The organism is Afipia sp. GW822-FHT03D08 (genome assembly GCF_058801645.1).
Genome location: NZ_JBXANK010000001.1, coordinates 2,190,004 through 2,412,647, shown reverse-complemented (window position 1 = coordinate 2,412,647; position 222,644 = coordinate 2,190,004). Strand labels below are relative to the sequence as shown.

Annotated in this window: 217 protein-coding genes, 3 tRNA genes, 2 other RNA genes and 3 pseudogenes (2 of these 225 only partly in view); 128 read left to right on the top strand and 97 right to left on the bottom strand. The window is 62.8% G+C overall.

The features are described from left to right. A protein-coding gene (locus tag AC1RM7_RS11950) for an acyltransferase family protein (RefSeq protein ID WP_024920505.1) crosses the window boundary here: on the bottom strand, positions 1-533 show its 5' portion. It extends 529 nt beyond the left edge of the window; only the first 533 of its 1,062 coding nucleotides appear in the window; the start codon lies at positions 531-533; its stop codon lies beyond the left edge, outside the window. 152 nt (positions 534-685) lie between these two features. Between AC1RM7_RS11950 and AC1RM7_RS11945 the strand changes: the two genes are divergently transcribed. The 3 genes from AC1RM7_RS11945 to AC1RM7_RS11935 all read left to right on the top strand — a co-directional run bounded on the left by AC1RM7_RS11945 (position 686) and on the right by AC1RM7_RS11935 (position 5,301). Beyond that, a complete protein-coding gene (locus AC1RM7_RS11945; RefSeq protein ID WP_024920504.1) occupies positions 686-1,996 on the top strand; it encodes a UDP-glucose dehydrogenase family protein in 1,311 nt (436 codons plus the stop codon). A 161-nt stretch (positions 1,997-2,157) separates the two neighbouring features. After that, positions 2,158-4,629: an ATP-dependent helicase HrpB gene (gene hrpB / locus AC1RM7_RS11940; protein ID WP_024920503.1), complete on the top strand. Its 2,472-nt coding sequence runs from the start codon at positions 2,158-2,160 to the stop codon at positions 4,627-4,629. Positions 4,630-4,761: 132 nt separating this feature from the next. Further along, entirely contained in the window at positions 4,762-5,301 is a 540-nt protein-coding gene (locus AC1RM7_RS11935; RefSeq protein ID WP_024920502.1) for a TIGR02281 family clan AA aspartic protease, read from the top strand. 101 nt (positions 5,302-5,402) lie between these two features. On the opposite strand, the gene AC1RM7_RS11930 is transcribed toward AC1RM7_RS11935, so the two are convergent. Then, complete coding sequence (locus tag AC1RM7_RS11930; protein ID WP_024920501.1) at positions 5,403-6,005, bottom strand: DUF938 domain-containing protein; 603 nt, start codon at positions 6,003-6,005, stop codon at positions 5,403-5,405. Positions 6,006-6,150: 145 nt separating this feature from the next. On the opposite strand from AC1RM7_RS11930, the gene AC1RM7_RS11925 reads away from it, so the two are divergent. Next, positions 6,151-7,650: a phosphomannomutase/phosphoglucomutase gene (locus tag AC1RM7_RS11925; RefSeq protein WP_024920500.1), complete on the top strand. Its 1,500-nt coding sequence runs from the start codon at positions 6,151-6,153 to the stop codon at positions 7,648-7,650. A 156-nt stretch (positions 7,651-7,806) separates the two neighbouring features. Here AC1RM7_RS11925 and AC1RM7_RS11920 read toward each other — a convergent pair whose 3' ends face one another. The 4 genes and pseudogenes from AC1RM7_RS11920 to AC1RM7_RS11905 form a co-directional block, all read right to left on the bottom strand. Continuing rightward, on the bottom strand, positions 7,807-8,316 hold the full coding sequence (locus AC1RM7_RS11920; protein ID WP_006022339.1) for an Lrp/AsnC family transcriptional regulator: 510 nt from the start codon (positions 8,314-8,316) through the stop codon (positions 7,807-7,809). Positions 8,317-8,408: 92 nt separating this feature from the next. Continuing rightward, complete coding sequence (locus tag AC1RM7_RS11915; RefSeq protein ID WP_024920499.1) at positions 8,409-9,359, bottom strand: sugar kinase; 951 nt, start codon at positions 9,357-9,359, stop codon at positions 8,409-8,411. 88 nt (positions 9,360-9,447) lie between these two features. After that, positions 9,448-10,388, bottom strand: a pseudogene (gene nudC / locus AC1RM7_RS11910) (NAD(+) diphosphatase). Between the two features lie 16 nt (positions 10,389-10,404). Further along, positions 10,405-10,824: an HIT family protein gene (locus AC1RM7_RS11905; protein WP_006022336.1), complete on the bottom strand. Its 420-nt coding sequence runs from the start codon at positions 10,822-10,824 to the stop codon at positions 10,405-10,407. Positions 10,825-11,062: 238 nt separating this feature from the next. On the opposite strand from AC1RM7_RS11905, the gene ffs reads away from it, so the two are divergent. From ffs to AC1RM7_RS11875, 6 genes are all read left to right on the top strand, one after another. After that, positions 11,063-11,159, top strand: an RNA gene (gene ffs / locus AC1RM7_RS11900) — signal recognition particle sRNA small type. 73 nt (positions 11,160-11,232) lie between these two features. Beyond that, the gene (locus tag AC1RM7_RS11895; protein ID WP_024920497.1) at positions 11,233-13,098 is read left to right on the top strand and encodes a DNA polymerase III subunit gamma/tau; all 1,866 of its coding nucleotides are present in this window, start codon (positions 11,233-11,235) and stop codon (positions 13,096-13,098) included. A gap of 25 nt (positions 13,099-13,123) precedes the next feature. After that, complete coding sequence (locus AC1RM7_RS11890; RefSeq protein ID WP_006022334.1) at positions 13,124-13,444, top strand: YbaB/EbfC family nucleoid-associated protein; 321 nt, start codon at positions 13,124-13,126, stop codon at positions 13,442-13,444. Between the two features lie 36 nt (positions 13,445-13,480). Continuing rightward, positions 13,481-14,086, top strand: a complete 606-nt coding sequence (gene recR / locus AC1RM7_RS11885; RefSeq protein WP_006022333.1) for a recombination mediator RecR — start codon at positions 13,481-13,483, stop codon at positions 14,084-14,086. A gap of 18 nt (positions 14,087-14,104) precedes the next feature. Then, the gene (locus AC1RM7_RS11880) at positions 14,105-14,527 is read left to right on the top strand and encodes a hypothetical protein (protein WP_024920496.1); all 423 of its coding nucleotides are present in this window, start codon (positions 14,105-14,107) and stop codon (positions 14,525-14,527) included. A 69-nt stretch (positions 14,528-14,596) separates the two neighbouring features. Then, on the top strand, positions 14,597-15,166 hold the full coding sequence (locus AC1RM7_RS11875) for a GDSL-type esterase/lipase family protein (RefSeq protein ID WP_024920495.1): 570 nt from the start codon (positions 14,597-14,599) through the stop codon (positions 15,164-15,166). Positions 15,167-15,184: 18 nt separating this feature from the next. Here the strand turns inward: AC1RM7_RS11875 and AC1RM7_RS11870 are convergent, their stop codons facing one another. Both AC1RM7_RS11870 and AC1RM7_RS11865 read right to left on the bottom strand, forming a co-directional pair. Then, positions 15,185-16,552 (bottom strand): AmpG family muropeptide MFS transporter, encoded by a 1,368-nt coding sequence (locus AC1RM7_RS11870; RefSeq protein WP_024920494.1) that lies wholly within the window; start codon positions 16,550-16,552, stop codon positions 15,185-15,187. Positions 16,553-16,728: 176 nt separating this feature from the next. Beyond that, complete coding sequence (locus tag AC1RM7_RS11865; RefSeq protein WP_024920493.1) at positions 16,729-17,937, bottom strand: DNA recombination protein RmuC; 1,209 nt, start codon at positions 17,935-17,937, stop codon at positions 16,729-16,731. 172 nt (positions 17,938-18,109) lie between these two features. Between AC1RM7_RS11865 and def the strand changes: the two genes are divergently transcribed. From def to truA, 3 genes are read left to right on the top strand one after another with little or no spacing between them, the layout of a single operon-like run. Next, entirely contained in the window at positions 18,110-18,625 is a 516-nt protein-coding gene (gene def / locus AC1RM7_RS11860) for a peptide deformylase (RefSeq protein ID WP_024920492.1), read from the top strand. Positions 18,626-18,638: 13 nt separating this feature from the next. Further along, the gene (gene fmt / locus AC1RM7_RS11855) at positions 18,639-19,571 is read left to right on the top strand and encodes a methionyl-tRNA formyltransferase (protein ID WP_024920491.1); all 933 of its coding nucleotides are present in this window, start codon (positions 18,639-18,641) and stop codon (positions 19,569-19,571) included. Further along, positions 19,571-20,308, top strand: coding sequence for a tRNA pseudouridine(38-40) synthase TruA (gene truA, locus AC1RM7_RS11850; protein WP_024920490.1), 738 nt, complete (start codon positions 19,571-19,573; stop codon positions 20,306-20,308). The genes fmt and truA overlap by 1 nt, the downstream gene beginning before the upstream one ends. Positions 20,309-20,437: 129 nt before the next feature. On the opposite strand, the gene AC1RM7_RS11845 is transcribed toward truA, so the two are convergent. From AC1RM7_RS11845 to rpmH, 11 genes are all read right to left on the bottom strand, one after another. Continuing rightward, positions 20,438-20,998 (bottom strand): phosphorylase family protein, encoded by a 561-nt coding sequence (locus AC1RM7_RS11845; protein WP_024920489.1) that lies wholly within the window; start codon positions 20,996-20,998, stop codon positions 20,438-20,440. Between the two features lie 11 nt (positions 20,999-21,009). After that, complete coding sequence (dapE, locus tag AC1RM7_RS11840; protein ID WP_024920488.1) at positions 21,010-22,179, bottom strand: succinyl-diaminopimelate desuccinylase; 1,170 nt, start codon at positions 22,177-22,179, stop codon at positions 21,010-21,012. Positions 22,180-22,308: 129 nt separating this feature from the next. Next, positions 22,309-23,154: a 2,3,4,5-tetrahydropyridine-2,6-dicarboxylate N-succinyltransferase gene (gene dapD / locus AC1RM7_RS11835; RefSeq protein ID WP_024920487.1), complete on the bottom strand. Its 846-nt coding sequence runs from the start codon at positions 23,152-23,154 to the stop codon at positions 22,309-22,311. Between the two features lie 77 nt (positions 23,155-23,231). Next, on the bottom strand, positions 23,232-23,933 hold the full coding sequence (locus AC1RM7_RS11830) for a pyrimidine 5'-nucleotidase (RefSeq protein WP_024920486.1): 702 nt from the start codon (positions 23,931-23,933) through the stop codon (positions 23,232-23,234). Next, complete coding sequence (locus AC1RM7_RS11825) at positions 23,930-24,925, bottom strand: DUF1036 domain-containing protein (protein WP_034459492.1); 996 nt, start codon at positions 24,923-24,925, stop codon at positions 23,930-23,932. Before AC1RM7_RS11825 ends, AC1RM7_RS11830 begins: the two co-directional genes overlap by 4 nt. Positions 24,926-24,978: 53 nt before the next feature. Continuing rightward, positions 24,979-25,878, bottom strand: a complete 900-nt coding sequence (argB, locus tag AC1RM7_RS11820) for an acetylglutamate kinase (protein WP_006022320.1) — start codon at positions 25,876-25,878, stop codon at positions 24,979-24,981. 78 nt (positions 25,879-25,956) lie between these two features. Continuing rightward, on the bottom strand, positions 25,957-26,337 hold the full coding sequence (locus tag AC1RM7_RS11815; RefSeq protein WP_006022319.1) for a DUF423 domain-containing protein: 381 nt from the start codon (positions 26,335-26,337) through the stop codon (positions 25,957-25,959). Next, positions 26,337-27,002, bottom strand: coding sequence for a ribosome biogenesis GTP-binding protein YihA/YsxC (gene yihA, locus AC1RM7_RS11810; protein ID WP_024920484.1), 666 nt, complete (start codon positions 27,000-27,002; stop codon positions 26,337-26,339). Before yihA ends, AC1RM7_RS11815 begins: the two co-directional genes overlap by 1 nt. Before the next feature lie 64 nt (positions 27,003-27,066). After that, the gene (gene yidC / locus AC1RM7_RS11805) at positions 27,067-28,899 is read right to left on the bottom strand and encodes a membrane protein insertase YidC (protein WP_024920483.1); all 1,833 of its coding nucleotides are present in this window, start codon (positions 28,897-28,899) and stop codon (positions 27,067-27,069) included. A gap of 53 nt (positions 28,900-28,952) precedes the next feature. Next, entirely contained in the window at positions 28,953-29,300 is a 348-nt protein-coding gene (gene rnpA / locus AC1RM7_RS11800; protein WP_024920482.1) for a ribonuclease P protein component, read from the bottom strand. 42 nt (positions 29,301-29,342) lie between these two features. Further along, the gene (gene rpmH / locus AC1RM7_RS11795) at positions 29,343-29,477 is read right to left on the bottom strand and encodes a 50S ribosomal protein L34 (RefSeq protein ID WP_008542748.1); all 135 of its coding nucleotides are present in this window, start codon (positions 29,475-29,477) and stop codon (positions 29,343-29,345) included. A gap of 326 nt (positions 29,478-29,803) precedes the next feature. On the opposite strand from rpmH, the gene AC1RM7_RS11790 reads away from it, so the two are divergent. Continuing rightward, on the top strand, positions 29,804-31,282 hold the full coding sequence (locus AC1RM7_RS11790; RefSeq protein ID WP_024920481.1) for an ATP-binding protein: 1,479 nt from the start codon (positions 29,804-29,806) through the stop codon (positions 31,280-31,282). Positions 31,283-31,402: 120 nt separating this feature from the next. After that, a tRNA-Arg gene (locus AC1RM7_RS11785) sits at positions 31,403-31,479 on the top strand. Positions 31,480-31,631: 152 nt separating this feature from the next. Here AC1RM7_RS11785 and AC1RM7_RS11780 read toward each other — a convergent pair. The 3 genes and pseudogenes from AC1RM7_RS11780 to AC1RM7_RS11770 all read right to left on the bottom strand — a co-directional run. Beyond that, positions 31,632-31,797, bottom strand: a pseudogene (locus tag AC1RM7_RS11780) (FMN-binding negative transcriptional regulator); the annotation flags it as partial. Positions 31,798-32,343: 546 nt separating this feature from the next. Continuing rightward, positions 32,344-32,952, bottom strand: a complete 609-nt coding sequence (locus tag AC1RM7_RS11775; RefSeq protein ID WP_024920479.1) for a helix-turn-helix domain-containing protein — start codon at positions 32,950-32,952, stop codon at positions 32,344-32,346. A gap of 104 nt (positions 32,953-33,056) precedes the next feature. Beyond that, a complete protein-coding gene (locus tag AC1RM7_RS11770; protein WP_024920478.1) occupies positions 33,057-35,858 on the bottom strand; it encodes a helix-turn-helix transcriptional regulator in 2,802 nt (933 codons plus the stop codon). 52 nt (positions 35,859-35,910) lie between these two features. Between AC1RM7_RS11770 and AC1RM7_RS11765 the strand changes: the two genes are divergently transcribed. Next, entirely contained in the window at positions 35,911-36,078 is a 168-nt protein-coding gene (locus AC1RM7_RS11765; RefSeq protein ID WP_160166474.1) for a hypothetical protein, read from the top strand. A gap of 50 nt (positions 36,079-36,128) precedes the next feature. Here the strand turns inward: AC1RM7_RS11765 and AC1RM7_RS11760 are convergent, their stop codons facing one another. Continuing rightward, a complete protein-coding gene (locus AC1RM7_RS11760; RefSeq protein ID WP_024920477.1) occupies positions 36,129-36,887 on the bottom strand; it encodes a sulfite exporter TauE/SafE family protein in 759 nt (252 codons plus the stop codon). 189 nt (positions 36,888-37,076) lie between these two features. Between AC1RM7_RS11760 and AC1RM7_RS11755 the strand changes: the two genes are divergently transcribed. Further along, entirely contained in the window at positions 37,077-38,414 is a 1,338-nt protein-coding gene (locus AC1RM7_RS11755; protein WP_006022311.1) for an aminotransferase-like domain-containing protein, read from the top strand. A 355-nt stretch (positions 38,415-38,769) separates the two neighbouring features. Here AC1RM7_RS11755 and poxB read toward each other — a convergent pair whose 3' ends face one another. From poxB to AC1RM7_RS11730, 5 genes are all read right to left on the bottom strand, one after another. Continuing rightward, positions 38,770-40,506, bottom strand: a complete 1,737-nt coding sequence (gene poxB, locus AC1RM7_RS11750; protein WP_024920476.1) for a ubiquinone-dependent pyruvate dehydrogenase — start codon at positions 40,504-40,506, stop codon at positions 38,770-38,772. A gap of 88 nt (positions 40,507-40,594) precedes the next feature. Continuing rightward, positions 40,595-41,581, bottom strand: coding sequence for an efflux RND transporter periplasmic adaptor subunit (locus AC1RM7_RS11745; RefSeq protein ID WP_024920475.1), 987 nt, complete (start codon positions 41,579-41,581; stop codon positions 40,595-40,597). Continuing rightward, entirely contained in the window at positions 41,578-41,787 is a 210-nt protein-coding gene (locus tag AC1RM7_RS11740) for a DUF1656 domain-containing protein (protein WP_024920474.1), read from the bottom strand. Before AC1RM7_RS11740 ends, AC1RM7_RS11745 begins: the two co-directional genes overlap by 4 nt. After that, entirely contained in the window at positions 41,784-43,838 is a 2,055-nt protein-coding gene (locus AC1RM7_RS11735) for an FUSC family protein (RefSeq protein ID WP_024920473.1), read from the bottom strand. Before AC1RM7_RS11735 ends, AC1RM7_RS11740 begins: the two co-directional genes overlap by 4 nt. 53 nt (positions 43,839-43,891) lie before the next feature. Then, entirely contained in the window at positions 43,892-45,223 is a 1,332-nt protein-coding gene (locus AC1RM7_RS11730) for an epoxide hydrolase family protein (RefSeq protein ID WP_024920472.1), read from the bottom strand. Positions 45,224-45,824: 601 nt separating this feature from the next. On the opposite strand from AC1RM7_RS11730, the gene AC1RM7_RS11725 reads away from it, so the two are divergent. Together AC1RM7_RS11725 and AC1RM7_RS11720 are read left to right on the top strand one after the other, a co-directional pair. Beyond that, positions 45,825-46,190 carry a cupin domain-containing protein gene (locus AC1RM7_RS11725; RefSeq protein ID WP_244434398.1) on the top strand — a complete coding sequence of 122 codons (366 nt, stop codon included), beginning with the start codon at positions 45,825-45,827 and terminating at the stop codon, positions 46,188-46,190. A 6-nt stretch (positions 46,191-46,196) separates the two neighbouring features. Beyond that, a pseudogene (locus AC1RM7_RS11720) lies at positions 46,197-46,319 on the top strand (cupin domain-containing protein); the annotation flags it as partial. Positions 46,320-46,410: 91 nt separating this feature from the next. Here AC1RM7_RS11720 and dmeF read toward each other — a convergent pair. Both dmeF and AC1RM7_RS11710 read right to left on the bottom strand, forming a co-directional pair. Continuing rightward, positions 46,411-47,364 (bottom strand): CDF family Co(II)/Ni(II) efflux transporter DmeF, encoded by a 954-nt coding sequence (gene dmeF / locus AC1RM7_RS11715; protein ID WP_024920469.1) that lies wholly within the window; start codon positions 47,362-47,364, stop codon positions 46,411-46,413. After that, on the bottom strand, positions 47,361-47,639 hold the full coding sequence (locus AC1RM7_RS11710; protein ID WP_006022302.1) for a metal/formaldehyde-sensitive transcriptional repressor: 279 nt from the start codon (positions 47,637-47,639) through the stop codon (positions 47,361-47,363). The genes dmeF and AC1RM7_RS11710 overlap by 4 nt, the downstream gene beginning before the upstream one ends. Positions 47,640-47,700: 61 nt before the next feature. Between AC1RM7_RS11710 and AC1RM7_RS11705 the strand changes: the two genes are divergently transcribed. After that, positions 47,701-48,297: a cation efflux transmembrane domain-containing protein gene (locus AC1RM7_RS11705; protein ID WP_024920468.1), complete on the top strand. Its 597-nt coding sequence runs from the start codon at positions 47,701-47,703 to the stop codon at positions 48,295-48,297. Positions 48,298-48,514: 217 nt separating this feature from the next. Here AC1RM7_RS11705 and AC1RM7_RS11700 read toward each other — a convergent pair whose 3' ends face one another. Then, positions 48,515-49,402 carry a transcriptional regulator GcvA gene (locus tag AC1RM7_RS11700; protein ID WP_006022300.1) on the bottom strand — a complete coding sequence of 296 codons (888 nt, stop codon included), beginning with the start codon at positions 49,400-49,402 and terminating at the stop codon, positions 48,515-48,517. Positions 49,403-49,514: 112 nt separating this feature from the next. Between AC1RM7_RS11700 and AC1RM7_RS11695 the strand changes: the two genes are divergently transcribed. The 3 genes from AC1RM7_RS11695 (at position 49,515) to AC1RM7_RS11685 (ending at position 51,854) form a co-directional block, all read left to right on the top strand. Continuing rightward, positions 49,515-49,727, top strand: coding sequence for a DUF1127 domain-containing protein (locus AC1RM7_RS11695; protein ID WP_024920467.1), 213 nt, complete (start codon positions 49,515-49,517; stop codon positions 49,725-49,727). An 87-nt stretch (positions 49,728-49,814) separates the two neighbouring features. Next, positions 49,815-50,456 carry a GNAT family N-acetyltransferase gene (locus AC1RM7_RS11690; protein WP_024920466.1) on the top strand — a complete coding sequence of 214 codons (642 nt, stop codon included), beginning with the start codon at positions 49,815-49,817 and terminating at the stop codon, positions 50,454-50,456. A 114-nt stretch (positions 50,457-50,570) separates the two neighbouring features. Next, complete coding sequence (locus tag AC1RM7_RS11685) at positions 50,571-51,854, top strand: acetyl-CoA C-acyltransferase (RefSeq protein ID WP_024920465.1); 1,284 nt, start codon at positions 50,571-50,573, stop codon at positions 51,852-51,854. A gap of 3 nt (positions 51,855-51,857) precedes the next feature. Here the strand turns inward: AC1RM7_RS11685 and AC1RM7_RS11680 are convergent, their stop codons facing one another. The 10 genes from AC1RM7_RS11680 to tkt form a co-directional block, all read right to left on the bottom strand. Then, entirely contained in the window at positions 51,858-52,307 is a 450-nt protein-coding gene (locus tag AC1RM7_RS11680) for a GNAT family N-acetyltransferase (protein ID WP_492837751.1), read from the bottom strand. Positions 52,308-52,323: 16 nt separating this feature from the next. Then, positions 52,324-53,352, bottom strand: a complete 1,029-nt coding sequence (locus tag AC1RM7_RS11675; protein WP_492837753.1) for a peptidoglycan -binding protein — start codon at positions 53,350-53,352, stop codon at positions 52,324-52,326. A gap of 13 nt (positions 53,353-53,365) precedes the next feature. After that, positions 53,366-54,361 (bottom strand): hypothetical protein, encoded by a 996-nt coding sequence (locus tag AC1RM7_RS11670; RefSeq protein WP_024920462.1) that lies wholly within the window; start codon positions 54,359-54,361, stop codon positions 53,366-53,368. Positions 54,362-54,691: 330 nt separating this feature from the next. After that, positions 54,692-55,483 (bottom strand): inositol monophosphatase family protein, encoded by a 792-nt coding sequence (locus tag AC1RM7_RS11665; protein ID WP_006022293.1) that lies wholly within the window; start codon positions 55,481-55,483, stop codon positions 54,692-54,694. Positions 55,484-55,566: 83 nt separating this feature from the next. Next, positions 55,567-56,685 carry a tetratricopeptide repeat protein gene (locus tag AC1RM7_RS11660; RefSeq protein WP_024920461.1) on the bottom strand — a complete coding sequence of 373 codons (1,119 nt, stop codon included), beginning with the start codon at positions 56,683-56,685 and terminating at the stop codon, positions 55,567-55,569. Between the two features lie 6 nt (positions 56,686-56,691). Continuing rightward, positions 56,692-57,372 carry a thiamine phosphate synthase gene (locus AC1RM7_RS11655; protein WP_024920460.1) on the bottom strand — a complete coding sequence of 227 codons (681 nt, stop codon included), beginning with the start codon at positions 57,370-57,372 and terminating at the stop codon, positions 56,692-56,694. A gap of 92 nt (positions 57,373-57,464) precedes the next feature. Beyond that, positions 57,465-58,532: a class II fructose-bisphosphate aldolase gene (gene fba, locus AC1RM7_RS11650; protein WP_024920459.1), complete on the bottom strand. Its 1,068-nt coding sequence runs from the start codon at positions 58,530-58,532 to the stop codon at positions 57,465-57,467. 59 nt (positions 58,533-58,591) lie between these two features. Beyond that, positions 58,592-59,788, bottom strand: a complete 1,197-nt coding sequence (locus AC1RM7_RS11645; RefSeq protein WP_024920458.1) for a phosphoglycerate kinase — start codon at positions 59,786-59,788, stop codon at positions 58,592-58,594. A gap of 41 nt (positions 59,789-59,829) precedes the next feature. Further along, entirely contained in the window at positions 59,830-60,837 is a 1,008-nt protein-coding gene (gene gap / locus AC1RM7_RS11640; protein ID WP_024920457.1) for a type I glyceraldehyde-3-phosphate dehydrogenase, read from the bottom strand. Positions 60,838-61,028: 191 nt separating this feature from the next. Beyond that, complete coding sequence (gene tkt / locus AC1RM7_RS11635) at positions 61,029-63,014, bottom strand: transketolase (protein ID WP_024920456.1); 1,986 nt, start codon at positions 63,012-63,014, stop codon at positions 61,029-61,031. Between the two features lie 268 nt (positions 63,015-63,282). On the opposite strand from tkt, the gene AC1RM7_RS11630 reads away from it, so the two are divergent. From AC1RM7_RS11630 to AC1RM7_RS11610, 5 genes are all read left to right on the top strand, one after another. After that, positions 63,283-63,612: a DUF4164 domain-containing protein gene (locus tag AC1RM7_RS11630; protein WP_024920455.1), complete on the top strand. Its 330-nt coding sequence runs from the start codon at positions 63,283-63,285 to the stop codon at positions 63,610-63,612. Further along, positions 63,609-63,992 (top strand): cell division protein ZapA, encoded by a 384-nt coding sequence (locus AC1RM7_RS11625; RefSeq protein ID WP_019195440.1) that lies wholly within the window; start codon positions 63,609-63,611, stop codon positions 63,990-63,992. The genes AC1RM7_RS11630 and AC1RM7_RS11625 overlap by 4 nt, the downstream gene beginning before the upstream one ends. Before the next feature lie 63 nt (positions 63,993-64,055). Further along, positions 64,056-64,216, top strand: a non-coding RNA gene (gene ssrS / locus AC1RM7_RS11620) — 6S RNA. Positions 64,217-64,272: 56 nt separating this feature from the next. Next, the gene (locus AC1RM7_RS11615; RefSeq protein ID WP_024920454.1) at positions 64,273-64,863 is read left to right on the top strand and encodes a 5-formyltetrahydrofolate cyclo-ligase; all 591 of its coding nucleotides are present in this window, start codon (positions 64,273-64,275) and stop codon (positions 64,861-64,863) included. Positions 64,864-64,865: 2 nt separating this feature from the next. Continuing rightward, positions 64,866-65,684 carry a TIGR00282 family metallophosphoesterase gene (locus tag AC1RM7_RS11610; RefSeq protein ID WP_006022283.1) on the top strand — a complete coding sequence of 273 codons (819 nt, stop codon included), beginning with the start codon at positions 64,866-64,868 and terminating at the stop codon, positions 65,682-65,684. Positions 65,685-65,794: 110 nt separating this feature from the next. On the opposite strand, the gene AC1RM7_RS11605 is transcribed toward AC1RM7_RS11610, so the two are convergent. Further along, positions 65,795-67,546, bottom strand: coding sequence for a methyl-accepting chemotaxis protein (locus AC1RM7_RS11605; RefSeq protein WP_024920453.1), 1,752 nt, complete (start codon positions 67,544-67,546; stop codon positions 65,795-65,797). Positions 67,547-67,762: 216 nt separating this feature from the next. Between AC1RM7_RS11605 and AC1RM7_RS11600 the strand changes: the two genes are divergently transcribed. The 8 genes from AC1RM7_RS11600 (at position 67,763) to AC1RM7_RS11565 (ending at position 74,164) form a co-directional block, all read left to right on the top strand. Then, positions 67,763-68,509, top strand: coding sequence for a YebC/PmpR family DNA-binding transcriptional regulator (locus AC1RM7_RS11600; RefSeq protein ID WP_006022281.1), 747 nt, complete (start codon positions 67,763-67,765; stop codon positions 68,507-68,509). 216 nt (positions 68,510-68,725) lie between these two features. Continuing rightward, complete coding sequence (mgtE, locus tag AC1RM7_RS11595) at positions 68,726-70,099, top strand: magnesium transporter (RefSeq protein WP_006022280.1); 1,374 nt, start codon at positions 68,726-68,728, stop codon at positions 70,097-70,099. A gap of 39 nt (positions 70,100-70,138) precedes the next feature. Next, entirely contained in the window at positions 70,139-70,654 is a 516-nt protein-coding gene (gene ruvC / locus AC1RM7_RS11590) for a crossover junction endodeoxyribonuclease RuvC (RefSeq protein WP_006022279.1), read from the top strand. Continuing rightward, positions 70,651-71,268, top strand: a complete 618-nt coding sequence (gene ruvA / locus AC1RM7_RS11585) for a Holliday junction branch migration protein RuvA (RefSeq protein WP_024920452.1) — start codon at positions 70,651-70,653, stop codon at positions 71,266-71,268. Before ruvC ends, ruvA begins: the two co-directional genes overlap by 4 nt. Positions 71,269-71,275: 7 nt before the next feature. Further along, positions 71,276-72,328 (top strand): Holliday junction branch migration DNA helicase RuvB, encoded by a 1,053-nt coding sequence (gene ruvB / locus AC1RM7_RS11580; protein ID WP_006022277.1) that lies wholly within the window; start codon positions 71,276-71,278, stop codon positions 72,326-72,328. A 241-nt stretch (positions 72,329-72,569) separates the two neighbouring features. Then, positions 72,570-73,022 carry a tol-pal system-associated acyl-CoA thioesterase gene (ybgC, locus tag AC1RM7_RS11575; RefSeq protein WP_006022276.1) on the top strand — a complete coding sequence of 151 codons (453 nt, stop codon included), beginning with the start codon at positions 72,570-72,572 and terminating at the stop codon, positions 73,020-73,022. A gap of 96 nt (positions 73,023-73,118) precedes the next feature. Continuing rightward, positions 73,119-73,586 (top strand): nuclear transport factor 2 family protein, encoded by a 468-nt coding sequence (locus AC1RM7_RS11570; RefSeq protein WP_024919831.1) that lies wholly within the window; start codon positions 73,119-73,121, stop codon positions 73,584-73,586. A gap of 20 nt (positions 73,587-73,606) precedes the next feature. Next, positions 73,607-74,164 carry a TetR/AcrR family transcriptional regulator gene (locus AC1RM7_RS11565; RefSeq protein ID WP_024919832.1) on the top strand — a complete coding sequence of 186 codons (558 nt, stop codon included), beginning with the start codon at positions 73,607-73,609 and terminating at the stop codon, positions 74,162-74,164. 89 nt (positions 74,165-74,253) lie between these two features. On the opposite strand, the gene AC1RM7_RS11560 is transcribed toward AC1RM7_RS11565, so the two are convergent. Next, the gene (locus tag AC1RM7_RS11560) at positions 74,254-74,898 is read right to left on the bottom strand and encodes a glutathione S-transferase N-terminal domain-containing protein (RefSeq protein WP_024919833.1); all 645 of its coding nucleotides are present in this window, start codon (positions 74,896-74,898) and stop codon (positions 74,254-74,256) included. Positions 74,899-74,985: 87 nt separating this feature from the next. Here AC1RM7_RS11560 and AC1RM7_RS11555 point away from each other — a divergent pair, with 87 nt between their 5' ends. The 3 genes from AC1RM7_RS11555 to AC1RM7_RS11545 all read left to right on the top strand — a co-directional run bounded on the left by AC1RM7_RS11555 (position 74,986) and on the right by AC1RM7_RS11545 (position 76,977). Next, positions 74,986-75,651, top strand: a complete 666-nt coding sequence (locus AC1RM7_RS11555; protein WP_024919834.1) for a TetR/AcrR family transcriptional regulator — start codon at positions 74,986-74,988, stop codon at positions 75,649-75,651. Between the two features lie 53 nt (positions 75,652-75,704). Further along, complete coding sequence (locus AC1RM7_RS11550; protein WP_006022271.1) at positions 75,705-76,364, top strand: TetR/AcrR family transcriptional regulator; 660 nt, start codon at positions 75,705-75,707, stop codon at positions 76,362-76,364. A gap of 103 nt (positions 76,365-76,467) precedes the next feature. Then, positions 76,468-76,977 (top strand): DUF2852 domain-containing protein, encoded by a 510-nt coding sequence (locus tag AC1RM7_RS11545; protein WP_024919835.1) that lies wholly within the window; start codon positions 76,468-76,470, stop codon positions 76,975-76,977. An 80-nt stretch (positions 76,978-77,057) separates the two neighbouring features. On the opposite strand, the gene AC1RM7_RS11540 is transcribed toward AC1RM7_RS11545, so the two are convergent. Further along, positions 77,058-77,750 carry a DUF6498-containing protein gene (locus tag AC1RM7_RS11540; RefSeq protein WP_024919836.1) on the bottom strand — a complete coding sequence of 231 codons (693 nt, stop codon included), beginning with the start codon at positions 77,748-77,750 and terminating at the stop codon, positions 77,058-77,060. A gap of 305 nt (positions 77,751-78,055) precedes the next feature. Between AC1RM7_RS11540 and AC1RM7_RS11535 the strand changes: the two genes are divergently transcribed. From AC1RM7_RS11535 to AC1RM7_RS11440, 20 genes are all read left to right on the top strand, one after another. Beyond that, positions 78,056-79,039: a Na+-dependent transporter gene (locus tag AC1RM7_RS11535; RefSeq protein WP_492837763.1), complete on the top strand. Its 984-nt coding sequence runs from the start codon at positions 78,056-78,058 to the stop codon at positions 79,037-79,039. 316 nt (positions 79,040-79,355) lie between these two features. Continuing rightward, on the top strand, positions 79,356-80,069 hold the full coding sequence (tolQ, locus tag AC1RM7_RS11530) for a protein TolQ (RefSeq protein ID WP_006022265.1): 714 nt from the start codon (positions 79,356-79,358) through the stop codon (positions 80,067-80,069). Between the two features lie 37 nt (positions 80,070-80,106). Further along, positions 80,107-80,559, top strand: a complete 453-nt coding sequence (tolR, locus tag AC1RM7_RS11525) for a protein TolR (protein ID WP_006022264.1) — start codon at positions 80,107-80,109, stop codon at positions 80,557-80,559. Between the two features lies 1 nt (position 80,560). Then, positions 80,561-81,496: a cell envelope integrity TolA family protein gene (locus AC1RM7_RS11520; RefSeq protein WP_024919838.1), complete on the top strand. Its 936-nt coding sequence runs from the start codon at positions 80,561-80,563 to the stop codon at positions 81,494-81,496. A 162-nt stretch (positions 81,497-81,658) separates the two neighbouring features. Then, positions 81,659-82,957 carry a Tol-Pal system beta propeller repeat protein TolB gene (gene tolB / locus AC1RM7_RS11515; protein WP_051472498.1) on the top strand — a complete coding sequence of 433 codons (1,299 nt, stop codon included), beginning with the start codon at positions 81,659-81,661 and terminating at the stop codon, positions 82,955-82,957. Between the two features lie 187 nt (positions 82,958-83,144). Then, entirely contained in the window at positions 83,145-85,463 is a 2,319-nt protein-coding gene (locus AC1RM7_RS11510) for a putative bifunctional diguanylate cyclase/phosphodiesterase (protein WP_024919840.1), read from the top strand. 178 nt (positions 85,464-85,641) lie between these two features. Further along, entirely contained in the window at positions 85,642-86,391 is a 750-nt protein-coding gene (locus tag AC1RM7_RS11505; RefSeq protein WP_006022260.1) for an N-acyl amino acid synthase FeeM domain-containing protein, read from the top strand. A gap of 253 nt (positions 86,392-86,644) precedes the next feature. Beyond that, a complete protein-coding gene (pal, locus tag AC1RM7_RS11500) occupies positions 86,645-87,136 on the top strand; it encodes a peptidoglycan-associated lipoprotein Pal (protein ID WP_006022258.1) in 492 nt (163 codons plus the stop codon). A gap of 191 nt (positions 87,137-87,327) precedes the next feature. Next, complete coding sequence (gene ybgF / locus AC1RM7_RS11495) at positions 87,328-88,341, top strand: tol-pal system protein YbgF (protein ID WP_024919841.1); 1,014 nt, start codon at positions 87,328-87,330, stop codon at positions 88,339-88,341. 148 nt (positions 88,342-88,489) lie between these two features. Next, complete coding sequence (tilS, locus tag AC1RM7_RS11490; RefSeq protein WP_024919842.1) at positions 88,490-89,533, top strand: tRNA lysidine(34) synthetase TilS; 1,044 nt, start codon at positions 88,490-88,492, stop codon at positions 89,531-89,533. 192 nt (positions 89,534-89,725) lie between these two features. Beyond that, the gene (gene ftsH / locus AC1RM7_RS11485; protein WP_006022255.1) at positions 89,726-91,642 is read left to right on the top strand and encodes an ATP-dependent zinc metalloprotease FtsH; all 1,917 of its coding nucleotides are present in this window, start codon (positions 89,726-89,728) and stop codon (positions 91,640-91,642) included. Positions 91,643-91,799: 157 nt separating this feature from the next. Beyond that, positions 91,800-92,567: an AzlC family ABC transporter permease gene (locus AC1RM7_RS11480; protein ID WP_024919843.1), complete on the top strand. Its 768-nt coding sequence runs from the start codon at positions 91,800-91,802 to the stop codon at positions 92,565-92,567. Next, complete coding sequence (locus tag AC1RM7_RS11475; protein ID WP_006022253.1) at positions 92,564-92,881, top strand: AzlD family protein; 318 nt, start codon at positions 92,564-92,566, stop codon at positions 92,879-92,881. Before AC1RM7_RS11480 ends, AC1RM7_RS11475 begins: the two co-directional genes overlap by 4 nt. Positions 92,882-93,033: 152 nt before the next feature. Then, the gene (locus AC1RM7_RS11470) at positions 93,034-93,726 is read left to right on the top strand and encodes a TetR/AcrR family transcriptional regulator (protein WP_006022252.1); all 693 of its coding nucleotides are present in this window, start codon (positions 93,034-93,036) and stop codon (positions 93,724-93,726) included. Positions 93,727-93,898: 172 nt separating this feature from the next. After that, positions 93,899-95,392: an FAD-linked oxidase C-terminal domain-containing protein gene (locus tag AC1RM7_RS11465; RefSeq protein ID WP_024919844.1), complete on the top strand. Its 1,494-nt coding sequence runs from the start codon at positions 93,899-93,901 to the stop codon at positions 95,390-95,392. 69 nt (positions 95,393-95,461) lie between these two features. Continuing rightward, the gene (locus tag AC1RM7_RS11460; protein ID WP_024919845.1) at positions 95,462-96,694 is read left to right on the top strand and encodes an FAD-binding protein; all 1,233 of its coding nucleotides are present in this window, start codon (positions 95,462-95,464) and stop codon (positions 96,692-96,694) included. Between the two features lie 16 nt (positions 96,695-96,710). Then, positions 96,711-98,078: a glycolate oxidase subunit GlcF gene (glcF, locus tag AC1RM7_RS11455; RefSeq protein WP_492837771.1), complete on the top strand. Its 1,368-nt coding sequence runs from the start codon at positions 96,711-96,713 to the stop codon at positions 98,076-98,078. A 41-nt stretch (positions 98,079-98,119) separates the two neighbouring features. After that, complete coding sequence (locus AC1RM7_RS11450) at positions 98,120-98,527, top strand: hypothetical protein (protein WP_024574210.1); 408 nt, start codon at positions 98,120-98,122, stop codon at positions 98,525-98,527. 397 nt (positions 98,528-98,924) lie between these two features. Then, complete coding sequence (locus AC1RM7_RS11445; RefSeq protein ID WP_024919846.1) at positions 98,925-99,941, top strand: TorF family putative porin; 1,017 nt, start codon at positions 98,925-98,927, stop codon at positions 99,939-99,941. A 97-nt stretch (positions 99,942-100,038) separates the two neighbouring features. Next, the gene (locus tag AC1RM7_RS11440; RefSeq protein WP_492837774.1) at positions 100,039-100,551 is read left to right on the top strand and encodes an HPP family protein; all 513 of its coding nucleotides are present in this window, start codon (positions 100,039-100,041) and stop codon (positions 100,549-100,551) included. Here the strand turns inward: AC1RM7_RS11440 and AC1RM7_RS11435 are convergent. Beyond that, a complete protein-coding gene (locus AC1RM7_RS11435) occupies positions 100,548-102,293 on the bottom strand; it encodes an ABC transporter ATP-binding protein/permease (protein WP_492837776.1) in 1,746 nt (581 codons plus the stop codon). The genes AC1RM7_RS11440 and AC1RM7_RS11435 overlap by 4 nt on opposite strands. Positions 102,294-102,595: 302 nt before the next feature. Here AC1RM7_RS11435 and AC1RM7_RS11430 point away from each other — a divergent pair, with 302 nt between their 5' ends. Both AC1RM7_RS11430 and AC1RM7_RS11425 read left to right on the top strand, forming a co-directional pair. Beyond that, positions 102,596-104,260, top strand: a complete 1,665-nt coding sequence (locus AC1RM7_RS11430; RefSeq protein ID WP_024919849.1) for an L-lactate permease — start codon at positions 102,596-102,598, stop codon at positions 104,258-104,260. 167 nt (positions 104,261-104,427) lie between these two features. Beyond that, a complete protein-coding gene (locus AC1RM7_RS11425; protein ID WP_024919850.1) occupies positions 104,428-104,826 on the top strand; it encodes an META domain-containing protein in 399 nt (132 codons plus the stop codon). Between the two features lie 7 nt (positions 104,827-104,833). On the opposite strand, the gene AC1RM7_RS11420 is transcribed toward AC1RM7_RS11425, so the two are convergent. The 4 genes from AC1RM7_RS11420 to groES all read right to left on the bottom strand — a co-directional run bounded on the left by AC1RM7_RS11420 (position 104,834) and on the right by groES (position 109,889). Further along, positions 104,834-106,378 (bottom strand): phytoene desaturase family protein, encoded by a 1,545-nt coding sequence (locus tag AC1RM7_RS11420; protein ID WP_024919851.1) that lies wholly within the window; start codon positions 106,376-106,378, stop codon positions 104,834-104,836. A 35-nt stretch (positions 106,379-106,413) separates the two neighbouring features. Beyond that, on the bottom strand, positions 106,414-107,616 hold the full coding sequence (locus AC1RM7_RS11415) for a hypothetical protein (RefSeq protein ID WP_024919852.1): 1,203 nt from the start codon (positions 107,614-107,616) through the stop codon (positions 106,414-106,416). Positions 107,617-107,768: 152 nt separating this feature from the next. Then, positions 107,769-109,421: a chaperonin GroEL gene (gene groL, locus AC1RM7_RS11410; protein WP_024919853.1), complete on the bottom strand. Its 1,653-nt coding sequence runs from the start codon at positions 109,419-109,421 to the stop codon at positions 107,769-107,771. A gap of 171 nt (positions 109,422-109,592) precedes the next feature. After that, positions 109,593-109,889, bottom strand: coding sequence for a co-chaperone GroES (gene groES, locus AC1RM7_RS11405; protein ID WP_006022237.1), 297 nt, complete (start codon positions 109,887-109,889; stop codon positions 109,593-109,595). 320 nt (positions 109,890-110,209) lie between these two features. Between groES and AC1RM7_RS11400 the strand changes: the two genes are divergently transcribed. Then, positions 110,210-110,746, top strand: coding sequence for a hypothetical protein (locus AC1RM7_RS11400; protein ID WP_006022236.1), 537 nt, complete (start codon positions 110,210-110,212; stop codon positions 110,744-110,746). A 60-nt stretch (positions 110,747-110,806) separates the two neighbouring features. Then, a complete protein-coding gene (locus AC1RM7_RS11395) occupies positions 110,807-112,003 on the top strand; it encodes an MFS transporter (protein ID WP_024919854.1) in 1,197 nt (398 codons plus the stop codon). 54 nt (positions 112,004-112,057) lie between these two features. Here AC1RM7_RS11395 and AC1RM7_RS11390 read toward each other — a convergent pair whose 3' ends face one another. Beyond that, on the bottom strand, positions 112,058-112,828 hold the full coding sequence (locus AC1RM7_RS11390) for a protein phosphatase CheZ (RefSeq protein ID WP_006022234.1): 771 nt from the start codon (positions 112,826-112,828) through the stop codon (positions 112,058-112,060). Between the two features lie 288 nt (positions 112,829-113,116). Between AC1RM7_RS11390 and AC1RM7_RS11385 the strand changes: the two genes are divergently transcribed. After that, positions 113,117-113,932, top strand: coding sequence for a L,D-transpeptidase (locus tag AC1RM7_RS11385; RefSeq protein WP_024919855.1), 816 nt, complete (start codon positions 113,117-113,119; stop codon positions 113,930-113,932). 72 nt (positions 113,933-114,004) lie between these two features. Here AC1RM7_RS11385 and AC1RM7_RS11380 read toward each other — a convergent pair whose 3' ends face one another. The 6 genes from AC1RM7_RS11380 to AC1RM7_RS11355 form a co-directional block, all read right to left on the bottom strand. Continuing rightward, a complete protein-coding gene (locus AC1RM7_RS11380) occupies positions 114,005-114,805 on the bottom strand; it encodes a DUF2076 domain-containing protein (RefSeq protein ID WP_006022232.1) in 801 nt (266 codons plus the stop codon). A 257-nt stretch (positions 114,806-115,062) separates the two neighbouring features. After that, positions 115,063-115,914, bottom strand: coding sequence for a ChbG/HpnK family deacetylase (locus AC1RM7_RS11375; RefSeq protein WP_024919856.1), 852 nt, complete (start codon positions 115,912-115,914; stop codon positions 115,063-115,065). Beyond that, positions 115,911-116,957: a glycosyltransferase family 2 protein gene (locus AC1RM7_RS11370; RefSeq protein WP_492838071.1), complete on the bottom strand. Its 1,047-nt coding sequence runs from the start codon at positions 116,955-116,957 to the stop codon at positions 115,911-115,913. Before AC1RM7_RS11370 ends, AC1RM7_RS11375 begins: the two co-directional genes overlap by 4 nt. Before the next feature lie 134 nt (positions 116,958-117,091). Further along, positions 117,092-118,069 (bottom strand): ATP phosphoribosyltransferase, encoded by a 978-nt coding sequence (hisG, locus tag AC1RM7_RS11365; protein ID WP_006022228.1) that lies wholly within the window; start codon positions 118,067-118,069, stop codon positions 117,092-117,094. Further along, a complete protein-coding gene (locus tag AC1RM7_RS11360; protein WP_492837782.1) occupies positions 118,066-119,208 on the bottom strand; it encodes an ATP phosphoribosyltransferase regulatory subunit in 1,143 nt (380 codons plus the stop codon). Before AC1RM7_RS11360 ends, hisG begins: the two co-directional genes overlap by 4 nt. A 133-nt stretch (positions 119,209-119,341) precedes the next feature. After that, on the bottom strand, positions 119,342-120,088 hold the full coding sequence (locus tag AC1RM7_RS11355; protein ID WP_492837784.1) for a 16S rRNA (uracil(1498)-N(3))-methyltransferase: 747 nt from the start codon (positions 120,086-120,088) through the stop codon (positions 119,342-119,344). 178 nt (positions 120,089-120,266) lie between these two features. Here AC1RM7_RS11355 and AC1RM7_RS11350 point away from each other — a divergent pair, with 178 nt between their 5' ends. Further along, positions 120,267-120,977 (top strand): hypothetical protein, encoded by a 711-nt coding sequence (locus AC1RM7_RS11350; protein ID WP_006022225.1) that lies wholly within the window; start codon positions 120,267-120,269, stop codon positions 120,975-120,977. A 16-nt stretch (positions 120,978-120,993) separates the two neighbouring features. Continuing rightward, the gene (gene ubiA / locus AC1RM7_RS11345; RefSeq protein WP_492837786.1) at positions 120,994-121,926 is read left to right on the top strand and encodes a 4-hydroxybenzoate octaprenyltransferase; all 933 of its coding nucleotides are present in this window, start codon (positions 120,994-120,996) and stop codon (positions 121,924-121,926) included. Positions 121,927-121,929: 3 nt separating this feature from the next. Here ubiA and AC1RM7_RS11340 read toward each other — a convergent pair whose 3' ends face one another. Beyond that, positions 121,930-122,460, bottom strand: a complete 531-nt coding sequence (locus AC1RM7_RS11340) for a DUF6101 family protein (RefSeq protein WP_492837788.1) — start codon at positions 122,458-122,460, stop codon at positions 121,930-121,932. A gap of 295 nt (positions 122,461-122,755) precedes the next feature. On the opposite strand from AC1RM7_RS11340, the gene AC1RM7_RS11335 reads away from it, so the two are divergent. The 6 genes from AC1RM7_RS11335 (at position 122,756) to lpxK (ending at position 128,287) form a co-directional block, all read left to right on the top strand. Further along, positions 122,756-124,153, top strand: a complete 1,398-nt coding sequence (locus tag AC1RM7_RS11335; protein ID WP_024919861.1) for a TldD/PmbA family protein — start codon at positions 122,756-122,758, stop codon at positions 124,151-124,153. Then, positions 124,140-124,961 (top strand): 3'(2'),5'-bisphosphate nucleotidase CysQ, encoded by an 822-nt coding sequence (locus AC1RM7_RS11330; protein ID WP_006022220.1) that lies wholly within the window; start codon positions 124,140-124,142, stop codon positions 124,959-124,961. Before AC1RM7_RS11335 ends, AC1RM7_RS11330 begins: the two co-directional genes overlap by 14 nt. A gap of 61 nt (positions 124,962-125,022) precedes the next feature. Continuing rightward, positions 125,023-125,271, top strand: a complete 249-nt coding sequence (locus AC1RM7_RS11325; protein WP_006022219.1) for a DUF4170 domain-containing protein — start codon at positions 125,023-125,025, stop codon at positions 125,269-125,271. After that, positions 125,268-125,981 (top strand): lysophospholipid acyltransferase family protein, encoded by a 714-nt coding sequence (locus tag AC1RM7_RS11320; RefSeq protein ID WP_006022218.1) that lies wholly within the window; start codon positions 125,268-125,270, stop codon positions 125,979-125,981. Before AC1RM7_RS11325 ends, AC1RM7_RS11320 begins: the two co-directional genes overlap by 4 nt. Then, positions 125,974-127,278: a 3-deoxy-D-manno-octulosonic acid transferase gene (locus AC1RM7_RS11315; RefSeq protein WP_024919862.1), complete on the top strand. Its 1,305-nt coding sequence runs from the start codon at positions 125,974-125,976 to the stop codon at positions 127,276-127,278. Before AC1RM7_RS11320 ends, AC1RM7_RS11315 begins: the two co-directional genes overlap by 8 nt. Next, the gene (lpxK, locus tag AC1RM7_RS11310) at positions 127,271-128,287 is read left to right on the top strand and encodes a tetraacyldisaccharide 4'-kinase (protein WP_024919863.1); all 1,017 of its coding nucleotides are present in this window, start codon (positions 127,271-127,273) and stop codon (positions 128,285-128,287) included. Before AC1RM7_RS11315 ends, lpxK begins: the two co-directional genes overlap by 8 nt. On the opposite strand, the gene AC1RM7_RS11305 is transcribed toward lpxK, so the two are convergent. Together AC1RM7_RS11305 and xseA are read right to left on the bottom strand one after the other, a co-directional pair. After that, positions 128,284-128,508, bottom strand: a complete 225-nt coding sequence (locus tag AC1RM7_RS11305) for a DUF2093 domain-containing protein (protein WP_002713413.1) — start codon at positions 128,506-128,508, stop codon at positions 128,284-128,286. The two genes, lpxK and AC1RM7_RS11305, sit on opposite strands and share 4 nt — an antisense overlap. A gap of 144 nt (positions 128,509-128,652) precedes the next feature. Next, positions 128,653-130,113: an exodeoxyribonuclease VII large subunit gene (gene xseA, locus AC1RM7_RS11300; RefSeq protein ID WP_024919864.1), complete on the bottom strand. Its 1,461-nt coding sequence runs from the start codon at positions 130,111-130,113 to the stop codon at positions 128,653-128,655. An 81-nt stretch (positions 130,114-130,194) separates the two neighbouring features. Between xseA and purD the strand changes: the two genes are divergently transcribed. The 3 genes from purD (at position 130,195) to AC1RM7_RS11285 (ending at position 132,981) form a co-directional block, all read left to right on the top strand. Beyond that, positions 130,195-131,463 carry a phosphoribosylamine--glycine ligase gene (gene purD / locus AC1RM7_RS11295; RefSeq protein ID WP_024919865.1) on the top strand — a complete coding sequence of 423 codons (1,269 nt, stop codon included), beginning with the start codon at positions 130,195-130,197 and terminating at the stop codon, positions 131,461-131,463. A gap of 160 nt (positions 131,464-131,623) precedes the next feature. Next, positions 131,624-132,532 carry an alpha/beta fold hydrolase gene (locus tag AC1RM7_RS11290; protein ID WP_024919866.1) on the top strand — a complete coding sequence of 303 codons (909 nt, stop codon included), beginning with the start codon at positions 131,624-131,626 and terminating at the stop codon, positions 132,530-132,532. Beyond that, the gene (locus AC1RM7_RS11285) at positions 132,532-132,981 is read left to right on the top strand and encodes a GNAT family N-acetyltransferase (RefSeq protein WP_024574242.1); all 450 of its coding nucleotides are present in this window, start codon (positions 132,532-132,534) and stop codon (positions 132,979-132,981) included. Before AC1RM7_RS11290 ends, AC1RM7_RS11285 begins: the two co-directional genes overlap by 1 nt. 120 nt (positions 132,982-133,101) lie before the next feature. Here AC1RM7_RS11285 and AC1RM7_RS11280 read toward each other — a convergent pair whose 3' ends face one another. After that, positions 133,102-133,548 (bottom strand): nucleoside deaminase, encoded by a 447-nt coding sequence (locus tag AC1RM7_RS11280; protein WP_006022210.1) that lies wholly within the window; start codon positions 133,546-133,548, stop codon positions 133,102-133,104. A gap of 162 nt (positions 133,549-133,710) precedes the next feature. Between AC1RM7_RS11280 and AC1RM7_RS11275 the strand changes: the two genes are divergently transcribed. Then, positions 133,711-135,846 (top strand): pseudouridine synthase, encoded by a 2,136-nt coding sequence (locus AC1RM7_RS11275; protein WP_024919867.1) that lies wholly within the window; start codon positions 133,711-133,713, stop codon positions 135,844-135,846. A 57-nt stretch (positions 135,847-135,903) separates the two neighbouring features. Beyond that, positions 135,904-136,467, top strand: coding sequence for a 16S rRNA (guanine(966)-N(2))-methyltransferase RsmD (rsmD, locus tag AC1RM7_RS11270; protein ID WP_024919868.1), 564 nt, complete (start codon positions 135,904-135,906; stop codon positions 136,465-136,467). A 150-nt stretch (positions 136,468-136,617) separates the two neighbouring features. Here rsmD and mutL read toward each other — a convergent pair whose 3' ends face one another. The 3 genes from mutL to AC1RM7_RS11255 form a co-directional block, all read right to left on the bottom strand. Continuing rightward, on the bottom strand, positions 136,618-138,435 hold the full coding sequence (gene mutL, locus AC1RM7_RS11265; RefSeq protein ID WP_492837795.1) for a DNA mismatch repair endonuclease MutL: 1,818 nt from the start codon (positions 138,433-138,435) through the stop codon (positions 136,618-136,620). Between the two features lie 92 nt (positions 138,436-138,527). Continuing rightward, the gene (gene arfB, locus AC1RM7_RS11260) at positions 138,528-138,947 is read right to left on the bottom strand and encodes an alternative ribosome rescue aminoacyl-tRNA hydrolase ArfB (RefSeq protein WP_006022205.1); all 420 of its coding nucleotides are present in this window, start codon (positions 138,945-138,947) and stop codon (positions 138,528-138,530) included. A gap of 46 nt (positions 138,948-138,993) precedes the next feature. Continuing rightward, a complete protein-coding gene (locus AC1RM7_RS11255) occupies positions 138,994-139,785 on the bottom strand; it encodes a sulfite exporter TauE/SafE family protein (protein WP_006022204.1) in 792 nt (263 codons plus the stop codon). A 95-nt stretch (positions 139,786-139,880) separates the two neighbouring features. Between AC1RM7_RS11255 and AC1RM7_RS11250 the strand changes: the two genes are divergently transcribed. After that, positions 139,881-140,774 carry a LysR substrate-binding domain-containing protein gene (locus tag AC1RM7_RS11250; RefSeq protein ID WP_492837798.1) on the top strand — a complete coding sequence of 298 codons (894 nt, stop codon included), beginning with the start codon at positions 139,881-139,883 and terminating at the stop codon, positions 140,772-140,774. Between the two features lie 19 nt (positions 140,775-140,793). Here AC1RM7_RS11250 and hisN read toward each other — a convergent pair whose 3' ends face one another. Then, a complete protein-coding gene (hisN, locus tag AC1RM7_RS11245; protein ID WP_006022202.1) occupies positions 140,794-141,576 on the bottom strand; it encodes a histidinol-phosphatase in 783 nt (260 codons plus the stop codon). A 537-nt stretch (positions 141,577-142,113) separates the two neighbouring features. Beyond that, positions 142,114-143,001, bottom strand: coding sequence for an N-formylglutamate amidohydrolase (locus AC1RM7_RS11240; RefSeq protein ID WP_006022200.1), 888 nt, complete (start codon positions 142,999-143,001; stop codon positions 142,114-142,116). A gap of 231 nt (positions 143,002-143,232) precedes the next feature. Between AC1RM7_RS11240 and cpdR the strand changes: the two genes are divergently transcribed. The 4 genes from cpdR (at position 143,233) to AC1RM7_RS11220 (ending at position 146,035) form a co-directional block, all read left to right on the top strand. Continuing rightward, positions 143,233-143,595 (top strand): cell cycle two-component system response regulator CpdR, encoded by a 363-nt coding sequence (gene cpdR, locus AC1RM7_RS11235; protein ID WP_002713397.1) that lies wholly within the window; start codon positions 143,233-143,235, stop codon positions 143,593-143,595. 106 nt (positions 143,596-143,701) lie between these two features. Then, positions 143,702-143,776, top strand: a tRNA-Val gene (locus AC1RM7_RS11230). 130 nt (positions 143,777-143,906) lie between these two features. Further along, the gene (locus tag AC1RM7_RS11225; RefSeq protein ID WP_024919871.1) at positions 143,907-145,718 is read left to right on the top strand and encodes an outer membrane protein; all 1,812 of its coding nucleotides are present in this window, start codon (positions 143,907-143,909) and stop codon (positions 145,716-145,718) included. Positions 145,719-145,822: 104 nt separating this feature from the next. Then, complete coding sequence (locus AC1RM7_RS11220) at positions 145,823-146,035, top strand: hypothetical protein (RefSeq protein ID WP_024919872.1); 213 nt, start codon at positions 145,823-145,825, stop codon at positions 146,033-146,035. Positions 146,036-146,104: 69 nt separating this feature from the next. Here the strand turns inward: AC1RM7_RS11220 and AC1RM7_RS11215 are convergent, their stop codons facing one another. Beyond that, entirely contained in the window at positions 146,105-146,428 is a 324-nt protein-coding gene (locus AC1RM7_RS11215; RefSeq protein WP_024919873.1) for a polyhydroxyalkanoic acid system family protein, read from the bottom strand. 137 nt (positions 146,429-146,565) lie between these two features. Between AC1RM7_RS11215 and AC1RM7_RS11210 the strand changes: the two genes are divergently transcribed. After that, positions 146,566-146,763 (top strand): DUF3606 domain-containing protein, encoded by a 198-nt coding sequence (locus AC1RM7_RS11210; protein WP_024919874.1) that lies wholly within the window; start codon positions 146,566-146,568, stop codon positions 146,761-146,763. Positions 146,764-146,842: 79 nt separating this feature from the next. Here AC1RM7_RS11210 and AC1RM7_RS11205 read toward each other — a convergent pair whose 3' ends face one another. Both AC1RM7_RS11205 and AC1RM7_RS11200 read right to left on the bottom strand, forming a co-directional pair. Continuing rightward, complete coding sequence (locus tag AC1RM7_RS11205) at positions 146,843-147,343, bottom strand: tetratricopeptide repeat protein (RefSeq protein WP_024919875.1); 501 nt, start codon at positions 147,341-147,343, stop codon at positions 146,843-146,845. Between the two features lie 195 nt (positions 147,344-147,538). Continuing rightward, positions 147,539-147,907, bottom strand: a complete 369-nt coding sequence (locus tag AC1RM7_RS11200) for a CsbD family protein (protein WP_006022194.1) — start codon at positions 147,905-147,907, stop codon at positions 147,539-147,541. A gap of 133 nt (positions 147,908-148,040) precedes the next feature. On the opposite strand from AC1RM7_RS11200, the gene AC1RM7_RS11195 reads away from it, so the two are divergent. Next, the gene (locus tag AC1RM7_RS11195; protein WP_492838073.1) at positions 148,041-148,271 is read left to right on the top strand and encodes a DUF2171 domain-containing protein; all 231 of its coding nucleotides are present in this window, start codon (positions 148,041-148,043) and stop codon (positions 148,269-148,271) included. Between the two features lie 62 nt (positions 148,272-148,333). On the opposite strand, the gene AC1RM7_RS11190 is transcribed toward AC1RM7_RS11195, so the two are convergent. From AC1RM7_RS11190 to AC1RM7_RS11180, 3 genes are all read right to left on the bottom strand, one after another. Further along, positions 148,334-149,158 (bottom strand): alpha/beta fold hydrolase, encoded by an 825-nt coding sequence (locus AC1RM7_RS11190; RefSeq protein ID WP_024919877.1) that lies wholly within the window; start codon positions 149,156-149,158, stop codon positions 148,334-148,336. Positions 149,159-149,455: 297 nt separating this feature from the next. Then, on the bottom strand, positions 149,456-150,055 hold the full coding sequence (gene wrbA, locus AC1RM7_RS11185; protein ID WP_006022191.1) for an NAD(P)H:quinone oxidoreductase: 600 nt from the start codon (positions 150,053-150,055) through the stop codon (positions 149,456-149,458). 59 nt (positions 150,056-150,114) lie between these two features. Further along, positions 150,115-150,813 carry a pirin family protein gene (locus tag AC1RM7_RS11180; RefSeq protein ID WP_006022190.1) on the bottom strand — a complete coding sequence of 233 codons (699 nt, stop codon included), beginning with the start codon at positions 150,811-150,813 and terminating at the stop codon, positions 150,115-150,117. A 165-nt stretch (positions 150,814-150,978) separates the two neighbouring features. On the opposite strand from AC1RM7_RS11180, the gene AC1RM7_RS11175 reads away from it, so the two are divergent. Both AC1RM7_RS11175 and AC1RM7_RS11170 read left to right on the top strand, forming a co-directional pair. Next, the gene (locus AC1RM7_RS11175) at positions 150,979-151,893 is read left to right on the top strand and encodes a LysR family transcriptional regulator (protein ID WP_024919878.1); all 915 of its coding nucleotides are present in this window, start codon (positions 150,979-150,981) and stop codon (positions 151,891-151,893) included. A gap of 81 nt (positions 151,894-151,974) precedes the next feature. Beyond that, positions 151,975-153,552 carry a gamma-glutamyltransferase family protein gene (locus tag AC1RM7_RS11170; RefSeq protein ID WP_024919879.1) on the top strand — a complete coding sequence of 526 codons (1,578 nt, stop codon included), beginning with the start codon at positions 151,975-151,977 and terminating at the stop codon, positions 153,550-153,552. A 79-nt stretch (positions 153,553-153,631) separates the two neighbouring features. On the opposite strand, the gene AC1RM7_RS11165 is transcribed toward AC1RM7_RS11170, so the two are convergent. Next, positions 153,632-153,955, bottom strand: a complete 324-nt coding sequence (locus AC1RM7_RS11165) for a hypothetical protein (protein WP_024919880.1) — start codon at positions 153,953-153,955, stop codon at positions 153,632-153,634. A gap of 134 nt (positions 153,956-154,089) precedes the next feature. Further along, positions 154,090-154,833, bottom strand: a complete 744-nt coding sequence (locus AC1RM7_RS11160; protein ID WP_024919881.1) for a haloacid dehalogenase type II — start codon at positions 154,831-154,833, stop codon at positions 154,090-154,092. 58 nt (positions 154,834-154,891) lie between these two features. On the opposite strand from AC1RM7_RS11160, the gene AC1RM7_RS11155 reads away from it, so the two are divergent. Then, positions 154,892-155,890: a tripartite tricarboxylate transporter substrate binding protein gene (locus AC1RM7_RS11155; RefSeq protein WP_006022185.1), complete on the top strand. Its 999-nt coding sequence runs from the start codon at positions 154,892-154,894 to the stop codon at positions 155,888-155,890. A gap of 15 nt (positions 155,891-155,905) precedes the next feature. On the opposite strand, the gene AC1RM7_RS11150 is transcribed toward AC1RM7_RS11155, so the two are convergent. Further along, a complete protein-coding gene (locus tag AC1RM7_RS11150; protein ID WP_024919882.1) occupies positions 155,906-156,388 on the bottom strand; it encodes a YbaK/EbsC family protein in 483 nt (160 codons plus the stop codon). A gap of 44 nt (positions 156,389-156,432) precedes the next feature. On the opposite strand from AC1RM7_RS11150, the gene AC1RM7_RS11145 reads away from it, so the two are divergent. Next, on the top strand, positions 156,433-156,819 hold the full coding sequence (locus tag AC1RM7_RS11145; RefSeq protein WP_024919883.1) for a DUF3175 domain-containing protein: 387 nt from the start codon (positions 156,433-156,435) through the stop codon (positions 156,817-156,819). 7 nt (positions 156,820-156,826) lie between these two features. Here AC1RM7_RS11145 and AC1RM7_RS11140 read toward each other — a convergent pair whose 3' ends face one another. After that, positions 156,827-157,597: an IclR family transcriptional regulator domain-containing protein gene (locus AC1RM7_RS11140; protein WP_024919884.1), complete on the bottom strand. Its 771-nt coding sequence runs from the start codon at positions 157,595-157,597 to the stop codon at positions 156,827-156,829. 105 nt (positions 157,598-157,702) lie between these two features. On the opposite strand from AC1RM7_RS11140, the gene AC1RM7_RS11135 reads away from it, so the two are divergent. The 5 genes from AC1RM7_RS11135 (at position 157,703) to AC1RM7_RS11115 (ending at position 161,961) form a co-directional block, all read left to right on the top strand. Further along, on the top strand, positions 157,703-158,179 hold the full coding sequence (locus AC1RM7_RS11135) for a MaoC family dehydratase (protein ID WP_006022179.1): 477 nt from the start codon (positions 157,703-157,705) through the stop codon (positions 158,177-158,179). A 16-nt stretch (positions 158,180-158,195) separates the two neighbouring features. Continuing rightward, complete coding sequence (locus AC1RM7_RS11130; RefSeq protein ID WP_006022178.1) at positions 158,196-158,645, top strand: MaoC family dehydratase; 450 nt, start codon at positions 158,196-158,198, stop codon at positions 158,643-158,645. Positions 158,646-158,662: 17 nt separating this feature from the next. Beyond that, on the top strand, positions 158,663-159,901 hold the full coding sequence (locus AC1RM7_RS11125; RefSeq protein ID WP_024919885.1) for an FAD-dependent monooxygenase: 1,239 nt from the start codon (positions 158,663-158,665) through the stop codon (positions 159,899-159,901). A 48-nt stretch (positions 159,902-159,949) separates the two neighbouring features. Continuing rightward, a complete protein-coding gene (locus tag AC1RM7_RS11120) occupies positions 159,950-160,930 on the top strand; it encodes a tripartite tricarboxylate transporter substrate binding protein (RefSeq protein ID WP_024919886.1) in 981 nt (326 codons plus the stop codon). Between the two features lie 65 nt (positions 160,931-160,995). Then, positions 160,996-161,961, top strand: coding sequence for a tripartite tricarboxylate transporter substrate binding protein (locus tag AC1RM7_RS11115; RefSeq protein WP_024919887.1), 966 nt, complete (start codon positions 160,996-160,998; stop codon positions 161,959-161,961). A gap of 84 nt (positions 161,962-162,045) precedes the next feature. On the opposite strand, the gene AC1RM7_RS11110 is transcribed toward AC1RM7_RS11115, so the two are convergent. After that, a complete protein-coding gene (locus AC1RM7_RS11110; RefSeq protein ID WP_034460482.1) occupies positions 162,046-163,074 on the bottom strand; it encodes an acyl-CoA desaturase in 1,029 nt (342 codons plus the stop codon). Positions 163,075-163,404: 330 nt separating this feature from the next. Between AC1RM7_RS11110 and ykgO the strand changes: the two genes are divergently transcribed. The 5 genes from ykgO (at position 163,405) to AC1RM7_RS11085 (ending at position 166,532) form a co-directional block, all read left to right on the top strand. Next, complete coding sequence (gene ykgO / locus AC1RM7_RS11105) at positions 163,405-163,530, top strand: type B 50S ribosomal protein L36 (protein ID WP_002713372.1); 126 nt, start codon at positions 163,405-163,407, stop codon at positions 163,528-163,530. A 136-nt stretch (positions 163,531-163,666) separates the two neighbouring features. After that, positions 163,667-164,323, top strand: a complete 657-nt coding sequence (locus tag AC1RM7_RS11100) for a tetratricopeptide repeat protein (RefSeq protein WP_006022172.1) — start codon at positions 163,667-163,669, stop codon at positions 164,321-164,323. Positions 164,324-164,435: 112 nt separating this feature from the next. Next, positions 164,436-165,404, top strand: a complete 969-nt coding sequence (locus AC1RM7_RS11095; RefSeq protein ID WP_024919889.1) for an alpha/beta fold hydrolase — start codon at positions 164,436-164,438, stop codon at positions 165,402-165,404. A 176-nt stretch (positions 165,405-165,580) separates the two neighbouring features. Next, positions 165,581-165,970, top strand: a complete 390-nt coding sequence (locus tag AC1RM7_RS11090) for a hypothetical protein (RefSeq protein ID WP_006022170.1) — start codon at positions 165,581-165,583, stop codon at positions 165,968-165,970. 160 nt (positions 165,971-166,130) lie between these two features. Further along, a complete protein-coding gene (locus AC1RM7_RS11085) occupies positions 166,131-166,532 on the top strand; it encodes a phasin family protein (protein ID WP_006022169.1) in 402 nt (133 codons plus the stop codon). A 239-nt stretch (positions 166,533-166,771) separates the two neighbouring features. On the opposite strand, the gene pyk is transcribed toward AC1RM7_RS11085, so the two are convergent. Then, positions 166,772-168,208 carry a pyruvate kinase gene (gene pyk, locus AC1RM7_RS11080; protein WP_006022168.1) on the bottom strand — a complete coding sequence of 479 codons (1,437 nt, stop codon included), beginning with the start codon at positions 168,206-168,208 and terminating at the stop codon, positions 166,772-166,774. After that, a complete protein-coding gene (locus AC1RM7_RS11075) occupies positions 168,205-168,756 on the bottom strand; it encodes a DUF1036 domain-containing protein (RefSeq protein WP_024919890.1) in 552 nt (183 codons plus the stop codon). The genes pyk and AC1RM7_RS11075 overlap by 4 nt, the downstream gene beginning before the upstream one ends. A gap of 271 nt (positions 168,757-169,027) precedes the next feature. Here AC1RM7_RS11075 and AC1RM7_RS11070 point away from each other — a divergent pair, with 271 nt between their 5' ends. Next, positions 169,028-169,330 (top strand): DUF1244 domain-containing protein, encoded by a 303-nt coding sequence (locus AC1RM7_RS11070; RefSeq protein WP_006022166.1) that lies wholly within the window; start codon positions 169,028-169,030, stop codon positions 169,328-169,330. A 175-nt stretch (positions 169,331-169,505) separates the two neighbouring features. Beyond that, positions 169,506-169,778, top strand: coding sequence for a DUF2312 domain-containing protein (locus tag AC1RM7_RS11065; protein WP_006022165.1), 273 nt, complete (start codon positions 169,506-169,508; stop codon positions 169,776-169,778). A 136-nt stretch (positions 169,779-169,914) separates the two neighbouring features. On the opposite strand, the gene mepK is transcribed toward AC1RM7_RS11065, so the two are convergent. The 3 genes from mepK to AC1RM7_RS11050 all read right to left on the bottom strand — a co-directional run bounded on the left by mepK (position 169,915) and on the right by AC1RM7_RS11050 (position 175,895). Continuing rightward, positions 169,915-171,561, bottom strand: coding sequence for a peptidoglycan L,D-endopeptidase MepK (gene mepK, locus AC1RM7_RS11060; RefSeq protein WP_024919891.1), 1,647 nt, complete (start codon positions 171,559-171,561; stop codon positions 169,915-169,917). Between the two features lie 390 nt (positions 171,562-171,951). Continuing rightward, positions 171,952-174,051, bottom strand: coding sequence for a L,D-transpeptidase family protein (locus AC1RM7_RS11055; protein WP_024919892.1), 2,100 nt, complete (start codon positions 174,049-174,051; stop codon positions 171,952-171,954). A gap of 332 nt (positions 174,052-174,383) precedes the next feature. Further along, the gene (locus AC1RM7_RS11050) at positions 174,384-175,895 is read right to left on the bottom strand and encodes a sigma-54-dependent transcriptional regulator (protein ID WP_024919893.1); all 1,512 of its coding nucleotides are present in this window, start codon (positions 175,893-175,895) and stop codon (positions 174,384-174,386) included. Between the two features lie 154 nt (positions 175,896-176,049). Here AC1RM7_RS11050 and AC1RM7_RS11045 point away from each other — a divergent pair, with 154 nt between their 5' ends. The 5 genes from AC1RM7_RS11045 (at position 176,050) to AC1RM7_RS11025 (ending at position 181,226) form a co-directional block, all read left to right on the top strand. Then, entirely contained in the window at positions 176,050-177,939 is a 1,890-nt protein-coding gene (locus tag AC1RM7_RS11045) for a M3 family oligoendopeptidase (RefSeq protein WP_024919894.1), read from the top strand. Positions 177,940-178,129: 190 nt separating this feature from the next. Further along, positions 178,130-178,282, top strand: coding sequence for an aa3-type cytochrome c oxidase subunit IV (locus AC1RM7_RS11040; protein WP_006022160.1), 153 nt, complete (start codon positions 178,130-178,132; stop codon positions 178,280-178,282). Positions 178,283-178,352: 70 nt separating this feature from the next. After that, positions 178,353-179,480, top strand: a complete 1,128-nt coding sequence (locus AC1RM7_RS11035; protein WP_006022159.1) for a Re/Si-specific NAD(P)(+) transhydrogenase subunit alpha — start codon at positions 178,353-178,355, stop codon at positions 179,478-179,480. Between the two features lie 11 nt (positions 179,481-179,491). Then, positions 179,492-179,812, top strand: a complete 321-nt coding sequence (locus AC1RM7_RS11030; RefSeq protein WP_006022158.1) for a proton-translocating transhydrogenase family protein — start codon at positions 179,492-179,494, stop codon at positions 179,810-179,812. 13 nt (positions 179,813-179,825) lie between these two features. Further along, on the top strand, positions 179,826-181,226 hold the full coding sequence (locus tag AC1RM7_RS11025; protein WP_024919895.1) for an NAD(P)(+) transhydrogenase (Re/Si-specific) subunit beta: 1,401 nt from the start codon (positions 179,826-179,828) through the stop codon (positions 181,224-181,226). A gap of 65 nt (positions 181,227-181,291) precedes the next feature. Here AC1RM7_RS11025 and AC1RM7_RS11020 read toward each other — a convergent pair whose 3' ends face one another. Then, positions 181,292-181,675, bottom strand: coding sequence for a VOC family protein (locus tag AC1RM7_RS11020; protein ID WP_024919896.1), 384 nt, complete (start codon positions 181,673-181,675; stop codon positions 181,292-181,294). Positions 181,676-181,788: 113 nt separating this feature from the next. Between AC1RM7_RS11020 and AC1RM7_RS11015 the strand changes: the two genes are divergently transcribed. Further along, positions 181,789-182,886 carry a calcium:cation antiporter gene (locus AC1RM7_RS11015; protein WP_024919897.1) on the top strand — a complete coding sequence of 366 codons (1,098 nt, stop codon included), beginning with the start codon at positions 181,789-181,791 and terminating at the stop codon, positions 182,884-182,886. Here the strand turns inward: AC1RM7_RS11015 and AC1RM7_RS11010 are convergent. Further along, complete coding sequence (locus AC1RM7_RS11010) at positions 182,838-183,221, bottom strand: hypothetical protein (protein WP_492943889.1); 384 nt, start codon at positions 183,219-183,221, stop codon at positions 182,838-182,840. The genes AC1RM7_RS11015 and AC1RM7_RS11010 overlap by 49 nt on opposite strands. Before the next feature lie 6 nt (positions 183,222-183,227). Between AC1RM7_RS11010 and AC1RM7_RS11005 the strand changes: the two genes are divergently transcribed. The 7 genes from AC1RM7_RS11005 to AC1RM7_RS10975 all read left to right on the top strand — a co-directional run bounded on the left by AC1RM7_RS11005 (position 183,228) and on the right by AC1RM7_RS10975 (position 188,547). Beyond that, the gene (locus AC1RM7_RS11005; RefSeq protein ID WP_152544251.1) at positions 183,228-183,458 is read left to right on the top strand and encodes a hypothetical protein; all 231 of its coding nucleotides are present in this window, start codon (positions 183,228-183,230) and stop codon (positions 183,456-183,458) included. Between the two features lie 61 nt (positions 183,459-183,519). Continuing rightward, positions 183,520-183,810, top strand: a complete 291-nt coding sequence (locus tag AC1RM7_RS11000; RefSeq protein ID WP_024919899.1) for a hypothetical protein — start codon at positions 183,520-183,522, stop codon at positions 183,808-183,810. Positions 183,811-183,817: 7 nt separating this feature from the next. Further along, positions 183,818-185,269, top strand: a complete 1,452-nt coding sequence (locus tag AC1RM7_RS10995) for a TolC family protein (protein WP_492943888.1) — start codon at positions 183,818-183,820, stop codon at positions 185,267-185,269. Positions 185,270-185,280: 11 nt separating this feature from the next. Beyond that, the gene (locus AC1RM7_RS10990; RefSeq protein WP_024919901.1) at positions 185,281-186,666 is read left to right on the top strand and encodes a multicopper oxidase family protein; all 1,386 of its coding nucleotides are present in this window, start codon (positions 185,281-185,283) and stop codon (positions 186,664-186,666) included. Between the two features lie 2 nt (positions 186,667-186,668). Then, a complete protein-coding gene (locus tag AC1RM7_RS10985; RefSeq protein ID WP_024919902.1) occupies positions 186,669-187,142 on the top strand; it encodes a cupredoxin domain-containing protein in 474 nt (157 codons plus the stop codon). A 26-nt stretch (positions 187,143-187,168) separates the two neighbouring features. Further along, complete coding sequence (locus AC1RM7_RS10980; protein WP_024919903.1) at positions 187,169-187,474, top strand: copper-binding protein; 306 nt, start codon at positions 187,169-187,171, stop codon at positions 187,472-187,474. A 146-nt stretch (positions 187,475-187,620) separates the two neighbouring features. Further along, a complete protein-coding gene (locus AC1RM7_RS10975; RefSeq protein ID WP_024919904.1) occupies positions 187,621-188,547 on the top strand; it encodes a hypothetical protein in 927 nt (308 codons plus the stop codon). Between the two features lie 97 nt (positions 188,548-188,644). Here the strand turns inward: AC1RM7_RS10975 and AC1RM7_RS10970 are convergent, their stop codons facing one another. Then, the gene (locus AC1RM7_RS10970) at positions 188,645-189,091 is read right to left on the bottom strand and encodes a hypothetical protein (RefSeq protein WP_024919905.1); all 447 of its coding nucleotides are present in this window, start codon (positions 189,089-189,091) and stop codon (positions 188,645-188,647) included. An 84-nt stretch (positions 189,092-189,175) separates the two neighbouring features. Continuing rightward, on the bottom strand, positions 189,176-190,285 hold the full coding sequence (locus AC1RM7_RS10965; RefSeq protein ID WP_024919906.1) for a substrate-binding domain-containing protein: 1,110 nt from the start codon (positions 190,283-190,285) through the stop codon (positions 189,176-189,178). 115 nt (positions 190,286-190,400) lie between these two features. Between AC1RM7_RS10965 and AC1RM7_RS10960 the strand changes: the two genes are divergently transcribed. Next, a complete protein-coding gene (locus AC1RM7_RS10960; protein ID WP_024919907.1) occupies positions 190,401-191,888 on the top strand; it encodes an aldehyde dehydrogenase family protein in 1,488 nt (495 codons plus the stop codon). Between the two features lie 201 nt (positions 191,889-192,089). Here AC1RM7_RS10960 and rpsU read toward each other — a convergent pair whose 3' ends face one another. Then, the gene (gene rpsU, locus AC1RM7_RS10955) at positions 192,090-192,395 is read right to left on the bottom strand and encodes a 30S ribosomal protein S21 (RefSeq protein ID WP_006022150.1); all 306 of its coding nucleotides are present in this window, start codon (positions 192,393-192,395) and stop codon (positions 192,090-192,092) included. Between the two features lie 279 nt (positions 192,396-192,674). On the opposite strand from rpsU, the gene aqpZ reads away from it, so the two are divergent. Further along, a complete protein-coding gene (gene aqpZ / locus AC1RM7_RS10950; protein ID WP_024919908.1) occupies positions 192,675-193,388 on the top strand; it encodes an aquaporin Z in 714 nt (237 codons plus the stop codon). Positions 193,389-193,438: 50 nt separating this feature from the next. On the opposite strand, the gene AC1RM7_RS10945 is transcribed toward aqpZ, so the two are convergent. After that, entirely contained in the window at positions 193,439-194,545 is a 1,107-nt protein-coding gene (locus tag AC1RM7_RS10945) for a 5-(carboxyamino)imidazole ribonucleotide synthase (RefSeq protein WP_024919909.1), read from the bottom strand. Beyond that, the gene (gene purE / locus AC1RM7_RS10940; RefSeq protein WP_006022147.1) at positions 194,542-195,033 is read right to left on the bottom strand and encodes a 5-(carboxyamino)imidazole ribonucleotide mutase; all 492 of its coding nucleotides are present in this window, start codon (positions 195,031-195,033) and stop codon (positions 194,542-194,544) included. Before purE ends, AC1RM7_RS10945 begins: the two co-directional genes overlap by 4 nt. A 96-nt stretch (positions 195,034-195,129) precedes the next feature. On the opposite strand from purE, the gene AC1RM7_RS10935 reads away from it, so the two are divergent. Beyond that, entirely contained in the window at positions 195,130-195,861 is a 732-nt protein-coding gene (locus AC1RM7_RS10935; RefSeq protein ID WP_024919910.1) for a GGDEF domain-containing protein, read from the top strand. A gap of 28 nt (positions 195,862-195,889) precedes the next feature. Here the strand turns inward: AC1RM7_RS10935 and AC1RM7_RS10930 are convergent, their stop codons facing one another. Next, positions 195,890-196,096 (bottom strand): YdcH family protein, encoded by a 207-nt coding sequence (locus AC1RM7_RS10930; protein WP_024574308.1) that lies wholly within the window; start codon positions 196,094-196,096, stop codon positions 195,890-195,892. A gap of 262 nt (positions 196,097-196,358) precedes the next feature. On the opposite strand from AC1RM7_RS10930, the gene AC1RM7_RS10925 reads away from it, so the two are divergent. Continuing rightward, positions 196,359-196,535, top strand: coding sequence for a YdcH family protein (locus tag AC1RM7_RS10925; protein ID WP_006022144.1), 177 nt, complete (start codon positions 196,359-196,361; stop codon positions 196,533-196,535). 92 nt (positions 196,536-196,627) lie between these two features. Here AC1RM7_RS10925 and AC1RM7_RS10920 read toward each other — a convergent pair whose 3' ends face one another. Then, entirely contained in the window at positions 196,628-197,734 is a 1,107-nt protein-coding gene (locus AC1RM7_RS10920; RefSeq protein WP_024919911.1) for an NAD(P)/FAD-dependent oxidoreductase, read from the bottom strand. Between the two features lie 210 nt (positions 197,735-197,944). On the opposite strand from AC1RM7_RS10920, the gene AC1RM7_RS10915 reads away from it, so the two are divergent. From AC1RM7_RS10915 to AC1RM7_RS10895, 5 genes are all read left to right on the top strand, one after another. Next, positions 197,945-200,653: an EAL domain-containing protein gene (locus AC1RM7_RS10915; protein WP_492837817.1), complete on the top strand. Its 2,709-nt coding sequence runs from the start codon at positions 197,945-197,947 to the stop codon at positions 200,651-200,653. A gap of 63 nt (positions 200,654-200,716) precedes the next feature. Beyond that, the gene (locus AC1RM7_RS10910) at positions 200,717-202,162 is read left to right on the top strand and encodes a glycerol-3-phosphate dehydrogenase (RefSeq protein WP_024919912.1); all 1,446 of its coding nucleotides are present in this window, start codon (positions 200,717-200,719) and stop codon (positions 202,160-202,162) included. Further along, positions 202,159-203,262 (top strand): ABC transporter ATP-binding protein, encoded by a 1,104-nt coding sequence (locus tag AC1RM7_RS10905; RefSeq protein WP_024919913.1) that lies wholly within the window; start codon positions 202,159-202,161, stop codon positions 203,260-203,262. The genes AC1RM7_RS10910 and AC1RM7_RS10905 overlap by 4 nt, the downstream gene beginning before the upstream one ends. Next, on the top strand, positions 203,259-204,170 hold the full coding sequence (locus AC1RM7_RS10900) for an ABC transporter permease (RefSeq protein ID WP_024919914.1): 912 nt from the start codon (positions 203,259-203,261) through the stop codon (positions 204,168-204,170). Before AC1RM7_RS10905 ends, AC1RM7_RS10900 begins: the two co-directional genes overlap by 4 nt. Then, positions 204,170-204,985, top strand: a complete 816-nt coding sequence (locus AC1RM7_RS10895; RefSeq protein WP_024919915.1) for an ABC transporter permease — start codon at positions 204,170-204,172, stop codon at positions 204,983-204,985. Before AC1RM7_RS10900 ends, AC1RM7_RS10895 begins: the two co-directional genes overlap by 1 nt. 33 nt (positions 204,986-205,018) lie before the next feature. Here AC1RM7_RS10895 and AC1RM7_RS10890 read toward each other — a convergent pair whose 3' ends face one another. Beyond that, the gene (locus AC1RM7_RS10890; protein WP_006022135.1) at positions 205,019-207,112 is read right to left on the bottom strand and encodes an AsmA family protein; all 2,094 of its coding nucleotides are present in this window, start codon (positions 207,110-207,112) and stop codon (positions 205,019-205,021) included. Between the two features lie 294 nt (positions 207,113-207,406). Here AC1RM7_RS10890 and AC1RM7_RS10885 point away from each other — a divergent pair, with 294 nt between their 5' ends. Both AC1RM7_RS10885 and AC1RM7_RS10880 read left to right on the top strand, forming a co-directional pair. Continuing rightward, complete coding sequence (locus tag AC1RM7_RS10885; RefSeq protein ID WP_006022134.1) at positions 207,407-208,108, top strand: CoA transferase subunit A; 702 nt, start codon at positions 207,407-207,409, stop codon at positions 208,106-208,108. Positions 208,109-208,130: 22 nt separating this feature from the next. Next, positions 208,131-208,781 carry a 3-oxoacid CoA-transferase subunit B gene (locus AC1RM7_RS10880; protein WP_006022133.1) on the top strand — a complete coding sequence of 217 codons (651 nt, stop codon included), beginning with the start codon at positions 208,131-208,133 and terminating at the stop codon, positions 208,779-208,781. 55 nt (positions 208,782-208,836) lie between these two features. Here the strand turns inward: AC1RM7_RS10880 and AC1RM7_RS10875 are convergent, their stop codons facing one another. The 4 genes from AC1RM7_RS10875 to AC1RM7_RS10860 form a co-directional block, all read right to left on the bottom strand. Beyond that, on the bottom strand, positions 208,837-209,409 hold the full coding sequence (locus tag AC1RM7_RS10875; RefSeq protein ID WP_024919916.1) for a hypothetical protein: 573 nt from the start codon (positions 209,407-209,409) through the stop codon (positions 208,837-208,839). 52 nt (positions 209,410-209,461) lie between these two features. Then, positions 209,462-211,102, bottom strand: coding sequence for an ABC transporter permease (locus AC1RM7_RS10870; RefSeq protein WP_024919917.1), 1,641 nt, complete (start codon positions 211,100-211,102; stop codon positions 209,462-209,464). A 157-nt stretch (positions 211,103-211,259) separates the two neighbouring features. Further along, positions 211,260-212,285 (bottom strand): Fe(3+) ABC transporter substrate-binding protein, encoded by a 1,026-nt coding sequence (locus tag AC1RM7_RS10865; RefSeq protein WP_024919918.1) that lies wholly within the window; start codon positions 212,283-212,285, stop codon positions 211,260-211,262. A 142-nt stretch (positions 212,286-212,427) separates the two neighbouring features. Further along, positions 212,428-215,895, bottom strand: a complete 3,468-nt coding sequence (locus AC1RM7_RS10860; RefSeq protein WP_024919919.1) for a PAS domain-containing sensor histidine kinase — start codon at positions 215,893-215,895, stop codon at positions 212,428-212,430. Between the two features lie 322 nt (positions 215,896-216,217). On the opposite strand from AC1RM7_RS10860, the gene AC1RM7_RS10855 reads away from it, so the two are divergent. From AC1RM7_RS10855 to AC1RM7_RS10845, 3 genes are all read left to right on the top strand, one after another. Beyond that, a complete protein-coding gene (locus tag AC1RM7_RS10855) occupies positions 216,218-216,592 on the top strand; it encodes a phasin family protein (RefSeq protein WP_006022127.1) in 375 nt (124 codons plus the stop codon). A 203-nt stretch (positions 216,593-216,795) separates the two neighbouring features. Next, on the top strand, positions 216,796-217,221 hold the full coding sequence (locus tag AC1RM7_RS10850; RefSeq protein WP_006022126.1) for a phasin family protein: 426 nt from the start codon (positions 216,796-216,798) through the stop codon (positions 217,219-217,221). A 195-nt stretch (positions 217,222-217,416) separates the two neighbouring features. After that, a tRNA-His gene (locus tag AC1RM7_RS10845) sits at positions 217,417-217,493 on the top strand. A gap of 27 nt (positions 217,494-217,520) precedes the next feature. On the opposite strand, the gene AC1RM7_RS10840 is transcribed toward AC1RM7_RS10845, so the two are convergent. Together AC1RM7_RS10840 and AC1RM7_RS10835 are read right to left on the bottom strand one after the other, a co-directional pair. Further along, positions 217,521-219,932: an EAL domain-containing protein gene (locus AC1RM7_RS10840; RefSeq protein ID WP_024919920.1), complete on the bottom strand. Its 2,412-nt coding sequence runs from the start codon at positions 219,930-219,932 to the stop codon at positions 217,521-217,523. Positions 219,933-220,198: 266 nt separating this feature from the next. Next, a complete protein-coding gene (locus AC1RM7_RS10835; protein WP_006022124.1) occupies positions 220,199-220,474 on the bottom strand; it encodes a metal-sensitive transcriptional regulator in 276 nt (91 codons plus the stop codon). A gap of 52 nt (positions 220,475-220,526) precedes the next feature. Here AC1RM7_RS10835 and AC1RM7_RS10830 point away from each other — a divergent pair, with 52 nt between their 5' ends. Beyond that, positions 220,527-222,644: the 5' portion of a heavy metal translocating P-type ATPase gene (locus tag AC1RM7_RS10830; protein ID WP_024919921.1), read on the top strand. It continues 345 nt past the right edge of the window; the window shows 2,118 of its 2,463 coding nt (coding positions 1-2,118); it begins with the start codon at positions 220,527-220,529; its stop codon lies beyond the right edge, outside the window.

Sequence of the window (222,644 nt, the reverse complement as noted above, 5' to 3'; positions counted from 1 at the left end):
ACGGTCCAGCCGGTCGCAATATGCGCCGTTTCAAGCGCCGCGGCCGCAAGCCAGATCACGATTGCAGGCACGCGCAGGGTGGCCTTGGTCACCACAAAGAAGATCGGCAGCAGGTAGATGAACCACAGCGTGCCGAACGGCTCGATGAAAGATTGCAGATACATGACACCGACATGGGTCCAGCCCTGCTCGGCGGCGAAAGCGGGGGCCTTGAAGGCGAACTGGATCGTGACCCACAGCACGTAGAAGTAGGCGAAATGGACGACCTTGCGGTCCAGATAGGTGCGCCAGTCGCGGCCGATCACCCGCGACAGGAACAGTCCCGAAATCAGGAAGAAATCCGGCATCCGGAACGGCTTCGCGAACTCGACGAACAGGTGCATGAAGCCCTGCTTGCCCGCAGCGGCCTCGACGCCCAGGGTCGAGTGCATCATCACCACCATGACGATGCAGATGCCCTTTGCGTAATCGACCCAGTCGATCCGCTCGGAGGCGGGCGACGGGCGCGCGCCGGATGTGCCGTTGCTGCTCATGATGTCCCGTTTCGGTCCAGTTGCACGCCATCCTGGGGCGCATGGGTTTCATTCTCCTTTATTCATACAAATGTTGTGCCCCATTCACGCCGATTTGGGCTAAAAGCCCCGCGAAACGGAACATCGTTAATGAGTTTTGGAGCGGGTGGTACATGCGGATTGCCATGATCGGCACGGGCTATGTGGGGCTGGTTTCGGGGGCCTGTTTCGCGGATTTCGGCCATCGCGTGACCTGCGTCGATACCGACGCCGGCAAGATCGCGGCGCTCAACCGCGGCGAAATCCCGATCTTCGAGCCCGATCTCGACCGGCTTGTGGAGGCGTCCGTCAAGGCGGGGCGGCTGGATTTCACCACCGACATTGCCGGGCCCGTGGGCAAGGCCGACGCGGTGTTCATCGCGGTCGGCACGCCGTCACGGCGCGGCGACGGCCATGCCGACCTGACCTATGTGCACGCCGCCGCCCGCGATATCGCGAAGGCCCTGCAGGGCTTCACCGTGGTCGTCACCAAGTCGACCGTGCCGGTGGGCACCGGCGACGAGGTCGAACGCATCATCCGCGAAACCAATCCGCAGGCCGATGTTGCCGTGGCCTCCAACCCTGAATTCCTGCGCGAGGGCGCGGCGATCCGCGACTTCAAGCATCCCGACCGCATCGTGGTCGGCACCGACGACGAACGTGCGCGAAAAGTTCTCGGCGAGGTCTATCGCCCGCTGTACCTCAATCAGGCGCCGATCATGTACACCGAGCGCCGTACGGCGGAGCTGATCAAGTACGCTGCCAACGCATTTCTCGCGACCAAGATCACCTTCATCAACGAGATGGCGGATTTGTCGGAGAAAGTCGGCGCCGACGTGCAGGAGGTTGCGCGCGGCATCGGCCTCGACAACCGCATCGGCCCAAAGTTTCTCAACGCCGGTCCCGGATTCGGCGGCTCGTGTTTTCCGAAGGACACCCGCGCGCTGGTCAAGACCGCGCTGGACCATGACGTGCCGCTGCGCATTGTCGAAGCGGTGCTTGCGGTCAACGACAATCGCAAGCGCGCCATGGCACGTAAGGTCTCGAGCGCTCTCGGCGGCAACCTGCGCGGCAAGACCATCGGTCTCCTCGGCCTCACTTTCAAGCCGGACACCGACGACATGCGCGAAGCGCCGTCGATTCCGCTGGTGACGGGCCTGCTCGATCTCGGTGCGAAAGTGCGCGCCTACGATCCCGCCGGCATGGAGCAGGCGAAGAGTGAACTGCCGGACATCACCTATTGCGAGGATCCCTATGCCGTCGCCAAGGGTGCCGACGCGCTGGTGATCGTCACCGAGTGGCGGCAGTTCCGCGCGCTCGATCTGAAGCGGCTGAAGCGCGAAATGGCCAATCCCGTGATGGTCGACCTGCGCAACATCTATCGCCGCGATGAAATGGAAGAACTCGGCTTCACCTACGAGAGCGTCGGGCGGGGAGCGATTTGAATTTCTTTACCTCTCCCCGTTTACGGGGAGAGGTCGGAGGCAAAGCCTCCGGGTGAGGGGCAGCTTTCGAGGCTTGTATTGGCCGTCGAGTTTCTCTTTATGTTGATCGCCCCTCACCCCAACCCTCTCCCCGCAAGCGGGGAGAGGGAGCAGATCGCGCCATGAATTTTTCCACGCCTCTTCCCATCGATGCGGTTCTGGCCGACCTGACATCGACGCTCGCGCGCGGCAGCACTGCCGTGCTGGTCGCGCCGCCGGGCGCGGGCAAGACCACGCGCGTGCCGCTGGCGTTGCTGGATGCGGACTGGGTCGGACGTAAGAAGATCATCGTGCTGGAGCCGCGCCGGATCGCGGCGCGCGCTGCCGCCGAGCGCATGGCGCAGACGCTGGGCGAGCGGGTCGGCGAGACTGTCGGCTATCGCGTGCGGTTCGGTTCGAAGGTCTCGCGCGCGACCCGGATCGAGGTGGTCACCGAAGGGATCTTCACCCGGCAGATCCTCGACGATCCCGAGTTGTCCGGCGTTGCCGCCGTATTGTTCGACGAATTTCATGAGCGCTCGCTGGATGCTGACCTTGGCCTTGCGCTGGCGCGAGACGCGCAAACCGGCTTGCGCGAGGATCTGCGCATTCTGGTGATGTCCGCGACGCTCGATGGCGCGCGGGTCGCTAAACTGCTCGGCGATTGTCCGGTGATCGCCAGCGAAGGCCGCGCGTTTCCGGTCGACACACGCTATCTCGGCCGCAAGCCGGATGTGCAGATCGAACGGCAGATGGCGGACGCCATCGCCACGGCGCTGCGCGCAGATGGCGGTTCGGTGCTGGCTTTCCTGCCGGGCGCCGCCGAAATCCGCCGCACCCAGAATTTTCTGGCCGAGCGTGTCAGCGATCCGAACACCGAGATCGTGCCGCTGTTCGGCGCGCTCGATGCCGGCGTGCAGGACCGCGCGATTTCGCCGCCGCCCAAGGGGCAGCGCAAGGTGGTGCTGGCCACCTCGATTGCGGAGACGTCGCTGACCATCGAGGGCGTGCGCATCGTGGTCGATTCCGGGATGGCGCGAGTGCCGCGTTATGAACCCGACATCGGACTGACGCGGCTTGAAACCATTCGCGCCTCGCGCGCCGCCGTCGATCAGCGCAGGGGCCGCGCTGGCCGCACCGAGCCCGGCGTCTGTTACCGGCTGTGGGACGAGCCGCAGACCGCGTCGCTGGAGGCCTATACACGGCCCGAGATTTTGTCCGCCGATCTGTCGTCATTGGTGCTCGACCTCGCGCACTGGGGCGCGGCCGATCCTTCGGCTCTCGCCTTCCTCGATCCGCCGCCGCTGCCGGCGCTGACCGAAGCACGGGCGCTGCTGCGTGAACTGAATGCGCTCGATGAGGCAGGGCGGATCACACCCGAGGGCAACAGCCTGCGTGCGCTGGCGCTGCCGCCGCGCCTTGCCCGCATGATCGTGGATTCGTATCGGCTTGGTTCGGGTGATGAGGCGGCACTGATCGCGGCCATTCTCACCGAGCGCGGGCTGGGCGGCGACAGTGCCGATCTCGATGCGCGGCTGGATAATTTCCGCCGCGACCGGTCGCAGCGGGCGCAAAGCGCGCGGCAACTGGCGGAGCGCTGGGCCAAACAGGTGGCGGCGAGTGAACCGTTCGACATCACAGATCGTTCACTCTCCACCGGGCTTATGCTCGCACTCGCATTCCCGGATCGTGTCGCACGCAATCGCGGCAACGGCTCGTTCGTGCTCGCCAACGGGCGCGGCGCGAGCATCGAGCAGACTTCCGCGCTGGCGAAATCGCCTTACATCGCGGTGGCCGAACTGACGGGGACGGCGGCGAACGGGCGCATCCTGCTGGCGGCGCCGATCACGCAGGCCGAGATCGAGGCGCAGTTCACCGATCATATCCAGACCGCCGACGAGATCACGTTCGATCGCGCCGCGATGGCGCTGCGCGCACGGCGCAGGAAGAAACTTCACGCCATCACGCTCTCAGAACAAACCCTTCCAGTCTCTCCCTCGGCAGAGACAGCGCGCGTGCTGGCGGACGGTCTTGTCGCTGCGGGATTGGAGCGCTTGCCATGGTCGAAGCCGCTGAAACAATGGCGCGACCGCGTGATGTTTTTGCGCGCGGCCTCGCCTGAGGAATGGCCCGATCTTTCAGACAATGCGCTGGCGGAGACACGAGGCGACTGGCTCGTGCCGGCATTGTTCGACAAGACCTCGCTTTCGAATTTCTCCGCGGGCGATCTGTCCGATGCGCTGATGAATCTGTTGCCGTGGGAGATGCGCGCGCGACTCGACCGCGAAGCGCCGACGCACTTCGAGGCGCCGACCGGAACGTCCCTGCCGATCGACTATGAGGCCGAGCAGGGGCCGACCATTGCGGTCCGGTTGCAGGAACTGTTCGGGCTCAATGTCCATCCGTCGATCGCGAAGGGCAAAATCCCGCTGGTGCTGGAACTGCTGTCGCCGGCTCATCGTCCGGTACAGGTGACGCGCGACCTGCCGGGCTTCTGGCGCGGGTCTTATGCCGCGGTTCGTTCCGATCTGCGCGGGCGCTATCCGCGCCATCCCTGGCCGGAAGATCCCGCGTCCGCGCCGCCGACCCGCCGGGTCAAGCCCCGCGGAACGTGAGAATTAACGCTTCCCTCACCCTTATTTCGGAAAAAGCCTCCTTTGAAGGTGCCGGGCGGTCAACTTTCGGCCTGCTGTGACGAGCTTCCCGTAAGGTCCACATGGGACCGGGCGATAACAGGCGTATGTGTGATGCGTAACATCATGATTCTCGCGGCCCTGCTGGTTGTGTTCGGCACGTCCATGGCGAAGGTCGCCGATCAGATGACCTCGCAAAAGGCGCAGGCCCAGTCCGTCGACAAGTCCAGGGCGATGAATGCCTTCGCGTCGGTGCAGCCGAAAACCACAGGCAATGCCGGCCTTCGGAGTGTCACCATTTCGCGCGACAGCCGGGGGCACTTCCAGACCGACGCTCGCGTCGATGGCCGCCGTATCGGCTTCATGGTCGATACCGGCGCTTCGGTGATCGCACTCAACGAAAGCTCGGCGGCGCTGATCGGCATTCGTCCGCGGCCCAGCGAATACACCGCGAATGTTTCAACCGCCAACGGCTCGATCAGGGCCGCGCGCACGCGCCTTGCGATGGTCGATATCGGCGGCCTCGTCGTGCGCGATGTCGATGCGCTGGTGCTGCCCGACGACGCGCTGTCGGAAAATCTGCTCGGCATGTCTTATCTGTCGAAGCTTCGCCGGTTTGAAATGGCCGGCGGCAAGCTGGTGATGGAGCAGTAAGCGATAGCGGCTGCCTCGTCATTGCGAGGAGCACTTGCGACGAAGTAATCCAGCTTCGTGCCTTGTGGCTGTGGATTGCTTCGCTTCGTTCGCAATGACGATTACATCCGCCGGAACACCACGCTCAGATTGTTCGCCGGCATTTCAGTGATCGCCGGTGCCGAAAATCCCTCAGTCCGCGCCAGTTCCGCGACAGCTTCCAGATCGCGCAATCCCCATTCCGGATTCCGGGACTTCAAACTCGCGTCGAACGCTTCGTTGCTCGGCGCAGTGACCACATCCGCTCGCCGGTACGGCCCGTACAGATAGAGCGGCGCGCCTGCGGGCAGCAGTCTCGCCGCGCCGCGTATCAGGCCTGTCGTCGCCTGCCATGGTGCAATATGGATCATGTTGATGCAGAGGATGGCGTCGGCGGCGGTCACCGGCCAGTGGCCTGATGAGGCATCGAGCACCACAGGCGGGCGGATGTTGGGAAGACCGCTGTCCTGCGTCCACGCCGCGATGCTTTGCAAGGCGGCGTCCTCGGGGTCCGAGGGTTGAAACGTCAGGCCCGGAAAAGCCCGCGCGAAATGCACGACGTGTTCGCCGGAGCCGCTGGCGATCTCCAGCACAAGTCCGGACTCGGGCAACACACCGCGCAGGACGTCGAGGATGACATCGCGGTTACGCAAGGTGGCGGGATACTCAAGGCGGCGGTCGGTCATGCGGGTCCGATCTGAATGAAGGCTGTACAAGCTCGCTGCCAATATGCCGCATTTCGCTCCTAAACACCCGGCTCCCGCCTTTCCACGGTTCCAAGCATTCGCTAAAGCTGCTGGATATTGCCCGCCCTGCCATGAGGCCCCCTGAATGTTTCCGAAGCCAAAGCCCGAACTGATTCCGAATACCTATGCCTATGAATCCGAGCCGATGGTGAAGGCGACGGGCTTCCGCGAATACGACGCGCGCTGGCTGTTCGGCAAGGAAATCAACCTGATGGGCATTCAGGCCCTCGGCATGGGCCTCGGCACCCTGATCGGCGAGATGGGCCAGAAGCAGGAGATCGTCACTGCGCACGATTTCCGCAGCTACTCCGCCTCGATCAAATACGCGCTGATCTCCGGCCTTCTGGCCTCCGGCTGCAAGGTTCATGACATCGGCCTCGCGGTGACGCCGATGGCGTATTTCGCGCAGTTCGATCTCGATGTGCCGTGCGTCGCGATGGTCACCGCCTCGCATAACGACAACGGCTGGACCGGCGTGAAGATGGGTGCGAACCGTCCGCTGACCTTCGGGCCGGACGAAATGAATCGCCTGAAAGAGATCGTGCTCAACGCCGATTTCAAGCTGAAGCCCGCGGGCGGGTATCAGTTTCACGAGAATTTCCCGGCGCGCTACATCGCCGATCTCACCAAACGTCCGAAGCTGAAGCGCAAGCTGAAGGTGGTTGTCGCGTGCGGCAACGGCACCGCGGGTGCATTCGCACCGCAGGTGATGGAAGCGATCGGCTGCGAGGTCATCCGCCTCGACACGGAACTGGATCACACCTTCCCGAAGTACAATCCGAATCCCGAAGACATGGAAATGCTGCACGCGATCCGCGATGCAGTGCTCAAGCACAAGGCCGACGTCGGCCTCGGGTTCGATGGCGACGGCGATCGCTGCGGCGTGGTGGACAATACCGGCGAGGAAATCTTCGCCGACAAGGTCGGGGTGATGCTGGCGCGCGACATGTCCGCGATTCACAAGAACGCGCAGTTCGTGGTCGACGTGAAATCGACCGGCCTGTTCGTGACCGATCCCGTGCTGCAAAAGCAGGGCGCCCACACGACCTACTGGAAGACCGGCCATTCCTATATGAAGCGCCGCACCCATGAGCTGAAGGCTTTGGCGGGCTTTGAGAAGTCCGGCCACTTCTTCTTTAACGCCCCGATCGGCCGCGGCTACGATGATGGCCTCGTCTCGGCAATTGCGGTCTGCGAGATGCTGGACCATGCGCCGGGCAAAACCATGGCCGACCTGAAGGATGCGCTGCCAAAGACCTGGTCGTCGCCGACCATGTCGCCGCACTGCTCCGACGAGACCAAGTACGGAATCGTCACGCAGGTCGTGAAGCACTTCGAGGATCTGAAGGCGAAGGGTGCCAAGGTCGCCGGTCAGCCGATCCGCGATCTGGTCACCGTCAATGGCGTGCGCGTCACCTGCGAGGACGGAAGCTGGGGCTTGGTGCGTGCCTCATCCAACAAGCCGGAGCTTGTGGTGGTGGTCGAGAGCCCGGTCTCCGAACAGCGCATGCGCGACATGTTCGAGGCGATGGATTCGGTGCTGCGCGCCCATCCCGAAGTCGGCGAGTACAATCAGAAGATTTGAGGTTTCTTAACCTCGCCCCGCTTGCGGGGAGAGGTCGGATTGCCATAAGCGCGTCTGCGACGCGCTACGGCAATCCGGGTGAGGGGCACTTTAATGTTGCTGGTGGAACCCTTGCCCCTCATCCCGACCTTCTCCGTAAACGGGGAGAAGGAGAAACTAAGCTGCAGTCAGCGCCGGCACCGGCAGCGCGGTCACCGATTTGATCTTTTCCATCGCGAAGCGTGACGTGACGTTCTTCAGCGCCACGGCGCTGATGAGCTTCTTGTAGAAAATATCGTAGCTCTGCATGTCGGCGACGACCACACGCAGCATGTAGTCGACATCGCCCGCCATCCGGTAGAACTCCATCACCTCGGGCATGGCGCTGACGGCGTCGGCGAATTTCTTCAGCCAGGCGTCGGAGTGATCGCCGCTTTCCACCGAAACGAACACCGAAATCCCGAGGCCGATCTTGTTTTGATCGACCAGCGCGACGCGGCGCAGGATGATGCCTTCGGCCTCCATGCGCTGAATGCGCTTCCAGCAGGGGGTCGAGGACAGGCCGACCCGATCGCCGATTTCGGCGACCGAAAGCGAAGCGTCGTCCTGTAAAACGGTCAGAATCTTGCGATCGATCGCGTCCAGGCGGCGCGGAGCGTCAAGAATTGCTACAGCAGCGTCAGACATTAGAAGAACTTTCTTCCATAATTGAGGGCTGTATACCTCATATATAGAAAATCATTCTCTGACAAGCCTGGATTTGCGGCCTTAGAGGGTCTCTATGCTGGGAGGGTGACCGGGCTGGAGGCCAAAAGGGCATCAACTTCAGCGCGTTGCGGCGACCCGAAGGCGCCGCCGAAGCGGGTGCATTTGAGGGCGGCGGTCGCGGAGGCGAATCGCATCGCCTGCTCCAGCGGCTGTCCCTCCGCCACGGCCAGCGTGAAGGCGCCGTGGAAGGCGTCGCCCGCGCCCAGCGTATCGACGGTATGGACCGGGAAAGCCGGCATGTGTTTCGGCTGACCCTGCGGGTCGAGCCAGATCACGCCCCTGGCGCCCGATGTGACGCCGAGCAATGCGGGGGTCACCTGCGCGAGCTTGCGCAGCGCGGTCACGTCATCGCTTTCGCCTGCGGTGGCGTGCAGCGCCTCTGCCGAAAAGACGATGTGCGAGGCGACCTGCAGCAGCCCTTCGCGCATCGACATCATCCGGTCGCCGTCGATGACGACGGGAATGCCGCGGCGATGGGCTTCCGCGCACACATCGGTGCCGAATTCCGCGCAGCGGCTTTCGATCAGAATGGCATCGCAGTCGGCGAGCAGCGTGTCCGATGGCGGCAGTTTGACGGTCCACAACTTCGGATCGCGGAAGGTGGCGATGGTGCGCTCGCCGCTCGGATCAATCAGCACGCTGGAGATCGGGGTGACCACATCATCGACGACCACGAGGCCGCTGGTGTCGATCCCCTCACTTCTGAATTGATCATCGATGATGGCATTGCTCGCCGCCAGCAAACCGCCGATCGGGCCTGTCAGCAGGACACGCCCGCCAAGCCGTGAAATCGAAATGGCGGCGTTGGGCGAATTGCCGCCGGCCACCTCGACGAACTCGCTGGCATATTCTTTCTGCCCCCGCGAAGGCACTTCCGGCACACGGAAAATCAGATCGCGCACCGGCATTCCGATGCAGACAATACGTGGAGATGCCTTGCGTGGTTGCTTCTGGATATTCACTGACACTGCGCCTCGCCGGAAATGCTCGTGATTGAGACAATCGATGACACGCCACCCGGTTCCCGTTCAAGGGAACCGTAAAAATCGGTCAGGCTGTTTCCTTGATCCAGTTCGCCAGAAGGTGGTGCGCGATGGCGACCGGATGAGGGCCCGTCAGGCCCTCGGGGTGCGTCTTCGCCAGCATCGCCACGGCTTCATCACGGCTGAACAGCGGGCGTCCTCGAGCTCGGTCTTGTCGACGACGATGTCGGTGGTGGTGGCGCGCGCGGTGCAGCCGATCATCAAGGATGACGGATAGGGCCACGGCTGCGTCATGTAGTAGCGCACGTCGGTGCAGTGGATGCCGGCCTCTTCGAGAATCTCGCGCTGCACGGCGTTCTCGATGGTCTCGGCGGCTTCGACGAATCCGGCGAGACACGACCACATGGTCGGCGGAAACTGCGACTGACGGCCCATCAGGCATTTGTCGCCCGCCGTCACCAGCATGATGACGACCGGATCGGTGCGCGGAAAGTGTTCGGTCTTGCAGCTTGGGCAAATACGCTTCCAGCCGCCATCAGCCATCGATGAGCGCGAACCGCAGTTGGCGCAGAAGCCGTGGCGCTGATGCCAGCTCACCAGCGACTTCGCCATCGCGATGGTGGAGAGTTCGCGCGCCGGTATCGCGCCGCTTGCGGCAACCGCCCGCAGATTCTCCACGCCGACGTCCTGCCGGCCCATCAGGTTTTCGGCGGCGGTGGCGCTGATGCCCATGCCGAAAATCGCCGCGCCTTCATGCAGCCCGAGAAAGATGGTGCCGGGATTGGCGCCGAACTTGTGCGCTTCATCCAGCGTCAGCAGTGCGCGGGGGCCGTCGGCGCCCAGGGTGACCACCAGCGAATCGCGATGGACTACATAGGCCCGCGCGTTGCGATGGTTTTCCAGCGCGAACAGTTTTTCGGCGTCGGTGCGGATATGCGCCGCGCGGTCGATCGGATGCGACACGAAGCCGGGCTGTCCGAGCGGAAAGGGATCATTTTTTGTTGTCATTGATCAGTCCGGATTTTCAGCTCAGCCAGATCTTGCGGCGGAGCGCGGCGATGAAGGCTTCGACTTCCTGCGGATCGTGCGCCAGCGGCGGCACTGCGCCCCAGACCGGCCGCGGCCATGCGGCGTCCGTTGTCCGGCGTGCAATGATATGAACATGCAACTGGGGAACGACATTGCCCAGCGCCGCGATGTTCAGCTTGTCGGGTTTGGTGATCTCTTTCAGGGCCCGCGCGACGCGGTTGATTTCGGTGGTCAGTTGCGCCTGTTCGATCTCGTTGAGGTCGATAATCTCGACCGCGTCCGGCCGGCGCGGCACCAGCAGCAGCCACGGATAATTCGCATCCTTGATCACGAGCACGCGCGACAGCGGCAGATCGCCGATGCTGATGGTGTCTTTCTCGAGGGTTGGATGGAGCGACCAGGCGGAAGGGGACATATGGTTTCTGAACGTCGGATACGGAACAGGAGCAGTTCCGGCAATTTTGCAGAGTGCAGTGCTGCAAACAACACCTGTCATGCCCGGCTTTGCGCGGGGCTTCCATGCCTTTGTCCGGGCAGGGCTGGACCCGCAGCGGCCGGACCACGAGGCAGGCCATTTTGCAAGCTGAAACAACGTGGTGCGAAGGTCCGCCGCGCGCTTGCTTTCCGGCGCTTTTGGCCCCAAATAGGGACCGGGAGATTGGCGGTGGACGAGCCACTCGCCAACCGGGTCAGGTCCGGAAGGAAGCAGCCCTAACGAGGTCCGGATCGGGTCGCTCGTCAGTCTCCTACTTCTCTTTTTTCGTGCGTCCGCAGCGGCGCAACGCGCGCTTGGTGCCTAGCGTGCTCAATCGCGGATCGATTGATGACCGATGCTGACATTGCCGGCGCGACTGCGGACGATCAGCCGGGTTTCGAACTCGGCGGAACGCCAGCCCCGTCGGCCGGCTCAAGTTCCGCCTACCGCGTGCTCGCACGCAAATACCGTCCCGGCACATTCGAGGATCTGATCGGCCAGGAAGCGATGGTGCGGACCATCTCGAATTCGTTCGAGGCGGGGCGCGTTCCGCAGGCCTGGATTCTCACCGGGGTGCGCGGCGTCGGCAAGACCACGACCGCGCGCATTCTCGCCCGCGCGCTGAATTACGAACTGCCGGATGGCTCGGTCAAAGGGCCGACCATCCACATGCCGAAGATGGGCGTGCATTGCCAGGCCATCATGGAAAGCCGGCACATCGATATTCTCGAAATGGACGCGGCGTCGCATACCGGCATCGACGACGTGCGGCAGATTACCGACGGCGTACGCTATGCGCCGTCGAGTGCGCGTTACAAGGTCTACATCATCGACGAAGTCCACATGCTCTCGGAGAAGGCGTTCAACGCCTTCCTGAAGACTCTGGAAGAGCCGCCCGAGCACGCCAAGTTCGTGTTCGCCACCACTGAAATCCGCAAAGTCCCGGTGACCGTGCTGTCGCGCTGCCAGCGCTTCGATCTGCGGCGCGTCGATTCTGATGTGCTGATGGCGCATCTGGCGAACATCGCGGCCAAGGAAGGCGTTGCGGCCGAGCCCGAAGCCCTGGGCCTGATCGCCCGCGCGGCAGAAGGCTCGGTGCGCGATTCGCTGTCGTTGTTCGATCAGGCGATTGCGCATGCGGCGGGCATGGTGCGCGCCGAAGACGTGCGTCAGATGCTTGGTCTGGCCGACCGCACCCGCGTCATCGATCTGTTCCAGTCGCTGGCGAGCGGCGACATCGCCGCCGCCTTCAAGGAATTCCGCGATCAGTATGACACCGGCGCCGATCCGGTGGTGGTGCTCAGCGACCTTGCGGAGTTCGTGAACTTCGTGACGCGGGTGAAGGTCGTTCCCGCCACGGCGGACAATCTGGCGCTCGGCGAAACCGAGCGCACGCGGGGGCGCGATTTCGCCGCCAAGCTCTCGATGCGCGTGCTGTCACGGATGTGGCAGATGCTGCTCAAGGGCATCGCGGAAGTGCAATCCGCGACGCGTCCTCAAGCCGCCGCCGAAATGGTGCTGGTGCGCATCGCCTATGTGTCGGATCTGCCGACGCCGGACGAGGCGATCAGAATGATCGACGCCAATGGCGGCTCGTCGCCTGCGATGAGCGGCAATGCGGCTGGCAACGCCGCGCCGCGTGCGCCGTCCGCCATGCTGTCTTCAGGCGGCGATGACGGGTCGCAGTTGCGCGCGGTGGCATCCAGCACACGGCCGGCGCTCGATACGTCACCGCGTCCGCAGATGATTGCGCCTACGCCCGCTCCGGCTGAAGCCGCGCCCGCGCGACGGCTGAACACATTCGCGGAGCTCGTGGCGCTCGCGAGCGAAAAACGCGACGTCCAAATCAAGTCCGCGCTGGAAGCCGATGTGCGGCTGGTGCGCATGGAAGACGGGCGGCTTGAGGTCGCACTGGAACGCAGCGCCGCGCGTTCGATGATCAACGATCTGTCCCGCAAGCTCGAATTCTGGACCGGGCGGCGCTGGACCGTGATCGTCTCCAACGAGGCGGGCGAGCCGACGCTGCGCGCGCAGGCACAGGCCGCGAAGGAAAAACTCACCGACGGTGTACAGGCCGATCCGCGCGTGCAGGCCGTGATGTCACGCTTTCCTGGTACGCAACTGGTGGAGGTGCGGCGGATCGTGCCGGATACCGGCTCCGGTGTGGATGAATCCGGGCCTGTTGCTGCGGCTGAAGAAGACGATGATCTCTAACTCAATTCGATAAAGGGACCCGTTCATGGCTGACTTTCTCGGCATGATGAAACAGGCGGCGCAGCTTCAGTCCAAGATGAAGGCGCTGCAGGATGAACTCGACACCATCGAGGTCGAAGGCCTGTCCGGTGGCGGTCTCGTCAATGTGCGCATGACCGCCAAGGGCGAAGTGAAGGCCGTGAAGATCGATCCGTCGCTGATGAAAGCCGACGAGCGCGAGATTCTCGAAGACCTGCTGGTGACGGCGCAGAACGATGCGCGCCGCAAGGCCGAAGCCGCCATGCAGGAAAAGATGCAGGCGCTGACCGGCGGCCTCGGCCTGCCTCCGGGGCTGGGTCTCGGCTAGAGCCGCGATGCGCCTTCTCAACGTGAAAATGCTCTGATGGTCTCCTCGGTCGCAGGTCCGGAAATCGAACGGCTGATCCAGTTGCTGGCCCGGTTGCCGGGACTTGGCCCGCGCTCGGCGCGGCGTGCCGCGCTACATCTGATCAAGAAGCGCGAAGCCCTGATGACGCCGCTGTCGGCGGCATTGCAAGTTGCGATTGAGAAGATCCAGGTGTGCAACACCTGCGGCAATATCGATACGCAGAATCCCTGCACGGTCTGCACCGATGCACGGCGCGATCCCTCGATCATCGTGGTGGTGGCGGATGTCGCGGATTTGTGGGCGCTTGAACGCGCTCATGCCACAAATGGATTTTACCACGTGCTCGGCGCCACGCTGTCGCCACTCGACGGCGTCGGCCCGCAGGATCTGACCATCGATGCACTGGTGCAGCGCGCGCTCGATCCGCGCGTGACGGAAATTATCCTTGCGCTGAATGCAACCGTCGATGGCCAGACCACCGCGCACTACATCACCGACCTGTTGCAGGATGCCAACGTCAAGGTCACGCGGCTGGCGCACGGTGTGCCGGTCGGCGGGGAACTTGATTATCTCGACGAAGGAACGCTGTCGGCCGCCATGCGGCAGCGGACACTGTTCTGAAACTCAAATGGAAACCGCATGATCTCCCGACTGTTCGTGAATGCCCCGGCAAAACTGACCGCTGGATGCCTGGCTGTATGCCTTGCAATGCTCTCATCATCCGGCGCGATGGCGCAGCAGAAGGCGAAGCCGATCAACACTGGCGAAGTCTTGTCCGGCGAACTGACCGCGATGCGTTCTGGACCGAAGAAGAAGCGCGTCATTACGTATCAGCTCACCAGCGAACCGCGCCGTTTGCCGCCACCGTCGGGTATGTGCAATCTGGAAACCGGTCCCGAAACATTTCAGATCGTGACCAACAGCGATGCAGAAGCCGCGGCGCTGAAGCCCTTTATCGGGAAAAGCATTGCGCTGAAGGCCAATGAGATGGCCTGCGCGCAGGCCGCCGGGCAGTTGAGCGACGCCGTCGTCACCAAGTGGAGCGTCGTGACCAAGCACTGACGTGCTTGACGATATTCGGACGCCCGCCCTAGTCTTCTGATTTTGGAAATCAGTTTTGGGGGGCGGGTTATGTCATTGCGGCTCAATCTGTTCGTTTCCTTTATCGTTGCGGCTTTTTTCCTCGCATCTCCGGTGGCCGTGCATTCCGCACGCGCGCAGGTGCAAGTCGCGGTGATCGGCGACAGCAATGTCTACGGCAAGGGCATCTCTCCCTCCGAGAACTATCCGAGCCAGCTTCAGGCCGCGCTCAACGCGCGAGGTCTGAACGTGACTGTCAGCAATGGCGGCATCAACGGCGATACAAGCTCCGGCCTCGCTGGACGTCTGGATTCGGCTGTTCCTTCCGGCACGCGGGTTGCGGTGATCTGGATCGGGATCAACGATATTCGCCGTGGAGTAAGCATGGCGGAAGTTCAGGCGAATATCGCCGGCATCGTCAGCCGCCTGCGGGCGAAGGGGATCGACAGTTATGTGATCCGGCCGCCGGTCTACAACGTGGCGGATCATCAGAATCCAGCGCTCACCGTGGGCGGCGGCGATAAGCATTTCAATGCGGCGGGCTACAGAAAGATGGTCGGCAAAACCATCGGGCCGGTTGCGGCGCTGGTTAGCAAGGCATCGAAGAAGAAAGCGGCCTGATTGGGCTGGCCGTTGCGGCTATGCCGCTACGTTCTCGCGTTGACGCAGGGTCTCGAAATGTCCGCGCCGCTGTAGCCATGCCAGCAGGATCAGGCTCGGCACCGCGACCAGCACGCTGAGCACAAAGAACGCCGGCCAGCCGGTGGCCTGCGCGACATAACCCGCGCCTGCGGAGAGATAGGTTCTGCCGATGGCTGCGAACGCGGTGAGCAGCGCATATTGGGTCGCGGTGTGCAGCGGGCTCTGGCACAGCGAAGAGAGATAGGCGACGAAGATCACGGTGCCGATCGCGCCGGTGAAATTCTCCACCGTGATCGCCAGCGCCAGCGCCCATTGATTGTGTCCGACAAAGGCCAGCCAGGCGAAGGCGAGATTCGAGATCGCCTGCAACACGCCGCCGATCCACAGGCACGCTTCCAGCGACCATGCGCGGGCGAGAAAGCCTCCGGCGAATCCGCCGATCAGTGTTGCGGCAAGTCCGACGCCCTTGACGATGGCGGCATAGTCGTTGCGCGTGAAGCCGAGATCGATCACGAACGGCGCGGTCATGGTGCCCGAGAACGAGTCCGTGAACTTGTAGAGAATGACAAACGCCAGAACCGCCCAGACGTCCTTGCGCGTCAGGAATTCGGTGAAGGCGCCCACTGCGGCGGTGATGACGCGGGTGATGGCGCTCTCGCCGGAGGTCGCTTCCTCTGCGCGGCGCGACTGTTCAGGCTCGGTGGCGACAATCGCGGCAATCATCCCAATCAGCACCATCGCCGCCATCGCGATGTAGCCCCACATCCATGCGATCGGCTTGGTCAGGCCGGTGGCTTCGAAGCCGCTGACCAGAAACAGCGCACCGGCGGTGGAGATCAGCATGCCGACGCGATAGGCAGCGACATACGAGGCCATGCCGGCGGCCTGCTCGCTCTCAGGCAGGCTTTCGACGCGAAAGGCATCGACCACGATATCCTGCGTTGCCGACGCGGCCGCGACCAGCAGCGCACCGAGCGCGACATAAAACGGCGAGCGTGCCGGATCGGTCAGCGCCAGCAGCAGGATCGCGGCGATCAGCAGCAATTGCGCGAAGACCAGCCAGCCGCGGCGCCGTCCGAGCAGGCGTGTCAGCAGCGGCACATGCAGCGCGTCAACCAGCGGTGCCCAGAGGAATTTCAGGGTGTAGGGTGTGCCGACCAGTGCAAAGAGTCCGATGGTGCCGAGATCGACACCGGACTCCCGCATCCACACCAGAAGCGTCGAGCCTGACAGTGCCAGCGGCAGTCCCGACGAGAAGCCGAGGAACAGCACGATCAGCACGCGCTTCTGCAGATAGACTGCAAATGCCTCGCGCCACGAAGCGCGGGGAGGGCTTTCGGCTTTCGCTGTGTCAGGAACTGTCATGCAGCGGTGTTAGCAGATTCTTGGCCGGTCACCCCACCCGGCTGACCTCCGGTCAGCCACCCTCTCCATTCAGGGGAGGGATAAGAGGCGCGGCGAGCAAAGTCTTTCTTCTCCCCCCCCGTGTGGGGAGGGTCGGCGCGGAGCGCCGGGGTGGGGGTAAATCCCGATTGCGACGATTACTCCCCCGCCTGCAGCTTGCGCAGGGGATGTGGCGGAAACAGGTCGCTGGAGGACACCACGCGCGTCGCGTCTGCAGGCTCGCTGCTCTTGCTGAAGTCCAGTTCCTCGATACGCCCGGCGCGCTTTTCGATCTTCTCCGCCGAAATCAGGATCTGGCGCACGTCCTCATTCACATTGCCGAAATCTTTCTGAAGCTTAAGCACGCGGTCGCGCAGCCGGCCGAGATCGTCCGACATATGCATGACCTCGGTGCGGATCTGGTCGGCGGCATCGCGCATCCGCGCGTCTTTCAGGATCTGCTGCATCACCTGGATCGCCAGCATCAAAAGCGAGGGCGACACCAGCACGATCCGCGCCCGGTAGGCCTTCTGGATCACATCGTCGAAGCCGTCGTGGATTTCGGCGTAGACCGATTCCGACGGCACGAACATCAGCGCCGTATCCTGCGTCTCGCCGGGAATGAGATACTTCTCGGCGATGTCGTTGACGTGCTTCATCACGTCCTGCCGCAGCCGCTGGGTGGCGACTTTCTTTTCCTCGTCGCTGCGCGCATCGCGGAGCGCGGTGAAGGCTTCCAGCGGAAATTTTGCATCGACGCACAGGGGCCGCTGATCGGGCAGGAAAATCACGCAGTCGGGGCGAGTCCGGTTCGACAGCGTGTGCTGAAAGGCATAGGAGTCTTTCGGCATGCCGTCCTGAACGATGGCTTCCATCCGCGCCTGGCCGAATGCACCGCGCGACTGCTTGTTGGCGAGCACGTCGCGCAGGGTCGTCACCTGCGATGTGAGGTCGGTGAGATTCTTGTGCGCGTTGTCGATGATGCCGAGGCGCTCGTGCAGCACGCGCAGGGAATCCATCGTGTTGCGCGTGGTCTGCTCCATGGACTGGCCGACGCGGTGCGTCACCGAATCCAGCCGTTCGTTGACGGCGCGGGCCATTTCCGCCTGACGCCCCACCAGCGCCTGTCCCATTTCATGGACCCGGCCGGTGGATTCGTTCTGCATGCGCAGCACTTCGGCGAGCCGCTCTTCCAACTCGTCCGCGCGCACCGCCTGCGCCATGGCGGCCTCCGCGCCCTTTCGGCCTGAGCGCGCGATCACGATGGCGATGGTCAGCAACAACAGCAGCGCCAGCACGCCGAATGCAATCAGGGCGGCGCCAACGTGAACCGGCACATCGCCGGCCATGAAAAGGATCTCGTTCATGCCCCCTTTGTAACCCGATTCGGCACGCGACGCGAACGAATAGGGAACATTTTATGGTTAATAACTCCCTGATTTTTATGGTTAATCGCCGGTTAACGGCATTTGTCCCCGTCCAAGCGCCTGACCTCACAACGGGTTTGACCGTAGCGGGCGCTCCCATTACATCGCGCCCATGGCCAATCGCGACATCATCATTCTTCCCGACAAGCAGCTCCGGCTGATCTCGAAGCCCGTCGAAAAGATCACGCCCGAAATCCGGGCGCTTGCCGACGATATGTTCCAGACCATGTATGACGCGCCGGGCATCGGCCTTGCCGCGATCCAGGTCGCGGTGCCGCTGCGGCTGATCACCATGGACCTCTCCAAGAAGGAAGGGGAGAAGGAGCCGCGCGTCTTCATCAATCCGGAAATCCTGTCCTCGTCCGAAGAGATGTCGGTCTATGAGGAAGGCTGTCTCTCGATCCCGGAATACTATGAGGAGGTCGAGCGGCCGGCGCGGGTGCGCGTGCGCTTCATGGATCTCGACGGCAAGATGCACGAAGAAGAAGCCGACGGGCTTTACGCCACCTGCATCCAGCATGAGATCGACCACCTCAACGGTGTGCTGTTCGTGGATTATCTCTCCAAGCTCAAGCGCGACCGCGTGATGAAGAAGTTCACCAAGGCCGCCAAGCTCGCGGCGAAATAAGCCGGAGCTTGTCATGCCGCTTCGTCTGATCTTCATGGGCACGCCGGATTTCGCGGTGCCGACGCTGCTGGCGCTGGCGGATCACGGCCATGAGATTGCGGCTGTCTATACGCGCGCGCCAAAGCCCGCCGGACGCGGCATGAAATTGCAGGCGACGCCGGTTGAGCAGGCGGCGCGGCAACTCGGCATTCCGGTGCTGACGCCGAAGACGCTGCGGACGCCGGAAGCGGAGGCGGAATTCCGTTCGCACAATGCCGATGCCGCCGTTGTCGTGGCTTACGGCATGATCCTGCCGCAGAATATTCTGGATGCGGTGCCGCTGGGCTGTTTCAATCTGCACGGGTCGTTGCTGCCGCGCTGGCGCGGCGCCGCGCCGATCCAGCGCGCGATCATGACCGGCGATGCCGAGTCCGGCGTGATGGTCATGAAGATGGACGCCGGGCTCGACACCGGTGATGTCGCGATGGCCGAACGGCTGCCGATCACGGACGCCATGACCGCGCAGGATCTGCACGATGCGCTGGCGCCGCTGGGCGCGGACCTGATGGTGCGCGCGATGGGCGCTCTGTCGCGCGGCGGCCTGCAACTGACCAGGCAGAGCGAAGAGGGCGTCACCTACGCGGCCAAGATCGACAAGGCCGAGGCGCGCATCGACTGGACCAAATCCGCGCATGAGGTTTTGCGGCATATCCACGGCCTGTCGCCGTTTCCGGGCGCGTGGTTCGAGATCGCGGTCGATGGCGAGCCGGTGCGCATCAAGGTGCTGCGCTGTGAACTGGCGAAGGGCTCCGGTGCGCCGGGCGACGTGCTCGACGATCGACTGACCATTGCCTGCGGCGACGGCGCGATCCGCATTCTGGACTTGCAGCGCGCCGGCAAGCCGCCGATGAAGGCCGAGGCGTTTCTCAACGGCACGCCCCTCAAGCCCCCTGCGCGCGTGAGCTGATGCCCCGCTACAAGCTCCTCATTGAATATGACGGCGCTCCCTTCTGGGGGTGGCAGTACCAGGACAGGGGCCCCTCCGTGCAGGGCGCGCTGGAAGATGCCGTGAAGGCGATGACCGGTCAGTATGTGCGGGTCAACGGCGCAGGCCGCACCGATGCCGGTGTCCATGCCCTCGGGCAGGTGGCGCATATCGATCTGGCAAAGGACTACAGGGCCGATCGCGTGCGCGATGCGCTGAACGCCCATCTGCGCCCGCATCCCATCGGCGTGCTGTCCGCCGAGATCGTGCCGGAAACTTTCGATGCGCGCTTCTCGGCGACCAAGCGGCACTACATCTACCGCATCGTCAATCACCGGGCGAACCTCGCGCTGAAAGCGGGGCACGCGTGGCGTGTGCCGCGGCCGCTCGATGTCGCGGCGATGCAGGAAGCTGCGCAGGTGCTGGTCGGCAAGCACGACTTCACCACCTTCCGCGACACCGAATGCCAGGCGAAGTCGCCGGAGAAGACGCTGGACGCACTCGATGTGACGCGTGACGGCGATGATGTGACCATCACGACGTCCGCGCGCTCATTCCTGCACAGCCAGGTGCGTTCGATGGTCGGCTCGCTGGTCTGGGTCGGCCATGGACGCTGGACGTCCGGCGACATGCGCCATGCGCTCGAAGCGCGCGACCGTACCGCCTGCGGCCCCGTCGCGCCGCCGGACGGGCTCTATCTGGTGCGGGTGGAGTATTGATGTTTCTTACCTCTCCCCGTTTACGGGGAGAGGTCGGCGCGTAGCGCCGGGTGAGGGGCATAGGCAGCCAAAAGAAAGCAAGTGCCCCTCACCCCAACCCTCTCCCCGCAAGGGCGGGGCGAGGGAGTGTCATCGCGCTATATCTTTCATCACTTTCCAGAACAGGTCCTCGCCACCCGCGACATTCTCGTTCCAGTGATCCGCGGCGTTCTCATCGGCGGCGTCGGTGATGAACTTGAACGCGCGCCACGGCACGTTGTGGCGCTGGCAGACATGGGCAATTGCGAACAGTTCCATGTCGACGATGTCGATGTTGTTCTCGACCAGCCACGGATCGACGGAGGTCACGAAGCTGTCGCCGGTGCCGCAGACAACGGTCCCGTGACCGGACGACAGCCGGTCCATCTCCGGCGAGAACGGCGTGCGGCCGCGCGGCGCCAGCGGCATCGCTTCCATGTCGCGCTGAACCGTGTGCGCGACCTCCACGAGACCGTTGTGGATGTGCGCGATCTTGCCCGCGGTGCCGTAGTTGATGATCAGCTTCGGTTGCAGCGCCATCACCGCCAGCGTCGCGATGCTCGCCGCATTGACCTTGCCAACACCGGTGTAGATCACCTCGACGCCTTCCGGCGCGCGCGCCTTGTTCAGCTCAGTATCGATGGCTGTAAGAACAACGATATGGCCGCTCATGTCCGGGTCATTCATGCGAAATAGCGATCCAGCACGCCGCGATAGATCTTCGTGAGCTTTTCGAGATCGGACACCGGCGTGCGTTCGTCGATCTGGTGCATGGTCTGGCCGACAAGGCCGAATTCCAGCACCGGGCAATAATGCGTAATGAAGCGTGCATCCGAGGTGCCGCCGCCGGTGTTCAGCTCGGGCTTGCGGCCGGTGACGTCTTCGATGGCGGCGACGACGAGATCGGTGAACGGCCCCGGCCTGGTCCGGAACACGTCGGCGTTCGAGGGCTCCCAGACCACATGCGCCTTGATGCGGTTGCCGCTCGCTTTGGTCACGCGCTCCTCGATCAGTGCACGGAGGGATTCGCGGGTGTGGCAGTCGTTGTAGCGGATGTTGAAACGCGCGCGCGCCTGCGCCGGAATCACGTTCCAGGCCGGATTGCCGACATCGACCGAGGTGAATTCGAGATTCGACGGCTGGAAGTGATCGGTGCCCTTGTCGAGCGGATCGCCGCTCAATGCGGCGATCAGCGCCGCGATATCCGGCACCGGATTGGAGGCGCGGTGCGGATAGGCGACATGACCCTGCACGCCATCGACAATGATCGTGCCGGATTGCGAGCCGCGCCGTCCGATCTTGATGGTGTCGCCCATTTCGTTGACGTTGCTCGGCTCGCCAAGGACGCAGTGATCGAACTTTTCGCCGCGATCCGCCGCCCACTGCAAAAGCTTGACGGTGCCGTTGACGGCGATGTCTTCCTCGTCGCCGGTGATCAGGAACGAGATCGAGCCCCCACCAGTCTTTTGCGGCTTGCCGCCATTGGCCGCGAGATAATCCAGCACGGCGGCAACCGAGCAGGCGATGCCGCCCTTCATGTCCACCGCGCCGCGGCCATAGAGCATGCCGTCCTTGACGTCACCGGCGAACGCGCCGTGGCTCCACGCCGCTTCGTCACCGGCGGGCACCACGTCGGTGTGGCCCGCGAAAGTGATGTGCGGTGCCACCGTGCCGATGCGTGCATAGAGATTGTCGATGTCGGCCGCGCCGGGTTCGGAGAAGGTGACGCGATGCACCTCGAACCCGGCATCGCCGAGCAGCTTCTCCAGCACACCGAGCGCGCCCGCGTCCGCCGGCGTCACCGAGGGACAGCGCAGCAGATCACGGGCGATGGAGAGGGCGTCGATCGACATTGGTTTCCCAAACTTGTCATCACCGGGTCCCGGTGATCTCGATTAAGAGGGCATCGCACCTTCGTTGTCGGGATTGCCGGAAGAAGTCCGGCAATGACATTGAAGGCGTGGTGCGCTCTTTGCTACCTTTTAGTCCCGCAGCAGTTCGTTGATGCTGGTCTTGGAGCGGGTGCGCTCATCGACGCGCTTGACGATCACGGCACAGGCGGTGTTCGGGCCGGGCTGACCGTTCTTCAGCGGCTTGCCGGGCAGAGTGCCGGGAACGAGCACGGCATATTCCGGCACCTCGCCGATGAAGGTCTCGCCGGTCTCGCGATCAACGATCTTGGTCGACGCGCCGAGGAATACGCCCATCGCCAGCACCGCGCCCTTGCGCACGATAACGCCTTCGGCGACTTCCGAACGTGCGCCGATGAAACAGTCGTCCTCGATGATCACAGGACCGGCCTGCAACGGCTCGAGCACGCCGCCGATGCCGACGCCGCCGGAGATATGCACGCGCTTGCCGATCTGCGCGCAGGAGCCGACGGTGGACCATGTGTCGATCATGGTGGCTTCATCGACATAGGCGCCAAGATTGACGAACGACGGCATCAGCACGACGTTTTTCGCAATGAAGGCCGAACGGCGGACGATCGCGCCCGGCACGGCGCGGAAGCCTGCGTCGCGGAAACGGTTCTCGCCCCAGTCTTCGAACTTCGAGGGTACCTTGTCCCACCACTGCGCGCCGCCGGGCCCACCGGTGATCGGTGCCATGTCGTTGAGACGGAAGGACAGCAGCACCGCCTTCTTCAGCCACTGGTTGACATGCCACTTGCCGTCGGCCTGACGTTCGGCCACGCGCGCCTCGCCCTTGTCGAGCAGGTTGAGCGCCAGCTCCACGGCATCGCGCACCTCGCCCCTGGTATTGGCGTTGACGGTATCGCGGGCCTCGAAGGCGGCATTCAGCGTGTTTTCAAGCGCGGAGAGAGACATCGGTGTTCCTTGGGGGAAAAGCAGTTTTGGATGCCGCTTTTGTCGGGATTTGGCGGCGGCAAGTCAAGTTGAACGGATCAGTTTGAGGCCCTTATCGCCGCCAAAAACCCGGTCAGATCGTCGGTAATGTGATCGACATAGGCGGCGTCGCGGCCCTCCAGCTCCCAGTCCTCGCGGACCACGTTCTTGGTGCCGTCCGGGACTACGAGGACGGTGGTCATGCCAAGATCGTGCGGCGTCACCAGATTGCGGGCGAGGTCCTCGAACATCGCGGCTTTCGAGGGATCGACGCCGTGCAGCTTGAGAAATTTAAGGTAGGTCTGCCGCGCGGGCTTCGGCTCCAGTTCGGCCGCGACGATGTCGAACACGTCCTCGAAGTGACTGCCGATGCCGAGCCGTTCCAGCACCTTGCCGGCATGGGCGCGCGAACCGTTGGTGAGAATCAGCTTGCGGCCGGGGAGCTTTTCGATCGCCGCGCCCATTGCCGGATTGGGTTCGAGCGGCGAGTGATCGATCTCATGAACATAGGCAAGGAAGTCATCGGCGTTGAGGCCATGCTCGGTCATCATCCCGCGCATGGTGGTGCCGTAACGGCGATAGTAGTCCTTCTGGATTTTGAAAGCCTCGTCCTTCGGGACATTCAGATACTGCGCAACGAAATCACGGATACGGACATCGACCTGCTGCCACAGATTGACGTGATGCGGGTAGAGCGTGTTGTCGAGATCGAACACCCATGTCTCGATATGGGTGAAGCTGCGCTTGTCTTTCTGAATCATGGCGTTCCGAATCTGAGAGTCTTGCCGGCGCCCGCGCCGATCTCGACGCGCTCATAGCCGCTGGCATTCAGTCCGCGCCCGCCGCAATCGCCCTGTTCGGTGAATTCGAACTGCGTCTCGCGGGTGCAGAGCATCGTGCTGCCGCCCCAGTTCACCGGGCGGCTGTTGATCTTGATGGTACGGCCATCGGCGTCGACAGCTTCAGCGAAACTGTAGATCCTGCGGGGCTGTCCCGTCACGTCGGGATGCAGGCACTTGCCAGGTTCGATGCGATACCAGCCGCGGCTGGTGACGGTTTTTCCGTCATCGGTCGCGATCGAGGCCATCACCCGATACTGCGTGTCGTTGCACCAGGTGAGGCCGGTGGCGGAGGGCTTTTCGACCGCTGCAATCATCGTCTCGAAGAAATTGGGCGCCTGGACTGCATCGGTATTGAGGCCGCGCGCTTTCAGGAATGCGGCGAGGGCGTTCTGGGTTTTCGGGCCGTCGACGCCGTCGATGGGGGCCGCGTCATAGCCTGCGATCACCAGCAGCCGCTGGATCGCGGCGAGGCGCGCCTGCTCGTCATCGTACTCGGCCCCTTCGGCGAGGTATGCGATCTGATGTCCGTCTTCGCCGGTGCTGGGTTTGATTTCGGTGAACGCCGCCGCGGTCTGGCCGCCGCGGCACTGGCGTCCGGCAATGACGAAGTCTTTCGGCGCAACGCAAAGATTATCGGTGCCGTTCTGCGGCGCGGGCGACGCGCCATAGACCGGCAGCGAGCGTGCATGGAGCAGGATGCGGTCGGCGGTGATGTTCCCTTGCGCGACCACACGGCAGGTTGCCGGATCGATGCGGAACCAGCCGCGCGTCGCGGTCGCGGTCTTGTCCTCGATGCCGATGGCGGCCTCGACGACATAACTCATGCGATTGCAGATTTTAAGATCGGCGCGGGCGGGGAAGGAAACAAGCAAGGCTGTCATTGCGAGGAGCGCAGCGACGAAGCAATCCATTTTGATCTGTGTGGATTGCTTCGCTGCGCTCGCAATGACGATTTGAGCTGGCATCACTTGTGGATCAGCGTTCCCGTGCCCTGATTGGTGAACAGTTCGAGCAGCACCGCGTGCGGCGTCTTGCCGTCGATGATGACCACGCCCTCGACGCCGGCTTCCAGCGAATAGATGCAGGTCTCGACCTTGGGAATCATGCCGCCGGAAATCGTGCCGTCGGCGATCAGCTTGCGCGCGTCCTTGATCGACAGTTCCGGAATCAGCTTCTTCGACTTGTCGAGCACGCCGGGCACGTCGGTCAGCAGCAACAGGCGCTTGGCCTTCAGCGCACCGGCCACGGCACCCGCGAAGGTATCGGCGTTGACGTTGTAGGTCTTGCCGTCGCCTGACGAAGCCAGCGGCGCCAGCACCGGGATCAGTTCGTAGCCGATGAGCTGGTTGAGCAGTGTGAGGTCAACCTTGTCGGGCTCGCCGACGAAACCGAGATCGACTACCTTCTCGATGTTGGAGCCGGGATCGACCATGGTTCGTGTCGCCTTGACGGCGGTGACCATGTTGCCGTCCTTGCCGCACAGGCCGACGGCCTTGCCGCCGGCTTCATTGATGTGGCTGACGATCGATTTGTTGATCGAACCGGCCAGCACCATCTCGACGATTTCCATCGTCGGCGCGTCGGTGACGCGCAGCCCGGCCGCGAATTCCGATTTGATGCCGAGCCGCGCCAGCATGCTCGCGATCTGCGGGCCGCCGCCGTGAACCACAACCGGGTTGATCGCGGTCTGCTCAAGCAGGACGATGTCGCGGGCGAATTGCCGGGCAAGGTTTTCCTCGCCCATGGCATGGCCGCCGTACTTAATGACGATGGTTTCCTCGTCGTACTGCTGCATATGCGGCAGCGCTTCCGACAGGATGCGGGCCTGATCCTGTGCGCTGATGTTTGTCGGCAGATCGATCATGGGAAATCTCGTTCGGCAAGGATTTGGACGAGGGTTTAGCCGATTGGCGCAAGGCGTGCAAAGTGCCGCCCGCGCAAGTCAGGCCCCGCGACGTGGCCAGGCTGCGGCGATCGCCAGCACCAGCCAGCTCAAAATAAGGAGTGTGCCGCCGGTCGGTGCGGCCATTGTGAACAATCCATGACCGGCATATTGGCGCATTGTCAGATCCCCGGCGAACAGGGCTGAGCCCACGATGAAACCAAAGGTCGCGGTCAGCCCAAGACCACGCCGGGCGATGCCGTGCCCGGTCAGGAGTGCGGCGCCGATCACGGCAGTGGCGTGGAACAGCAGCATCGACGAGGCGGAAGCCAGCCGCGAGGCGTCGGCCTGGTGCGCGGACGCGGCTGCCAGCGCGACACCGGCGGCCCCCATCAGCCCCGCGAGCACAACTGCGAGGCGCAACACACCAGTCTGGGTCATTAAATACGCTCCCTGAGCAGGCGGATCATGGCGGCACGCAGTTCGGGCATGCCGTCGCCGGTGCGCGACGATGTCACCAGAACTTCCGGAAACGCCGCGGGATGTTTCAGCAGCGCCGCTTTGGTCGCGGCGATGGTTTCCTCAAGCGCGGCCTTCTTTACCTGATCGGCCTTCGTCAGCACCACCTGATAGCTGACGGCGGACTTGTCGAGCGTCTTGAGCACGTCGTTGTCGACATCCTTGAAGCCGTGGCGGGAGTCGATCAGCACGTAGACGCGGGCGAGATTGGCGCGGCCTTGCAGGAATTTGTGGATTAGCGAGGTCCACGATGCGATCTGTGCCTTTGGCGCGGAGGCATAACCGTAGCCCGGCATATCCACCAGCCGCAGGCCGGCGTCCTTGCCGTCCGCAGGTGTCGGACCTTCGAAGAAGATCAGTTCCTGGGTGCGGCCAGGGGTGTGCGAAGTTCGCGCCAGCCCGTTACGGCCGGTCAGTGCATTGATGAGGCTGGATTTGCCGACATTGGAGCGGCCGGCGAACGCGACTTCGACGCCTTTCATGGGCGGAAGCGCTTCGATCGACGGCGAGGCCCAGAAGAATTGCCAGTCGCCGGCGAAGATCTTTCGTCCGGCTTCAATCAGCTCCGCATCGGTTTGATCGGTCATGCGAAGGTTCTCGAATGTGAAAACGCCCGGCGAATGCGCCGGGCGTTTTGCGTTTCAGACGGTCTTAAGTCGTTTTCTTGCTGCCCGCGAAGGTCGACTTCACGTTGTCGAACAATTCGATCTTCGCGCCGTTCTTCTTCATGATGTAGCTCTGCTGCAGCACCGACAGCAGGTTGTTCCAGGCCCAGTAGATCACGAGACCGGCCGGGAAGCCCGCAAGCATGAAGGTGAAGATCAGCGGCATCCAGTCGAAGATCATCTTCTGCGTCGGATCGGGCGGCGTCGGGTTCAGCTTCATCTGGAACCACATCGTGATGCCCATGATGATCGGCCAGATGCCGAGATGCAGGTAATAGCCGAGAACCGGAAGCTGGGTCGGATCGAACGCGAACAGACCGAACAGGTTGAACAGGTTGGTCGGATCGGGCGCGGAAAGGTCCTTGATCCATCCGAAGAACGGCGCGTGCCGCATTTCGATAGTGACGAACAGAACCTTGTAGAGCGAGAAGAACACCGGGATCTGGATCAGAATCGGAAGACAGCCCGCGATCGGATTGATCTTCTCCTTCTTGTAGATCTCCATCATCTCCTGCTGCTGCTTCATCTTGTCGTCGGGATACTTGTCCTTCAACGCGGCCAGCTGCGGCTGTACGGCCTTCATCTTCGCCATCGACGCATAGGACTTGTTGGCGAGCGGGAAGAAGATCAGCTTGACCAGCACCGTCACCGCGAGGATGGCGACGCCGAAGTTGCCGAAGATGTGGAAGAACCAGTCGATGGCCCAGAACATCGGCTTGGTGATGAAGTAGAACCAGCCCCAGTCGATCAGGCGGTCGAACTTGTTGAGGCCGAGCTGCTTGTCGTAGGCGTCGACGGTGGCGCTTTCCTTGGCGCCGGCGAACAGGCTGGTCGCCGTGCTGGCGGTGCCGCCGATCGCAATCGTCATCGGATCGAGCAGGTAGTCGGTCTGGTAGGTGCGCAGCGTGCCGACGAGGTTGGATGAGAAGCGCGCCTGCACGTTGGCCTTCGGGCTCGGCAGCAGCGTCGCGGCCCAGTACTTGTCGGTGATGCCCATCCAGGCGTTGGTCACCTTGAACTCCACCGCTTTGGTGTCGTCCATTTTCTTGTAGCCATACTCCTGCAGGCCCTGATCGCCGAGAACGCCGATCAGGCCTTCGTGCAGGATGTAATAGCCGGAGACGTGCGGCGTGCCGTGACGCGAGATCAGGCCGAACGGATACAGTGTGACCGGTGCGTCGCCGACGTTGGAGACGTCGTCCTTGATCGTGAACAGATACTTGTCGTCGATCGAGATGGTGCGCTTGAAGGTCAGGCCCTGGCCGTTGTTCCAGGTCAGCGTGACCGGAGTGGCCGGCGTCAGCGAACCTGCGCCTTCCTGTTTCCAGACGGTGTCCTTGTCGGGCATCTTCGTTGTCGCGCCTGCGGCCGGCACGAAACCGAACTCGGCGTAGAAGGGTTCCTTGGTGCCCGACGGCGAGAACAGTTCAATGGCTGGCGATTTCGGATCGACGGTCTCGCGATATTTCACCAGAGCGACGTCGTCGATGCGCCCGCCGGTCAGCGCGATGCTGCCGCTGATGCTGGGCGTATCGATCTTCACGCGAGGTCCGGCGGCGATCGCAGTGGTGCGGCTCTGGACTGGCGCGGCTGTCGCCGGCGCGCCGGCCTGCTGGCCGGGAGCAGCGGGCGTGGGCTGGTTCGCACCCGGTGTGGTCGTTGCGGGTGTCGCCGGATTGGCGGCCTGTTTCTGCGCGAGCTCGGCCTGCTGCGCGGCGCGCTGCTTTTCCATGGTCGGAATGTTGTAGAAATATTGCCATGCGATCAGCACAAGGCCCGACAGGATCACGGCGAGGATGGTATTGCGATTTTCGATCATCGTTCAGGTCTCGTCATGCGCTCGGGCGTGTTCGGGAAAGGACTGTGTGTGGCTTAGGTCGCTGGCGGCTTGGGCGTCTGGCGCTCGAGGCGGCTGAGCGCCGAGCGCAGATCGTTGAACATGGTTTCAAAGCCGCGGTCCAGCGCGGCTCGACGGCCCACTATCACATAATCATGGTGGGGTCGCATGGATATGACGTCCAGCCGCTTCACCAGTTCGCGAAGTCTGCGGCGGACGCGGTTGCGTTCCGTAGCGGTGCCGACTTTTTTGGTAACGGTAAATCCGACACGGGCCGGGCCGTTGTCGTCGCGGCGGCGCGTTTGCACCACAAAGGCCGGGCTGGCCATGCGCGGTCCGCTGGCCGCGGCGATGAAATCCGCGCGCTGCTTCAACCGGTCCATGATTTCAACCGGCGCATGGGAAAGGTCCCGGGGTAAGGTCGGTCAGGCGCTCAGACGCTTGCGGCCGCGGGCACGACGGGCGGCGAGAACCTTGCGGCCGCCGGCGGTCGCGAGACGGGCACGGAAGCCGTGACGGCGCTTGCGCACCAGTTTGCTGGGTTGATAAGTCCGCTTCACGGTCGTTCTCCGCTACCGAAATGCTCGTCCGACCGCTTGTCGGAGGCAATTCGCCGATAATGAGATGAAATCCTGCGATGCCGGCCCTGAAGTGGACCAATTTCGGTCCAAAATGAACCGGCCCGGTCAAGCCGGGCCATCGAGGACAGTTGGCGCGGCTTATACGGGAGCGGTCTGTTTTCGTCAATCTTGGGGTTTTATACCGCGCTCAGGTTGTGGAGCGCGGCCAGAGGCTTAAACCATAACAGTTCCGGGGGTTTGACCCGGGCCGTCGGCAGGCGCATCCTGTGGCGGTAAATCATGAAAAATGGGCAGGCGATCACTCAATGGCGGTATCCGGCCAGGAACCTGATCGGACGTTGGCAAAGCTCCAGCCCGGACTGCGGTTCGGGCTGTCGGGAAAGCTGTTGCTGCTGACGATTCCGCTGATCCTGATCGTTGAAATCCTGATCTACGTGCCGTCCATCGCCAATTTCCGGGTGAACCGCCTGAACGACCGGCTGGCTGCGGCAAGCACCGCCGCGCTGGTGCTGGACGCCGCCCCGAGCGGCATGGTGCCCGACGCGCTGGCGCGGCAAATCCTTGCCAGCATCGGGGCGCGCGCAGTAGCCATCAAAAGCGGATCGCAGCGGCGGCTCCTGGCGGCGGCCGATATGCCGGCCAAGATCGACCACGACATCGACATGCGCGACACGAGTGCATGGTCGGCGATCGTCGATGCATTTCAGGTCATGCTCGACAGCGGCGACGAGGTGATGCGCGTCATCGGCCCCGCGCCCGGCAGCGGACAGTTCATCGAAGTTGTCGTGGACGAGAAGCCGCTGCGCGACGCGATGTTCCGCTTTTCACGCAACGTGCTGCTGCTGTCGCTGGTGATGACCAGCATCACCGCGGGCCTGATCTACTACGCCCTGCATCATCTGTTCGTGCGGCCGATGCGGCGGGTTACCGCAAATCTCGTGGCGTTTCACGAAAATCCGGAAAGCACCGCGCGCATTATCGAACCGTCGAAACGCACCGACGAGATCGGCCTCGCGGAGCGCGAACTGTCGGACATGCAGCGCGACCTTGTGTCGATGCTGCACCAGAAGAGCCATCTCGCGGCGCTCGGCCTTGCGGTCTCGAAGATCAACCACGACCTGCGCAACCTGCTGGCGTCGTCGCAATTGCTGTCGGACCAGCTCGCCAGCGTACCGGATCCGCGCGTGCAGCGGTTCGCTCCGAAGCTGATGCGCTCGCTGGAACGCGCCATCGCGTTCTGTCAGTCCACATTGTCCTACGGCAAGGCGCAGGAAGCGCCGCCGGATCGCCGCATGGTGCAGGTCGAGCCGGTGGTGAGGGAGGTCCGCGAATCAGCGGGGGTCGGCTCCGACACGTCGATCGAATGGATCAACGCCATCGAACGTGGCCTGACCGTCGATGCCGATCCGGACCAGTTGTTCCGGGTGCTGCTCAATCTGGTCCGCAACGCCGCGCAGGCGCTGGAAAGCGAGAAATCCGATCTTGGAATTGCGCGGCAAATCCGCTTCACCGGGCGGCGCGAGGGCGCGGTGACGATCCTTGAAATCTCGGACACCGGCCCCGGCATTCCGGAGAAGGCCAAGGCGCATCTGTTCGAGGCGTTTCAGGGCTCGTCGCGGGACGGCGGCACCGGGCTCGGGCTGGCGATCGCGGCCGAATTGATCCGGGCGCATGGCGGCGAACTCAATCTGGTGGACGGCACCATCGGCGCCACGTTCCGAATCACGATTCCGGATCGGGCCGTGGAGTTGCGCAGCCTGCGAGATGCACGGGCCCGGGCCTGAAAAACTGCCATTTTGGCTCGAAATCCATGCCTTATCGATCTTGCAAAGCTTTCCCGGAGCCGGTAGCTATGGCGCTCTTTCGCGGCCCGGCCTCCGGCCTCTCTCAAGTCCGCGAAATGCGCGCCCGTAGCTCAGCTGGATAGAGCACCAGACTACGAATCTGGGGGTCAGGAGTTCGAATCTCTTCGGGCGCGCCATTTATCAATCAAACCAAATAGATGCAGCATACCGAACCCTTCCAGTATGACTCGGGGGATTTTGGGCGCGCCGCGTATGGGCTGGGGTGCGGTAAAATCGGCGGTTGTGCTTTCGCCCTTCGCCATTGATGGGCAATCTCAACAGACAGGCTTCAACGCTGACCTCGAGCCGGTTGGTTGGTTAGGCCGGCTGCAACACCGGCGCGATTCTCTGAGCGATTCTCGCTTATCTTGCGCTTGCCTTCAAACCGCGTAATCGGAATCCGCACCCCAACAGATGCCGCGCTATTGCGCAGCAATGTAGTCAGCGGGCGCGTCTGCGCTTGGATCGTTCAGTGCTGCGAATGCATCGCGTGGTGTTTGGCTGTTCTGAATGGATAGCCGTGTTGATGTCGCGTGTTGCTTGCGACGAGTTTCGGCAACTGGCAGCGGTTGATGTTCTGCGACGACAAGAACGACCTTGTCTGGCCATTTGTGACTGGAGTGAATTTGGAGATTGAAGATCTCATTGAGGGGAACTTCAGCGCGCAACTGCGCGGATGACGCCGAAAGGCCGATGTTGGCAGCAAGCAGCGCGGCGAGAAGAATGCCTCCCACACCACCGAAGTATTGACGTAGCGGCATCACAACCAGACCTGACAATGCGGAATGACTCTGATTGGTTCATAGACCGCGGGAACGTCGTTGGCTTTGCCGGCGTTGCCGAGCCGTTGTCAGTTGTTGCGTGGGGATGCTGCGATGTTTGCAGCCGGCATCCTGCGAGCAGGTTGCCGCCATGCCCTGCAACAGTTCTGGCAATCGAAGTTGAAGGCCTGCGTGTGAGATGGCCTGACAAGCGTGCGACGTACACCTGCTGCTCAAGGGTCATTGGATTGCTTGAAATCCGCCCGGAATGAGCAGTGTTTTCTGCCAGCCGCACTGCTGACGATACTTGCCAGGAGCCATCCCTGTCGCGCGCTTGAAGGCGCGTGTAAAATTGGCCTGACTGGAGAAACCCAAGGTCAGTGCAATATCAACCAGAGAACGCTCACCCTGGCTCAACCAGGCCTTGGCCCGCTCGAAGCGCCGCATGCCGAGATAGCGAACCGGCGAGCAGCCAGGGGCCTGCTTGAATCTCCGGGAGAAGTGAAACCGGCTGAGACAGGCGACCGAAGCCAAGTCGTCGAGGTCGATGTCGTTTTCAAGGTTCGTCTCGATGTGGTCAAGCACCCGGATCAACCTGCGGCGATCGAGCCCTTCGCTTGAGAAGGAAACGGCCGGCTGGCGAGCTGCCTTATCGAAACCGGATTGTGACAATCTTGCCGCGATGCGCTCGGTCAGGAGCTCGATTGAGAGATTGCCGGTTTGGCGTGTGACCGGCGATCCGTGGCCGCCGACACCGGCATATACTTTGGTATCGGCTTGCGTCTCGTGCCATTGGGATTCGTTCTCGTCGTGGCCAACAGCCGTTGAATGCGTCTGCTTTGCTTCCAAAGTAGCCTCCTGCCGGTGCTAGCGAATTTGCCTTTGCATGCAGAAGGTAGAGGGCCGGGCGATTGCGCGGCATCCGTCAAATGACCAGTCCGGTGACCGGCAGGTCAGGATACCGCGTTACCGGCTGTCGAGAGGATGGATGCCAGGCCCGATCTGGAAGAGATTCCGGTCTTCGAGAAGACCCGCAGCAGATGATAACCAATGGTCCGGTGAGACAGATAAAGTCTGGCCCCGATCATCTTGTTCGAAAGCCCCTGAGCGGCGAGCTGGGCGATATGCAGCTCTTGCGGCGTGAGGTTTTCCCAAATCTGCTCTGACCGGCGCAGGCTTGCTTCGCCGGATGCTCTCAGTTCTTCTCGCGCGCGTGCTCCCCAAGGCAAGGCGCCGAGCGCGTCGAAGATATCGCGTGCCTCGCGAAGCGGAGCACGGGCACCGACGGACCTGCGCTGTCGGCGCAGCCACGCGCCGTAACCGAGCAGAATGCGGGCCCGCAAGAACGGCCAGTTCTTTGCCGCCGGTCCGAGGCCCTTCAGGAACGATTGCTCCGCGTCCTCGTTCGCCGCGAGCAGCGCTTTGGCGTAACACAGCATCGTTTCTAGCCATGGCACGGGTCCCGGGGCAGAGACGCGTTCGATCTCGCTGATAACGTCACGGGCAATCTGCGATTGATTGGAGTTAACAGCCGCTTCCACGAAATCAGCCAGCGCAAAAAACTGCAGGCCGGTGCTAAAGGCCGGATCGGCCGGCGTGAACATCCGCCGCAGATGCTCGAACGCCTCCGCATGCCGGCCGGCGCCGATGGCAGCGACGCCTCGCGCCAGTTGCAGCATCGCCAGGAGAAAGCTGGCGCCGATCGACAAGGCCAGGCGCTCCGCGTCAGTCGCATAGGCTTCGGATTGCTCCAGATTGCCCTGCATACCCGCGACCTTCGCCTTTACGACTGTCGCCGCCGCCGCCCACAACGGACTGCCGGTCTCTTCTGCAAAGCGAACCGATTCCTCAGCCTCTCTCATTGCGCCGACCCAGTCGCCGGTTTCCATTTCGGCCCATGCCTGGGCGAACAGGACGCGCGCGAGGTCGCTGATCCGCCCTTGTTTGCGAAGCTCCTCACTGGCCGCCGCCAGCAGGCTCCCGCCAAGATCGAACGCGCCGATTACATTGGCCGTGCTTCCCAGAATGCGGGCGACATAGGGATCGCCCGCCCCCTTGTGCGAAACCGATGCCAGTTTTGCGTAAACATTGCTTCCCTGCCGCAGCGGCTCGGCGTAGGCGGCGATTGCGATGTAGCGCGGATCGAGGTCCGGCAATCCCAGCCTGTCCGCAGCCGCAAGGATTCGCGCGCAGACATCGGCATCTGCGTTGCTCCACCAACAGCGTTGCGCAGCACGCCACAGAAGATTGATTGCCAGATCCTTTGCGCCCAAAACATGTGCCTGATCGGCGATATCCACCAGAAGCAGGATTTTTCCCAAGTCGCCGGCCAACGACGTCTGGCTCAATTCGCGGCACCAGGCAACGCGCACGGCACCGAGTTTATCCGACTCGTCAACCTCGGCCCCGCGCAAAAGCTGCTCAAGCAACTCAGGCTGGCCGATATCGGCTGCCAGCTCGGCAGCCTGCAGAAGACGCTCCCTTCGCGCGCCGGCCGTGCTGCTCAACTTCGCCGCGATTTGCAGCGTCTGGATCGCGGTAGAAACGGCTCGGCGCCGCTGGGCGCGCTCCGCCATCTGATCATATTCAGCGGCGAGTTCGTCGTCCGGGCCGATCGTCGCGGCGGCACGATGCCAAAGCTGCCGGTCCTGATCCTCGATGACAGCCGCGAGTGCCGCGTGAACACGCTGGCGGGTTGCATGGTCGGTGACCTGGTGGATCGCGGACCTGACAAGAGAGTGCTGGAACCGCACCTCGACGCCATCGAAGTCGATCAGTTTGGCGGAGACTGCGGGAGAGAGATCAGCAATATCGACGTCGCGCGCGAGCAGGACTCCACAGGCGTGCATGATTTCATGCAGCGAGATTCCGTCGTTCTCGGCGGCAATCTGCAGGAGCGTCCGGGTCACGTCAGGAAGCTCGGACAGTCGGCTCGAGAAGCTGCGCTCGAGCCTCTCGGTCAGCGGAAGCCAGGGGATATCGTGATCATTGTCGGCTCGAAACCCGCGCGGCAATTCCACCAGGGCCAACGGATTGCCTGCCGCTTCCCTCAAGAACCGGCTGCGCAGATCGTCGGAGAGGCCGGGTGCCTTGGCTTCCAGCAAGTCGGCGGCATCGGCGTGGTCAAGCGCAGAAATCACATGGTGTAACGCGCCGATGTCCCCGAATGACACATCGCAGCCCTCGCGCGCGGCCAGCAACAGGACTATGGAATCCGAACTCAATCTCCTCGACACGAAGGACAGCACCTCGCGCGTCGCCTGATCCAGCCATTGAGCGTCGTCAGCGACGAGCAGGAATCTCTCTTTGGTCGCGCCGCCGGTCAGGAGCGTGAGGGTCGCAAGCGCCACCAACCAGATGTCGGGCGAGGTGGCATCGTCTCTCATTCCAAACGCATTGAGCAACGCGGATCGTTGATGAGGGGCCAGAGATTTCGTTTGCTTCATTAGCGGGCGCAGGGCCTGCTCGAGACCGGCGAACGGCAGATGAACTTCCGCGAGCACGCCCGTCATCGTCAGAACTGTAATGTCTCGCTGCCGGGCCCGGCTTTTGGCTTCTTCAAGCAGTGCGGATTTTCCGATCCCCGGTGCTCCGCTGAACACCAGGGTCGATCCGCCGTCGTCGATCCTATCGAGCAACTGATCAATCAATGCGACTTCAGCAGCCCGTCCGCGCAAAGACAAAGGCTTCGATCCTGCAGCGTTGGTGAGCTGTTTTCTCTGTGAGAACGCCTTGTTTTTGGCCCGTTTCGCCATACGAATTCCTAGATCGTCCACCGGGTTGGAAGGGAGCGTCGCATGAGCAGCAATGAATGAAAAGACTTTGGCAACCGCAGCAAAGCTGCCGCTGACAATCGTTCATACATCTGAGACGATCCTTGCCGGATCGGGTAAAGTGCCGGACCGCGAAACCGGGGGAAATGAGCATGTCCAACAGATCAACGGCAGTCGCCGCAAACTCCTTGGCGCCGCGTGACCGGTTTCGCGGCGCAGGCGCACATGAGACGCGAGCAGGACACGAGAGCATCACACGAGATAACCCGACACGCCGTCCCACAGCAGCTTCATCGCCGTCACTGTCAGTAATCCATAGCAGGCCCGATAAATCTGCCGCTGATCCAGCGCACCATGTAGCCGCCATCCGACCCAGACGCCTGGTGGAATCGCAAACAGGCAGATTCCCATCAGGATCCAGACGTTTTCCGTCGGCTTCACGATCAGCAGCCACGGCACCGCCTTGATCGCGTTGCCGACAGTGAAGAACATGCTTGTGGTGCCTGCGTAGATGGCCTTGCTGAGGCCGAGCGGCAGCAGATACATCGCAAGCGGCGGTCCGCCAGAATGGGCCACCATGGTTGTGATTCCGGATGTAAAGCCGGCCGCGATCGCCTTTGGTGTCGACCGCGGCTGCGTTGTCACGTCCGCGCCCCGCAGTAGCCAGAGAGCGACGAAGGCCAGCGTAATGATGGCCATCATGATTGCGATGGCACGATGGTCGAGCACGCGAAACAGCAGATAGCCAAATCCGATCCCGATCACGAGCGCCGGCACGAGGACCACCAGATCCGGCTTCGACCAGGTCGAAGGCTTCCAGTAGCGCAGTGCATAGAGATCCATCGCGATAAAGAGCGGCGCGAGCAGGCCGCCGGCCGTGACCGGGTCCATGACCAGCGACAGCAGCGGGATGCCGATGATGGCGAAGCCGCCGCCGAATGCGCCGCGCATGAAGGCGATCAGGAAGACGCCGGCGAAGGCGACCAAGATCGTGACAACTGTCAGTTCCATGACATTGCTCCGTGGTAGCGATCGGACGGTGCCTCGGCTCTCTTGCTTGCGAGGCAAAGCAAATCCCTCGGCGAAACGCTCAGGAAGCGTGCCGCTGCGGCCTTTGCGGATCAGGACAATCGAATTGATGGAGATACAATGTTCTGATATATGTATCGGTGCAATATTAAAATTGATCTCGGTGCAATAATGTCGAAGTCGGAATATCTGAAGCTGGCTGATGCGATCGCAGCCGAAATTGCCGAGGGCGTCCTCAAGCCGGGCGACCGTCTCCCCCCCCAGCGCAACTTTGCCTATGAGCGCAAGATCGCCGTATCGACCGCGAGCCGCGTTTACACCGAACTGTTGCGCCGTGGTCTTGTGGTGGGCGAGGTGGGCAGGGGCACCTTCATCTCGGCCAGGCGCGGCGCATCCACCCAGAACGAGCCGCGCGGCATCCGGATCGATCTCGAGTTCAATTATCCGCTGCTTCCCGGCCAGACGGCGATGATCGCGAAAAGCCTGGACGGGCTGGAAAAGCCCGTGGCGCTCGACGCGGCTTTGGGACAAGGCACCAGCAGCGGATCACCGGCGATCCGGCGCATCGCCGCTGCCCATCTGGCGCAAGGCGGATGGTCGCCCTCGCCCGATCAACTCGTCTTCACCGGCAACGGGCGGCAAAGCATTGCCGCTGCACTTGCCGCGATTGTGCCCACCGGCAGCCGCTGCGGCGTCGAGGCGCTGACCTATCCCTTCATCAAGGGCATTGCCGCACGGCTCGGCATTTCTCTGGTGCCGCTGGCGATGGATGAAAGCGGTGTGCGTCCGGACGCGGTGCAGAAGGCGCACCGCGAAAACAATCTCTCCGCCATTTACGTTCAGCCGGCGGTTCAGAATCCGCTAGGCATCACAATGCCGCAAGCCCGCCGCGCGGAGCTTTTGCGCGTTGTGCAGAAGCTCAATCTTCCGGTGATCGAGGACAATGTATATGGCTTTCTCGACAGACAGCCGCCGCTCGCGGTGCTGGCGCCTGAAACCTGCATTGTCATCGACAGTCTGTCCAAGAAAGTCGCGCCGGGCCTGACCCTGGGCTTCATCGTTTCGCCGCCACGGCTGCGCGAAAGCATCATGGCTTCGGTGCGTTCAGGCGGGTGGATCGCCTCGGGTTTTGCGTTTGCCGCCGCGCAGCGGCTGATGGGCGATGGCACCGTCGCCGAACTGATAAGGCTGAAACGTCTCGATGCGCGCGCACGCCAGAAGCTGGCGGCCGATCGTCTTTCAGATTTTGAAATCCAGACGAATGAGAATTGCTATCACCTCTGGCTGACGCTGCCTTCGCACTGGCGCTCGCAAACACTGGTCACCGCCGCAGCAAGGCGCGACATCGCGCTGACGCCATCGACGACTTTCGCAGCGACGCCTGGCCATGCGCCCAACGCGGTCAGGCTCGCGCTGGCGTCTCCGACAATGGATCAACTCGATGCAGGGCTTGGCACATTGGCGTCGATGCTGAACGCCGGCGAGAGCGATTTCGACTCGACCGAATGATCGTTGTCTCACGCAATACTTGCGCGCCGAGTTGTTTGGAAATTGAGATGCCGATAACGGTCATTGTCATTGCTTGCTCAGGTGCCGGGTTCGTTTGCACAAATTGCTCACTACGTCGCCCCGCACTTGGCAGAAGCAACAGACCGGATATTTTAGCTCTCGCCAGTCCCCAACTGGCGTCCCTCCCTAGACTTGGCCCGCTCAGCTCCCAGCTGGGCGGGTTCTTTATTTGAAGCGAGCTATTGAAAACGCCGGCAGGAGAGCAACTGCCGGCGTCCATCACGTCACTGTAGCTGGCGGCGACTTAAATTCGCCGCGCTTCGCTTCGCGGCCTCGCGACCCATAGATCAAATTCTCAGCGCCACAGATTTGTCTTGGCGAGGTCGATGACTTCGTCGGCGCGGCCGCTGATGATCGCCTTGGCCATGTAAAGCGAGAACCCTTTTGCCATTTCGATCGTAATGGAGGGCGGCATGGCGAGTTCAGTTCGGCTGACCACGGCGTCGATCAGAACAGGCCCATCATATGCAAGCGCTTCGGCGATACCCTGTTCGACCTCCGATGGATCTTCGAGGCGAATGCCGCGTATGCCGACCGCTTCAGCCATGACGGCGAAATTCGGATTCTTGAAATCGGTTCCGAAATTCAGGAAGCCGGTCGACTTCTGCTCCAGTTCAATAAAGCCGAGCGCGCTGTTGTTGAAGACTACAACCTTCACCGGCAATCCGAGCTGCGCGAGGGTCAGGAAATCACCCATCAGCATAGAGAAGCCGCCGTCGCCGGACAGCGAGATCACCTGTCGGCCGGAAAATGCAGCTTGCGCGCCGATGGCCTGCGCCATGGCGTTGGCCATCGAGCCATGCCAGAACGAGCCGAGCAGCCGTCGCTTGCCATTCATTGTCAGATAGCGAGCCGCCCATACGGTCGGCAGGCCGACATCGCAAGTGAAAATTGCATCTTCCGTTGCATGGTCGCTGATGGCCTTTGCAATCTGCTGCGGATGGATCGGTCGTCTTCCCGATTTCACGTCGGCCAGTTCATCAAGCTGCCGACGCGACTTGGCGTAGTGCTTTTGAGCCTGTTTGAGATGGTGTTGGTCCGATTTCTGGTCGAGACGCGGCAGCAAGGCTTGCAGGGTCGTGCGAATGTCGCCCGCCACAGGAAGGTCGACCGCCGCGCGGCGGCCGAGATTCTCGGGGCGAATGTCAACCTGCGCGATCTGAACGTTGTTTCCTTCCGGATAGAACTGCCGGTATGGAAAGTCCGTGCCGAGCATGAGAAGGACGTCGCAGTCGCGGATGGCATAGTAGCCCGACGAAAAGCCGATCAGGCCGGTCATGCCGACATCGTATGGATTATCCCATTCGATATGCTCCTTTCCGCGCAGGGCATGGACGACAGGCGTCTGCAGCCTTTCGGCAACCGCCAGCAATTCGTCATGTGCCCCGGCGCAACCGGAGCCGCCGAGAATTGTCACCCGCGCGCCGTCATTCAGCATGGTTGCCAGACGATCGAGATCGGCGGCCGGCGGCACCGTCAACGGCTGCGGCGGGAGAAGGGCTGCGGCCTTGGACAGCGGCACGTCGGTGGCGGGCTGCAGCGCGACGTCGCCCGGAATCACCACAACCGAAACGCCGCGCTTGCCGACCGCCTCGCGGATCGCGACTTCGAGCGTGCGCGGCATCTGATTGGCGCCGGAGACCAGCTCGCAATAATGGCTGCATTCCTTGAACAGGGACTCGGGATGGGTCTCCTGAAAATAGGATGCACCGATCTCCGCGGACGGAATGTGCGCGGCGATCGCCAGCACTGGCACGCGTGAGCGATGGCAATCGAACAGGCCGTTGATGAGATGGAGATTGCCCGGTCCGCAGCTTCCGGCGCAGACAGCGATTTCTCCGGTCAGATGGGCCTCCGCGCCGGCGGCGAAGGCCGCGACCTCTTCATGCCGGACGTGAATCCACTCGATCTTTCCCTGGCGGCGAATCGAATCGGTGAGGCCGTTCAGGCTGTCGCCGACAATGCCGTAGATGCGCTTGACCCCGGCTGCGGCAAGCGTTTCGGCGAACTGATCTGCAACTGTGCGTGTCATGGCTGAATTCCTTTACCTCTCTGATGCGATGCGGCTGTACACATGTCCTGTGTGCAGGACGAAATGAACTGTTTGACGTTCCGTTGGGTTAGCGCTCCTGGAAGGTGCTCATGACCTGATCCAGCCGCACGGGGACGATCCGGCTGTGACCCGAATGAGGTTCGCATCCTTCGTCGCGAACCTTGACGGGCTTGAAGCCGCCGGTGTTCGATCCGAGTACTTCCACTGTCGCTGTCGCTCCGGAAACAAGTTCGCTGCGCGCGGCGTCGTCGAGCGCGATCCGAACCGGAACTCGTTGCGCCAGCCGCACCCAGTTGAATGTCGGATTGACATTGGCAAGGAGGCTGCTTCCCGCACTCCGATCCCGATCCTCGATACCCGCCGCAACGCTTTCCACGCTTCCGCGCAGCGTATGGTCACTGCCCATCAGCCGCACATTGGCAGCGTCGCCTGCACGGATACGCGCCAGCTTGGTTTCCTCAAAATAGCCCTCGACGCGAAGCGTGTCCGAATCGAGCAGCGCCATCACGCCTTTTCCGGAAGCGAGATAGGTCCCCGGTCTCAACTCCATGTTGGTGACGACGCCATTGACGGAGGCCCGCACCTCGCTGCGCTCAAGGTTCAGCTTGGCAAGGCTGAGGTCCGCGACGGCCTGGTCGTAGGCTGCCTTCGCAGAACCTTGGGTGGCAACGACCTGATCCAGCTTCTGCTTGGTGACGGCGACGTCGGGAGTGAGGGCGCTGTAGCGCTTCAGGTCGGCATTGGCCTGTTCGAGCATTGCGCGCCTGCCTTCCAGCACGGCTACCGTCTGGGCCTGCGCAATGGCATAGCGCGCCCGATCTATCCGGAAGAGTACATCGCCCCGCCGGACCTTTTGGTTGTCCTTGACAAGGACGTCAGTGACGAAGCCCGAGACATCGGGAGCGATGGGCACGACATCGGCGCGAACGTGACCGTCGCGGGTCCAGGGCGCGTCGAAATAGTAGTCCCACAGTTTGTAGCCGGACCAGAGCGCGAGAGCCATCATCGCCCCGGTCAGAGTGAAGCGGCGCAGCAGATGCATAAAGATGCTCATGACAGAAACTCCTTGGAAACGAACACAAGGCCGGTGACCATGCAGACATAGAGTGCGAAATCGAACAGCGCCGGATGCCAGACCGCTCTGTAGACTCCGGCGCGCATCAGCAACTTGCTGGCGATGCGTGTGAGCACGCCTGCAACGACACCCCAGAACAGCAGGCTGGGAATGACGACGCCGAAGAGATCAAGTTCGTATTTCATGCGATCAATCTCATCTCTTGAGGTTCATGCGGCTCATACTCCGGCGTTTTGGGAAATAGTCCGAAACGCATGCCTGTGAGAGCGATGAGCGCTTCATTGCGCGCCGGACTCGCGACTTCCTGCAACGTGATCGCAATCGCGTCATCGAGCGGACCAACCAGTTCACTCGAAAGCCGCCCGGCTGTTTGAGTTCGGAAAGCCGATCCGAGGCGATCGAGGAGGGCATCGATCATCCGCCTTGCGTGATATGACAGTTCGGGATTCGCTCGCCCCAGATCAATGATGTTCAAGGCGGTGCGAAGCTGACGAAGATGGGCGGCGTTGCTCCTTGCCTCGGCAGGAACCACTGTGATCCGCGCGGCCAGCAGGGTCAGGCGGTGCTGCATAAGGCTGGCGATGGCCACGCTTTGCTGCCACGTCCGGCCCTCGGTGACCGTGGCCAGCGTCTTCCAGTTGCTGGAGAGCAGGCGTTCCGCCACCCACTCCGAAACGGACAGACGGACAATTCCGCTGACAATGGCGGTGAGTACGACGCCAAAAAAGAGCGATACGCTGCCGTTGGCAAAGGACGCGAAATCGCCGGTGTAAGATGAATTCAGCGCCAGTTGTACCGAGGTGAAGATGGCAAGAAAGGTGCCGGCGCGTGCAGTGGCCGGGCGTGCCGACATCCAGCCGAATAGCACGAATGCCGGCATCAGCGCGGCGATCAGCATCTCGAGAGTTGTGACCCGCGGCAATATGCCGAACATGTAGATTCCGTTGACCGCAATGACCAGCAGGATGATCTTGTAGAAGTTGCGGTATGTCGGAAGCGGATCGTCCACGCCGGCAAACAGGCTGCCGACGACGGCCGCGAATATCGCGGCTGATTCGCCGTCGACCCACCCCGTGGCGATCCAGAACGTGCAACAGGCGAGGATCGAAAACGCGACCGTGGCCGCGCTCCACAGCGCAAGCCGGTAGTCGCGGTGCTGGATGGAAGCGGTCCATGTGTCGGGAATGAAGGCGAGCGGCAGGAAGTCCGTATCGCCGCCGTCGGCAATCGCGTTGCGCAGGAGCCGGCAATCCACCGTGATGTCAATGAGATTCCGCAGCCGCAAAGCATATGCGGCGGTCATGGCGTTGACCCAGGTGGCGTCCGCATCGAGTTGCGAAAGCTCCTCGCCAAGCGAGCTGCACAATTGCGTTGCTTCCTGATCTGCCTGACCGCTCTTGGCGAGCCAGTTCGCGACTCTCGCGCTGAGCGCAGCCATGCGCGCGCAGGCTTCCGCATGTGAGGCGATTCCTGTCTGGCGATCCTCGATGGCCGCCAGCAGAGGAAGAAGCCACAGCATATGTTGCTGAAGCCGTTGCAAGCCGCGCGCGATGTTTGCGGATGTGGAAACCTCGTAGCCGAGGTGCCGGCTGAGCTGGTCGATTTCCGAGGCGGCTGCCGCGAGCTGCATCCGCTGGCTGTCGCGCTCCTGATTGTTGTCGCGGCGAGTCAGCGTATCGATGGCGAGACGACGTGCGCCGTCGAGCCACGCGTCCGCCTGCGCTGCAATCGTGGCGGCGACGGTTCGCGGCAGCACAAGGATCGAGAAAACGCTGGCGCAGGCGATGCCAAGCAGGATTTCCTGCACGCGGGCGGACACGATATCGAATGTCAGTTGCGGTGTGGAAAGGATCGGAAATCCAAGGAGCGCGACCGTGTAGCCCGCCAGCATGAAGACGTAGCTGCGCGGCGTTCCGTCGATCAGCGACAGGTAGAGGAATACGCCGACCCAGAGCGCGATAGCTACGCTGAGCAGTTCGGGGGCATTGACGAGGTTCGGAATCAGCAGGATCGTCCCCGCAGCTCCGATCAGTGTTCCAAGCATGCGATAGACGGCCTTGGACCACGTCGCTCCGATGAGCTGGCTTGATGTGATGTAGACGGAAGCCATCGCCCAATAGGGACGCGGCATTTCCAGCAGAAGCGCGAGGGAGAATGCCAGCATTGCAGCCGCAAATGTCCTCAGCGCGAAAGCGAGCGCTGCATGTCGGGCGCAGAATGCCGAAATCCGGTTCATGATGGAACATGTGTGAAATGGCGGCGCGGCATTCGCTCGCGCCGCCGGTTGAACTACGAAGCGTTTCGGAGCGAACGGAACGACGTGCGCATTTCGGCGACGAAGAGTTCGGGTTGTTCCCACGCGGCGAAGTGGCCGCCCTTGCTCATCCTGTTGTAGTGAATGAGCCTGGAATAGGCGTCCTTGGCCCAGCTATGGGGCGCGGTGTAAATCTCGTCCGGGAATGCGCTGACTGCGACGGGAATCTTGACGCCTCTGATATCGAAGAAGCCGGCGGTCGAGACCTGATGCGTGTCCCAGTAGAGGCGGGCTGATGAGACAGCGGTGTTGGTGAGCCAGTAGAGGGTGATGTTGTCGAGAATATCGTCGCGCGAGAGTCCTTCCTTCTGTCCGTTGAAGACGCGGGTAATCATCTCCTCGCTGCGGGCGTCATGATCGAGCATCCAGGCTGCGAGCCCGACAGGCGAATCGGCCAGCCCGTAGAGGGTCTGCGGACGATTCGACATCTCGATGGCGTAACCCAACCCCTTCTTGTAGAAGACGTCGAGTTGATCCCATGCCTGTTTCTCCTCGCCGGTAAGACCAGCAGGCGGCGCCTGGTTGAACGACAGGGCTCTCGAAACCTCGGGCGGAACTGTCGCCGGCATGTTGGTGTGAATGCCGATCAGCCCTACCGGCTCCTGCAATGCCATCGTTTCCGAGACGGCATTACCCCAATCCCCACCCTGCGCCACGAACTGCTTGTAGCCGAGCCGCCGCATCAGGGCCGTCCATGCACGCGCAATGCGAACAGGAGTCCATCCGGGCTCCGTCGGTTTGCCGGAAAATCCGTGTCCGGGAAGCGAGGGGATGACGAGGTCGAACGCATCCGCCGCGGTCCCGCCATGGGCCGTCGGGTTGGTCAGCGGTTCGATAATCTTCATCTGTTCGATGATCGAGCCCGGCCAGCCATGAGTGACGATCATGGGCAGCGCATTCGAATGCTTCGAGCGAACGTGGATGAAGTGAATATCGAGTCCGTCGATCTCAGTGATGAACTGCGGCAGGCTGTTGAGCCGTGCCTCGACCTTCCTCCAGTCATGGTGGGCGTACCAGTACTGTGCGAGCTGTTGAACAGTCTTGAGCTGCACGCCTTGGGAATCGTCAGCGACCGTCTCCCTGTCGGGCCAGCGTGTCGCTGCGATGCGCCGCCGAAGATCGGCTATCTGCTCTTCGGGAATGTCAATGCGGAACGGGCGAACGGCTTCATGGATTTCGGCCGCGACGGCAGGGGTCTCTGAGGAAAGCAGGCTTGAGGTGCTGAGGGATGCGATGCCGATTGCAGCGGTCCCTAAAAGCCGGCGGCGATCGTGATTGATGACTTCATTGTTCGAGTTCGTAGTCATGGATATCTCCTGGTCCAGAACTGGCTGTGAGCAAAACTGGCGAACGAGCGAGAGGAGGCTGCATGTACGCAGATCGATCCCGCCCTGTGGCGTTCCGGCGCGGCATCGCCAGGGACGCCGCAAGGTTCGTCATGCGTGCTGCGAAGGCGAGCAAGCTGGCGACATCCCTCATTTGGATGGCGACCAAGACTGCGTTGATCGAACAGATCAGGTCGCTATGCATGCAGCGCGCGAATATGCGAATTCGGCCAGCGTGCTCGTGTTGGGATCGGAAGAACGACACGACTATCTCCTGGCGTGATTGGCCGGCGATCGAATGGTTCGGTCGTTCGTATATGTGAGGTCTTTTCTGCCGCGGCTTTGCACGAATTGCCGGGCTGTTGTCACCAATTGCTGTCGAAGATCGTCGTGAAGTCCGGCGGGAAATCGTGATGCGCTCTCGAACCTGGCTTTTGCGTCTGCTCCATCCGCGGATTCATGCGGCAAGGAATGACAAAGCGACAGCATGCCGTGCAAAGGCGTTGATCGCTCACCGGCCTATCATCTCCTGACGGAATAGCTGCTGCTGTTGCGGCCCCACGATTGAACACAGGAGAATGTCATGAACCCCATGTCACGCCGCCATGTCCTTGCTGCCAGCGCCGGAGGTCTTCTGACGGCGTCTACACTGACGAACGCACAAGCCGCGTCATCCCAGTTCAAGCCGGGTGACGGGGGCATCGCACGGCAAGCGGTCGAACTGCCGCCGGGCGACAAAGTCACCTATCACGATCCGAAGGATGTGGCCGCGCTTCCCGATTTCCGCTTCTCACTCGATGGCAACATTCCGAAGGTGACCTCGGGCGGCTGGGCGAAAGAAGCCACCGTCCACCAGTTCCCTATCAGCAAGGGGATCGCGGGCGTCCACATGTTCCTCGATCCCGGTGCGTCTCGCGAACTGCACTGGCATGCGATCGCAGCAGAATGAGCCTTCGTGATCGACGGCCGCTGCCAGACGGTGGTTCTCGACCCGTCGGGGGCAAGCGAGATCAACAACTATGGACCGGGTGACCTCTGGTACTTCCCGAAGGGACATGGTCATTCGATCCAGACGATTGGCGACAAGCCCTGGCCCAAGGAGTCGACGCACAAATGGATCGATCTTTCCCTTGTGGGACAGAGGCCACGGCCAAAGTACGTCTCAACTGCTACGCGGCCTTCTCTACCTCTATGGTTACGTGCGACAGTTCGTGAATATGAACCAGCTTATCGCGATAGGCGGACGGCTCCTTCGGAACTGCCGAGCGAATCGACACGATGGCTGCATGATGGCCCGGGCCAAGCTGCCAGACATGTAGGTCGGCAATCTGGTCGCCATTGACCTCAATTGCCTCACGGATTTCTACCGGCAATTCCTCGTCGGCGGGCAGATAGTCGAGTAAAACTCCGCCCGCGTCGCGAATGAGGCCCCATGACCACCGCGCTATGACAAGCCCTCCGACAATTCCCATCGCCGGGTCCATCCAGTTCCAGCCATAGAGAGCGCCGAGCACAAGCGCGGCAATCGCCAGAACCGAAGTCAGGGCATCCGCCAGAACATGCAGATACGCCGCGCGCAAATTGTTGTCGCTCGCTGGTGCATGGGCGTGATGGTCATGATCGTGATCATGGCCGTGCCCATGATGATGGTGATGGTGCGCGTGGTCGTCGCGCAGTAACCACGCGCAAAGCAGATTTACACCGAGACCGATTACAGCAACCGTGATCGCTTGAGGAAAGTCAATCGCGACGGGGCTGTAAAGGCGCAACAGACTTTCCCAGCCGATTAGCAAAGCAATAAGTGCCAGCACGACGGCACTTGCAAAGCCGGCGAGGTCGCCAAGCTTTCCGGTGCCGAACGTAAAGCGCGGGTTTCGCGCGTTCTTGCGGGCGTAGAAATAAGCAAGTGCGGCGATCAGCATAGCGGCCGCGTGGGTGGACATGTGCCAGCCATCCGCGACAAGGGCCATGGAACCGTAAATCGAGCCTGCCGTAATCTCGACCACCATCATCGTTGCCGTGATGGCAATTATCAGCCAAGTGCGACGCTCGTTTCGCTCGTGGTTATCGCCAAGGAAAACGTGGTCGTGGGGGCTGGAAAGTCTGGCCTGCAGATCAGTCATCTTAAATACGTCCTCACGACTTCAATCAGTTCGGCCGCGCCTTGGGCGCGAGCAGCGTTGCCGTCCTTGTCAGGGTTGGAAACATGCTCTCGGATATGGTCCTCGATCAGTTCGGCTGTGAGACCGGTCACCGCGCCGCGCACCGAGGCTACGAGGTTCAGCACCTCGCCGCAGGGAGCTTCAGCCTCCAGGGAGCGCTCAATGGCTTCGATCTGGCCCTTTAAGCGCCGAACGCGCGCCAGCAGCTTGGCCTGATTTTTTGAGGTATGAGCCATAGTATAGGGGGATACCCTATTTTGCGGATTTGTGCAACGATCGGATGTCCAAGGAGATTGCATGCAATCTGAACCCACGACCGCACCCCTCCGCCGCGTTGTCCTGATTGTCGCCCTGCTCAACCTTGCCTATTTCGGCGTGGAGTTTGCGGTCGCGCTGTCGATCGGCTCGGTTTCGCTTTTTGCTGACAGCGTCGATTTTCTTGAAGATACTTCGGTTAATCTGCTGATCTTTTTTGCCCTTTCCTGGACGGCTGTGACCCGCGCCCGTGTCGGCATGGCTATGGCCGGAATCCTTCTGGTCCCGAGCCTCGCGCTGCTCTGGGCGCTTTTGCGTAAATTTACATATCCGGTCCCGCCCGAACCGTTCGCGCTTTCGCTCACCGGCGTTGGCGCATTGTCCGTCAATCTGTTCTGCGCCTTCCTGCTGGCGCGGTTCCGCTCTCACAGCGGAAGCTTGACGCGGGCGGCCTTCCTCTCCGCTCGTAATGACGCGGTTGCCAATGTTGCCATCATCGGGGCGGGCTTGGTCACAGCCTATCTTTGGCAAACGGTCTGGCCTGACGTGATCGTCGGCGTTGCGATTGCGGCCATGAACATTGATGCGGCCCGCGAGGTATGGGAAGCGGCGCGCGAAGAGCACAAAGCTGTTGCTTGAGCCCGAGGTTGGCCGAACATCGAGAGTATGTAGCTGAAGCAGCGACACGTGGGTCTGCTGCGAAGCACCTCTGCAAGTATCCATCCTGCCTCGACAAGTTTTTCGGCGGCTTGACGTATCAGCCGCCTAGCGATGCGTGCTGGATCGCCAGCAGCACGACAATGATGACCGCCAGTATCGCCGACAGGTCAGCATACCCATCTCGTGGGCATGGCTGTTACTGCTTCGCTGCAGTTCTCAGCCAGTCCCGAAACAGGTTGAGTTTCGGAGTCGCCGGCCTGTCTTGCGGCGTCACGAAGTAGTAGCCCGCCGACGGCATGGAGACATTGAAGGGCACCACCAGGCGTCCATTCGCAACGTCGTCCGCGACATAGGCGGTGTGACCCATGGCAACGCCGAGACCGTCGATGGCGGCCTGAATGGTCATGAAGGCCAGATCGAATGTCAGCCCGCGGTTTTGCGACAGGTGCGCGGGCAGGCCAGCTGCGGTGAGCCAAAGGCGCCAGTCGTCGATGGTGCTGGACGTATGCAGCAGCGTGGCATGCTCCAAGTCTTCCGGCCGCCGCAGCGCGCGTTCGCCAGTCAGGAGTTTTGGGCTGCAAACCGGAAACAGATGTTCGGCCATCAACCACTCGGCGTCCAGCCCCGGCCATCGTCCCTGTCCGTACCGGATCGCCGCGTCGACATTGCTGGTGCGGAAATCCACCAGTTCGGTCGAGGTGGTGATGCGAACGTCGATCTCCGGATGCTGTTCCTGAAAGGACGACAATCTGGGCAGCAGCCATTTCACCGCGAGCGATGTCAGGGTGCTGATCGTCAGCACGCGATCGTCGCCCTTACGCAGCAGGCGGTCGGTGGCGGTGCGCAAATCCTGAAACGCGGCACGGATGCCCGGCAGATACTCGGCGGCCTGCGGCGTCAGCGCCAGCGCGCGGCTTTGCCGGATGAACAGCCGGATGCCGAGTTCTTCCTCCAGCCGCCGGATCTGGTGGCTGATGGCGGTCTGGGTGACGTTCAGCTCCTGCGCGGCCTGGGTAAAGCTGAGGTGCCGTGCGGCGGCCTCGAAAGCGCGCAAACCGTTCAGGGAAGGAAGTCTGGCGGTCATCGGCGCCTCTAACGCATGAGATTATCTCATATTACAGGGGACAAGCTATCGTTTGTCAATGGGGGGTCGCGCGCCGATATTCGCACCATCAGATTTATTTCAGGAGGCTACGATGTCTGCTTACACCACTAATTTGATGACAAATCATCATCACTCAACGATGCACCCGGTCGCCGCTGCGATCTCCGACCTGTTCCACACCTGGGCCGAGCGCTCCAAGCGCCGGGCAGAACTGGCCCGCCTCAGCGACAGGGACTTTCACGACGTCGGCGCGAGCTGGAGCGACTTCGCCTACGAAGCCAGCAAGCCCTTCTGGCGCGAGTAAGCGCCTGACGCGAGTCTGATCCGCCCTTGTCCTCCTCCCCGGATCAGACTCGCTTTTTCCTCTCATATGAAGCCGATGGAGCGCGTCATGCAGGCCGAACCTGATCATCGCTTTGTCCTGAGCAACCTCGGCCGTTACACCGATGTTGTCCGGCTGAAAGACGGCAAGCCGCTGACGGTTCGCTTTATCGAGCCAAAAGATGCTGACGGGCTGCTGTTCTACTTCCGCTCGCTGTCGCGCCAGTCGCGTTACAATCGCCTGATGGGCGCCGCGAGCGAGTTGCCGCCATCGGAACTCGACAAGGCGCTTCATATCGGCGAGGCCAGCCGTTTTGCGGTCATCGCGGAAATGAAAGTCGACGGCGTCGAGACCATTGTCGGCGAGTCCCGCTACAGCTACGACCCGGAAACGCAGAAAACTGAATTCGGACTCTCGATCGGTGACGCCTGGCAGGGCCAGGGCATCGGCTCCGCCATCCTGTCGAATCTCGAATGCCGTGCGGCGGCGCTCGGTGCATCGCGTCTGTTCGGCGAAACCTTCCGCAACAACGAGCAGATGATCGGGCTCGCGCGCAAGGCCGGTTACTCTTTCATGGCAGCGCCCAGCGACTGGCGGCAGGTGCGGTTCGAGAAGCCGTTGCATCGCGCCGCCGAGATACCTTGTGCGAGCTGGAAGCAGGCCGCGATGGCGGGCTGGCTGCCGAACGAAGCGCTGCTGGCTGTGCACTGATGTCCTGATGTTATGGCCCCGGCGGGCTTCGCGCGCCGTCGGCTTGTATGCCCTCCGCCGGATCGAATAGTGTTCAAAAGGCGCCGGTTCCGGCGTTCGATCCGGGAGTATCTGATGGCGCAATCCGTAAAAACCGATGTCTGGCTGGCCGCGGGCCTGCGTACGCCGTTCGCGAAAGTCGACGGCCCGCTGAGCGGCGTGGACGCCATCGCGCTGTCGGTCCCGGTGGTCAAGCACATGGTCGAGCGGCTGGGCGGCGGCAAGCCGGATTTCGCGGTGTGGGGCAACGTGGTGCCCAACCTGACCTGGAGCAACATCGCGCGCGAGATCCTGATGGATGCCGGGGTCGATCCGACGGTGCCGGCCTATTCCACCGTGATGGCATGCTCGACCAGCATGATGGGCGTCTTCGAAGCCGCCGGCATGATCGACGGCGAGGTGCGCAATCTTGCACTGGTCGGCGGCGTCGACAGCCTCAGCCAGGTTCAGCTCGGTCTCGGCATGTCGCTGTCGAACTGGGTGCGCCAGTTCCAGACCGCGCGATCGCTGGGACAAAAACTCACCCACGCCATCGATCTCAAGCTCAGCGACGTGCGTCTTTACATCCCGGCGGTCAGCAATCGCACCACCGGCATGAGCATGGGCGAGCACACCGAAATCACCGCCAAGGTCTGGAACATCTCGCGCGAGGCGCAGGACCAGATCGCCCTGGAGAGCCATCAGCGCGCAGTCGCCGCATGGGATCGCGGGTTCTTCGATGGCCTCGTCATTCCGTTCGACGGCGTGAAGCGCGACACCATTCCGCGCAAGGACACTTCTCTCGAGAAGCTGGCGCGGCTGTCGCCCTCATTCGATCGCACCAGCGGCAAGGGCACGCTGACTGCGGGCAACTCGTCGCCGCTCACCGACGGCGCATCGAGCATCTGGGTGGCTTCGCAAAAGGGATTGGAGAAGCTTCCCTCCAACACACCGCGGGTGAAACTGATCGACTGGGAAATTGCATCGGTGGATTTTCGCACCGAAGGCCTCTTGATGGCGCCGCCCTATGCCATCCCGCGGTTGCTTGCGCGGCATTCGCTGACCTATGCCGACATTCAGCTCTGGGAAATCCACGAAGCGTTCGCGGCGCAGGTGCTTGCGCATATCAAGGCGCTGGAGAGCCCGGAGTTCATCCGCGACAAGGCCGGCGTCAAAGCCGAGTTCGGCAAATTTCCGCGCGAGCGCATGAATCCGAACGGTGGCTCGACCGCACTCGGCCATCCGTTTGGCGCGACCGGCGCGCGCATCCTCAGTCAGGCCGTCAAAGAGCTGGCGGCGATGCCGAAGGGCAGCCGCGCCATCGTCAGCATCTGCGCCGACGGCGGGCAGGGCACCGTGGCGCTGCTGGAGGCGGCCTGACGTTCAGGGCTTCCAAGCCATGCCGTAGACTTTGCGTCCCGACACCGGATTGACGTCGTCATGGGTGTGGACAAAGCCGTTGCGCTCGTAAAAGCGGATGGCGCGGGTGTTGTCGGTATTGACCAGCAGCGTGATGCCACCCGGCGACATCGCCTTGGCCTTGTCCATCAGCACGTTGCCGAGATCCGATCCCCATGCTTCGGGCGCGACCACGAGCTGGTCGAGATAACCCGATGCATCGATGGTGACGAAGCCGGTCATCGCGCCGTTCTGTTCGGCGACGACGATTTGCGCGACCGGCACCAGTTCATTGCGCCAGCGCGCGCGCCAGCCTTCCAGCCGCTGCGCGAAATCGATCGATGGATAGGCCAGGCTCCAGGTGCGAAGCCACAGGCTGATCGCCGCGTCCTCGTCCTCGGCGACGTAGGGCCGCAGCGTGAACGATGCACTCATGATCGCAGCAAGCGGATCATCGCTCGGTCAGCTTCAGTTCGATGCGGCGGTTGCGCTTGTAGGCTTCCTCGGTCTTCTCCGGATCGAGCGGCTGGAATTCCGCAAATCCTGCCGCGACCAGACGCTGGGCCGGCACGCCGAGCGAAACCAGATACTGCACCACCGAGATGGCGCGCGCCGATGACAACTCCCAGTTCGATTTGAACTGCGGGCTGTTGATCGGCCGAACATCGGTATGACCATCGACGCGCAGCACCCAGGCGATCTCCGCCGGAATCTGCTTGTCGAGATCGATCAGCGCGGTGGCGAGCTTGTCGAGTTCAGCGCGGCCTTCCGGCAGCAGCAGCGCCTGCCCGGTGTCGAAGAACACTTCGGACTGGAACACGAAACGGTCGCCGACAATGCGCACATCCGGGCGGTTGCCGAGAATGGCGCGCAGCCGCCCGAAGAATTCGGAGCGATAGCGCGACAGTTCCTGCACGCGCTGGGCCAGCGCCACGTTCAGCCGCTGGCCGAGATCGGCGATCTTGGTCTGGGATTCCTTGTCGCGTTTTTCCGATGCGTCGAGCGCTTCCTCCAGCGCCGCCAACTGGCGGCGGAGCGCACTGATTTGCTGGTTCAGCACCTCGATCTGCGCCAGTGCCCGCGCGGAGACCTGCTTCTCGGAGTCGAGCGCCTTGCCGAGTTCGTTGGCGCGGCCCTGCGCGCTCGCGCCCGCCCCGGCGAGACCGTCATACAGCCCTTTGACCCGGTCGCGCTCGGCCTCGGCGGATGCAAGCCCCGCGCGCATCTGCGAAAGCTGATCGTCGAGGTTCAGCTTGCCGAGCTTTTCCAGCGAGAGGAGCTCGTTGAGCTGGGCGATCTGGGCGTTCAGCCGCTCAAGCGCCTTGTCCTTGCCGGTGACCTCCTGCGACAGGAAGAACTGCACCACAAGGAACACCGACAGCAAAAACACGATGGCCAGAACCAGCGTCGACAGCGCGTCGACGAAGCCCGGCCAGTAATTGAAACCGCTGTCGCTGCGGCGTGAACGCGAAAGCGCCATAGGCTGTCTCCGTTCAGTTGGTCTCGGGCTGCCGCGCGAGACGTTCCAGCAGCGCCTTGATTTCCTTGTTCTGCTCGCCCTGGCCGTCGGCCCATTCGCGGATCAGTTGCTGCTCGGTGCGCATATGATGCACGAGGCCCTGGATCGCTTCGGCGAGATTGGCCATCGCGGTGGTGGCGGTGCGGTTCGATCCCATTTCCTCGACAGCCAATCGCAGCCGGTCGAGCGCCGGATTGAGATCGCCGTTCACCGCGTGGCCGTCGGCGGAATATTCCTGCACGGTCTCCGCCATCCAGTCTTCGAGGTCGGTGTAGAAGCGGTTCTGCGCCTGGCTCGATTGCAGATCGAGAAAGCCGAGGATCAGCGAGCCGGCGAGACCGAACAGCGACGATGAGAACGAGATGCCCATGCCGCCGAGCGGGGCGGCGAGGCCTTCCTTCAGCGTGTCGAACACCGAGCCGGCATCGCCGCCGACCTTCAGCCCCTCGATCACCTTGCCGACCGACCCGACGGTCTCGATCAGGCCCCAGAATGTGCCGAGCAGGCCGAGAAAGACCAGAAGTCCCGTCATGTAACGCGACAGGTCGCGCGCTTCATCGAGACGGGTCGCAATCGAATCCAGCATATGGCGCATGGTCTGCTGCGAGATGCTCATGCGTCCGCCGGTGCGGTGGCTGAGCATCGCCGCCATCGGCGCCAGCAGTCTGGGGCGCCGATCGACCGCAAGGCCGGGATCGGAAATGCGGAAACTGTTGACCCACGAGATTTCAGGATAAAGCCGGATCACCTGCCGGAAGGCGAGGATGATACCGATGGCCAGCACGCCGGCGATCAGCGCGTTGAGTCCAGGATTGGCGAGAAACGCCACCCAGATCTGCTTGTAAAGCACGACAACAAGCAGGCTGCACAGAACGAGGAACACCAGCATCCGGACCAGAAAGATGCGCGGTGTCGACAGTTTTGTGACAACGATATCGGCTGCAGTGCTGGAGGCGGGAGTCTTTGCCATGGCGGATATTCAATCCTTGTCCGTGGAACGTGTCGGGCATCAATATGGCACAGCGGGGGCGGGAAAAAAGACACCATCGCCGATTTGACCCCAACAGCGGAACCACGCCCGAACTGGCGCGGGTAACAATCGCGTTCTCGGTCAATTGCTGAGGCGAGGATATGATCCGGCTTTTCCGGGAAGGATTTGTCTCACCGGTAATTCAGGGTGGATCGAACGCTCGTTCTCCCCAATCCGAGGAGAGAAGATAAACCCAGCACGGTGTTCATGTGATCGGGATGGCCGGGACCATAGGGCGTTCACGCCTGTCTTCGCAGGCTATGACAACCGCTATCCGAGCGGCTTGAGAATTTTCACCAGTTCACGCTGGATTGTCTCGTTGCCGCAGACGACATGACCGGTGGCCATTGCGGTGTCGCCGCCCTCGATGCCGCTGACGACGCCGCCGGCTTCACGCACCATGATCAACCCGGCTGCGATGTCCCACGGCTGGAGATTGCGCTCCCAGTATCCATCGAGGCGTCCGGCGGCGACGAAGGCAAGATCGAGCGAGGCCGCGCCGAAGCGGCGCAGGCCCGCGACGCGATTTTGCATCTCGGCCATTTCGCGGCGGGAGAGTTCGTGATCGCCACGCCCGATATGCGGCAGGCCGCAGGCGACCACGCACTCGCTGAGCTGCTTGCGACCGGCGACGCGCAGGCGCTGGTCGTTCAGGAATGCGCCCTTGCCGCGTTCGGCGATGTAGAGTTCGTCATTGGCGGGATTGTAGATCACGCCCGCGATGATGGTGCCCTCGCGCTGCAATCCGATCGAGATCGCGAACTGCGGAATGCCGTGCAGGAAATTCGTCGTGCCGTCGAGCGGATCGACGATCCAGGTGTTCGCCTTGTCGGTGCCTTCGCGCGTGCCGCCTTCCTCGCCGAGAAAGCCGTAACCCGGACGGGCCTTGGTCAGATCGTCGTAGAGCATCTGCTCCGCACGCCTGTCGGCGAGCGATACGAAGTTGGCCGGACCCTTCAGGGACACCTGAAGGTTTTCGATCTCGCCGAGATCGCGCTTGAGGCTGCGGCCGGCGCGGCGCGCGGCCTTGACCATGACGTTGATGAGCGCTGAATGAAGCATTGTCTCGGCTTGCTGGATGAAGTGTGGGGCTGGTGTTGCGGGATAAGCGCTGGCGCGTCAAGAGTAATGGCGGTGGTTATTGCTCATTTCGTGCCGAACCATTTCCTGGCGAGGTCTTCGGATTTCGCTTTTTCTATCGGAGATAACTGCGCAAATTTGGCGTCGAGGTCCGGATCGCCGTTTCCGGCGGTCTTCGCGATCAGATGCCACTTGAAGCCCTGCACCTTGTCGACCGGAACACCGAGTCCGTCGACGAGAATGCGCGCCAGGCGATTTTGCGCGATCGGACTGTTCTGCCGGGCTGCCCGGTTCAGCAGCGCGATGGCGGTAGGCACATCCTTGGGCGTGCCGGTGCCGTTGTAGAGCGCAATGGCGTACTCGACCTCGGCATCGAGATTGTCGACCATCGCTGCGGCGCGCATCAGCTTCGCGGCTTCGGCGAGATCCTTCTCCACGCCGCGCCCTTCCTTGTAGAAAGTCGCGAGTGCGTATTGCGCTTCCGGGTTTCCGGCATTGGCCGCCTGACGGAACAGTTCGGCGGCGCGCTTGATGTCCTGCGGGAAGACCTGTCCTTCAAGGTAGAGCAGCCCGAGATTGTAGGCGGCCGCGGCCTTGCCGAGCTTGGCGGACGATGCCAGCAGCCGCGCGCCTTCGTCGCGATTGGCGGGACCGCCGCGTCCGGCGATCTTCATCATGCCGAGTGCGAACATTGCTTCGCGGTCGCCGCGGTCGGCGGCCTGCTTGTACCATTCCGCTGCCTTGGCATCGTCGCGCTTGATGCCGAGCGCGTTGGAATAGAGTTCGCCGAGCAGCGTCATCGATTTCGGATCGCCGGTTTCCTGGGCGCGCTTCAATGCGATGTTGAAGGCCGTACGGTAAAGGCCCATCTGGTAGGCGCCGTAAGCGAGATCGGCATTCGGATCGTCCGGAGCAGCAGGCGCCGCAGTCTTTTCGGGCGCGCCTTTCTTCTGCTGTTTCGGTGCATCGGGTTTCGGCGCAGCCGCCTTCGGCGGCGCTGCCTTAGGTGCCTTAGGCGCTGCGGACTTCGGAGCGGGCGCTTCCGGCTTGATCGGCTCCGGGAAAGGATTGGGAGCGCCTTGCCCGAGGGCATTCGCCGAGAACGCCACAACACCGGCAACGGCCGATGCAAGAAGTCTTGCACGAGCGGCTGCGAGGGGCGTGGCACGGCGAAGCGCGGTCATCGCGGCTTATCCTCCCGTGACCGTGGCGTGCGCGAGAGACGCCTCGAAGCCGCGCGCCACTGCCTGGCCGGCCTCGACGAGAGCGGCCTGCGCGCCGCGCGAATCCTGCCAGATGAAATCGCCCACCAGAACAAAATCCGCGCCCGCCGCCGCGAACATCTGCGCCTCATCCAGCGTTGTGGCAAAGCCCACGCATGGAGGTTCGAACAGTTCGGCCCACCAGTCCAGCCGTTCGCAGATCGCGTCCGCAGAGGGGCGCTCGCCATTGGCATCCGGTTCGCCGAACAGCACGTAATCCGCGCCCGCTTCACCGGCGACCATCGCATCGTGTCGCGTGACAAGGCCTCCGACGCCGAGAATGCGATCCGGCTTCAGCGAGGGCATCGCCTCCTGCATGGCCTCGATGCCGCTGACGTTCGAGCCGTCCGCGCCGGAGCGCGCGACCTGTCCGAAATGTTGATCGATCAGCAGTGCCGCACCGGCCGTCTGAACCGGCTTTGCAAGCGCCTTGGCGCGCTGGATGATGCTGCGCTCATCGCCAGGCGCAAGGCGCAACAAGACGGCGGCGACGTCCGCCGCAGCAAGCAACGCCGGCAGTTCGGACACAAGCTGCGCGGGATCGGCAACGACGGGCGTTGCGAGATAGAGACGAGGCGCGGGGCGCGGCGGGGGAGGTTTGGTGGCCATGATGGCGGTGTGATGCTCGTGTGAGGTCGGAACAGATCACCGGACTGCGGCCAAAAAAGGGGCGGGATCGTGTCCCGCCCTCATGCTGAACGTCAGGCGATCTTCGGGTCGAGTTCGCCCTTGGCGTAACGCTGCGCCATCTGGGCGGTGGTCAGAACCTTTTTGATCTTGCTGGCCTGGCCTGCGGTGTTGAACTCCTGCAAGCGCTGCTTGCAGAGTTTGGTCATCGCTTCCATCGCAGGCTTGAGATACTTGCGTGGATCGAACTCGCTCGGATTCTCCTGCAGAACCTTGCGGATCTGGCCGGTCATCGCCATGCGGTTGTCGGTGTCGATGTTGATCTTGCGCACGCCGTTCTTGATGCCGCGCTGGATTTCGGCGACCGGCACACCCCAGGTCGGCTTCATCTGGCCGCCGAACTTGTTGATGATGTCCTGCAGATCCTGCGGCACCGACGACGAGCCGTGCATCACCAGATGTGTGTTCGGCAGCTTGCGGTGAATTTCCTCGATCACGTTCATCGCAAGGATGTCGCCGTCCGGCTTGCGGGTGAACTTGTAGGCGCCGTGCGAGGTGCCCATCGCGATCGCCAATGCGTCGACCTGGGTTTCCTTGACGAACTTCACGGCTTCATCCGGATTGGTCAGAAGCTGGTCGTGGGAGAGCTTGCCCTCGAAGCCGTGACCGTCTTCCTTCTCGCCTTCGCCGCTTTCGAGCGAGCCGAGCACGCCGAGTTCGCCTTCCACCGAAATGCCGCCGAGATGGGCCATGTCGGTGACGGTTTTGGTCACGCCGACATTGTAGTCCCAGTCGCCCGGCGTCTTGCCGTCGGCCTTGAGCGAGCCATCCATCATCACCGAGGTGAACCCGGCCTGGATCGCGGTCATGCAGGTGGCGGGTTCGTTGCCGTGATCCAGATGCACGCAGACCGGAATGTGCGGATAGATTTCCGTCACCGCGTCCATCATGTGCTTGAGCATCACGTCGTTGGCGTAGGAGCGTGCGCCGCGCGAGGCCTGGATGATCACCGGCGCATCCACGGCATTGGCGGCTTCCATGATGGCCAGCGCCTGTTCCATGTTGTTGATGTTGAATGCCGGCACGCCGTAGTCGTTCTCGGCGGCATGATCCAGCAATTGACGCAACGTGATGCGGGCCATGGGTGCGTGTTCTCCGTCGTCTTGAAGGCAGCGCCAAGGGCGCCAGATCCGTTGAAAATTTAGCGTACTCTCAAAACTTCGACGCCGGGCAAAGGTTTCCCTTCCATCCACTCCAGAAAGGCGCCGCCTGCGGTCGAAACGTAGGTGAAATCGCGGCCCACGCCAGCGTGGTTCAACGCCGCAACGGTGTCGCCGCCGCCGGCGACTGACACCAGCTTGCCGGCTTTGGTGCGTGCTGCTGCATACTTGGCGGCCTGGACCGTACCGCGGTCAAACGGCGACATTTCGAACGCGCCGAGCGGCCCGTTCCACACCAGCGTCGCGGCGTCGTCGATGGCGGCATCGATGCGCTTGATCGACTGCGGCCCGACGTCGAGGATCATGCCGTTGGCGGGAATCGCGTCGAGGCCATAGGCATGGGACGGCGCGTTGGCCTCGAATTTTTCTGCAACCACCGCATCGACCGGCAGGATGATCGCGCAGTTGGTGGAATTGGCCTTGACGAGAATGCGCAGCGCCGTGGTGGCGAGATCCTTTTCGCAAAGCGAATTGCCGACATCGACGCCCTGGGCGTGCAGGAAAGTGTTGGCCATGCCGCCGCCGATCACCAGCGCATCGACCTTGCCGACGAGGTTTTCCAGAAGATCGATCTTGGTCGAGACCTTCGACCCGCCGACGATGGCAATCACCGGATGCACCGGCTCCTCGAGCGCCTTGCCGAGCGCGTCGAGCTCGGCTTCCATGGTCCGGCCGGCATAGCCCGGCAGCACGCGGCCGAGACCTTCGGTCGAGGCGTGGGCGCGATGGGCGCAGGAGAACGCGTCGTTGACCCAGATGTCGCCGAGCTTCGCAAGCTGCGCGACGAAGGCCGGATCGTTCTTCTCTTCGCCGGGATGAAAGCGGGTATTCTCAAGACAGAGGATCTCACCATTCTTCAGGCCGGCGACGGCCTGTTCGGCGATCGGGCCGACGCAGTCGGGCGCGAACTCGACATGGTGCTTCACAACGTAACCCAGCGCGGTGGCGACCGGCTTCAGCGAGTCCTTCGGGTCCGGTCCCTTCGGCCGGCCGAAATGCGCAAGGATAATGACTTTGCCGCCGGCTTCCGACAGTTCGATGATGGTCTTGGCGATGCGTTGCAGACGCGTGGTGTCAGACACGCGTCCATTGTCCATCGGCACGTTGAGGTCGACGCGCAGCAGCACGCGCTTTCCCTTCACGTCGACATCATCGAGGGTGCGAAATCCGGACATCAGGACTCGTTGCGACTAACGGGTTGCGGCGAGGGCCGGTGAGATCAGATCAGCTTGCTCATCGCAGCGGCGGTGTCCGCCATGCGGTTCGAGAAGCCCCACTCGTTGTCGTACCACGACAGCACGCGCACCAGCGTTCCGCCCTGCACCTTGGTCTGGTCGAAGGCGAAGGTGGAGGAGTGGGCATCGTGATTGAAGTCGATCGAGACGTTCGGATCGCTGGTGGTGCCGAGGATGCCTTTCAGCTCCTGCTGGGCCGCGCGCTTGACCGCGTCGTTGATCTCTTCCTTGGTGGTCGCCTTCTTCGCGACGATCTTGAGATCGATCACCGAGACATTCGGCGTCGGCACGCGGATCGCGACGCCGTCGAGCTTGCCCTGCAATTCCGGCAGCACGAGACCGATGGCCTTCGCAGCGCCGGTCGAGGTCGGGATCATCGACAGCGCAGCCGCACGGCCGCGATAGAGATCGCTGTGCATGGTGTCGAGGGTCGGCTGGTCGCCGGTATAGGCATGGATCGTGGTCATGAAACCGGTCTCGATGCCGACGGTGTCGTTCAGCACCTTGGCGACCGGCGCAAGACAGTTCGTGGTGCACGAGCCGTTGGAGACGACGAGATGATCCTTGGAGAGCTTGTCGTGGTTGACGCCGTAGACGATGGTGGCGTCCGCGCCGTCCGACGGCGCGGAGACCAGCACGCGCTTGGCGCCTGCGGTCAGATGCGCCGAAGCCTTGGCCTTGGCGCTGAAGATGCCGGTGCATTCCATGGCGATGTCGATGCCGAGGTCCTTCCAGGGCAGGGTCGACGGATCGCGCACTGCGGTCACCTTGATCTTGCCGTTGCCGAGGCTGATCGAGTCGCCCTCAACGGTCACGGTGCCCGGGAACCGGCCGTGCACCGAGTCATAGCGCAGCAGATGGGCGTTGGTTTCGACCGGCCCGAGATCGTTGATGGCGACCACCTCGATGTCCGTGCGCTTGGATTCATAAATGGCCCGCAGGATGTTGCGGCCGATACGGCCAAATCCATTGATCGCGACACGGACTGCCATTCTCAAGTTCTCCTCAACGGTTCGGAAATGACGATTTTCGAGGCGGTTTTTGCCCCGAATGACGTTTTGATGCAATCACTTGAATCCCCAAACTTGGGCCAAGGTTATCGCGCCGGGAGCCATCCGGCTCCGGGCCCTCATTTCGCGCATTCTTGCCATGCGAACCGGTCCCGGCTCGCACGGAAATGCGGTTAAAGGCGGGCCTGCGCGGCCTCCGCCACGGCTTCCGCGGTGATCCCGAAATGCCGGTACAGGTCCTTGTAGGGGGCGCTGGCGCCGAAGCCGTCCATGCCGACGAAAATGCCGTCCGAACCGATGATCGCATCCCAGCCCTGACGGATGGCGGCCTCGACGGCGACCTTCACCGGCGCCTTGCCGATGATGGCGGCGCGCTTGTCGGCGGGAAGCTCCAGCAGCAGGTCCATGCAGGGCACCGAGACCACCCGCGTCGGAATGCCGCGTGCGGCGAGCAGCTTCTGTGCCTCGACGGCCAGCGGGACCTCGGAGCCGGAGGCGAAGATCGCGACTTTCGCCTCGCCGTCGGCCTTGGAGATTTCATAGGCCCCATTGGCGCACTTGTTCTCAGTGTCGTTCGCCAGACGCAATTGCGGCAAATTCTGGCGGGTCAGCGCCAGCACGCTGGGGCGCTCCTTCGCTTCGAGGGCGAGCTGCCAGCATTCCAGCGTCTCGACGGTATCGCAGGGCCGGAACACGTTGCAGTTCGGGATCGCGCGCAGCGCCGCCAGATGCTCGACCGGCTGATGCGTCGGACCGTCTTCGCCGAGGCCGATCGAATCGTGGGTGAGAACGTGGATCACACGCTCGCCCATCAATGCGGCGAGGCGGAGCGCCGGGCGCAGGTAGTCCGAGAATACCAGGAACGTGCCCGAATACGGGATCAGGCCGCCGTGCAGAGCCATACCGTTCATGGCAGCGGCCATGCCGTGCTCGCGGATGCCGTAGTTGACGTAGCGGCCGCCGTAATTGTTGGCGGAGATCGCGACCATGCCCTTCACGCGGGTATTGTTGGACCCGGTGAGGTCGGCGGAACCGCCGATCATCTCCGGCACGGCGGCGCAGAGCACTTCCAGCGCATGCTCGGAGGCGGTGCGGGTGGCGATGTCCTTCGGGCTCGCGGCGAGCGAGGCTTTCATCGCCGCCACCGCATCGGAAAGGGCCTTGGCAGGAAGATCGCCCTTCATGCGGCGCTCGAACTCGGAGCGAACGCCAGCGTCCTTGGTGCCGATCGTCTTGGTCCATGCCGTGCGCGCGTCCTTGCCGCGCGATCCGGCTGCGCGCCAGGCGTCGAGAATATCCTGCGGAATCTCGAACGGAGCCGAATCCCACTTCAGGTTCTTGCGTGCACCGGCGATTTCCTCGGCGCCGAGCGGCGAGCCGTGGGACTTTTCCGAGCCCGCCTTGTTCGGCGCGCCGAAGCCGATTGTCGTCTTGCAGGCAATCAGGGTAGGGCGATCGGACCTTTGCGCGCGGGTCAGCGCGTCGGCAATCGCCTTCTGATCGTGGCCGTCGACGCGTTCTGCAGCCCAGCCGGCCGACTCGAAACGCTTCACCTGATCGACCGAATCCGACAGCGAGATCGCGCCGTCGATGGAAATGCCGTTGTCGTCGAACAGCACGATCAGCTTGTTGAGCTTGAGATGTCCGGCGAAGGCGATGGCTTCCTGGCTGATGCCTTCCATCAGGTCGCCGTCGGAGGCGAGCACGTAGGTGTGGTGATCGACGATGTCGCCGCCGAATTCAGCCGCCATGCGGCGCTCCGCCAGCGCCATGCCGACCGCGGTGGCGATGCCCTGACCGAGCGGGCCGGTGGTGGTCTCGATGCCCGGCGTGACGAAATTTTCAGGGTGCCCCGGCGTGATCGATCCGAGCTGACGGAAATTCTTGATCTGCTCGATGGTCATCGACGAATTGCCGGTCAGATACAGCAGCGCGTACAGCAGCATCGAGCCGTGACCGGCGGAGAGCACGAATCGGTCGCGATCCGGCCATGCCGGGTCGCTGGCGTCGAATTTCAGGAACTGCGTGAACAGCACGGTGGCCACGTCCGCAGCGCCCATGGGCAGGCCCGGATGGCCCGATTTCGCCTTTTCGACGGCGTCCATGGCGAGCGCGCGAATCGCATTGGCCATACGGGAAGGGTCGACACGCACAGTCATGAGATGTCCGCCTGAAATTCGGTGTGGGAAGTGGCCGCATGTCTCAAAAATGCCACGGCCGGGGAAGCGTTCTAGGGGGTGGATAGCATCGCGAAACCCTTGAGTCCAAGGGCATTGCAGCCTTTCTGCCCTGAGTTTTCGCTTTGTGTGCATAGCTTGCGGCCAGCGTTGCGCGCGGCTCTTCCGGGTCGTAAATTTATCCGCCTAAATGCTTGCCGGTCCGCCGCTTTTCATGCCGGGCCAGAGTTTGAAGGGCGTCCGTTCCGTGATGACTGATCGCAGTACCAACGGTCTTGCCAATCCTGAGCCTGCCCCATCCGGGGTGAGTGACATCGAACTTGCGACCCGCAGGCTGGCGGCGGCGCTCGATGCGCTCGAAAGCGCCGTTGAGCGGCGGCGGGAGTTCGACCGCGCGGACGATGAACTGGGCGCGCGGATTCAGGCTCTGGGGGCCGATCGCTCGCGGCTTGCCAACGAACTGGACGGAACGCTGGTGCGCTCTCGCGCGCTGGAGCGAACCAACCGCGAGATCGCCGAACGCCTCGATGTCGCCATCGACACCATCCGCTCGGTGATCGATTCCGGAGAAGCTCCATGAGCCACATCAACGTCACCATCAACGGGCGGCAGTATCGCATGGCCTGCGAAGCTGGGCAGGAAAGCCGGCTGCTGCGGCTGGCGGAAAGCCTGGAGGCCCGCATCGCCAGCCTGCGCGGCAAGTTCGGCGAGATCGGCGACGGCCGCCTGACCGTGATGGCGGCGCTCACCGTCGCCGACGAACTCGTTGACGCAGGGCAGCGAATCCGCGCGCTCGAGGAAGAACTCAATGCGCTGCGCGACGTCCGCGTCGTGGCCGCGGACCGTGCCCGGGCGACGCAATCGGCGGTCGCCAATGCGCTGAATTCGGCGTCCGACCGGATCGAAAAGATGACGCAGGCGCTGAATCGCCCGGCCCGCAACGGAATCGCAATCGGTTAATACCCACGTTTAATCGTCCGCGTGCCGCTGGCGGTGAGCCTTGATCGTGGTTACATTGTCCGTGCGAGGCTGCGTCGCGCGTCAGAAGCCATAATATCCCCGGGGCCTTATCGATCCTTCAGGGAACTGTCCCTGACCGGATCCGTGGATCCGGTCACATGGTGCCCACCTACTTTCGTAGGTGCTCCGGGATCGAGTGCTTCAACGGCCATCGTGGCTTCGCACTTTCTTTTCGCCTCCGCGCTCTTCCCCGCAGGAGAGGTGACAAGGACTCTCCGCGGTGGATGGAAACCGGTTTCTCGACAATCTGAAAGATGATTTCAGGCGCGGAGCGCTGGCGCAGCGCGACGCACTGAGCGTGGAAGCGCGTGCCGATGCCGCGAAGGTTATCGCGGCGGCGCCCCTGCCGATTGAACTGCCGCCCGGTACGATTGTCGCGGGCTATTCGCCGATCAACAGCGAGCTCGATCCGTTTCCATTGATGCGCGCGCTTGCGGACAAGGGCGCTACGCTGGCGCTGCCGGTGATCATCGCTCGCAATCACGCGCTGATCTTTCGTGAATGGCAGCCTGATGAAGGGCTCGTGCGCGGACCTTACGGCATTTTTCAGCCGTCGTCGGACGCGGACGATGTCGATCCCGATATCGTGCTGGTGCCGTTGGCAGCATTTGATCGTGCCGGTCACCGCATCGGCTACGGTCGCGGTTACTATGATCGCACGCTGGAAAATCTTCGCGCGATCAAGAAAGTTACCGTCATCGGTGTCGCTTTTGCAGTGCAGGAAATCGAGACCGTGCCGCGACTTCCGCACGACGAGCAGCTCGATTGTGTGCTAACGGAACGCGAGCTGATCGATCTGCGGAGATTATAATTTTGCGAATTCTGTTTGTTGGCGATGTGGTGGGGCGCAGCGGCCGCGTGGCCCTCAACGAAACTCTTCCGGGATTGATCCGCGACTGGAAACTCGATCTCGTTGTGGTGAACGGCGAGAACGCTGCGGGCGGCTTCGGCATCACCGAGGCGATCTATCACGAATTTCTGGAAGCCGGCGCGGATGCGATCACGCTCGGCAATCATTCGTGGGATCAGCGCGAGGCGCTGGTGTTCATCGATCGCGCGCCGCGTCTGATCCGTCCGGCGAATTTTCCGCCGGGCACGCCGGGCCGCGGCGCTGCGCTGATCGATACAAGGAGCGGCAAGCGCGCGCTGGTGATCAATGCCATCGGCCGCGTCTTCATGCAGCCGTTCGACGATCCGTTTGCCATCCTTGATCGCGAACTGAGCGCCTGCCCGCTGCGCGAAGCCGCCGATGCGGTGCTGGTTGATTTTCATGGCGAGGCGACCAGCGAGAAGCAGTCGATCGGCTATTTCTGCGATGGCCGCGCCAGCATCGTGGTCGGCACGCATACCCATGTGCCGACATCCGATCATCGCATTTTGCCCGGCGGGACCGCTTACATGACCGATGCCGGTATGACCGGGGATTATGAGTCGGTGATCGGCATGCAGAAGGAAGAGCCGCTGGGACGTTTTCTGCGCGGTTATCCGGCTGGACGTTTTGAGGCCGCGGACGGGGTCGGGACACTGAGCGGCCTTGCAGTGGAGACCGACGATGTGACGGGTCTTGCCACACGCGTCGCCGCAGTGCGGATCGGCCCGCTGCTGGAACGCGCGGTGCCGGACTTCTGGTAGCTCGTCATTGCGAGCGAAGCGAAGCAATCCAGAGTACAGGAAAGAAGCTGGAGTGCTTCGTCGCTGCGCTCCTCGCAATGACGTTGCGCGATTTTCGCGCCAACTGGAGTTTAGATCTTGTACGCCATTCTGAAACCGCCCCAGTGACGGCCGCGGACGCGGATCGGCACGTCGACCTCGCGCATCATGATGGTTTTGCCGTTGCCCATGTCGCGGGCGTAGCTCTGGATCAGATAGGAGCGGGTGTTGCGGCCTGCGGCGAGTCCAGCCGGATCGTTGAATATGCGGCGGTTGCGTGAGTTCGCGGTGTTCCACGCGACATCACCTGTGCGCTGCGGATGCGAGTACATCTTGTTGTGGACCGGCAGATAGCCGTTGCGGTCGATCGCGGCGCAAAAGGCGGCCCGGGCGTCGCGCGCAAGCATTGCTTCCTGGATTTCGGGCAGCGCGCGGTCGGCCCAGTCGAGGAAGCGGGTGCGGTACTGCACCGGGTCGGAGCCTTCGATCTTCACATAATCCTCGTCGAACAGATCCTCGAGGCTGATATCGCCCTTCGCGACGGCGTTCTCGAAGATCTTGGTAATGGCATCGCCGGCTTCCATCGCCCGCGTCACGAACTCGGTGTACTCGTCGTGGATGCTCCAGACCTTGTCCTCGATCCTGTCCTTGAGCACGGCGTCGGGTGATACGAATTCAGCGAGAGCGCCGGCAGCGGTATGCCCGCTGATACGAATGCTGCATGCGCCGATCTCTTCCAGCGTCGCTTTCAGGATCTCTTGGGTGGGGATCGCGGCTGCACTCGCACCGCTGATCAGGACGCCGTCCACGGACAATTCGAACACCTCGGCCTTGATCGGGGTGGGCCGGGTCGCGATCTCGATCTGAAGCCGGCACGGCATGCGCTCGGCCTTGCGCTCTTCGTTTTCGTTCTGGCGCAGCAGGACCGCGCAGCGGGTTTTCAGCTTTTCGGCGAACATCGTCACGGCCTTGCCGGCCTGGGCGACGCTTTCGCCGTGGGTTTCGGCTTCCTTGGCTGCGCTGTCGATTTCCGCGCTGCTGCTGCTCACGGAGGCGATGAACTGCGATGCCGATGCGGCGTTCTGCGTGATTTCGCCGGTGGTTTCGTTCTGCTCGGCCACTGCGCCGTTGACATGCGCGAACACCGGCTTGATCGCATCAATGGCCGCGGTGATGCGATGGACCGCGTCGAATGATGTCGCTGCGTCCTGCTGCAGGGCGTCGATCTTCTGCTTGATCTCTTCGGTGGCGCTCTGGGTCTGGACAGCCAACGCCTTTACTTCGGATGCCACGACCGCGAATCCACGGCCGGCGGACCCGGCGCGTGCGGCTTCGATGGTGGAGTTCAACGCGAGCAAAGTGGTCTGCTTGGCGATGGTCGCGATCAGGTTGACCACATTGCCGATGGCGGCCGAGGACTCGCGCAGCCGCTCGACATTGAGGCTGGCTTCGCGCGCGGCTTCGCTGGCTTCATCCGCAAGCTTGCTGGCGTCACGCACCTGCGCGCCGATGCCGTGAGCCGACTGGGTGAACTTCTCGGCAGCCTGCGAGAAGGTCTCGGCGGTGGCCTGTGCATCGCTGGTACGGTCGGTCAGGGCGTCGGCGCGATGGCGGATGGCGGACAGGGTGGTGGCGGTGGATTGCGCGCCGCTGGCGACGGAATTGGCGGCCCGCTCAAGCTGGCGAATCATCGCGACCAGTTCGAGCTCAAGCAGCTCAAGGATTTCGCGGGCTGAATCGTGATCGGAGGCGGCAGCGGGTTCCGGTGCCGCTACCGGCGCGTCAGAGGTAATGTCCGGCTGCGCCTGTTCTGGCAGCCGCTTCCGAAAAAGTCCGAACGCCATAAGGGAATCTCTGAAATATGATCAGTACCTAGGCAGTATCGCACTCCGGCATGAACTCATGGTTAACTCTTGCCTGCCAAGCGGGCTGGCATCCCACACCGCCTTACCAAAATCGGCCGATCTGCCTTTAAATTTCGCCGTTCCGGGCCTATAACGCCGCGCCGCCGGGCACTTACGTTAAGGATGCCTGCGTTCCCTGATTCTCGAGAGACCCCTATGGCCGGACATTCCCAATTCAAGAACATCATGCACCGCAAGGGCAAACAGGACGCCATGCGGTCCAAGATGTTCGGCAAGCTCGCGCGCGAAATCACTGTGGCGGCCAAGCTGGGAACCCCGGACCCGGCGATGAACCCGCGTCTGCGGCTTGCGATCACGGCAGCGCGCGCGGAAAACGTGCCGAAGGACAACATCGAGCGCGCGATCAAGAAGGCCATCGGCAATGATGGCGAGAACTACGATGAAATGCGTTACGAGGGCTACGGCCCCGGCGGCGTCGCAGTCATCGTCGAGGCGCTGACCGACAACCGCAACCGCGCCGCCTCCGACATCCGCTCCTACTTCACCAAGTCCGGCGGCAATCTCGGCGAAACCGGCTCAGTGTCCTTCATGTTCGACCGCGTCGGCGTGATCGAATACGACGCCAAGGTCGCCTCCGACGACGCCATGCTGGAAGCGGCGATCGAAGCCGGCGCCGATGACGTGGCATCCAGCGAGGACGGCCATGAGGTCTATGCCTCACCCGAAACTTTCCGCGAAGTGGCCAAGGGCCTCGAGGCCAAGTTCGGTGAAGCGCGCAAGGCCGCGCTGATCTGGAAGCCGCAGAATACCATCGCGGTCGATGACGAGACTGGCGAAAAGCTGTTCAAGCTGCTCGACCTTCTGAACGAGCATGATGACGTCCAGAACGTCTATGCGAATTTCGAGGTCTCGGACGCGCTCGCCGCCAAGATGAGCGCTTAAGGGCCGCATGCACCCTGACGATTTTTTCTTGACGCAGCCCTGCTGAGGGATCATGTCAGCCGCGAGGGTGCGTTCGTTCGCGTTCGGCGCCCATCACTGGAAACCAATCAACTATGCCAAGCGACAGTCCACGTATTTCGCCGACAACGGTCCCAGTGGTCTAGAGCGCCCAGCTCACCGATCGCTGCCGTTGCCGGCAGAACCTGAAGGTGAGCTATGACTGATACCCACGCAGCGCGGGAAGGCGCTTTCAATGCGGCTGTTCTGGCCGCGACCCTGATCGGCGAGCACGCCGCCGACACCGTCGAAATTCTCAACAAGCTCCCGCCGTCCGATGCCGCCGATGTCGTGCGGCTGCTGCCGCGGGACTTCGCGATTGAAATTCTCGACAAGCCTGAACTCGATTTCGGCGCCGAGATTATCGAGGCGTTGCCTCGTCATGTCGCCGCGCCCCTGCTTGCTGGCATGTCTGCCGACATGGCGGCGGACATCGTGCAGCAACTGGAAGAGCCGGCGAAGACGGAGTTGCTGGCCGGGCTGGATGATGTGTCCCGCGGTGCGATCGTCGGGCTGCTTGCCTATCCGGAGAACACCGCCGGCGCGATGATGACCACGGAGTTCGTGAGCGTTCCCGGCAACTGGACCGTCGAGCAGACGCTTCAGCATATCCGCCAGGTCGAGCGCTCGCGCGAAACCGTTTATGCGATCTATGTGCTCGACCCCGTCACGCGGCGTCTTGTCGGCGCGGTGACGTTGCGCCGGCTGATCTCGGGCGAGCCGTCGGCGAACATCCTCACTCTCGTCCCGACCCACGATCCTATCACCACATTCCCGCTGATTGATCGCGAGGAGGTGGCGCGTGTGATCACAAGGCACGATCTGCTCGCGGTGCCGGTGATCGACAAGGCCGGGCATCTGCTCGGCATCGTGACCGTGGACGACATCATCGACGCGATCATCGAGGAGAGCACCGAGGACGTGCAGAAGTTCGGCGGCATGTCGGCGACCGAAGAGCCCTACATGCAGATCGGGCTTCTCGACATGATCCGCAAACGTGGCGGCTGGCTGGCGGTGCTGTTTGTCAGCGAGATGCTGACCGCCAGCGTCATGCAGCATTTCGAGGGCGAGCTTGAGAAGGCGCTGGTCCTGACGCTGTTCATTCCGCTGATCATGAGTTCGGGCGGCAATTCGGGGTCACAGGCGACGTCGCTGCTGATCCGCTCGCTGGCGCTGCATGATGTGAAACTGGCGGACTGGTGGCGTGTGATGCTGCGTGAACTGCCGACGGGGCTCATTCTCGGCGGGCTGCTCGGGGCGATAGGCTTTGCGCGGGTCGTAGCGTGGCAGAAGCTCGGAATCTACGACTATGGTGAGCACTGGGTGCTGGTGGGACTAACGGTGGCCACCGCGCTGGTCGGCGTGGTGACCTTCGGCTCGGTGTCAGGCTCGATGCTCCCCTTTGCATTAAAACGGGTTGGATTCGATCCCGCCAGCGCGTCCGCTCCCTTCGTCGCGACCCTCGTCGATGTCACCGGCCTGATGATTTATTTCAGCGCAGCGCTGCTGATCCTGCGTGGGACCCTGTTGTGACCCCCGGACGCCGGGGGCGGATTCGCGTATGATCGGCGCATGGCAACGAGCGCGATTCGCATTCTTGGAATTGACCCCGGCCTCCGCCGCACGGGCTGGGGCGTGATCGACATCGACGGCAACCGGCTGATCTATGTCGGTTGCGGCTCGGTGGAATCCCGCGAGACGTTGCCGCTGGCAGAGCGCCTGCTGGCGATTCATGAAGGCCTTGCCCGTGTACTCGGCGATTTCAGGCCGCTGGAGGCCGCAGTGGAACAGACCTTTGTCAACAAGGATGGCGCCTCGACCCTGAAACTCGGCCAGGCGCGCGGCGTCGCCATGCTGGCGCCGGCGATGTTCGGGATTGCGGTGGCGGAATATGCACCCAACCAGGTGAAGAAGACCGTGGTCGGGGCAGGGCACGCCGACAAGAACCAGATCCGCGTCATGCTCGGCGTATTGCTGCCGAAAGCGAATCCGGAAACGCCTGACGCCGCCGACGCGCTGGCGATTGCCATCACCCACGCCCATCATCGCCAGAGCGTGATGCTGAAGCTGAGAGTCGCCGGCGCATGATCGGAAAACTTAGAGGCCTGATCGATTCCTACGGCGAGGACTATGTGATCCTCGACGTGCAGGGCGTCGGCTATCAGGTGCATTGCTCGGCGCGCACCTTGCAGGCGCTTCCGCCTCCGGGCGAAGCCGCGGTGCTCTCTATCGAAACCTATGTCCGCGAAGACCAGATCAAGCTGTTCGGTTTCCGCAGCGATCTGGAGCGCGAATGGTTCCGGCTGCTGCAAACCGTGCAGGGTGTCGGAGCCAAGGTGGCGCTCGCGGTGCTCTCGACCTTGCCGCCCTCGGACCTCGCGAACGCGATCGCGCTGCGCGACAAGGCGGCGGTGGCGCGCACGCCGGGCGTCGGCCCGAAAGTGGCCGAGCGCATCGTGACCGAACTCAAGGACAAGACTCCCGCATTCGGCACGGTCGATCCGGCGGTGGTGCATCTGTCGGGCGCACTCGACGAGAATCGCGCCCCGCGTCCTGTGACCGATGCGATCTCCGCATTGGTCAATCTCGGTTATGGTCAGCCGCAGGCGGCCGCCGCCATAGCCGCGGCCTCGCGCAACGCCGGCGACAAGGCCGAGACGGCGCAACTCATCAGGCTGGGCCTGAAGGAATTGTCAAAGTGAGAGACGCATGACTTCGCCCCGCATCGTCACTCCCGAGCGCCGCGCCGACGACATCGGCGACACTTCGCTGCGTCCGCAGAACCTGTCCGAGTTCGTCGGACAGCAGCAGGCGCGCGCCAACCTTCAGGTCTTCATCGATGCGGCGCGTAAGCGCAACGAGGCCCTCGACCACGTGCTGTTTGTCGGCCCGCCGGGTCTCGGCAAGACCACGCTGGCGCAAATTGTGGCGCGCGAACTCGGCGTCGGTTTCCGCGCGACGTCAGGTCCGGTGATTGCCAAGGCCGGCGATCTCGCCGCGCTGCTGACCAATCTCGAAGAACGCGACGTCCTGTTCATCGACGAGATCCACCGGCTCAGTCCGCAGGTGGAGGAAGTGCTCTATCCGGCGATGGAGGATTTCCAGCTCGACCTCATCATCGGCGAAGGACCCGCGGCGCGCTCGGTGAAAATTGACCTGGCCAAATTCACGCTGGTCGGCGCGACCACGCGGGCGGGGCTGCTCACCAATCCGCTGCGCGATCGTTTCGGCATTCCGATCCGGCTGAATTTCTATACCGAGGAAGAACTGGAGAAGATCGTCGTCCGTGGTGCGCGCGTGCTGGGCATCGGCATGACGGCGGACGGCGCCAACGAGATCGCGCGGCGCGCCCGCGGCACACCGCGCATTGCGGGACGGTTGCTGCGCCGGGTGCGCGACTTCGCCTCGGCTGCGGATGCGAGCGCGATCGACCGCAAGATTGCGGACAATGCGCTCGGCGCGCTTGAAGTCGACAAGGCCGGGCTCGATGCGATGGATCGCCGTTACCTCACAACCATCGCGATGCATTACGGCGGCGGGCCGGTGGGCGTCGAGACGTTGGCGGCTGCGCTGTCGGAGCCGCGCGACGCCATCGAGGACATCATCGAGCCGTTCCTGATTCAGTGCGGCTATCTGCAACGCACGCCGCGCGGCCGGCTGCTGACATCGCACGCCTTCCGGCATCTCGGCCTCGCCGAGCCGTCGCGCGATCCATCGCAGTTCGGACTATTCAATGGAGATGAGAACGACGGGGAACCGTAATTCCGCTCCAATTCATGAACATGGACGGGGTGCATCACGATGAACCGTTCATGATCTCACGCCGACATTTTCTCCGTTTCATCGCCGGTCTCGGCGCTTCGACCACAGCCTATGGGTTCGGGTTGAGCCGGCCCGGCTGAAGGTCACGCGCTACAGCGTCGCGACGCTGGGCGCGCCTGCGGCCATCTCATAGCGCCGCGCGCCGCTTGCGCCGGCGGGCATTTTGCGCAAAAGCTGCAACATGACCATTCATCTCGACGGATCGATCCGCGACGGCAAGCACGTGATGCAGGTGCGTGTCTATTACGAAGACACCGATTTCACCGGCATCGTCTATCATGCCAACTACCTGCGCTTCATGGAGCGCGGCCGCACCAATTATCTGCGGCTGCTCGGCGCCGATCAGCATGCGCTGTTCGCGGAAGCACAGAACGAAGCGCCGGGTTTCGCCTTCGTGGTCCGCTCGATGCAGATCGAATATCTCAAGCCGGCGCGGATGGACGACGTGCTCGATGTCGTGACCGTGCCCGCCGACATCCGGGGCGCGTCGATCACGCTGGCGCAGGAAGTCCGGCGCGGCGACGATGTGCTGGTCGAGGCGCGGGTCAAGGTCGCGTTTGTGTCCGGCGGCCGCGCCCGGCCGATTCCGAAGGCGCTGCGCATCGCCATGAAAGCCGACCAGGACGCGGCCTGAGTTTCCCTCACTTCATTGCGATCTTTTGGCTTGGCGCTTGACGGATTGTACTAATTGGTACAAGTTGTACCTATCGGTACAAACAGGAGTCCTCCCATGTCGCGTCCGCCCCTGCCGCCGTTTACAAGAGAAACCGCCGCGCAGAAGGCGCGCATGGCGGAAGACGCCTGGAATTCGCGCGACCCAGTCAAGGTCTCGCTCGCCTACACCGAAGACAGCATCTGGCGTAACCGTTCGGAGTTTTTTCAGGGCCGCGCCGCGATCGTCGAATTCCTCACGCGCAAGTGGGCGAAGGAACACGAGTACCGCTTGATCAAGGATCTGTGGGCGTTCGATCGAAATTTTATCTCTGTGCGTTTCCAGTACGAGTGGCATGACGATACCGGGCACTGGTTTCGGTCCTATGGCAACGAAAACTGGGAATTCGATGAACACGGCTTGATGAAGCGCCGTGAAGCCAGCATCAACGATGTGTCTATCAAGGACAGCGAGCGCCGCTTTCACTGGGCCGCGCCGGGCCCGCGCCCTGCGGATGTTCCCGGCCTTGCGCCGGTTCCGAAGTGAGCTAGCCGGCGAGGGCTGCGATGGCAAAGACCGAAGCTGCACGCGGAGACATCTTGGCTTCGCTGGCCGAAGTGTTCCGCGCGCACGGGTATGAGGGTGCGACGCTCGCGCTGATCTCGGATGCGACCGGCCTCGGCAAGGGCAGTCTCTATAATTTCTTTCCCGGCGGAAAAGAGCAGATGGCGAATGAAGTGCTCGCCTCGATCGATCGCTGGTTTGCCGACAATATCTATGCGCCGCTGCGCACCGCGTCCGATCCGGTGAAGGGCATCGCGGACATGTATGCCGCGGCGGATGACTATTTCCGTTCGGGACAGCGGGTCTGTCTCGTCGGCGTCGTCGCGCTCGGGGCGTCCCGCGATCTGTTTAGCGAAAAGGTGAAGGTCTATTTTGCCGGGTGGGTCGATGCACTGGCCGCCGCACTGCGCCGTCACGGCGATGACAAGAGCGCCGCCCGCCGCAAGGCAGAGCATGCGGTGCTGGAAATCCAGGGGGCGCTGGTGCTGGCGCGCGCCTTCAATGATGCGAAAGTGTTTTCGCGTGCGCTTAAGGAATCTGAGCGGCGGTTGCTGGATTGATTGTCCCTCATTGCGAGCGACGCGAAGCAATCCACTCTTGCAAAAGTGGATTGCTTCGTCGCAAGTGCTCCTCGCAATGACGTCTTCCGTTACGCCGCAGCCTTGTGACGCGCGATCTCCGCTTTGTAGAGTTCGAACTCCTCGGCAAGAGCCTTCATCACGCTCGGGCGCGTCTTGAACCGGGCGAGGTAATCGTTGATCGCGGGCCACTTCGTCAGATCGATTTGCGGCGTCGCCATGGTCCAGTTCAGGATGGTGCCAAGATAGGCATCGGCGACGCTGAAATGATCGAGCAGGAATTCACGGCCTTCGAGGTAGTTGTTGAGATAGTCGAGTCGCGAAAGTCCCTTCTTGAGCGCGTAAGCGTGAACGTCAGCGGGCGCTTTCCTGTCGAGCAGGGTCGCGAACAGCCCCTTGTGCAGTTCGGTGCCGATGAAACACAGCCACTGCTGCAACCGGCTCCGCTCGATACCCGCGCCTGATCCGATGCCTGCATCGGGAAAGCGATCGGCGACATACTGAAGAATCGCCGCGTTCTCGGTGAGAACGAGACCGTCGTCGGTGCTGATGGTCGGCACCAGGCCAAGCGGGTTCACCGAGAAGAAATCGGATTCGTCCTGAAGCACCTTCTTGGATTTCGGATCGACTTCGAGATAGCGGGCGTCGGCGCCGGCTTCGTAGAGCGCAATGCGGGTTGCCATCGAACAGGCGAGGGGCGAGAAATAGAGCTTCATGGTGCGTCTCCTTGTTGAAACCGGTCCGTCCTTGATTTTTATACCGTTCCGCACAAATTAAATGCGGTCAAGAGAATTATTTGCGATATGGTACAAAAAAAGCCTCAGCCGGCGAAAGCCGCCTCCAGCGCACCGAAAAAGCGCGGCCGTCCGCGCGCCTTCGAGCCGGATGTGGCGCTCGGCAAAGCCATGGACACCTTCAGGGATGGCGGTTTCGCTGCGACCTCGCTGGACGATCTCAGCGAGGCAATGGGGATCAATCGGCCGAGCCTGTACGGGACGTTCGGCGACAAGCGCGAGCTGTTTCTCAAGGCCTATGAACGCTATCGCGCCGAGATGGCGGAAAAGTTCGCCCCTGCTTTCGCGCCTGGGCTGACGCTGCGGCAGATGCTGGAAAAGATCTACGCCACGGCGCTCGACGTCTATCTCGCCGGCGAAAACGGTCCGCGCGGCTGCTTCACCGTGATGACGGCGACCTCCGAGGCGATGGCCGACCCGGAGATTCGCCCCCTTGTGCAGAGGGCGCTTGGCTCGACGCAGCGGACGCTCGCAAAACGGTTTCAGGCTGCGATCGAGACCGGCGAACTGCCGCCGACGGCGAATGTGCAGATCCTGTCCCAGATCGCCGCATCGACCGTCGAGGCGCTGGCGATCCGGTCCCGTGCTCGCGTGCCACGCACAGAGCTGGAAGCCGTCGCCAAAGGAACCGTCGATTTGATCTGCGGGCCTTCGCCAGCGGCGGCAAAGGTTTAGTGACGCCGGGGCCCTACTCATGTAAAAGGAGTTTACATGAGTAGATACGCAAGATGAGCTGGAAGAACCGCGGCCGCCGCGAAGGCGGCTACCATCACGGCAATCTGAAAGAGGCGCTGGTGCAGGCCGCGCTCGATCTGATTGCGAACAAGGGCCCGGCGGGGTTCACCTTCGCCGAGGCCGCGCGCTCGGCCGGTGTGAGCCCGGCGGCGCCGTATCGCCATTTCCGCGATCGCGACGAGCTGCTGGCCAGTGTCGCGCAGCAGGGCTTCGAACAATTCGAATCGCAACTCACTGCGGCCTGGGACGATGGCCGCCCCGATACGCCGACAGCGTTCCAGCGCGTCGGCAAGGCCTATCTCGCGTTCGCGCGCGAAAACCCCGCATATTACTCGGCAATGTTCGAATCCGGCGTGCCGCTCGAGGCCAATCCCGCGCTGCTGGTGGCGTCCGAACGCGCTTTCGCCATCATCCGTGCGGCGTCCGAACGACTGGTGGCGATGGCGCCTCCGGGCGTGCCGCGCCCGCCGGCGATGATGATGGCGCTCCACATCTGGTCGATGTCGCACGGCATCGCGTCGCTGTTCGGACGCGGCGATGCGGCGCGCCGCAAGCTGCCGATGTCGGCGGAGGACCTGCTGGAAGCGGGCGTGCTGATTTACCTCAAGGGCCTCGGGTTCCCGACCGACCAGCATCACCGGCCATCCAAATAATTTGCGCGACCCCTGAGGGGGCCCGCTTGACAAAATCCCGGGATGTTTTATCTATGTAAATGTTATTTACATTCACGGGAACGTGAAAACTGGGAGGACGCCTATGGCGAACACCGCAAACGCCAACACTGCACGTCTCGACCGATGGGGCCGCCCGGACTGGGCCGGACCGCATCACGACAACTACGACTCGCGGCACGACTGGCAGCCGCGGTTTCACCCCGGGCGGATCATCCTGATCGTTGCCGGTTTCATCATCTGGTGGCCGCTGGGTCTGGCCGCCCTCGCTTACTCACTCTGGAGCAGAAACATGGGTTGCTGGTCTCACGATCGTCACGGCCGCTGGGCCGACAAGATGGAGCGCATGCAGTACAAGATGGAGCGGATGCGCAGCCGGATGGAAGGCCGCGGTTACTACGCACCTTCGAGCGGCAACCGTGCCTTCGACGACTACCGCATGGAGACGCTGCGCCGTCTCGAGGAAGAGCAGACCGAGTTCAAGGACTTCCTCGATCGCCTGCGGCACGCCAAGGACAAGGAAGAATTCGACGCCTTCATGGCGCAGCATAAGCAGCGCCCGACGCCGCCGAACGATCAGCCTTCGCAGGGATAAGACAAGCCCCGTCTCCCTGACTGGCTCACGAAGCCGCCCACCTGTCGATCAGGTGGGCGGTTTTGTTTTGCGTGACTGCATCACGGGTTGGCAGGCTGCGGTGAACCAAGAGCCTTCGCCTTCATCTGAAACCTGATTTCAATCGCGATCTTGAGCAGTACCAGAATGATCAGCGGCGCGGCCGTTCCGATCGCCCGCGCGATGAACGCGCCGCCCATGATTGCGACGTGCATGATTACGATGCGCTTGTAGAACTCGCCCATGATCTCGCCGGTGTCGGCGTTGGTCAGTGGCACCTTCCCAAACACGAAGCGATTGACCGCGTCGTTGATGAAGATCGCGCCTTGTCCCACGAACAGCGCGACCAGCGGAATCCAGAGGTCCTTGCCGATCACGATCAGGCGGATGAAGTCCCGCGCGTCGTGAATGCGCCCCATCCACGGCCCCGCGAACAGTGCGTAGATGAACAGCATGTGCACCGACATGAACAATCCGGCATGCACGGTGAAGAATCCCGCCATCGCCAGCGCACCGGTAATGCTGCGGCCTGTCGCCGATCCCGGATCGCGGGCCATCGTTGCGGCCCGCGCGATGGTCCAGAAGCCGATCACCGCCGTTTCCAGGCAGTAGAGGCACAAAAGGACGAAGGTGTCCCAACCCCAGAACATGATGCCCGCCAGCGGTACGAGATTCGAAAGAATCAGAATCGACGAGGTGAACGTGCCGCGCCGGGACGCGCCTGATGTTGTTGTGGTGGGGACGGTGGATGTCATCCGCCGATTAAATCCGATCCTGCGCCACAAACAAAGCAGCCACGCGTGGCCGGGCCAATTGCCATCGCAGCCCGGATGGGTTTTAATACAGCATGATCAGAAACGTGATCTCACCGCGCCGCCGCTGGTGGCGAGCCGTCTCGTGCAGCGGCATTTGGTAGGCTGATCCCCGCGGTCGCGTGCGAGCGCCGGTTTGCGCTCATGGCATGCTCGACCGCTTCCTCCGACTCACTGCAATCATCTCTCTCTTATCGATCTGTCTCATCGATTCATGGCTTCGATTTACGGGGCCTCCGGGAGTCATCATGTCTGCGATCATGCGGCATTCATTTGCCGTTCCCGTGGCGGCATTCGCCTGGCTTGGCCGTCAGGGCGCGCGGGCCATTGCGGCGCTGGTTTTCATCGGCATCGCCGTTCCGTCGCTCGGCGTTTTGCTGAAGCCTTATGTCACCGAGGCGATATTCGTTCTGCTCTGTATGTCGTTCATGCGGGTGGATGTCGCGGCGATGCGCGGCTATCTCGCGCGGCCGGCACTGGTGATCGCTGCGACGCTGTGGAGCAGTTTCGCGGTGCCGCTGCTGTTCGGCCTCGCCGGCACGATCGGCGGCCTGGACAAGTCCGCGCCGGATCTGTTTCTCGGCCTGATGCTTCAGGCGGTGGCCTCGCCGATGATGGCGTCGCCTGCGCTGGTGGCGCTGATGGGCCTCGATTCGACGCTGGTCCTGATCACGCTCGTCACAGGGACCGCGCTGGTGCCGCTCAGCGCGCCGCTGTTCGCCTGGCTGTTTTTCGGAGACGGGCTCACGCTCTCGCCGCTGGCTCTCGGGCTGAAACTGTTTGTAATCCTCTTTGGCTCGGTTCTTGTCGCCGCGGTGATCCGCCGTTTTGCCGGCGTAGAGGCCATCGCCCGCCAAAAGCTGCCGCTCGATGGTTTCAACATTCTGGTGCTGCTGGTGTTTGTCAGCGCGGTGATGGAGCCGGTCGCCGCGAGCGTGCGGGCGGCGCCGCTGCTCGTCTTTGGTCTCCTCGTGCTGGCCTTCGCGCTGTTTGCGGCGCTGCTGGCTGTGACCACGCTGGTGTTCCGCAGGGCCGGCCTCGCGCGTGCGCTTGCGCTGGGGCTGATGGCCTCCCAGCGCAACATGGGCCTGATGCTGGCCGCTGTGGACGGGGCGTTGCCGGGGCTGACCTGGCTCTATTTCGCGCTGGCCCAGTTCCCGATTTACCTGTCGCCGCAGTTACTCACGCCGCTGGTACGACGGCTGCGGGGCGCTGCCGCGCCTCCGCCGTGATCGGGGCTGGAACCGGCGGTCCCGCTGTGCCACAGGGTTGGTTTCGAGGGCATTTTCGGGCCCTGAATGCCCTGCGGTAACCCCGCCTTAACCCTGATTAGCGTTTGGTTATATGGGCTGACAGCCCTCGTTTTGACACGTTAGCAGGGGATTCAGAGCCCGGCCTCGGGACAGGCCATCCCACGCGACACGAGACCGGAACGGGGCGATCGGCAGCGTTGGCGCTTTCGCTGCGGCGGTCATTGCCTTGCGGCGACCGCGACCAGCGCGTTAGCGCGTGAATTTAAGTGACAATCGCCTTGAGAGGATACCGATCATGAATCCAGCAGACGTAGCGCAGTCGGCCCTTCCGCTGGCCTCCGCTGACGTGTCGCTGATCTCGCTGTTCTGGCATGCGCACTTTGTCGTGAAAACGATCATGCTCGGTTTGCTGGCGTGCTCGGTGTGGGTCTGGGCCATCGCCATCGATAAAATGCTGCTTTATGCGCGCACCAAGAAGGCCATGGACCGTTTCGAGCAGGCGTTCTGGTCGGGTCAATCCATCGACGAATTGTACCGCGCGCTGGCTGCCAAGCCGACGCAATCGATGGCCGCCTTGTTCGTGGCCGCGATGCGCGAGTGGAAGCGCTCGTTCGAGAGCAATTCGCGCTCCTTTGCCGGTCTCCAGATGCGGATCGACAAGGTGATGAGCGTGTCGATTGCCCGCGAGGTCGAGCGGCTGGACCGCAGGTTGCTGGTGCTGGCGACCGTCGGCTCGGCGAGCCCGTTCGTCGGCCTGTTCGGCACGGTCTGGGGCATCATGTCCAGCTTCCAGTCCATCGCGGCGTCGAAAAACACCTCCCTGGCGGTGGTCGCCCCCGGCATTGCCGAGGCGCTATTTGCCACCGCCATCGGCCTTATCGCCGCAATTCCGGCGACAATTTTCTACAATAAGTTCACCTCGGAGGTGAACCGGCAGGCCCAGCGGCTTGAAGGGTTCGCCGACGAGTTCTCGGCGATCCTGTCGCGCCAGATCGACGAGCGCGCGTGAAGGAGAACGGGTTGAACCACGGCTTGGGATATTCGTCATGGGCATGAGCCTCGGGGGCGGATCGGGCGGCGGCGGACGCCGCGGCTATCGCCGCGCCAACGTCATGGCCGAGATCAACGTCACGCCCATGGTGGACGTGATGCTGGTGCTGCTCATCATCTTCATGGTGTCCGCGCCGCTGCTGACGGTCGGCGTGCCGCTCGATCTGCCGCAGACCGCGGCCAAGAGCCTCGATCAGGACAAGGAGCCGCTGACGGTTTCGGTCCAGCTCACCGGCAAGGTGTTTCTCAACAACACCGAGATCCCGATGAACGAACTGGTGCCGAAATTGACGGCAATTACCCAGGCGCGCGGCGGCATGGATGAGCGCATCTTTGTTCGCGGCGACACAAAGGTGGATTACGGTACGGTGATGCGCGTGATGGGACGCCTGTCCGCCGCAGGGTTCAAGCGCGTGGCTCTGGTGACCGAGGTCGAGCAGGGAAACTGACGTGAAGATCGACAAGACCGTCGCAGCGTCTGTCGCATTGCATGCCCTGGTGATTGGCTGGGGCATGGTCTCGTTCTCGACCAAAGCCTTCGAGTCGATGCCGGAGGATTCCGTTCCGGTCGATATCATTTCCGCCGATCAGTTCGCCAAGGCGATGCAGGGAATGAAAACCGGCAAGAAGGAAAATCCGAAGCCGATGGTCGAGAAGGTCGCCGAGGCCAAGCCCCCGGTGGACGATGCCGTCGGCAAGATCGACGACAAGAAGCCCCCGGTCGTGACCGAGGCCGCTCCGCCGCCGACACCGAAGCCCGAGGAAAAGCCGGTCGAAAAAAAGCCCGATCCGCCGAAGCCGGTCGAGAGCAAGCCGAAGGAAGAGCAGAAGCAGGCGGAGAAGAAGCCGGATCAGGCGAAAGTCGATCCGATCGCCGAAGCGCTGAAGAAGGAAGAGGCCAAGAAGCCTCCGAAGCCGCAGCAGGTCAAGGCTGCGCCGCCCCAGCCGCAAAAGCAGCCGACCGAACGCACGTTCGACCAGTCGAAGATCGCAGCCCTGCTAGACAAGCGCGATCCCTCGCGTGAGTCCATCACGGGCGCCGCGCTGAACTCGCAGGCCGCGCTTGGCACGGCGAAGGGCAGGGCTGCCGACAACTCCGCGACGTGGGGCGCCATGTTCCGCCAGCAGGTGGAGCGGTGCTGGAAGAAGCCCTATGGCGGCGTCGAAGCGCAGAAGGTGGAAGCGGTCTTCACCATCAAGCTGAAGCGCGACGGCATGCTGGAAGCCAATCCGGTGCCGCTTTCCAGTGCTTCGACCGGCTATTTCCGCGTTTATCAGGACAGCGCACTGCGCGCGATCATCGAGTGCCAGCCGTACAACCTGCCTCCCGCTTTCTTCGACGAGTGGAAATTCTTCGAGCCGGCATTTACCGAGAAATTTTCGTGACACGAAAATTGGATGGCGTGAACGGCAACGGTGCCGGAATGAAATTTGGATAGGATGCGAGATTTGAACAACGAAGGTCCGGACGAGTTGCAGGCCAAGACTTTGCAGGCGAAATCAAAGACGTTGATCGCGACGCCCGAATTGAAGCTAACGCGGCGGCATATGATGACGGGAGCCGCTTCTGCGGGATTGCTGCTCGCGACGCCGATGCGCCGTGCATTCGCGCAGGCGCGCGTCACGGTCACCGAAGGCAACTTTCAGCCCATCCCGATTGCGATTCCCAATTTCGTGCCCGGGACGCAGGGCGACAACGAGGTCGCAGCCGGCATCGCGCAGGTCATCACCAACAACCTGAAGCGCAGCGGATTGTTCGCGCCGATCGATCAGGCCGCCTTCATCGAGCGCATCTCCAACATTGACGTGCCGCCGCAGTTCGCGAACTGGCGTCAGATCAACGCCCAGGCGCTGGTGACGGGCCGCGCCACGCGGCAGGGCGATGGCCGCCTTAAGGCCGAATTCCGCCTGTGGGACGTGCCGCAGGCGCAGCAGCTCACCGGTCAGCAGTATTTCACATCACCGGAATCATGGCGCCGCATCGCGCACATCATCTCCGACCAGATCTATGAACGCCTCACCGGCGAGAAGGGCTATTTCGACAGCCGCGTGGTGTTCGTTGACGAGACCGGCCCGAAGGATCGCCGCGTCAAGCGCCTGGCGATGATGGATCAGGACGGCGCCAACGTGCGCTATCTGACGCGCGGCGCCGACCTCGTGCTGACGCCGCGTTTCTCGCCGTCCACGCAGGAAATCACCTACATGGAATTCGGCCAGGGCGATCCGCGCGTCTATCTCTTCAACGTTGAGACCGGCCAGCGCGAGATCGTCGGCAACTTCCCCGGCATGTCGTTCTCGCCGCGGTTCTCGCCTGACGGCCAGCGCATCGTGATGAGCATGCAGCAGGGCGGCAACTCCAACCTGTTCGTGATGGATCTGCGCTCCAAGTCGATGACGCGATTGACCGACACGCCGGCGATCGACACGTCACCGTCCTATGCGCCGGATGGCGGGCGGATCTGTTTCGAGTCCGATCGTGGCGGCAAGCCCCAGATCTATGTGATGGGTGCAAACGGCGGCGCGGCCCAGCGCATCTCGTTCGGCGAGGGAAGCTATTCGACGCCGGTCTGGTCGCCGCGCGGCGACTATATCGCCTTTACCAAGCAGGGCGGTGGCCAGTTCTCGATCGGCATCATGAAGCCGGACGGTTCGGGCGAACGCATCCTCACCTCCGGGTTTCACAACGAAGGACCGACCTTTGCGCCGAACGGCCGTGTCGTGATGTTCTTCCGCGAAGCGGGGGGCGGGCCGTCGCTTTACACAGTGGATATTTCCGGACGCAACGAGCAGAAGGTGCCGACACCGGGCTTTGCTTCCGACCCGGCTTGGTCGCCGCTGCTTTCGTAAACGAAGTCTTAAAATCCTGGCCGGGTTTTTTCAGCCCGGCCGCCAGGGTTTGTTATTCTGCTGAATTTATTGGCAGATTTTGTCCGTGGCTGATCTCGGCAAGACATAAGTAACGATGTTCCCTCAGAAAGACTTCATCTGCGGTGGGTAAAGCTTGAGCCGTTCAAAAGGACGTGCGCGCGCCCAAATGCAACTGCTTCATCAAAAGAAGAGCCCAGACGAAGAGACCCTGTCGCCGTCGATCTACGCGGCGTTGGTCGATTCCATGTGCCAGAATTCCTGGCCGATGCTGTTCGGGGCTATCTGTGCCGCCGCTGCGGCTTTGATGACGGCGCTCAAGACCGGCTACGCTCCGATCTGGCCCTGCGCGGTGCTGATCATCACCATCGGTATCGCCCGCGCGATCCAGATGCGCAAATACGAGAAGCGCACGACGGTTCTTTCCCCTGAACAGGCCGCCGATTTCGAGCCGCGCTACATGCTTGGCGCGATGCTCTACGCCGGAGTGCTCGGACTTTGGTGCGCGATCGTGCTGCTCGGCACCGACGATCCGATCGCCCATATGCTCTGTACGACGGTGACAATCGCCTATACCGGCGGCGGTGCTGCGCGCAATTACGGCCGCCCGCGTATCGTCCAGCTTCACATCCTGCTGTCCTGCGGGCCGATGTCCCTCGCGCTCGCGGTTCATGGCGATCTTTACCATATCGGGCTGGCGGGTCTGCTGGTGCTGTTTTTCCTCGGGTTGAAGGACATCAACCTGAGCCTGCATTCGATTTTCGTGAAGGCGCTGCTGGCCAACGAGCGCGAGGCGTCGATCGCCGCGCAGTTCGACACTGCGCTGAACAACATGCCGCACGGTCTTTGCATGTTCGATGCAAACGGCTGCCTCGCCGTGATGAACTATCGCTTCCATTACATGATGGGGCTGAAGACCGATCTGATCGGTTCTGGCGCGTCCGCGGCCGAAGTCGTTGCCGCCTGTCTCAAGGCCGGCACGCTGACGGGGGCCAACGCCGATACCATCATCGCCCAGACTGCGAGACAGCAGCAGGCCGAGATCGTCACACTCTATTCCACCGGTACCGAAGAGCGGGCGCTGGCATGGACCTTCGAGCCGATGGCGGATGGCGGCACGGTCGTCCTGGTCGAAGACATTACCGCGCGCCGGAATGCCGAGGCCAAGATCGGCCATATGGCGCGGTTCGACGAATTGACGGGGCTGCCAAACCGCGTGCACTTCCGCGACGAGATTGGCCAGATGCTGAACTCGAGCCGTGCGCCTCTCTCCGCGCTGCTGTTCATCGATCTCGATCAGTTCAAGCAGGTCAACGATACTCTCGGTCATCCGAGCGGCGACAAGCTGCTTTGCGCGGTGACGGCGCGGCTGCGCCGCTTGCTGCGGCCGGAGGATTTCGTCGCGCGTTTCGGCGGCGACGAATTCGTGGTGTTCCAGCGTGGAATCCAGTCCACCGAGGACGCGGCGTCGCTTGCGCGCAGAATCGTCGATCGCCTCAGCGAGCGTTACGAGATCGACCATCATCTGGTCGAGATCGGCGCGAGCATCGGCATCGCGATGACGTCGGCCGAGACCAGCGTCGATATCCTGCTCAAGAACGCCGACATGGCGCTCTATCGCGCCAAGGCCGACGGCCGCGGCACCTTCTGCTTCTTCCGCGAGGAAATGGCGCACACGGTCGAAACGCGGCGCGTGCTCGAACTGGATCTGCGTCACGCGCTCGCGCATGAAGAGTTTGAGCTTTATTATCAGCCGCTGGTCAATCTCAAGTCGGGCCGCATCTCGACCTGCGAAGCGCTGCTGCGCTGGAATCATCCGACGCGCGGCGCCGTTTCTCCGGCCGAGATCATTCCGGTCGTGGAGGACATGGGTCTCGTCGTCGATCTGGGCCGCTGGATTCTGCGCAAGGCGTGCATGGAGTGCATGAAGTGGCCGGATCCGGTCAGCGTTGCGGTCAATTTCTCGCCGCAGCAATTCCATCAGCGCGATGTGATGACCGAAGTCCGTTATGCGCTCGAGGTCTCCGGGCTGCCGGCGCACCGGCTTGAAATTGAAATCACCGAGTCGTCGCTGCTGCGCAACACGCAGTGGACTCTCGACGTGCTGACGCAGTTGCGCGAGGCCGGCGTTCGCATCTCGCTCGACGATTTCGGCACCGGCTATTCAAGCCTGAGCTATCTGCACAATTTCCCGCTTCAGAAGGTGAAGATCGATCGCTCGTTCCTTGAGGATATCGGCAGCCAGCGGCCGCTGACGCTGTTGCGCGGCGTCGCACGCCTCAGCGCCGATCTCGGCATGTCGGTTGTGGTCGAGGGCATTGAGACCAACGAGCAGCTCGAGCTCATCAGCGCCGAGGGCACTGTCACCGAAGCGCAAGGCTTCCTGTTCAGCCGTCCAGTCCCGGCGGCGCGGGTGCGCGAACTGCTGAAGGCCTCGCATGGCACTGTCAGCAAGGACGTTATCCCGATCCGGCAGACTCTGCGCTGACAGCGCACAGCACTCGAACGTCATCTCCGCAACCGACATGACTGCAATGCCAATTAATCGCGCGCACAGTTGAACGGGTTAAGGTTAACTCATGCAACGCTTTGCGATTTCGTTAAGAAGGTATTAACCTCTTTTCATGTGGCGCGGTACCGTCGTATCGCTCATCGGAGCATCGAAAATGGTCTCTGCTGTCCGAACGACCGGCCGTCCGTCGGAACGGATCAGCTATCCGCTGGAAGCTGTGGACTACAGGCTTGCGGAAACGCAGGCCGAAAAAGAACAGATCTATCGTTTGCGCTATCGCGCCTATCTGCGCGAAGGGGCCATCGTACCCAATGCGCGGCAGATGGTTCAGGACCAGTACGACGATCTTCCGAACTCCTGGAATTTTGGCGTGTATCGCGATGGCGTACTGATGAGTTCGCTGCGCATCACGGTATCGTCACCGGAGACGCCGGCCTGTCCGTCGCTGGGGGTTTTCCCCGATCTGCTCGAACCCGAAATCGCCAAGGGCCGGGTGCTGATCGATCCGACACGGTTTGTTGCGGATCCCGATCGCGAAGCCCGCTCCCCCGAACTGCCGTATGTTACGCTGCGCCTTGCCTACATGGCCTGCGAGTACTTCGATGCGGACATCGGGCTGGCCAGCGTGCGCGCCGAACATCAGGCCTTCTACCGCCGGGTGTTTCTGCACAAGTCGATCAGCGAGCCGCGGGATTATCCGAGCCTCACCAAGCCGATCTGCCTGATGGCGGTCGACTATGCGGCCATGCGCGAGCGGGTCTTTGCCCGTTATCCTTATTTCCGCTCAAGCTTCTTTGAACGCCGCAAGCTGTTCGAACGCAGCCAGCCGCTTGTGGAGTCGGCGCCGGTTCTGACCCTGCCGCAGTTTCCGTTTGCCAAGGCGACCATCGCTCCGCGGTCCTGAGCCGCCGTCATCGCGTAACAACAAAAATTCCCATGAATAAGGGGCCCCAGCCGCTGGCGGGGGCCCTTTTTGCTTGGCGCATTCACCGTCGCGCCATATTCATACCGCATTAACCATCGGGACCGGTTTTGCCGGATGTGAGGCATTTGAGTGTCTCCGGCAACGCCTCATCAAGGTTGACGGAACGTTCGCTTAACCAAGCCGCTGTAGACCGGACCCCTAGTCATCAGAACCAGAGCGTGGAGGCTCCGGAATGAAACATCAGATGCGTATCCTCCAGGGATTGAAGCTTGCCGCCGTTTTGGCCGTGGCGCTGTCGATGGGCGCCTGCGCCAACAAGACCGGAGTCGGCGGCGATGCCATGGCCAGCGCGGCAGTGCCGGGCAGCCAGCAGGATTTCGTGGTCAATGTCGGCGACCGCGTGTTCTTCGAAAGCGACCAGACCGAATTGTCGCCGCAGGCGATCGCGACCCTGGACAAGCAGGCGCAGTGGCTGCAGCAGTACAACCGCTATTCCTTCACGATCGAAGGTCATGCGGACGAGCGCGGCACCCGCGAGTACAACATCGCGCTCGGCGCGAAGCGTGCACAGTCGGTTCGCAGCTTCCTCGCCTCGCGCGGCATCGATCCGGGCCGCATGCGGACGATCTCCTACGGCAAGGAGCGCCCGGTCGCGGTCTGTAACGACATCTCGTGCTGGTCGCAGAACCGCCGCGCTGTGACCGTGCTCAACGCCAGCTCGTAAGAGCGTTGGTCGATAGCTTCTAAAAGCGGCGCCTGCGGGCGCCGTTTTGTTTTGGAGCGGGTGCAGGTATGACCTCGAAAGCGATCGTGCTGAAGCAACGCGCCGCTGTCGGAAGCCATATTTTTGGCGTACTGAACCGTTCAATCTTGGTCGCTTTGAAAAGCGATGCCCTTACTGTTTTTCGGGTCAAAATGTCATCCAGATTTCAAATCTTCGTCTGTGCGGTGCTCGCATTCGCGCCCGCGTGGCTGCCTGTCGGCGCGGTTGCGCAGCAGGATCTCGATCCCGAAATGCGCATCGAGCGGCTGGAAAATCAGCTTCGCACGCTGACCGGCCAGAATGAGGAATTGCAGTATCGCAACCGCCAGCTCGAAGAGCAGTTGCGGGCGTTGCAGGGCGCCCAGCCGGCGCAGCCCGGTCAGGCCGCAGCGCCTCGCCCCGTCGCACCGAACGTCGTTGCCGCGCCGCAGCCTCAGCCTCAGCCTAATCCTGGCTACCAGCCCAATCCTGGTTACCAGCAGCCGCCCGCCGGTCCGGGCCCGGCGGTGATCGCAGCACCTGTCGCCAGCAGCGGCCGCCGCGGCGATGCCTTCGATCCAAGCCAGAATCCGAATGCGCCGGGTGTGCCCCGCGCGCTGGGCGGCGGGCAGGCGCCTCTCTCCGGCGGTCAGGTCGGTGCGCCGGGCGGACGAGATGCAGGCGAGCCGCTTGATCTGTCGAATGTCGGCGGTCCGCGCGATCCTTATGGCGCGCCGGCGCAGCGTCCCGTGCCGCAGCAGGCTCCGAACACCACCGCGTCGCTGACCACCTTGCCGCCGTCGGCGACACCGCGTGACGAGTTCGATCTCGGCATCGGCTACATCCAGCGCAAGGACTACGCGCTTGCGGAAGAGACGATGCGCAACTTCGCCCAGAAATATCCGACAGACGCGCTGCTGCCGGATTCGCAGTATTGGCTCGGCGAGAGCCTGTACCAGCGGCAAAAGTACCGCGACGCTGCCGAAGCGTTTCTTGGTGTGACGACGAAGTTCGACACCTCGGCGAAAGCGCCGGACTCGCTGCTGCGTCTCGGTCAGTCGCTCGCGGCGCTGAAGGAAAAGGAAGCCGCCTGCGCCGCGTTCGGCGAAGTCACCCGCAAGTATCCCCGTGCCTCGAACGGAGTGAAGCAGGGTGTGGCCCGCGAGCAGAAGCGGGTCGGCTGCTAGTATCAATCCGTCATTGCGAGGAGCGCTCGCAACAATCCATTCTCCTTAAAGGTGGATTGCTTCGCTTCGCTCGCAATGACGGGGTGGAACGTCTAATCTGATGCCTGCAGTTCTTCCCCGTCGGGATAAAACCGGGCTTCTACACACTATGCCCTCCGCCGAAACGTCGCCTGTTTCAGTTCTGGACGCGAAACGCCTGTTCGCCGACTGGAAGGCCGCGCCGGCGGTGGTGCTTGCCGTCTCCGGCGGCCCGGACTCCATGGCCCTGATGTGGCTGGCCGCGCGCTGGCGGCGCGCGCTGAAAAAGGGCCCGCGTCTTCTCGCGATCACCGTCGATCACGGCCTGCGCAAGGAGGCCGCGCGCGAGGCGCGCGATGTCAAACAACTTGCGACGGCGCTCGGCATTGAACATCGCACCCTTCGTTGGCGCGGCGAGAAGCCCAAAACCGGATTACCCTCGGCCGCGCGCGATGCTCGTTATCGATTGCTGCTGCGCGCTGCGTCGAGTCATGGCGCATCCCACGTTTTCACCGCGCACACCCGGGACGATCAGGCCGAGACCGTGATCATGCGGCTGTCGCGGGGCAGCGGTATCGCGGGGCTGGCGGCGATGGCGCGGCAGTCGGACCGCGGCGGCGTGGTTCTGGCGCGGCCGTTTCTGGATGTGCCGAAATCCCGGCTGATCGCGACGCTTGCGAAAGCCGGAATCGCCTTCGCCGACGACCCGACCAATCACGATCCGCGCTTTACCCGCCCGCGGCTGCGCGCGCTGATGCCGGTGCTGGCGGCGGAAGGTGCCGATGCGCGGGGGCTGGCGCGGCTTGCGTCACGTCTCGCCCGCGCCAACACCGCGCTCGAAGTCATGACCGATGGCGCCGAGCGCTATCTGGCCAGCATCAACGGCGCGGCCTCCGGCAGTTTCGACCTCGCGGCCTTCGCGGCCCTGTCCGATGAAATCCGGGTGAGGCTGCTGATCCGCGCGATTGACCGCGCCGGTCATGAGGGGCCGGCGGAACTCGGCAAGGTCGAGGCGTTGTTACAGGCGATGGACAGGGCCACGGCCGGGAAGAAGCCGGGTCGGGGCGTTCAACTGAAGCAGACGCTGGCCGGAGCCCTCATCAGCATCCAGAACCAGCGTATCCACATCGGCCCGGCGCCGCGGCGCGGCCGGCGGATGGCTGGTTTGCCTTAACCACTGTTGAAACAGCCCCGCCAAACCGCCCTTATTTCACCCGGAATGGCGTTAAGATGCGTTAAATAGTCCCGAGAGGTTCCCTTGGCATCCGGGGGCACCACACCTAGATTGTAATGCAATCCGCACCGAAAACGTGTTGAAGACCCAAGGACATCAGGCCGCGATCCATGCGGTCACGAAGGAAGCCCAATGAACGCCAATCTGCGCAATTTCGCCCTCTGGGTCATTATCGTCTTGCTGCTGTTGGCATTATTCACGTTGTTCCAGAATCCGGGGCAGCGGGCCGCCTCGCAGGACATTTCGTTCTCCCAGCTTCTGACCGAGGTTGACCAGAGCCGCGTCCGCGACGTGGTCATCCAGGGGCCGGACATCAACGGCACCTTCACCAACGGTTCGACCTTCCATACCTACGCGCCGAACGACCCGACGCTGATCAAGCGCCTCTACGACGGCAAGGTGTCGATCACCGCCAAGCCGCCGGGCGACAACGTGCCGTGGTTCGTGTCGCTGCTGGTGTCATGGCTGCCGTTCATCGCGCTGATCGGCGTGTGGATCTTCCTGTCGCGTCAGATGCAGGGCGGCGCCGGCAAGGCGATGGGCTTTGGCAAGTCGCGCGCGAAGATGCTGACCGAGGCCCATGGCCGCGTGACGTTTGAGGACGTCGCGGGCGTCGATGAAGCCAAGCAGGATCTGCAGGAGATCGTCGAGTTTCTGCGCGACCCGGGCAAGTTCCAGCGCCTCGGCGGACGTATTCCACGCGGCGTGCTGCTGGTCGGTCCTCCGGGTACCGGCAAGACGCTGATCGCGCGTGCGGTCGCCGGCGAAGCCAATGTGCCGTTCTTCACGATCTCGGGTTCTGACTTCGTCGAAATGTTCGTCGGCGTCGGCGCAAGCCGCGTGCGCGACATGTTCGAGCAGGCCAAGAAGAACGCGCCGTGCATCATCTTCATCGACGAAATCGACGCGGTCGGCCGTCATCGCGGCGCCGGCCTTGGCGGCGGCAATGACGAACGCGAGCAGACCCTCAACCAGTTGCTGGTCGAGATGGACGGCTTCGAGGCGAATGAGGGCGTGATCCTCATTGCTGCGACCAACCGTCCGGACGTGCTCGATCCCGCGCTGCTGCGTCCCGGCCGTTTCGACCGTCAGGTCGTGGTGCCGAATCCGGACGTTGTCGGCCGCGAGCAGATCCTCAAGGTCCATGTCCGCAAGGTGCCGCTGGCGCCGGACATCAACCTCAAGACCATCGCACGCGGCACACCGGGTTTCTCCGGCGCCGACCTGATGAACCTCGTCAACGAGGCCGCACTGACCGCCGCACGCCGTAACAAGCGCATGGTGACCCAGGCCGAGTTCGAAGAGGCCAAGGACAAGGTGATGATGGGCGCGGAGCGCAAGTCGCTGGTCATGACCGAGGAAGAGAAGCTGCTGACGGCCTATCACGAGGGCGGTCACGCCATCGTCGGCCTCAACGTCGTCGCGACCGATCCGATCCACAAGGCGACCATCATTCCGCGCGGCCGTGCGCTGGGCATGGTCATGCAACTGCCTGAGCGCGACAAGCTGTCGATGTCGCTCGAGCAGATGACCTCGCGTCTTGCCATCATGATGGGTGGACGCGTGGCGGAAGAACTGATCTTCGGCAAGGAGAAGGTCACCTCCGGTGCATCGTCCGACATCGAGCAGGCCACGCGGCTTGCCCGCATGATGGTCACGCGCTGGGGTCTGTCGGAAGAACTCGGCACGGTGTCCTACGGCGAGAACCAGGACGAGGTATTCCTCGGCATGTCGGTGTCACGCACGCAGAACGCCTCCGAGGCAACCGTGCAGAAGATCGACAAGGAAATCCGCCGCTTCGTCGAAGAGGGCTACAAGGAAGCGACGCGCATTCTCACCGAGAAGCGCGCCGACCTCGAAACCCTGGCGAAGGGCCTGCTCGAGTTCGAGACTCTGTCGGGCGACGAAATCACCGATCTGTTGGCCGGCAAGAAGCCGAACCGCGAATCGGTGCTGGAGCCGACCGGCCCGCGCACCTCGGCGGTGCCGCCCGCCGGCAAGCCGCGTCCGCGTCCGGACGCCGGTCTCGAGCCGCAGCCGCAGGCGTAAGCGCCCGCCATATCGAATTGAAAAGGCCGGTCTTTGGACCGGCCTTTTTGTTTGCACGCAGATGATCTGTTGGAAACGAGGGGCAGGCCCGCACGCGCATGGCTTGACGCGTATTCACATCCGCCGCACGCAAGAGCGCGTTCACGCAGATGCAAAGATGACTACGCCTGCTACATCCCACCCGGATCATTTCCACGCGCCGGCCTACTGGTCGCGCAAAGGCATCGCGCCGGGAATCTATGCCATTTCGCCGATGCTGCCCGGCACGCTGGCCTTCGGCATGGCGTTCGGCGCGCTCTGCGCGCAGAAGAATTTCACCCTCACCGAAGTGCAGGTGATGATGGCTTTCGTTTACGGCGGGCTGTCGCAGTTCGTCGCGGTCTCATCCTGGCCCGATACGCTGACGGTGTCTTCGATCGCGACGCTGGCGCTGCTGACGGCGACCGTGAACATCCGTTTCTCGCTGATGAGCGCCAGCCTGCGCCCATGGTTCGGCACGCTGCCGTGGTGGCAGTCGTATCCGTCGATGCTGCTGGTGACCGACGGCGGCTGGCTCGCCGCCACGCGCTACCGCAATCATGGCGGCGCCGATGCATCGTTCTTCGTCGGCGGGGGCATCGTGCTTTACGTCCTCTGGTTCGTCTCATCGTTGCCGGGATATCTGCTCGCCGGGCAATTGAGCGATCCGAAGAAGTACGGCGTCGATCTGGTGGTGCCGGCGTTCTATGCGGCGATGCTGGTGCCGGCCTGGAAAGGCCCGCGCCGGGCGATCCCGTGGGCCGTGGCGGGTGCTGTGGCGCTCAGCGTTCACTGGCTGGTGCCGGGCTGGTGGTTCATCATTGCCGGCGCGCTGTCCGGTGCGATCAGCGCCGGGTTGATGGAGGATCCGCCAGTTGAGGCCGCAGGGCCCACAGGTGCGGCATGAGCGAGTTCATGCGCTCCGATGTGATGATCGCCTTCGCGGTGATGACGGCGGTGACGGTCGCTTCGCGTCTCGGTGGCTACTGGCTGATGGGCTACGTCACCATCACCCCGCGCGTGCGGCGGATGCTGGATGCGCTGCCGGGTTCGATCATCGTTGCCGCGTCCCTTCCGGTTGCCGTCAATGGCGGCGCCGTCGTGCTGTTCGCCATCGGTGCGGCGATCGCGATCACCATTATCCGGCGCAATGAGTTCGTCGCCGTCATCACCGGCATGGCCGTGGCGGCACTGGCGCGCGCGCTCGGATTCAGCGGCTGATTTGGGAAAAAGCCGGGCCGGATTTCGCAGGCAATCGCACCGAAACCGAAGTATCTTTTTGCTGCACTGCGAATTTGAATCGCGACTCATCGAAATGCTTGTCTCCGCTTTTGAACTGGTGTTCACTTCTTTTTGGGAGACGAACGCCATCAATGGTTTACAGGCGAACTCATCAGGTCGTTAAACGCCTTGCGGCACGCCGCAACGCCATCCTTGCGGCAGCCCGCGATGCGGCTGCTGAAGGCGGAATGGCTGCGGTTCAGATCGCGCCGGTCGCTACCCGGGCCAATGTCGCCGCGGGCACGGTCTATCGCTACTTTCCCTCGAAAGCCGACCTGATCTCCGAACTGATCGCGGATGTTTCGCGGGCGGAGCTCACCGCGATTCGGCGCGCCGCCGATGCCGCACCCGGGCCGTCGTCGGCGCTTGCCGCGGCTGTCACCACCATCGCCGTGCATGTCGTGTCGAATCGCAAGCTCGCCTGGGGCATTCTCGCCGAGCCGGTCGATGTCGATGTCACCGAATCCCGCATCGCCAGCCGCCGCGAGATTGCCGCCGAATTGGAAACGCGCATCGAGGCTGCGGTCCGGGCAGGGCACCTTCCGGCGCAGGACATTTCGCTGGCCGCGACGGCCCTGATCGGGGCGCTCCACGAATCGCTGGTGGGCCCGCTGGCGCCTGACGATATCGACGATCCGGTGAAGCTGCGCGACTCGGTGCAGGCGATCACGCTGTTCGCGCTGCGGGCTGTCGGTGTGCTCGATGCCCGCGCCCGCGGCCTCGTGGTGCAGGCGGTGATGCCGGTAATGCCTGTGCGGCGGGAGCTGGGTGCTCTGGTCGGATAGACGCCGCCCGGTCCATCCTCACGTTTTCTCGAACCCGAATGTCTCCAGGCATGTGAAATGCGGCGAACTCAGATTCGCTATTCCGGTTTGGAACTGTTCAAATAGTGCAAGACATGCTGATATATCAGAACAGCAAGGCGTGATACGACGCGCCGTTTTTTGGAGTGCGCGTATGTCCATCATGATGCCTGACGCCGATCAGGCAGTGCTCGCCCGCCGTGACGAGATCGTCGCAGCCCTGCAAAAGATCGTGCCGGGTGAAGGCGTGATTTCGAGCGCACGGGAAATGCAGCCTTATGAGTCCGATGCGCTGACGGCCTATCGCCAGCCGCCGATGGTCGTGGTGCTGCCCGATACCACCGAGCAGGTCTCGCAGGTCCTGAAATACTGCCATGACAACGGCATCAAGGTCGTGCCGCGCGGCTCGGGGACGTCGCTGTCCGGCGGCTCGCTGCCGCTGGCGGACGGCGTGCTGCTCGGGCTCGGCAAGTTCAAGCGGGTGCGCGAGATCGATTTCGAGAACCGCGTGGCGGTGGTCGAGCCGGGCGTGACCAATCTCGCCATCAGCCAGGCTGTCGCGCACGAGGGATTTTACTATGCGCCCGACCCGTCGTCGCAGATCGCCTGCTCGATCGGCGGCAACATCGCGGAAAACTCCGGCGGCGTTCACAGCCTGAAATACGGCATGACCACCAACAACGTGCTGGGCTGCGAATTCGTCCTGATCACCGGCGAAATCCTGCGGATCGGCGGCAAGGCGCCGGAGACCGACGGCTACGACGTGATGGGAGTTATCACGGGCTCTGAAGGGCTGCTCGGCGTCGTCACCGAAGTCACGGTGCGCATCCTGCAAAAGCCAGAGACCGCGCGGGCGCTGATGGTCGGCTTCGCGGAGATCGAGGCCGCCGGGCAATGTGTCGCCAACATCATCGGCGCGGGAATCATACCGGGCGGCATGGAAATGATGGACAAGAACGCCATCGTCGCCGCGGAAGCCTTCGTGCACGCGGGCTATCCCCTCGATGTCGAGGCGCTCCTGATCATCGAACTCGACGGGCCGAAAGCTGAGGTGGATGAACTGATCGAGCGTGTGGAAAAGATCGCGCGCGGATGCGGGTCGACCACCTTGCAGATATCGAATTCCGAGCAGGAACGGCTGCTGTTCTGGTCCGGGCGCAAGGCGGCGTTTCCGGCGGTCGGGCGGTTGTCGCCGGATTATCTGTGCATGGACGGCACAATCCCGCGCGGCAAGCTGCCGGAAGCACTGGCCGGGATTCGCGACCTGTCCGAAAAGTACGGACTGCGCGTCGCCAACGTGTTCCACGCCGGCGACGGCAACCTGCATCCGCTCATTCTCTACGATGCCAATATCGCCGAGGAGATGGACAAGGCAGAAGCCTTCGGCGCCGACATCCTGCGGCTTTGCGTCAAGCTCGGCGGCGTGCTGACCGGCGAACACGGTGTCGGTGTCGAGAAGCGCGACCTGATGCCCGAGATGTTCAGCGATATCGATCTGGCGCAGCAGCAGCGGCTCAAATGTGCGTTCGATACCCAGGGGCTGCTCAACCCCGGCAAGGTGTTTCCGACCCTGCATCGCTGCGCCGAACTCGGGCGTGTTCACGTCCATGGCGGCAAGCTCGCCTTCCCTGATATTCCGCGATTTTAAACCCATGACCCAGGATCGAGAGAACCGCTCGCCGGGTCAGCTTCGCATGCAAACGAGACAGGACAGGGCGTGGATACGTTGAAGGTACGCGATGCCGGTGATGTGGAGCAGGCGGTGCGCGATGCGCTCGCCGCCGAACAGCCGCTTGAGATCGTCGGGCACGGCAGCAAGCGTGCCATTGGACTGCCGATGGCCACCAATGCGGTGCTCGATCTGTCCGCACTGAACGCGGTGACGTCCTACGAGCCGAATGAGCTGATCGTCACCGTGCAGGCCGGGGCACCGATGGCCGATCTGCTGTCGCTGATCGATTCCAAGAACCAGCAATTCGCATTCGACCCGATGGATACCTCGGTGCTGCTGGGTACGCCGCGCGGGGCAGGGACGGTCGGCGGCATGATCGCGGCCGGACTTGCGGGCCCCCGCCGCATCAAGGCCGGCGGCGTGCGCGACCATCTGCTGGGCGCAAACGCGGTCTCCGGCTTCGGGGATTCGTTCAAGACCGGCGGCAAGGTGGTGAAGAACGTCACCGGCTACGATCTCTGCAAGCTGCTCGCGGGATCGTGGGGCACCCTCTCGGTGATGACCGAGGTGACGCTCAAGGTGATGCCGAAAGCAGAAGCCGAGCGGACTCTGGTGCTGCGCGGCCTCGACGACGCCGTAGCGAACCGGGCCATGACCGCAGCGCTCGGATCGCCCTATGACGTGTCCGGTGTGGCGCACCTTCCGTTGTCGGTCTTCCGGGATACGGGGGGCGGGCTCGCCGGTCTTGGATCATCGCAGCAGGCGGTGACGCTGATCCGTCTCGAAGGCATCGGGGCCTCGGTGCCTCATCGCGCGGGCTCGGTGAGCAAGGCGCTCGCGTCGTTCGGGACCGCCGAGATGATCGAGGACGACGCTTCCGCGGCGGTCTGGGCATCGCTCCGCGACGTCGCGCCTTTCGCGGCATCGGGATCGCTGGGCGCGTGGCCGGTCTGGCGCATCGTCTGTCCGCCGGCTTCCGGCGGCGCATTCGGTCAGGCGCTGGCGCGCGAGACCGGCGGCGACGTGATCTACGACTGGGGCGGAGGGCTGATCTGGGCGGCGCTGCCGCCTGTGGCCGATGCCCATGCGGCGCTGCTTCGGCAGCGGCTGAAGCCGGTCGGCGGCCACGCCACGCTCATTCGCGCCACCGACGAGGTCCGCAATACGGTCGATGTCTTTCATCCGCAGGACGCCGGCGTCGCTGCGCTCGGCCGTCGCGTCAAGACGAGCTTCGATCCGAAAAACATTCTCAATCGTGGCCGGATGGTGCGCACATGATCCGGAACGGCAACCCATGAAGACCGAATTTTCCCTCGCCCAACTCGCCGATCCCGACATCCGGGAAGCAGACAAGATCCTGCGTGCCTGTGTCCATTGCGGATTCTGCACCGCGACCTGTCCGACCTACGTCCTGCTGGGCGACGAACTCGATAGCCCGCGCGGCCGGATCTATCTGATCAAGGACATGCTGGAGAACGACCGCAAGCCGACGCAGGAGGTGGTCAAGCACATCGATCGCTGCCTGTCGTGCCTCGCCTGCATGACCACCTGCCCGTCGGGGGTGAACTATATGCACCTCGTCGATCAGGCGCGGGTCAAGGTCGAGGAAGAGTATGCGCGGCCGCTGCCGGAGCGGTTTCTGCGCGGCGTCCTCGCTTATGTTCTTCCTCGCCCCGGCCTGTTCCGGGTGAGCATGATGGCGGCGCAGCTCGCCCGACCGTTTGCAGCCTTGCTGCCGGCCTCGCCTGCGGGCCGGACGACGCCGACGTTCTTCGGCCGTCTTCGCGCCATGCTCGCGCTTGCACCGGCACGCCTGCCTGCGGCCGGGCCATCCGGTGGCACGGTCTTCCCCGCCGAGGGTCAAAGGCGCGGCCGCGTTGCGCTGCTGCAGGGCTGTGCCCAGCAGGTTCTGTCTCCCGGCATCAACCAGGCGGCGATCCGGATGCTGACCCGCCAGGGCATCGAGGTGGTGCTGGTGGCCGATGAGCAGTGCTGCGGCTCTCTCACTCATCACATGGGCCACGATGGCGATACGCTGAAACGCGCACGCGCGAACATCGAGGTGTGGACAAATGAGATCGACAGGAACGGTCTCGACGCCATCCTCGTGACCACGTCGGGATGCGGCACGACCATCAAGGACTATGGCTACATGCTGCGAGAAGACCGCGTGTTTGCAGCAAAAGCCGCACGTATTTCAGCCCTTGCGAAGGACATCACCGAGTACCTTGCAGGTCTCGACATCGCGTGGCCGCAAGGCAAAAACGATCTCGTCGTCGCGTATCACTCCGCATGTTCGTTGCAGCACGGACAGAAAATCACGCAGCTTCCGAAAGAATTGCTTTCCAAGAGCGGATTCGTGGTGAAAGATGTGCCGGAGAGTCATCTGTGTTGCGGTTCGGCGGGAACGTACAACATCCTCCAGCCCGACATTGCGAAGCGACTGCGCGAACGAAAGATCGCCAACATCGCATCGACGAAGCCGGACGTTGTCTCTGCCGGCAACATCGGCTGCATGGTGCAGATCGGCTCTGTGGAAAGTACCGATGGAACGTCAGTCCCTGTGGTGCATACGATTGAGCTGCTCGACTGGGCGACAGGCGGTCCTCGACCGGATTTATTGACGAGATCAATGAAGGGCCCCCGCGTTGGGAGTGCCTGAACGCCGGCTGAGATGCGGCCGGCGGAAACAGGAGGACCACAATGGCTAAAGGTAAGAAGAAGAAATCCAAGGGTAAGAAAGCTAAAAAGCTGATGGCGGCCAAGAAGACCGCCAAGAAGGCTGCAAAGAAATCGGCAAAGAAGGCCGCGAAGAAATCCGCCAGGAAGTCGGCGAAGAAAGCTGTGAAGAAGTCCGCCAAGAAGGCGGCCAAAAAATCCGCAAAGAAATCCGCCAAGAAGTCGGCGAAAAAATCCTCCGCCAAAAAGGCCGCTGCGCCGAAGAAGGCCGCTCCTAAGAAGGCTGCGAAGAAGCGCGCTCCGAAGCCCGCTGCTGCTCCGGCCGCCGAGCCGGCTCCGGCGTCCGAATCGAGCTGGTCCAGCCCGGCTCCGGCTTCGACCCCCAGCTGGTCATCGGGCTTCGGCTCCGGCAGCGACGACAGCAACAACTGAGATCAGGGCACGCTTCGGCGGGTTTGCTGGTGCCTTTCGGAAAAGCCGCAGCGGTTTCGCTGCGGCTTTTTTCGTGCGCTCAGGGGCGCGAATCGGAGCCGGGTCCAGAAGGGCCCTGTGGGGATATCGAGGGAGAACCGGGCGGAAATGCCGGGAACTCTCGGCTGGATGGGCGAATTCGGGCTGAAATTTGTTGTCGGAATGCAACACTGCGGCAGAACATCATCCTGAAGCCCTGAAACGCCTAAAAAGGCGGCAGTTGCTTGGGTTTTTTGCTTCACGCAAATGGCATTGCCCATCACATTGATGCCACGAAACGAATTCGCGCAGTCGATTAACGCTTGTCTCTCGGACCTTCGGCAATCGGACTGAATTGTAAACGATGATGGGGATCGTCATGAAGAAAGTAAGTTTGTCGATCGCAGCAGTTACGGTCGCTGCGATGGGTCTGGGTTCGGCGTCGGCTGCCGATCTGGGCAAGGTCTACAAGAAGGCGCCGCCGGTTGAGGTCGTGTCACCCTGGGACGTCGCCTTCGGCGCAGCGGTCATGAGCAACTACGTGTTCCGCGGTATCACCCAGTCGAACAAGAACGCTTCGGTCGCCGCCTACTTCGAGCCGCGCTACAACATCAACCCGAACCTGCAGCTTTACGCCGGTGTCGCCGGTGAGAGCATTTCCTTCACCAACCGCGCTGCCGCTGAAATCGACGTGTACGGCGGTATCCGCCCGACGTTCGGCGCGTTTGCCTTCGACTTCGGTGTCTGGGGCTACCTGTATCCAGGCGGACAGTGCACGGAGAGCTTCGGTGGTCCAGGCGGTGCGGCTGTTTGCCCTCCCGGCTCAAACGTCGTTACGCCAAGCTTCAACGGTATGAAGAAGGACGTCAGCTTCTACGAAGTCTACGGCAAGGTGAACTACACCTTTAACGACTACTTCGCGATGGGCGGCAACGTCTACTACACGCCGAGCTTCCTGAATTCGGGTGCAGACGGCACCTACGCCTCGATCACCGCCAAGCTCACCGCGCCGAGCACCCTGTTCGGCACCACGGGCATCGGCGCCTATGTGTCGGGTGAATTCGGCCGCCAGTGGCTCGGTACTTCTGACGCGTTCTACGGCACCAACGTGGTTGCCCCCGGCTTCGCCGGTCCGTTCCCGAACGGCATCAAGTACGATGACTACAACACCTGGAACGTCGGCATCGGCTTCACCTACAAGGTGTTCACCCTCGACCTCCGCTACTCGGGCACCGACCTGTCGAAGGCTGGCTGTAACGCTTTCACCAGCGACTACACCGCCCAGCAGACCGGTTCGTTCAGCGCGATCAACCCGGGTGGTTTCGGCTCCAAGTGGTGCGGCGACCAGTTCATCGCCAAGCTCTCGGCTGACGTGACCCTTGGCGCCCTGAAGTAATTGGCGCTCTGAAGTAATCTCCTTCATCTGAAGGACCTAAGGGCGGCAGAGAAATCTGCCGCCCTTTTCTTTTTGTTCGGTGATGAGCAGGTGGGTCGTGAGCAGGAGTTGGCGAGACAGATCGTGCGGATTTCTCGATGAAGCGGGACAGCGCAGACTGAGAGCTGGAGTTATCGCGGGCCTCGGCTCCGCGCTGGCGATCGGCGTCATGGAATTCCTGTCGGCGAGGCTGAGTTATCCGCTGGCCGTCATTCCGTTCGCGACATCGATCGCGCTTGTGATCGGTTCACCGGATGCTGTGCCGGCGCAGCCCCGCGCATTGATCGGAGGTCATCTGGTGGCGACCCTGGTCGGGCTGATGGTGGTGCATGCGATGGGTCCCCAGCCATGGGCGGCAGCCCTTGCGGTCGGTCTCGCTGTCCTGGCGATGTTCCTCACCGGCACGTTTCATCCGCCGGCCGGGATCAATCCGCTGCTTGTGGTGTCGCTCAATTTGCCGTGGACATTCATCGTTGCCCCGGTTCTCGCCGGAGCATTGCTGCTCGCGGCGTTCGCATGCGTCTGGCATCGCTGGGTCCGGCGCCAGCAGTGGCCGGAGCGTTGGTTCTAAACGGTCGCGACCCGCTCGCCTTCACCGAGCGTGAACTGCTGCCCGGAACGGACCAGTGACACCTCGCGCTGGTGGAAAGCCTCCAGCGTCTTGCGATGTCCGATCGATATGATCGTGGTTTGCGGCAGCTTTTCCACGATCAGCCGATAAAGCTGCTCTTCGGACGGCTCATCCAGCGATGCCGTGGCTTCATCGAGGAACAGATATTGCGGCATGTGCAGAAGCGCGCGTGCGATGCCGAGCCGCTGCTGTTCGCCGAGCGACAGCGTCCTGTTCCAGTGTCCTTCCTCGTCAAGCCACGTGGCGAGATCAGGAAGCCCGACGAGTTTCAGAACATCGGCCAGTTGTGCCGTGCTGTAGGTATTGTCCGGGGAGGGATAGGTGATCGCCGACGCCAGCGAGCCGACCGGGAAATAAGGCCGCTGCGGCAGCATCATCAGTGACGCGCCCTTCGGGATCGAGATCGCGCCCTTGCCGAACGGCCAGATCCCCGCGATGGCGCGGAACAGCGTCGATTTTCCGGAGCCGGAGGGGCCGGTGACCAGCGTGCGCTCACCGCTTTTCAGCCTGAAGCCGGAGGCCTGCACCAGCGGCTTGCCGTTCGGCAAAGTGAGCAGCAGGTGGTCGAGGGCAATGACGTCTGCGCCCTGTGCGGCGACAGGCTGAATCGAGTTGGGGTTCACCGCGAGCGCCTTCGCTGCGTCGATCCCGGCCTCGAAGCCATTGAGGCGGGCGACCACGGCCTGCCACTCAGCCAGCGAACGATAGGTCGAAATGAAGAACGACAACGCGCCCTGCACACTGCCGAAGGCGGATGCGGTCTGCATCATGCCGCCGAGCTGCATCTTGCCCGCGAAGTATGCCGGCGCGACCAGGATGTAAGGAAAGATCACCGAGGCCTGAGAATAGCTCGCGGTGAATGCCGTCACCTTCTTGGTGCGGCTCATGATCCCGAGCCAGTTCTCGACCACCGCGCCGAACCGCGTCAGCAGGCGCTGGCGCTCGGCGGCATCGCCATCGAGCAGGGCGATCTGTTCGGAATTCTCGCGGACGCGCACGAGATTGAAACGGAAATCCGCCTCGTATTTCTGCTGCCTGAAATCCAGTCCGACCAGCGGCCAGCCGATCAGGTGGGTCAGCCACGTGCCGAGGGCAGCGTAGATCAGTGCGCCCCAGACCATGTAGCCCGGAATGTCGATGTCCCTGCCGAACAGGTGCAGCGGCGCTGCGCTCGACAAGGTCCATAGGATGACCACGAACGACGCCAGCGTGACCACCGAGTTCAACAGCCCGATGCCGATGTTCAAAGTGCGGTCGACGAACAGCTTGACGTCATCGGTAAGGCGCTGGTCGGGGTTGTCGGCGGCGTCCCCCTGAAGCTGCATCCGGTAATGGTTGGCGTCGCTGAGCCATTCGCCCAGGTAGCGTTCGGTCATCCATTTGCGCCAGCGGATCTGCAGCCACTGATTGAGGTAGAGCTGGTACACCGCGATGATGATGAAGATCGTGACGATCACCGTGAAGTAGATGATCTCGGAGACGAAGCTGTCCCAGTTGCGCTCCTGGAGCGCGTTGTAGAAACGGTTGTTCCACGAGTTCAGCAGGACGTTGATGCCGACGGTCGCGAGTTCGATCACGATCACCGCGGTCAGCAGGGCGATGCCCGCCCATTTGTCGTCGGAGCGGAAGTAGGGTGCTGCAATCCGCCACACCGTCTTGAGGGTCGAGCCGATCCCATTCACAGATTTTTTCTCCTGAGGTGGGCGGCAAGGCCCTGAAAGGTATTGGGAATTTTCAAACACTAGACGAAAGTCGCAAAATCCCCTTCCTGCGACATCTTGTCCATTGTGCGGCAATCACTCTAGCATGCCGCGGACGGCGAAAGGGCTGGGGAGCCCGTTTCATTTGGCATTGTGAGCGTTTTGGGGCCTCGGCCCGCGCTCACGGTTTTCATCACATGGTTGTGCTCTCCGGCATGCAGACGCGTTGACCAACCACGCTCTGGTCAGGCGTCGCCAACAATAACGTGGGGGAGGAAACTGTAATGTGGAATCAAATCTATAATCCGCTGGGGAATGCCGCGCTGTCGACGATCGCGGCCGCCATCCCCGTTGTCACGCTTCTGGTGCTGATCGCCAGCGGCAAGGTCAAGGCGCATATCGCTGCGATCATCGCGCTGATCGTCGCCAACATCATCACGATTGTCATTTTCACCATGCCGGCCGGCATGTCGATCCGTGCGTCATTGCTCGGCGTCGTCGTCGGATTCTTCCCGATCGGCTGGATCGTACTCAACGTCATCTTTCTCTACCGGATCACGGTCGAGACCGGTCGTTTCGAACTGTTGCAGCGGGCAATCGGCGGCGTCACCACCGACCGGCGCATTCAGTTGCTGCTGATCGCTTTCTCGTTCGGCGCCTTCTTTGAAGGCGCATCCGGCTTCGGCACACCGGTGGCGATCACCGGCGCGGTCCTGATCGGTCTCGGCTTCTCGCCGCTGGCCGCTTCGGGTCTGTCCCTGATCGCCAACACCGCGCCGGTCGCTTACGGCGCGCTCGGCACACCGATCCAGGGCCTCGCGTCGGTGACTGGCTTCGATCCCTATGTCCTTGGTGCGATGGTCGGACGGCAGTTGCCGTTCTTCTCGCTGCTGGTGCCGTTCTGGGTGATCTGGGCCTTCGCCGGATGGCGCGGCATGATGCAGGTGTGGCCGGCCATTCTGGTCACCGCGGTCTCGTTCGCGATTCCGCAGTTCGTGATCTCGAACTACATCAATCCATGGATCGTCGATATCGGCGCGTCGCTGATCTCGATGGGCGCGCTGATCCTGTTCCTGAAGGTCTGGCAGCCGAAAGTGCTGTGGACGTCGCCGGCACTTCGCGGCAACGACGATTCGGCCGCGACCATGGCGCCGACCAAGCCGCTGGATACCACGCCGCTGACGCAGTCCCAGCTCTGGAGTGCGATGCTGCCGTGGATCATCGTCTGCATCGTGATGCTGATCTGGGGCAACGGGGCGTTCAAAACCTGGGCGAACTCGATCTTCACCTGGAACTATCCCGTTCCCGATCTGCACAACATGATCAACAAGGTGCCGCCGGTGGCTGCGAAGCCGACGCCGGAAGGTGCCGTGTTCTCGTTCACCTATCTGTCGTTCACCGGAACGGGCATGCTGATTGCGGCGATCGTCTCCGGCATCCTGATGGGCTTCTCACCTGCCAAGCTGATCGGCGAATACGGCCGTACCATCAAGGTCTGCGCGATCTCGCTGATCACGATCTCGGCGATGCTGGCGATCGGCACGTTGACGCGCCTGTCGGGCGTTGATGCGACGCTCGGTCTGGCGTTCGCTGCGACCGGCGTGCTGTATCCGTTCTTCGGTACATTGCTGGGCTGGCTGGGTGTGGCACTGACCGGTTCCGACACCGCCTCGAACGTGCTGTTCGGCAACCTGCAGAAGATCACATCGGAACAGCTCGGCCTGTCGCCGATCCTGATGGCTGCGGCGAACTCGTCCGGCGGCGTGATGGGCAAGATGATCGACGCCCAGTCCATCGTTGTGGCTTCCACCGCGACCAACTGGTACGGCCACGAAGGATCGATCCTGCGTTACGTGTTCTGGCACTCGATCGTGCTGGCGTGTCTCGTTGGCGTCCTTGTGACCTTGCAGGCCTACGTCTATCCGTTCACGGCGATGGTATTGAAGTAAACCATCGCTGCCGTAACGCGCGAAAGCATCCCCGCGGCGCAAGCCGCGGGGATTTTCTTTGGCTTTTCCGTCCGCGTTCTGCGCGTCAATTTGAGCAGCGCGCACACTGGAAAAAGCAGTCCTGAACGTCTAGAACCGCGCGCGGTTTGAAACTCGTGAGGTCATCCATGACGGTTCTGCGACACGCTCTCGCCGGTCTTGTTCTTGTTGTCGGCATTGTCGGTCAGGCTCATGCGGCGAGCGAGTTTCCGTTCGGAGCGGAAATGACTCTCGAGGCGCGTCCCCAGCCGGGATCGAAGAAAATTCCGACGCTTGAGATCGGCGACAACGGCGAGGCGCAGCTCGATCTGTGGTGCAAATCCGGCAAGGGGCAGTTCTCGGTGGCGAACGACACCGTCATCTTCGTGCCGGGGACGATGGAAGACCGCGGCTGCACGCCGGAGCGTGCGCAGCTTGATGATGCATTGATCAATGCGCTTGGCGCCGCCGCCACGTGGAAACGGCAGGGCGATTTCGTCTCGTTCATCGGAGCCGCGACACTGCGATTCCGTATCAGCACGAACTGAGCGCGCTCTAGCTCTCGCGCAGGATCATGTCGGCGCAGGCGCCGGCAGACTGGATCACGCCGGTATAGCCGCCGAATCCAGCATAGGCCGAGGCCAGATACAGTCCCGGCACTGGCGTGGCGGGTGTTTGCCGCAAGGCGCTGGACAGCGAGCGCGGCGTCAGCGGTGCGAATCCATAGACGGCGCCCTGCGGCGCGCCGAGATACTGCTGCACCGACAGTGCAGTGTTGAACGTCGACGCAATGGTCGCTTGCGTCAGTCCGGGATAATGCTCCTCGAGATAGGCCACGATCGCATCCTGCCAGCGCGCGCGCTTGGCGCGGTAGCTGTCCTGATCGCCGCCGGTCCAGTTCGACAGCCGGTCGGGGCCGACGATGGACAGAACGTAGGGCGGCGCCGGCACGCCTGACTCGATCGCGGCGTAGTCGGCGATGGCGAGCGGCGGCATCCGCTCAAGAGGCTCGTCCGCCATCAGCGCGGTCGCCTGCGCATAATCGTTCAGGCTGGTCATCCAGCCGGGCAGCAACTGGGTCGAATAGCTGCTGACACCGACCTCGCGCGGCGGCTTTGACAGGCCGAGCGTGAGCATGAACAGCGAGATCGACCGCTGGCGATCGCCATAGGCTGCGGTGAGCTTCGCGCCGCTGGCTTCGGGCAGCAATCCGGCCAGCGTTTCGGGCGCAGCGTTGCCGACGACACGTGTGGTCTCCACGGTCTGCGGATCGCTGCCGTCCCTGGCTGTGTGGGTGACGCTCACGATACGGCCATGGGCATCGACACCGATGCTGCTGGCGGTCCGCCGCAGGATCGCATCACTGCCCGCCGCCTTGATGGCGCGCGCCAGCGCGCTGGAGAGGCGCTGCGATCCACCCTGCACATAGCGCCCGCCGCTGAGCAGGTAGCTGCCCTGTGCGGCGGCGAAGAACAACCACCAGGTCGTGGCCGGATCGTCGTGGTAGTAGGACAGGTTGGCGGCGACCGCCGCCTTGATCGCTTCGTTGGCTCCGAAGACGCGGTCAAGTTTCTGCGACAGTGACAGATTCCAGTCCCGGATCGAGGGCAGCAGGTTTCGCAATGCGCCGAATGTCTGCGATGGCGATTTGAATGCGCCGGCACCGCGCGACAGCATGCTCGCTGCGGATGCGATCTGCTCCATTTCGCCGAGCAGGCGGTCGATGCCGCCCTGGGCCTCGGGAAACCGCTCGACCAGTGCACGCCGGGCGGCATCGAAATTGTCGGGCAGGGTCAGCGGCGCACCGACCGGTCCGCCGCGCGCCTCATAGAACGTGCCTGATGGAATCCATGTCACGGCATCGAGCACGCCTGCGCGCGTCAATGGATCGTGCTTGGGGTCGCGCGGATCGTGCGGATCGCTGGTCTCGTGCAATGAGCCTTCGACAAACAGGTCGCCGACCTTGTAGCTGGAGGCAGCGCCGCCGACGGAATTGCTGCGCTCGATCACGAGGACCTTGCGGCCCGCGCGCGCAAGGATCGCGCCGGTGGTCAGGCCGCCGAGGCCTGCGCCAATGATGACGGCGTCGTAGCGCGCCATGCGCTATCGAATCCTGTGACCGGCGGGACTGCGGGCTATTTCCATGATGCCTTGTCGGTGTCCCAGCGCTGGCCCTTCAGTTCGGCCGCGATGGCTTTGATCATTCCATCGTCGTCGTTGAATGTGCTTTCTTCCTCGCCGCCGGAATCCTCGGAGAACTGCAACTGAGGCGCGGCCGTCTCGTCGGTTGTTTTGCTGGAGGGAACGCCGAGCCAGACGATCAGACGATCCGAGCCGCCCGGCTTGTCCGGGCTGACCAGCGCGGTGATTTCCAGCGTCTCGGTCAGTTCCAGCGCCGGCGCGAGCTGGCTCGGACGCTTCAGCGTGAAGGTGAGTTCGCCGGTGGCCTCGTTCCATGTCGACGTCGCAGGTTTCGCGGACATGACTTTCGCGGCCAGGGCGGTGAGAGCCGCCGTGAATTTGTCGCGGTTCAGTTTGCCGCCCTCGCTCCAGTCGCCGGCGGGGAAACGGACCGCGCGCTCCATATCGTAAGTACCGGAAGTCCAGCCCGCAGCGACCACGCCGGGAGCTGCCTTCAGGTTCGCGATCAGAGCCGGCGCACGGGCGGGATCGACAAACAGGCGCAACACCTGATGGCCCGAGCGCAGCGCGTTGCAGTCGGTGGCGATGCTGTCGAGCGCGATCTGGACGTTCTGACCCTTGAGGCTTTTGACGAGCGGCGCGAAATTTTCACGCTTCACCCGGACGGCCACCGATTGCGGCGAGACCTGCGTGAAGTCCTTCGGCGTCTCGCTGAGATCGTCGTCGACCACCTGCGACTGCTGGAATTCCTTTTCGTCGACATCGGCGTTGTCCGGCGACGATACCGAGGTGAGATGGCTGCCCACCGTGATCTTGCCGTCGAACGAAACGGATTTGCTGCCCTTGCGGGTCAGGCTGACGGTGACCGGGGTTTTGCTTTCGATGCTCTGTCCGCTGCCGGAGAGCTTCTCGCCTTCCACCTTCAGGTCGATGACAAAGCGGTCCTTCCGGTCCGAGGCCGTGGAGACGGAGTAGCAAACGTCCAGTGTCGATGCGACGAGCTTGCCGCCCTGACGCGTCTCCTTGATGAACGCATCGACCGGCAGGTCGCCAAGCAGATCACCGAGTGCATTGAAATAGCGGACCTCGCTCGCGGCCGGCGCGGCTTTCGCGTCCTTGGCGGTCTGAGCCTGGGCTGCCGGCCATGGTCCTGCTCCCACCAGGGCGAGGGTGCAGCCAATCATCAATGCGCGCATGAGTTTCGATCCTGAATCGGGATGGCGAATGTGGAGACGGCGGACAATCTCAAAACCCGGACGGATTGTCGCGGTGATTCTTGAATATGAGCCAATAAAAAAGGCCGCCCGCAGGCGGCCTTTGATGATGTCGTCGAGGCGTACGGTCCGGCTTAGAAGCCCATGCCGCCCATTCCGCCCATGCCACCCATTCCGCCGCCGCCCGGCATTGCCGGTGCTGCTTCCTTCGGCACGTCGGCGACCATCGCTTCGGTGGTGACGAGGAGACCGGCGACCGAGGCCGCGTCCTGCAGGGCGGTGCGAACCACCTTGGCCGGATCGATGATGCCCTTGGCGACCATGTCGACATACTCTTCGTTCTGCGCGTCGAAGCCGAAGGTCTCGGTCTTGTTGTCGAGGATCTTGCCGACAACGATGGAACCTTCGACACCGGCGTTCTCGGCGATCTGGCGGATCGGAGCTTCCAGCGCCTTCAGCACGATGTTGATGCCGGCCTGCACGTCGGAGTTGTCATTGTTGATCCGGCCGACGGCCTTCTTGGCGCGCAGCAGCGCGGTGCCGCCGCCCGGAACGATACCTTCCTGAACGGCCGCGCGGGTTGCGTTGAGCGCGTCCTCGACGCGGTCCTTCTTTTCCTTCACTTCGATCTCGGTCGCGCCGCCGACGCGAATGATCGCGACGCCGCCGGCGAGCTTGGCCAGACGCTCCTGAAGCTTCTCGCGGTCGTAGTCCGAGGTGGTTTCCTCGACCTGCGCCTTGATCTGGTTCACGCGCGCCTCGATGTCGGCCTTCTTGCCGGCGCCGTTGACGATGGTGGTGTTTTCCTTGTCGATCACAACCTTCTTGGCGCGGCCGAGCATCTTCAGCGTCACGCTTTCGAGCTTCATGCCGAGATCGTCGGAGATCAGCTGGCCGCCGGTCAGGATCGCGATGTCTTCCAGCATCGCCTTGCGGCGATCGCCGAAGCCCGGCGCCTTGACGGCTGCGACCTTGAGGCCGCCGCGCAGACGGTTGACCACCAGCGTTGCGAGAGCTTCGCCTTCGATGTCTTCAGCGACGATCAGCAGCGGCTTGCCGGTCTGCACCACGGCTTCGAGCACGGGCAGCATGGCCTGGAGGCCGGAGAGCTTCTTCTCGTGCAGCAGCACGTAAGCGTCTTCCAGCTCGGCGGTCATCTTCTCGGGGTTGGTCACGAAGTAGGGCGAGAGATAGCCACGGTCGAACTGCATGCCCTCGACGATGTCGACTTCGGTGTCGAGCGACTTGGCTTCTTCAACAGTGATGACGCCTTCGTTGCCGACCTTCTGCATCGCCTTGGCGATCATCGAGCCGATGGTGGAGTCGCCGTTGGCCGAAATGGTGCCGACCTGTGCGATTTCGGCGGAGGAGGCGACCGGCTTGGCGCGCTTCTCGATGTCCTTCACGACTGCAGTCACGGCGATGTCGATGCCGCGCTTCAGATCCATCGGGTTCATGCCGGCGGCAACCGACTTGGCGCCTTCACGGACGATCGCCTGGGCGAGCACGGTGGCGGTGGTGGTGCCGTCGCCTGCGGTGTCGTTGGTCTTGCTGGCGACTTCGCGCAGCATCTGCGCGCCCATGTTCTCGAACTTGTCCTCAAGCTCGATTTCCTTGGCGACGGTGACGCCGTCCTTGGTGATGCGCGGTGCGCCGAAGCTCTTGTCGATCACGACGTTGCGGCCCTTCGGGCCCAGCGTCACCTTGACGGCGTTGGCGAGGGTATCGACGCCGCGCAGCATGCGGTCGCGCGCGTCTCCGGAAAATTTTACGTCCTTGGCAGCCATGGGGATTCCTCCAAATTGAGATGTCGAATGATGTCATCACCGGGGTTGTCCGGGTGATCCCGGTCAATCAGGCGCGGTGCTCATCTTGTCGGGATGGCCGGGACATAGGCGTTTTCCAGAACGCCGTTCTTCGAACGGCTACGCCCGGCCATGACAGCGTGTAAACGTGCGTTACTTCAGCACGCCCATGATGTCGGATTCTTTCATGATGAGGAGTTCTTCACCGTCGAGCTTTACTTCGGTGCCGGACCACTTGCCGAACAGCACCGTATCGCCGGCCTTCAGATCGATCGGGATCAATTTGCCGGCTTCGTCGCGGCCACCGGGGCCGACGGCGACGACCTGACCCTGCGAAGGCTTTTCCTTGGCGCTGTCAGGAATGATGATGCCGCCTTTGGTCTTCTCTTCGGCGTCGATGCGCTTGACGACGACACGATCATGCAGCGGGCGAAAAGTTGTCTTGGCCATCGGATGTCCTTTGGGCGTTGGTTAGGTAAGATTTGACGTGCGGCGGGGCGCGGGCCGTGGATAATGGGCTCAGCTAACCCCTTGAGGGGACGAAGCCTTGCCCTTAGCAATCGCGCTCCAAGAGTGCTAATGACGGGGTCGGGAATATGGGTTGGTATCGATCCTGTCAAGCAAGGCTCTTAAGGCCTTGGTGAGGCCAATATAGGATGATCTGGAAACCATAAAGGGGAACGCTGCGTATTGACGGGGGTCAGCTCACGCAGTGTGACGGCGGGTCTGTCGGTCTGGCAGCCAGCCAAGTGTTCTTGCCGGGAGACACCATGACCACAGTGAGTGAGCGTACCAAAGGCTCCAGAATCGTTACGTTGACAGCCATTTCGTTATTGTCGGGCTTTCTCGGTGCCTGCGGTGGCGGTGGTTTCGGTGGGTTCAGCGGCTTCGGCGGCGGATCGCAGCCCACGGTGCAGGAGCCGGGCGTCGCACCCGACGTGCCGGCCACCATCCGGGCCGATGAAATTGTCGGCCGCTGGGGTCTCGCCTCGTTCCACAAGCCGGAAGACCGCGCCCGCACCGAAGCCGCGGCGCGCGGCCAGTGCAAGAACCCCTACGTGATCGGTCAAGGCGCCACCGGCGGTGTCATAATGCATCTGCCGGACGAAGCTACCCCGCAGGAATTGCGCCTGAAGGGCAGCCAGAGCGGCAAGAACTATATCGGTCCGGCCGGTCCGGTCGGCGGCGAGAAGGACCGCGAGATCGTCTCGTTCGACGGACGGGTGCTGATGACGCGGTTCATCGACAAGGATGCCGCCAGCCGTTATGGCACGATGGTGTATGTCCGCTGCGCACCGCGCGCATAGCGCATTGGTTTATTGTTCCCGATAACAGATGATTCTCGACGTCGGGGACGTGAACGCGCAATGGCCGGGCTGCAAGTCCTCCGCTCCGGGCCCAGCCGCGCCGTCATCGTTCTTTGCATCACACAAGTCCTGGGCTGGGGCGCGCTGTTCTACCCGCCCGGGCTGACGATGCCCCACATCGCCGCGGCCCATGGCTGGTCGCTGGCGCAGGCGCTCCTTGGATTTTCAATCGGGCTTGGCGTCTCGGGGCTGACCTCGCCTTTCAGTTGTCACCTGGTGGAGCGGCACGGCGGTCACTACGTGATGGCGGGTGGCGCGCTGATCGGCGCGCTCGGCCTCCTGATCCTGCCGCTCGCCGGTCACTATTGGCTCTATCTCGCAGGCTGGGTGCTGCTTGGCATCGCGATGGCCTGCACCCTTTACGATCCTGCGTTCACCGCCCTGACGCGTATTTTCGGCGCGTCGTCGCGGCGAGCGATCACGCTGGTGACATTCGTCGGCGGTCTTGCCTCGACGTTTTCATGGCCGACAACCCAGATGCTGATCGCCCATGGCGGCTGGCGCAGCGTTTATTTCGTGTTCGCCGGCGTGTTGGCTTTCATTGTCGCGCCGCTCTATGCGTTCGCGCTGCCGCGCAACGCCATCTATGCGCCGCCGCCGGTGGCGGAGGGCGCTGCCCCCGTCAAAACCGCCGCCATCATTCCATCGATCGGCATGCCGTTCCTTCTGGTCGCTGCGGGGTTCGCGGCCCATGCCATCATGCAATCGGGAACGCTTGCGCATTTGCTGACGATCCTGCAGCGGGGCGGTATCGATGCAGGCACCGCGGTGATGATCGGGGCGCTGTTCGGGCCTGCGCAAGTCCTGACGCGCATCGCGGACTTCATGTCAGGCGGCAGGCTGCATCCACTCTGGCTGGTGCGGATCGCGATGGCGCTGATGGCGTGTGCGTTCATTCTGCTCGTCGCGGCCGGGATCTCGCCCGGCGTTGCAACGGTGTTTGCGCTGATGTTCGGCGCCGCCAACGGCGTCGTGACCATCGCGCGCGGAGCGTTGCCGCTGACATTGTTCGGAGCCGTCGGTTATGGGCGCGTGGTGGGCCGGATCGCGCGCCCGGCGCAAATCTGTCAGGCGCTGTCGCCGTTCGCGCTGGCCTATGTGATCGATCGCTGGTCGGGGCAGGTGGCGCTGGAACTGCTGATCGGCGTGGCGTTGCTCGCACTGGCGTGTTTCGTGCTGCTTCGGCGGCCATCCTGAACGAAAAAACCCGGAGGCAGGCCTCCGGGTTTTGAATCAGAGATGTCGACCGCGTTAGTTGAACAGCGCGTCGATGTCGTCCTGCGAAACGTGGCCCTCTTCATCCGCGCTCTTCGGGCCGTTTAGCAGCCGGGCATCGCCGACGCGGGTGTCGATGATGGCGGGCGCGTGCTGCTTGATGGCGTCGACGCCGCCCCAGATCTCCATCATGACGTTGATGTGATGCTCGATGAATTTCATCGTGTTCATCACCTTGCTGATGCGCTGGCCGGTGAGGTCCTGGAAGTTGCACGCCTCGAAAATGCCGACGACGCGATCCTGGATTTCCTCGCTGAGCTGGATCTGCTGATCCGGCGACATTGTCTTGCCAAGCGCGCTTGCGGCCTGATCGATCGCCTCGGCGGCTTCAAGGATCTGCTGGGTGGCTTCCTCGGTGCCGCCGACGACGGCGCCCAGTTCGCCGGTGACCTTCGCCATTTCGTCGCCGCTGAAGCTCTTGCCATGAAGCACAGCGATTTCCTGCTTGGTGCGGTTGATGGCATCGTGAATGAGATCGAGTTCGACCTTCAGCTTCTCGCACTGTTCGATCTGCGCGCGGTAGCTTCCGAGCAGTTGCTGCGCTTCGGTCAGTTCGTGAGTTGACGGATTTTCATCCTGCTCCGCGACCGGGCCGCGGTGATGCGATGCCATTTGCGCGCGAATGGCGCGCAGCTCGCTCATGATCTGATGATGATGCGGAATAATCTCGCTCTCATCGTGATCGATTATCGGCATGCTGCCGGACTGAATCGTTTCAATACGGAATCGTTTACGCTGAACGGCCATTGGTTTCCCCATCCCTGATGAGGCGTTTGTAACCCGGCGTAATTTAACGCGAGGTTTCGCGTGGAACTGTTGCTTCAATGAAGTACCCGATGGCGCATACCAACGGTTAACCATGCAGGGCGCGCGTTTATCGAAAATAAACGCTGTCGCGAAGAACACGCTGCCGGTGCTGACGTGGTGAATCCGAAAGCCGGTTTTGTTTACCAAACCGACGCGCTTTTAACCTTAAATGTTCGTGTTCAGGCGCGCTGTCCGCGCGTCAACGACGAAACAGTACAGAGTACGTCGATGTTCAGAAAAACTTCCCTCGCGCTTGTCGCCGGCGCGGTGTGTTTCGGCGCCAGTCCAATGCAGGCCTTCGCATACGATGACGATATGCCTGTCCCCGAGCCGCGCGTGATTTACGCGCAGCCGACCTCAACGCCTCCGATGCCGATCCGCGTCGCCTATAACGAGCGGTCCAGCTCCAACATGGGCGGCGGATTGATCGAGTTTCTTTTCAGCGGCGGACAGTCGGGCGATCCGAACTATCAGGCGCCGCGCTACGAACAGCGCTATGAGCAGATGCCCTCGCGCGGCGGCTTGCCGCCGATGGACCCGCAATATCGTTATGAGATGCGGCAGGGCGACGTCGGCATCGAACCGGGCCGTCCAGGCATGGACCCGAAGTTCGAAAAGCAGGTCGTCGAGTACGATGGCCGGCATGCGCCGGGAACGCTGGTGATCGATACGCCGAACAAGTTTCTGTATCTGGTGCAGGGCGGCGGCAAGGCGCTGCGCTATGGCATCGGTGTCGGCAAGCCCGGCTTCGAGTGGTCGGGTGTGAAGACGATCTCGGCAAAGAAGGAGTGGCCGGCATGGACGCCGCCGCCGGAAATGCTCAAGCGCCGTCCTGATCTGCCGCGCCACATGGAAGGCGGTCCGGAAAATCCGCTCGGCGCCCGCGCAATGTATCTCGGCTCGACGCTGTACCGCATTCACGGCTCGAATGAACCATGGACCATCGGCACCGCGGTGTCGTCGGGCTGCATCCGGATGCGCAATGAAGATGTCATCGACCTTTACGGCCGGGTGAATGTCGGCACCAAAGTCATCGTGATCTGAGCAGAACCGGACTCGTAAAAAAAACGGCCGCTGTTTCAGCGGCCGTTTTCGTTTGTCTGGCTGCGAGTTCAATCAGGCGTAATCGCTGTCGCCGTCATCGAAGTTGTCGTAATCCTCGTCGTCGTCCTGGTCCTGATCCTGGTCCTGATCGGCGTCCGCCTGCGCCTGATCGTAGGAACTCTGGCGCTGGCTGTCGTTGCCGCTCTTGCCGACGTCGTTGAGCCCGGCGTCGCGTGCGAGGCTGCCCGAGGACTGATCGTTGCTCCATGGCATCTTGCTGCCGCCGGAGTCAGCGCTGCTGCCGAAGCTCTGCTGGCTGCCGCCGCCCATCATGCCGCGAATGCTGTTCATCAGCATCGATCCGCCGATCACGCCGGCCGCGGTTGCCGCCGCCGTTCCGAGAAACGAGCCGCCGCCACCGCCGAACATCCCGCCGCCGGGATTGCCGGCCCTTGGATCATTCATCCGCGGATCGTTCATGCGCGGGTCGCCGCCCATGCGGGCGTCGGCCTGATTGAGCGCCTGACCGCTGTTCCAGACCGGACCGCGCTGCGTACCGTCACCGGGACGAACGCTCGGTACGGAACCGCGTCCCTGGCCGGGGCCGAGAATCGCATCGCGCATCGAATCGAGAAATCCGCCGGAGGGCTGCGGTTGCTGCGCTCCGCCTTCGAGTTCCTGGATGCGGGCCTCGGCGCGCTTGAGCGCTTCGTCCTGCACCAGCACGGTTTGCACGAGGGCGTAGACAGCATTCGGTGCGCGGCGCAAACCCTGCATGATTGCGGCCTCCGCGTCCGGCTCGCGCGGTGAATTCTCGACCTTGGCGAGACGGTCGAACAGATCGTCAACCAGTTGGCGTTCCTGCGGTGTCATGATTCCCTCCTCAAGCATCCGGCATGCGAATGCGCGGAAAGATGTAACGCTGCATTGTGTCGGGGTAAGTCCCGGCGTGAATTAAATTTAGGAAAGTTGGCGCTTGCGGTGCGACAAAAAGCGCCTTCTCACCTCTCCCCGTTTACGGGGAGAGGTCGGATCGCCCTTGCGATCCGGGTGAGGGGCGTTTGAATTTCGAGTGATCTAGGCGGCCCCTCACCCCAACCCTCTCCCCGCGAGCGGGGAGAGGGAGCGCATCATGCACGGTCGAGCGTCACGTTGTTTGCCGCCAGCAGGCGGGGGAAATCGTCACTGCTCAGAAACGCGAATTCGCGTTCGCGCTGATGCGTGACGTCATCGAGGCTGACAAGCGTTTCGTCGACAAAGCCAGGATGGCACATCACCAGGCCGCGGTCGGGAAGACCGTCGAGAAAGCCTTTCATCGCATCGGCGAATTCGCGGCCCCGCACCATGTCATACGCGCCGGCAAATCCCGGATTGAAGGCGATGCCAGCGCGCGCGCTCTTCCTGCGAAACGTTTCGCTCAGCACATCGAGCAGCAGCGCCTTCGGGCTGTCGAGCCGCTGCGCCAGCGGCAACGAGCGGCCGCACTGGCGGACCCACGCGCCGGGCGCAGCCTCTTTTACCGCGACGAGAAACGCATCGCGAATTTGCGGAAACAGTTGCACGTGCTGGTGTCCGTCGACGTAACCCGGCGCGCGGCCGAACATTTGTCTGAAGGCGGAGATCTGAGCCAGCAACTCGGCCTGAATGATTTCCGGGTCGAGCCGCCGCAGCAGGCTCGCACGCAGCAGCCTGCCGAGGGGCAGAAACTGTCCGCCATTGAGAGGGTTGAAGTGCATGGTCAGCGGATGAAACGGCGCAGTCAGCGTCGCGTGCAATCCGATCGCGCAGTCGGGATTGGCCGCAACCGCCTGTGTCAGGGCTTCGATCTCGGTGCGATCCACCGCGGCGCCGACCACCATGACGGACGTGGCGTTGATCCTTTTCTGAACGATCAGATCGCGGATTGCACGATTGACGCCGGGACTCATGCCGTAATCGTCGGCGCACAACCAGATGTGGCGCGGCGGCGAACCCACGCTCATTCAGCCGCGGTCTGCGGTGTCTTGTCGGCGGCAGCAGACGTGTCGGCGCTTTTCACGCTGTGCTCCGCGACGAAGTAGATCGGCCGTGCCTTGATCTCGGACAGGATCTTGCCGATGTATTCGCCGACCACACCGATCATGATGAGCTGCACGCCGCCGATGGTCATCAGGCCGACCACCAGCGAGGGATAGCCGGGGACCGACTTGCCGTCGACAATCGTTTCCCAAAGTATCGACAGGCCGAACAGGAAGGCGACGAACGCGAGCAGCAGCCCGAGCAGGCTCGCCACGCGCAGCGGCGCAACCGAGAACGACGTCAGTCCCTCGATGGACAGACCGAGCAGGCGGCCGGGACTGAAGCTGGTGACTCCATGCGCGCGCGCTTCGGGTTCGTAGTCGACGCGAATCTGCTTGAAGCCGATCCATGTTGCGAGGCCCTTGAAGAAGCGATTGCGCTCGGGAAGCTGACGCAGCGCGGCTGCCGCTCGCGGCGACAGCAGGCGGAAGTCGCCGGCATCCTCGGGAATTTTCTGCCGTGAGCCCCAGTTGATCAGCGCGTAGAAGGTGCGCACGCCCATGCGCCGCAGGACCGATTCATTGTCGCGATGCGCCTTCGCGGTATAGACGACGTCATAGCCGTCATCGATCCAGTGGCTGACCAGCCGCTCCACCAGTTCCGGCGCGTGCTGGCCGTCGCCGTCCATGAACAGCACCGCGCCGCGCCGGGCATGATCGAGCCCGGCCATCAGCGCCGCTTCCTTGCCGAAATTGCGCGACAGCGACACCACCTGCACGTCGAGAGCGGTCGGCGGCAGCCCGCGCGCGATGCTCAGCGTCGTGTCGGTCGAGCCGTCGTCGACATAGACGACTTCGCAGGCAAGTCCGTACTTCTGCTTGAGCGCAGCGGCGAGGGCGCAGAGACGTTCGTGCAGCCGCGCCAGACCCGCCGCTTCGTTGAAGGCGGGCACCACGATCGAAAGGCCTTGCGCAGCGGTAGTTCGGCTGCTGCCTGACAGGTTCGATACATCGGCGCTCGGCGTCATCGGGTTGGTTTCCTCAGCATCCTTCGGGAGCATGATGTCATCCGGCATCACGCGCGCTCAAGTATCATATGGTAGTTGCCGGTTGCTGTCGCCACGGTGTGTCGGCAAGCGTGCGCCGCCGCAATCTCCGAACCTTATTGTCCCAGGAATGTCTGGAGTTTGGCGAAAAGCGGATTGTCGCGGTCGAACACATATTCCAGCGATGCGATCGACACCGTCTCGGCGCCATAGTCGCGCAGGAAGCTGCTGAGCGCGTAGAGCTGCGTCGGCGGACAGTGCAGCGTCACCATGCCCGATGAGGTCGGCCCGCCGAACGGCGACACCACGCCGAACCGGCTGTGGGCCTCGGCGAGCAGGGCGTCGTTGCAGGCCGCGAAACGGGTGCGGACTTCCTTGTATTTACGGGCGCGGGCGCTGGCCGCGATGTGATCGAGGATAACCCGCGCGGTTTCCCGCGCGCTGTCCGACCAGTCGGCGTCGCGCGAGGCGACGAGGTTGGCATGGCTGCGCAGCATGACACCGTCGTCGAGCACCTTCAGTCCGTTGGCGGCAAGCGTTGCGCCGGTGGTGGTGATGTCGACGATCAGTTCAGCCGTTCCCGCCGCGGGCGCGCCTTCGGTGGCACCGGCGCTTTCCACAATGCGGTAATCGACCACGCCGTGGCTGGCGAAGAAATTGCGCGTCAGATTGATGTATTTGGTCGCCACCCGCATGCGGTGATTGTGCTGGGCGCGGAACGAGGTCGCGACATCGTCGAGGTCCGCCATGGTGCGAACGTCGATCCACGCCTGCGGCACGGCCACAACGACATTGGCGCTGCCGAAGCCGAGACTCTCGATCAGCATGACGCGCTTGTCGGCGTTGTGAATGTTCTCGCGGATCAGATCCTCGCCGGTAATTCCCATGTGCACCGCGCCGCGCGCGAGCTGCGCCGCAATCTCGCTGGCCGAGAGATAGGCGATCTCGACATTGGCGAGGCAGGACATGGTGCCGCGATACTCGCGCGAGCCGCGCGGTTTCGAGAGCGTCAGGTTCGCCTGCGCAAAGAAGGCTTCGGCGTTTTCCTGGAGACGTCCCTTGGACGGGACGGCGACAACGAACGGCGTGCTCATGCGGCGCTCCCCTGCGAAAGCGCTTCAATCCAGATCGAGAATCCCACGGCCGGGATCGGCTCGCGCGCACCGAGCCGGGTCAGCAGCCCGTCATAGCGTCCGCCGCCGACCAGCGGCTCCGAGCCGCCGCCTTTGGCGTGCAGCTCGAATTCAAAGCCGGTGTAGTAGTCGAGGCCGCGGCCGAATGCCGTCGAGAAGCGGATTGCCTTGGTATCGATGCCGCGCGCAGCCATGAAGCCGGTGCGGCTTTCAAACTGGTCGATGGCGGCGCCCAGATCGAGCTTCGCGTCCGCTGCGAGCGTGCGCAGTTGTGCGGCCGCGTCATCCGGCTCGCCGGCGATGCCGAGAAAACGTTCGATCAGTTGCAGCGCATGAAGCGGCAATGCGCCGCCCTTCAGTGTGGACTGCTCGAGAAAGCGGTCGGCGATTTCCGACACCGTGCGGCCGCCGACATTGCTGGTACCTGCGATCGACATCAGGTCGGTGACCAGCGCCAGCGCCGCCTTGCGGTCGGAGCCTGCGAGCGCGGCCAGAACGCCTTCATATTCATTGCGGGTCTTGCCGGTTTCCAGCGTCAGGCGCTGGAGATCCTGCGCGAGCGAGATCTTGCGGTTGAAATCCTTGATCAGCCGCCGCTTCCACACCGGATAGAGGTCGAGCGCGTCGATCAGTGCGGCGAACAAGGCGACGTCGCCGGTGCGGATATCTATGCCGGTCACGCCGAACGCTGCGGCGGCTTCAAGACCGAGCGCCAGCATCTCGGCGTCGGCAGCCGCGCGATCCTGACGGCCGAAGGATTCCACGCCGGCCTGGTTGAATTCGCTGGCCGCTCCGCCGCGATACCGGAACACCGGGCCGAGATAGTAAAATCCGGCCGGCGCGCCCGCGCGCGACGAGGCGAGGTAGTCCCGCGCCACCGGAATGGTGAGGTCCGGCCGCAGGCAGAGTTCCTCGCCGCTGGCGTCGGTGGTCAGATAGAGGCTCTTTCGGATGTCTTCGCCGGACAGATCGAGAAACGGCTCCGCCGGTTGCAGGATCGGCGGGCGCGCATGGGTGTAGCCAGCCCGCGCAAATGTCTGCAGCAAGGCCTCCGCCCGTGCGGCGGACCCGGTCGCGGTTGCGGCACTGGTCTGGCTCATTCTTCGGTATCCAACGAGATGTAAAAGGCTTGAATCGGCAGTCCCTTAACACGGGAATACCCGGTTTTCGACGACGATCCGGAAAAGGGCTTAATGAGAGGTCTTCCGGAATGCAACCTCAGCGTGCATCTGGTCAGCCCCAGTCGCCGAGCGCGGTCTGTACCACGGCGAGCGCCGCGACCGCAGCGGTATCGGCGCGCAGAATCCGGGGACCCAGCGACAGTTGCACCAGGCGGGGCTGCTTGAGGAGAAGGGCGCGTTCCTCTTCCGCGAACCCGCCCTCGGGTCCGATCAGCACATCGATACCGCTGGCGCCGCCATTGCCCGCCTGTGCAAGGGCGGCGCCAGGGTCGGCCGTCGGAGCGTCTTCATCGCAGAACACCAGCAGTCGCGCTCCATTACGCGCGCCGAGCCAGCGCTCGAGCGGTTCGGGGTCGTGCACCTCGGCGAGAGAGAGAATGCCGCACTGCTCGGCGGCCTCGATGACATTGGCGCGCATCCGCTCGACGTTGACGCGGCTTGCCTGGGTAAACCGGGTAGTCACCGGCCGCAGCGCCGAAACGCCCATTTCAATGGCTTTTTGCACCATATAGTCGAGCCGCGCGTGCTTCAGCGGGGCGAACACGTAATGCAGATCGGGCAGGCCGTCCTGTGGCCGGGTCTGGCTGACGATCTCCGCGCGGTCCGGCCGTTTGCGGCCTGCGAGAGTAGCCTGCCACTCGCCGTCGCGGCCGTTGAACATCAGGACGGTATCGCCTGCGGCGAGCCGCAGCACATTGCCGAGATAGTTGGTTTGATCGCGGTCGAGCGCGAGACCGGTACCGGCCGCAAGCGGTGCATCGACAAAAAGCCGCGGGCTGCGGAAATCGAGTTTGGGCATCACGCCAATCCATTCATTTTTCAGACTTCTAGCCGAATGATTCAGGATTGGCAGCCGTTTGCATGACGAGCCGCCGCGCTGCTGCCAGATTCAGCGGGTTGTTAAGGGGCGGCGAGAATCGTAAAAGCCACCTTGCTGTGGTGGCAAATCCGCATTGGAACCCGCCGGAGGAAAATCCGTGACCGCCTACCGTTCTATCGCATTGCTGGCTGCCGCCACCTTCGTCCTGCATGCTGCGGATGTCCGCGCACAGGGCGCCTTTCCGGCACCGCTGCCAGGACAGGCCGCACCGGCTCCAGCGAGCAATGCATCGCCGTTTCCTCCGGTGAACAGCGCGCCCGCCACATCGCCATTTCCGCCCGTCAACGGTGCAACCGCTGCGCCGGTCGGACCGCAGCCGTCGCCGAGCGCCTTTAGTACCGGTGCTCCGCCCGTTGGCGGCGGCGGCTTCGGCGGGCCACCCCAGCAACAGGCCGGTCCGCCGCCGGGCGCGGAAGAGTGTCAAAAGGGCTTCCTGCCGCTGCGCGCGGATGTGGAAGCCAAGGGCAAGCTGGTTCAGGCCGCGGGGAAGCGGAAGGCAACACCGCAGGAAGCCTGCAAGCTGATCGGGAATTTCGTGCAGGCCGACGCGAAGATGATCAAGTTCGTCGATGCCAACGCGCAGAAATGCGGCATCCCTCCTCAGGTCGGTGAGCAGATGAAGAAGGGGCATGCCAATTACACCCAGCTTCAGCAGCGGGTTTGTTCAGCGGCGCAGCAGCAGCAGGCAGGACCTGCAGGCCCGAGCCTGAGCGAAGCGCTCGGCTCCGCAACGTTGCCCGAGGCCAAGCCGTCCAAGCGTGGCGGCAGCACTTTCGATACGCTCAACGGCAACGTCCTGACCCGCTGATCTGAGAAGGGTTGCGATGAGCAACGCCGCAGCCCCCGTCGCCGACTCGACCGCCAACTGGGTCGATACCCATGCCCCGCTCTGGGCGCGGCCTTATCTCCGGCTCTCGCGCTTCGACCGCCCGATCGGCTGGTGGCTGCTGCTGATGCCTTGCTGGTGGTCGGCGGCGCTGGCCGCGGGCATCGCGCATGACGTGCGCGGACTGCCGCTGGTTATCGTGCTGTTCTTCATCGGCGCGGTGGTCATGCGCGGCGCGGGATGCACCTGGAACGACATCACCGATCGCAAGCTCGACGCACAGGTTGAGCGCACCCGGTCGCGGCCGATTCCGGCCGGACAGGTGACGGTCCGGCAGGCCGCAGCATTTCTCGTGCTGCAGGCGCTGATCGGGCTCGCGGTGCTGCTGCAGTTCAACGGCTTTGCGATCCTCACCGGCATCGGCTCGCTCGTGGTGGTTGCGATCTATCCCTTCATGAAGCGGGTCACCTACTGGCCGCAGGTGTTTCTGGGTCTCGCGTTCTCATGGGGCGCGCTGATGGGATTTGCGGTTATCCTGGCGCGGATCGATGCCACGGCGCTTTTTCTCTACGCAGGCTCGATCGCGTGGGTGATCGCCTACGACACGATCTATGCGCATCAGGACACCGAGGACGATGTGCTGATCGGCATCAAGTCGACGGCGCTGCTGTTCGGGGAGCGGACGCAGCTCGCGCTGACGATTTTCTACAGCATTGCTGTCGTGCTGATCGGCGTCGCGCTGTGGCGCGGCAGCTCGCAATGGTTCGCGTGGATCGGACTGGCGGCGTTCGCCGCCCATCTGGTCTGGCAGGTGCGGACCATCCGGATCGATGACTCAGCGCTATGCCTGCGGCTGTTCAAATCGAACCGCAACGCGGGATTGCTGCTGTTCGCCGGATTGCTCGCCGACGCCCTACTGCGAAGTTTGTAGATTTCAGTGACGTGCGATGATCTCGCGTTCGCCGCGATGAATGGATTGCTCCACCGCAGGGCGGCCCGCCTTGCGGCGCACGAGAAACTTCGGACGGCGATCCTTGATGATGTTGCGGCGGCGGCGGCGCGGCGCGGGCTCGCGGGTGTCGCCCGTTTCGTCTTCGATCTGCGGCAACGCAAACAGATCGCCCCACATCTGCCAGGCCATATCCAGATGCAGATCGTCCGCGGTGACCAGCAGCGGCACCGACAAGGACGGATCGCTGTGAACCAGAACCAGCGCGCGGCCGTCATTGGTTTCGCGGCAGGCGATGCCGAGAAATTCGCTGACGCGGACATTGATCGCCATGCGGATGCCGCCGACGGCACGGCGCACGGTGACGCGTTCGCGATTGATTTCGATATGCCTGACGCCGCCATCGGCGCGGCCATCGCGCGCTTCAAAGCTGACCGGCAAAGAATGGGGGTCGAGCTGCAACATGCAGCTCGACCCGACGGGTTGCACCCCGCCGACTCCGAATTGACGCCTCACGGCTTTATCTCCCACGCCGGAATTATGTTCCCGGTCGATGGGAGGAGCATGCCAGAGCCGCGTCCGAATCCGCTTAAGAAGGCTGGTTAATCGTCTCTCACTGTGTTTGCTTCAGTTCTCATGATTGACGAGACGTTGGCGCGGATGATTGACGAGACCTTGCCAGCGCCCCGAATCCGATGTTCGCCTCACGTGAAATATCTGCCTCGCGGGCCTCGAAAACGCTTGAAGTCCGCGTAAAACAGGCACATCTCATGATGTGTTGCATTCGTATCCAAGCCTCGGGAAATTGTTTGTGAACTCTTCACCAAACGCGTCATTGTCGCCATCACCGAAATCAACGACATCCGGATTGCTCGATCAGACCGCGTTGAGCGATCTGGCGCAGCGTCTCGTGGAAGCGGCGAAGCGTGCGGGCGCTGACTCGGCGGATGCCATCGCAGTGCGCGGCGTAGCGCAGAGCATTGAGGTTCGTGACGGCAAGGTCGAAGAATCGGAACGGTCGGAAGGCGACGACGTCGGCTTGCGCGTGTTTGTCGGCAAGCGGCAGGCAGTGGTTTCAACCAGCGACATCGGCGGCGATGTTGCAAGGCTCGCCGAGCGCGCGGTTGCGATGGCGCGGGTCGCGCCCGACGATGAGTACGTCGGTCTCGCCGATCCGTCGCTGCTGGCGAAGCAGTTTCCCGATCTCGATCTGCTCGATCCGCAGGTGCCCTCTGTGGACGAATTGGAGCGGCGTGCGCTGGAAGCGGAAGCTGCGGCACTCGGAGTCAAGGGCGTGTCGAAGTCCGGCGGCGCCTCTGCTTCCGCGGGGATCGGCGGCATGGTGCTTGTGACCTCGACCGGGTTTCACGGATCCTATCTGCGTTCGAGCCAAAGCATCTCGACGGTGGCGATCGCGGGTGAAGGCACCGGCATGGAGCGTGACTACGATTTCACGTCGGCGATCCACGGCTCCGATCTCGAATCGCCGGCAAGCGTCGGGCAGCGTGCGGGCGAGCGCACCGTGGCGCGGCTCAATCCGCGCAAGGTGGCGACCTGCAAGGCGCCGGTGGTGTTCGACCCGCGTGTCTCGAATTCGCTGGTCGGTCATCTGGTCGGCGCGGTGAACGGGACATCGATCACCCGCAAGACGAGTTTTCTGAAGGACCGTCTCGGTCAGCAGTTGTTCGACAAAGGAATTCGCATTATCGACGATCCGCTGCGCGTGCGCGGGATGCGGTCGCAGGCCTTCGACTCCGAAGGCGTGGCGACCAAGAAGCAGGCCATCATCGACGACGGTGTGTTGACGACATGGCTGCTGGATTCCGCGACCGCGCGCGAACTTGGCCTCGCGACCACAGGGCACGCCCATCGCGGTGTCTCGTCGTCGCCCTCGCCCGGACCGTACAATCTTCACCTTGAGGCCGGTCAGCTTTCGCCCGCTGAGCTGATCGCCGATATCAAGGAAGGTTTCTATGTCACCGACCTGATCGGATCCGGCGTCAACGGCGTGACCGGCGACTACAGCCGTGGCGCTGCCGGTTTCTGGATCGAAAACGGCCAACTGACATATGCGGTGAGCGAAGTGACCATCGCGGGTCACCTGCTGGATATTTTCAAATCGATGGTTCCCGCCAACGACCTTGCGTTCAAGTACGGCGTCAACGCGCCGACCGTGCGCGTGGGGGAACTGACGATTGCCGGTCGCTGATTCCGATATGATCAGCGATACCGCCCTGACGCGCGACGCTGAACTCCTGGCTGGCGTGGTTCGCGAAGCCGGTGCGCTGGCGCTCGATCTGTTTCGCACCGAGCTGAAAACCTGGATCAAGGGCAAGTCGTCGCCGGTGTCCGAGGCCGACATCGCGGTCAACGACCTGATCGAGACGCGGTTGCGTTCCGCGACGCCGGATTACGGATGGCTCTCTGAGGAAAGCGCTGACGATCCGTCGCGGCTCGGCAAATCGCTGACATGGATCGTCGATCCCATCGATGGCACCCGCGCCTATCTCGCGAAGCAGGACGACTGGTCGGTCTCTATCGCGCTGGTTGCAGACGGATCGCCGCTGCTCGGCGCGGTCTTCGCACCCGCGAGTAATGAGTTCTTTTTCGCAACGCGCGGGCGGGGCGCCGTGCTGAACGGAGCGCGGATAACAGCCGCGCCCGGCGCCGCGATCGATTTTCCGAAGATTGCGGGGCCCAAACCCCTGGTTGAGCGTCTCGGCGGCATGCGCGAGGGCGAAACTCTTCATCCGAGAATCGGATCTCTCGCCTTGCGGCTGGTGCGGGTGGCGGATGGGCGGCTTGATGCCGCATTTGCCGCCGGGCATAGCCGTGACTGGGACCTTGCCGCGGCCGATTTAATCGTGCACGAAGCGGGCGGGGAAATGACCTCACTGGCCGGAGAACGTCTGGTTTACAATCAGACCGACGTTCGTCACGGGTTGCTGGTGGCGGCGGGGCATGCGCGGCACGCGCATATCGTGAAACATTTTCGGGAAAACCCGATTCCGTGGTGATTGCGAGCATGGTTTTTGCTTGAATTCATCGGCCGGTCCTTGCTTTTTGGGAAAGCACCTCATGTCCGAAACTGTGCAACCGCAGTTGCTTCACCTTGTGATCGGCGGCGAGCTTCTCGACCTCGATCACGTGACTTTCAAGGATCTCGACAAGGTCGAGGTCGTCGGCCTGTTCCCGAACTACGCCACCGCCTATGCGGCCTGGAAGAGCAAGGCCCAGCAAACCGTCGACAACGCCCACATGCGTTACTTCATCGTCCATCTCCACCGGCTGCTCGATCCCGGCCAAGATTCAAAGTCGGCCCATTGAAACGATTTCTTCGAGATCTCGGCCGATCGAGATGGGTGCAGCGTGCTGCGGGTACGACCGCGGCGGAATTTTTGCGTTTTGTGTGGTGGACGAACCGTTTCACGCTCGACCCGCCGAACGTCTACAAGTGCATCGAACCGGATATGCCGGTCATCATCGCGTTCTGGCATGGCCAGCACTTCATGATGCCGTTCCTGAAACTGAAGCAGTATTCCGCCAAGGTCCTGATCTCCCGTCATCGCGACGGCGAAATCAATGCGATCGCAGCGGAACGCCTCAACGTCGGGACGGTGCGCGGCTCGGGTGATCACGGAACGGAGTTTCACCGCAAGGGTGGTGTCGGCGCGTTCAAGATGATGCTGCGGACGCTGGAAGATAACATCAACATGGCGCTGACCGCGGATGTGCCGAAGGTTGCGCGCAAGGCGGGCCTCGGCATTATCATGCTGGCGCGCGAGTCCGGACGGCCGATCCTGCCGGTGGCGATCGCCACCAGCCGGTTCAAACGCCTCAACAACTGGGACCGCTCGGTCATTCATTTGCCATTCGGGCGTGGCGTCATTGCCGCGGGCGAGATTCTCTGGGTGCCGCGCGATGCGGACACCGAGACGATGCAGAAGCTGCGCCTGCAACTCGAAGAGCGGTTGAACGACGTGACGCGCCGCGCCTACGACCTGGTCGGTCTCCCGAACGAGGGTCTTCATGCCTAGCGCGCTCCCAGCGACGCTTGCGGCGTACCGGCGGCTGTCGGCTCTTGCCGCGCCGCTCGCAGCGCCGCTGATCGCGCGCCGGCTGAAGCAGGGCAAGGAAGATCCCGAGCGGCTCGGCGAACGCCGCGGCGTTGCCAGCGTGGAGCGCCCGCCCGGACCGCTGATCTGGATTCATGGCGCGAGTGTCGGCGAGGTGCTTGCGGCGGCGGGACTGATCGAGCGGCTGCGGGCGCTGAATGTCCGCATCCTGCTGACCTCGGGCACGGTCACCTCGGCCGCTATTGTGGCGCGGCGGTTTCCGCCCGACGTCATTCATCAATACATCCCGTTCGATTCGCCGCGCTTTGTGTCAGCCTTTCTCGATCACTGGAAGCCGGGCCTGGCGCTCTTCATTGAGTCGGACATCTGGCCCAATCTGATCCTGTCGAGCGCCGAGCGGCGCATCCCGATGGTCATCATCAACGGCCGCATGTCGCCGCGCTCGTTTCCGCGCTGGCAGAAACTGCGCGGCACCATCTCCACACTGCTGGAGTGCTTCGATCTTTGCCTCGCGCAATCCGACCGCGACGGCGAACGCTTCGCGGCGCTGGGCTGTCCGAACGTCGTGACATCCGGAAATCTGAAGCTCGATGTCGAGGGGCCGCCCGCAGACGTGAAGAAGCTGGAGCGCCTCAGGGAGGCGACGCAGCGCCGGCTGGTGTTCCTCGCAGCCTCCACGCACCCCGGCGAGGACGAAATCATCCTCGATGCGCATCGGCGTCTGGCGGCACGGATGCCGCAATTGCTGAGCGTGATCGTGCCGCGTCATCCCAATCGCGGCGCGGCCATCGCGCGGATGCTGACTGATGGCGGCATGCAGGTGGCCCTGCGCTCGCAGGACGAACTGCCCGGCGCCGGGACGGACATCTACGTCGCCGATACCATGGGTGAACTCGGGTTGTTTTACCGGCTGGCGCCGGTGGTGTTCATGGGCGGTTCGCTGGTGGCGCACGGCGGGCAAAACCCGATCGAAGGCATCAAGCTGGGTGCTGCGATCCTGCACGGACCGCACGTGTTCAACTTCGGCGACATCTACGACGCGCTCAATCAGGCCGGGGGGGCTATTCGCGCCGAGACCGGCGAGGACTTCGTGAAGTCGCTCGGGCATCTCCTGGTGAACCCGATTGCGCGGCAGCGTTCGGTCGGTGCGGCGGAAACCGTTGTCAGCCGGCTTGGCGGCGCGCTCGACAAGACGCTCGCAGCGCTGGAGCCATATCTTCTGCAACTGCGGCTGGAGAGCGGGGGCTCCGATGCGTGAGCCGGCCTTCTGGTATCGGCCGCCATCATTGCTATCGCGATTGCTTGCGCCGCTTGGCGCGATTTACGGAGCGATTGCCGCGCAGCGGATGTCGCGCGCCGGAGCGTCTGCAGGAATTCCGGTTCTTTGCGTCGGCAATTATCATCTCGGCGGTGCAGGCAAGACGCCGACGACGCTCGCGCTTGTGAAACTCCTGCGCGAGCTGGGCGAGCAGCCGTTCGTGGTCAGCCGTGGTTACGGCGGAACGCAGCAGGGACCCCTGCGCGTCGATCCGGCGTCGCATTCCGCTGCCGATGTTGGCGATGAGCCCTTGATGCTGGCTTCAAATGTGTCCGTCATCGTATCGCGCGACCGTGTCGCCGGCGCGTCACTGGCGCGAACCTCCGGTGCGAGTGTCGTGCTGCTGGACGACGGCTTTCAGAATCCGGCGCTTGCGAAGGATGCGTCGCTGATCGTGATCGATGCTGCGCGCGGCATCGGCAACGGCAGTGTATTTCCGGCCGGTCCGCTGCGCGCGCCCGTCGAGCCGCAGGTCGCACGCACCGACGCGCTGATTGTGATCGGCGGAGGTGATGCGGCCGATCATATCGCAGCAGTGCTGGCGAAGCGCGGCGCACCCGTGTTGCGAGCGCGGCTCGTGCCGGGTCAAGCCTCGGTCGATGCGTTGCGCGGTCAGCGCGTGCTGGCGTTTGCGGGGATCGGCGATCCGGCGCGGTTCTTTGCGACGTTGCGTGCCAGCGGCGTGGACGTGATCGAGCAAAGGGCCTTCGCCGACCACCATCCATTCACGCCGGACGAGATCGGGCGGCTGGTGTCGGACGCCGCAGCAAAGACACTTAAGCTGGTGACCACCGAAAAGGATATGGCACGCATCCGCAGCGATGCACGCCTCAAGGCCGATGCAGATCGCATCGTGACCTTCGCGGTCACGCTCAGGTTCGACGATGAAACAGCGTTGCGGGATTTCGTGACGGCGCGGCTGGCAAAAGCGCGCGCGATAAATCTTTAGGCCTTCTTCAACTGCGCGGGATAGTGCCGCTGCAACACGGCTTCCGGCGTCGCATAGGCTTCCTGCCGGTCGACGCTCCAGTACTTCAACTCGTCCAGCGGAATGTGTTCGCCGGTGATGGCGCAGCGGACGTAGGAGCCGGGAGAGGTCACGCGAAAATCGCCGTCGAGATACTCGACCTGCGCTTCGCCCTGGCCGGAAGGCCCGAATTTATTGAGCACGATAACTGTCCTTGTGGAATCCGGCAGATTGTCGTCCGGAGAGATAGCTCAAATATAGGCATGATCCCGAAGAGTGGAAACCGGTTTTCGGAGAGATCATGCCAGCAAAGCCGGCAGCAGAGGCGTTGAACCCTCTCTGGCAGCTCAAAAAAGGTCGCCCTGAACCTTTTTAACGCCAAAATCGGTGGTCCGCTTCGATGCAGGCTTTGCCGGAGCGGCTTTCGGCTTCGCCGCGGCTGTTCCCTCGCCATTTGCGGTTGCGCCGATGCGTCCGTCGGCGAACTCAATGGTGAGATGCTGGCCGGAACCGACATGGGCCGCCGCATGCAGCGGCTGGCCGTGTTCGTCGCGCACCAGTGCGAAGCCGCGATCCAGCACGCCCTTGTAGGACAGCGCATTCAAAAGCTGCGCGACATACTTCAGCCGCGTCTCGCGCTGCTGGATATGCAGATCGGCGCAGCGCCGCGCGCTTGTGGCGAGCCGCGCGACTTTCTCCTTGCCGCGATCGATCTGCGCGCGAAGTGCCGTGACCGTCAGCCGTCCGCCGATCGCGGACAGCCGCCGCTCATATACATGAGCGTTGGCACGCAAGGCACGGGGCAGTTGCGCGCTGGCGCGGTCGAGACGCTGGCGTGGAATGTTGAGCAGGTCCGTCGCCTTCGGCAACGCGCGCGCCGCCGCACGCAGTTCGCTGCGGCGATGTTCCTGGCCGCGCTGCCAGCACAGCATGGCGCGACGTTCCAGTGATGAGACCTCGACGAACAATTCGGCGCGCACGGGCACCGCCATCTCGGCCGCCGCGGTCGGCGTCGGTGCGCGCTTGTCGGCGGCGAAATCGATCAGGGTGACGTCGGTCTCGTGGCCCACCGCTGAAATCAGCGGGATCATGCTCTCCGCCGCGGCACGCACCACGCTCTCTTCGTTGAATGACCACAGGTCTTCCAGCGAGCCGCCGCCGCGTGCGACGATCAGCAAGTCAGGCCGGGGAATCCGGCCGCCCTCTTCAAGTGCGTTGAAGCCGCGAATGGCGGCGGCGATCTGCTCGGCGGAGCCTTCGCCCTGAACGCGCACCGGCCACACCAGCACACGGCGCGGGAAACGGTCTTCCAGCCGGTGCAGGATGTCGCGGATCACGGCGCCGGTAGGCGAGGTCACCACACCGATGACTTCGGGCAGCCACGGCAGAAGCTGCTTGCGCGCTTCATCGAACAGGCCCTCGGCGGCGAGCTTCTTCTTGCGCTCTTCCATCAGCGCCATCAGCGCGCCGACACCGGCCGGCTCGATCGCCTCGATCACGATCTGGTATTTCGACGAGCCCGGAAAAGTGGTGAGCTTGCCGGTGGCGATGACTTCCAGGCCTTCCTGCGGCTTGAACCGCATCCGGCCATGAACGCCCTTCCAGATCACCGCCTCGATCTTGGCGCTGTCGTCCTTCAGGGCGAAATAGCAGTGGCCCGACGAATGGGGGCCGCGAAAGCCCGAGATTTCGCCGCGCACCCGCACATGGCCGTAGGCGTCCTCAACCGTCCGCTTCAGAGCCGAGGACAGCTCCGAAACGGTAAATTCCGGTGAATTGGGCAGCGGTTCGGCGGCAGTGGCTTTCATCGCGACTCGAATCTATTGCGGTGATCAAACACCATGTTAAACCCTTCTATCATCCCAGAAACGCCGGTTCGACCCTTATCCATGAATATCCTTTTGATCGGTTCCGGCGGGCGCGAACACGCGCTGGCGTGGAAAATGGCGGCCTCGCCACTGCTGACGAAACTGTGGTGCGCGCCGGGCAATGCCGGCATCGCGCAGGACGCGGAGTGCGTCGCCCTCGATGTCGCGAATCATGCGGCGGTGATCGATTTCTGCAAGATGAACAAGGTTGACCTCGTGGTGGTTGGCCCTGAAGCGCCGCTGGCAGCCGGCATCGTTGATGATCTTGCCGCAGCCGGCATCAAGGCGTTCGGGCCCAGCAAGGCTGCGTCGCAACTTGAAAGCTCCAAGGGCTTCACCAAGGATATCTGCAAGGCGAACAACATTCCGACCGCGGCCTATGAGCGGTTTCGCGATGCGGACGCCGCGAAAGCCTATATCCGCAAGCAGGGTGCGCCGATTGTCGTGAAGGCTGACGGTCTCGCTGCCGGCAAGGGCGTCGTGGTGGCGATGACGCTGAATGAGGCCGAAGCCGCCGTCGATGCGCTGTTCACTGCCGCCGGAGCGGAAGCGGTCGTTGAGGAATTCATGGAAGGCGAGGAAGCCTCGTTCTTCGTGCTGTGCGATGGGGACAGCGCGTTGCCGCTGGCCGCCGCGCAGGATCACAAGCGCGCCTTCGACGGCGACAAGGGACCGAACACCGGCGGCATGGGGGCCTATTCGCCGGCGCCGGTGTTCACCGACGCGGTGCGCGAGCGGACGATGAGCGAGATCATCCTGCCGACGCTGCGCGCGATGAAGGCGATGGGCATGCCTTACAAGGGCGTGCTGTTCGCTGGCCTGATGATCACCAGGGATGGCCCGAAGCTGATCGAATACAATGCGCGCTTCGGCGATCCCGAGACGCAGGTGCTGATGATCCGCCTGATGTCAGACCTCGTGCCGGCACTGCTTGCTTCGGTCGAAGGTGAATTGAAGCATTTCGACCTGCGCTGGTATCCCGAGCCCGCGCTCACCGTGGTGATGGCGGCCAAAGGCTATCCCGGCGACTATGCCAAAGGCACGGTCATCGAAGGTCTTGGTGATGCTGCGAAGATCGAAGGCGTCGAGATCTTCCATGCCGGCACCAAGGCCGATGGAGACAGAATTCTCGCCAACGGCGGCAGGGTGCTGAACGTCACCGCAACCGCCAAGACCGTCAGCGAGGCGCAACGCCGGGCCTATGAGGCCATCGATCGAATCCGGTGGCCGGAAGGCTTCTGCCGCCGCGATATCGGCTGGCAGGCGGTGGCGCGGGAGCAGAAGTCCTAAACCGGGTGCTGTTTCGTGCACGCATAGGACCCATAACCACGTTATCGAGCTGAAATTTTCGCCGCGGTGCGGTGTTGTTGCAGGACTGACTTTAGATCATCGAATTCAGTGAGTATGGGTCCCCGCATCAGCCGGGATAATAACAGGGTACAGAAATCCCATGTCCGACCTCGCCGATCTTTTTCCTGACTTCAAATCCGAATGGATCAGCACACGCGGCGGGCGCATTTTTGCTCGGATCGGCGGCAATGGACCGCCGTTGTTGCTATTGCACGGCTATCCGCAGACCCATGTGATGTGGCATCGCGTCGCGCCGATGCTGGCTTCGAGGTTCACGCTCGTGATCCCGGATTTGCCCGGCTACGGCTGGTCGGACGTTCCGAAGACCGACGAGAACCATACGCCGTTCACCAAGCGGGCGATGGCGCAGGTGATGGTCGAGGCGATGGAAAAGCTCGGCCATGTGCATTTCGGCCTCGCGGGTCACGACCGCGGCGGCCGCGTCGCCTATCGGCTGGCGCTCGATCATCCCGGGCGGCTGTCGCGCTTCGCGACGCTCGATATTCTGCCGACCTACGATTACTGGGCGAAGATGGACCGCGGTTTCGCGCTCCGGATCTATCACTGGGCGTTTCTGGCGCAGCCGCATCCGTTGCCGGAGAACCTGATCGCGTCGAATCCCGACGATTATTTCGGCCGCACCTTCAAAAGCTGGGCCAAGAAGGATGCGCCCAATCCGTTTGATCCGCGAGCGGTCGAACATTACCTGACGGCGTTTCGCGATCCGCTGCGCATTCATGCGGCGTGCGAGGATTATCGCGCCGGGGCCTATGCCGATTTCGAGCAGGACAAGGCCGACGTTGAAGCCGGCAACAAGATCACGGTGCCGCTTTTGGCGCTGTGGGGCGGGGCGGGCATTGCGTCCTCGGCTTCGAGCCCGCTCGACACCTGGCGTAACTGGGCGACGAACGTCAGTGGACACGCCATCGATGCGGGCCATTTCCTTCCCGAGGAAAATCCGCAGGCAACGGCCAGCGCACTACTTGAATTCTTTCAGGGGCAGGATTGATGGCATTACGGGAGGCAAGGCGAGAAGACATCCGGCGGATTGTTGAAATGCTGGCGGATGATGAGATCGCGCGCGGGCGCGAGGATTTCTCCAGTAACATGGCGGCGTATTGTGCCGCCTTCGACGCCATCGCGGCTGACCCCAACAACACGCTTTATGTGTGGGATCACGAGGGCACGGCGATGGGGTGCCTGCAACTGACCTTCATTCCCGGCATGTCCTATCATGGCAGCTGGATTGCGAAGGTCGAAGGTGTGCGGGTCGACCGTTCACTGCGCGGGCTCGGCATCGGCGAACAGATGATGGAGGCGATGATCGCCAAGTCGCGTGCCCGCGGCTGCAAGCAATTGCAGCTCACCACCGACAAGCGGCGCGTCGATGCGCAGCGCTTCTATGCGCGGCTTGGCTTCGACGCCTCGCATGAGGGCATGAAGATCAATCTGATTTGAAATATTGCGGTTTCTTGCCACGGCCACGAGCGTTGTCATTGCGAGGAGCGATAGCGACGAAGCAATCCATCCTTGACTTGAGAATGGATTGCTTCGCTTCGCTCGCAATGACGGTTTGGCTTACCGCCGCGCCTTGAAGAAATTCGTCAGCAGCGCAGCGGCTTCGCTTTCGCCGACTGAGGGATAAATCTCCGGCGCATGATGACAGGTCGGCGAGGCGAAGAATCGCACGCCGCTGTCCACCGCGCCGCCCTTCGGATCGGCCGCGCCATAGTAAAGCCGCCGGATGCGGGCGAAAGAGATCGCCCCCGCGCACATGGTGCAGGGTTCCAGCGTCACGTAGAGATCGCAATCGGTCAGACGTTCGCTGCCGGTGACGCGGGCGGCCTCGCGGATCGCCAGAATCTCGGCATGTGCGGTCGGATCGCGGTCGGTGAGGGTGCGGTTGCCGGCCTGCGCGATCACCGTGCCGCCCCGCACGACGACGCAACCGATCGGCACTTCCCCGGCGGTTTCGGCGATTTCGGCCTGTTTCAGCGCCAAATCCATGAAAGATCGTGCCGTCATGCCTCGTTTCCGGCAATAAACTCTGTTAGTACGACGCCTTCAGCAAACGCGAGAACCGGTTTTGCGCGAAAATGCGCCCTGATTTACAAGGGCGCGTGCCGCCAGCCAATTTCACGTTGTGCGACAGTCCGATATTCTGCCCAACGTCCTGAGAGATCATTCATGCCCCGCGACAACGATAAAAACAACGGCCGTCCGCCGCGCCGTGAAGGCGGAGCGGGTGGAGGCTACAAGGCCGGCGGCAGAGACCGCCCCGGTGGAGGCGCGCGCGGCGGAGGAAGTTCGCGCGACGAGCGGCCTGCACGATCGGGCGGCCCGCGCGGCGACAAGAAATTCGGTGACCGCAAGTTTGGCGACAAGCGTCCGTCCGGCGACAAGCGGCCCTATGCGCCGAAGCCCTATGCCGGCAAGCGCGACGATTTCCGCAAGGACGGACCGGATCGCGGTCCGCGCAAGGACTTCGGCTCGCGGGATCGGGGCGAAGCGCGGTCATTCAAACCGCGCGAGGATCGTGGCGAAGGCCGTCCGTTCAAGCCACGTGGCGATCGTCCCGAAGGACGTTCGTTCAAGCCGCGTGAGGATCGCGGAGAGGGCCGTTCCTTCAAACCGCGTGGTGATCGCAGCGAAGGGCGCCCGTTCAAGCCGCGTGAGGATCGTGGTGAAGGCCGTTCCTTCAAGCCGCGCGATCGCGACGACCGCGCACCACGCAGCGCAGGTGCCGGACGTTTCCAGGATAAAAAATTCGGAGACAGGAAGTTCGGCGAGAAGCGGCCCTACACGCCGCGCGGCGAGGGAGCCGATGCACGTCCCGCCCGCTTCAACCGGGATGACCGGCCGCAGCGTGACGAGCGCCCGCGCTTCAACCGTGACGACCGGCCCGCGCGTGGTGCGCCGGATCGCGGACCGCGCAGGGATTTCAGCCGAGGTGAAGACCGCGGTGCCGACAAGCCCTGGCAGAAGCGCGGACCCTCGCGCGACGGTGACAGCCGTCCGCCGCGCCGTGAAGGTGCTGGTGGTTTCGACAAGCCCCGTTTCGACCGTGGCGACCGCGATCGCGATTCCAGCGAGCGTCCGCGTTTTTCGCGCCCCCGCTTTGACAAGCCGCGCGAGGACCGCGCACCGCGTGGCCGCAGTGACTGGCAGGAGCATCCACGCAGTGAAGCCGGTGAACGCCCTCGCCGCGACAACGAGGACGACAGCAAGGTCTTCGCCAAGCGGCCCGCGTTCGGCGGTCGCGGCGCATACCGCGAGCGCAAACCCGATTTCGACCGGCGCGCGCCGCGTGCGGCACCGGAAAAGAAAAAGACCGGCGAGCGCATCGCCAAGATCGTCGCGCGCGCGGGGCTATGTTCGCGCCGCGATGCCGAGGACTGGATCGTGCAGGGCCGCGTTGCGGTGAACGGCCGCGTGATCAATTCGCCGGCGCTCGACATCACCGACAACGATGTCGTCACCATCGACGGCAAGCCGTTGCCGGAGCGCGAGCGCACGCGGCTGTTTCTCTATCACAAGCCGCGCGGCCTGATGACGACCCACGACGATCCCGAGGGCCGTCCGACAGTGTTCGACAATCTGCCTGAGGGACTTCCGCGCCTCATCAGCGTCGGCCGGCTCGACTTCAACACCGAAGGCTTGCTGCTGCTGACCAATGACGGCGGGCTCGCCCGCGCGCTGGAACTGCCGGACACCGGCTGGCTGCGGCGTTATCGCGTCCGCGCCCACGGCGAAGTCACGCAGGCCCAGCTCGACGAACTGAAAAAGGGCGTCGAGGTCGACGGCGTGAAGTATGGTTCGATCGATGCGACGCTGGAGCGCGACAAGGCGGCCAACGTCTGGATCGTGTTTGCGATCCGCGAAGGCAAGAACCGCGAAGTGCGCAACGTCATGGCGCATCTCGGACTTGAAGTGAACCGGCTGATCCGCATTTCCTACGGGCCGTTCCAGCTCGGCGAGATCGAGGAAGGCCAGGTCGAGGAGATCAAGTCGCGGGTGCTGCGCGACCAGCTCGGCGAGAAGATCGTCGCGATGTCCGGCGCGCAGTTCGACAAGCCGGTGAAGCAGGCCGCGGAGGACGAAGACGCGCCTCGCATCAAGGGCCGCATCAAGCCTGCGGGAAAGAAGAGCGGACTGATCGCGGATCGCAAGGGCCGCAAGATTCTTGTGACCCGTGCGGGCAGCGACGAAGCTCGTGCGCGTAACGAGGAAGCAGCCGGCGGCTACGGCCCGCCGCGCCGTCCGCAACGCGGCTACAAGGGCAAGCGCGATCTGAAGCCCAAAGACGGCGTCACGGAAGACTGAGCATGATCCGGAAAAGTGGGAACCGGTTTTCCGATAAGATCATGCTCGGAGTCTAGCATGCGTGTCGTCGGTGGTCGTCTGAGAGGCCGTAACATCGCCTCGCCTTCGTCGAATGACATCCGTCCGACGCAGGATCGTCTGCGCGAGTCGCTGTTCAACATTCTGATGCATGCGTATGAGAACCCGATCGACGGCGCGCGGGTGCTCGACCTGTTCGCGGGCACCGGTGCGCTTGGTATCGAGGCGGTGTCGCGCGGCGCGGCGTTCACGCTGTTCGTGGACAACGGCGCGGAGGCGCGGGCGCTCCTGCGCAACAATGTCGAAGCGCTCGGGCTCGGCGGCGTCACCAAGGTCTATCGCCGCGACGCGACCAATCTCGGCCCGGCCTATCCGGTCGAGCCGTTCGCGCTGGTGTTTCTCGATCCGCCGTATGGGCGCGGATTGGCCGACAAGGCGCTGGCCTCCTTGCGCGACGGCAAATGGCTGACGCCGGAGGCGCTCGTCGTGGTCGAGGAATCGAAGGCGGCGGCGTTCAAAGCGCCCGAGGGTTTCGAGGAACTCGAGCGCCGCGCCTATGACGATACGGAATTTGTATTTCTGCGGGCGACGGCGCTGCCATAACTTGAATTTTCATTCAGATGTAACGTGTCAAGTGAACTCAGCAGAATTTTTCGACGCTGAATCTGAATTCGCCGGGACATCGCAATTCGTCCACCACTTTGCCTTTTGCAGCGAAGATCGTCACCGTTTTGCCGTTACGATTTTGGCGGCTTATCGCCGCCCGAACAGCTTCTCGATGTCGGCGAGTTTCAGTTCGACGTAAGTCGGGCGACCGTGGTTGCACTGGCCGGAATTCGGCGTCACCTCCATCTCGCGCAGCAGCGCGTTCATTTCCTCGGGCTTGAGAATGCGCCCCGCGCGCACCGAGCCGTGACAGGCCATCGTCGCCGCGACATGCATCAGCCGCCGTTCGAGCGGCAGCGCTTCGTCCCATTCGGCCATGTGCTCGCCGAGATCGCGCAGCAGCGACGCGGCGTCGGTCTTTCCCAGCAGTGACGGCGTCTCGCGTACGGCAATCGCGCCGGGTCCGAACGACTCGATGCTCAGCCCGAATTTCTCCAGCTCACCCGCGCGCGCCACAAGCCTTTCGACTGTGGCTTCGTCCATCTCGACGATTTCGGGGATCAGCAGGATCTGCCGCTGCACGCCGTTGCGTTCGAGCGACGCCTTGAGTCGTTCATAGACAATGCGCTCATGGGCGGCATGCTGATCCACGATCACGAGGCCGTCGCGGGTCTGGGCGACGATGTAGTTTTCGTGGATCTGGGTGCGCGCTGCGCCGAGCGGGCTGTCGATCAGGCTTGTCGCAGATGTCGGCTCATGACGAACGTCGGCTGTCGGTGCGCCGGTATCGAACGCGGCTTGTGCGGCTTCCGCGAAAGCGTTCGAGGCAAATGCGTTGGTATAGGCGGGTGCGGCGGGAGCCGTCGGGAAGCTCGGCGAGCGCCGCCAGTCCCAGCCGCGGCTGGACGGAATGCTTCCCGGACGAAAAGCCATGATCGCGGCGCCGTCGGAATTCGCAGCGGTGCGCCTGCCTTCGCGGGCAAGGCCGTCCTTCAGCGCATGCACGATCAGCGCGCGGACAAGCCCGGCATTGCGGAAACGTACTTCGGTTTTCGCCGGATGAACGTTGGCATCGACCTCCTGGGTGTCGAGCGTGACGAACAGCGCCACCACAGGATGCCGGTCGCGCGGCAGATAATCGGCATAGGCCGCACGCACTGCCCCGAGGATCAGCTTGTCACGCACCGGCCGTCCGTTGACGAACAGATATTGTCCGAGCGCGTTGGCGCGCGTGAGCGATGGAGCGGCCGCAAAGCCTTCGACGCTTACACCATCGCGTTCGGCGCGCACCTCGATGGCGCTGGCGCGAAAATCCGCCCCCAGAATATCGCCGAGCCGTGTCAGACGGCCGGGAGCGCCGGGCAGCGCCGCCGCCCATGTGACCGGCGCGCGCTCCTCGCCGGACAATGAAAACGCGATATCCGGCCGCGCCATCGCCAGACGGCGCACGACTTCGCGAACAGCTTCCGCCTCGGTGCGGTCGGTTTTGAGAAATTTCAATCGCGCTGGCGTCGCGTAGAACAGATCGCTGACCTCGACCCGCGTTCCGGCAGTCAGGGCGGCGGGGACGATATCGGACTTCGCTCCGGCGTCGACACTGAGCGTCCATGCATGGGGCTCGCTGGCGTGCCGGGTGGCGATGTTGAGTTTTGACACCGCGCCGATCGAGGGCAGCGCTTCGCCGCGAAAGCCCAGCGTGCGGATGCGCAGCAGGTCCTCGTCGTCGAGCTTCGATGTTGCGTGACGGTCGACCGACAGCGCGAGATCGTCATGCGTCATGCCTGCGCCGTCGTCGGTGACGGCGATGCGGCGGCGTCCGCCACCTTCGGTGAAAATATCGATGCGCGACGCGCCGGCATCGATGGCATTCTCCACCAGTTCCTTCACCGCGCTCGCGGGCCGCTCAACCACCTCGCCGGCGGCGATGCGGTTGACGATTTGAATGGGGAGCTGGCGGACGGGCATGGGAATTCCGGGGCGATTCGATGATCCGGCGTATTTTACCCGGGGATCGGCTCGATTGTACGGCCGAACAGGTATGTTTTACCCGCTAATTCTCAATCGTCGAAACTGCGCGTATTGCGCTTTGCCTTGACGTCGCTGCGGCGCTTCTTGCCGTCGAGACGGCGCATCTTTGAGCCGAGGGTCGGCCGCGTGGCGCGGCGCGGTTTCGGGCGAACGGCAGCTTCGCGCAACAGCTCCAGCAACCGGTCGATGGCGTCGGCGCGGTTGCGCTCCTGGGTGCGGAAGCGCTGGGCGTGAATGACGATCACGCCGTCCTTGGTCATGCGCTGGCCTGCAAGCGTTGTCAGCCGCGTCAGCACGTCCGGTTCAAGCGCGATGCGCCCGACATCGAAGCGCAATTGCGCCGCGGTCGAGAGCTTGTTGACATTCTGTCCGCCCGGGCCTGAGGCGCGAACGAACGCAATGTCGAGGTCCTTCTCGTCAATGGTGATGTCGCGTGTGACCCGGATCATGCAGCACGCCTAGCACGGTCAGAGCCAACGGGCACCGGTTTTCGCGTCAGTGCGTTGCCGGGACCGCCGTCTCGCTGTGGATTCGCGCCACCATCTCGCCCGCGAGATAGATACCGAGCAGCAGCATCGCGATCAGAAACCAGCGCCGGAACGTATCCGCATCCATGCGCGAGCGGAGCAGCTGGCCGAGGTACATGCCGGCGAAGGCGGTCACCATCGCAACAAGGCCGGGAATGGCGACGGTCGCATTCAGCAGCCCCGCGCCAGTGAGGTTGAACGCCAGCGCCACGGTCGCGGTGGTGAAGAACACACCGAGCGCCTGGACAAGTTCGTCCTTCTCCATCCCGATGGCCTGCATGAAGGGCATCGAGGGAATGACCTGCACCCCGGTCGCCGCCGAGATCACGCCGGTGACCAGCCCGACGATGCCGCCAACCCATTTCTCGTTCCCGCGCGGCACGCTGAAGCGGACCCTGGACAGTCCGATGATGGCGTAGATCACCAGCAGCACGCCGAGCACGATGGTGCCGTAGCGCGCGTAGGGGCCCGTCATCAGGCCCCCGCCCGACAGGATGCCGAGCACGGTGCCGACCATCAGCGGCCACAGCCGGCGTACGATGTCGCGCAGATAGGGGCCGACGAAGGTCTGCCAGATGTTGGTGACGATGGCGGGCACGATCACGATGGCGAGCGCATGCGCGGGCGGCATCCGCGTGGCAAGGAGACCCATTGCCACGGTGGGCAGGCCCATGCCGATGGTGCCTTTGACGAAGCCCGCCAGCAGGAAGACCGCGGCAATGACGATCAGGAGAATCGGATCGGAGAGGGAGCTGGACATGGCGCGTACATTGACCGAGGGCGGCAAACTGCACAATCTGGAGGATATGGAGTAAGCCTTCGGCTCTGGCGAAGGCAGTGTAAAGGGCCCTGGCCATGCATTTCGATCTGGTGGATATGCGGCTGTTCGTGGCGATTGCCGAGGCGCGCAGCATCACCCATGGCGCCGAGCGGTCGGCGCTGGCCCTGGCATCGGCCAGCGCGCGCATCAAGGGCATGGAAGCGGCGCTGGGCGTGCCGCTGCTGGAGCGGCAGCGGCGCGGCGTCAGGCTCACGGCCGCGGGCGAAAGCCTGCTCGATCATGCCCGTATCGTGCTGCATCAGATGGCGGCGATGCAGGGCGAACTCAGCGCCTATGCGCGGGGCCTGAAGGCGCGCATCCATATGCTGGCCAATACGTCCGGCGCGAGCGAGCATCTGCCGAAGGCGCTCGCGTCGTTTCTGACGAAATATCCGGCGATCAGCGTCGACGTCGAGGAGCGCGAGAGCGTGGAGATCGCCACGGCACTGGCGTCGGGCGCGGCCGATATCGGTCTCGCGGTCGATGCGATGCTGCCCGAGTGGCTCGACCGGTTTCCGTTCTGTGACGATCGTCTGGTGCTGATCGCGCGGCCGGACGACGAGATTGCCCAGCGCCGTCAGACGAATTTCCGCGACGTCGCTGCCCGTGATTTCGTCGGACTGACCGAGGTCAGCGCGCTGCAAAGCCATATCGCCACTCATGCTGCGCAACTCGGAGTCCGTCTGCGGGTGCGGGCGCGGCTACGAAGCTTCGATGCGATCTGCCAGATGGTGGAAGCCGGCGTCGGCGTGGCGATCATTCCTGAGGCCGCGGCGCGCCGCTACAGCCGCTCAATCAAGATCAAGACAATCAGGATGATCGATCCATGGACCAGCCGCAGGCTGGCGATCTGCACGCGCGGCCGGCAGTCATTGCCCCGCCCGGTGCAGCAGCTTGCGGATCACCTCAGAATGTTTGCGAAGGTGTGATGCCGAAAGCTGCGGCGTCTTAGGTATTCAGGATCTTCAGCGCTTCGTCGTGGATGCGCTTGTCACCCGCTGCGACGATGCGGCCCCCTGACTGCGCGGGCTTGCCCTCCCACGTGGTGATAATGCCGCCTGCACCGGTGACGATCGGAATCAGGGCGGCGACGTCGTAGGATTTCAGCTCGGTCTCGATGATGAGATCGAGATGTCCGGCGGCAAGCATGCAATAGGCATAGCAATCGCCGCCGTAGCGGGACAGCCGCACGCCGGCTTCGACGCGCTCGAACTGCGCGCGGTCCGGCGCTTTCATCAACCGCGGACTGGTGGTGAACAGCGTCGCCTCTGCGAGCGACGCGCAGCGCCGCACCGACAATTTGCGTTTGCCGGAGGGACCGTCATAGCGCGCGGAGCCGCCGTCGCCGCTGAAGCGTTCGGCGATATAGGGTTGATGCATCATGCCGAACACTGGCGTGCCGTTGTGCATCAGCGCGATCAGTGTGCCCCAGATCGGCAGGCCGGCGATGAAAGACTTGGTGCCGTCGATCGGATCAAGCACCCAGACATATTCCGCGTCGGCGCGTTCGGATCCGAACTCCTCGCCGACAATGCCATGAAGTGGAAAGCTGTCCTTGATCATCCGGCGCATCACCGCTTCGGCGGCGCGGTCGGCTTCGGTGACCGGATCGAGATCGCGTCCAGTATTCTTGTTCTCGACACTGAGCGAGGTGCGGAAGAAGGGAAGGATGGTGTCGCCCGAGGCGGTCGCCAGTCGTCCGATAAAAGCGGTGAAGTCGATGACCGTCACGGGGATTCCTTTAGAGCGACCACGAAGCCGATGGAGTGTAAGTGCGAACCTGTTACGGCCCTATAAGAGTCCAGACAGGGGAGCAATCGCCTGAAGTTCTGACAGCGCGCCACTAACCGGAGTGTTCATTCCTTACTTTCCGATTCCAAAGCGAAGGTGCAAATGAAAGCCTGATCGCCCATGAATAGAATTAATTATTCATTTCTTGGGCGCGCTTTCATGCTTTTTTGGCACCGTCCGCTTGTCATATTTCTCGATAAGTTATTGTTATATCAGAAGAATGTAGTTTTTAGTTGAGTGGAAGGTCGCAAGTCTGTTATGCGCTGAGGGCATGACTAATTCTTTAAAAATACTTGCTCTGAGTGCGCTGCGGCTGCATATTGTTGCGGTGCGATAACGCCTCGCGTTATTGCTGCCCTCCTTGGGCGTTTCCTCCCTAGACTTGGGCCACTTGCTTTCGCGAGTGGCCCTTTTTTCTTGAGCGGGGGGAGCGGCAACGCCGAGGCCTCCTGTGCGAGGAGATTCGCATGAGGAAATTTATTCTGCCGCCGCCTGGAACGGTCCGAGGCTGTCGAGCGGGATCGCGGCCAGCGCCTCCGCCAGCACCATGAAATCATCGGCGACCTTGCGGAATTGCGGGCCACGCTCGCGCCGCCGTTCATCCATGTAGATTGCGCGATTGAGTTCGAGCTGGATTGTATGCAGTCCGCTGGCCGGGTTGCCATAGTGCTCGGTGATGAAGCCGCCGGCGTAAGGTTTGTTGCGGCCCGCCGAGTATCCCAGACCGGTGAGCGTTTCCTCGACCACATCTGGCAGCAGGCTCGCGCAACTCGTGCCGTAGCGATCGCCGATCACGACGTCGGGGCGTCTGGGCTCATCGCGCGTGACGCCGACCGATGGCATCGAATGGCAATCGACCAGAATGACCGTGCCGAAGGCCTGATGTGCCTTGTTGATGAGGCGGCGCAATGCGCGATGATAAGGCTTGTAGAGCGACTCGATGCGGTTCAGTGCGTCCTCGACGTCGAGGCGTTCGAAATAGATTTCCTGACCGTCGCCGACCACGCGCGGAATCGTCCCGAGGCCACCCGCGACCCGCATCGAGCGGGTGTTTGCGAAGCTCGGCAGCCGTCCGGCGAACATGCGCGGATCAAGCTCATAGGGCTCGCGATTGACGTCGACATAAGAGCGCGGAAAATTCACCCGCACGATCGGAAATCCTCGGCCGGTGAGATCCGCGATGATCTCGTCCATGAACGAATCTTCCGAACGGCGCAGCGCCGCCTGATCGATGCGGGAAGCGGCCAGAAATTCGCGCGGATAGACCGATCCTGAATGCGGTGAGTTGAAGATGATCGGCGCGCGCCAGACGGCCGGCTCGATGATCTCGAACGGAGGCGACAACTCGTCCTCGAACTGGGTCATTGCCACCTCTTTCCTCGCCATTTTCATCTGCGGTGTTATGCTCACCGCTGTTGAAATGCCTGCCCGGGCAACACATTTCGCCGGAAAAGCAGGTGTTTTGTTCGACATCATTGTCCGCAAACCTAACTGATCTGCCAATAGGAACTTCGCCTTCACCCGAAATTTACTCTCCATCGGCCAAATAGGCGGCGGGGACTTCTCCATTCACGATCAGACGACCAGTGACAGGCCATGCAGCACAAAATTCTCCTCGCCGAAGACGACAACGACATGCGCCGCTTTCTGGTCAAGGCGCTGGAGAATGCCGGTTTTCAGGTCTCGTCCTACGACAACGGGCTGTCAGCCTATCAGAGGCTTCGCGAAGAGCCTTTTGAAATGCTTCTAACCGACATCGTGATGCCGGAAATGGACGGCATCGAGCTGGCGCGCCGCGCGTCTGAACTGGATCCCGATATCAAGATCATGTTCATCACCGGCTTTGCCGCCGTGGCGCTGAATTCGGACTCCGAGGCGCCGAAAAACGCCAAGGTCCTGTCCAAGCCGGTCCATCTGCGCGAACTGGTCAGCGAAGTGAACAAGATGCTGGCGGCCTGAGGGCCATCGATTCGGGGTTAATTTGCCCCCAAAACACGTCTTCCCGTCCTTGCCTGCGGCGATCCAAGCCGATATAGGGACGCATCCCGGCACTAATGGTTTTTAAGGGCGCGTAGCTCAGCGGGAGAGCACCTCGTTGACATCGAGGGGGTCACAGGTTCGATCCCTGTCGCGCCCACCATCGCTTCTCAATACACGCAGTCTCGTGGCATTGTGGAGACAGCGCGTATCTGAATCCGCCGCTGGCACCTGCCGCAGATTGTCCCTTTCCAGACGTCGCAATAGGATTCCCCGGGGAACTGGGGGATTTCATGACCAAAACAGCCGTGTTTTCGGCGATTGCGCTACTTGCCTTTTCGGCGCTCCCCGCATCCGCACAAACATCCGACCGTCAATCGTCAGCGCAGCGTGCCGCGGCGATCCAGAATTCGCCCGCGCGCGACGCAATGGCCGCCCAGCCGGCGGTCCCTGCGGCTGTCAATCCGTGGTCGTGGGGCGGCTTCTACTTCGGTGCGGGGTGGGGCCGCGAAAAGAAATCGCTCGACCAGGGAACGGCGTATCAAACGCTTGTACCCGGCGGGCCCGGCCAACCGTCGAACGAACCGGTTCGGCTGGATTCCACCAACTATCTCAATCGTGGTCACATCCTCGGTGGATACCTCTGGCAGTACGAGCGGTTTCTGTTCGGCGCGGAGGGCGATTATTCGTTCGGCGACCGTGTCCCGGCATCAATTCCGTTCGGACCCGAGCCCGGTTATTGCGGCGTCGGCACGACCGGCAATTATATCTGCGGAAGCCCGACCTCGTTCGGTTCGGTCGAGACCAGGGGGCATCTGCGCGGTGTCGCCGGCTTTGCCATTACCCCCGAACTGATGGCGTTTATCAGCGGCGGCGCTGCGTTCGGCCGAAGCGACACCGTCGGTTCTCATGTCGGCTTCGCGCTGGGGAGCAGCCCGTCTGCACCTGTCATCGTGTCCGGCAACTCGTTCGCTCCGGACAAAAACCTGATCGGTACGTCCATCGGCGGCGGCATTCAGGTGAAAGCCAGCGAGAACCTCATCGCAAGGCTCGAATATCTGAAGGATACGTACACCGATGTGGTGACGAGCGGCGCGACTGTTCAAGCCAACGTCAACGGCAACATCGTGACGATGACGTCTCCGAGCGAGAAAGTGAAAGTGACCAACGAAACCATTCGTGCGTCGCTGATCTATCGCTTCGATCCCAATGTCTCGCCGTCGGCGGCCGCGGCTCTCAACTGGAAGTCGTTCACGACCGATCCGAGGCTCTATGCCAACACATGGGCCGGCTTCTATGTGGGCGGCGGCATCACCCAGAACAACTACGAGGTCAAGCAGGAAGGCGGTATGACGATTACCGTCGACGACAACACCACGGCTGGCACGGATTTTTCAAGGCAAGAGGGCTTCTCGCGAAAAATGGATCGCACCGGCAATCATCTTCTTATCGGTTATCGCGCGCAGTGGAACAGGTTCTGGCTGGGTATCGAAGGCGACTTTGAGTTGAACTCGCTGTCCAGCCTTGCGAACGGAAAGAGCCCCGGCCAATTCGGAGGTCCCTCGGGTGCCAACATGACGTGCTACATATTTCCAACAGCAACCTCCTGCGTTGGTCTGGCGATGGCGGGCAACCTTTCCGTCGAGAGCAAGAATCATCTTCGTCTGATGGGCGGCTTTGTCATCACGCCTCAACTTTCGGGGTTCTTCAGTTACGGAAAGTCCTACGGCACGGTCGCGGGCAGCATCGGATCGAGTGCCGGCGGCTTCACGATCTCGCCGCCGAGTGCGCCGCTCCTTGGTGCAGCGTCGGTGACACAGACCTTTGCCCCCGAGAACCTGATCGGCACCTCCATCGGCGGCGGGTTTGAATTCAAGGCGACCGACGATCTGTCCATCCGCGGCGAATATCTGCGGGACACCTACACATGGAGCCATCTCCCGATCGGCGGAGCAGGCTTCGGCGGAACGATTGGCAGTGTTACGATCAACTCGTTCGCCGCGGCATCCAACGTCCATCAGATTGTGAACGAGGCCTATCGCGTCTCGCTGGTGTATCGCTTGCTGAATCCGCAGGGCGACCGGTTCTGTTCTTTCTGCTGGTGATCTTCCTACAGGTAATCGCGCCCGCCGGTCATTTGATCGGCGGGCGTTTTCGTGTCTGGAACTCTCGCAGCCTTACGGCGTTGCATGTGCTGGAGGACGATCATATGCGAACTCTTCTGGGAATGGTGCTGGGCTGCCTGCTGACCATTGGCGTGGTCTACATTCACGACTCGATGGCGACATCGACAGTGGCCAGCGGTTCATCCGCCGGCATATCCCGCCAGATCGTGAACTGGGATGTGGCCGCCAGCGAGTGGGGACAGGTCAAGGAAAACGTCCGCACCACCTGGCTGAAGCTGAAAGCCAGCAGCGGCTGATAGTTTAACCGCTGATGATTCATGTGATCAAGGCCTGGCAGCAATGCCGGGCCTTTGTTCGCGGGAGGATCACACGTCCGTTGTTTTCTTCTCGAGCATTCGCGTGGCGCGGGAGCGGATCGTCGCCTGGATGCCATGCGCAAGACCTGCAAGCAGCCAGGGCAGCATCACCTCGAGCTTGACGTAATCTTCCGCCACCTCGATCGTTCCGCCGACCTGTTGCTTCAACGCGGTCAACTGGAATGCGAGGCGATCGCCGCTCCAGATTTCCTCATTGATCTGAAGAATCTTTCCGTATTCTGATCGCACGTTGCCGAGTCCGGCCTTCAGGCGGCGAGTCGCTTCTTCCTTCCCCAGTTTGTGGGGAATGGAGACGATGAACGGTTGAGCCAATGTCGTGCCTCGAGCGATACTTTCGGAGGCCGACTATAGCAACCGAACCCGATGCGGGCTCAAGGAAATTTCAAGGTTCATTAACGCTGAGAGGCGCGGCCGCATGCGGGAAGGGCGGTTCCGTGATATTTTAAGGCATGCTCCGCCTTGTGACAGTCGCATCCGTGCTGTCGTCGAATCTCGGTGCGCGTCCCGCACCTGTGATCGATACGACGGATGACGCCTCCACCGGCTACTGGGCTTACCGTCTCAGTGTATCGCCGCAGGATCTTGCCGCCGCAATCGATGAGGTCGGCCCCTCTGTCGCCGCGGTGCGCCGGCATCTTGGCAAATAAGCGTTGAGCGGGCCAAGCAAAAGCCCGGCGCGAGGCCGGGCTGTATTCGCAAGTCAGAATGACCGGCTGAGCGGTCGGATCAATCACATTGCTGGTAGCCGGACGATGCACACTTCTGCGCTCTTGCCCGTGCGTCTGCGATCTGCTGGGAGCTGAGCTGGCTGGACACGGCCGCGAGTTCTTTCTTGGCCTCATCATTCCCCTGCATCGCGGCGACGTCGTACCACATGTATGCCTTCTCGATGTCTTCGGATTCCTTGCCTTCGCCTGTGTAGTACAGGCTTCCGAGCAACACCTGAGCGTCCGCATTGCCCTGCTTTGCCGCGAGGCGGCCCCACTTCTGGGCCTGCTTGCGGTCCTTGGAAACTCCGAGACCCATTTTATGCATCAGGGCGATACGATACTGCGCGACGGCGTTCCCCTTTTCCGCCAGCGGTCGAAACAGCTTCGCGGCGGCGGCGTATTCCTTCTTCGCAAAAGCTTTCAGCCCGTCTTCCCATTTGCCTGCGTGCGCGGCAGAGGCATTCATCGTTAATCCGGCGGCAATGATAGCCGCAGCCAATCCAGTAAATCGGAACATTGCAAAGCCCCATCCCTAATAAACTATAGGACTTCCCTATATCGCGGACGCCGAGGCGGCACAACGCGAACACGCTCGTCCATTCGTTGGAGCGAGCAGCGGAGGACTCAGAGTGCAATGCAAAACATTCTCAATCTGCGCACGCGCGAAAGGCGCGCGTCGAAACGCACGCCTTTCGTTCAGTCCGATTCCGTATCAGTAGTAGCCGCGCAGCGGCCGCCTGCGGGGCTGCCGGTTCAGCATCAAGGCCAGCGCGAAACCGACCGCACCTGCGATCAGCAGGGCGCCGAGCGGTTGCTCGCGAACGGCAGAGGCCACCGCCTTGTTACCGTCGCGATAAATATCGCTGCCCGTATCGAGTGCCTCCTTGGCGTATCCGCTTGCCGCATCGCCGATATCGCGTGCCGCGTCCTTCGCCTGGCCGTACAGGTTCTGCACGGTTCCTGCCGCCTCGCGCGCACGTCCCGACGCCTCGGTCGATGCGTCGCCCGTTGCGCGGCCGAATGCACCTTCAACTTTTCCTGCGGCGTCTTTCGCTGCGCCTGTGATCCGATCCTTGTCCATCGTCATGTTCTCCGGGGTGATGGACCAACAACAGTCTGACCTGCGATGGGTTCCTTCGGATGCCGAAAATGCCGCAGCAGCCGAACATTTTTCGATTTGTCTCGTTGATAGGGGCACAGCAAGGGAGTTGCACATGGCAGACGTATCGAAAATCAAGGAACATATGGACGTGATCGATTCCACCGGTAAAAATATCGGTCAGGTCGATCATCTTGAAGGTAGCGACAGGATCAAGCTTACGAAGAGCAGTTCACCCGACGGGCAGCACCATTTTGTTCCGGTGGCGTGGATCGATCATGTCGACACGCATGTTCATCTGAAGAAGCCGGTCAACGACGTCAGCGAGTTGCAAAAGGCGTCATAGTATTCTCAAACAGAAAAGGCCCGCTCATTGAGCGGGCCTTTCGCGTTGCGGCTGATTGGCCGTCAGCCCTTGATGAAGGCGAGCAGATCGTTGTTGATGACGTCCGCATGCGTGGTGATCATGCCGTGCGGATAGTCCTTGTAGGTTTTCAGCGTGCCTTTCTTCAGCAGCTTGGCGCTAAGCGGGCCGGACGCGACGTAAGGCACGATCTGATCGTCCTCGCTGTGCATCACCAGCACGGGAATGTCGATCTTCTTCAGGTCTTCGGTGAAATCGGTCTGCGAGAAAGCGACGATGCCGTCATAATGCGCCTTGGCGCCGCCGATCATGCCCTGACGCCACCAGTTGCCGATATTGCCTTCGTTGGGCTTCGCGCCAGGCCGATTGAAGCCGTAAAAGGGCCCTTCCGGCAGATCGCGATAGAACTTGGCGCGGTTGGCAGCGAGTTGCGCCTGCAGATCGTCAAACACGGACTTGGGCAGACCGAGCGGATTTGCGTCGGTCTTGACCATCAGCGGCGGCACCGCAGAGATAATAGCTGCTTTCGAAGCCCGGCTTGTGCCGTGACGTGCGAGATAATGCACAACCTCGCCGCCGCCGGTCGAGTGGCCGACATGGATTGCATCTTTCAGATCGAGATGAGTGACGACGGCGGCCAGATCGTCGGCGTAATGGTCCATATCATGACCGTCGCCCACCTGGGTGGAGCGCCCGTGGCCGCGCCGGTCGTGTGCAACGACGCGAAAACCCTTGGAGAGAAAGAAAAGCATCTGCGGATCCCAGTCGTCCGCAGACAGCGGCCAGCCGTGGCTGAACACGATGGGCTGACCGGAGCCCCAGTCCTTGTAGAAAATGTCAACGCCGTCTTTGGTTTTGACCATAGGCATATCGTTTTGTCCTTTCAGCTTCCCGAAAACGAGCCGGCTAATCGGGTGACACCCTTGATACGATAGCTCGTCCACTGTTTCGATGACATGGGCGGGTGCCGTTATTTGCGCGGAAAATCCAGGCAGTCTCCTGTTACGCCTGAAAATGTCATATTGGCCTCTTTTTGAGACGCGGGCTTTCGCCAAACCTATCGTGTCTTTTCCTTTTTGCTCTTTCGGTTTTTTCGATGCGGGAGCATGAAAAAAGGCGGCGCTGTTGCCAGCGCCGCCTATTGTTGCGTGTCTATACCGCTTCGATCAGCCGTGCAGCTTCTTCGCGGTTTCCGCGATGGTCTTGCCCTGATAACGGGCGCCGGCAAGTTCGTTCGCGCTCGGCTGGCGGCTGCCGTCACCATCGGTGATGGTGGTCGCGCCGTAGGGCGAGCCGCCGGTTACTTCCTTGACACCCATCTGTCCGGCGAAGCCGTAGTTCAGGCCGACCACGACCATGCCGAAGTGCAGCAGGTTGGTGATGATCGAGAACAGCGTGGTCTCCTGGCCGCCGTGCTGCGTGGCGGATGAACTGAACGCGCCGCCGACCTTGCCGTGCAATGCGCCCTTCGCCCACAGGCCGCCGGCCTGATCGAGGAAGTTGGCCATCTGCGACGAGATGCGGCCAAAGCGGGTGCCGGTGCCGACGATGATCGCATCGTAGTTCGCAAGATCCTCGATCTTGGCAACGGGCGCCGCCTGATCGACCTTGTAGTACGACGCCTTGGCGACGTCGGGCGGGACCAGTTCGGGAACGCGCTTGATGTCGACAGTCGCGCCAGCTTCGCGTGCGCCCTCGGCGACGGCGTTCGCCATCGCTTCGATGTGTCCGTAAGCCGAATAGTAAAGAACAAGAACCTTGGCCATGATGGCCTCCTTCAGTTTTCAGGGTTGAATGGGGATTGGCGAGAGAGAATGGATGCGGCTTAAGCCGCATCCACGAGAACGAGTTCGGTGTCTTCGAGCGCGGTGACCTTCACCGACGCTTCTTTCTGGACGGCGACGCCGTCGCGGGCGTTGGCGCGCACGCCGTTGACCTCAATGCTGCCGGCCGCCGGAACGAGATAGCCGTAGCGCGTCTCGCCGAGCGCATACTCAGCGGTCTCGCCGGCCTTCAGCGTTGTCGCCAGCACGCGGGCGTCGGCGCGGATCGGCAGCGCATCGTTGTCGGCCTTGAAGCCGCTGGCGATGGTGACGAACTTGCCGGAGCGGTCGGCCTTCGGGAACGGCTTGGCGCCCCAGCACGGCTGTCCGCCTTCCTGCGTCGGCTCGATCCAGATCTGGAAGATCTTAGTCGTCACCGGTTCAAGATTATACTCAGAGTGGCGGATGCCCGAGCCTGCGCTCATCACCTGCACATCGCCGGCCTCGGTGCGGCCCTTGTTGCCGAGCGAGTCCTGATGAGTGATCGCGCCTTCGCGAACGAAGGTGATGATTTCCATGTTGGCATGGGGATGCGCAGGGAAGCCGGTGTTCGGCGCAATCTCATCGTCGTTCCAGACGCGCAGGCTGCCGTGATTCATATTGTTCGGGTCGTAGTGGCTGCCGAACGAAAAGTGGTGCTTTGCCTTGAGCCAGCCGTGATTGGCGCTGCCGAGTTTGTTGAATGGCCGAAGTTCGATCATGGGATATTCCTTCGTTGAATGTGCTTTGAGGTGACCGCCGGGTGCGTGGTGCGCCGTGGGTAACCTCGAATTCGATGGGTTATGGATAAGCGCTCCCGAATGGTGCATAAATAGAAACTATGGAAACTCATTGTTTCCATATCTGACACATGAGGGATGGCTCGCATGCCCAGGCTTCCGGACTTCGAAGCGCTGGCGATTTTCGCCAAAGTCGTGGAAATGCGGTCGTTTGCAGGAGCCGCGACCGAACTGGCGCTGTCGAAGGCGACTGTTTCCAAGGCCGTCAGCCGTCTTGAGGACCGGCTCGGCGCACGGCTGTTCAACCGCACCTCGCGGCAACTGGCGCTGACCGATGCCGGCCAGAGACTGTCCGAGCGTGCGGCACGACTTCTGATGGACGGCGAGGCGGCGGAGAACGAAGCGCTGGCGCAATCGTCCGCGCCGCGCGGTGTGGTGCGCTTTGCTGTGCCGATGACCTATGGCGTCCGGGTCATTGCGCCGCTGCTGCCGGAGTTTCTGAGCGCCTATCCCGAAGTGTCCATCGACCTGCATCTGAGCGATGCCATGGTCGATCTGATCGGCGACGGCTTCGACGCCGGCATCCGCATCGCGCGCCTGCCGGATTCATCGCTCGTTGCGCGCCGGTTGAGCGACATGCGGCGCTACACGGTGGCGGCGCCGTCCTACCTGAAGAAGTACGGCCGGCCGACGCATCCCATGCATCTCGCTCAGCACAAATGCTTCGGCTACGCATATCTCTCGACGCCGGGCGTGTGGCACTACGTCAATGCGGCGGGCGAGCAGGCGACGGTGCGGCCGTCGGGGCAACTGCGCGTTAACAACGGCGAAGCCACCATGCCGGCGCTGCTGGCCGGGCTCGGCATCGCCGATTTGCCGGATTTCATTGTCGGCGACGCCATTGCGTCGGGACAACTCGAAGTCATCCTCAAGGACTGGAAACAGCCCGAGGGCGCCGTGCATCTGGTGATGCCGCCGGGCGGCCCGCGCCCCGCGCGTGTCGAAGTGCTGGCGGATTTTCTCGCCGACAAGCTTGGCCGCACCAGACGCGCGGCCCGCTAAGTCCATCACGTTCCTGTTCCGCACTGGATTGGCGGACCAAGTCTGCGTAACATGAGTTTCCATCCTCGAAGGTTTCCCTGAATGCGCAATTTCATCTCGCCGTCCCGCTCCATCGCAGTGGGGGAACGCGGCATGGCCGCGACCTCGCACCCGCAGGCGACTCTCGCCGCACTCGACATTCTGAAAGCCGGCGGCAATGCGATGGACGCTGCCATTGCGGCGGTCGCCTTGCAGGGCGTGGTCGAGCCGCAGATGACCGGGATTGGCGGCGACTGCTTTGTGATCTATTCGCCGAAGGCAGGCACGCCGGTTGCGCTGAACGGTTCGGGCCGTACACCCGCGAAGACCGATCTCGCTGTCACAATGGCCAAGGGCGCGAAGGCGCTCACACCGACCTCGATCGAAGGCGTCACCGTTCCGGGCGCGATCGATGCATGGTGCAGGCTTGCTGCGAAGCACGGCAGCAAATCGCTGGACGAGATCTTCAAACCGGCCATCGATGCCGCCGAAAACGGTTTCCGCATCACGCCGCGCGTGGCGTCGGACTGGTCGCGCAACCGTGCGAAACTCGAAAGCAATCCGGCGGCAACAGCGCATTATCTCCCGGGCGGTGTCGCGCCGTCGATTGGCGACCGGCGGAGCCAGCCGGCACTCGGCAAGACGCTGCGCCGCATCGCGCGCGAAGGCCGCGCGGCATTCTATGAGGGCGAGGTCGCGGAAGAGCTTGCAAGCGTGCTGCAAGGCCTCGGCGGTGTGCACACCGTGGAAGACTTCGCCGCGAACAAGCCCGAAGACGTGACGCCGATCTCTACGAGCTACGGCGGCCATGACATTCTCGAATGTCCGCCGAACGGGCAGGGTCTGGCGGCGCTGATGATCCTGCGCACGCTGGCGGGCTACGAGATTAAGGCGCTCGCGGAAGTTGACCGCGTGCACCTCTTGGCGGAAGCGACCAAAGCGGCGTATCGCGCGCGCGATGCGTTCTTCTGCGACCCCGCACACGGCAAGGTCGATGCCGCGCATTTTCTCTCCGACGCATATATCGGCGCGATCCGCAGCAAGATCGACATGACGCGGGCCAGCGCGGCTGTCGACTGGGACGACATCGAGCACAAGGATACGGTCTACGTCACCGTGGTGGACCGTGATCTCAACGCCGTGTCGTTCATCAATTCACTGTTCCAGCCGTTCGGTAGCGGCATCTATGCGCCGAAGTCCGGCGTGCTGCTGCATAACCGCGGCTGGGGCTTCCGGCTTCAGCCCGGTCACCCCAATGCGCTCGGACCGAACAAGCGGCCGATGCACACCATCATTCCGGGCATGGTGATGAAGAACGGACGCTGCATGATGCCGTTCGGCGTGATGGGCGGCCATTATCAGGCGACCGGCCACGGCAACTTTCTCTCCAACGTGTTCGACCTCGGCATGGACATTCAGGCCGCATCCGAAGCGCCGCGCTCGTTCGCGTTCGAGGGCGTGCTGTCGCTGGAGCCGACATTTGGAAAAGAGATCGGCACGGAGCTCGCGGCGCGCGGGCACGACGTGAAATGGGCCGATGTCGCCCTCGGCGGCTGTCAGGCGATCTGGATCGATCACGAACGCGGAGTTCTGCTCGGCGCCACCGACCATCGCAAGGATGGCGTGGCGCTCGGCATTTGAGCATTCGTTCCGGACGCACGTCGTGCGTCCGGCGGCACATCAACCGGCGCGGGCTATCAGCCGCGCGCGATTGGCATTGTCACGTATTGCCGTACTTCATGAAAAAGCACCGCCTCTCACCCGAGAGATTGTGGCATCGCCATGTCTTGCCGTCCTCGCTTGGCGTCGCCTGCTCGAACGGAACCAGTTCCTTGAATCGCGTCAGCCAGATTCCGTCGGGCCGAACCTGAACCTCGTCGGAACTCAACTGTTCGCAATCGCTCGGTCCGCAACAGTGAATGCCATCGGAACCTCTGTAGGCCCCTTCGGCGATCCAGTTCGGACGTCCATCCGCATCATGCGCGAAGCAGACGCGGGTTATCAGCAGTCCCACTGTCAGGAACAAGAAAATGACTGATCGCATCACATCACCTCCTTGAGGAAATGCGAAGCATCAATCGTGCCAGATGGAAGGCTTATCGATCTCCGGCGGCATGCCTGAACTGCGAAGACAGTGCCCGCGAATCAATTCGGCAACACCTGCGGCTTGCCCGCGATTTAGGGGTGTGCGGCGAGCAGTTTCGGCAAATCCGCCAGCGCGCCAATGCGATAGTCCGGTTCCCAGCCGAATTCATCCATCTGCATGCGGATCGCCTTGAACATCGACAACGGCCGCACGAGGTCGGCTTTCACAAATTCGGTAGCCATCGCCCGTGGTGTGACGCGTTCGATCCAGGCCACGTTCAGGCCGAACGCCTTGGCGCCGCAGGCATCGAACGGATTGGAGGAGACGAACAGCACCTCATGCGGTTTCACACTGAGATTTGATTCGATCAGGTCATAAGTGCGCGGCGACGGCTTGAAGACCTTCGTCGTGTCGATGCTGATGGTGGCGTCGAGAATGGTATCGAGGCCGGTGTTGCGCACCAGCGCGTTCAGCATATCGGTGCTGCCGTTCGACAGGATCGCGAGCTTGCGGTCTTTCATCGCCGCAAGAGCTTCCTTCGCATCGGGGTAAAGATCGAGGTGGACGTACTTCTCCATGATGCGCTCGAAGGCCTTCTCATCGAACGTCAGGCCGAGCGCCTTGAGGGTGAACGTCAGCGATTGCCGCGTGATGACCGAGAAATCCTCGTAGCGCCCCATCAGTGAGCGAAGCCAGGTGTATTCGAGCTGCTTCAGGCGCCAGATCTGGGTGATCAGCTCGCCATAGCCGGGAAACGCCTCGTCGGTGACAGCGGCGACCGACTGCACGTCATAGAGCGTGCCGTAAGCATCGAATACAACAGCCTTGATCGTCATCTGCGCTTCCTTCAGGGTATGGCGACAAAGAATAAAAACAAATTCTCAGGGAGGCATCATGAATCGGCGCGAGCTTCTGAAAGCGGCTGCAGTTGTGCCGCTGTCACAGGTTGCATTGCACACGCTGTCCGGCAACGCCAATGCGCAGGCGGCATGGCCGTCGCGCAACATCACCATGATCGTACCGTTCCCCGCTGGCGGGCAGGCCGATCTCGCGGCGCGGCCGGTGGCGCTGGCGCTGGAGCGCATTCTGGGAAAACCCGTGATTGTCGATAACCGCGCCGGCGGCGGCGGCGGTTCGGTTGGCAATGCTGCGGCTGCGCGCGCTGAGCCCGACGGCTACACGCTGCTGATGACACTCTCGTCGCTGGCGGTATTGCCGGAAGCCGACCGGCTGTTCGACCGCCCGGTGGCTTATGAGATGTCGCAGTTTGCGCCGGTGGCACGGGTGCTCGCCGATCCGACCATGCTGGCGGTACCCGCATCCGCGCCATGGAAAACGGTCAAGGAGTTCGTCGAGGACGCGAAGGCGCGGCCGGGCCAGATACCTTATGGCTCGTCCGGTCCCTACGGGACGCTGCACATCGCGATGGAAATGTTTGCGGCCAGCGCCGGGATCAAGCTGCTGCATGTGCCGTTCCGCGGCGCAGGCCCGGCACTGACGGGATTGCTGACCGGCACGGTGCAGGCGGTGGCCTCGGCGCCGGGCACGCTGCGCGCGCAGGTCGATGACGGCAAGATGCGCGTGCTGGCCGGATGGGGCGCAAAGCGCGTCGCAAGTTTCCCCGACGTGCCGACGTTTCAGGAGCTCGGGTACAAGGACGTCGAGTTCTACATCTGGGCGGGCTTGTTCGCGCAGACGGCATTGCCCGCGCCGATCATGACCAAGCTGCGCGAAGCCATGGGCGAGGCGGTGCGCGCGCCGGAGGTAGTGAAAACATTCGAGACCGCAGGCAGCCCCGTCGCCTACCTCGATGCTCCGGAGTTTACGAAATTCGTCGAAGCCGACAGCGCGCGGCTGATCGCGGCAGTGAAGAAGATCGGCAGGGTGGAGTAGCGCGCGCTCACGCCATCATGCCACTTCGCTCTGCTCCCGGATTTCGCTGACGTCGATCCACTCGGCGCTGGTCAGTTCGGCCATGCGTGCTGGCGAGATGCGAACGGCGCTGTTGATCGAGCCGGCAGCCGGCACGACTTCACTGAAGGCCTTCAGTGAAATGTCGCAATAGACTGGCAGCGGCGTTTTCAGTCCGAACGGACAGATGCCGCCAACCGGATGGCCGGTGGCCTCGAGCGCTTCCTCGGCGCTGAGCATGCGCGGCTTGCCGCCGAACACCGCGCGCGCCTTCTTGTTGTCGAGCCGGGCGGTGCCGCAGGTGACCACCAGCAGCACGCGGTCACCCACGCGCAATGATAATGTTTTGGCGATCTCCGCAGGTGTTACGCCAAAGGCTTCGGCGGCCAGCGCCACCGTGGCGGAACTTTTGTCCGATTCAATGACGGTAATATCGGGCGCATTTTTCGCGAAAAACGCGCGAACTGTTTCGATGCTCATGCTTTGTCCTGTCGGCAAACCTGTATTCCGACCGAGGACCTACCATGGCCAAAGCCGCGCGCAAATCGTCCGCAAGACGGACGCGAAAGACATTATCTGCAGGGAAAGCATCCTCAAGGAAGGCAGGTAAGAGGCGCACGTCGGCCAAGCGTTCCGTCCGTAAATGGTCGGGCCGTGTCACAGCCACCAGCGATGCGCTCGATCTCAAGCATCATCTGTTCAAGCAGCGGAGTCCTGTCGCCATCGCGCGTTCGTTGAAGCGCTCGGCGGAGCGCAGCCATCGCCGCAAGGCCAGCCCGTACCAGTCGGCGATGTCGATGCTGAATTTTTACATCAACCGCGCTGGCAAGAATCTGCCCGCAGCTCGCAAGCGCAAGCTCGAAGCGGCCAAGTCCGAGCTGCGGAAGGCGTTCGGGAAAAAGGCCGCCTGACGTCGGGTCAGCCATTGGCGGTGGTCTGGGTCCGGATATCCTGCGCGGTGCGCTTGAGCGCGACCAGAAATTTCTTCTTGGCTTCGGCCTCGGTCACAGTGCCCGAAATGGTGTTGATGCTGACAGCGGCCACGACATGGCCGGCCTGGTCACGCACCGGCACCGCGATGCCGCAGATCGCAGGATCGAGTTCGCCGTCGATCCAGGCATAGCCCTGCTGCTCCACCCGCGTCAGTTCTTCACCAAGTTTGATCGGGCAGGTGAGGGTGCGGGGAGTCACCTGCTTGAATTCGATCTCGGAGATATATCGTGCACGCTGGTCGGGCGGCAGTGCGGCGAGCAGCACACGTCCCAGCGAGATCAGATGCGCGGGCAGGCGGCTTCCAATGCCGAGATTGGCGGAGAGGATGCGTCGCGCCGGCAGGCGAAGCGCATACACGATTTCGGTTTCATCCAGCACCGCCAGCGCGCAGGATTCTCCGATCTCGTTGCGCAGGTCTTCGAGCGCGCGCTGGGCATAACCCCAGTAGGGCAGCGCGTTGAGATACGACAATCCGAGGCCAAGCGCGCGCGGACGCAGGCTGAAGTAACGGCCGTCAGCTTCGCAGTATTTCAGCGCCACCAGGGTTGCGAGCATGCGCCGCGCGGTTGCGCGCGTCAGCCCCGCGAACGCCGCGGTCTCCGACAGCGTGTGCCGTCCCGGCGGCCGTCCCAGCGCTTCGACCACGGAAAATCCTCTCGCGATGGCGCGGACGAAACCGTCACTCTCCTTGGGCATTCAGACATCCTCTCAAAACCGGACTTGTCAGGATCGAAAAGCCGGACCATAGTGTTCGTACAGTGACTATAAAGTTCGCCTGATGAACATAGATGAGAGATTGCCATGGCGCAAGCACAAGCTTTCGAGACCGACTTCTGGAAGGACGAAAATTTGCGAAAGGTCTGGGACGAGATCGTTCCGGGTGAACCGCGCAAGACGATTCCCTACCTGCTGACCAAGGAAGCCATCGCGCTCCTGTGCAAGGCTGTCGGTGAAACCAACCCGCTTTACCTCGATGAGGCTTATGCCAAGACCACGCCCTGGGGCGGCATTATCGCGCCGCCGTCGATTCACATCCTGCTGATGTTCGCCTGCACCGAGGCTGACGACTGGATGCGCTCACCCGGCACCGTGAATGCGGGCCAGTCCTGGAGCTACAATAAGCCCGCACGGCCCGGCGACACGATTACGCTGCAGGCTCGCGCGCTCGACAAGTTCATCAAGCGCGAGCGGCTGTTCGTGGTCCACGACAACGTCTTCTTCAACCAGCACGGCGACGTGATCTGTTCCGGCCGCGGCCAGACCATCCGGCCGATGTAACGCGAGGAGTTCAAACATGACGACCACATTCGAAACCCTCTCGGTTGGCGACAGCATCGACGGCCCGAAGTTCTCGGTCTCGCGCGAATCCATCCGCCTGTTCTGCGATGCATCGCTCGACTACAACCCGCTGCATCTCGACGACAACTACATGAAGGGCGATTTCGGCAAGACCAATTTCGGCGGCATCATCATGCACGGCATGAACAACTTCGGGCTGATCACCCGGATGCTGACCGACTGGGCCTATCCCGCGGGCGCCATTCATCGCCGTCTGGAAACGCGCTGGGTCAAGCCGGTGAAGCCGGGCGATACCATCCAGCCGGAAGGCATCATCAAGGCGAAGCAGACCACCAAGAACTCGCGCTTCGTGCTGATCGACGTGCTGGTGAAGAACCAGAACGGCGACAAGGTCGCTGTCGGCGAGGCGATGGTCGAATTCCCGCGCGCAGCCGCAGCAGCCTGACCGGGAGTTGAAGCGCGATGTCGATCGCGATCACAGGCGCGGGAGTTGGCGGACTGACGGCGGCGTTGTCTTTGCACGCCGCCGGCCAGGGCGACATTCTCCTGCTGGAAGCAGCGCGTGAAATTCGCGACGTGGGCGTCGGCATCAACCTGCCGCCGCACGCCGTCCGTGAATTGAGCGAACTGGGCCTTGGGGATGCGCTCGCGAAAGTGGGCGTGCCGACCAAGGAGCTGGCTTACTACGATCCCAGAGGCCAGTTGATCTGGGCCGAGCCGCGCGGGTTAGACGCCGGTTACAAATGGCCGCAATACTCCATTCATCGGGGCACGCTGCAACGGCTGCTCGTTGATGCCGTGCACGAACGGCTGGGTGCGTCCACGATCCGCGTCGCGCAGCGGGTGACGGGCATCAGCGCCACGGGCAACAAGGCCGCCATCGCCGCGACCGATCTGATTGAGGATCGTCCGGTGTCTTATACGGCCGATGTTGCGATCTGCGCTGACGGCATCCGCTCGCCGTCGCGCGACAGTCTTTATGGCGCGGTCACGCCGCTCGCATCGAACGGCTGGGTCATGTACCGCGGCGTCACCAAGGCCGGGCCGTTTCTTTCCGGACGCTCGATGGTGATTATCGGCGATGAGACCCAGCGCGTGGTGGTCTATCCGATCGCGGATGGCGTCATCAACTGGCTGCTGGTTCGACCGAAAGATACGACGCGCGCCGAGACCGAACTCGGCAACTGGAATCTGCCGGTGCCGACCAGTGTCATTGCGGAGTTTGTAAAAGACTACCGCTTCGATTGGCTGGATGTGCATCATCTGGTGTCGTCGTCATCGGAATCCTACGAGTATCCGATGGCGGACATCGATCCGTTGCCGCGCTGGATTTTCGGGCGATGCGCGCTGCTCGGCGACGCTGCCCACGCGATGTATCCGTTCGGCTCCAACGGTGCGTCGCAGGCGATACTTGATGCGCGGGTGCTGGCTTATGAGCTGGCGACCGCTGCGACCACCGATGACGCATTGCGCGCTTATGACGCGCAGCGCCGGCCGGTTGCGAGCGAAGTACAGCTCGCAAATCGGCGGCAGGCAGGCGATGTGATGGCGCGCGTAAGCGCGCTGGCGCGCAGCGGCGCGCATGGCGATGCGAAAGCCGAGTTGCAGGATGTCGAACGCCGCTACAAGCAGCTTGCGGGATTCGATGTTGATGCCCTGAACATGCGCAAATCGTGGAGCGTTTCCAGCGCTTCGCGATAACCGACAGATCAATAACCGGAAACAATCCGGAACAAGAGGGAGACGTAAATGCGATATTTAGATGTGATGCGCTCTGCATTGGTTGCAGTGGGCGTGATGGCTGCGACATCGCAGATCGCCATAGCTCAGGATGCCTATCCGACCCGGCCGATCAGACTGCTGGTCGGATTCGCTGCGGGCGGGGCGACGGATACCACGTTCCGCAAGCTTGCTGAACTTGCTGCCAAGGATCTCGGGCAGCCGATCATCGTTGAAAACCGGCCGGGCGCAGGCGCAACGCTGGCCCCGTCGACAATGGCCAAAACAGAGGCGCCCGACGGTTACACCATCGCGGCGGCGACGGCGGGATTGCTGCGTTACCCTTACATGCAGAAAGTTGACTGGGATCCGATCAAGGATTTCACCTGGATCACGGGTCTCGGCGGCTACACCTTTGTGCTCGCGGTCAACACCGACTCGCCGCTCAAGACACCTGCCGATTTTTTCGCTTACGCAAAGAAGAATCCCGATGTTCTGACGGTCGCGACCGCGGGCGCCGGCACCACCATGCATCTGCTCGCGGAAGCGCTCGCCGGAATGGCGGACGTGAAGATCACCCATGTCGGATACAAGGGCAGCAGCGAAGCCGTGACCGCGGTTCTCGGCGGTCACACCATGTCGACGGTCGATGCCATCGGCACCATTCTGCCTTATGTCGAATCGGGCAAGATGCGCGTGCTGCTGTCGTTCGATCCGCAGCCGGTGGCGTCACTGCCCGGCGTGCCGACAGCCAAGAGCCTCGGCTACGATCTGGTTTACCCTGCGCCGTATGGACTGGTCGGACCGAAGGGAATGCCGGCCGCCGTCGTCGACAGGCTGTACAAGGCCTTTAAGGCCGCGGCCGACAGCGACGAATACAAGAAGCTGCTGGTGACCCTGGGTCAGACGGAGTGGCAGAAGCCGCCCGGTGAATATCAGCAGTGGGCCGGCGAATTCTATCTCTCCGAACGCTCGCTGGTTGAGCGCGCCAAGTTGCTGCGTCAGCCCTGAACGGTTGGATCGATCCCGCTGGCGAGGACCATGCTCGCCATACAAACTCAAGTCAGGTTGAAATCATGAAGTCACTATTTGCCGCGATCTGCTCCGTGTTCCTGCTGGTCACCACGCCCGGCAGCGCCAATGAGCAGTTTCCCGTCAACAATGTGAAGATCATCGTGCCGTTCCCGGCCGGCGGCACCACCGACATTCTGGCGCGCTTTGTCGCCCAGTATCTCGGCGAGAAGCTCGGCGTCACGACCATTGTGGAGAATCGCGCCGGAGCTTCGGGCATCATCGGCTCCGAATTGGTGGCGAAGTCGCCGAACGATGGCAGCGTGTTGCTGCTGACCGCGACGCATCACGTCATCAACCCGAGTCTCTACAAGCAACTGCCGTTCGATCCGCGCAAGGAGTTTTCTCCGGTCGCTCTGGTGGCGAGCGCGCCGAACGCACTCGTTGTCACGGCGAACTTCCCCGCCAAGAACGTCGCCGAACTGATCGCGATGGCCAAGAAGGAGCCCGGCAAGTATTCGTTCGGCTCCGCCGGCATCGGCGGCGCCAATCATCTGTCGGGCGAACTGTTCAAGCAGATGGCCGGCGTCGACATCGTGCACGTTCCCTACAAGGGCGCGGCGCCTGCGATGAACGACCTGATTGGCGGACATATTCCGATCATGTTCGACACGCTGCCGACGGTGCTGCCCGCAGCGTCCGGTGGCACCATCCGCGTACTTGCAGTGACCAGCAAGGAGCGCGCCGCATCGCTGCCCGACGTGCCGACCCTCGACGAGGCCGGTGTGAAAGGTTTCGAGGCGACCGCGTGGTTCGGCCTTTATATGCCGGCCGCGAATGGCAACCCCGCCTACACCAAGCTGGTCGCGGCCATGAAGGAGATCCTCGCCTCTCCCGCAACGCGCGAGAAGTTTGCCGGACAGGGCGTCGAGCCGGGAAAGCTTTCCGGCCCGGACTTCACGAAGTTTGTGGATGCCGAGATGGACAAGTGGGCGAACGTCGTCAAGACCGCGAACGTGCCGCAGCAATAGCAGCCGGTCTCAAGGATTGCAGAAAGCCCGCTCCGGATTGTCCGGGGCGGGCTTTTGATTGGCTGGACCGGAGACGCGCGCCGTCTAGTGGGTCGGGGTGCCGTCAGGCCCGTGCGTCGTGATGGTCTGGCCCGCGATGGCCGCTGCCTTCATCACATACGGACTTGGTCCGACAACATCGGTCGCAAGTCCGAGCTTCTCGAACAGGCGAATGGTCAGCCAGGTGGTGTCGAACTCCCACCACTTGTGGCCGTGACGCGCCGACCGCGGATCGGCGTGATGATTGTTGTGCCAGCCTTCGCCGTGCGCAAGGAGACCGATGACCACATTGTTCCGGCTGTCTTCGTCGGTCTGGTAGTTCCGGTAGCCCCACAGATGGGTGATGGAGTTCACCGCCCAGGTCTGGTGCCAGACGAACACCGTGCGCACGAACACACCCCAGATCAGGATGCTCAGCCCGAACTGCAACGCCTGCATCGCAGTCCCGCCCATCGCCAGCTCAGCGAGAAAGCCGAGGCCGAAAAACACCAGCCATTGAATGAGGATGATCTTGAGCTGAAGCCAGTTGCGCTCGAGCGCGACATAGAAGGGATCGCGCAGGATGTCCTTGGCGTAGCGCTCGTAGATTCCGAGGCGGTTGAGCTCGGGATTCTTGATGATCAGCCAGCCGATGTGCCCCCACAGGAAGTTCACCAGCGGGCTGTGCGGATCCGGCTGTTCGTCGGCGTGCTGATGATGACGGCGATGCACAGCGACCCAACGGGCCGGCGTATCCTCCACACAGCAAATGGCGATGACCACGAGCACATGCTCGAACCATTTCGGACAGCGGAAGCCGCGATGGGTCAGCAGACGGTGATAGCCGATATTGATGCCGAGCAATCCGCTCAGGCGGGCAGCAATGACGGCCACGATCACCCCGGTCCAACTGAAATACCAGGGGATGAAGGCGAGCAGCGCGACCAGATGGTAAAACAGGATGGGGAGGGCGGCCCCCCATTCAATGCGGTTGAGATCGACCCCTGCGGGCAGCGGCAGACGGCCGGACAATCCGGGCTCCGCGGTGCCGGGGAGGGGGACGGCTTTCGCGGCCGCCGGACGATTGTTAGTCATTTCAGCGGTCAAAGGGTCCAAAACTGCCTTCCGGGTGGGGCCAAGGCCGTGTTTAACGCATGCGCCGCCGAAGATGAAGGACGGGGGACGCGAACGGTTCTAGATGTTTGATTAGAGAGACATTTGGGCCGGGAAAAGTCCGAAACCGGGTTCCGTTCGGGGCAATTTGACCCGGTTGCAGGGGGCTGAATTTGCCTGATCGGATTGACATTTGTGCCACCGATGGCATAGAAACCGCCCTGTCCCGCGCGGCCTGGCCTGCGGGATATGCCCATCAACCAACGGTTTCATACTCGGCCTGCAACGCGGCCTTCCAGAGAGCATTGTCCCATGAAGGTCCGTAATTCGCTGAAGTCCCTGCGCGGCCGTAACCGCAACAACCGTCTGGTCCGCCGCAAGGGCCGGGTTTATGTCATCAACAAGGTTCAGCGCCGCTTCAAGGCGCGCCAGGGCTGATTCGCCGCCCGATTGTTCGATGATGTCGCCAGCCGCCAGCGGCTGGCAGGTCTAGCCCAGAACTTCCCCCATATCACAGCCGTTTGACGCCGCTGGTGCTTTGCACGCGGCGCTTTCCGCGTTTAGACTTTCCGTCATGGCATCCAAGACGGAATGGACCACGGCTGTCCTGAAACTCGCGATCGTCGCTCTGACGCTCGTGGCGTTCGCTGCGACCCCCGCCGCGGCACAGGCTCCGCAAATCACCCCGCCAGGCAAGCAGAAGAAACTGCCGCAGCCGCCCGCCAAGCTCCCGCGCGTGATCGGCGACAAGGCCAAGAATCTCGATTTTCTGTTCGGCGCGCTGAAGGCCGCGCCGGATCAGGAGAGCGCCAAGGCCGTCGAAGCCCGAATCTGGGCGGTATGGACCGCGACGCCGAGCGATACGGCGGCGCTCTTGATGGCGCGGGCCAAGCTTGCGCTGGACAGCAAGGATACCGATGTGGCGCTGAAACTGCTCGATGCGGTCATCAAGCTGCGCCCCGATTACATCGAGGCCTGGAACCGGCGCGCGACGATCTATTACCTTCAGAACGACTACAGCCGCTCGATGGAAGATATCCGGCAGGTGCTGATCCGCGAACCGCGCCACTTTGGCGCCCTGGCGGGTCTCGGCATGATCATGCAGGAGACCGGCGACGAAAAGCACGCGCTGGACGCCTTCCGCAAGGCGCTTGCCATCAACCCGTACCTTGAACGTGTCCCCGATCTCGTGAAGACCCTGTCCGAGAAGGTTGAAGGCCGCGATATTTAACCAGTCATTTATTGTATTCTGACCGGCATACCGGCCGGTTTGTTTTGACGTGAAACCTATTCATCGGTCGTTCGTATTTCCCGCCGTGAAGAAAATTCCCCGGATTCTTTCCATGATTGTTCTGGCGGCTGTGGTCACGCTGGCGGTGCTGGCGCTGGTCACACAGGCCGGCGTTCTTGTGCTCGAACGCGCCTATCCGGCGCAGGGCAAGTTTGTGGACGTCAAGGGAGCGCGGCTTCATGTCGTCGAACTGGGCCCGACTTACGCGCCCGGTCTGCCGATCGTCCTCATTCACGGCGCGAGTTCGAGCTTGCAAACCATGCGCCAGCCGCTCGGCGAGCGGCTGGCGAAAGATCATCGCGTCCTCCTGATCGACCGGCCGGGCCACGGCTGGAGCACGCGCGACCGCACCGAGGATTCGACGCCCGCGATTCAGGCCCGGATGATCGACGAGGCGCTGGGCAAGCTCGGTGTCGATCAGGCCATTTTCGTCGGTCATTCGTGGGCCGGCGCGATGATGCCGGCGCTGGCGATGCAATATTCCAAGCGGGTCGCGGCCATCATGATGCTGTCGCCGGTGGCGTATCCCTGGCCGGGTGGGGTCGGACGGTTCAACAGGATCGCGACCATTCCGGTGATCGGCCCGCTGCTCGCCTATACGATCACGCTGCCGCTGGGCATGTTTCTCGTTGATGGCGGAACGCGTTATGTCTTCGCGCCACAGACGATGCCCGACGGCTATATCGATGCGACCGCGGTGCGCATGGTGTTGCGGCCGCAGGTCTTTCTCGACAATGCTCGGGATCTCACGACGCTGAAGGCGGAAGTGGCGAAGCAGTCACCGAATTATCCGTCGATCCGGGTTCCGGTGACGATCATCGCTGGCGACGCCGACAAGACGGTTTCGACCGATATTCATTCCCGCCCCTTTGCGGAGGCTGTGCCGCAGACGAAACTCGTGGTGTTGCCGAATGGCGGCCACATGCCGCAGGTTTATGCAACAGACCTGATCGTGGCGGAGATCGAGGCGATATCCGCAAAAGCGCAGGCGGTCTCGGCCACCGCGCGCAGGTCTGATTGATTCGCTCGGACTGCCGTCACTGACACGCCCACGGGGCAGATTGCCACGCAACTGCAAGCAATTTTGGTGGCGACGGACCCGCGCACGTTGATTTTTGATCCCGCCATTGCTAGTTCGGCGTCTTTCGCAGCGGCGCGTGCCGCATTTCTCAATTTTGATTTTGATTGGAGATTTCCGTGAAAGCTTCGTCATTGAGTTTTTTCGCCGCTGTCATCGCGGTTCTCATCGGCATGTCCTGGGGCATCGTCATGGCGATGTCGCAGGACCATTCCTCCATGCCCGCGCACGCTCACCTCAACCTGCTGGGCTGGGTGTCGTTGTTTCTGTTCGGGATTTTCTATCGCCTTCATCCGGCGCTGGAAGTTTCGCGTATCGCGCTGGCGCAGGTCTGGATCTGGATCGTCGGCACGATCGCCTTGACCGTGGGTGTTGCCATGCTGCACGCGGGCAACAAGGCCGGTGAGCCTTATGCAGGCATCGGATCGCTTGTCCTGCTCGGCGATATGCTGCTGTTCGGCTGGCTGGTGGTTCGGAACGAACTCCGCACGGCCGCCACGCCGCGATAGATCGTTCGCTCGGCTCGCACGCGCAACATGCACGTGCATCGGAGGAGAAGTTTCTCTTTTGATCACGATGCGCTGAACATCATACTGCTGCCATCGATCGATGATCGAGTGTCGTTGTTATACGCGTCCTTTTCTCGCTCCAGCAGAATGAAGGTCGGACATGACAACCTCATCGAACAATGACAATGCTTTCAGCAAAGTCGCGGAAACGATTCCGTTTCCCGATCTCGCGCGCGTCAGCGAGATGAACGGAACCATGCTGAACGAAATCGCGAAGTTCAACGCGCAGGTCAGCACCAACATGCAGTCGGTCGGCAAGGAATGGTCCGAGTTTGTCGGGATGAGGCTCCGCGAGGATGCCCAGTTATTCCGCTCGATCCACGATTGCCGCTCGTTGCAGGATCTGCAGCAGGTGTACGCGCAGTTCTGGCAAACCGCATTCACCCAGTACGGTGAAGAAGCCCAGCGTATGATGAAGCTGACGCAGGGGACTGTCGAGGATGCGACCCGCAACGCGCGGGAACTCCGCGATACGGTCATTCATACCGACAAGGCTGCCTGACTCCGGCATTCGCCGGGTGCCACGGAGGTGGTGCCCGGCCGCATGCCGGCACAACAGGATTTTTACTCGTCGCCGATCGTGCTTTGCTCACAACGGAATTGTTGTGGTCTCGAATGGTCATTCAACCTGACAATGCGTCTCTACGGTCCTCAGTCGGACGCGTTGACTGGAAAATGGAATTCCCCGTGACCCGGGTCAGGAGACGGCGGGCCAGTCAGCGAAGTAGAGCCAAACTGGCGTCAGATGTCGGCTTCGCGGTCGGGGCCGACATAGGCGATACGCACCATGTTGGTCGTGCCCGGCGTGCCGAGCGGGACGCCCGCAACGATGATCACGCGCTGGCCGGCTTTCGCAAACCCGTCACGGAACGCGATGCTTCCCGCGCGGTCGATCATGTCGTCCTGATCGTGCGCGTCTTCCGCGATCACACAATGCACGCCCCACACCAGCGACAGTTTGCGCCCGGTATTGACGCTCGGCGTGATGGCGACCACTGGCGGCCTTGGCCGCTCGCGCGCAACACGCAGCGCGGTGGAGCCTGAACTGGTCCAGCAGATGATGGCGGAGAGATCGAGCGTCTCGGCGATCTGGCGCGCGGCATCGGCGATGGCGTCGCCTGCGGTCGCTTCAGGATCGGGCCGCTGCGCAGCGATGACGCCGCGATAGGTCGGGTCGCGTTCGCATTCCTCGCCGATGCGGTTCATGGTCAGCACCGCCTCGACCGGGAATTTGCCCGCGGCGGATTCCGCCGACAGCATGATGGCATCGGCGCCTTCGAACACGGCGTTGGCGACGTCCGAGACTTCGGCGCGCGTCGGCACCGGTGACGTGATCATCGATTCGAGCATCTGTGTCGCGATCACCACCGGCTTGCCGGCGCGCCGCGCCATGCGCGTCATCTGCTTCTGGAGTCCGGGCACGCGTTCGGCCGGCAATTCGACGCCAAGGTCGCCGCGCGCAACCATCAGCGCGTCGGAGGCCTCCATGATTTCGGCGAGACGGTCGATCGCCTGCGGCTTCTCGATCTTCGACATGATCGAGGCGCGGCCGCGCACCAGCTTCTTGGCCTCAATCACGTCCTCGGCGCGCTGCACGAACGACAGTGCAACCCAGTCGATGCCGGTTTCCAGCGCTGCCTCGAGGTCGGCGCGATCCTTCGGTGTCATTGCGGACACCGGCAGATCGGTGTCGGGCAGGCTGACGCCCTTGCGGTCCGACATTTTTCCGCCGGTTACCACGCGCACGAGGGCGTGGTCAGGCGAGGTCTCCTCCGCGATCAGGCGAAGCTTGCCGTCGTCGATCAGAAGAGCATGGCCCGGCCGCAATGCTTTCAGAATTTCAGGATGGGGAAGATGGACGCGGGTCTTGTTGCCCGGCGCCGGATCGGCATCGAGGGTGAACATCGCGCCGTTGTTGAGTTCGACAAAGCCGTTCTCGAAATTGCCCAGCCGCAGCTTCGGCCCCTGAAGATCGACCAGAATGCCGATCGGGCGGCCGTAACTGCCTTCCACGCTGCGGATCGTCGCCACAAGCTCACGCATCTTGTCGTGCGGGGTGTGGCTCATGTTGATGCGGAACACGTCCGCGCCCGCCTCGAACAGCTTGCGGATGGAGGCGCTGTCCGACGATGCCGGTCCAAGCGTGGCGAGAATTTTAATGCGTCGCAGACGTCTCATTTAGGATTTCCAGGAGCTGCACCGGGAAGTGCGCCGGGTTGTGCAGCCCCCGGTGCATTCGGCATGCCGGGAAGGCTTGGCGAGCGCGGGTTCTGTTCGTTGGATTCGGTCAGTTGCACGGTCCATGCGCGCTGGTCGCCGGTATCGACCTCGAAGTAGCCGGTGCGGTCGAAACCACGCGCCAGGCAGTCTTCCGTGCCTTTGATGGTGAATTCCTTGTCGCGCGAACACATGAAGGCTTGCCCCGACCACTCTCCGCCGCGGTCATAGTCGATGGCGTAGATATAATAGTAACGTGCGACAAGCGTTCCACGCAGGAGGGTTTCGCAGGCCCGGGATGACACGTTCCACCAGCCCTCGGTGACCCAGCCTTCGTTGTCCTTGTAGCCAAGTGCGATGCCGACCCGGCTCGACGTGTTGTTGCAGAGCCGGAAATCCGCGGCTGCGGGCGCGCTCCACGCACACAGCCCGATCAGCGCGACAAGCCCCGTGAGGGCGGCGGTGATCGTGCGGGAAAGCGTCATGCGGCGGGAGATTGTGGCTGTCATACCAGGTACTATCAACCGTTCGTTGATTTCGCGTAACACATTGACCATGATCGGCAAAAAGCTGAGATTTCATGTCCGGTCAGGTCCCGTCACTATAAGGGGGCTTGGCGGTTTCGCCAAACCGTGCGCAAGCATTAATAGGCCACTTGCCGCGTTGCGATGTGGGCTGGTTTGCTTTTTTCCGCCATATGGAAAATCACCGGATACGGTCCCATGTTAGAAGCCCTTATGGGACGGCTCATACGACGGATGAAATGGCGGAAAAATGACCATGGCCATGGATGACAAGACCCGGACGGAGTTGGAAGCAGCGGTTTTCCGACGGCTGGTCGAGCATCTGCGCGGACGGACCGACGTGCAGAATATCGACCTGATGAACCTTGCGGGCTTCTGCCGCAATTGCCTGTCGAACTGGCTAAAGGAGGCCGCCGACGCGAAGGGCGTGGCGCTGAGCAAGGACGACAGCCGCGAGGCGGTCTATGGAATGCCGTACGAGACCTGGAAGGCGACCTATCAGACCGACGCGACGCCGGAGCAGCAGGCGGCGCTGAAGAAGAGCCACGCCGGTCACTGAAACACGCAAGCGAAATCGGCGCGCCAGCGCCGGCTTTTCTTTCTTCTGTGGGTCACTGTGGATGACCGCGACTCCGCCTTGACGGAGCAGCCCCCACTCTTGAGTGTGACCCGCCGATGACGTGCCTCCGCGCACGCTTCCCTAAAGCCTCATATCGAGTTCAGGAGTATCTCCGATGGCCATGCCTGCCGAGAAAGACAACGACGACACCGCGCACAGCTTCGCGAAGGGGCAGCTCAAGGCCATCATCGAGCGCATCGAGCGTCTCGAGGAAGAGAAGAAGACCATCAGCGACGACATCAAGGACGTCTATGGCGAGGCCAAGGGCAACGGTTTCGACGTCAAGGCGCTGCGGACCATTATCCGCATGCGCAAGCAGGATGCCGACGAGCGTCAGGAGCAGGAAACGATCCTGGAGACGTATATGCAGGCGCTGGGGATGCTGTGAGGCATACGCATACTGTCTGTCATGCGCGGGCTTGACCCGCGCATCCATCCAGAGATGAGAGAAGAAGATGGATTGCCGGTCATAGGCGAGCGAAGCGACGCCGTTCTTCGAACGGCTATTGCCCGGCAATGACGGTTTACCGCAGCGAGGCGGTGCGCATCGCAAACGACGTGGTCGACAGCGTCGCCGTCGCCGGGCCGGTGAACTTCTCGCAGACGATGCCCATCTGCGGATCTTCCGAGAACGTCATCGCTACCGCGGTGTTCGGTTTGACGAAGTGGACGCGCATCACGGTCATGTCCTGATCGCCGAGCGACGAGACCGACAACGACGTGCTGGCGCTGGGCGCGAGGATCATCGCGCGCATCCAGATGTCGTTGGTCTGGGAGGCCTGCTTGATCCGCGCCGAGGTCGCGATCGGGCCCTGGCGGGTTTTCCCGATCGCCGCATCGTTGACCTTGATCTCCGCGCCGGACATCGGATTGGGAGCGAGCGCCGCGACGCGCGAGTTGCTGCGCGGAACGGGCGCGCTGGCGGCGACGATCTGGGCGCGGTCGAGCGGAGCATTGGCCGGCGCATAGGCGAGCGCCTGCGAGACGTTCTGCGGCAGGCTGGCGGTGAACTGCGGATCGGCGGCGACGACTGCGCCGCGGGCCTTGAGTGCTGCGATCTGCGCCTGCGCTGCTGCAGGCTTCGGCGCCGGCTCGTTATCCCAGAAACCGCGGGCGTTGATGATGTCGATGGGAGATTGCGGGGCGTATTCGTCGGCAGGAACTGGTTTAAGCGCAGGTTGGGCTTTCGCGAGGGCGACGGCCTTGGGTTCGGCCGAAGCGACCTGATAGGACGCTGCGCCTGCGGGTTTCGCGCGGGGCAGCGGCACGCGTTCGAGAACCTTCTCGGCGGCGGTGACGGTGGCTTGCGCAGCGTCCTTGGCCTTGTCGGCTGCGGCCATCGCCACCTGCGTGACCTTGCCCTGTGTCACAGCGTCGTTGCCGGCTTCTTCCTCGTCATCCGAGGTCTTGCGGCCGAACAGCGAGGCCAGGAAAGTCTTCGACTTCGACGGCGCGGCGACATCCTCGCCATTGCCGCGGCGCTGAATGTCGGCCAGTGCAAGCTCATAGCCCTTCAGCGGCTTGCCGTCGGTCGGCACATGCACGGTGCGGCCATCGGGAAAGACGCGCGCGAGCTGGTCGTGGGTCATGCGCGGCCAGTGGCGGATACTGCCGACGTCGAGATGCACGAACGGCGATCCGGAGGTGGGGTAGAAGCCGACGCCGCCGCGTTGCAGGCGAAGTCCGGCGTAGCGGATCTGTTCGAGGGGCACGCCGGGGATGAAGAAATCCATCGCGTGGCCCTGCATGTGCTGGCTGTGACGCGCCACTCCCGAGGAGCGGCGGCGGAGCATGGCGTTGGTGGCGGGCGAGCGATAGGCGGAGATGATCTGGATCGGCTGCTTGCCGTCGACGTCGCGGTAGACTTCCCAGACGATGTCGAACAGCCGGCGGTCCATGGTGGTGGAGTCCTGGCTGCGCCAGTCCCGCAGGAAGTGATTGAGCTTCTTCAGCGCGGCTTCGTCGTAGCGGCCGCTGCGCTTGAAGGTGACCGTGAGGTCTTCGCCGGAATGGGTGTGGTGGAAGGAGAGGGTGCGGGTGTCGCCGTCGGCGGTGGCGTTGTGGACGGAGCGGGCGTTGGTCGCGACCAGCAGCAGCGAGGCGAGGCCGACGCGCACCGAGGTGCGCGAAAGCCATTCAAAGCCAATGCTGCGTGGAAAACCGCCCGCCACTCAGAATCCCGTCAGCCGTCAGTCTGTTAGGTGATCCCCCGCTACCCCACGCAACGGGAGAGGATGAACATAGTCCTAAGGCAGGAGGGTTAATCGATATTTACCAATCCCTGCCTGAGGCCTCTCAGTCAGCTTCCCAAGTCTCGTCTGCCCAAGTCTTTAGTTGCCCAAGTCTTTAGCGATCCCAAGTCTTAATCACTCTTGCCCAAGTCTGTCACAGGCCCGTGAAGGCCAGTATGCCGCTGCGAGTATGGCAAAAAAGGGCCGGTAGGCCGATCCGGGGCGGAATGCTTTGTGGGCGATGGTTAACAAAAAGGGCCCCGCGGTTGGCGGAGCCCTGGAACTTGTAAAACCGGGTAAAATGGACCCGTTTTCAGCCGAATCCGTCGCTTAGCGAACCACGCGGCGCTGGCCGCGGACCGGCGCCGGCGGGGTCGGCGCTCCAAACAGGCGTTCGAAGAAGCCCATGCCGCTGTTGCTGGCGAAGCTGTCGCCGGGAACCCGGACGTTGGTCGGGCGGACATAGTTCGGCTGGGCGTGGGAGACGGCCATTTCCATCTCCTTGCCCTCGCTGCCCTTGAGCAGCGAAATTACCCGGGCGTCGCGGCCGTAGATGTCCTTGCGGAACTCGAGCTTGCCTGCGTCGTCAACGAACGCTGTCTGATAGGTGATATTGACCGGGATTGGCGTCGGGAAGTTGATGTTGAGTTCGCTGCGGCCGTACAGCGCTTTGATCTTTTCCGGCGTGTAGCCTTCCTTCGGCAGCGCGATGCTCAGCAGATTCGCCGCGTACTGATCCGGATTCTGCACGCGCATGCAGCCGTGGCTGAAGGCGCGCTCCTCCTTGGCGAACAGGTGCTTGTCCGGCGTGTCGTGCTGATAGACGAGGAACTTGTTCGGGAAGTTGAAGCGGATGCGGCCGAGCGCGTTGGCCTCGCCCGGCGGCTGCGAGATGCGGACGCTGCCGTCGGCGGCGCGTGCGAGCTTGAGACCCATGCGGTCGAGCACGGTCGGGTCCTGCGCGAGCGCGGGCAGGTACTCGTTGTAGATGATCGACGGCGGCACGTTCCACGTCGGGTTGACGGTGATGAACTTCATCGTCTCCGTCAGTTCAGGAGTGGCGTGCTTGCCCGGCTTGCCGACGACAACGCGCGTGGTCCAGACCTGCTTGCCGTTGTGCATCAGCTTCAGCGTGTAATCAGGAATATTGAGGATCACATAGGCATCGCCGAGCTGCTTCGCGCCGAGCTCACGCGGCAGCCAACGCCAGCGTTCCATGTTGGCGCGCACGATGTCGATCTTGCGGTCGTTCTTCGGGCCGTTCATGGCGCGGACGGTGGCGTTATCGAGCACGCCCGTCGCCTTCAGATCGTTGTTCGACTGGAACTTGCGAACCGCGTCCGCAACCGCCGCATCGTAGCGCTTGTCGTCGGCGTTTTCGGTGACGTGAAGCTTCGCGCGCAGCGCCGGCACGCGCTCGTCTTCCATCACGACGGGGTTCGCGTTCTTCTTCGTCGGCTTGAAGAACTTCAGCGTGTCGCCTTCGGCGATGTGCTTGGAGGTGTCTTCGGTGATGCCGCGCAGTTCGGCGAGCTTCGCCTTCAGGCCCTTGTAGCCCTTATGCGGCGGGTTATAGCCCTCGAGCGCCGCCGAGGCGTCCTTTGCGGTCGAGACGTTGATCAGAACCTCGACCGGATCGACCGGATGTTCGGGATAGGAGATATCCGCGCTGACGCGCGAGAAGTGCATGCGGCCGCTCTGGGCGTGGCGCGCGTAGTCGAGCATGCTTTCGGTCAGACGCAGTTCGGCTTCGGCCTGTGCATCGGGCGTGGTCGCGGCAGCGAAATCCGGTGTCGGATAATCGGCAGGATTGAGGCCCTCGCTGCCCGCGTCCTTGAGACGCGTGATCACGCTCTTGGCGCGCGCTGTGGCGGCGCCGGACTCGCTCCAGAGCGGCGCGTAGTTGCGGTCCTTGTAGAAATTCTCGACGGCGGTGCGCTCGTTCTTGCGGTCGAAATAGCGCGCGCCCTTGGTGGCGATCAGGTCGCGCAGCTTCTCGGCGACCGGCTGATCGGCGGCGGCAACAGCGGGAGCGGCTTTGGCGGGCTCAACGGCCGGCGCTGCTGCTGCGGCTGCCGGCGGCGTGGTGGCTGGCGGCGTTGCGGTCGGCGCTGTCGCAGCGGGAGGAACGGTTGCGGTGGTGACAGGAGCGGCAGCCGGTGCTGCAGCTTCGTCTTTCTTCGGAGCCGTTGCGGCAGGCGCGGCTGCTGCGGCGTCGGGCTTGAAGTCGCTCGCGGTTGGCGGCGGTACGTTGGCAGGTTCGGGAAGCGGAACGGCAGCGTCGATGGCGAGATCTGCGGGGCTTTTTGCCGGACCCGACTGAGCCATGGCGCTGGTGGCGGCCATGGTGAGGAAGGTGGCTGCAACAGCCATCAGGACCCGGTCGAAGCCTGTCGGGCCCTTGCGGTGGCCGGTCGAAAAGTCATGCATTCTCGCACCCCTTGGACGACACTGCCCCGGCATGGAACAGCTCATGTTGGTTTCCGTCAGTACCTGTTGCAAAAGCGCCGGCTTGATCGGACTTTGCTACGCAATCCCGCATTGAAAACACTGCGAAACGGTACACGCGCCAGCTTGACGCGGCCAGTCGCCGCCGGATCAACTCGAAGTCAACTCCAGAGAAATGACTTCAATTCGGCATTTCTTGCAACGATTTGCGCGCATTGCCGCGCGCTTTTCCTCCGTCTGTCACCGGACCGCAACGGTTCAATGAGAGAAGCGAAAAAGCCGTGGATTCGTTCCATGGGACGGTGATTCGCGCGTCAGCGCGTAGGGTCCACAGGTTCCCTGCCGGAGGCCGCAGCCTCATCGATTTTCCGGTACAGCGTCGAGCGGCCGATCTTCAGCCGCCGCGCAACCTCGGACATTTGTCCGCGATAATGGGCGATGGCGAAGCGGATGGTCTCAGCTTCCATATCGTCAAGCGGTCGGACCTCGCCATCTTCACCGAGCATGGCCAGGGTGCCATACGCCGGCGCAAATTTGTGGGGCACAGGGGCAGGGGCAATTGGTATCTCAACACCGGAAACCATATCCGTCGGCGAGGAGGGCGGGCTGTCCAAAATCACCGGTTCGGCGTCGGGCGAAACCGGGAACATTCCGCCGGCCTGGGGAAAGTCATCCGGTCCGAGTTGGCCGCCGTCGCTCATCACGATCGCTCGGTACACCGCGTTTTCGAGCTGACGGACATTGCCCGGCCACGGCATCTGTCCGAGCAGCGCCATGGCTTCGCCGCTGACGCCGGTGACCGGCCGGTTCTCTTCGGCGGCGATGCGCGCCATGAAGTGACGGACCAGATGCGGGATGTCCTCGCGGCGCGTCCGCAACGGCGGAATTGTCAGCGGCAGCACATGCAGCCGGTAAAACAGGTCTTCGCGGAATGCGCCGGCCTTCACCTGATTGAGCAGATTGCGGTTGGTCGCCGATACGATCCGTACATCGACCTTCACCGGCTTGCGCCCGCCAACGGCTTCGACCTCGCCCTGCTGCAAGGCGCGCAGCAGTTTCACCTGCGCCGCCAGCGGCAGCTCGCTGATCTCGTCGAGGAACAGCGTGCCGCCATTGGCTTCAACGAATTTGCCGGCATGGCGTTCGGTGGCGCCGGTGAACGCGCCCTTCTCGTGGCCGAACAGCAGCGACTCCACCAGATTGTCCGGGATCGCGCCGCAGTTCACCGTGATGAAAGGCTTGGCGCTGCGCTCGGAGGAGCCGTGGATAGCGCGTGCAATCAGTTCCTTGCCGACGCCGGATTCGCCTTCAATCAGCACCGGAATCGTGGACCCGGCGGCCTTCTTGCCCATCGCGATGACATGATTCATCGTCTCGGAACGGGTGACGATGTCAGCGAAAGTGAGTTTGCCTTCGCGGCGATGCCGGATGCGCTGAAGTTCGCCTTTCAGCGCGCTGGCGTTGAGCGCATTGCGCAGCGACACCTGCAGACGTTCGATGCCGACCGGTTTCACCACGAAATCGTGCGCACCGGCGCGCATCGCCGACACCACGTTGTCGATGCCGCCGTGCGCGGTCTGCACGATTACCGGCAGATCGAGGCCGATGTCGCGAATCTTGGCCAGCACGCCCATGCCGTCGAGGCCAGGCATGACGAGATCGAGCACCAGGGCATCGACGGGTTTCGTGTCGGGATCGATCAGATGGGCGAGGGCGGCATCACCGCTGTCCACTGTCACGGCGTCGTAACCGCAGCGCTGCACCATATTCTCGACGAGGCGCCGCTGTACGGCATCGTCGTCGGCGATCAGGATGGTGGCAACCATGGCATTCCCCGCAACTCTGGACTATCTCAACAACATGTCTCGAATCGGGGCACTCTCGCCGATGCCGATTAACGACCTATTAAGAGTTGGCTTTGTCCACAACCGCTGCAATCGTCACGCGTTCTGTAAGCTCTTGAACATCACGGATTGAAATATGGCTTCGCGCACATCTGCTCTCCGCAAATCTCCGGCAAAATCCAAACCTGCGACCAAAACCGCTTCCAAGGCGAAAACCTCCGCCAAAAAGGCGGCTGGCGCGTCAGGCAAGGCAGCCAAGCTGCCGGAGTGGAATTTGACCGACCTCTATACGGCGATCGATGCGCCGGAGGTGGCACGCGATCTCGATAAGCTCGATGCCGACTGTGTGGCGTTCGAGAGCGCCTATAAGGGCAAGATCGCGGAGCAGGTCGCGGCGCCGAACGGCGGTGAGTGGCTGGCCGAGGCGATCAGGAGCTATGAGGCGATTGATGATCTTGCCGGACGGCTGGCGTCCTATGCGGGGCTCGCGCACGCGGGCAATACGGTCGATGCGGCGATCTCGAAGTTCTACGGCGACGTGTCCGAGCGCATCACCGCGGCCTCGACCCATCTTTTGTTTTTCGCGCTTGAACTCAACCGTGTCGATGACGAGGTGATCGAGCGCGCGATGGCGGTGCCGTCGCTCAATCACTACCGGCCCTGGATCGAGGATCTGCGCAAGGACAAGCCGTATCAGCTTGAGGACCGCGTCGAGCAACTGTTCCATGAGAAGTCGCAGACGGCTTACGGCGCCTGGAACAGGCAGTTCGATCAGACCATTTCGGCGCTTCGCTTCAAGGTCGGGGGCAAGGAACTCGCGATCGAGCCGACGCTGACGCTGTTGCAGGAGCGCGCCCCGGAAAAGCGCAAGGCCGCGGCGCAGGCGCTGGCGAAAACCTTCAAGGCCAATGAGCGCACCTTCGCGCTGATCACCAACACGCTCGCCAAGGACAAGGAAATCTCCGACCGCTGGCGCGGCTTTCAGGACATCGCGGATTCGCGCCATCTTGCGAACCGGGTCGAGCGCGAGGTCGTCGATGCGCTGGTCGCCTCGGTGCGCGCGGCGTATCCGCGGCTCTCTCACAGATATTACAAGATGAAGGCGCGCTGGTTCAAAAAGAAGACGCTGCCGTACTGGGACCGCAACGCGCCGCTGCCGTTCGCGTCAAAAAGTCAGATCGGATGGAATGACGCCAAGAGCACGATCCTGAAAGCCTATGGCGATTTCTCGCCGCAGATGGCGGGCATCGCAGAGCGCTTCTTCGATGACCGCTGGATCGATGCGCCGGTGCGGCCGGGGAAGGCGCCTGGCGCATTCTCGCATCCGACCACGCCGTCGGCGCACCCCTATGTGCTGATGAACTATCAGGGCAAGCCGCGCGACGTGATGACACTCGCGCACGAGCTGGGCCATGGCGTGCACCAGGTGCTCGCCGCCAGGCAGGGCGCGCTGATGGCGCCGACGCCGCTGACGCTGGCGGAAACCGCCAGCGTGTTCGGCGAGATGCTGACCTTCAAGCGGCTGCTGGCCCAGACCAAAAACGCGAAGGAGCGCCAGGCGCTGCTCGCCGGCAAGGTCGAGGACATGATCAACACGGTTGTGCGCCAGATCGCGTTCTACTCGTTCGAGCGCGCGATCCACACCGAGCGCCGCAACGGCGAACTCACCGCCGAGCGCATTGGCGAAATCTGGCTCAGCGTGCAGGGCGAAAGCCTCGGGCCGGCGATCGAGATCAAGCCGGGCTACGAGACGTACTGGATGTATATCCCGCATTTCATCCATTCGCCGTTCTACGTTTACGCCTATGCCTTCGGCGACTGTCTCGTGAATTCGCTGTATGCGGTCTATGAGAACGCCTCGGAGGGGTTTGCCGACCGCTATCTCGCGATGCTGTCGGCCGGCGGCACCAAGCATTATTCCGAACTGCTTCAACCGTTTGGGCTGGATGCCAAGGATCCCAAATTCTGGGACGGCGGGCTGTCGGTGATCGAAAACCTGATCGCCGAGCTGGAGGAGATGGGGTAGCCTCTATTATCGAGGCAATGGCCCGGCGGGGCGGACTTCCGTTCCGCATCGCGGAAATTTCCGCCGGGGCCATTGCATGGCTTGCATGCGGACGTGTTTAATCCTTGGAATCGGCCTACGACGAAAGTTGCCCTTGTCTCGCAATTGGGCTAATTCGCGTCACAATTGGGAATGGCGCTGGAGGGGATTGATGTCTGACCATAACGAAGTTGCGTACACCACGGCGGATGGCATGGACTATCCCGCGCACGAGCAGACCTACGAAGGTTTTCTCATGATGACGAAGTACGGCACGATTGCCGTCATCGCCATCGTCGCCCTGATGGCGATCTTTCTCACCTGATTGAATTCGTTGTACCGGCGGCGTAGCCGGTGATTAAGTCATGCGCGGCCGAACGGCTGCGGGAGGCGTCATGAAAATTGCGATAGCCAAGGAAGTCGATGCGGCGGAGCCGCGTGTTGCGGCGACGCCCGACACAGTCAAGAAATTCAAGGCATTGGGGATCGATGTCGCGATCGAGCCGGGCGCGGGCATCAAGTCCGGTCTGCTGGATGCGGATTATGAGGCCGCGGGCGCTGTCGTCAGCGCCGACGCGGTCAAGGACGCCGACATCGTCATCAAGGTGAAGCGCCCGGAAGCCTCCGAAGTTACGAAATACAAGAAGGGCGCCCTGGTCATCGCGATCATGGACCCCTACGGCAACGAAGCCGCGCTGAAGGCGCTGGCCGATGCCGGCGTCTCCGCCTTCGCGATGGAACTGATGCCGCGTATCACCCGCGCCCAGGTGATGGACGTGCTGTCCTCGCAGGCGAACCTCGCCGGCTACCGCGCCGTGGTCGAAGCGGCCGAAGCCTTCGGCCGCGCCTTCCCGATGATGATGACTGCGGCCGGCACCGTGCCCGCTGCGAAGGTTTTCGTGATGGGCGTCGGCGTTGCCGGATTGCAGGCGATCGCCACCGCCCGCCGCCTCGGCGCTGTGGTCACCGCGACCGACGTGCGTCCGGCGACCAAGGAGCAGGTCGAAAGTCTCGGCGCCAAGTTCCTCGCCGTCGAGGACGAGGAATTCAAGAACGCGCAGACCGCCGGCGGCTACGCCAAGGAAATGTCGAAAGAGTATCAGGCCAAGCAGGCCGCGCTCACCGCTGAACACATCAAGAAGCAGGACATCGTCATCACCACCGCGCTGATCCCGGGCCGTCCAGCGCCGAAACTCATCACCGCCGAGATGGTGGCGTCGATGAAGCCGGGCTCCGTGCTGGTCGATCTTGCGGTCGAGCGCGGCGGCAACGTCGAGGGCGCGAAGGCCAACGAAGTGGCTGATGTCGGCGGCGTGAAGATCGTCGGCTACACCAATCTGGCCGGCAAGGTCGCGGCATCGGCGTCGAGCCTTTATGCCCGCAACCTCCTGTCGTTCATCGAGACGCTCTACGACAAGGCCGCCAAGTCGCTCGCCGTGAAGTGGGACGACGAACTGGTGAAGGCCACCGCGCTGACCAGGGACGGCGCTGTCATCCATCCGAATTTCCAGCCGAAAGCATAAGGAGAGCCGACATGCATGGAATTGAGGCTGTCGACCCGTTTGTGTTCCGGTTGTCGATTTTCGTTCTCGCGGTTTTCGTGGGTTATTTCGTGGTGTGGTCGGTGACGCCTGCGCTTCATACGCCGCTGATGTCGGTGACCAACGCGATTTCGTCGGTCATCGTGGTCGGCGCGCTGCTGGCGACCGGCGTCGCGCTGGTCGGCAACGACGACGGTCCGCTCTGGGCGCGCGCGTTCGGTTTCGTCGCGCTGGTTTTTGCATGCATCAACATATTTGGCGGCTTCCTTGTGACCCAGCGCATGCTGGCGATGTACAAGAAAAAGCAGAAGTGACGGGGCAGGGAACATGAACGCGAATCTCGCAGCGCTGCTCTATCTCGTCGCTGGCGTCCTCTTCATCCTGTCCTTGCGCGGTCTGTCGAGCCCGGCGTCGTCACGCCAGGGCAATTTCTTCGGCATGATCGGCATGGCCATCGCCATCGCCACCACGCTGGCGGCGCATCCGCCGACGAGCGCGACCGGCTGGATCCTCGTGATCCTCGGCATCGCCATCGGCGGCGGCATCGGCGCGGTGATTGCCCGCCGCGTGCCGATGACCTCGATGCCGGAACTGGTCGCAGCCTTCCACTCGCTGGTCGGTATGGCAGCGGTGCTGGTCGCAGCCGGTGCGTTCTACGCGCCCGCCGCGTTCGATATCGGCACCCGCGGCAACATCCATGCATCGAGCCTCGTTGAAATGTCGCTCGGCGTCGCCATCGGCGCTCTCACATTCACCGGCTCGGTGATCGCGTTCCTTAAACTGTCGGGGCGCATGAGCGGTGCGCCGATCATCCTGCCGTCACGCCATATCATCAACATCGTGTTGGCGCTGGCGCTGGTCTATTTCATCTACGGCCTCGTAGTGTCGCAGAGCCAGGTGGACTTCTGGCTCATCACCATCATCGCGCTGGTGCTCGGCGCGTTGCTGATCATCCCGATCGGCGGCGCGGACATGCCGGTCGTGATCTCGATGCTCAACTCGTATTCGGGCTGGGCGGCGGCAGGCATCGGCTTCACCCTCGGCAACTCGGCGCTGATCATCACTGGCGCGCTGGTCGGCTCCTCGGGTGCGATCCTGTCCTACATCATGTGCCACGCGATGAACCGTTCCTTCATCTCGGTGATCCTCGGCGGCTTCGGCGGCGAGACGGCCGCGGCCGGCGCCGCTGGAACCGGCGAAGTGAAGCCGGTCAAGCTCGGTTCGGCGGACGACGCGGCCTTCATCATGAAGAACGCGCAGAAGGTCATCATCGTGCCGGGCTACGGCATGGCGGTGGCGCAGGCGCAGCACGCCCTTCGCGAAATGGCCGATACGCTGAAGAAGGAAGGCGTCGAGGTGAAGTACGCGATTCATCCGGTGGCGGGCCGCATGCCCGGCCACATGAACGTGCTGCTCGCCGAAGCCAACGTGCCGTACGACGAGGTGTTTGAGCTCGAAGACATCAACTCGGAATTCGCGCAGGCCGACGTCGCCTTCGTGATCGGCGCCAACGACGTGACCAACCCGGCGGCGGAAGAAGATCCGAAGTCGCCGATCTATGGCATGCCGGTGCTGCAGGTCTGGAAGGCCGGCACCGTGATGTTCATCAAGCGCTCGCTGGCGTCCGGTTACGCTGGTGTCGACAACCCGCTGTTCTATCGTGACAACACGATGATGCTGCTGGGCGACGCCAAGAAGATGACCGAAAACATCGTCAAGGCGATGTAAGGCGACGCCGCCTTCCATTCGCCGAAACAATCGAGGCCGTGCGCTGCGCACGGCCTCTTTTTTTATTATTCCCTTGGCAGCCGGTGGATTGCGCAGAGCTTGTTGCCGTCCAGATCGCGCAGATAGGCGATGTACAGCTTTACACCGCCGCCTTCGCGAATGCCCGGCGGATCTTCGCATGTCGTGCCGCCGTTCGCGATCCCGGCCGCATGCCAGGCGTCGGCTTCCGCAGTCGAGGCGGCAGCAAATCCGATCGTCCCGCCATTGGCCGGGGTGGCGGGCTTGCCGTCGATCGGCTTCGACACCGAGAAAGTCCCGGTTTTGGTGCGATAGAAGATACGATGCCGGTCGACGATCGCGGGCGGCACGCCGAGCGTCCCCAGCAGTTTGTCATAAAATGACTTGGCCTTGTCGAGATCGTTCGTCCCGATCATCACATGAGAGAACATTTTTGCGTTTCCTTCCGAGAAATAGTCCTCTTTGGTTACGGTATCCCGCTTCCGGGCGCAAATTTCCTCTGCGCCAGCTATGCCTTTTGCAATCGTGCCGGTAGAGTGAACCAATGAGTGCCCATACACACATGCCGCGGTCAGCCTGGGTTTATCCCGCGCTGGCCGTTTTGCTGTTCGCGAGCACGATGATTCCGGGGATCGGTTTCAGTCATACAGCGGCAGGGTTTGCCTTCGCGGCGGTGCTGCTGGTCATTCTGTTCGGCACCGTGTTTGCCGCTGTCCATCATGCCGAGGTGATCGCCCACAGGATCGGCGAGCCCTACGGCACGCTGCTGCTGACGCTGGCGGTGACCATCATCGAGGTCTCGCTGATCGCCACCATCATGCTCGGCGACAAGTCCGTGCCGACGCTGGCACGCGATACGGTGTTCGCGGTGGTGATGATCGTGTGCAACGGCCTCGTGGGCGTTTGCATTCTCGCCGGCGGGCTTCGCTATCGCGAGCAGGATTTCCAGGTCACGGGCGTCAACGTCTATCTTTGTGTTCTGATCGTTATCGCCACCATCACGCTGATCCTGCCGAACTACACGCTGTCCACGCCCGGACCGGTCTATTCGGCAACGCAGCTTGGCTTTGTCAGCGTTGTCACCGTCGTGCTGTACGGTGTCTTCCTCTACACCCAGACCATCCGTCATCGCGACTACTTCATTGTCGAGAGCGAGGAACAAGCCGCCGATCATGCCTCTGCATCCGGCGGCGAGATGATACTGAGTATAGCCTTGCTGCTGGTGTCGCTGGTGGCTGTCGTGCTGCTCGCCAAGAAATTTTCTCTGGTGGTCGATGCGGGTGCTGCGGCCATCGGCGCGCCGCCGGCCTTCGCGGGTGTTGTTGTCGCGCTGCTCGTCCTGCTGCCGGAAAGCATCGCTGCGCTCGCCGCCGCACGGAAGAACGACTTGCAGAAGAGTATCAATCTGGCGCTCGGATCGTCGATCGCGACCATCGGTCTGACCGTTCCCGCGGTCGCCATCGCGGCCTATGTGCTGGACAAGCCGCTGGTGCTCGGCCTCGACGCACGTGATATGGTGCTGCTGGCGATGACCATGCTGGTCAGCATGATGACGTTCGGAACGGGGCGGACCAACATCCTGTTCGGGCTGGTTCACATGCTGGTGTTCGCGATGTTTATCTTCCTGGTGCTGGTACCTTGATGCCGCATCAGGTTCCCGGCGCGTCTTGCGCGCGTCGTGATCTGACGGTACTCCTCGAAAACTGAACGGCCGCCGTCCGTGCGGCCGTTATTGGATACCGGTTTCGAATGTTGAACAGGCTGACCAGAGCAACAAGGGTCAACGCGGCGCGCGTTCTCGTCGCGCTGTATGCCCTTTGCGTTCTGATGCCGGTCGCCGGATTTGCATTCGGCAACAGCGTCATGGCGGGTCGTTGCCTGACGGACGGATCGCCGGTTGTCGCGCAGACCCAGCATTCCGTGCACCAGCACGACGCCGCGGCGCATCAGGATCATGCCGCTCACGGTCATGATCATAGTGCCATGGCGAACGCCGGTGATGCCGGCACAAATACCGATCACACGGGCCTGAAAGGCGGCAGCGCGCCGGTCTGTTGCGGCGTGATGTGCGTCAGCGCGCTTCCTGCCAGCCTGTTTGAGCTGACCCCGCGAGCGATGATTCCTGCATCGATCATCGCATCTTCCGACGCCGGAATTTCCGGCGATGCGCCCGAGCTCCTCTACCGTCCTCCGATCGTCCTCCTGTCGATGTGATCGCCGGCGTTGCGGCTGAACAGCCGCGCGCCTTCGAAGCCGTTTGACATTCGAGGATATGATGCCCGCGCAAGATCTGGCGAGGCTCGCTGCCGTTGGTTCGGCGGCGGGGACTCTCGTGCCACGACGATTCAACGTTCCATTCCTGCTGGTTGCCCTGCTGTTTCTTGCAGGTTGCAACACCGTACCTTCTGTTTCGGCTGGACCTGATCCGTCGGACCCGGCCGCGCGTACATCGCGCGTTGACTATCGCTCCACGATCGGGAGCTACACGAGCCAGAGGCCGGTGGCCCCTGCTGCCTGGAAGAAGCAGAACGAGCAGGTCACGCCCGCTCCGAAATCCGGCGAGTAGGTGCGTCATGCAAATTCAGGATTTCATGACTTTCACTTCACGTCGAGCAGGCCGCTGGATGGTGGCAAGCGCCGCCATTCTGTTGTCGAGTTGTGCATCGTTCTCGCCGGACGGCGGCATGGGTGTCGTCACCGCCACGGTCTTACGGGACCTTGGCAAGGACGCCGCTGCATTGCGCACGCCGGACGAAATGTCGGCCGCCCGGAGCACAGTGAAGCGGCTGCTCTCGAAACCGTTGTCGGCAGATGCCGCGGTTCAGATCGCGCTGCTCAACAATCGCGGCTTGCAGGCGGCTTACAATGAACTCGCCATCGAAGAGGCGCGGGCGGTGGAAGCAAGTCTGCCGCCGAATCCCGCGATTTCGCTGTCGCGGATCGCAGGCTCCGTGGAGGTCGAGGTCGAGCGAAGAATTGTCGCCAACGTGCTCGCACTTGCGACTTTGCCTGTCCGTTCGGAGATTGCGGCGGCCCGCTTCCGGCAGGCGCAGACCATCGCCCTGAGCGAAACGTTACGAATCGCGGCGGACACCCGGCGCGCCTATTATCGCGCGGTTTCAGCCAGCGAACTCGCAAGCTTTTTGGCGCAGGCCCAGTCCGGCGCGGAAACCGCGGCGAAGTTCGCCATCCGCCTCGGTGAAACCGGCGGGATGAACAAGCTGGATCAGGCGCGCGAGCAGGTGTTTTACGCGGATCTCACCGCGCAGCTCGCCGCGACGCGTCAGCGGGCCGCGAGCGAACGGGAGTCGCTGATCCGCGCCATGGGGCTATGGGGTGACGATCTGGCCTTCAAAATGGCAGCCGCGTTGCCGCCGCTGCCGTCACGGCCGCAATCGTTGCCCGGCATCGAGACCGAGGCGGTTCGCCGTCACGTCGATTTGCAGATCGGGCGGATCGAACTCGATGCGCTGGCAAAATCCTGGGGGCTGACGCAGGCGACGCGTTTCATCAACGTGCTCGATGCCGGGTTTGCCGGAAAGACGACGCGGGAGAAAGCGACCGGCGAAAAACTACGCGACCGCGGCTTTGACGTCGAATTGCAGATTCCGGTTTTTGATTTCGGCGAGGTTCGCGTCCGGGAGGCTGAGGCCACGTACATGAATGCGGTCAACCGCCTGATGGAGCGGGCTGTCAATGTCCGTTCCGAAGCGCGGGATGCGTATCGCAGTTACAGGTCGGCCTACGACATCGCGATCCATTACCAGCGCGAGGTCCTGCCGCTGCGCAAGATCATCTCGGACGAGACCCTGCTTCGCTACAACGGCATGCTGATCGATGTGTTCGCGTTGCTGGCGGAGGCGCGTCAGCGCATCGCCGCGACCACGGCAGCGATCGAGGCGAAGCGGGATTTCTGGCTGGCCACGACAAATCTCAACACGGCGGTGATGGTCGGAGGCGTTCCCGGACGCAGCGAACCTGCGCGCGCCATGTCCGGCGCATCCGCCGAAGCACCTCAGCATTGAAAGGACGACCAATGATCTCTCGCAGAGCAATTCTCGGATCGGCGGCGGTGCTGGCCGGTGCAAGCGCCGTCAGCGGCCGTGTTCAGGCGGCCGGCATTCCCGAAGCCCCGACGTCGACAGCGACCACGATGCAGCCGCCGCTGTTTCCTTCCAGCGGGCCGGACTATCAGCCGGTGGTGACGCTCAATGGCTGGACGTTGCCGTGGCGCATGAATGGCGACTGGAAGGAATTCCATCTGGTCGCCGAGCCGGTGAAGCGCGAATTCGCGCCAGGCATGGTGGCGCATCTGTGGGGCTACAACGGCCAGGCGCCGGGTCCCACAATCGAGGCGGTCGAAGGCGACAAGGTCCGCATCTTCGTCACCAACAAATTGCCCGAACACACCAGCGTCCACTGGCACGGCATGCTGCTGCCGAACGGCATGGACGGCGTCGGCGGTCTCACCCAGCCGCACATCAAGCCCGGAAAGACGTTCGTCTACGAGTTCGTGCTGAAGAAGAGCGGCACGTTCATGTACCACCCGCATTCCGACGAGATGGTGCAGATGGCGATGGGCATGATGGGATTCTTCGTCGTGCATCCGCGTGACCGCAAGTTCATGCCGGTCGATCGCGACTTCGTTTTTCTCGCCAGCGCCTATGCCATCGAGCCGGGGTCGTATCTCCCGAAAGTCGCGGAGATGACCGACTTCAACATGTGGACCTGGAACAGCCGGGTATTTCCCGGCATCGACGCGTTGCCGGTGCGGCTCGGCGACCGCGTACGGGTGCGCATGGGAAATCTCACCATGACCAACCACCCGATGCATCTGCATGGGCACGAAATCTTCGTGACCTGCACCGATGGCGGATGGGTGCCCGAGACGGCGCGATGGCCGGAAGTGACCATCGATCTGCCGGTCGGCAGCATGCGCGCGTTCGAGTTCGTTGCGGACGCGCCGGGCGACTGGGCTTTCCACTGCCACAAGAGCCATCACACCATGAATGCGATGGGTCACGACATCCGCAACTTCGTCGGCGTGCAGAAGCGCGATCTGCTGAAGTCGGTGCGCAAGCTTGTGCCGGATTACATGCCGATGGGAAGCGCCGGCATGGCCGACATGGGCGAGATGGAAATGCCGCTGCCCGATAACACGTTGCCGATGATGACCGGCTTCGGCCAGTTCGGCCCGATCGAGATGGGCGGCATGTTCACCACAGTCAAAATTCGTGAAGGGCTCGCGGCGAATGATTACACCGACCCGCCGCCCTACAGGAACCCGGCCGGAACGGTTGCCTACGAGGTCGCGAGCGCGGCCGCACCTCCAGCCGAAAAACTGAAACAACCCGCGCCGGCATCAAAACCGGCGATGGAAATGAAAGTCATCAAACCTCCCATGAACCATAAAGGACACTGAAGATGCAGACTTTGCGAAAATGCCGGATCGTCATGATGGCAACCGCGCTGGCGCTGTTGCTGCCAGCTCCGCTTGGCGGCGCGCTGGCACACGACAACCACTTGTCTTACGCCGCCGGAGAACCCGGCGATCCCAAGAAGCCGTCGCGGGACATCGTCGTCGATATGGGTGACCGTTTCTATCAGCCGAGGAAAATCGAGGTGAAGCGCGGCGAGCAGGTTCGCTTCGTCATTCGCAACGACGGTCACGAGGATCACGAATTTCTGCTCGCCACCACGGAGGCCAATCTCAAGCATGCCGAAGCGATGAAAAAGAATCCCGGCATGGAGCACGCCGAGCCCAATGGGATTCAGCTCGCACCGAAGAAGTCCGGCGAAATCGTGTGGAGGTTCACCAAGGCAGGGACGTTCGAGTTTTCCTGCCTGATCGAAGGTCATCGCGAGGACGGGATGATCGGCACCGTCGTCGTGAAATAACCGCAACAGACAACAAGGGAAAAAACATGCGGAAACTTGTACATGTCACGTCCTGCATCATGGCGCTGTCGGGTTTGATCGGCGGGACGCAGGCGCTTGCCCAGTCGCTTCCGATCGACGGAACCGTCACGAAAATCGACGAGGCCGCAGGGAAGATCACCCTCAGACACGGGCCGATCAAGAAGCTCGATATGGACGAGGGGATGACCATGGTCTTCAAGGTCCAGACCCCGGAACTGCTGAAGCAGGTGAGGGCCGGCGACAAGGTCAAGTTCGACGCCGAGAAGGTTAACGGGCAGATGACCGTGACCGGGATCGCGAAGGCGAAGTAGCTGCTTCGTCCCATCGGCCAGACGCCGGGTAACGCCCTGACAAAGCCGTTACCCGGCGGTTTCTCGGCATTTGCCACCGATCCGTCGCAGTTGATCCCTCAATCGGCCCAAAAGTTCCCGCATGCAACGTCGCGCGGGGAGTGGCCATGATCAAGAAACTGTTCACCAAGTATTTTTTAGAGGTTATTCCGTCGATCGTGGCGACCGTGGTCGGTGCGTATATCGTCACCCACTACATCAACGCCAAGTCGGAAACGGACAAGCCGAAAGCTGCGATCTCGGCCCCCGCCGGGACCTCGAAGGATGCCGCCCCGCAAACGCTGAAAGCAGAAGACTCCGGCGACAAGGTCTCGAAAGAGAGCGCGAAGGCCGAGGCCGCCAGACTCAAGGCGGAAAAGCTTGCCCTCGAAAAAGCTGCCGCCGAGCGATCAGCGGCTGACCGGGCCGAGAACGCACGAAAGGCCGCCGAGAAGCTTGCGGCTGAGAAGGCTGCCACCGAGAAAGCCGCCGCAGAGAAACTCGCCAGCGAAAAGGCTGCTGGTGAAAAGCTTGCTGCCGACAAGGCTGCTGCCGAGAAGCGCGAGAGGGCCGCTGCAAAGCCTGCGGCCGCATCGCTGCCAGCCGAAGCCAATGCCGCGCCTGACGACAAGCGCGATGCCAATGACCTCGCACGGGCTGCCATCGAGCGCTTGCGCAGGTCGGGTCCGCACCAGCCCGCCGAACAGCCGCGCGCATCCGAAGGCGCGCAGGGCCAGGAGCGTGCGAAGGTGAACAGCGTGGTCTACGCGCCTGCCGCGCAGCAGCCAGCCGTACAGCCACTGCCGCCTGCAGTGACTGTCGCACCGGGACCCAGCGAAGCCGCGGTCGCGCCGCCGAAGCCATTTCCAGAGCCGATATCAGGACCGTCCGAGATCCGGGCCGACGATGGCTTGCGGCTGACGCCGCCGGCCGAGATTCCGCCACGTCCCATGGATCTGCGCGCCAAACAGGGCCGTCTCTCGTCCGTGACGGACGATGTGGTTTCGGCCGCGAAGTCGGTGTTTCACGCGGTGGTGCCTGAGCAGTCGAACTAGGCGTGTAACAACGGATGGCACGTCCGCCACATGCCAGACGCGGGCGTCTTGCGGACAGCTTGAAATGAGCGGCGCGCCAAAGCCCGTTAGGGTCCGCCTAATAGCACCGCGTGATGTTCACGCTGACGGTTTCCTCGGCGCCTTCACGCCGGGGGACCTTGACGGTCTGCCTGGTGCATTCCTGTACATAAGGTCTGTCGGACGGTGCGACAGCCGGTGGGAATCGATGTGTCCAATCCCACGGGACATCGTAGGAGTAGGTGTAACGGACATCACCTGATGCCGGCGGCGGCGCGACATCGATGCCGGGTTCGGCATAAGGTGGTTCATAGAAATAGCCGCCAACGCCGGGCCAGAAAGTTCTGGCGTAGTGTCCCCGGTGCCGCTGCATTGGCCGGCCGGCTGACGGACGGAAAGCTGGATGCGCCGAAGCAGATCCTCCGCCAGGCACAGCAGCCGGATCGGCAAATGCCTCGTTCGAAACAAGCATAAGCGCTGCCACGCCGAGAGAGGCGACAAGCGCTCCATAAGATCTGTTGGTCATGGCACGCACCTGGGTTGGCGAACAGCTTTCCAAGGCACGCTAGGTCTGGTCTTGGTGGCCCGCAAACGCAGAATTAATAATTGGTTAAGGCTTAATCTTAACGAGCGGGCTGGTGGCAGGGCCGACGATGTCCAGAAACTCCTTGACCGTGCTGACCGCTCCGGGGCTGACCGCGACGTAGCCGGGGAGTAGCGTGACGGCGTCGTGAAACGCCTGTCCCTTCATGATATCGAGCACACGCTGCATCGGCTCGGTATCGAGAAACGCCCGGCGGCAAACGAAGAAATAGTCCTCCGTCAGCAGGCGGACGAAATCCAGTCCGAACTGCTTCGCGGCCGCCTCGACGCCGAAGGCTGCGTCCGCCATGCCGCTCGCCACGTAGGCGGCGACAGCGGCATGCGTGAACTCCATTTGCTGCGCGCCATTGATCTTCGCTTCGTCGATCTTGTGCTGGGCCAGCAAATGATCGAACAGCGTGCGCGTGCCGGAATCGTGGTCGCGGTTGACGAAGCGCGCCCTGGTCTCGACGAGGTCGTTCAGCGATCCGATCCTGAGCGGATTGCCGGACTTCACCATCAGGCCCATCTCGCGGGTCACGAAGCTGATGACGCGATCCTCCCGCGGGTCGAGCCACTCCCGGCAGGCCTTGATCGCCTGCGCGCGCAGCTCGCCACGGGGGATGTGCACGCCGGAGAGATCGCAGGCACCCTGCGCCAGCGATACCAGCGAGTTCTGGTTGCTCACATAGCGCAGATCGACACCGATGCCGGGTTCCTTGTCGAGCAGCTCGCGCAGCCTTGAGACCGCGAAGCCGTGGCTGGCGTGCACGCGAATGACTGACGGGCGCTGATGCAGGAACGGCTTGATCTCGGTGGCGAGTTCCTGCGCCAGGTTTTCAAGCTGCGGTCCGAGCCGCGCCTGCATCCGTTGCCCGGCCCATACCAGCTTCTCGCCGAAAGCCGTCAGCGTCGTGCCCTTGCCGCGATGGGTTTCGACCAGCGGCACGCCGAAGAACTCGGACCATTGCTCGACCAGATTCCACACATGCCGATAGGACAGGCCGGCGTGGTGTGCCGCGCTGGTGAGCTTGCCGGTGGTGCGGATTTCGTTGAGCACACCGAGCATCACGACGGCGGTCTGCGGGCTGCCTTCCTTGTGAAAGCGCCAGACGGGTTCGATCTCGATTTGCAGCATCGTTCCGTCCTCTTATGAAATTTGATTCATATGCTTGCGCGCCATTTGCACATCATATCATATTTACTGCTCTATTTTTGGCAATCATGCTTGGGAAAGCAACAGGAGGAATATGATGTCAATTGCATATGACTATTCCCACGAGACGTCCCGCGACGCTGCCGTGATTCTCCGCAAGCAGTTGTTGATCGATGGCCGGCACGTCGAGTCCGTCTCCGGCAAGACCTTCAACACCCTCAATCCCGCCACAGGACAGGTGATCGCGACCATCTCCGAAGGCAGCGAAGCCGATGTCGATCGCGCTGTCGCTGCGGCGCGCCGCGCCTTCGAAGGCGTCTGGAGCACCATGCGGTCTGCCGAGCGCGGCCACATCCTGTTCCGGCTCGCCGAACTGATGAAGCAGCACGGCGATGAACTTGCCGAACTGGAAAGCCGCGATGCCGGCAAGCCGATCGCGGCGGTGCTGCGGCAGGATCTTCCCGCCGCCATCGACACGCTGACATACTACGCAGGCTGGGCCGACAAGATTCACGGCGACACCGTGCCGACCCGCAGCGATGCGCTGACCTACACCGTGCGCGAGCCGGTCGGCGTCGTGGCCGCGATCGTGCCGTGGAATTTCCCGCTGATGATCGGCATGTGGAAGTTGGCGCCCGCGCTGGCCTGCGGCTGCACCATCGTGATGAAACCTGCCGAGCTGACCTCGCTGTCAGCGCTGCGGATCGGCGAGCTTGCGCTTGAGGCGGGTCTGCCGCCGGGCGTGCTCAATATCGTGCCCGGTCCCGGCCGCGTGGTCGGCGATGCGCTGGTCAATCATCCTGGCGTGGACAAGGTGACGTTCACAGGCTCGCCCGGCGTCGGCCGCGGAATCCTCAAAGGCGCGGCGGGCAACTTCAAGCGCGTGTCGCTCGAACTCGGCGGCAAGTCGGCCAACGTGATCTATGACGACGCCGATCTCGATGCGGCGACCAAAGCTGCAGCGGCGGGTATCTTCTTCAACGCCGGGCAGGTGTGTTCGGCGGGTTCGCGCGTACTGGCGCATGAGAAGGTCTATGACGAAGTGGTCGCGCGCCTCACCGCCCGCGCCGAAGCGCTCCGCATGGGCGACACCGCCGACAAGACGACAGCGCTCGGCCCGGTGATTTCCGAGAAGCAGATGAAGTCGATCCTCGACTATGTCGACATCGGCCAGAAGGAAGGCGCGACGCTCGTCACCGGCGGCCGGCATGTCGGCGACCGTGGCTACTACATCAGCCCGGCGGTGTTCGCCAACGTGAAGCACGAGATGCAGATTTCGCAGGAAGAAATCTTCGGCCCGGTGGTCAGTGTCATCAAGTTCAAAGATGAAGCCGATGCGGTGCGGATCGCCAACGGCACGGCGTTCAGTCTCGCGGCAGGTGTGTGGAGCCGCGACATCGGACGCACGCAGCGGTTTGCGAAGAAGGCCAAGGCCGGCACGGTCTGGATCAACACCTATGGCTACACCGATGTGCGGCTGCCATGGGGCGGGGCGGGCGACTCTGGCTTCGGCCGCGAACATGGCACTGAAGCGCTGGCTAATTTCACTGAGCCGAAAGCGGTCTGGGTGAATCTGAACGTTTGAAATCTCCCTCTCCCCGCTTGCGGGGAGAGGGTTGGGGTGAGGGGCAAAAGTCTTTGTGCGATTGCCCCTCACCCGGAGTTTTCGTTTCGCTCAATCTCTGACCTCTCCCCGAGAACGGGGAGAGGTAAAAAGACGCACCGCTCAGAACAAAAACGCAGGCCGCAAGGCCCGCGTTTTCATATTCAAAACTGTTGAGATCGCTTAGCGCGGCCCGCGCGGACCGGCACCTGCGCCGCCACGGCCACCGGCTGCACCACGGTCGCCGCCCGGACCTGCGCCGAACACCGGCTTCGGCTTCATCGGGAGCAGACCTTCGCGCTGCAGCTTCTTGCGCGCGAGCTTGCGGGCGCGGCGAACGGCTTCAGCCTTTTCGCGGGCCTTCTTCTCGGAGGGCTTTTCGTAATGACCGCGGAGCTTCATCTCGCGGAAAATGCCCTCGCGCTGCATCTTTTTCTTCAGCGCCTTGAGAGCCTGGTCGACATTGTTATCGCGGACGAGAACCTGCACGCGGCATCCTCTTTGGTTTCAATCATGAAATTCTGGAGACGACGAAGGACCGGCTAAAGGCCACGCCCTTCTCATCGAAGGCGCGGATGTACCAGATCAAACCGGGAATGTCCACCTGTGGATGGCCTTTTTCACGGGCCTGAAAGCCATGATTCCGGGGCAAATTAGACGGGCCGGGCCCGCGATTCGGGGGAATTCAGAAGGAAGGCTTAAGACTCCCATTTCTACGGTTCCCGCCATTGAGGTGAGCCAACACCACGATTCAGGGGAGACGTGAACATGAATGCGAAGAAATACGCCGCCGAGGTCATCGGCACGTTCTGGCTGACATTTGCAGGCTGCGGCAGCGCGGTCCTTGCGGCGGCTTTTCCGCAGGTCGGCATCGGCCTGCTCGGGGTCTCGTTTGCCTTCGGTCTGAGTGTCGTCACCATGGCGTTCGCCATCGGCCATGTTTCGGGCTGCCATCTCAATCCGGCCGTCACGGTCGGGCTCGCCGCCGGCGGCCGCTTTCCCGGCGGACAGGTGATTCCCTACATCATCGCTCAGGTTATCGGCGCGATTCTGGGCGCGGCCCTGTTGTACGTGATCGCCAGCGGCAAGGCCGGTTTCGATCTCGCGGGCGGCTTCGCGTCCAACGGCTATGCCGACCATTCGCCGGGCAAATATAGCCTGCTGGCCTGTTTCGTCTCCGAAGTGGCGATGACGGCGATGTTCCTGTTCATCATCATGGGCGCCACCCATGGCAAGGCGCCGGCCGGCTTCGCGCCGCTCGCCATCGGCCTTGCGCTGGTGATGATCCATCTGGTCAGCATTCCCGTCACCAACACCTCGGTGAACCCGGCACGCAGCACCGGTCCCGCCCTGTTTGTCGGCGGCTGGGCCATTCAGCAACTCTGGCTGTTCTGGGTCGCGCCGCTGATCGGCGGTGTCATCGGCGGCGTTGTCTATCGCTGGCTGAGTGACGAGCCGGAAGGGATCGTCGCGGGCAGGTAACGCCTGATCTTCAAAGACCAAGGCTGTCGCGAGCGATCGCGGCAGCCTTTTTATTTCTGGTTTTGGGGAGCCTTGACCTCGGTCACATGGCCCATCTTGCGGCCGGGGCGCGGCGCGCCCTTGCCATAAAGATGCACAGTGGCGCCGGGGACGCCCAGCCACTTGCCGTAATCGAGAATGTCGTCGCCGATCAGGTTGGTCATGGTGACGTCGCCATGCCGCACCGGATGCGCCAGCGGCCAGCCGGCGATGGCGCGGATGTGCTGCTCGAACTGCGACACCGACGCGCCGTCCAGCGTCCAGTGGCCGGAATTATGGACGCGCGGCGCGATCTCGTTGACCAGCAGGCTCGGGCCATCCTTGCCGGGCACTACGAACAGTTCCACCGCCAGCACGCCGACATAGTTCAGCGCGGTTGCGATCTTCTCCGCGATCACGCGGGCCTGTGCCGCGAGCTCATCGGAAATACGCGCCGGGGCGTGCGAATACTTCAGGATGTGGTCGCGATGCTCGTTCTCGGTGACGTCGTAGCAAACCACCTCGCCGCTCGCGCTGCGCGCTGCGACCACGGAAATCTCGCGCTCGAACGGCACGAAGGCCTCGAGGATCGCGGATCGCGTTTCGAGATCGGCCCACACCGTTTCCGGATCGTCCCCTTCGCGGACCACGACCTGACCCTTGCCGTCGTAACCGAAGCGCCGGGTCTTGAGCACGGCGGGCAGCCCGATCTGGCCGATGGCGGTTTTCAATTCCTGTGCGGAGGAGACATCGGCATAGCGCGCGGTGGCGATGCCGAGCTTGCTCACGAAATTCTTTTCCGCGAACCGGTCCTGCACGGTCTCCAGCACCTTCGGATCCGGCAGCACCGGGCGGCGGGCCGACAGGATCATCGCGGTCGAGGAGGGAATGTTTTCGAATTCGTAGGTGATGACGGCGACGTCGGATGCGAACAGTTCAAGCGCCTCGACATCGGCGTATTCCGCGCAGGTCGCGTTCTGCACCACATCGAAGGCCGGCGAATCCGGATCTGGCGCAAACACCTGCGCCTTGAGGCCGAGGCGTGCTGCGGCGAGCGCGAGCATCCGGCCCAATTGTCCGCCGCCGAGAATTCCGATGGTGTCGCCTGGTTTCAGCGTCACCCGACCTGAAGATGTCACTTAGTTTCTTCCTTTGGGCGCTCGCTCACGGCCTCGGTCTGTTGCTTGCGCCATGTCGCAAGCCGGGTTGCAAGGCCGGCATCGTTGAGCGCCAGCACACTTGCGGCAAGCAGGGCGGCATTGATAGCGCCCGACTTTCCGATCGCCAAGGTGCCGACCGGGATTCCGGCGGGCATTTGCACAATGGAGTACAGCGAATCCACGCCCGACAGGGCCTTGGACTCCACCGGCACGCCGAACACCGGAAGTTCCGTCAAGGCGGCTGCCATGCCGGGCAGATGCGCAGCTCCCCCGGCACCGGCGATGATGACCTGGAACCCGGCCGCCTTGGCCCCCTTGGCGAAGCCGTAGAGCCGCTCGGGGGTGCGGTGTGCCGAGACGATGCGCGCCTCGTGGGCGACGCCGAGCGCGGTCAGGGTCTCTGCGGCATGGCGCATGGTCTCCCAGTCGGACTGGCTTCCCATGATAATGGCAACGGGGGTGGTCATCTGGAATCTTCAAAAAGGGCCGGAAAAAGAGGGCGGATTATAGGGTTGCGCCCCTGCGTGGCAAGCTTGCGCGAATCCGTTATCCTTTCATGGTCAATGGCCGTGCCGGTCAAGCGGATTAGAGGCGGAAACTTGAAGAAAGCGCGCGGCAAAATGGCGTCACGGGGGCGGGCGGCGAAGAAACCGGCAGGCCGGAGCAAAACCGCAAAATCCGCTCCGCCGAAGCCCGCGCGCAAGCCGTCGGCCGATCCGCTGGCCAAGGCCAGGCGGCAGGTCGCGGCCCTGAAGGCGGAACTCGCCGCTGCCGAGGCCCGGATCGACGAACTACAGGCCTGGGCCGACACCGACTTCCTGCTGAACATCTACAACCGCCGCGGCTTTGAGCGTGAGCTTGACCGCTCGATCGCCTACATCCGGCGCTACAAGGCGAGCGGCGCGCTGATCGTGCTCGACGTCGACCGCCTCAAGCCGATCAACGACACCTTCGGTCACGCCGCCGGCGATATCGTGCTCAAGGGCGTGGTCGCAGTTCTGATGCGTCACGTGCGCTCGTCGGATGTGGTGGGCCGGCTCGGCGGCGACGAGTTCGGATTGCTGCTGTGGAATCTCACCGAGGCCGATGCGCTGGCGAAGGCCGCTGCTCTGGAGCAGGCCATCGATCAGCTCACATTCGTTTTCAAGGGCCGGCCTGTGGTCGCCGGCGCATCCGCGGGCATTGCGCTGATAGGTACCGCGGACAGCGCCGCCGATGTAATGGAGGCCGCGGACCGCGCGATGTATGCGCGAAAGGCATTGCGGCGCGGAGGCCGCGCGCAGGTTGCGCTCTGAAATCATGCCGCGGCGTCATGACGCAAGATCAGGCGATGATGTCAGGCGTGATCTGGTCTTCGATGAATGAAATCCGGTCGCGTAACTGAAGCTTGCGTTTTTTCAAACGCTGCAGTCTGAGCAGGTCCGGTGCGGGCGACTGATGCAGCGCCTCGATGGCGGCGTCCAGGTCGCGATGCTCCTGCTGCAACTGCGCCAGTTCAAGCGCGTATTCGTTGTTGTCCTGATCTACCATAACCGTCATTTGACTGAATTCGCCCAGACTTTCAGGTAAGTGTCTCAGAACGCTTCCGCATGACCCGTCATTGCAGAAAATCGTTACCAACTCTAGTGGTGTACCAGCGACGGTATCGTGGGGCGGGTTCCCTCACAATTCGTTTCCTTTGTGTACGAAAATTTTGAACGCTGGTTTTGACTCCGCTGTCGACAGACGGCTCCGGTCATGTAGACTTGGCCGTCCAGATCCGATCTGAGGTCCACTCACAAAGGAGACTTCTATGGCGATTCAGGCGCATCTCGTTGAACTGGAACGTAAACACGAAGTTCTGGAAAACGAATTGCACGATGCTCTCCAGCATCTTTCCACCGACGACCTCCAGATTATCGAACTAAAGCGCCGCAAGCTGGTGCTCAAGGACCAGATCGAGCGTATCAAGCTCGCAACGGTCCACTGACTTTTCCACACCCGAATCCCACTCAATGCAACGCGAGGCTCGTAACGGCAACAGCTGCCCTTGCGAGGTAGGCGGTGCGTGTGGCCGAGAGGCTACACCGCTCCGGCGCGTTGAGCCACGTCGTCCGCAATGGCGAGGGATGAGGTCAGGCCGGGCGACTCGATCCCGAACAGGTTGACCAGCCCCGCAAGACCATGGTCCTGCGGGCCATGGATCATAAAATCCTGCCGCGCCACGGCGGGCGGCACGATCTTGGGCCGGATTCCCGAATAGCTCGGGCTGAGCGCGCCATCGGGGAGCGTCGGCCAGTACCGGCGGATCGCCGGATAGAACCGCTCGGCCCGTGCCGGATCGACAGCGTAATCGAGCGTGTCGACCCATTCGACGTCGGGGCCGAATTTGGCCTGACCGCCGAGATCGATGGTGAGATGCACGCCAAGGCCGCCTGGCTCCGGCACCGGATAGATCAGGTGTGAGAACGGCGCGCGTGTGCTGCAACTGAAATAGTTGCCCTTGGCGTAATAGCTCACCGGAATGTGGTCGGCGGGCATGCCGTCGATGGCGCGGGCGATGGCAGGCGCATTGAGCCCGGCCGAGTTGATCAGGATGCGGCACGCAAGTGTCATCGGCGTATCGCCGCCGATCTCGACTTCAAAACCGTCAGCCACGGCTTTCGCGCGCTTGAACGGTGCGTGAAATGCGAGTGCGCCGCCGGCGTCCTCGATCTCGCCGCGCAGCGCCAGCATATAGGCATGGCTGTCGACGATGCCGGTGGATGGCGACAGCAACGCGCCGGTGCAATGCAAAGCGGGCTCCAGCGCGCGCGCCTCGGCAGCCGACAACACCTGCATATCGTCGACGCCGTTGGCCTCGGCGTGCGACTTGATCGAGACCAGCTTCTCGTCCTCATTGGCCGCGGTCGCCACGATCAGCTTGCCGCAGCGCCGGTACGGTACGCCGTGGGCGTCGCAATAGGCATAGAGTGCCTGTTTGCCGGCTACGCACATCCGCGCCATCAAGCTGCCCGCCGGATAGTAAATCCCGGCGTGGATCACCTCGCTGTTGCGCGAGGATGTGCCGGTGCCGATGTCCCCGGCGGCCTCGACCACCACGACCTCAATACCCGCGCGCGCCAGTTTGCGTGCAACGGCGAGCCCGACGACGCCGGCGCCGACCACAACACACTCAATTCTGTCCATGGATGCTTCGCCTTGCCGGAACGATTCGTTTCTTGCTCATTCTATGTTCAGCGCGCCGCTTTGCGATGCTGTCCGCGTTAGCGCTTGGTTAAGCATAAGCGGCCAATTGCCCGCATTTAAGTCACAATATGACGGACCGCGATTACGCGTTTACCCGATCCAAAGAGGTACAGCCAGACACTGCGGGATGAAGAATTCCGCGGAATGGTAATGACCGGCTGGCAGAAGCAAGCACGAGCGACCACAGCGAGCCCGGTGTGGGTCGCTGTATGTCTCTGCGCCATTTTGGCGCCGGGCAGCGCCGCCGCGCAGATCGTCGCCAATCCCGATGGCTCGTTCTCTGCAACGGCTCTGGAAATCTCGAACACCGCGCTCGTCTGGCAGGTGGCGATGGGCGGCCTCGTGGTCGCCGCGTTTCTTGCCGCCATCATCCTCTGGGTTTCGAGCGCGCTGCGGCGCGCGCGTCACTCCAATATCAGGCGCGCGGCTTTCGTTTCCAGCGCGCTCAACAGCCTGACGACCGGCATCGTCATGGTCGATGCGCGCAAACGCATTGTCTTCTGCAACGACCGCTATCTGGAAATGTATGGGTTCTCCCGTTCGGACCTCGTGCCCGGTATGACCGGCCGCGATCTCACCGCGCTGCGTGCGACGCGAGGCATGCTGTGCGACGACATCGACGAGTACTATCGCAACGTCAAAAGCCCGGAGGGGCATGTCTGCGAGTTGCTGGACGGACGCTCGATCCTGGTCAAGCATCGCGAACTGTCGAACGGCGGAATTGTATCGACCCATGAGGATTGCACCGCGCGGCGCAAGATGTCCCGGCAGCTTGCGACCACCACGCACTTCCTTGAATCGGTCATCGACAACATTCCGGTCTGTGTCGCGGCGAAAAGCATCGAGGACGGCAGGTACATCCTCGCCAACCGCGCGTTCGAGCAATTCTCCGGACTGAGCCGCGATCAGATCATCGGCCAGACCGCGGAGAAGGTTTACGTGCCGGAAGCGGCGCAGATGGTCACGGAGGCGGACCGCGACGCGATCGCTTCTCCGACCGGGCAGACGCGCACCGAATTGTCCATCGAGCACAAGGGCGGCAGACGCCTGATCGCCTGCAACCGCATGATCGCGCGCGACGAGAAAGGCAAGCCGGAATTCCTGGTCTCCCTGTTCGAGGACGTGACCGATCGCCGGTCCCTGTCGCGGGAAGTCCAGAGCGCGAAGAAATTCCTGGAACAAGTGGTCGACAACATCCCGGTTTCGCTCGTCGTCAAGCGGCTCAGCGATGGCCAGTACGTGCTCGCCAACCGCGCCGCCGAAGCCATGCTGACTCGCCGGCGCGAGGATGTGATCGGCTCCACGCTCGAGGACATCTATAACCCGGCCGACGTGCAGTTTATTCTCAAGCGCGACGAGGATGCCGTTCGCAAGAAGGGCGTCGTCACCGAGGAACATCCGATCCAGACCGAAAACGGGCTGCGTCTGTTCCTGACCCGCCGTGTGACCGTTCTCGATGAGGCCGGTGAGCCGCAATATCTCATCAAGACCAGCGAAGACATCACCGACCGGCGCGAGACCGAGTCGCGCATGGCCCACATGGCCTATCACGATGCGCTGACGGAACTGCCGAACCGTGCGGCGTTCCTGCAGGCCCTGGAGCAGATGATCGACGCCTGCGAGGACACCGACGAGGAATTCGCGGTGCTCTCGCTCGATCTCGACCGGCTGAAGGAAATCAACGATGTGTTCGGCCACGAGGTCGGCGACAAGTTGCTGATCGAATTCTCGCGGCGTCTTGAATCGGTCATTTCCGGCGGCGTCGTCGCGCGTCTCAGCGGCGACGAGTTTGGTCTCATCATCGACGGTCTTCAGCCCGATTCCGCCAAGGCGCTCGCCACACGCCTGATGCAGTCAATGCAGACCGAATTCATGTTCGATGGGCGCGCAGTCCGCATCGGTCTCACCATCGGAATCTCGGTGTATCCGCGCAATGGCCGCGACGCCGAAACATTGCTCACCAACGCCGACGCCGCCCTGTTCCGGGCCAAGACGAAGGCGCGCGGCTCGATCAACTTCTTCGATATGGAGCTCGACCAGCAGCTCCGCGACCGCCGCGCGCTGCATCAGGATCTGTCGACTGCGATCAGGAACGGCGAACTGTCGCTGCACTATCAGCCGCAGGCCCGTGCGCGCCACAAGATGAAGTCCGATCACGTTCTCGGTTTCGAGGCGCTGGCGCGGTGGACTCATCCGGTGCGCGGCTTCGTTCCGCCCGGCGACTTCATTCCGCTGGCGGAAGAAAGCGGCCTGATCGTCGAGATGGGCGAGTGGATTCTGCGCGAAGCCTGCCGCGAGGCGGCGTCGTGGCCGAAGGATCTGCAAATCTCGGTCAATCTGTCGCCGGCGCAGTTCATGCACGGCGATCTCGTCGGGCTGGTCCATTCCATCCTGATCGAAACCGGTCTCGCGCCCGGCCGGCTTGAGCTTGAGATCACTGAGGGCGTGCTGATCGAGGATTTCGACCGCGGGCTCTCGTTGCTGCGGCGACTGAAGGCGCTCGGCGTGCGGATCGCGATGGACGATTTCGGCAGCGGCTATTCCTCGCTGACCTATTTGCAGGCGTTCCCGTTCGACAAGATCAAGATCGACCGCGCCTTTGTCATGAATCTCGGACGCAATCCGCAATCGGCCGCCATTATCCGCGCGATGATCGGTCTTGGCCACGGGTTGAACATTTCCATTGTTGCCGAAGGCGTGGAAACCCAGGAACAGCTGTCCTTCCTCGCCGATGAGGCCTGCGATCAGGTGCAGGGCTATCTCCTTGGCAAGCCGGCGCCGATCGAGACCTATGCAGAGTGGATCGGCCGCACCAAGAGCGTTTCCAACGTCTCGAACCTCCCGCGCAGGGTAGGCTGACGAACATCCGTCACTAATCCTCGGGCTTGACTTGCGATGATCGCCATCGGAGATCATCGCGGCATGGCTGATGTCGACATTGCGATCATCGGGGGCGGCCTCAACGGCACGAGCATCGCGCGCGATGCTGCCGGGCGCGGTCTGCGGGTGGCTTTGTTCGAGCAGACCGACCTCGGCAATGGCGCGGCGGCCGCCGCGCCCCATCTGATGCACGGCAATTTCATCGATCTTGAACGGGGGAATGTGCTGCGCGTGCGTGCGGCGCTGGCGGAGCGGAACATCGCGCTGCGCAACGCACCGCATCTGGTGCGGCCGGCCCGTTTCGTGCTCCCGGTTCATTCCGATGAACGGCCTCCGGCCATGCTGCGCGGCGGGCTGTTTGTTTATAGCCGCCTTGCCGCGAGGAGCCCGCTTCCACGTTCCGAAGTGCTGGACCTGACCATCCATGAGGCGGGTCATCCGCTCAACCGGTCGCTCGGGCTGGCGCTGGCCTATTCCGACTGCACCGTCGATGAATCGCGGCTTGTCGTTCTGAATGCCGTCGATGCGGCCGCGCGCGGCGCTGCGATCCGCACCGGCGCCCGCTGCGTGTGGGGCGAACGCTCAGAGGTCTGGCGGCTCGCGGTGGTCAACCGCGGCCAGCGCGAAACCGTCACAGCGCGGGCGCTGGTGAATGCGAGCGGGGCGTGGACGCGGCCGGTCGCCGAAACCGTCTTGCATTTGCCAGCCGTTCAAGCGAGCTTCGCGAGGGTCAGCCAGATCGTCGTGAGGCGGATGTTCGATGGCGACGATGTCTACGTGCTCCAGAACGACGACCGCCGCATGGTCTATGCCATTCCCTTTCACCGCGACTTCACGCTGATCGGCACGTCCGAGCGGAGCTTCACCGGCGATCCGGCGATGACCTCGGCCGGTGCGGACGACATCGCCTATCTGTGCGCGGCCGCGAGCCGCTATTTCCGGGTGCGGATCGAGGCCGCCGATGTCGTGCATGCGATGGCCGGCTGCAATGCCACAGGGCATCGCGACGGCATCGTGAAACTGGGCCGGAAATCCCGCAGAGCACCTCTGTTGACGATGATCGGCGGTGCAACGACAAGTGCACGGCGGCGCGCGGAGATCGCGCTGGCGCGGCTTGCATCGTTTCTCAAGATGCCGCCGTCCTGGACGGCAGACGAACCTTTGCCCGGCGGCGATTTCTCGTGGGACACATTCGACGATCAGGTGGACAGTGCGCGCAGGCGCTGGCCATTTTTGAGCGAACATCATGCCCGGCGGCTGATCGCCTCATACGGCACGCGGACCGAGCGGATTCTGGGTGCGGCAAAAAGCATGGATGACCTCGGCCCGAGGTTCGGCGATGACCTCACCGGCGTGGAGGTGCGTTATCTGATGAAAGAAGAATTTGCCCGTTTCGCCGACGACATTCTCTGGCGGCGTTCCAAACTCGGCCTGACGATGCCGCGGCAGGATCGCAAGGCGCTTGAAACATTCATGGCGGCGGCATGACGGCGGGCGTTGCTAAAAACCCGCTGCTCCAGATCGCGTCGGTGGTGAAGCGCTTCGGCGGCTTCACGGCGGTTAACGATCTGTCGCTCGCTATCGCCGCCGGAGAATTCTTCGCGCTGCTGGGGCCATCAGGCTGCGGCAAGACCACGCTGCTCCGCATGCTGGCGGGTTTCGAAGCGCCGGATGCAGGTGCGATCTATCTCGACGGCGCGAACATCGCGCATGTGCTGCCGCATGAGCGGCCCGTGAACATGATGTTCCAGAACTACGCGCTGTTTCCGCACCTGACCGTCGAAGGCAATATCGCGTTCGGTCTCAAGCGCGCTGGACTGCCGAAAGACGAGATCGCCGCCCGCGTCGCCGAGATGGTGGCGCTGGTCCGGCTCGAGGGTCTTGAGAAGCGCCGCCCCGATCAACTGTCGGGCGGCCAGCGCCAGCGTGTGGCGCTGGCGCGGTCGCTGGCCCGCCGTCCGCGGGTGCTGCTACTCGACGAGCCGCTGGCGGCGCTCGACAAGAAACTGCGCGAAAGCACGCAGGCCGAGCTGAAAGAGGTGCAGCGCCGTCTCGGCATGACTTTCATCATTGTCACTCACGATCAGGAAGAGGCGATGACGGTCGCCGACCGGATCGGTGTCATGGATAAAGGCAAGCTGGTGCAGGTCGCGCCGCCCCGCGAATTGTATGAAGCACCGAATTCGCGATGGATCGCCGGTTTCGTCGGAGACATCAATCTGATCGAGGGACAGGTGGCCGCGCGTCAGGCTAGGCACTTCACGATCGCGACGCAGAGTGCGGGTGCGATCGTCGCGTCGCATGCGCCGTCATCGGGAACGAGCAGCGTCTGCGTTGCGATCCGCCCGGAAAAAATCCGGATATCCAAGGCGGTGCAAGGTGGATCCGCCGTCAACACATTCAACGGCGAACTGACATCCACCGGCTTCCTCGGCGGTGTGTCGGTCTACACGGTCAAACTCGATGGCGGCGCGGTGCTGCGCGTGGCCGCGGCGAACGCGACGCGAGCGGCAGCGGACGGCTTTGTAAGCGGACAGCGGGTGACCGTTTCATTCACCCCTGACGATGTCGTGGTGCTGGACCGATGAGCGGCCGGCGCATCTTCACCCGGCCGGCGCGGCTCGCAGCCATTGCGCCGTATCTCTGGATGGTGCTGTTCTTTCTGGTGCCGTTCGGCTTCGTGCTGAAGATCGCGTTGTCGCAGACCGCCATCGCGCAGCCGCCTTATGTCCCGGTGTTCGATCTGGCCGCAGGCTGGGACGCGTTCAAATCGGCAATGAGCGCGCTGTCGTTCGACAACTTCAAGCTGCTGGCGTCGGACGATCTCTATATCTTCTCTTATGTCCGCAGCCTTGTGGTCGCGATCACATCCACCGCGATCCTGCTGCTGATCGGCTATCCGGTGGCGTACGGCATGTCGCGGCTGCCGCAGCGCTGGCAGCCGATCGCAATGATGCTGGTGATCGTGCCGTTCTGGACCTCGTTCCTGATCCGCATCTATGCCTGGATCAACGTGCTCCAGCATGACGGCCTGCTCAACAAGGCGCTGCTCGCGCTCGGTATCATCGACAAGCCGCTGGTCTGGCTTTCGACCGATGCGGCGATGTATCTCGGCATCGTCTACTCATATTTTCCGTTCATGATCCTGCCCCTGTACGCGACATTGTCGAAAATGGACGATGCGTTGCTGGAAGCCGCCGCCGATCTCGGCGCCTCAAAGCTGAAGGCTTTCTGGCTGGTGACGTTTCCGCTATCGCTGCCGGGCATCGGCGCGGGCGTGCTGCTGTGCTTCATCCCCATCGTCGGCGAGTTCGTGATTCCCGATCTGCTGGCGGGCTCCGACCGGATGATGATCGGCCAGACATTGTGGCTGGAGTTTTTCACCAACAAGGACTGGCCGGTGGCGTCGGCGATCGCCGTCGTCTTGCTTGTCGTGTTGCTGGTGCCGCTGCTGGTCTACGAGAAGCTGCAACGCCGCCATCTGGAGCAGCACTGATGGCGGCGCGGCAAACCCATTTCTCCGCATTCAATCTCGCCTCGATCGCGCTGGGGCTGGCATTCCTGTATCTGCCGATTGCGATCCTGGTGATCTATTCGTTCAACGCTTCCCGCCTTGTGACGGTGTGGGGCGGCTGGTCGTTGCGCTGGTACGCTGAATTCTTCAATGATGAGGCGATGCTGTCTGCGGCCTGGATGAGCCTGCGCGTGGCGTTCTGCTCCGCCACTGCGGCAACGCTGCTCGGCACGCTGGCGGCGCTGGGGCTGGCGCGCGGCGAGCGGTTCAAGGGACGCACGCTGTTCGCAGGCATGCTCTACGCGCCGTTGGTGATGCCCGAAGTCATCACCGGGCTGTCGCTGCTGCTGCTGTTCGTGGCGATCGATGCAGGGCGCGGATTCTGGACCGTCACCATTGCGCATACCACGCTGACCATGTGCTTCGTGGCGGTGGTGGTGCAGTCGCGGCTGAGCACGCTGGATCGCAGTCTCGAGGAGGCAGCGATGGACCTTGGTTGCTCGCCGGTGCAGGCCTTCATCGCGGTGACGCTGCCGCTGATGCTGCCGTCGATTGCCGCGGGCTGGATGCTGGCGTTCACGCTGTCGCTGGACGATCTCGTGATCGCCAGCTTCACCACCGGGCCGGGATCGGCGACGCTGCCGATCCGGATCTATTCGGAAGTGCGGCTCGGCGTGAAGCCGGAGATCAACGCGATCTGCACGCTGATTGTCGCGGCAGTGGCGGTGGTGATCGTGGCGGCATCGCTGGCCTCGAAACTGTCGAACGAGCAGGGCAAGAGCGCCGCGCCGCTCTAGTCTAGGCCGTGCGCCTCATCGGCGTCGTGCTGATTAATCTGCCTTGTCGGATTTTGATTCCGAGGTCGAAGGTGGCGCAGAATTCTGAGGCGTCTCGGTGGACGCTGCCGGAGCAGGTGCTTCCGCGGCAGGCGCGATCGGCGCAGGCAGAACCGGCGTCGGTAACACAACGGCGGGCGCGCTGGTTTGCGAAGGGGCTGCGGCCTGAGGCTGCGCCACAGCCTCGGCAGGGGCTTTCTTGCCGCCGGTGAAGCGATCGATCACCGACTTCACCGCGTCGCGCGTCTTGCGGTCTTTGAGGGAATCCAGCAGCGGCGCCGAGGCGGGCGAGCGGCGGATCAGCGAATCCGAATCCGGGAAAACCAGTGGATCGTCCCACGGGCCCTGCACCACGAACGGCAGTTGGAACGCCGGCGGCATATCACTTGCGACCACAAGGCTGGCAACGCCCTTCAGATCGTATTCACGCGACGGCACCGACGCCGTGCCGGTGAGCAGCACCCGGGTGGTCGGGCCTTCGATCCGCGCATCCTCGGCGGTAGCGACGCCGTCATTGAAGCGGATCGCGATATTCAGCGTCTCGAACGGCGTCGAGCCGCTGCGGAAATTGCCGGCGCCCGACAACGGGCGGCGCTCGAGACGCTTCAGCAATTGTTCGACATTGAGTCCGCTGATCGCGCCGTCATGCGCTGTCAGCGTCGCGGTGCCGTCGAGCGACTGCGCGAGCGCAAACGGGCTGGCGCCCTTGGCTTCCAGCGCGAAGTTGAGATTGCCGCGCCCCGTCAGCTTGTTGACGCCGAACAGTTCCTGAATGCAGCTTGCCAGATCGACATCTGTGAACTGGAACTGGGCTTTGACATCCGCATCGGGATCGGTCCGGGTAATGCCGAACGAGCCCTTGAGGATGCCGCCGTAGATTTGCGCTTCGCCGATGCTCAGCGCCAGCGTACCGTTGCGCAGATTGGCGCCGAGCGCGGTGCGGCCGAGTTTGGAGGTGCCGATGGTGACCTTCGCGGCCGACAGGCGCATGTCGAGATCGGTCGCGGAGAGGCCGCGCAGATCGAACAGTTGCCGGTTCCAGTCGCGGGCGCCGCTGGCGAGCAGGCGGATGGTTTCGATGTAAGGCGAAAAGTCGAGCGCTTCGGCGGCGAGAGTCGCCTGCACGGTCTGGCGATCGTTGTTGCTGTAGGTGATGACGCCTTCGGCGGTGTTGCCGTCGAGTTCCAGATTGACGTTGGTCAGCGCTATGGATTCCCCCACCACATTGGTGCGGGCCTTGAGCGAAAAGCGTCCCAGTCCACCGGTGCCGGGAGGAGCCTGTCCCGCCCAGCGCATGGCGTTGCGCAGCGACGGGCTGTCGGCGCTCAGCGTACCTTCCATCAGCAGGCTGGTGCGGTTGGCGATGGCGCCGTCGAAAGCGAATTTGAGCGGCGCGCTCGCGACCCGGACCTTGATGCCGGAACGGTCACCGGAGAGCGCGGCGATGAAGTCGTTGATGCTGAGGCTGCCGTCGACCAGTTCGCCCCGCCAGTTGAACTGGCCGGTGGCGGCGAAGGAGCGCGAGATCGACGGCCACGCCAGCGACAGGTCGATCCCGTTGACGGTCTCGGCGATGTCGCGTGCGTCGTTCTGATAGGCGAGGACGCCGTCCTTGATGAGGATTTCGGAGAACGACACCGGACTGTCGACGCCGGGCTTCACGGTGCGCGCCAGTGTTTCAATAATGCCGGCCCAGTTGCTGCGGCCATCGGCACTGCGCTTCACGTTGATCCGCGGATTTTGCAGCGTTACGTCGGCGATTTCGTAGCGCCGCATCAGCAGCGGCAGCAGGCGCAGGTTGGCGGTCAGTTCATCGACGGTCAGCGGTTCATCGGCAATGCCGCTGCCGCGCGAACCCGCGCCTTTCAATCCAACCTGCCGCAGGGTGATGGAACTGCCGGGGAAAACCGAGACGCGGACGTCGCCGTTGACCATCAGGTCGAGACCGGTCGCCGCACGAATCTGTTTTTCGACCGAAAGCCGCACGGCGTTCTGGTCGATCATCCAGGAAATGGCGATCAGGCCGATCAGCGCGGCAGCGAGAAATGCCGCAACCGGCATCCCGAGGCGCTTTATCCCTTGGGCCATCGTCAATGAGTTCATCCGGTATGGTTGCGGTGTGCGGCATCGGCGGGCTTCCCTGCGCCGAGCCACTGCAACTTGATTGTTTTTCTTGACGCTTTCAAGGCCATCCCAAGCCCTGACCCCTGCAATCGCGCCCCAAAACCAAAGGTATTCGAAGGTGTTCGGACAAGGCAACGCTCCGGGCGGGGCTGCCGCAAAGGGGGCAGAGCGGGGCGCCGGGCCGCGATTGACGCGCCTCGAAGATTCCGCCTAATAGTCGGCTTGTCCGCCTATTTTCCTCCATCAGGTTGCACCCCCATGAACAAAGTTTACCCCGACGCGAAGTCCGCGCTCGATGGCGTTGTCAAAGACGGCATGATGGTCATGTCCGGCGGTTTCGGCCTCTGCGGTATCGCCGAGACGTTGTCCGACGCGTTGCGCGAAACCGGCGTCAAGAACCTGACGGTTGTCTCGAACAATGCCGGTGTCGATGGCATAGGCCTCAGCCGCCTGCTGGAAACCCGCCAGATCAAGAAGATGATCTCGTCCTATGTCGGCGAGAACAAGCTGTTCGCGCAGCAGTATCTCGCGGGCGAACTCGAACTCGAATTCAATCCGCAGGGCACGCTGGCGGAACGCATCCGCGCCGGCGGCGCGGGCATCCCGGGCTTCTACACCAAGACCGGCGTCGGAACGCTGATCGCCGAAGGCAAGGAAGTGAAGGAGTTCAACGGCGAGAAGTACATCCTTGAGACGGGCCTCGTTGCCGATCTCGCCATCGTGCACGCCTGGAAGGGCGATACCGCGGGCAACCTCGTGTACCGCAAGACCGCGCGCAACTTTAACCCGATGATGGCGACCGCCGCCAAGGTCACCATCGCGGAAGTCGAGCATCTGGTGCCTGCGGGCGAGATCGATCCCGATCACATCCACACGCCGGGCATCTTCGTTCAGCGCATCATCGCAGTCGATCCAGCGCTGAAGCGGATCGAGCAGCGCACCACGCGCAAGCGCGCATAACAGATTCCTTAAGGAGAGCCCCATGGCCTGGACCCGCGAACAGATGGCAGCGCGCGCCGCGAAAGAACTGCGCGACGGCTATTACGTCAACCTCGGCATCGGCATTCCGACGCTGGTGTCCAACTACATTCCCGACGGCGTCGATGTGTCGCTGCAGAGCGAGAACGGCATGCTCGGCATGGGCCCGTTCCCGTATGAGGGCGAGGAAGATCCCGACCTCATCAACGCCGGCAAGCAGACCGTGACCGAACTGCCCGACACCAGCTACTTCTCAAGTGCGGATTCGTTCGCGATGGTGCGCGGCGGCCATATCGATCTGTCGATCCTGGGCGCGATGCAGGTGGCCGAGAACGGCGATCTCGCAAACTGGATGATCCCCGGCAAGATGGTGAAGGGCATGGGCGGCGCGATGGATCTCGTCGCCGGCGTCAAGCGCGTCGTCGTCGTGATGGAGCATTCCGCAAAGGATGGTCCGAAGCTGCTGCATCGCTGCAACCTGCCGCTCACCGGCGAGCGTGTCGTCGACATGGTCGTCACCGATCTCGCAGTGTTCACCATCGACAAGCACGGCAAGGACGGCATGGCGCTGATCGAACTCGCCGACGGCGTCACGCTCGATGAGGTGAAGGCGAAGACCGAAGCGACCTTCCGCGTCGCGCTGAAGAACGCCTGAGCGCCTGAACCATCATGACGGCGCAGCGCGGCCTTATTGGCCGCGCGATCTGACGCTATCGCCGGCCAAGAAAGCCGGGACTTTGCGCCGACAGCAATTGCGAACGGATGTCGGTGTCGAGCGTCGCGGACGGCTGCACGAACCCGGCTGAAAGCGACAGACTGATATTCGAGGTCGGTTTGAACTCGACTCCGGCATTGATGCTGGTGGCAAGCGTGCTGCTCCGCTCGAAGCCCGGCGTGACGAGCGACGTAAATACGTCCGGCGTCGTTCGAAGCGAGCTGACGCCTCCGAAAAATGTGACCGGCGTGTCGCCGAGGCCCTTGAAGCTGTAGGCGTATTGCGCGCCCTCGGACGACAATCCGCTGCCGGCAGTAAATGCGCCCGCGCCGAAGCCGCCGGTGAATGAATTCACCGGCATGCTGTAGCTGCTGAAAGAAAAGCCCTTGCGGAAGCCGTCCTCATCCGGCGCGCTTCCCCAATATTGCGTCGTGGTGTCGCCGCCCAATCCGAAAGGTCCACCCGGAATCCAGTAGCGGATCGGCGCCACCTGGGCCTGAGCGGCAGGCGCCGCCAGACAAAGCACAGCGGCGAGGGCTGCGACCCGATATTTCAGAGCATCCATCATCGCGCACACTATACCGCTGCGGCGGGCCCAAGCACAGCCAGTTCAGCACAAATTATGCCGGGCCCTGCGGAATATCGGAGAACCGCGTCAGCCACGCCACCGGGCCGATGCTCGCCGCCACGATCAGAAGCGCGGCGAGGGCGCCGTCCTCGAAACTGCCGCGGCTGGCATACTGATAGATCGAGGTCGCCAGCGTCTCGACATTGAGCGGACGCAGCAGCAGCGTCGCCGGCAATTCCTTCAGGCAATCGACGAACACCACGATCGCGGCACCGAGTAGCGCGGGGCGCAGCAGCGGCAGGTGAATCCGCCGCATGGCGGTGATCTGCCCGGCCCCAGCGCTGCGCGCGCTGTCGTCATAGTCGAACGGGATGCGCTCGAAGCCGGCGCGCAGAAATCCCGTCGGCACGGCGAGAAAGCGGATCACATAGGCCGTGACCACGGCCGCGCCCGAGCCCATCAGCACCAGGCCAGGCAGCGATAGCCCGAGCCACGCGGCAAACGTGTTGAGCGCGTTGTCGATCGTCAGCACCGGCGAGAGCAGGCCGAGCGCCAGCACCAGTCCCGGCAATGCGTACCCGGTCTGCGCGATGTTGGCCGAGAACGCGCGCCATGAACCGGGACGCCAGCGCGTTGCAAGAATTGTCGCCAGTCCGAGACCCAGCGCAACGAGGGTGGCGAGCGCCGCGAAACTTATCGAACTGAATGCGTCGCGCCAGATCGCGGTATCCATCGTCACCGATGACCGGTGGATGCTCTGGTACAGCAGAAACAGCAGCGGCACGACGAAGCCGAGCAACGCCGGCAGGGCGCATGCGGCGAAAGCCAGCCAGCCCTTGATCCCGGTGAAGGGCGTGCGCGGGGTCAGCCGCGGGCTCTCGGACGAAAATTCCGTGATGGCGTTGCGGCGGCCATAGCGCTCCAGCGCGATCAGTCCGCCGACGATCACCAGCACCAGGCATGACAGTTGCGCTGCGCCGGCGAGGCTGCCGCGATTGAGCCATGTGGTGAAGATCGAGACTGTGAGCGTCCGCACCCCGAGGTATTCGCTGGCGCCGATGTCGTTTAGCGTTTCCAGCGCGACGAGAGCGAGGCCGACCGCCAGCGCCGGACGGGCCATCGGCAGCGAGATGCGGCGAAACACATCCCAGCGTCCGGCGCCGAGCGTGCGTGCGGCTTCGGCAAATTCCGCGCTCTGCAACTGGAAGGTCGCGCGCGCGGAGAGATAGACATACGGATAGAGCACAATGCCGATGATGAAGATCGCGCCCGGCAGGGAGCGCAGGTTCGGTAACAACGCCAGCGCATCGCGCGGCGGAAGCCACAGCATCAGCGTGCGATGGACGAGGCCGAGCGGTTCGAACAGATCGACATAAACATAAGCCGCAATGTAGGTCGGAATCGCCAGCGGCAGCGGCAGCAGCCAGAGCAGCAATCCGCGTCCCGGGAAATCGTGCGATGACACCAGCCACGCTGTGCCCGCACCTGCGAGCAGTGCGATCGATCCGACGCCGATCAGCAGCGCGGCTGTGTCGCGCAGCGCCAGCGGCAGCACGTAGTCGACAAGATGCGACCACAGACCGGGCGCGGGCTGTGCCGCGATCACGACGATCGCCAGCACCGGCAATGCAACAAGCGCCGCCGTGAAGACCGCCAGCGCCGAGACGGCGGGCTCTGCGATGCGCGCTATCACGAGAATTCGGCTTTGCGCGACAAAGACCGGTTCGCGCCTCCCCCGCAAGGGGGGAGGGAACGATGAACATGACTCATCGCCATGCGCGGCGAACCTCCTCGGCCCGTCTGCGGGAAGCTGGTTGGGGTGAGGAGCTTTTTGTATCGGTCGGTCAGCGTCAATTATCAAACCCGACCTTGTCGGCCAGCGTCGAGGCGGCCTTGCGGCTGGCGGCGATCTTCGCGATCGGCAGCGTGTCGGGGGTCAACTTGCCGTAACCGGCAATGGTCGGGTTGACGGCGACGCCGGCGCGGACCGGATACTCATAGTTGGCGTCGGCATAGAGATGCTGCGCGTGTTCGCCGGCCAGCCATTCGATCAGTTTGACGGCGTTGGCGCGGTTCGGCGCGTGCTTCGCCAGCAGCACGCCGGAGAGATTCACATGGGTGCCGCCGCCGGCGAAGGTCGGCAGGATCACCTTGGTCGCTTCCGCCCATGGCTTCTTGTCCGGATCGTTGTTCATCATCAGCGCCCAGTAATAGGTGTTGCCGATGCCGATGTCGCATTTGCCAGCCGCGACATCGCGCGCGGTTTCGCGGTCGCCGCCGGAGGGCTTCTGCGCGAGGTTGGCCTTCACGCCCCGCAACCACTCTTCGGCTTTGGCTTCGCCGTGGTGGGCGACGTAGGCCGCGAACAGCGCATTGTTGTAGATGTGCTGGCCGGAGCGGATGCAGATCTTGCCCTTCCACTTCGGGTCGGCGAGCTCTTCGTAGGTGATGGCATCTTGCTTGACGCGGTCCTTCGAGGCGTAGATCACGCGCGCGCGCATCGAGATGCCGGCCCAGTGACCGTCGGGATCTCGGTATTGCGCCGGCACGATCTTGTCGAGCGCCTCGGACTTGATCGGCTGCGTTACACCGGCCTCGACGGCTTCCGCCATGCGGCCGACGTCCACCGTCAGCAGTACGTCGGCGGGGCTGTTGGCGCCTTCGGCCTTCATTCGCTGCTCAAGACCGGAGGACGCCGAAACGACATTGACCTTGATGCCGGTATCCTTGGTGAACGCGTCGAACAGCGGCTGCACCAGCTTGGTCTCGCGATAGGTGTAGACGTTCACCTCGCCGGATTGGGCGAATGCGGCCGCATTCAGGGTCATCGCGGAAGCGACGACGGTTGCGGCGACGAGAATACGAGATCGTGACATGATGGGGCTCCGGCAGCTTTGATGAGCATCGCGGCGCTGAGCGTTGCAGCGCGCGGTGCCGGTTCTGTAGCGCAGAGGGCGTGCACATTCACGCGACGCGATGTCGCGAGATCGCTGATTTAGAGAGATTCCAGAGTGGCGATCAGGCGATCGCGCTGGCGTGCGAGAACACGACCTCGATCAGCGTGCCCGAATGCGGCGCGGTCTTGATGTGGAATTGCGCGCGGTTGGCTTCGACCAGCGCTTTGGTCAGCGACAGGTTCACAACCGAGCCGTCGGCGGTTTGATCGGACGCGCCCGTTGTGCGGAACGGCGCCATGGCGGCGGCGATCTCGTTGTCGTTGAGGCCGGGGCCGGTGTCGCGGACGCGCAGCACGATATCGCCGAAGTCGGTGGTTGCGGTCGACACAATGACCTGTCCCCCGGCATTGGCCAGATGGATTGAGTTGCCGATCAGGTTCAGCGCGATCTGGCGCAGCGCGCGGGCGTCGGCCTTTACGGTCGGCAGCGCGTGGGCGAGCGATGTGCGGATGATGATGCGTTCGCGATTGGCCTGCGGCTGCATCACCGCGACGCATTGCTCGACCATGCTGTTGAGGTCCTGGCTCGCGAACGACAGTTCCATCCTGCCGGTTTCGATGCGCGACAGATCGAGCAGATCGTCGATGATCGCCATCACACGCTGCCCGGAGGCGCGGATGTCCTTCATGTATTCGACATAGCGCTCGTTGCCGAGCGCGCCGAAGCGCTCGTCGATCATCACGTCGGCGAAGCCGATGATGGCGTTCAGCGGCATACGGACCTCATGGCTGATCCGTCCGAGGATATCCGCTCGCGCGTTCACAGCGCGCTCGACCTGCCGCTTCGCCTGAGTCAGTTCGCCTTCGCTTTTCCTGGTTTGCGACTGGCTGTTGAAGATCGCGAAAAAGCGCGCGCCGTCCGGCCGTGTCCGGCCCATTGTCACCGACAGCGGGATGGCGCTGCCGTCGCGCGCACGTCCCAGCATGTCGCGGCCGTGGCGAAGCAGACCCGTCACGGCAGCGGCCCTGACCTCGTTCGCGTAATCCTGCACCGCGCGCTGGCTGTCGGCCGCGAACAGATCGGTGAGATGGAGCGTGGCCATCTCGTTGTCCTCGCGGCCGAACAGAACTTCGGCGCTGCGATTGCAGGAGAGGATGCGGCCCTGGCCGTCGAAAACAATGACGCCCTCGGCGGTGTTGTCGAGAATGGTGCCGAGTTCTTCCGCCTGCGTGGTGTCGTCGCTGGCGACGGCGACCGGCGCGATCGTCAAGACGGGTGCAGGTTCGATCCGGGGCTCGGTGCGCGGGCCTGAGAACACCAGCGCATGCGCCGGCTCGTTGTCCCATGTGATGGCGAACAGCCGCGCGTCGGCAGGCTCGCCCCTGTCGGGGCCGCTCTTGCTGGTGGCCGCGATGACGACCGGCGTGCCGGTCTCGGACGTGCTGCTGGCGGATCCCGCACCGGCTTCGACAATCAGCGCATCGAGGCCGCCGGCGTCGGTCAGCGCATGAAGGTCGTCATATCCGGTGGAGGCGAGAAACGCCTTGTTGGCGTAGATCAGCCGGTCGAGCCGATACACCAGCACGCCGACCGGCAGGCGATCGAGCAACTGCGAATCCTGCGCGGCATTGGCGCGCGGCAGCACCGGCTCGGGCTGGAGGAAGGCAGGGGGATGTTCAAGCGCAGGCGGTTCGGACACCGGCTGGTGCTGCGGCGTATCGTCAGCGGCGAACAGTTCGGCCACCGAGGCGTCGGTCAGCGTTTCGTTCTCTGCTCCATTCTCGAGGCGCGCGGACAGCCGCCGCGCCAGTTCGTCGAAGGCGTTGCTCTCGACCGCCGTCAGCGCCGGCGATTTCGGCTCGGCGACTGGAAATGGCACGACGTTTTGCGGAGTGTCCACCACAGGCTTCTGCTCGGTTCTCGGGAAACTGTCCCTCGGGAAGTTATCTTGCACGCTGTCCGCGGCATGCACCACCGTCTCTGACGGAGTTGATGGCGGCTGGTTCACAACGTCCTCGGCGACCGGCTCCGGTCTCGTGACCTCATGCGGCGGTGGTTCGCTCGGCTGCGCCGCTGCGGGCGGCTCAGACGAATACAGCATATCATCACGGCGCTGCACGGCCAGCCGTGCCATGCCTTCAACGTCGCGGCAGATGCCGAAGCCGCGATACCCCAGGAAAATCCCGGCGCGGTCATAGATCGGGAATCCCGACAGTTCCACCGGCAGCCGCGCGCCTGCGCCATCGGCGGGCCAGTTCACGACAATGCCGCTCCAGGTGTTGCGGGTCGCGATCGCAGCCGCGACATGGCCTTCGGGGTCGAGGCCGAGCGCATCGGCGATCTCGCCCCAGGGCCGGCCGAACGCAGCGGCGGTGCGCGCGCCGATCAGGCGGGTGAACTCATCGAAGCCGAGCGAGAAGCGGCTGTCTTCATCCATGTGCCACATGAAGCGCAGCGGATGCCGCCGCGGCGTCAATGGGCGGTCCATCTCAAGCAGCGTTGCGGACCCATCGCCGGCGCCGAGCGGAGAAGCCGTTTTATAGCGTTCGTCGTCGATATAGATTCGGGTGACGTTTTCTGCGGGCGCGTCATGATGTGCAGGTTCATCGCGCGGCGCGTCGGCGTGCACGGCAGGCGCGGGTTCTTCACTTGCGATGTGTTGAGGCCGAGTTTCGGTGTTCGCGACGGTCTGGACCGGTGCCGCCGGTTCTGACGATTCATCGAACACCGATTCGAAAAGATCGACCGGTGTGACTTCGGCCGGCGCGGCGGCTTGACCGGGCGTCTCTGCGACGGTTTCCGCCGCCGCTTCAGCCGGAGCGGAATCGACCGGCGCGGCAGGCGCAGGCCGTTCAACACCACTCTCGCGCTCTGGCTCTTCGGGAGCGAGCACCACAGGCGTCGGCTTCGGCATTGGCTTCGGCACGATCACAGCGTCGATCAATGCGACCAGCGCGGTGCCGTCTCCGCTGCCGACGCGATGCACCGTCACCCGGCTGGAGTCCACTTGCAGGACCGATTGTCCGTTACGCAGCGCGCCGTTGCGTGCGTCATCGAAACCGGGCCCGGTCAGATCATTGAACAATCCCGGAAAGTTTTTCGCGGCTTCATTTGCGCCGGCGAGTGCGCCGTTCGGCGTGAAGGTCATCGCCGGCATGGTGATGCTGTCGACCAGATGCGCGAGCCGCTCGGTGAGCGGCATCGGACGGCCGACAGGATCGGCGGCGGCAATGAGAATCCCCACGGTGCCGTCCGCGAAGGTGAGCCGCGCGCAGGAGCATGTCAGCAGGCGGCCGAGCGGCGCGCCGAATCCGCGCAGCCGTTCAAGCCGTGGTGCGCCTGACGGTGACAACCGCGCTGCAAGCTGTGCGGCCTGGCGGCGCCGCGGATCGGCGGGGCCGATGGTTTTCTCGGCAAGGGCGGCGGCGTTGCGTTCGCCGAACAGCCGCGCTCCGATAGTGTTGGTCCAGAGAATGCGAGCGCCGTTGAGCGACCAGACCCACGCAGGCAAGCTGCTTGTCGCGTGAACCGCAAGGCGCGGATCGCGGATGCCATGGAGCTGGAAGTCGGCTTCGCTCGTCTTGGACAACGGGTCTGTGTCTCGCTTTCGTAGCGCCGATTGTGGCGCGGGAGGTGGATCGGACAGCCTTAACAAATGATTAGTATGGCGCGGCTGCCACAAGGTCCACCGGTGGGGTGTGACACTACCCATCCAAACCGGCGATAACGTTAACTCGCCGGCACACTGAACCCCAGCGCCGCTCGGACGTTGGGTGTTGCAAAAGGTGCTCAAACGTTCACGATGGACGGGCAGGAACTGTCGTTGCGCTGCGTCATAGGTGAGATGTCGCCCGGCGGTAAATTGCGGAGCAACGGGGTCCGCTCAGAGACCCAACAGGAGAGGGTGCGACATGTCAGGCAATCAATTCGAGATTCCGAAGGAAATGCGGTCGATGGCGGAAGCGAGCCTCGAACAGGCACGCAAGGCATTCGATACTTTCATCAGCAGTGCGCAGCAGACGGCGGCGGCGTTCGGCGGGGCGTCACTCGGCGGCTCCGGCGATGCGGCCAAGGAAATCAGCGCGAAGGCCATCGCGTTCGCGGAAAAGAACGTGCAGACCTCGCTGGCCTATGCGCAGCAGTTGATTCACGCCAAGGACCTCACCGAGGTGATGCGTCTCCACACTGAATACGTTCAGGGCCAGATGCGGGCGCTGGCCGAGCAGGCCAGCGAAATGGGTCAGGTTGTGACCCGCGCCGCCATGGATGCCGCCAAGCCCAAATAGTCCGTGGCTAGCCCGGCAATTTGGAGGATAGATCCGGCGCTTGCGCCGGATCAGGCATGCGGACGGCCCCGTGGTATTTTGTTGCATCGCACAAAATCTTCCATATAGTGCTAAATAGATACGGACCGGCGTCCGGCCTGTAGGCCTCACGCGGCCGGTTGCGCCGTTCCGGCGATTTCAATTCCAGACACGAGGACTGCCCTATGAGCGCGAACGATCCATTTGCTGTCGTCCCCTTCAAGGTTCCTGAGCAGCTTCGCGCGTTCACCGAGATGGGCATGGTCCAGGCCCGTGACGGCTATCAGAAGTTCAAGGACGCAGCCGTTTCCAACAACGGGGCTCTCGAGGCGCTGGTTGAGCAGGCCACCAAGGGCGCCGGCGATTTCACCTCGAAGATGATCGGCATGGCCCAGACCAACACCGAAGCCGCGTTTGCCTTCACCCAGAGCCTGATGGGTGTGAAATCGCTGCCGGAGGCCTTCGAACTGATGAACACCCATGCCCGCAAGCAGTTCGAGGTTTTGACCGCGCAGTCCCAGGACCTTGCGGCCATGACCCAGAAGGCTGCGGCTGCCGCCGTCGAGCCGATCGCCGCCGGCGCGGCAAAGGCCTTCAAGCCCGGCGTCTGATTGAGGCGTCTGTTCCTGGCAAAGGCGCGGCCGCGCCACTGAACCGTTTCTGTCGCCACGGTCACCCTAAGGGGCTGTTGGCGACGCGATTTCGGCAGGTCAAAGCGTCTTGCCAAAGCGCGGCGTTGCACCTAGTTTCCCGCGAAATCGCCGCCCTCGGCGGGGCAGCCGGCCGGCTGCCATAGATTGAAAAATGCAGTTGTAGCTCAGCTGGTTAGAGCGCCGGATTGTGGATCCGGAGGTCGGTGGTTCGATCCCACCCAACTGTACCACTCCCAAAGCCCCCAAAATCCGAAGTCTCAGGCCGACTGCGCCAGCAGGACGCGGATTTCCTCGCCTGTTGCAGGCCCGCTTCCGGGGTGGGTGAGCGTCGCGAAGGTTCCGATCGCGGCGGGCCGCCCGACCAGATAGCCCTGAACCTCGTTGCACAGTTCGGATTGCAGGAACGCCAGCTCCGCCGGTGTCTCGACGCCTTCCGCCAGCACCGGCAGACCGAGACCGCGGCCGAGGCCCAGCACGGCGCGCACAATGGTCGCGGCCTGCTCGTTGGTGTTGACCGACTTGATGAACGAACCGTCGATCTTGATCTTGTCGAACGGGAATGCGCGCAGGTTGGAGAGCGACGAATAGCCGGTGCCGAAATCGTCCATCGCGATATGCACGCCGAGCGCCTTGATGCGCCGGAGTGTGGTGAGCGCGCGGTTGAGATCGCGCACCAGCGCGGTCTCGGTGATTTCGAGTTCGAGCCGGCCGGGGGCGAGGCCGGTTTCCAGCAGCACCTCATGCACGAGCTGCACGAAATTCTCGTTGTAGATCTGGACCGCCGACACGTTGACGGCGATGGTCAGCGGCTGCGGCCAGCTCGCGGCCTGCTTGCAGGCCTCGCGCAGAACCCACTCGCCGATGCCGAGAATGGCGCCGGTTTCTTCCGCGATCGGGATGAAAATGGCCGGAGAGATCGAGCCGCGGGTCCTGTGATTCCAGCGCAGCAGGGCCTCGAAGCCGACCACGGTCCTGCTCTGAATGTCTTGCTGCGGCTGATAGACCAGATTGAACTCGCCGCGCGACACCGCCTGCCGCAGATCGTGCTCCAGCACGCGGCGGTCGTGAACCTCCGCGCCCATTTTCGCTTCGAAGAAGCGGTAGGTGGCGCGGCCTTCCATCTTGGCGCGGTAGAGCGCCGTGTCGGCGTGGGTCAGCAATGTCTCGCGATTGTCCGCATCGTCGGGGCAGATCGCGATGCCGATGCTGCACGACGTCATGTTCTCGCTGTCGGATTTATCACCGTCGGAACGCAGCGCCTCGATAATGCGCTCAGCCAGCCGTCCGGCCGTGGCCGGGTTCGACAGTCCGGGGACAAGGACCGCGAATTCGTCGCCGCCGAGGCGCGCGACCATGCATGTCTTGTCGAGGATCGCGGTGACGCGTGAGGCGACGGTCTGAAGGACCTTGTCGCCGGCCGCGTGTCCGAACAGATCGTTGACCTCCTTGAACCTGTCGAGGTCGAAGCAGAGCACGGCGCACTTCTGCCCGCCTGCCATGGTGGCGGCGATCTCGTGATCGAGCCGCGCATGGAACGTGCCGCGGTTCGGCAGCGAGGTCAGCGCATCGTGATGCGCGAGATAGCGGATGTGCTGCTCGGCCTTCTTGCGCGCCTGCAGGTTGCGCACGGCGATGACGTGATGCGCCTGCCCGGCGAAGTCGATCGGACGCAGGATCAGTTCGACCGGAATCATCGATCCGTCGGCGTGACGAAGATCGGCCTCCACCGGCTGGTTCGGGGCGGCGAACAGTTTCGCGCGCGCACCCGCGTCCGGAATGTACGATTGCAGGTTTGTACCGATCAGCTTGTCCGATGTTGAGCCGACGAGCTGCGCGAAACTGGTGTTGACGGTCACAGCGACGTCGCCGTCGCAGACCAGAAGGCCTTCGACCGCGGCATTGGCGAGACCGCGCATGCGCTCGGCTTCAAGCATCGAGCGGCGCTGGTCATGAATGTCGAGGGCTGCGGCGCCGATCGCCAGCAGAATAATCGTGAAGCTCGAGACGGCGACGCCAATGGCGAGCCAGTTGGTGGGGATCGCGGATTGCGGGATCGTGACGGTCGGATCGGGAATGATCGCGACTGCGCCCATCGCCGTGAAATGATGACTGCAAATTGCCAGCGTCAAAAGTACCGCACCCGCAATCCGCCAGCGCTGTGAATCGCCCCGCAAACCAGCCGGCAGCGCCGCTGCGCCGATCAGCGTGCCGAGCAGAATGGATGCGGCAACGAGTGTTGAATCCCACAGGATGACGCCGCCGATCTGGAAAGCCGCCATGCCGAGATAATGCATGGTGGCGATACCGCCGCCGACGACAGCGCCGCCGAGCCACGGGCCGAGCCGCCATTTGGGCTGCATCGACATGGCAAGACCGGCTGCAGTGAGCAGGATCGCAGCGGCAAGGGACAAACCGGTGAGTGCGATGTTGTAGGCGCTCGGAATGCCGGGCGAATAGGCGAGCATCGCGATGAAATGCGTCGACCAGATGCCGAAGCCCGTCGAGATCGCCGAGATCGCAAGCCAGACCGGACGCATCTGGCGCGTCGCGTGACGGGCATGGCGCAGCAGGCCGATGGCGGCAAGCGAAGCCAGCGTGCAGATCACAGCCGCGAGTCCCACGAGCCAGAGATCATGGGCGGTGGCGATACAATTGTAGACCTTGAACATCGAACAGCCTGCACGCGAGAAACAAACGGTTACCTCGGCAGGTAAGTGGAATTGCGTAAGAACGCGTAAATTCCCGATCTGGCGTTTGATCGATACAGGCGCGCTCGATCGGCAAGGATCGGATGTTGTGTGTACGCGAGGCGAACAAATCAAAAAATGGCTGCGGCGCAGGCGTTACTGTCGTGAACAGATCGTCAATAGCCGATGCTGAACAGCTAACACGCGATCAACCATGTTCTGAATACGTCACGATGGCTGTCGTTTCCCTAGCGGTCAGCCCGGCTCACCACATCCATCAGTTCGGCGATCTTGCGCCGCTGGTCCGCCTTGTCGCCCGACGAGATCGCGTGCTCAACGCAATGCGCGACATGATCGCGCAGCACCTCTTCCTCGACCCGCCGCAGCGCTGCACGGGCGGCGGCGATCTGCGTGACGATGTCGATGCAATAGCGATCGTCTTCCACCATGCCCGCGAGACCGCGAACCTGGCCTTCGATCCGTTTCAGCCTCTTCAGGCACGATGACTTGATTTCCTGTCGCATACCGTACTATATACCCCTATAGGGTATAAGTTGCAAGTGGAGAATTGGAATCGTGGCGTCATCGGATCATCAGGAAAGCGGCAAGGCCGGTTGTTGCGGCGGACATGGCAATCAAGGTTCCGGCGGTCACAGCCACGGCAAGCCTGAGTACGGCCACGCTCATCACGGCGCGCATGGTCATCACGGCGCGCATGGTCATTCGCACGCAGCGGATCAGGCGGGCGCAGGCATCCTCGATCCCGTCTGCGGGATGACCGTGGATCCGGCGAGCGCGAAGCATCGCTTTGCGTACAAAGGTCAGTATTATTTCTTCTGCTCCGCGGGCTGCCGGACCAGGTTCGAAGGCGATCCGGAAAAGTATCTCGCGCCGAAATCGTCACAGCCTGAAGAGAAGATGCCGGAAGGCACCATCTACACCTGTCCGATGCATCCCGAGGTGCGACAGGTCGGGCCGGGGAGCTGTCCGATCTGCGGCATGGCGCTCGAGCCCGAGACCGTTTCGCTGGATGATGCGCCCGATCCCGAACTGATCGACATGACGCGCCGCTTCTGGATCGGTCTCGCGCTGGCGCTGCCGGTGTTCGTCATCGACATGGCTGCGCATCTCGGCGGTATCCATCTGCTGGAGACACAGACATCGAACTGGCTGGGCTTCGCGCTGGCGACGCCGGTGGTGCTGTGGGCCGGCTGGCCCTTCTTCGAGCGCGGCTGGCATTCGGTCAAAACGCGCAATCTCAACATGTTCACGCTGATCGCGATGGGCACAGGCGTCGCTTACATTTACAGCGTGGTCGCGACGCTGGCGCCACAGGTGTTTCCGGACGCATTCCGCGATCATCACGGCGCGGTCGCGGTATATTTCGAAGCTGCCGCCGTTATCACCGTTCTCGTCCTGCTGGGTCAGGTGCTCGAGCTGCGCGCCCGGGCGCGCACGTCAGGCGCGATCCGGGCATTGCTCGGCCTTGCGCCGAAGACGGCGCGGCGCGTCTCGCAGACCGGCGACGAGGACATCGATATCGACGCCATCGCGGTGGGTGATCTGCTCCGGGTGCGGCCGGGCGAAAAGGTCCCGGTCGATGGCATCGTCACCGAGGGATCGTCGCTGGTCGATGAGTCCCTCGTCACCGGCGAGTCGATGCCGGTGAAGAAGGCGATCGGCGCACAGGTGATCGGCGGAACTGTCAACCAGAGCGGCGGCCTTGTGGTCCGCGCCGACAAGATCGGCCGTGACACCATGCTGGCGCGCATTGTCGATCTCGTTGCGCGGGCGCAGCGCTCGCGTGCGCCGGTGCAGCGGCTCGCCGATCAGGTCGCAGGCTGGTTCGTGCCGGTGGTTATCGCGGTGGCGCTCGCGGCGTTTGCGGCATGGGCGGTGTTTGGTCCCGAGCCCCGATTCACCTATGCGCTGGTTGCCGCGGTGACTGTCCTCATCATCGCGTGTCCCTGCGCGCTCGGTCTCGCGACTCCGATGTCGATCATGGTCGGCGTCGGCCGCGGCGCGCGCTCGGGCATTCTCATTCGCGACGCCGAGGCGCTGGAGCGGATGGAGAAGGTCGACACCCTGGTGATCGACAAGACCGGCACGCTGACCGAAGGCAAGCCGAAGGTGGTCGCTGTGATCGCGGCCGATGGCTTTGATCGGGGTGAACTGCTGCGGCTGGCCGCCAGCGTCGAGCGCGCCAGCGAGCATCCACTGGCCTTCGCGATCCTGAATGCCGCGAAGGAAGAGAGCATCGAACTTCGCGATGTGCAGAACTTCGACTCCCCCGCGGGCAAGGGCGCGACGGGCACCGTCGGTGGCCGCAAGGTCGTGCTCGGCAATGCCGCGATCATGCAGTTGTCGAACGTCGGCATTCAGACACTGGAAGCCGATGCACGCACCCAGCGCGAGCGCGGGGCCACCGCGATCTATGTCGCGGTCGATGGCCGCGCCGTCGGCGTCATTGCGATTGCCGATCCGGTCAAGCCGAGTGCGCCGGAAGCGCTGAAGCAGTTGCGTGCAAACGGACTGCGCATTGTCATGCTGACCGGTGACAATGTGACGACGGCGCAGGCGGTGGCGAGGACGCTCGGCATCACCGACGTCGAGGCCGACGTTCTGCCCGAGCGCAAGGGCGACGTGGTCACAAGGCTGCGCGGCGAGGGCCGCGTGGTGGCGATGGCCGGTGAC

Bases quoted from the DNA above. Each gene is read 5' to 3' on its own strand.
- AC1RM7_RS11945 (WP_024920504.1), top strand. From the start codon at position 686: ATGCGGATTGCCATGATCGGCACGGGCTATGTGGGGCTGGTTTCGGGG.
- hrpB (WP_024920503.1), top strand. From the start codon at position 2,158: ATGAATTTTTCCACGCCTCTTCCCATCGATGCGGTTCTGGCCGACCTG.
- AC1RM7_RS11935 (WP_024920502.1), top strand. From the start codon at position 4,762: ATGCGTAACATCATGATTCTCGCGGCCCTGCTGGTTGTGTTCGGCACG.
- AC1RM7_RS11930 (WP_024920501.1), bottom strand. From the start codon at position 6,005: ATGACCGACCGCCGCCTTGAGTATCCCGCCACCTTGCGTAACCGCGAT.
- AC1RM7_RS11925 (WP_024920500.1), top strand. From the start codon at position 6,151: ATGTTTCCGAAGCCAAAGCCCGAACTGATTCCGAATACCTATGCCTAT.
- AC1RM7_RS11920 (WP_006022339.1), bottom strand. From the start codon at position 8,316: ATGTCTGACGCTGCTGTAGCAATTCTTGACGCTCCGCGCCGCCTGGAC.
- AC1RM7_RS11905 (WP_006022336.1), bottom strand. From the start codon at position 10,824: ATGTCCCCTTCCGCCTGGTCGCTCCATCCAACCCTCGAGAAAGACACC.
- AC1RM7_RS11895 (WP_024920497.1), top strand. From the start codon at position 11,233: ATGACCGATGCTGACATTGCCGGCGCGACTGCGGACGATCAGCCGGGT.
- AC1RM7_RS11890 (WP_006022334.1), top strand. From the start codon at position 13,124: ATGGCTGACTTTCTCGGCATGATGAAACAGGCGGCGCAGCTTCAGTCC.
- recR (WP_006022333.1), top strand. From the start codon at position 13,481: ATGGTCTCCTCGGTCGCAGGTCCGGAAATCGAACGGCTGATCCAGTTG.
- AC1RM7_RS11880 (WP_024920496.1), top strand. From the start codon at position 14,105: ATGATCTCCCGACTGTTCGTGAATGCCCCGGCAAAACTGACCGCTGGA.
- AC1RM7_RS11875 (WP_024920495.1), top strand. From the start codon at position 14,597: ATGTCATTGCGGCTCAATCTGTTCGTTTCCTTTATCGTTGCGGCTTTT.
- AC1RM7_RS11870 (WP_024920494.1), bottom strand. From the start codon at position 16,552: ATGACAGTTCCTGACACAGCGAAAGCCGAAAGCCCTCCCCGCGCTTCG.
- AC1RM7_RS11865 (WP_024920493.1), bottom strand. From the start codon at position 17,937: ATGAACGAGATCCTTTTCATGGCCGGCGATGTGCCGGTTCACGTTGGC.
- def (WP_024920492.1), top strand. From the start codon at position 18,110: ATGGCCAATCGCGACATCATCATTCTTCCCGACAAGCAGCTCCGGCTG.
- fmt (WP_024920491.1), top strand. From the start codon at position 18,639: ATGCCGCTTCGTCTGATCTTCATGGGCACGCCGGATTTCGCGGTGCCG.
- truA (WP_024920490.1), top strand. From the start codon at position 19,571: ATGCCCCGCTACAAGCTCCTCATTGAATATGACGGCGCTCCCTTCTGG.
- AC1RM7_RS11845 (WP_024920489.1), bottom strand. From the start codon at position 20,998: ATGAGCGGCCATATCGTTGTTCTTACAGCCATCGATACTGAGCTGAAC.
- dapE (WP_024920488.1), bottom strand. From the start codon at position 22,179: ATGTCGATCGACGCCCTCTCCATCGCCCGTGATCTGCTGCGCTGTCCC.
- dapD (WP_024920487.1), bottom strand. From the start codon at position 23,154: ATGTCTCTCTCCGCGCTTGAAAACACGCTGAATGCCGCCTTCGAGGCC.
- AC1RM7_RS11830 (WP_024920486.1), bottom strand. From the start codon at position 23,933: ATGATTCAGAAAGACAAGCGCAGCTTCACCCATATCGAGACATGGGTG.
- AC1RM7_RS11825 (WP_034459492.1), bottom strand. From the start codon at position 24,925: ATGGATTGCTTCGTCGCTGCGCTCCTCGCAATGACAGCCTTGCTTGTT.
- argB (WP_006022320.1), bottom strand. From the start codon at position 25,878: ATGATCGATCTGCCGACAAACATCAGCGCACAGGATCAGGCCCGCATC.
- AC1RM7_RS11815 (WP_006022319.1), bottom strand. From the start codon at position 26,337: ATGACCCAGACTGGTGTGTTGCGCCTCGCAGTTGTGCTCGCGGGGCTG.
- yihA (WP_024920484.1), bottom strand. From the start codon at position 27,002: ATGACCGATCAAACCGATGCGGAGCTGATTGAAGCCGGACGAAAGATC.
- yidC (WP_024920483.1), bottom strand. From the start codon at position 28,899: ATGATCGAAAATCGCAATACCATCCTCGCCGTGATCCTGTCGGGCCTT.
- rnpA (WP_024920482.1), bottom strand. From the start codon at position 29,300: ATGGACCGGTTGAAGCAGCGCGCGGATTTCATCGCCGCGGCCAGCGGA.
- AC1RM7_RS11790 (WP_024920481.1), top strand. From the start codon at position 29,804: ATGGCGGTATCCGGCCAGGAACCTGATCGGACGTTGGCAAAGCTCCAG.
- AC1RM7_RS11770 (WP_024920478.1), bottom strand. From the start codon at position 35,858: ATGGCGAAACGGGCCAAAAACAAGGCGTTCTCACAGAGAAAACAGCTC.
- AC1RM7_RS11765 (WP_160166474.1), top strand. From the start codon at position 35,911: ATGAATGAAAAGACTTTGGCAACCGCAGCAAAGCTGCCGCTGACAATC.
- AC1RM7_RS11760 (WP_024920477.1), bottom strand. From the start codon at position 36,887: ATGGAACTGACAGTTGTCACGATCTTGGTCGCCTTCGCCGGCGTCTTC.
- AC1RM7_RS11755 (WP_006022311.1), top strand. From the start codon at position 37,077: ATGTCGAAGTCGGAATATCTGAAGCTGGCTGATGCGATCGCAGCCGAA.
- poxB (WP_024920476.1), bottom strand. From the start codon at position 40,506: ATGACACGCACAGTTGCAGATCAGTTCGCCGAAACGCTTGCCGCAGCC.
- AC1RM7_RS11745 (WP_024920475.1), bottom strand. From the start codon at position 41,581: ATGAGCATCTTTATGCATCTGCTGCGCCGCTTCACTCTGACCGGGGCG.
- AC1RM7_RS11740 (WP_024920474.1), bottom strand. From the start codon at position 41,787: ATGAAATACGAACTTGATCTCTTCGGCGTCGTCATTCCCAGCCTGCTG.
- AC1RM7_RS11735 (WP_024920473.1), bottom strand. From the start codon at position 43,838: ATGAACCGGATTTCGGCATTCTGCGCCCGACATGCAGCGCTCGCTTTC.
- AC1RM7_RS11730 (WP_024920472.1), bottom strand. From the start codon at position 45,223: ATGACTACGAACTCGAACAATGAAGTCATCAATCACGATCGCCGCCGG.
- AC1RM7_RS11725 (WP_244434398.1), top strand. From the start codon at position 45,825: ATGAACCCCATGTCACGCCGCCATGTCCTTGCTGCCAGCGCCGGAGGT.
- dmeF (WP_024920469.1), bottom strand. From the start codon at position 47,364: ATGACTGATCTGCAGGCCAGACTTTCCAGCCCCCACGACCACGTTTTC.
- AC1RM7_RS11710 (WP_006022302.1), bottom strand. From the start codon at position 47,639: ATGGCTCATACCTCAAAAAATCAGGCCAAGCTGCTGGCGCGCGTTCGG.
- AC1RM7_RS11705 (WP_024920468.1), top strand. From the start codon at position 47,701: ATGCAATCTGAACCCACGACCGCACCCCTCCGCCGCGTTGTCCTGATT.
- AC1RM7_RS11700 (WP_006022300.1), bottom strand. From the start codon at position 49,402: ATGACCGCCAGACTTCCTTCCCTGAACGGTTTGCGCGCTTTCGAGGCC.
- AC1RM7_RS11695 (WP_024920467.1), top strand. From the start codon at position 49,515: ATGTCTGCTTACACCACTAATTTGATGACAAATCATCATCACTCAACG.
- AC1RM7_RS11690 (WP_024920466.1), top strand. From the start codon at position 49,815: ATGCAGGCCGAACCTGATCATCGCTTTGTCCTGAGCAACCTCGGCCGT.
- AC1RM7_RS11685 (WP_024920465.1), top strand. From the start codon at position 50,571: ATGGCGCAATCCGTAAAAACCGATGTCTGGCTGGCCGCGGGCCTGCGT.
- AC1RM7_RS11680 (WP_492837751.1), bottom strand. From the start codon at position 52,307: ATGAGTGCATCGTTCACGCTGCGGCCCTACGTCGCCGAGGACGAGGAC.
- AC1RM7_RS11675 (WP_492837753.1), bottom strand. From the start codon at position 53,352: ATGGCGCTTTCGCGTTCACGCCGCAGCGACAGCGGTTTCAATTACTGG.
- AC1RM7_RS11670 (WP_024920462.1), bottom strand. From the start codon at position 54,361: ATGGCAAAGACTCCCGCCTCCAGCACTGCAGCCGATATCGTTGTCACA.
- AC1RM7_RS11665 (WP_006022293.1), bottom strand. From the start codon at position 55,483: ATGCTTCATTCAGCGCTCATCAACGTCATGGTCAAGGCCGCGCGCCGC.
- AC1RM7_RS11660 (WP_024920461.1), bottom strand. From the start codon at position 56,685: ATGACCGCGCTTCGCCGTGCCACGCCCCTCGCAGCCGCTCGTGCAAGA.
- AC1RM7_RS11655 (WP_024920460.1), bottom strand. From the start codon at position 57,372: ATGGCCACCAAACCTCCCCCGCCGCGCCCCGCGCCTCGTCTCTATCTC.
- fba (WP_024920459.1), bottom strand. From the start codon at position 58,532: ATGGCCCGCATCACGTTGCGTCAATTGCTGGATCATGCCGCCGAGAAC.
- gap (WP_024920457.1), bottom strand. From the start codon at position 60,837: ATGGCAGTCCGTGTCGCGATCAATGGATTTGGCCGTATCGGCCGCAAC.
- tkt (WP_024920456.1), bottom strand. From the start codon at position 63,014: ATGACTGTGCGTGTCGACCCTTCCCGTATGGCCAATGCGATTCGCGCG.
- AC1RM7_RS11630 (WP_024920455.1), top strand. From the start codon at position 63,283: ATGACTGATCGCAGTACCAACGGTCTTGCCAATCCTGAGCCTGCCCCA.
- AC1RM7_RS11625 (WP_019195440.1), top strand. From the start codon at position 63,609: ATGAGCCACATCAACGTCACCATCAACGGGCGGCAGTATCGCATGGCC.
- AC1RM7_RS11605 (WP_024920453.1), bottom strand. From the start codon at position 67,546: ATGGCGTTCGGACTTTTTCGGAAGCGGCTGCCAGAACAGGCGCAGCCG.
- AC1RM7_RS11600 (WP_006022281.1), top strand. From the start codon at position 67,763: ATGGCCGGACATTCCCAATTCAAGAACATCATGCACCGCAAGGGCAAA.
- mgtE (WP_006022280.1), top strand. From the start codon at position 68,726: ATGACTGATACCCACGCAGCGCGGGAAGGCGCTTTCAATGCGGCTGTT.
- ruvC (WP_006022279.1), top strand. From the start codon at position 70,139: ATGGCAACGAGCGCGATTCGCATTCTTGGAATTGACCCCGGCCTCCGC.
- ruvA (WP_024920452.1), top strand. From the start codon at position 70,651: ATGATCGGAAAACTTAGAGGCCTGATCGATTCCTACGGCGAGGACTAT.
- ruvB (WP_006022277.1), top strand. From the start codon at position 71,276: ATGACTTCGCCCCGCATCGTCACTCCCGAGCGCCGCGCCGACGACATC.
- ybgC (WP_006022276.1), top strand. From the start codon at position 72,570: ATGACCATTCATCTCGACGGATCGATCCGCGACGGCAAGCACGTGATG.
- AC1RM7_RS11570 (WP_024919831.1), top strand. From the start codon at position 73,119: ATGTCGCGTCCGCCCCTGCCGCCGTTTACAAGAGAAACCGCCGCGCAG.
- AC1RM7_RS11565 (WP_024919832.1), top strand. From the start codon at position 73,607: ATGGCAAAGACCGAAGCTGCACGCGGAGACATCTTGGCTTCGCTGGCC.
- AC1RM7_RS11560 (WP_024919833.1), bottom strand. From the start codon at position 74,898: ATGAAGCTCTATTTCTCGCCCCTCGCCTGTTCGATGGCAACCCGCATT.
- AC1RM7_RS11555 (WP_024919834.1), top strand. From the start codon at position 74,986: ATGGTACAAAAAAAGCCTCAGCCGGCGAAAGCCGCCTCCAGCGCACCG.
- AC1RM7_RS11550 (WP_006022271.1), top strand. From the start codon at position 75,705: ATGAGCTGGAAGAACCGCGGCCGCCGCGAAGGCGGCTACCATCACGGC.
- AC1RM7_RS11545 (WP_024919835.1), top strand. From the start codon at position 76,468: ATGGCGAACACCGCAAACGCCAACACTGCACGTCTCGACCGATGGGGC.
- AC1RM7_RS11540 (WP_024919836.1), bottom strand. From the start codon at position 77,750: ATGACATCCACCGTCCCCACCACAACAACATCAGGCGCGTCCCGGCGC.
- AC1RM7_RS11535 (WP_492837763.1), top strand. From the start codon at position 78,056: ATGTCTGCGATCATGCGGCATTCATTTGCCGTTCCCGTGGCGGCATTC.
- tolQ (WP_006022265.1), top strand. From the start codon at position 79,356: ATGAATCCAGCAGACGTAGCGCAGTCGGCCCTTCCGCTGGCCTCCGCT.
- tolR (WP_006022264.1), top strand. From the start codon at position 80,107: ATGGGCATGAGCCTCGGGGGCGGATCGGGCGGCGGCGGACGCCGCGGC.
- tolB (WP_051472498.1), top strand. From the start codon at position 81,659: ATGATGACGGGAGCCGCTTCTGCGGGATTGCTGCTCGCGACGCCGATG.
- AC1RM7_RS11510 (WP_024919840.1), top strand. From the start codon at position 83,145: ATGCAACTGCTTCATCAAAAGAAGAGCCCAGACGAAGAGACCCTGTCG.
- AC1RM7_RS11505 (WP_006022260.1), top strand. From the start codon at position 85,642: ATGGTCTCTGCTGTCCGAACGACCGGCCGTCCGTCGGAACGGATCAGC.
- pal (WP_006022258.1), top strand. From the start codon at position 86,645: ATGAAACATCAGATGCGTATCCTCCAGGGATTGAAGCTTGCCGCCGTT.
- ybgF (WP_024919841.1), top strand. From the start codon at position 87,328: ATGTCATCCAGATTTCAAATCTTCGTCTGTGCGGTGCTCGCATTCGCG.
- tilS (WP_024919842.1), top strand. From the start codon at position 88,490: ATGCCCTCCGCCGAAACGTCGCCTGTTTCAGTTCTGGACGCGAAACGC.
- ftsH (WP_006022255.1), top strand. From the start codon at position 89,726: ATGAACGCCAATCTGCGCAATTTCGCCCTCTGGGTCATTATCGTCTTG.
- AC1RM7_RS11480 (WP_024919843.1), top strand. From the start codon at position 91,800: ATGACTACGCCTGCTACATCCCACCCGGATCATTTCCACGCGCCGGCC.
- AC1RM7_RS11475 (WP_006022253.1), top strand. From the start codon at position 92,564: ATGAGCGAGTTCATGCGCTCCGATGTGATGATCGCCTTCGCGGTGATG.
- AC1RM7_RS11470 (WP_006022252.1), top strand. From the start codon at position 93,034: ATGGTTTACAGGCGAACTCATCAGGTCGTTAAACGCCTTGCGGCACGC.
- AC1RM7_RS11465 (WP_024919844.1), top strand. From the start codon at position 93,899: ATGTCCATCATGATGCCTGACGCCGATCAGGCAGTGCTCGCCCGCCGT.
- glcF (WP_492837771.1), top strand. From the start codon at position 96,711: ATGAAGACCGAATTTTCCCTCGCCCAACTCGCCGATCCCGACATCCGG.
- AC1RM7_RS11450 (WP_024574210.1), top strand. From the start codon at position 98,120: ATGGCTAAAGGTAAGAAGAAGAAATCCAAGGGTAAGAAAGCTAAAAAG.
- AC1RM7_RS11445 (WP_024919846.1), top strand. From the start codon at position 98,925: ATGAAGAAAGTAAGTTTGTCGATCGCAGCAGTTACGGTCGCTGCGATG.
- AC1RM7_RS11430 (WP_024919849.1), top strand. From the start codon at position 102,596: ATGTGGAATCAAATCTATAATCCGCTGGGGAATGCCGCGCTGTCGACG.
- AC1RM7_RS11425 (WP_024919850.1), top strand. From the start codon at position 104,428: ATGACGGTTCTGCGACACGCTCTCGCCGGTCTTGTTCTTGTTGTCGGC.
- AC1RM7_RS11420 (WP_024919851.1), bottom strand. From the start codon at position 106,378: ATGGCGCGCTACGACGCCGTCATCATTGGCGCAGGCCTCGGCGGCCTG.
- AC1RM7_RS11415 (WP_024919852.1), bottom strand. From the start codon at position 107,616: ATGCGCGCATTGATGATTGGCTGCACCCTCGCCCTGGTGGGAGCAGGA.
- groL (WP_024919853.1), bottom strand. From the start codon at position 109,421: ATGGCTGCCAAGGACGTAAAATTTTCCGGAGACGCGCGCGACCGCATG.
- groES (WP_006022237.1), bottom strand. From the start codon at position 109,889: ATGGCCAAGACAACTTTTCGCCCGCTGCATGATCGTGTCGTCGTCAAG.
- AC1RM7_RS11400 (WP_006022236.1), top strand. From the start codon at position 110,210: ATGACCACAGTGAGTGAGCGTACCAAAGGCTCCAGAATCGTTACGTTG.
- AC1RM7_RS11395 (WP_024919854.1), top strand. From the start codon at position 110,807: ATGGCCGGGCTGCAAGTCCTCCGCTCCGGGCCCAGCCGCGCCGTCATC.
- AC1RM7_RS11390 (WP_006022234.1), bottom strand. From the start codon at position 112,828: ATGGCCGTTCAGCGTAAACGATTCCGTATTGAAACGATTCAGTCCGGC.
- AC1RM7_RS11385 (WP_024919855.1), top strand. From the start codon at position 113,117: ATGTTCAGAAAAACTTCCCTCGCGCTTGTCGCCGGCGCGGTGTGTTTC.
- AC1RM7_RS11380 (WP_006022232.1), bottom strand. From the start codon at position 114,805: ATGACACCGCAGGAACGCCAACTGGTTGACGATCTGTTCGACCGTCTC.
- AC1RM7_RS11375 (WP_024919856.1), bottom strand. From the start codon at position 115,914: ATGAGCGTGGGTTCGCCGCCGCGCCACATCTGGTTGTGCGCCGACGAT.
- AC1RM7_RS11370 (WP_492838071.1), bottom strand. From the start codon at position 116,957: ATGACGCCGAGCGCCGATGTATCGAACCTGTCAGGCAGCAGCCGAACT.
- hisG (WP_006022228.1), bottom strand. From the start codon at position 118,069: ATGAGCACGCCGTTCGTTGTCGCCGTCCCGTCCAAGGGACGTCTCCAG.
- AC1RM7_RS11360 (WP_492837782.1), bottom strand. From the start codon at position 119,208: ATGAGCCAGACCAGTGCCGCAACCGCGACCGGGTCCGCCGCACGGGCG.
- AC1RM7_RS11355 (WP_492837784.1), bottom strand. From the start codon at position 120,088: ATGCCCAAACTCGATTTCCGCAGCCCGCGGCTTTTTGTCGATGCACCG.
- ubiA (WP_492837786.1), top strand. From the start codon at position 120,994: ATGAGCAACGCCGCAGCCCCCGTCGCCGACTCGACCGCCAACTGGGTC.
- AC1RM7_RS11325 (WP_006022219.1), top strand. From the start codon at position 125,023: ATGTCCGAAACTGTGCAACCGCAGTTGCTTCACCTTGTGATCGGCGGC.
- AC1RM7_RS11315 (WP_024919862.1), top strand. From the start codon at position 125,974: ATGCCTAGCGCGCTCCCAGCGACGCTTGCGGCGTACCGGCGGCTGTCG.
- lpxK (WP_024919863.1), top strand. From the start codon at position 127,271: ATGCGTGAGCCGGCCTTCTGGTATCGGCCGCCATCATTGCTATCGCGA.
- xseA (WP_024919864.1), bottom strand. From the start codon at position 130,113: ATGAAAGCCACTGCCGCCGAACCGCTGCCCAATTCACCGGAATTTACC.
- purD (WP_024919865.1), top strand. From the start codon at position 130,195: ATGAATATCCTTTTGATCGGTTCCGGCGGGCGCGAACACGCGCTGGCG.
- AC1RM7_RS11290 (WP_024919866.1), top strand. From the start codon at position 131,624: ATGTCCGACCTCGCCGATCTTTTTCCTGACTTCAAATCCGAATGGATC.
- AC1RM7_RS11285 (WP_024574242.1), top strand. From the start codon at position 132,532: ATGGCATTACGGGAGGCAAGGCGAGAAGACATCCGGCGGATTGTTGAA.
- AC1RM7_RS11280 (WP_006022210.1), bottom strand. From the start codon at position 133,548: ATGACGGCACGATCTTTCATGGATTTGGCGCTGAAACAGGCCGAAATC.
- AC1RM7_RS11275 (WP_024919867.1), top strand. From the start codon at position 133,711: ATGCCCCGCGACAACGATAAAAACAACGGCCGTCCGCCGCGCCGTGAA.
- rsmD (WP_024919868.1), top strand. From the start codon at position 135,904: ATGCGTGTCGTCGGTGGTCGTCTGAGAGGCCGTAACATCGCCTCGCCT.
- mutL (WP_492837795.1), bottom strand. From the start codon at position 138,435: ATGCCCGTCCGCCAGCTCCCCATTCAAATCGTCAACCGCATCGCCGCC.
- arfB (WP_006022205.1), bottom strand. From the start codon at position 138,947: ATGATCCGGGTCACACGCGACATCACCATTGACGAGAAGGACCTCGAC.
- AC1RM7_RS11255 (WP_006022204.1), bottom strand. From the start codon at position 139,785: ATGTCCAGCTCCCTCTCCGATCCGATTCTCCTGATCGTCATTGCCGCG.
- AC1RM7_RS11250 (WP_492837798.1), top strand. From the start codon at position 139,881: ATGCATTTCGATCTGGTGGATATGCGGCTGTTCGTGGCGATTGCCGAG.
- AC1RM7_RS11240 (WP_006022200.1), bottom strand. From the start codon at position 143,001: ATGACCCAGTTCGAGGACGAGTTGTCGCCTCCGTTCGAGATCATCGAG.
- cpdR (WP_002713397.1), top strand. From the start codon at position 143,233: ATGCAGCACAAAATTCTCCTCGCCGAAGACGACAACGACATGCGCCGC.
- AC1RM7_RS11225 (WP_024919871.1), top strand. From the start codon at position 143,907: ATGACCAAAACAGCCGTGTTTTCGGCGATTGCGCTACTTGCCTTTTCG.
- AC1RM7_RS11220 (WP_024919872.1), top strand. From the start codon at position 145,823: ATGCGAACTCTTCTGGGAATGGTGCTGGGCTGCCTGCTGACCATTGGC.
- AC1RM7_RS11210 (WP_024919874.1), top strand. From the start codon at position 146,566: ATGCTCCGCCTTGTGACAGTCGCATCCGTGCTGTCGTCGAATCTCGGT.
- AC1RM7_RS11205 (WP_024919875.1), bottom strand. From the start codon at position 147,343: ATGTTCCGATTTACTGGATTGGCTGCGGCTATCATTGCCGCCGGATTA.
- AC1RM7_RS11200 (WP_006022194.1), bottom strand. From the start codon at position 147,907: ATGGACAAGGATCGGATCACAGGCGCAGCGAAAGACGCCGCAGGAAAA.
- AC1RM7_RS11195 (WP_492838073.1), top strand. From the start codon at position 148,041: ATGGCAGACGTATCGAAAATCAAGGAACATATGGACGTGATCGATTCC.
- AC1RM7_RS11190 (WP_024919877.1), bottom strand. From the start codon at position 149,158: ATGCCTATGGTCAAAACCAAAGACGGCGTTGACATTTTCTACAAGGAC.
- wrbA (WP_006022191.1), bottom strand. From the start codon at position 150,055: ATGGCCAAGGTTCTTGTTCTTTACTATTCGGCTTACGGACACATCGAA.
- AC1RM7_RS11180 (WP_006022190.1), bottom strand. From the start codon at position 150,813: ATGATCGAACTTCGGCCATTCAACAAACTCGGCAGCGCCAATCACGGC.
- AC1RM7_RS11175 (WP_024919878.1), top strand. From the start codon at position 150,979: ATGCCCAGGCTTCCGGACTTCGAAGCGCTGGCGATTTTCGCCAAAGTC.
- AC1RM7_RS11170 (WP_024919879.1), top strand. From the start codon at position 151,975: ATGCGCAATTTCATCTCGCCGTCCCGCTCCATCGCAGTGGGGGAACGC.
- AC1RM7_RS11165 (WP_024919880.1), bottom strand. From the start codon at position 153,955: ATGCGATCAGTCATTTTCTTGTTCCTGACAGTGGGACTGCTGATAACC.
- AC1RM7_RS11160 (WP_024919881.1), bottom strand. From the start codon at position 154,833: ATGACGATCAAGGCTGTTGTATTCGATGCTTACGGCACGCTCTATGAC.
- AC1RM7_RS11155 (WP_006022185.1), top strand. From the start codon at position 154,892: ATGAATCGGCGCGAGCTTCTGAAAGCGGCTGCAGTTGTGCCGCTGTCA.
- AC1RM7_RS11150 (WP_024919882.1), bottom strand. From the start codon at position 156,388: ATGAGCATCGAAACAGTTCGCGCGTTTTTCGCGAAAAATGCGCCCGAT.
- AC1RM7_RS11145 (WP_024919883.1), top strand. From the start codon at position 156,433: ATGGCCAAAGCCGCGCGCAAATCGTCCGCAAGACGGACGCGAAAGACA.
- AC1RM7_RS11140 (WP_024919884.1), bottom strand. From the start codon at position 157,597: ATGCCCAAGGAGAGTGACGGTTTCGTCCGCGCCATCGCGAGAGGATTT.
- AC1RM7_RS11135 (WP_006022179.1), top strand. From the start codon at position 157,703: ATGGCGCAAGCACAAGCTTTCGAGACCGACTTCTGGAAGGACGAAAAT.
- AC1RM7_RS11130 (WP_006022178.1), top strand. From the start codon at position 158,196: ATGACGACCACATTCGAAACCCTCTCGGTTGGCGACAGCATCGACGGC.
- AC1RM7_RS11125 (WP_024919885.1), top strand. From the start codon at position 158,663: ATGTCGATCGCGATCACAGGCGCGGGAGTTGGCGGACTGACGGCGGCG.
- AC1RM7_RS11120 (WP_024919886.1), top strand. From the start codon at position 159,950: ATGCGATATTTAGATGTGATGCGCTCTGCATTGGTTGCAGTGGGCGTG.
- AC1RM7_RS11115 (WP_024919887.1), top strand. From the start codon at position 160,996: ATGAAGTCACTATTTGCCGCGATCTGCTCCGTGTTCCTGCTGGTCACC.
- AC1RM7_RS11110 (WP_034460482.1), bottom strand. From the start codon at position 163,074: ATGACTAACAATCGTCCGGCGGCCGCGAAAGCCGTCCCCCTCCCCGGC.
- ykgO (WP_002713372.1), top strand. From the start codon at position 163,405: ATGAAGGTCCGTAATTCGCTGAAGTCCCTGCGCGGCCGTAACCGCAAC.
- AC1RM7_RS11100 (WP_006022172.1), top strand. From the start codon at position 163,667: ATGGCATCCAAGACGGAATGGACCACGGCTGTCCTGAAACTCGCGATC.
- AC1RM7_RS11095 (WP_024919889.1), top strand. From the start codon at position 164,436: ATGATTGTTCTGGCGGCTGTGGTCACGCTGGCGGTGCTGGCGCTGGTC.
- AC1RM7_RS11085 (WP_006022169.1), top strand. From the start codon at position 166,131: ATGACAACCTCATCGAACAATGACAATGCTTTCAGCAAAGTCGCGGAA.
- pyk (WP_006022168.1), bottom strand. From the start codon at position 168,208: ATGAGACGTCTGCGACGCATTAAAATTCTCGCCACGCTTGGACCGGCA.
- AC1RM7_RS11075 (WP_024919890.1), bottom strand. From the start codon at position 168,756: ATGACAGCCACAATCTCCCGCCGCATGACGCTTTCCCGCACGATCACC.
- AC1RM7_RS11070 (WP_006022166.1), top strand. From the start codon at position 169,028: ATGGCCATGGATGACAAGACCCGGACGGAGTTGGAAGCAGCGGTTTTC.
- AC1RM7_RS11065 (WP_006022165.1), top strand. From the start codon at position 169,506: ATGGCCATGCCTGCCGAGAAAGACAACGACGACACCGCGCACAGCTTC.
- AC1RM7_RS11055 (WP_024919892.1), bottom strand. From the start codon at position 174,051: ATGCATGACTTTTCGACCGGCCACCGCAAGGGCCCGACAGGCTTCGAC.
- AC1RM7_RS11050 (WP_024919893.1), bottom strand. From the start codon at position 175,895: ATGGTTGCCACCATCCTGATCGCCGACGACGATGCCGTACAGCGGCGC.
- AC1RM7_RS11045 (WP_024919894.1), top strand. From the start codon at position 176,050: ATGGCTTCGCGCACATCTGCTCTCCGCAAATCTCCGGCAAAATCCAAA.
- AC1RM7_RS11040 (WP_006022160.1), top strand. From the start codon at position 178,130: ATGTCTGACCATAACGAAGTTGCGTACACCACGGCGGATGGCATGGAC.
- AC1RM7_RS11035 (WP_006022159.1), top strand. From the start codon at position 178,353: ATGAAAATTGCGATAGCCAAGGAAGTCGATGCGGCGGAGCCGCGTGTT.
- AC1RM7_RS11030 (WP_006022158.1), top strand. From the start codon at position 179,492: ATGCATGGAATTGAGGCTGTCGACCCGTTTGTGTTCCGGTTGTCGATT.
- AC1RM7_RS11025 (WP_024919895.1), top strand. From the start codon at position 179,826: ATGAACGCGAATCTCGCAGCGCTGCTCTATCTCGTCGCTGGCGTCCTC.
- AC1RM7_RS11020 (WP_024919896.1), bottom strand. From the start codon at position 181,675: ATGTTCTCTCATGTGATGATCGGGACGAACGATCTCGACAAGGCCAAG.
- AC1RM7_RS11015 (WP_024919897.1), top strand. From the start codon at position 181,789: ATGAGTGCCCATACACACATGCCGCGGTCAGCCTGGGTTTATCCCGCG.
- AC1RM7_RS11010 (WP_492943889.1), bottom strand. From the start codon at position 183,221: ATGATCATGACCGTGAGCGGCATGATCCTGATGCGCCGCGGCGTCGTG.
- AC1RM7_RS11005 (WP_152544251.1), top strand. From the start codon at position 183,228: ATGGCGAACGCCGGTGATGCCGGCACAAATACCGATCACACGGGCCTG.
- AC1RM7_RS11000 (WP_024919899.1), top strand. From the start codon at position 183,520: ATGCCCGCGCAAGATCTGGCGAGGCTCGCTGCCGTTGGTTCGGCGGCG.
- AC1RM7_RS10995 (WP_492943888.1), top strand. From the start codon at position 183,818: ATGCAAATTCAGGATTTCATGACTTTCACTTCACGTCGAGCAGGCCGC.
- AC1RM7_RS10990 (WP_024919901.1), top strand. From the start codon at position 185,281: ATGATCTCTCGCAGAGCAATTCTCGGATCGGCGGCGGTGCTGGCCGGT.
- AC1RM7_RS10985 (WP_024919902.1), top strand. From the start codon at position 186,669: ATGCAGACTTTGCGAAAATGCCGGATCGTCATGATGGCAACCGCGCTG.
- AC1RM7_RS10980 (WP_024919903.1), top strand. From the start codon at position 187,169: ATGCGGAAACTTGTACATGTCACGTCCTGCATCATGGCGCTGTCGGGT.
- AC1RM7_RS10975 (WP_024919904.1), top strand. From the start codon at position 187,621: ATGATCAAGAAACTGTTCACCAAGTATTTTTTAGAGGTTATTCCGTCG.
- AC1RM7_RS10970 (WP_024919905.1), bottom strand. From the start codon at position 189,091: ATGACCAACAGATCTTATGGAGCGCTTGTCGCCTCTCTCGGCGTGGCA.
- AC1RM7_RS10965 (WP_024919906.1), bottom strand. From the start codon at position 190,285: ATGCTGCAAATCGAGATCGAACCCGTCTGGCGCTTTCACAAGGAAGGC.
- AC1RM7_RS10960 (WP_024919907.1), top strand. From the start codon at position 190,401: ATGTCAATTGCATATGACTATTCCCACGAGACGTCCCGCGACGCTGCC.
- aqpZ (WP_024919908.1), top strand. From the start codon at position 192,675: ATGAATGCGAAGAAATACGCCGCCGAGGTCATCGGCACGTTCTGGCTG.
- purE (WP_006022147.1), bottom strand. From the start codon at position 195,033: ATGACCACCCCCGTTGCCATTATCATGGGAAGCCAGTCCGACTGGGAG.
- AC1RM7_RS10935 (WP_024919910.1), top strand. From the start codon at position 195,130: ATGGCCGTGCCGGTCAAGCGGATTAGAGGCGGAAACTTGAAGAAAGCG.
- AC1RM7_RS10930 (WP_024574308.1), bottom strand. From the start codon at position 196,096: ATGGTAGATCAGGACAACAACGAATACGCGCTTGAACTGGCGCAGTTG.
- AC1RM7_RS10925 (WP_006022144.1), top strand. From the start codon at position 196,359: ATGGCGATTCAGGCGCATCTCGTTGAACTGGAACGTAAACACGAAGTT.
- AC1RM7_RS10920 (WP_024919911.1), bottom strand. From the start codon at position 197,734: ATGGACAGAATTGAGTGTGTTGTGGTCGGCGCCGGCGTCGTCGGGCTC.
- AC1RM7_RS10915 (WP_492837817.1), top strand. From the start codon at position 197,945: ATGACCGGCTGGCAGAAGCAAGCACGAGCGACCACAGCGAGCCCGGTG.
- AC1RM7_RS10910 (WP_024919912.1), top strand. From the start codon at position 200,717: ATGGCTGATGTCGACATTGCGATCATCGGGGGCGGCCTCAACGGCACG.
- AC1RM7_RS10905 (WP_024919913.1), top strand. From the start codon at position 202,159: ATGACGGCGGGCGTTGCTAAAAACCCGCTGCTCCAGATCGCGTCGGTG.
- AC1RM7_RS10900 (WP_024919914.1), top strand. From the start codon at position 203,259: ATGAGCGGCCGGCGCATCTTCACCCGGCCGGCGCGGCTCGCAGCCATT.
- AC1RM7_RS10895 (WP_024919915.1), top strand. From the start codon at position 204,170: ATGGCGGCGCGGCAAACCCATTTCTCCGCATTCAATCTCGCCTCGATC.
- AC1RM7_RS10890 (WP_006022135.1), bottom strand. From the start codon at position 207,112: ATGGCCCAAGGGATAAAGCGCCTCGGGATGCCGGTTGCGGCATTTCTC.
- AC1RM7_RS10885 (WP_006022134.1), top strand. From the start codon at position 207,407: ATGAACAAAGTTTACCCCGACGCGAAGTCCGCGCTCGATGGCGTTGTC.
- AC1RM7_RS10880 (WP_006022133.1), top strand. From the start codon at position 208,131: ATGGCCTGGACCCGCGAACAGATGGCAGCGCGCGCCGCGAAAGAACTG.
- AC1RM7_RS10875 (WP_024919916.1), bottom strand. From the start codon at position 209,409: ATGATGGATGCTCTGAAATATCGGGTCGCAGCCCTCGCCGCTGTGCTT.
- AC1RM7_RS10865 (WP_024919918.1), bottom strand. From the start codon at position 212,285: ATGTCACGATCTCGTATTCTCGTCGCCGCAACCGTCGTCGCTTCCGCG.
- AC1RM7_RS10855 (WP_006022127.1), top strand. From the start codon at position 216,218: ATGTCAGGCAATCAATTCGAGATTCCGAAGGAAATGCGGTCGATGGCG.
- AC1RM7_RS10850 (WP_006022126.1), top strand. From the start codon at position 216,796: ATGAGCGCGAACGATCCATTTGCTGTCGTCCCCTTCAAGGTTCCTGAG.
- AC1RM7_RS10840 (WP_024919920.1), bottom strand. From the start codon at position 219,932: ATGTTCAAGGTCTACAATTGTATCGCCACCGCCCATGATCTCTGGCTC.
- AC1RM7_RS10835 (WP_006022124.1), bottom strand. From the start codon at position 220,474: ATGCGACAGGAAATCAAGTCATCGTGCCTGAAGAGGCTGAAACGGATC.